The sequence below is a fragment of the Sphingomonas sp. Leaf20 genome (assembly GCF_001421535.1).
Classification (GTDB): Bacteria; Pseudomonadota; Alphaproteobacteria; order Sphingomonadales; family Sphingomonadaceae; genus Sphingomonas.
This window is the reverse complement of the sequence record NZ_LMKN01000001.1, coordinates 678981-909666: the sequence shown is the minus strand read 5'-3', so window position 1 is coordinate 909666 and position 230686 is coordinate 678981. Positions and strand designations below refer to the sequence as shown.

The 230686-nt window shown below is 67.2% G+C and carries 177 protein-coding genes, 2 tRNA genes and 2 pseudogenes (1 of these 181 running past the window's edge); 95 read left to right on the top strand and 86 right to left on the bottom strand.

Features of this window, described 5'->3' with window-relative positions; all coding sequences use genetic code 11:
• Positions 1 to 1331: the 3' portion of a CoA-acylating methylmalonate-semialdehyde dehydrogenase gene (locus ASE72_RS04160; RefSeq protein WP_056016989.1), read on the top strand. The gene continues 217 nt to the left of window position 1, outside the view; 1331 of the gene's 1548 nt are visible here — the last part of the coding sequence; its start codon lies off the left edge, out of view; its stop codon occupies positions 1329 to 1331.
• Between the two features lie 369 nt (positions 1332 to 1700).
• On the opposite strand, the gene ASE72_RS04155 is transcribed toward ASE72_RS04160, so the two are convergent.
• The gene (locus tag ASE72_RS04155; RefSeq protein ID WP_056016986.1) at positions 1701 to 2018 is read right to left on the bottom strand and encodes a GIY-YIG nuclease family protein; all 318 of its coding nucleotides are present in this window, start codon (positions 2016 to 2018) and stop codon (positions 1701 to 1703) included.
• Positions 2019 to 2131: 113 nt separating this feature from the next.
• On the opposite strand from ASE72_RS04155, the gene ASE72_RS04150 reads away from it, so the two are divergent.
• The 4 genes from ASE72_RS04150 to mmsB all read left to right on the top strand — a co-directional run bounded on the left by ASE72_RS04150 (position 2132) and on the right by mmsB (position 6421).
• The gene (locus ASE72_RS04150; protein WP_056018927.1) at positions 2132 to 3292 is read left to right on the top strand and encodes an acyl-CoA dehydrogenase family protein; all 1161 of its coding nucleotides are present in this window, start codon (positions 2132 to 2134) and stop codon (positions 3290 to 3292) included.
• Positions 3293 to 3407: 115 nt separating this feature from the next.
• On the top strand, positions 3408 to 4451 hold the full coding sequence (locus ASE72_RS04145) for an enoyl-CoA hydratase/isomerase family protein (RefSeq protein ID WP_056016983.1): 1044 nt from the start codon (positions 3408 to 3410) through the stop codon (positions 4449 to 4451).
• Positions 4452 to 4555: 104 nt separating this feature from the next.
• Positions 4556 to 5332, top strand: coding sequence for an enoyl-CoA hydratase (locus ASE72_RS04140; protein ID WP_056016979.1), 777 nt, complete (start codon positions 4556 to 4558; stop codon positions 5330 to 5332).
• Between the two features lie 207 nt (positions 5333 to 5539).
• A complete protein-coding gene (gene mmsB / locus ASE72_RS04135; RefSeq protein ID WP_056016975.1) occupies positions 5540 to 6421 on the top strand; it encodes a 3-hydroxyisobutyrate dehydrogenase in 882 nt (293 codons plus the stop codon).
• Here mmsB and ASE72_RS04130 read toward each other — a convergent pair.
• Positions 6418 to 7299, bottom strand: coding sequence for a peptidylprolyl isomerase (locus ASE72_RS04130; protein WP_056016972.1), 882 nt, complete (start codon positions 7297 to 7299; stop codon positions 6418 to 6420). The two genes, mmsB and ASE72_RS04130, sit on opposite strands and share 4 nt — an antisense overlap.
• A gap of 88 nt (positions 7300 to 7387) precedes the next feature.
• Between ASE72_RS04130 and ASE72_RS04125 the strand changes: the two genes are divergently transcribed.
• A tRNA-Ser gene (locus ASE72_RS04125) sits at positions 7388 to 7478 on the top strand.
• A 155-nt stretch (positions 7479 to 7633) separates the two neighbouring features.
• On the opposite strand, the gene ASE72_RS04120 is transcribed toward ASE72_RS04125, so the two are convergent.
• The gene (locus tag ASE72_RS04120) at positions 7634 to 8650 is read right to left on the bottom strand and encodes a LacI family DNA-binding transcriptional regulator (RefSeq protein ID WP_056018923.1); all 1017 of its coding nucleotides are present in this window, start codon (positions 8648 to 8650) and stop codon (positions 7634 to 7636) included.
• A 7-nt stretch (positions 8651 to 8657) separates the two neighbouring features.
• Positions 8658 to 9899, bottom strand: a complete 1242-nt coding sequence (locus ASE72_RS04115; RefSeq protein WP_235532223.1) for an MFS transporter — start codon at positions 9897 to 9899, stop codon at positions 8658 to 8660.
• Positions 9900 to 10033: 134 nt separating this feature from the next.
• Between ASE72_RS04115 and ASE72_RS04110 the strand changes: the two genes are divergently transcribed.
• The 5 genes from ASE72_RS04110 (at position 10034) to ASE72_RS04090 (ending at position 19061) form a co-directional block, all read left to right on the top strand.
• On the top strand, positions 10034 to 12367 hold the full coding sequence (locus ASE72_RS04110; RefSeq protein ID WP_056016966.1) for a beta-glucosidase family protein: 2334 nt from the start codon (positions 10034 to 10036) through the stop codon (positions 12365 to 12367).
• A gap of 138 nt (positions 12368 to 12505) precedes the next feature.
• The gene (locus tag ASE72_RS04105; protein ID WP_056016963.1) at positions 12506 to 15778 is read left to right on the top strand and encodes a TonB-dependent receptor; all 3273 of its coding nucleotides are present in this window, start codon (positions 12506 to 12508) and stop codon (positions 15776 to 15778) included.
• Positions 15779 to 15833: 55 nt separating this feature from the next.
• Positions 15834 to 16538 (top strand): SapC family protein, encoded by a 705-nt coding sequence (locus ASE72_RS04100; protein WP_056016960.1) that lies wholly within the window; start codon positions 15834 to 15836, stop codon positions 16536 to 16538.
• Positions 16539 to 16542: 4 nt separating this feature from the next.
• Entirely contained in the window at positions 16543 to 17565 is a 1023-nt protein-coding gene (locus ASE72_RS04095) for a cupin-like domain-containing protein (protein WP_443024734.1), read from the top strand.
• Positions 17562 to 19061: a tryptophan halogenase family protein gene (locus ASE72_RS04090; RefSeq protein WP_056016954.1), complete on the top strand. Its 1500-nt coding sequence runs from the start codon at positions 17562 to 17564 to the stop codon at positions 19059 to 19061. The genes ASE72_RS04095 and ASE72_RS04090 overlap by 4 nt, the downstream gene beginning before the upstream one ends.
• Before the next feature lie 420 nt (positions 19062 to 19481).
• Here ASE72_RS04090 and ASE72_RS04085 read toward each other — a convergent pair whose 3' ends face one another.
• Together ASE72_RS04085 and ASE72_RS04080 are read right to left on the bottom strand one after the other, a co-directional pair.
• Complete coding sequence (locus tag ASE72_RS04085) at positions 19482 to 19751, bottom strand: hypothetical protein (protein ID WP_056016951.1); 270 nt, start codon at positions 19749 to 19751, stop codon at positions 19482 to 19484.
• Between the two features lie 88 nt (positions 19752 to 19839).
• The gene (locus ASE72_RS04080; RefSeq protein ID WP_056016948.1) at positions 19840 to 21687 is read right to left on the bottom strand and encodes a M61 family metallopeptidase; all 1848 of its coding nucleotides are present in this window, start codon (positions 21685 to 21687) and stop codon (positions 19840 to 19842) included.
• A 319-nt stretch (positions 21688 to 22006) separates the two neighbouring features.
• Between ASE72_RS04080 and ASE72_RS19545 the strand changes: the two genes are divergently transcribed.
• The 8 genes from ASE72_RS19545 (at position 22007) to ASE72_RS04035 (ending at position 30210) form a co-directional block, all read left to right on the top strand.
• Positions 22007 to 23134: a serine hydrolase domain-containing protein gene (locus ASE72_RS19545; protein WP_235532222.1), complete on the top strand. Its 1128-nt coding sequence runs from the start codon at positions 22007 to 22009 to the stop codon at positions 23132 to 23134.
• A 245-nt stretch (positions 23135 to 23379) separates the two neighbouring features.
• Positions 23380 to 23541 (top strand): hypothetical protein, encoded by a 162-nt coding sequence (locus ASE72_RS20115; RefSeq protein WP_156350101.1) that lies wholly within the window; start codon positions 23380 to 23382, stop codon positions 23539 to 23541.
• Positions 23538 to 24101: an alpha-ketoglutarate-dependent dioxygenase AlkB gene (locus tag ASE72_RS04065; protein ID WP_056016945.1), complete on the top strand. Its 564-nt coding sequence runs from the start codon at positions 23538 to 23540 to the stop codon at positions 24099 to 24101. Before ASE72_RS20115 ends, ASE72_RS04065 begins: the two co-directional genes overlap by 4 nt.
• Positions 24098 to 24982, top strand: a complete 885-nt coding sequence (locus ASE72_RS04060; RefSeq protein WP_056016942.1) for an exonuclease domain-containing protein — start codon at positions 24098 to 24100, stop codon at positions 24980 to 24982. Before ASE72_RS04065 ends, ASE72_RS04060 begins: the two co-directional genes overlap by 4 nt.
• Positions 24983 to 25105: 123 nt before the next feature.
• Positions 25106 to 26392: a cation:proton antiporter gene (locus ASE72_RS04055; RefSeq protein ID WP_056016939.1), complete on the top strand. Its 1287-nt coding sequence runs from the start codon at positions 25106 to 25108 to the stop codon at positions 26390 to 26392.
• Positions 26393 to 26455: 63 nt separating this feature from the next.
• The gene (locus ASE72_RS04050) at positions 26456 to 27601 is read left to right on the top strand and encodes a hypothetical protein (RefSeq protein WP_156350099.1); all 1146 of its coding nucleotides are present in this window, start codon (positions 26456 to 26458) and stop codon (positions 27599 to 27601) included.
• A 318-nt stretch (positions 27602 to 27919) separates the two neighbouring features.
• Positions 27920 to 29674, top strand: coding sequence for a sensor domain-containing diguanylate cyclase (locus ASE72_RS04040; protein WP_056016930.1), 1755 nt, complete (start codon positions 27920 to 27922; stop codon positions 29672 to 29674).
• A 92-nt stretch (positions 29675 to 29766) separates the two neighbouring features.
• Positions 29767 to 30210 carry a globin domain-containing protein gene (locus ASE72_RS04035; RefSeq protein ID WP_162235456.1) on the top strand — a complete coding sequence of 148 codons (444 nt, stop codon included), beginning with the start codon at positions 29767 to 29769 and terminating at the stop codon, positions 30208 to 30210.
• Here ASE72_RS04035 and ASE72_RS04030 read toward each other — a convergent pair.
• Positions 30171 to 32579: a glycoside hydrolase family 95 protein gene (locus ASE72_RS04030; protein WP_056016924.1), complete on the bottom strand. Its 2409-nt coding sequence runs from the start codon at positions 32577 to 32579 to the stop codon at positions 30171 to 30173. The two genes, ASE72_RS04035 and ASE72_RS04030, sit on opposite strands and share 40 nt — an antisense overlap.
• Before the next feature lie 330 nt (positions 32580 to 32909).
• The gene (locus ASE72_RS04025) at positions 32910 to 33410 is read right to left on the bottom strand and encodes a MucR family transcriptional regulator (RefSeq protein ID WP_056018917.1); all 501 of its coding nucleotides are present in this window, start codon (positions 33408 to 33410) and stop codon (positions 32910 to 32912) included.
• Between the two features lie 856 nt (positions 33411 to 34266).
• Here ASE72_RS04025 and ASE72_RS04020 point away from each other — a divergent pair.
• Together ASE72_RS04020 and ASE72_RS04015 are read left to right on the top strand one after the other, a co-directional pair.
• The gene (locus tag ASE72_RS04020) at positions 34267 to 34515 is read left to right on the top strand and encodes a hypothetical protein (RefSeq protein WP_056016922.1); all 249 of its coding nucleotides are present in this window, start codon (positions 34267 to 34269) and stop codon (positions 34513 to 34515) included.
• Positions 34516 to 34885: 370 nt separating this feature from the next.
• A complete protein-coding gene (locus tag ASE72_RS04015) occupies positions 34886 to 35185 on the top strand; it encodes a helix-turn-helix domain-containing protein (RefSeq protein ID WP_056016919.1) in 300 nt (99 codons plus the stop codon).
• 25 nt (positions 35186 to 35210) lie between these two features.
• On the opposite strand, the gene ASE72_RS04010 is transcribed toward ASE72_RS04015, so the two are convergent.
• The gene (locus ASE72_RS04010; protein ID WP_235532221.1) at positions 35211 to 35669 is read right to left on the bottom strand and encodes an NIPSNAP family protein; all 459 of its coding nucleotides are present in this window, start codon (positions 35667 to 35669) and stop codon (positions 35211 to 35213) included.
• A 413-nt stretch (positions 35670 to 36082) separates the two neighbouring features.
• Here ASE72_RS04010 and ASE72_RS04005 point away from each other — a divergent pair, with 413 nt between their 5' ends.
• From ASE72_RS04005 to ASE72_RS03985, 5 genes are all read left to right on the top strand, one after another.
• Complete coding sequence (locus tag ASE72_RS04005) at positions 36083 to 38950, top strand: TonB-dependent receptor (RefSeq protein WP_082445773.1); 2868 nt, start codon at positions 36083 to 36085, stop codon at positions 38948 to 38950.
• Between the two features lie 233 nt (positions 38951 to 39183).
• Entirely contained in the window at positions 39184 to 39870 is a 687-nt protein-coding gene (locus ASE72_RS04000) for an NAD(P)H-dependent oxidoreductase (RefSeq protein WP_082445866.1), read from the top strand.
• A 23-nt stretch (positions 39871 to 39893) separates the two neighbouring features.
• Positions 39894 to 40931, top strand: coding sequence for a zinc-dependent alcohol dehydrogenase (locus ASE72_RS03995; protein WP_200916190.1), 1038 nt, complete (start codon positions 39894 to 39896; stop codon positions 40929 to 40931).
• 135 nt (positions 40932 to 41066) lie between these two features.
• Complete coding sequence (locus ASE72_RS03990; protein ID WP_235532220.1) at positions 41067 to 42419, top strand: sugar porter family MFS transporter; 1353 nt, start codon at positions 41067 to 41069, stop codon at positions 42417 to 42419.
• A 159-nt stretch (positions 42420 to 42578) separates the two neighbouring features.
• Positions 42579 to 44978, top strand: a complete 2400-nt coding sequence (locus tag ASE72_RS03985) for a GH92 family glycosyl hydrolase (protein WP_082445772.1) — start codon at positions 42579 to 42581, stop codon at positions 44976 to 44978.
• Here the strand turns inward: ASE72_RS03985 and ASE72_RS03980 are convergent.
• Positions 44954 to 45232, bottom strand: a complete 279-nt coding sequence (locus tag ASE72_RS03980; protein ID WP_056016913.1) for a hypothetical protein — start codon at positions 45230 to 45232, stop codon at positions 44954 to 44956. The two genes, ASE72_RS03985 and ASE72_RS03980, sit on opposite strands and share 25 nt — an antisense overlap.
• 38 nt (positions 45233 to 45270) lie before the next feature.
• Positions 45271 to 46050, bottom strand: a complete 780-nt coding sequence (locus ASE72_RS03975) for an SDR family NAD(P)-dependent oxidoreductase (protein ID WP_056016910.1) — start codon at positions 46048 to 46050, stop codon at positions 45271 to 45273.
• A gap of 159 nt (positions 46051 to 46209) precedes the next feature.
• Here ASE72_RS03975 and ASE72_RS03970 point away from each other — a divergent pair, with 159 nt between their 5' ends.
• On the top strand, positions 46210 to 47238 hold the full coding sequence (locus ASE72_RS03970; protein ID WP_056018906.1) for a YncE family protein: 1029 nt from the start codon (positions 46210 to 46212) through the stop codon (positions 47236 to 47238).
• Positions 47239 to 47282: 44 nt separating this feature from the next.
• Here the strand turns inward: ASE72_RS03970 and ASE72_RS03965 are convergent, their stop codons facing one another.
• Positions 47283 to 47801 carry a metallophosphoesterase gene (locus ASE72_RS03965; protein ID WP_235532219.1) on the bottom strand — a complete coding sequence of 173 codons (519 nt, stop codon included), beginning with the start codon at positions 47799 to 47801 and terminating at the stop codon, positions 47283 to 47285.
• 441 nt (positions 47802 to 48242) lie between these two features.
• Here ASE72_RS03965 and ASE72_RS03960 point away from each other — a divergent pair, with 441 nt between their 5' ends.
• The 3 genes from ASE72_RS03960 to ASE72_RS03950 all read left to right on the top strand — a co-directional run bounded on the left by ASE72_RS03960 (position 48243) and on the right by ASE72_RS03950 (position 50945).
• Positions 48243 to 48866, top strand: coding sequence for a LuxR C-terminal-related transcriptional regulator (locus ASE72_RS03960; protein ID WP_082445865.1), 624 nt, complete (start codon positions 48243 to 48245; stop codon positions 48864 to 48866).
• Positions 48867 to 49117: 251 nt separating this feature from the next.
• Positions 49118 to 49885, top strand: a complete 768-nt coding sequence (locus tag ASE72_RS03955) for a bacteriorhodopsin-like (RefSeq protein WP_056016907.1) — start codon at positions 49118 to 49120, stop codon at positions 49883 to 49885.
• A gap of 145 nt (positions 49886 to 50030) precedes the next feature.
• The gene (locus ASE72_RS03950; RefSeq protein WP_235532218.1) at positions 50031 to 50945 is read left to right on the top strand and encodes a Brp/Blh family beta-carotene 15,15'-dioxygenase; all 915 of its coding nucleotides are present in this window, start codon (positions 50031 to 50033) and stop codon (positions 50943 to 50945) included.
• A 39-nt stretch (positions 50946 to 50984) separates the two neighbouring features.
• Here the strand turns inward: ASE72_RS03950 and ASE72_RS03945 are convergent, their stop codons facing one another.
• The gene (locus tag ASE72_RS03945) at positions 50985 to 52181 is read right to left on the bottom strand and encodes a sensor histidine kinase (protein WP_056016905.1); all 1197 of its coding nucleotides are present in this window, start codon (positions 52179 to 52181) and stop codon (positions 50985 to 50987) included.
• Positions 52171 to 53403 (bottom strand): sigma-54-dependent transcriptional regulator, encoded by a 1233-nt coding sequence (locus tag ASE72_RS03940; RefSeq protein WP_056018894.1) that lies wholly within the window; start codon positions 53401 to 53403, stop codon positions 52171 to 52173. The genes ASE72_RS03945 and ASE72_RS03940 overlap by 11 nt, the downstream gene beginning before the upstream one ends.
• A gap of 126 nt (positions 53404 to 53529) precedes the next feature.
• On the opposite strand from ASE72_RS03940, the gene ASE72_RS03935 reads away from it, so the two are divergent.
• The 4 genes from ASE72_RS03935 to ASE72_RS03920 all read left to right on the top strand — a co-directional run bounded on the left by ASE72_RS03935 (position 53530) and on the right by ASE72_RS03920 (position 60436).
• Positions 53530 to 54813 (top strand): efflux RND transporter periplasmic adaptor subunit, encoded by a 1284-nt coding sequence (locus ASE72_RS03935; protein ID WP_235532217.1) that lies wholly within the window; start codon positions 53530 to 53532, stop codon positions 54811 to 54813.
• A 9-nt stretch (positions 54814 to 54822) separates the two neighbouring features.
• Positions 54823 to 55503, top strand: a complete 681-nt coding sequence (locus ASE72_RS03930) for an ABC transporter ATP-binding protein (protein WP_056016902.1) — start codon at positions 54823 to 54825, stop codon at positions 55501 to 55503.
• A gap of 114 nt (positions 55504 to 55617) precedes the next feature.
• Entirely contained in the window at positions 55618 to 58029 is a 2412-nt protein-coding gene (locus tag ASE72_RS03925; protein WP_056016899.1) for an ABC transporter permease, read from the top strand.
• A gap of 10 nt (positions 58030 to 58039) precedes the next feature.
• Positions 58040 to 60436, top strand: a complete 2397-nt coding sequence (locus ASE72_RS03920; protein WP_056018888.1) for an FtsX-like permease family protein — start codon at positions 58040 to 58042, stop codon at positions 60434 to 60436.
• A gap of 8 nt (positions 60437 to 60444) precedes the next feature.
• On the opposite strand, the gene ASE72_RS03915 is transcribed toward ASE72_RS03920, so the two are convergent.
• Positions 60445 to 61143, bottom strand: a complete 699-nt coding sequence (locus ASE72_RS03915) for a TetR/AcrR family transcriptional regulator (protein WP_056016896.1) — start codon at positions 61141 to 61143, stop codon at positions 60445 to 60447.
• A gap of 148 nt (positions 61144 to 61291) precedes the next feature.
• Between ASE72_RS03915 and ASE72_RS03910 the strand changes: the two genes are divergently transcribed.
• Together ASE72_RS03910 and ASE72_RS03905 are read left to right on the top strand one after the other, a co-directional pair.
• Entirely contained in the window at positions 61292 to 63661 is a 2370-nt protein-coding gene (locus tag ASE72_RS03910; RefSeq protein WP_056018884.1) for a TonB-dependent receptor, read from the top strand.
• Between the two features lie 50 nt (positions 63662 to 63711).
• Entirely contained in the window at positions 63712 to 64989 is a 1278-nt protein-coding gene (locus ASE72_RS03905) for a spinster family MFS transporter (protein ID WP_056016893.1), read from the top strand.
• A 32-nt stretch (positions 64990 to 65021) separates the two neighbouring features.
• On the opposite strand, the gene ASE72_RS03900 is transcribed toward ASE72_RS03905, so the two are convergent.
• The 4 genes from ASE72_RS03900 to ASE72_RS03885 form a co-directional block, all read right to left on the bottom strand.
• Entirely contained in the window at positions 65022 to 65264 is a 243-nt protein-coding gene (locus ASE72_RS03900) for a hypothetical protein (protein ID WP_056016890.1), read from the bottom strand.
• Entirely contained in the window at positions 65261 to 65734 is a 474-nt protein-coding gene (locus ASE72_RS03895; RefSeq protein ID WP_056016887.1) for a hypothetical protein, read from the bottom strand. The genes ASE72_RS03900 and ASE72_RS03895 overlap by 4 nt, the downstream gene beginning before the upstream one ends.
• Before the next feature lie 69 nt (positions 65735 to 65803).
• Positions 65804 to 66379, bottom strand: a complete 576-nt coding sequence (locus tag ASE72_RS03890; protein WP_056016884.1) for a hypothetical protein — start codon at positions 66377 to 66379, stop codon at positions 65804 to 65806.
• Positions 66380 to 66608: 229 nt separating this feature from the next.
• Positions 66609 to 68759, bottom strand: coding sequence for a FecR family protein (locus tag ASE72_RS03885; RefSeq protein WP_056016881.1), 2151 nt, complete (start codon positions 68757 to 68759; stop codon positions 66609 to 66611).
• A gap of 158 nt (positions 68760 to 68917) precedes the next feature.
• Between ASE72_RS03885 and ASE72_RS03880 the strand changes: the two genes are divergently transcribed.
• From ASE72_RS03880 to ASE72_RS03870, 3 genes are all read left to right on the top strand, one after another.
• Complete coding sequence (locus tag ASE72_RS03880) at positions 68918 to 70573, top strand: ShlB/FhaC/HecB family hemolysin secretion/activation protein (protein WP_235532215.1); 1656 nt, start codon at positions 68918 to 68920, stop codon at positions 70571 to 70573.
• A gap of 48 nt (positions 70574 to 70621) precedes the next feature.
• Positions 70622 to 72886: a putative bifunctional diguanylate cyclase/phosphodiesterase gene (locus ASE72_RS03875; RefSeq protein WP_056016879.1), complete on the top strand. Its 2265-nt coding sequence runs from the start codon at positions 70622 to 70624 to the stop codon at positions 72884 to 72886.
• 105 nt (positions 72887 to 72991) lie between these two features.
• A complete protein-coding gene (locus tag ASE72_RS03870; RefSeq protein ID WP_056016876.1) occupies positions 72992 to 73861 on the top strand; it encodes an endonuclease/exonuclease/phosphatase family protein in 870 nt (289 codons plus the stop codon).
• A 33-nt stretch (positions 73862 to 73894) separates the two neighbouring features.
• Here the strand turns inward: ASE72_RS03870 and ASE72_RS03865 are convergent, their stop codons facing one another.
• Positions 73895 to 75022 carry a serine hydrolase domain-containing protein gene (locus ASE72_RS03865; protein ID WP_056018879.1) on the bottom strand — a complete coding sequence of 376 codons (1128 nt, stop codon included), beginning with the start codon at positions 75020 to 75022 and terminating at the stop codon, positions 73895 to 73897.
• A gap of 482 nt (positions 75023 to 75504) precedes the next feature.
• Between ASE72_RS03865 and ASE72_RS03860 the strand changes: the two genes are divergently transcribed.
• Positions 75505 to 78396 (top strand): TonB-dependent receptor, encoded by a 2892-nt coding sequence (locus ASE72_RS03860; protein WP_056016875.1) that lies wholly within the window; start codon positions 75505 to 75507, stop codon positions 78394 to 78396.
• 66 nt (positions 78397 to 78462) lie between these two features.
• Here ASE72_RS03860 and ASE72_RS03855 read toward each other — a convergent pair whose 3' ends face one another.
• The 5 genes from ASE72_RS03855 to uxuA form a co-directional block, all read right to left on the bottom strand.
• Positions 78463 to 79560 carry an alkaline phosphatase gene (locus ASE72_RS03855; RefSeq protein WP_082445769.1) on the bottom strand — a complete coding sequence of 366 codons (1098 nt, stop codon included), beginning with the start codon at positions 79558 to 79560 and terminating at the stop codon, positions 78463 to 78465.
• 303 nt (positions 79561 to 79863) lie between these two features.
• A complete protein-coding gene (locus tag ASE72_RS03850) occupies positions 79864 to 81165 on the bottom strand; it encodes an MFS transporter (protein WP_056016870.1) in 1302 nt (433 codons plus the stop codon).
• A gap of 46 nt (positions 81166 to 81211) precedes the next feature.
• The gene (locus ASE72_RS03845) at positions 81212 to 82603 is read right to left on the bottom strand and encodes a mannitol dehydrogenase family protein (protein WP_056016867.1); all 1392 of its coding nucleotides are present in this window, start codon (positions 82601 to 82603) and stop codon (positions 81212 to 81214) included.
• A complete protein-coding gene (uxaC, locus tag ASE72_RS03840; RefSeq protein WP_056016864.1) occupies positions 82600 to 84012 on the bottom strand; it encodes a glucuronate isomerase in 1413 nt (470 codons plus the stop codon). Before uxaC ends, ASE72_RS03845 begins: the two co-directional genes overlap by 4 nt.
• Positions 84009 to 85178, bottom strand: coding sequence for a mannonate dehydratase (gene uxuA / locus ASE72_RS03835; RefSeq protein WP_056016861.1), 1170 nt, complete (start codon positions 85176 to 85178; stop codon positions 84009 to 84011). The genes uxaC and uxuA overlap by 4 nt, the downstream gene beginning before the upstream one ends.
• A gap of 141 nt (positions 85179 to 85319) precedes the next feature.
• On the opposite strand from uxuA, the gene ASE72_RS03830 reads away from it, so the two are divergent.
• The gene (locus ASE72_RS03830; protein WP_056016858.1) at positions 85320 to 86234 is read left to right on the top strand and encodes a sugar kinase; all 915 of its coding nucleotides are present in this window, start codon (positions 85320 to 85322) and stop codon (positions 86232 to 86234) included.
• A 95-nt stretch (positions 86235 to 86329) separates the two neighbouring features.
• On the opposite strand, the gene ASE72_RS03825 is transcribed toward ASE72_RS03830, so the two are convergent.
• Both ASE72_RS03825 and ASE72_RS03820 read right to left on the bottom strand, forming a co-directional pair.
• Positions 86330 to 89365 (bottom strand): TonB-dependent receptor, encoded by a 3036-nt coding sequence (locus tag ASE72_RS03825; RefSeq protein ID WP_235532214.1) that lies wholly within the window; start codon positions 89363 to 89365, stop codon positions 86330 to 86332.
• 315 nt (positions 89366 to 89680) lie between these two features.
• The gene (locus ASE72_RS03820; protein ID WP_056016852.1) at positions 89681 to 90427 is read right to left on the bottom strand and encodes a FadR/GntR family transcriptional regulator; all 747 of its coding nucleotides are present in this window, start codon (positions 90425 to 90427) and stop codon (positions 89681 to 89683) included.
• A 270-nt stretch (positions 90428 to 90697) separates the two neighbouring features.
• Here ASE72_RS03820 and ASE72_RS03815 point away from each other — a divergent pair, with 270 nt between their 5' ends.
• Genes ASE72_RS03815 through ASE72_RS03790 form a run of 6 tightly spaced genes read left to right on the top strand, consistent with a single transcriptional unit; the run spans position 90698 to position 98982 of the window.
• Positions 90698 to 92095: a 3-keto-disaccharide hydrolase gene (locus ASE72_RS03815; RefSeq protein ID WP_235532213.1), complete on the top strand. Its 1398-nt coding sequence runs from the start codon at positions 90698 to 90700 to the stop codon at positions 92093 to 92095.
• Positions 92096 to 92108: 13 nt separating this feature from the next.
• On the top strand, positions 92109 to 93419 hold the full coding sequence (locus ASE72_RS03810) for a Gfo/Idh/MocA family protein (protein WP_056016849.1): 1311 nt from the start codon (positions 92109 to 92111) through the stop codon (positions 93417 to 93419).
• 1 nt (position 93420) lies between these two features.
• Positions 93421 to 94275 carry an FAD:protein FMN transferase gene (locus tag ASE72_RS03805; protein WP_235532212.1) on the top strand — a complete coding sequence of 285 codons (855 nt, stop codon included), beginning with the start codon at positions 93421 to 93423 and terminating at the stop codon, positions 94273 to 94275.
• On the top strand, positions 94272 to 95543 hold the full coding sequence (locus ASE72_RS03800) for a Gfo/Idh/MocA family protein (RefSeq protein WP_056016846.1): 1272 nt from the start codon (positions 94272 to 94274) through the stop codon (positions 95541 to 95543). Before ASE72_RS03805 ends, ASE72_RS03800 begins: the two co-directional genes overlap by 4 nt.
• A gap of 14 nt (positions 95544 to 95557) precedes the next feature.
• Complete coding sequence (locus ASE72_RS03795) at positions 95558 to 96715, top strand: Gfo/Idh/MocA family protein (protein WP_056016843.1); 1158 nt, start codon at positions 95558 to 95560, stop codon at positions 96713 to 96715.
• Positions 96712 to 98982: a GH92 family glycosyl hydrolase gene (locus ASE72_RS03790; RefSeq protein ID WP_235532211.1), complete on the top strand. Its 2271-nt coding sequence runs from the start codon at positions 96712 to 96714 to the stop codon at positions 98980 to 98982. Before ASE72_RS03795 ends, ASE72_RS03790 begins: the two co-directional genes overlap by 4 nt.
• A 46-nt stretch (positions 98983 to 99028) precedes the next feature.
• Here ASE72_RS03790 and ASE72_RS03785 read toward each other — a convergent pair whose 3' ends face one another.
• Entirely contained in the window at positions 99029 to 100201 is a 1173-nt protein-coding gene (locus ASE72_RS03785) for a cellulase family glycosylhydrolase (protein ID WP_056016839.1), read from the bottom strand.
• Between the two features lie 14 nt (positions 100202 to 100215).
• On the bottom strand, positions 100216 to 101343 hold the full coding sequence (locus tag ASE72_RS03780; RefSeq protein WP_056016836.1) for an aldose epimerase family protein: 1128 nt from the start codon (positions 101341 to 101343) through the stop codon (positions 100216 to 100218).
• Between the two features lie 237 nt (positions 101344 to 101580).
• On the opposite strand from ASE72_RS03780, the gene ASE72_RS03775 reads away from it, so the two are divergent.
• The 4 genes from ASE72_RS03775 (at position 101581) to ASE72_RS03760 (ending at position 107630) form a co-directional block, all read left to right on the top strand.
• Complete coding sequence (locus tag ASE72_RS03775) at positions 101581 to 104424, top strand: TonB-dependent receptor (RefSeq protein WP_082445861.1); 2844 nt, start codon at positions 101581 to 101583, stop codon at positions 104422 to 104424.
• Complete coding sequence (locus ASE72_RS03770) at positions 104424 to 105410, top strand: family 43 glycosylhydrolase (protein ID WP_056016833.1); 987 nt, start codon at positions 104424 to 104426, stop codon at positions 105408 to 105410. The genes ASE72_RS03775 and ASE72_RS03770 overlap by 1 nt, the downstream gene beginning before the upstream one ends.
• A 70-nt stretch (positions 105411 to 105480) precedes the next feature.
• Positions 105481 to 106629 (top strand): galactonate dehydratase, encoded by a 1149-nt coding sequence (gene dgoD, locus ASE72_RS03765; protein WP_056016830.1) that lies wholly within the window; start codon positions 105481 to 105483, stop codon positions 106627 to 106629.
• Positions 106626 to 107630 carry a Gfo/Idh/MocA family protein gene (locus ASE72_RS03760; RefSeq protein ID WP_235532210.1) on the top strand — a complete coding sequence of 335 codons (1005 nt, stop codon included), beginning with the start codon at positions 106626 to 106628 and terminating at the stop codon, positions 107628 to 107630. The genes dgoD and ASE72_RS03760 overlap by 4 nt, the downstream gene beginning before the upstream one ends.
• Here the strand turns inward: ASE72_RS03760 and ASE72_RS03755 are convergent.
• A complete protein-coding gene (locus ASE72_RS03755; RefSeq protein ID WP_443024733.1) occupies positions 107569 to 109164 on the bottom strand; it encodes a sodium/sugar symporter in 1596 nt (531 codons plus the stop codon). The genes ASE72_RS03760 and ASE72_RS03755 overlap by 62 nt on opposite strands.
• Positions 109165 to 109465: 301 nt before the next feature.
• Between ASE72_RS03755 and ASE72_RS03750 the strand changes: the two genes are divergently transcribed.
• The 3 genes from ASE72_RS03750 to ASE72_RS03740 are packed head-to-tail and all read left to right on the top strand — an operon-like array spanning position 109466 to position 111805.
• Entirely contained in the window at positions 109466 to 110365 is a 900-nt protein-coding gene (locus ASE72_RS03750) for a 2-dehydro-3-deoxygalactonokinase (RefSeq protein WP_056016824.1), read from the top strand.
• A complete protein-coding gene (locus ASE72_RS03745; protein ID WP_056016821.1) occupies positions 110362 to 110997 on the top strand; it encodes a 2-dehydro-3-deoxy-6-phosphogalactonate aldolase in 636 nt (211 codons plus the stop codon). The genes ASE72_RS03750 and ASE72_RS03745 overlap by 4 nt, the downstream gene beginning before the upstream one ends.
• Before the next feature lie 49 nt (positions 110998 to 111046).
• The gene (locus tag ASE72_RS03740) at positions 111047 to 111805 is read left to right on the top strand and encodes a FadR/GntR family transcriptional regulator (RefSeq protein ID WP_056016818.1); all 759 of its coding nucleotides are present in this window, start codon (positions 111047 to 111049) and stop codon (positions 111803 to 111805) included.
• Between the two features lie 21 nt (positions 111806 to 111826).
• On the opposite strand, the gene ASE72_RS03735 is transcribed toward ASE72_RS03740, so the two are convergent.
• Both ASE72_RS03735 and ASE72_RS03730 read right to left on the bottom strand, forming a co-directional pair.
• Positions 111827 to 112864: a glycoside hydrolase family 43 protein gene (locus ASE72_RS03735; RefSeq protein ID WP_056016815.1), complete on the bottom strand. Its 1038-nt coding sequence runs from the start codon at positions 112862 to 112864 to the stop codon at positions 111827 to 111829.
• Positions 112861 to 113901 (bottom strand): hypothetical protein, encoded by a 1041-nt coding sequence (locus tag ASE72_RS03730; RefSeq protein ID WP_056016812.1) that lies wholly within the window; start codon positions 113899 to 113901, stop codon positions 112861 to 112863. Before ASE72_RS03730 ends, ASE72_RS03735 begins: the two co-directional genes overlap by 4 nt.
• A gap of 209 nt (positions 113902 to 114110) precedes the next feature.
• On the opposite strand from ASE72_RS03730, the gene ASE72_RS03725 reads away from it, so the two are divergent.
• Positions 114111 to 115322, top strand: coding sequence for a multidrug effflux MFS transporter (locus ASE72_RS03725; protein WP_056016809.1), 1212 nt, complete (start codon positions 114111 to 114113; stop codon positions 115320 to 115322).
• A 66-nt stretch (positions 115323 to 115388) separates the two neighbouring features.
• On the opposite strand, the gene ASE72_RS03720 is transcribed toward ASE72_RS03725, so the two are convergent.
• The 5 genes from ASE72_RS03720 to ASE72_RS03700 all read right to left on the bottom strand — a co-directional run bounded on the left by ASE72_RS03720 (position 115389) and on the right by ASE72_RS03700 (position 133325).
• Positions 115389 to 118001, bottom strand: coding sequence for a glycoside hydrolase family 3 protein (locus ASE72_RS03720; RefSeq protein ID WP_056016806.1), 2613 nt, complete (start codon positions 117999 to 118001; stop codon positions 115389 to 115391).
• 300 nt (positions 118002 to 118301) lie between these two features.
• On the bottom strand, positions 118302 to 118544 hold the full coding sequence (locus tag ASE72_RS03715) for a hypothetical protein (RefSeq protein WP_056018863.1): 243 nt from the start codon (positions 118542 to 118544) through the stop codon (positions 118302 to 118304).
• 298 nt (positions 118545 to 118842) lie between these two features.
• A complete protein-coding gene (locus tag ASE72_RS03710) occupies positions 118843 to 129123 on the bottom strand; it encodes a LysM peptidoglycan-binding domain-containing protein (RefSeq protein ID WP_056016803.1) in 10281 nt (3426 codons plus the stop codon).
• A gap of 42 nt (positions 129124 to 129165) precedes the next feature.
• Positions 129166 to 132909 carry a hypothetical protein gene (locus tag ASE72_RS03705; protein ID WP_156350097.1) on the bottom strand — a complete coding sequence of 1248 codons (3744 nt, stop codon included), beginning with the start codon at positions 132907 to 132909 and terminating at the stop codon, positions 129166 to 129168.
• A complete protein-coding gene (locus ASE72_RS03700) occupies positions 132906 to 133325 on the bottom strand; it encodes a hypothetical protein (RefSeq protein WP_156350095.1) in 420 nt (139 codons plus the stop codon). The genes ASE72_RS03705 and ASE72_RS03700 overlap by 4 nt, the downstream gene beginning before the upstream one ends.
• Positions 133326 to 134940: 1615 nt before the next feature.
• On the opposite strand from ASE72_RS03700, the gene ASE72_RS03690 reads away from it, so the two are divergent.
• From ASE72_RS03690 to ASE72_RS21090, 4 genes and pseudogenes are all read left to right on the top strand, one after another.
• Positions 134941 to 138615, top strand: a complete 3675-nt coding sequence (locus ASE72_RS03690; RefSeq protein ID WP_235532209.1) for a class I SAM-dependent DNA methyltransferase — start codon at positions 134941 to 134943, stop codon at positions 138613 to 138615.
• A gap of 60 nt (positions 138616 to 138675) precedes the next feature.
• Entirely contained in the window at positions 138676 to 139632 is a 957-nt protein-coding gene (locus tag ASE72_RS03685) for a COG2958 family protein (RefSeq protein ID WP_056016791.1), read from the top strand.
• A gap of 125 nt (positions 139633 to 139757) precedes the next feature.
• Positions 139758 to 140153: pseudogene (locus tag ASE72_RS21010) on the top strand (Y-family DNA polymerase); the annotation flags it as partial.
• A gap of 39 nt (positions 140154 to 140192) precedes the next feature.
• Entirely contained in the window at positions 140193 to 140921 is a 729-nt protein-coding gene (locus ASE72_RS21090; protein WP_327196462.1) for a DinB/UmuC family translesion DNA polymerase, read from the top strand.
• 370 nt (positions 140922 to 141291) lie between these two features.
• On the opposite strand, the gene ASE72_RS20110 is transcribed toward ASE72_RS21090, so the two are convergent.
• From ASE72_RS20110 to ASE72_RS03660, 4 genes are all read right to left on the bottom strand, one after another.
• On the bottom strand, positions 141292 to 141972 hold the full coding sequence (locus ASE72_RS20110) for a hypothetical protein (RefSeq protein WP_156350093.1): 681 nt from the start codon (positions 141970 to 141972) through the stop codon (positions 141292 to 141294).
• Positions 141973 to 142208: 236 nt separating this feature from the next.
• A complete protein-coding gene (locus tag ASE72_RS03670) occupies positions 142209 to 143015 on the bottom strand; it encodes a DNA adenine methylase (RefSeq protein WP_056016786.1) in 807 nt (268 codons plus the stop codon).
• A gap of 149 nt (positions 143016 to 143164) precedes the next feature.
• A complete protein-coding gene (locus tag ASE72_RS03665; protein WP_156350091.1) occupies positions 143165 to 144214 on the bottom strand; it encodes a phage portal protein in 1050 nt (349 codons plus the stop codon).
• Positions 144214 to 146016, bottom strand: coding sequence for a terminase large subunit domain-containing protein (locus ASE72_RS03660; RefSeq protein ID WP_056016783.1), 1803 nt, complete (start codon positions 146014 to 146016; stop codon positions 144214 to 144216). The genes ASE72_RS03665 and ASE72_RS03660 overlap by 1 nt, the downstream gene beginning before the upstream one ends.
• Positions 146017 to 146304: 288 nt before the next feature.
• Between ASE72_RS03660 and ASE72_RS03655 the strand changes: the two genes are divergently transcribed.
• The 4 genes and pseudogenes from ASE72_RS03655 to ASE72_RS21155 all read left to right on the top strand — a co-directional run bounded on the left by ASE72_RS03655 (position 146305) and on the right by ASE72_RS21155 (position 149688).
• On the top strand, positions 146305 to 147591 hold the full coding sequence (locus ASE72_RS03655) for a hypothetical protein (protein WP_056016781.1): 1287 nt from the start codon (positions 146305 to 146307) through the stop codon (positions 147589 to 147591).
• Between the two features lie 191 nt (positions 147592 to 147782).
• On the top strand, positions 147783 to 148175 hold the full coding sequence (locus tag ASE72_RS21000) for a GPO family capsid scaffolding protein (RefSeq protein WP_268795875.1): 393 nt from the start codon (positions 147783 to 147785) through the stop codon (positions 148173 to 148175).
• Positions 148069 to 148593: a GPO family capsid scaffolding protein gene (locus ASE72_RS20995; RefSeq protein WP_268795885.1), complete on the top strand. Its 525-nt coding sequence runs from the start codon at positions 148069 to 148071 to the stop codon at positions 148591 to 148593. Before ASE72_RS21000 ends, ASE72_RS20995 begins: the two co-directional genes overlap by 107 nt.
• A 56-nt stretch (positions 148594 to 148649) precedes the next feature.
• Positions 148650 to 149688 (top strand): annotated as a pseudogene (locus ASE72_RS21155) (phage major capsid protein, P2 family).
• Between the two features lie 8 nt (positions 149689 to 149696).
• Here ASE72_RS21155 and ASE72_RS03635 read toward each other — a convergent pair.
• The 14 genes from ASE72_RS03635 to ASE72_RS03570 all read right to left on the bottom strand — a co-directional run bounded on the left by ASE72_RS03635 (position 149697) and on the right by ASE72_RS03570 (position 163860).
• Positions 149697 to 149773, bottom strand: a tRNA-Arg gene (locus ASE72_RS03635).
• Between the two features lie 69 nt (positions 149774 to 149842).
• A complete protein-coding gene (gene nth / locus ASE72_RS03630) occupies positions 149843 to 150508 on the bottom strand; it encodes an endonuclease III (protein ID WP_056016774.1) in 666 nt (221 codons plus the stop codon).
• A 2-nt stretch (positions 150509 to 150510) separates the two neighbouring features.
• Positions 150511 to 151239 (bottom strand): 4-hydroxy-tetrahydrodipicolinate reductase, encoded by a 729-nt coding sequence (dapB, locus tag ASE72_RS03625; protein ID WP_056016771.1) that lies wholly within the window; start codon positions 151237 to 151239, stop codon positions 150511 to 150513.
• Between the two features lie 74 nt (positions 151240 to 151313).
• The gene (locus ASE72_RS03620; RefSeq protein WP_056018859.1) at positions 151314 to 152111 is read right to left on the bottom strand and encodes an NTP transferase domain-containing protein; all 798 of its coding nucleotides are present in this window, start codon (positions 152109 to 152111) and stop codon (positions 151314 to 151316) included.
• A complete protein-coding gene (locus ASE72_RS03615; RefSeq protein ID WP_056016768.1) occupies positions 152108 to 153010 on the bottom strand; it encodes a hypothetical protein in 903 nt (300 codons plus the stop codon). The genes ASE72_RS03620 and ASE72_RS03615 overlap by 4 nt, the downstream gene beginning before the upstream one ends.
• Entirely contained in the window at positions 153007 to 154044 is a 1038-nt protein-coding gene (locus tag ASE72_RS03610; RefSeq protein ID WP_162235455.1) for a diacylglycerol/lipid kinase family protein, read from the bottom strand. The genes ASE72_RS03615 and ASE72_RS03610 overlap by 4 nt, the downstream gene beginning before the upstream one ends.
• Positions 154045 to 154133: 89 nt before the next feature.
• Positions 154134 to 154598 (bottom strand): DUF2141 domain-containing protein, encoded by a 465-nt coding sequence (locus ASE72_RS03605; protein ID WP_082445763.1) that lies wholly within the window; start codon positions 154596 to 154598, stop codon positions 154134 to 154136.
• A gap of 116 nt (positions 154599 to 154714) precedes the next feature.
• Positions 154715 to 156001, bottom strand: coding sequence for a lipopolysaccharide biosynthesis protein (locus ASE72_RS03600; protein ID WP_056016759.1), 1287 nt, complete (start codon positions 155999 to 156001; stop codon positions 154715 to 154717).
• A 130-nt stretch (positions 156002 to 156131) separates the two neighbouring features.
• A complete protein-coding gene (locus tag ASE72_RS03595; RefSeq protein ID WP_056016756.1) occupies positions 156132 to 157253 on the bottom strand; it encodes a CDP-alcohol phosphatidyltransferase family protein in 1122 nt (373 codons plus the stop codon).
• Positions 157254 to 157338: 85 nt separating this feature from the next.
• On the bottom strand, positions 157339 to 158448 hold the full coding sequence (locus ASE72_RS03590) for a hypothetical protein (RefSeq protein WP_056016753.1): 1110 nt from the start codon (positions 158446 to 158448) through the stop codon (positions 157339 to 157341).
• A complete protein-coding gene (locus ASE72_RS03585; RefSeq protein WP_082445762.1) occupies positions 158445 to 159242 on the bottom strand; it encodes a phosphocholine cytidylyltransferase family protein in 798 nt (265 codons plus the stop codon). Before ASE72_RS03585 ends, ASE72_RS03590 begins: the two co-directional genes overlap by 4 nt.
• Before the next feature lie 90 nt (positions 159243 to 159332).
• Positions 159333 to 160757 (bottom strand): efflux transporter outer membrane subunit, encoded by a 1425-nt coding sequence (locus ASE72_RS03580; protein ID WP_235532208.1) that lies wholly within the window; start codon positions 160755 to 160757, stop codon positions 159333 to 159335.
• A gap of 239 nt (positions 160758 to 160996) precedes the next feature.
• Positions 160997 to 162205, bottom strand: coding sequence for an HlyD family secretion protein (locus tag ASE72_RS03575; protein WP_056016747.1), 1209 nt, complete (start codon positions 162203 to 162205; stop codon positions 160997 to 160999).
• On the bottom strand, positions 162202 to 163860 hold the full coding sequence (locus tag ASE72_RS03570; RefSeq protein ID WP_056016744.1) for an MFS transporter: 1659 nt from the start codon (positions 163858 to 163860) through the stop codon (positions 162202 to 162204). The genes ASE72_RS03575 and ASE72_RS03570 overlap by 4 nt, the downstream gene beginning before the upstream one ends.
• 263 nt (positions 163861 to 164123) lie before the next feature.
• Here ASE72_RS03570 and ASE72_RS03565 point away from each other — a divergent pair, with 263 nt between their 5' ends.
• On the top strand, positions 164124 to 165209 hold the full coding sequence (locus ASE72_RS03565) for a mechanosensitive ion channel family protein (RefSeq protein WP_056016741.1): 1086 nt from the start codon (positions 164124 to 164126) through the stop codon (positions 165207 to 165209).
• A gap of 111 nt (positions 165210 to 165320) precedes the next feature.
• On the opposite strand, the gene ASE72_RS03560 is transcribed toward ASE72_RS03565, so the two are convergent.
• From ASE72_RS03560 to otsB, 3 genes are read right to left on the bottom strand one after another with little or no spacing between them, the layout of a single operon-like run.
• Entirely contained in the window at positions 165321 to 166709 is a 1389-nt protein-coding gene (locus ASE72_RS03560; protein WP_056016738.1) for an alpha,alpha-trehalose-phosphate synthase (UDP-forming), read from the bottom strand.
• On the bottom strand, positions 166706 to 168532 hold the full coding sequence (locus ASE72_RS03555; protein ID WP_056018855.1) for a glycoside hydrolase family 15 protein: 1827 nt from the start codon (positions 168530 to 168532) through the stop codon (positions 166706 to 166708). Before ASE72_RS03555 ends, ASE72_RS03560 begins: the two co-directional genes overlap by 4 nt.
• Complete coding sequence (gene otsB, locus ASE72_RS03550; RefSeq protein WP_056016734.1) at positions 168532 to 169290, bottom strand: trehalose-phosphatase; 759 nt, start codon at positions 169288 to 169290, stop codon at positions 168532 to 168534. The genes ASE72_RS03555 and otsB overlap by 1 nt, the downstream gene beginning before the upstream one ends.
• 445 nt (positions 169291 to 169735) lie before the next feature.
• On the opposite strand from otsB, the gene ASE72_RS03545 reads away from it, so the two are divergent.
• From ASE72_RS03545 to ASE72_RS03525, 5 genes are all read left to right on the top strand, one after another.
• Positions 169736 to 171205, top strand: coding sequence for an efflux transporter outer membrane subunit (locus ASE72_RS03545; RefSeq protein WP_056016731.1), 1470 nt, complete (start codon positions 169736 to 169738; stop codon positions 171203 to 171205).
• Entirely contained in the window at positions 171205 to 172602 is a 1398-nt protein-coding gene (locus ASE72_RS03540) for an efflux RND transporter periplasmic adaptor subunit (RefSeq protein ID WP_056016728.1), read from the top strand. Before ASE72_RS03545 ends, ASE72_RS03540 begins: the two co-directional genes overlap by 1 nt.
• A gap of 88 nt (positions 172603 to 172690) precedes the next feature.
• The gene (locus ASE72_RS03535; RefSeq protein WP_156350207.1) at positions 172691 to 173347 is read left to right on the top strand and encodes an ABC transporter ATP-binding protein; all 657 of its coding nucleotides are present in this window, start codon (positions 172691 to 172693) and stop codon (positions 173345 to 173347) included.
• Positions 173344 to 173790: an endonuclease domain-containing protein gene (locus ASE72_RS03530; protein ID WP_235532207.1), complete on the top strand. Its 447-nt coding sequence runs from the start codon at positions 173344 to 173346 to the stop codon at positions 173788 to 173790. The genes ASE72_RS03535 and ASE72_RS03530 overlap by 4 nt, the downstream gene beginning before the upstream one ends.
• A 3-nt stretch (positions 173791 to 173793) precedes the next feature.
• On the top strand, positions 173794 to 175002 hold the full coding sequence (locus tag ASE72_RS03525) for an ABC transporter permease (protein WP_056016722.1): 1209 nt from the start codon (positions 173794 to 173796) through the stop codon (positions 175000 to 175002).
• Here the strand turns inward: ASE72_RS03525 and ASE72_RS03520 are convergent.
• The 6 genes from ASE72_RS03520 to ASE72_RS03495 all read right to left on the bottom strand — a co-directional run bounded on the left by ASE72_RS03520 (position 174977) and on the right by ASE72_RS03495 (position 182754).
• A complete protein-coding gene (locus ASE72_RS03520; protein WP_056016720.1) occupies positions 174977 to 175594 on the bottom strand; it encodes a nucleotidyltransferase family protein in 618 nt (205 codons plus the stop codon). The two genes, ASE72_RS03525 and ASE72_RS03520, sit on opposite strands and share 26 nt — an antisense overlap.
• Positions 175581 to 176504, bottom strand: coding sequence for an XdhC family protein (locus ASE72_RS03515; protein WP_056016717.1), 924 nt, complete (start codon positions 176502 to 176504; stop codon positions 175581 to 175583). Before ASE72_RS03515 ends, ASE72_RS03520 begins: the two co-directional genes overlap by 14 nt.
• Before the next feature lie 46 nt (positions 176505 to 176550).
• Positions 176551 to 178755 (bottom strand): xanthine dehydrogenase family protein molybdopterin-binding subunit, encoded by a 2205-nt coding sequence (locus ASE72_RS03510; protein WP_056016714.1) that lies wholly within the window; start codon positions 178753 to 178755, stop codon positions 176551 to 176553.
• A 224-nt stretch (positions 178756 to 178979) separates the two neighbouring features.
• Positions 178980 to 181211 (bottom strand): xanthine dehydrogenase family protein molybdopterin-binding subunit, encoded by a 2232-nt coding sequence (locus ASE72_RS03505; RefSeq protein ID WP_056016711.1) that lies wholly within the window; start codon positions 181209 to 181211, stop codon positions 178980 to 178982.
• Positions 181212 to 181213: 2 nt separating this feature from the next.
• Positions 181214 to 182194, bottom strand: coding sequence for an FAD binding domain-containing protein (locus ASE72_RS03500; protein ID WP_056016708.1), 981 nt, complete (start codon positions 182192 to 182194; stop codon positions 181214 to 181216).
• Positions 182191 to 182754, bottom strand: a complete 564-nt coding sequence (locus ASE72_RS03495; protein WP_081877755.1) for a 2Fe-2S iron-sulfur cluster-binding protein — start codon at positions 182752 to 182754, stop codon at positions 182191 to 182193. The genes ASE72_RS03500 and ASE72_RS03495 overlap by 4 nt, the downstream gene beginning before the upstream one ends.
• 129 nt (positions 182755 to 182883) lie before the next feature.
• On the opposite strand from ASE72_RS03495, the gene ASE72_RS03490 reads away from it, so the two are divergent.
• Positions 182884 to 183885 carry a glycerophosphodiester phosphodiesterase gene (locus ASE72_RS03490; protein ID WP_056018847.1) on the top strand — a complete coding sequence of 334 codons (1002 nt, stop codon included), beginning with the start codon at positions 182884 to 182886 and terminating at the stop codon, positions 183883 to 183885.
• Positions 183886 to 184164 carry a hypothetical protein gene (locus tag ASE72_RS03485; protein ID WP_056016705.1) on the top strand — a complete coding sequence of 93 codons (279 nt, stop codon included), beginning with the start codon at positions 183886 to 183888 and terminating at the stop codon, positions 184162 to 184164.
• Between the two features lie 273 nt (positions 184165 to 184437).
• Here ASE72_RS03485 and ASE72_RS03480 read toward each other — a convergent pair whose 3' ends face one another.
• The gene (locus ASE72_RS03480; protein WP_056016702.1) at positions 184438 to 185103 is read right to left on the bottom strand and encodes a TIGR02117 family protein; all 666 of its coding nucleotides are present in this window, start codon (positions 185101 to 185103) and stop codon (positions 184438 to 184440) included.
• A gap of 22 nt (positions 185104 to 185125) precedes the next feature.
• On the opposite strand from ASE72_RS03480, the gene phhA reads away from it, so the two are divergent.
• Entirely contained in the window at positions 185126 to 185998 is an 873-nt protein-coding gene (gene phhA, locus ASE72_RS03475; protein WP_056018844.1) for a phenylalanine 4-monooxygenase, read from the top strand.
• Positions 185999 to 186135: 137 nt separating this feature from the next.
• Here phhA and ASE72_RS03470 read toward each other — a convergent pair whose 3' ends face one another.
• The 4 genes from ASE72_RS03470 to ASE72_RS03455 all read right to left on the bottom strand — a co-directional run bounded on the left by ASE72_RS03470 (position 186136) and on the right by ASE72_RS03455 (position 190675).
• Positions 186136 to 187086, bottom strand: a complete 951-nt coding sequence (locus tag ASE72_RS03470; protein WP_056016698.1) for a 50S ribosomal protein L11 methyltransferase — start codon at positions 187084 to 187086, stop codon at positions 186136 to 186138.
• Positions 187076 to 187780: an SDR family NAD(P)-dependent oxidoreductase gene (locus ASE72_RS03465; protein WP_056016695.1), complete on the bottom strand. Its 705-nt coding sequence runs from the start codon at positions 187778 to 187780 to the stop codon at positions 187076 to 187078. The genes ASE72_RS03470 and ASE72_RS03465 overlap by 11 nt, the downstream gene beginning before the upstream one ends.
• A gap of 57 nt (positions 187781 to 187837) precedes the next feature.
• Positions 187838 to 189118 carry a methyl-accepting chemotaxis protein gene (locus ASE72_RS03460; RefSeq protein WP_200916188.1) on the bottom strand — a complete coding sequence of 427 codons (1281 nt, stop codon included), beginning with the start codon at positions 189116 to 189118 and terminating at the stop codon, positions 187838 to 187840.
• Positions 189119 to 189316: 198 nt separating this feature from the next.
• On the bottom strand, positions 189317 to 190675 hold the full coding sequence (locus ASE72_RS03455) for a methyl-accepting chemotaxis protein (protein ID WP_056016689.1): 1359 nt from the start codon (positions 190673 to 190675) through the stop codon (positions 189317 to 189319).
• A gap of 288 nt (positions 190676 to 190963) precedes the next feature.
• On the opposite strand from ASE72_RS03455, the gene sdhC reads away from it, so the two are divergent.
• From sdhC to ASE72_RS03380, 15 genes are all read left to right on the top strand, one after another.
• Positions 190964 to 191374: a succinate dehydrogenase, cytochrome b556 subunit gene (gene sdhC, locus ASE72_RS03450; RefSeq protein WP_056016686.1), complete on the top strand. Its 411-nt coding sequence runs from the start codon at positions 190964 to 190966 to the stop codon at positions 191372 to 191374.
• Positions 191374 to 191760: a succinate dehydrogenase, hydrophobic membrane anchor protein gene (gene sdhD, locus ASE72_RS03445; RefSeq protein ID WP_056016683.1), complete on the top strand. Its 387-nt coding sequence runs from the start codon at positions 191374 to 191376 to the stop codon at positions 191758 to 191760. Before sdhC ends, sdhD begins: the two co-directional genes overlap by 1 nt.
• Positions 191760 to 193562, top strand: coding sequence for a succinate dehydrogenase flavoprotein subunit (gene sdhA, locus ASE72_RS03440; RefSeq protein ID WP_056016680.1), 1803 nt, complete (start codon positions 191760 to 191762; stop codon positions 193560 to 193562). The genes sdhD and sdhA overlap by 1 nt, the downstream gene beginning before the upstream one ends.
• Positions 193562 to 193837: a hypothetical protein gene (locus tag ASE72_RS03435; protein ID WP_056016678.1), complete on the top strand. Its 276-nt coding sequence runs from the start codon at positions 193562 to 193564 to the stop codon at positions 193835 to 193837. The genes sdhA and ASE72_RS03435 overlap by 1 nt, the downstream gene beginning before the upstream one ends.
• Positions 193838 to 193886: 49 nt before the next feature.
• Positions 193887 to 194468 carry a ClpP family protease gene (locus ASE72_RS03430; RefSeq protein WP_056016675.1) on the top strand — a complete coding sequence of 194 codons (582 nt, stop codon included), beginning with the start codon at positions 193887 to 193889 and terminating at the stop codon, positions 194466 to 194468.
• Between the two features lie 130 nt (positions 194469 to 194598).
• Positions 194599 to 195381, top strand: coding sequence for a succinate dehydrogenase iron-sulfur subunit (locus ASE72_RS03425; RefSeq protein WP_056016671.1), 783 nt, complete (start codon positions 194599 to 194601; stop codon positions 195379 to 195381).
• A gap of 141 nt (positions 195382 to 195522) precedes the next feature.
• Entirely contained in the window at positions 195523 to 195978 is a 456-nt protein-coding gene (locus tag ASE72_RS03420; RefSeq protein WP_056016668.1) for a PaaI family thioesterase, read from the top strand.
• A 135-nt stretch (positions 195979 to 196113) separates the two neighbouring features.
• Positions 196114 to 197208, top strand: a complete 1095-nt coding sequence (zapE, locus tag ASE72_RS03415) for a cell division protein ZapE (protein WP_056016665.1) — start codon at positions 196114 to 196116, stop codon at positions 197206 to 197208.
• A gap of 239 nt (positions 197209 to 197447) precedes the next feature.
• The gene (mdh, locus tag ASE72_RS03410; RefSeq protein ID WP_056016662.1) at positions 197448 to 198410 is read left to right on the top strand and encodes a malate dehydrogenase; all 963 of its coding nucleotides are present in this window, start codon (positions 197448 to 197450) and stop codon (positions 198408 to 198410) included.
• An 87-nt stretch (positions 198411 to 198497) separates the two neighbouring features.
• The gene (locus ASE72_RS03405) at positions 198498 to 198788 is read left to right on the top strand and encodes a GIY-YIG nuclease family protein (RefSeq protein WP_056016659.1); all 291 of its coding nucleotides are present in this window, start codon (positions 198498 to 198500) and stop codon (positions 198786 to 198788) included.
• Positions 198789 to 198822: 34 nt separating this feature from the next.
• Complete coding sequence (gene sucD / locus ASE72_RS03400) at positions 198823 to 199707, top strand: succinate--CoA ligase subunit alpha (protein ID WP_056016656.1); 885 nt, start codon at positions 198823 to 198825, stop codon at positions 199705 to 199707.
• Positions 199708 to 199865: 158 nt separating this feature from the next.
• Entirely contained in the window at positions 199866 to 202805 is a 2940-nt protein-coding gene (locus ASE72_RS03395) for a 2-oxoglutarate dehydrogenase E1 component (protein WP_056016653.1), read from the top strand.
• 80 nt (positions 202806 to 202885) lie between these two features.
• The gene (gene odhB, locus ASE72_RS03390) at positions 202886 to 204130 is read left to right on the top strand and encodes a 2-oxoglutarate dehydrogenase complex dihydrolipoyllysine-residue succinyltransferase (RefSeq protein WP_056016651.1); all 1245 of its coding nucleotides are present in this window, start codon (positions 202886 to 202888) and stop codon (positions 204128 to 204130) included.
• 127 nt (positions 204131 to 204257) lie between these two features.
• Complete coding sequence (gene lpdA / locus ASE72_RS03385; RefSeq protein ID WP_056016647.1) at positions 204258 to 205652, top strand: dihydrolipoyl dehydrogenase; 1395 nt, start codon at positions 204258 to 204260, stop codon at positions 205650 to 205652.
• Between the two features lie 1118 nt (positions 205653 to 206770).
• Positions 206771 to 207424: a DUF4893 domain-containing protein gene (locus ASE72_RS03380; protein ID WP_235532205.1), complete on the top strand. Its 654-nt coding sequence runs from the start codon at positions 206771 to 206773 to the stop codon at positions 207422 to 207424.
• A gap of 39 nt (positions 207425 to 207463) precedes the next feature.
• On the opposite strand, the gene ASE72_RS03375 is transcribed toward ASE72_RS03380, so the two are convergent.
• Positions 207464 to 207940, bottom strand: a complete 477-nt coding sequence (locus tag ASE72_RS03375; RefSeq protein ID WP_156350089.1) for a hypothetical protein — start codon at positions 207938 to 207940, stop codon at positions 207464 to 207466.
• Between the two features lie 152 nt (positions 207941 to 208092).
• On the opposite strand from ASE72_RS03375, the gene uvrA reads away from it, so the two are divergent.
• On the top strand, positions 208093 to 210987 hold the full coding sequence (gene uvrA / locus ASE72_RS03370; RefSeq protein ID WP_056016641.1) for an excinuclease ABC subunit UvrA: 2895 nt from the start codon (positions 208093 to 208095) through the stop codon (positions 210985 to 210987).
• Between the two features lie 216 nt (positions 210988 to 211203).
• Here uvrA and ASE72_RS20105 read toward each other — a convergent pair whose 3' ends face one another.
• Together ASE72_RS20105 and ASE72_RS19540 are read right to left on the bottom strand one after the other, a co-directional pair.
• A complete protein-coding gene (locus ASE72_RS20105) occupies positions 211204 to 211923 on the bottom strand; it encodes a hypothetical protein (protein WP_156350087.1) in 720 nt (239 codons plus the stop codon).
• Positions 211910 to 212452: a Panacea domain-containing protein gene (locus tag ASE72_RS19540; RefSeq protein WP_082445759.1), complete on the bottom strand. Its 543-nt coding sequence runs from the start codon at positions 212450 to 212452 to the stop codon at positions 211910 to 211912. Before ASE72_RS19540 ends, ASE72_RS20105 begins: the two co-directional genes overlap by 14 nt.
• Before the next feature lie 165 nt (positions 212453 to 212617).
• Here ASE72_RS19540 and relB point away from each other — a divergent pair, with 165 nt between their 5' ends.
• The 6 genes from relB to ASE72_RS03340 all read left to right on the top strand — a co-directional run bounded on the left by relB (position 212618) and on the right by ASE72_RS03340 (position 215291).
• Positions 212618 to 212770: a type II toxin-antitoxin system RelB family antitoxin gene (gene relB, locus ASE72_RS20755; protein WP_056018838.1), complete on the top strand. Its 153-nt coding sequence runs from the start codon at positions 212618 to 212620 to the stop codon at positions 212768 to 212770.
• Positions 212771 to 213121: 351 nt separating this feature from the next.
• Positions 213122 to 213439, top strand: coding sequence for a hypothetical protein (locus ASE72_RS20605; RefSeq protein WP_056016637.1), 318 nt, complete (start codon positions 213122 to 213124; stop codon positions 213437 to 213439).
• Positions 213440 to 213526: 87 nt separating this feature from the next.
• Positions 213527 to 213997: a DUF3597 domain-containing protein gene (locus ASE72_RS03355; RefSeq protein WP_056016634.1), complete on the top strand. Its 471-nt coding sequence runs from the start codon at positions 213527 to 213529 to the stop codon at positions 213995 to 213997.
• Between the two features lie 99 nt (positions 213998 to 214096).
• The gene (locus ASE72_RS03350) at positions 214097 to 214510 is read left to right on the top strand and encodes a glycine zipper 2TM domain-containing protein (RefSeq protein WP_156350085.1); all 414 of its coding nucleotides are present in this window, start codon (positions 214097 to 214099) and stop codon (positions 214508 to 214510) included.
• A 243-nt stretch (positions 214511 to 214753) separates the two neighbouring features.
• Positions 214754 to 214966 carry a cold-shock protein gene (locus ASE72_RS03345; RefSeq protein WP_031394996.1) on the top strand — a complete coding sequence of 71 codons (213 nt, stop codon included), beginning with the start codon at positions 214754 to 214756 and terminating at the stop codon, positions 214964 to 214966.
• Between the two features lie 100 nt (positions 214967 to 215066).
• Positions 215067 to 215291, top strand: a complete 225-nt coding sequence (locus ASE72_RS03340; protein ID WP_056016632.1) for a hypothetical protein — start codon at positions 215067 to 215069, stop codon at positions 215289 to 215291.
• A 22-nt stretch (positions 215292 to 215313) separates the two neighbouring features.
• Here the strand turns inward: ASE72_RS03340 and ASE72_RS03335 are convergent, their stop codons facing one another.
• The 14 genes from ASE72_RS03335 to ASE72_RS03270 form a co-directional block, all read right to left on the bottom strand.
• Entirely contained in the window at positions 215314 to 216327 is a 1014-nt protein-coding gene (locus ASE72_RS03335) for a cell wall hydrolase (protein ID WP_056016629.1), read from the bottom strand.
• A gap of 143 nt (positions 216328 to 216470) precedes the next feature.
• Positions 216471 to 219299, bottom strand: coding sequence for a M16 family metallopeptidase (locus ASE72_RS03330; protein ID WP_056016626.1), 2829 nt, complete (start codon positions 219297 to 219299; stop codon positions 216471 to 216473).
• Between the two features lie 8 nt (positions 219300 to 219307).
• Positions 219308 to 219523: a hypothetical protein gene (locus ASE72_RS03325; protein WP_235532204.1), complete on the bottom strand. Its 216-nt coding sequence runs from the start codon at positions 219521 to 219523 to the stop codon at positions 219308 to 219310.
• A 9-nt stretch (positions 219524 to 219532) separates the two neighbouring features.
• Positions 219533 to 220678: a tRNA guanosine(34) transglycosylase Tgt gene (tgt, locus tag ASE72_RS03320; RefSeq protein ID WP_056016622.1), complete on the bottom strand. Its 1146-nt coding sequence runs from the start codon at positions 220676 to 220678 to the stop codon at positions 219533 to 219535.
• Positions 220678 to 221130 (bottom strand): EF-hand domain-containing protein, encoded by a 453-nt coding sequence (locus ASE72_RS03315; RefSeq protein ID WP_156350083.1) that lies wholly within the window; start codon positions 221128 to 221130, stop codon positions 220678 to 220680. The genes tgt and ASE72_RS03315 overlap by 1 nt, the downstream gene beginning before the upstream one ends.
• Before the next feature lie 7 nt (positions 221131 to 221137).
• Positions 221138 to 222163 (bottom strand): tRNA preQ1(34) S-adenosylmethionine ribosyltransferase-isomerase QueA, encoded by a 1026-nt coding sequence (gene queA, locus ASE72_RS03310; protein WP_056016616.1) that lies wholly within the window; start codon positions 222161 to 222163, stop codon positions 221138 to 221140.
• Positions 222164 to 222170: 7 nt separating this feature from the next.
• The gene (locus ASE72_RS03305; RefSeq protein WP_056016613.1) at positions 222171 to 222899 is read right to left on the bottom strand and encodes a peptidylprolyl isomerase; all 729 of its coding nucleotides are present in this window, start codon (positions 222897 to 222899) and stop codon (positions 222171 to 222173) included.
• A gap of 123 nt (positions 222900 to 223022) precedes the next feature.
• A complete protein-coding gene (gene coaD / locus ASE72_RS03300; protein ID WP_056016610.1) occupies positions 223023 to 223559 on the bottom strand; it encodes a pantetheine-phosphate adenylyltransferase in 537 nt (178 codons plus the stop codon).
• A 20-nt stretch (positions 223560 to 223579) separates the two neighbouring features.
• Complete coding sequence (locus ASE72_RS03295; RefSeq protein ID WP_056016606.1) at positions 223580 to 224479, bottom strand: polyprenyl synthetase family protein; 900 nt, start codon at positions 224477 to 224479, stop codon at positions 223580 to 223582.
• Positions 224480 to 224486: 7 nt separating this feature from the next.
• On the bottom strand, positions 224487 to 224726 hold the full coding sequence (locus ASE72_RS03290; RefSeq protein ID WP_056016604.1) for an exodeoxyribonuclease VII small subunit: 240 nt from the start codon (positions 224724 to 224726) through the stop codon (positions 224487 to 224489).
• A gap of 99 nt (positions 224727 to 224825) precedes the next feature.
• Entirely contained in the window at positions 224826 to 225023 is a 198-nt protein-coding gene (locus tag ASE72_RS03285) for a hypothetical protein (protein ID WP_056016601.1), read from the bottom strand.
• Between the two features lie 25 nt (positions 225024 to 225048).
• Positions 225049 to 226770 (bottom strand): sensor domain-containing diguanylate cyclase, encoded by a 1722-nt coding sequence (locus tag ASE72_RS03280; protein ID WP_056016598.1) that lies wholly within the window; start codon positions 226768 to 226770, stop codon positions 225049 to 225051.
• Positions 226771 to 226870: 100 nt separating this feature from the next.
• A complete protein-coding gene (gene clpA / locus ASE72_RS03275; protein ID WP_056016596.1) occupies positions 226871 to 229195 on the bottom strand; it encodes an ATP-dependent Clp protease ATP-binding subunit ClpA in 2325 nt (774 codons plus the stop codon).
• Positions 229196 to 229338: 143 nt separating this feature from the next.
• On the bottom strand, positions 229339 to 229533 hold the full coding sequence (locus ASE72_RS03270; RefSeq protein ID WP_031394982.1) for a DUF1192 domain-containing protein: 195 nt from the start codon (positions 229531 to 229533) through the stop codon (positions 229339 to 229341).
• A gap of 73 nt (positions 229534 to 229606) precedes the next feature.
• Here ASE72_RS03270 and ASE72_RS03265 point away from each other — a divergent pair, with 73 nt between their 5' ends.
• Positions 229607 to 230620: an NAD(P)H-quinone oxidoreductase gene (locus tag ASE72_RS03265; RefSeq protein ID WP_235532203.1), complete on the top strand. Its 1014-nt coding sequence runs from the start codon at positions 229607 to 229609 to the stop codon at positions 230618 to 230620.
• The last annotated feature ends 66 nt before the right edge of the window (positions 230621 to 230686 follow it).

Sequence of the window (230686 nt, the reverse complement as noted above, 5' to 3'; positions counted from 1 at the left end):
TGATGTTCGAGTTCAAGCGGCTCGTCGAGGCGAACATGGACGAGCTCGCACGGTTGCTCTCGTCCGAGCACGGCAAGGTGATCGCGGATTCGAAGGGCGACATCCAGCGCGGGCTCGAGGTGATCGAGTTCTGCTGCGGGATCCCGCACATCCTGAAGGGCGAGTATACGCAAGGGGCGGGGCCGGGGATCGACGTCTATTCGATGCGCCAGCCGCTCGGCATCGGCGCAGGGATCACGCCGTTCAACTTCCCGGCGATGATCCCGCTGTGGATGAGCGGCGTCGCGATCGCGACGGGCAACGCGTTCATCCTGAAGCCGAGCGAGCGCGATCCGTCGGTGCCGGTGCGGCTCGGCGAGCTGTTCCTCGAGGCGGGGCTGCCCGAGGGGATCTTCCAGGTCGTCCACGGCGACAAGGAGATGGTCGACGCGATCCTCGATCATCCGGCGATCAGCGCGGTCAGCTTCGTCGGGTCGTCCGACATCGCGCATTACGTCTACCGCCGCGGCGTCGAGGCGGGCAAGCGCGTCCAGGCGATGGGCGGCGCGAAGAACCACGGGATCGTCATGCCCGACGCGGACCTCGACCAGGTCGTCGCCGATCTGTCGGGCGCGGCGTTCGGCTCGGCGGGCGAGCGGTGCATGGCGCTGCCGGTGGTGGTGCCGGTCGGCGAGAAGACCGCGATTGCGCTGCGCGAGAAGCTGATCCCGGCGATTGCCGCGCTGCGCGTGGGCGTCTCGACCGACAATGACGCGCATTACGGGCCGGTGGTGAATGCGGCGCATCGCAGCCGGATCGAGACCTGGATCCAGACGGGTGTCGACGAGGGCGCGGAACTGGTCGTCGACGGGCGCGGGTTCGAACTGCAGGGGCATGAGAAGGGGTTCTTCATCGGGCCGTCGCTGTTCGATCACGTGACGACGGACATGTCGGCGTACAAGGAGGAGATCTTCGGGCCGGTGTTGCAGATCGTCCGCGCGAAGGATTTCGAGGAGGCGGTGCGGTTGCCGAGCGAGCATCAGTACGGCAACGGCGTCGCGATCTTCACGCGCAACGGCCATGCCGCGCGCGAGTTCGCGGCGCGGGTGAACGTGGGGATGGTCGGGATCAACGTGCCGATCCCGGTGCCGGTCGCGTATCACAGCTTCGGCGGGTGGAAGCGCAGCGCGTTCGGCGACACCAACCAGCACGGGATGGAAGGCGTGAAGTTCTGGACCAAGGTCAAGACGATCACGCAACGCTGGCCTGACGGGTCCGCGCTGCCGGCGATGGCGGAAGATGGCGGTCCGGCGCGGAACAACGACGCGTTCGTCATTCCGACGATGGGGTGATCGGGTGACGCCGCTCCCCCCCGTCATCCTGGACTCGATCCAGGATCCAGCGTTGCGGAGCGCGGCGTTCGTGACTCTGGATCCTGACTTTCGTCAGGATGACGGTGGGATAAGCGATTGCGACGTGTTGGTGCGGGGTGGGGTCGCGTTACCCTCTTCCGTCATCCTGGACTCGATCCAGGATCCAGCGTTGCGGAGCGCGGCGTTCGTGGCTCTGGATCCTGACTTTCGTCAGGATGACGGTGGGGTGGGCGATTGCGACGTGTTGATGCGGGGTGGGATCGCGTCACACCCTCCCGTCATTCTGGACTCGATCCGGGATCCAGCGTTGCGGAGTGCGGCGTTCGTGCCTCTGGATCCGGACTTTCGTCAGGATGACGGGGGCGGGAGGGGGGCGAAGCCCCAGTCTTCGGCCAGATCGCGCCAGGTCGGGTTGTCCGTCTCGATCAGCGTGATCTTCCAGGACCGTTTCCAGACCTTGAGCTGCTTCTCACGCGTGATCGCCGCGTCCATCGTGTCTGCCATCGCAAACCAGACCAGCCGGTTCACGCCGTATCGCTTTGAGAACCCGTCGAACATGCCGTCGCGATGCTGAACGATCCGCGCCATCAGGTCGGACGTCACGCCGATGTAGAGCGTTCCGTTGCGCCAGCTCGCCATGATATAGACCGCGGGTTGCCTAGCCATATCATTCCCCCACTCCGTCATCCTGACGAAGGTCAGGATCCAGAGCCACAGGCGTCAGCATTCGCCGCTCTGGATACTGGGTCAAGCCCAGTATGACGACACAGGAAAGCCCGATGACCAACCAGTTCGACCTCACCCAATTTGATCTAACGGGCGACCAGCGCGAGATCCAGGAGCTTGCGCGCCGCTTCACCGCCGACCGGATCACGCCGCACGCGGCCGAGTGGGACGAGAAGCACATCTTCCCGCGCGACACGATCAAGGCGGCGGCCGAGCTCGGCTTCGCGTCGATCTATGTCAGCGAGGAGAGCGGCGGGATCGCGCTCGGGCGGCTCGAAGCCGCGCTGATCATGGAGGCGATGTCGTATGGCTGCCCGTCGACGTCGGCGTTCATCAGCATCCACAACATGGCGGCGTGGATGATCGACCGGTTCGGGTCGGCCGCGGTGAAGGACAAGTATCTCCCCGATCTGGTGACGATGGACCGGCTGGCGAGCTATTGCCTGACCGAGCCGGGTTCGGGGTCGGACGCGGCCGCGCTCAAGACGCGCGCGGTGCGGGACGGCGACGACTGGATCGTGACGGGCTCGAAGCAGTTCATCTCGGGCGCGGGCGAGAACGAGGTGTACGTCACCATGGTCCGCACGGGTGAGGAGGGGCCGAAGGGCATCTCGTGCCTCGTGATCGAGAAGGACATGCCGGGCGTGTCGTTCGGCGCGAACGAGAAGAAGCTCGGCTGGCATTCGCAGCCGACGCGGCAGGTGATCTTCGACGGCGTCCGCGTGCCGGGCGCGAACATGGTCGGCGGCGAGGGCGAGGGCTTTCGGATCGCGATGATGGGGCTCGACGGCGGGCGGCTCAACATCGGCGCGTGCTCGCTCGGCGGCGCGCAGCGGTGTCTCGACGAGGCGATCGCCTATACGCGCGACCGCAAGCAGTTCGGCAAGCCCATCGCGGACTTCCAGAACACGCAGTTCATGCTGGCCGACATGGCGACCGAGCTGGAGGCCGCGCGCGCGCTGCTCTACATCGCGGCGGCCAAGGTGACCGCGAACGCGCCCGACAAGACCAAGTTCGCGGCGATGGCGAAGCGGCTGGCGACCGACACGGGCTCTTCGGTGGTCGACCGCGCGTTGCAGCTGCATGGCGGGTACGGATATCTGCAGGATTACCCGATCGAACGCTTCTGGCGCGACCTGCGCGTGCATTCGATCCTCGAGGGCACCAACCAGGTCATGCGGATGATCGTCGGCCGCGAACTGACCCGACAGTGAGCCCGCGCAGCGTTGCTCCCTCCTTCTCCTCCGCGGCTCCGCGCCTCCGCGTGAACAAAGAATTTTCTCACGCGGAGACGCGGAGCCGCGGAGATTTTGCCCGGGAGGTGATCGCGTGACCGATGATCTGATTGTTGCGAATGAAGGGCCTGTCGGCCGGATTCGGTTGAACCGGCCCAAGGCGCTGCACGCGCTCAATCTGGCGATGTGCGAAGGCGTGCTGGAGGCGCTTGAGGCGTGGCGCGGGGATGCGTCGGTCGAGGCGATCGTCGTGGACCATGCCGAGGGTCGTGGGTTTTGCGCGGGCGGGGATATCCGGATGCTCGCCGCGTCGGGAGCCGGCGACGGCGTCGAGGCACGCGCGTTCTTTCATGCCGAGTACCGGATGAACCACCGGCTGTTCGTCTATGCCAAGCCGATCGTCGCGTTCATGGACGGGATCACGATGGGCGGCGGCGTCGGGCTCGCCTTGCCGTGCACGTACCGGGTTGCGACCGAGAACACCAAGTTCGCGATGCCCGAGACGGGGATCGGGTTGTTTCCCGACGTCGGCGGGGGCTGGTATCTGTCGCGACTGCCGGGGCGGATCGGGCAGTATCTCGCGCTGACCGGACACCGGATTAACGGCGCCGATTGCCTGGCGCTGGGGCTGGCGACGCATTATCTGACAAGCGCCAAGCTCGAGAGCGTGAAGGACTGGATCGTCGAGCGTCCGCGCGAGATCGACGTCATCCTCAAGGGTTCGTCCGACGTACCCGACGATGCCGAGATCATGACGCATCGTGACGAGATCGACCGGCTGTTCGCGTCCGACGTGCTCGAGGAGATCTATGCCGCGCTCGACGCCGATGGTGGGGAGTGGGCGGCAAAGACGCTCGCGACGCTCAGGACCAAGTCGCCGCAGACGATGAAGGTGTCACTGCGGCTGCTCCACGAGGGCGCGGCGATGGCGAGTTTCGCGGACGAGATGAAACAGGAATATGCGGTCGGCGCGCATGTCGTGCAGCGGCATGACTTCATCGAGGGCGTGCGCGCGGTGATCGTCGACAAGGACAATGCGCCGCGCTGGGATCCCGCGACGCCCGAGGGTGTGAGCGATCACGTGATCGACCAGATCTTCGCGCCGTTGCCCGAGGCCGAGGCGTGGACGCCGGGTTAATCCGTCATCCTGACGAACGTCAGGGTCCAGAGCCACTTGCGACGTCGTTCGCGGCTCTGGATCCTGGATCGAGTCCAGGATGACGATGCTTATTGGAGACTGAGATGGCCGAATACGAAACGATCCTCGTCGAGCAGCGTGGGGGCGTGACGCTCGTCACGCTCAACCGGCCGCAGGCGCTCAACGCGCTCAATTCGCAGGTGCTCGCCGACCTGATCGCCGCGTTTGCCGCGTTCGATGCGGATCCGTCGCAGGGGTGTGCGGTGCTGACCGGCTCGGCCAAGGCGTTCGCGGCGGGCGCGGACATCAAGGAGATGCAGAGCCAGGGCTTTGCCGACATGTATGCGAGCAACTTCTTCGCGGGCTGGGAGCAGGTGACGCGGACTCGCAAGCCGATCATCGCCGCGGTCGCGGGCTATGCGCTGGGCGGCGGCTGCGAGGTCGCGATGATGTGCGACTTCATCCTCGCCGCGGACACCGCCAAGTTCGGCCAGCCCGAGATCAAGCTCGCGGTCTCCCCCGGCATGGGCGGATCGCAGCGCCTCACGCACGCGGTCGGCAAGGCCAAGGCGATGGAGATGGTGCTGACCGGGCGTATGATGGATGCGGTCGAGGCCGAGCGCGCAGGGCTGGTCTCGCGGATCGTGCCCGCCGACGACCTGGTCGAGGAAGCGGTGAAGACCGCCGCGACGATCGCCGCGATGGCGCCGCTCGCGGTGCTGGCGAACAAGGAGATGGTCAACGCGGCGTTCGAGACGGGGCTCGCGATGGGCGTGCAGTTCGAGCGGCGGCTGTTCCACGGGCTGTTCGGCACCGCGGACCAGAGCGAAGGCATGGCCGCATTCGTCGAGAAGCGCGCGGGGGCCTGGACGGGGAAGTAGCGGGGGCGTCGCTGCCCGCCCGCCCGTAATCGTCGCTGCCCGTCATCCTGACGAAAGTCAGGATCCAGGGTTACGGGCGGTGTCGGTCCTGGCTCTGGATCCTGACTTTCGTCAGGATGACGGAGTTTGGGGGGCAGGACGTAGCCGCAGATGGCGGGGTTGGATCGCGAGCGACACAGCCGCCGCGGCAGATTTAGGAGAGAGAACATGGCACGCATCGGATTCATCGGGCTCGGCAACATGGGCGGCGGGATGGCCGCCAACCTCGCGAAGAACGGCCATGACGTCCGCGCGTTCGACCTGAGCGCCGACGCGCTGGCCAAGGCGAAGGCGGCGGGCTGCCTGCCGGTCGACTCCGCCGCCGAGGCCGCGGACGGCGCCGAGGCGATCGTGACGATGCTCCCCGCGGGCAAGCACGTCGCCGAGGTGTATGACGCGCTGTTCGGTGTCGCCGCGCCGACCGCGATCCTGATCGACTGTTCGACGATCGACGTCGCGACCGCGAAACAGGTCGCCGACGCCGCGCAGGCCAAGGGGCTCGCGGCGGTCGACGCGCCCGTCTCGGGCGGGATCGGCGCGGCGAATGCGGGCACGCTCACCTTCATGGTCGGCGGCTCGGCGGCGGCGTTCGAGCGCGCGCAGCCGATCCTCGCGGCGATGGGCAAGGCGGTGATCCATGCCGGCGTCAACGGCGCGGGACAGGCGGCGAAGATCTGCAACAACATGATCCTCGGCGCGACGATGATCGCGACGTGCGAGGCGTTCGTGCTCGCGGACAAGCTCGGGCTCGACGCACAGGCCTTTTACGACATTGCGAGCGTCTCGTCGGGGCAGAGCTGGTCGATGACGAGCTATGCCCCGCTGCCGGGGATCGGCCCCGACACCCCCGCCGACCATGACTATCAGGGCGGGTTCGCCGCCGCCTTGATGCTCAAGGACCTGCGGCTCGCGATGGCGGCGGCGCAGGACGTCGGCGCCGACACGCCGATGGGCGCGAAGGCCGCCGAGCGCTACGAGGCGTTCGCCGCGGCCGGGCAGGGCGGGCTCGACTTCTCCGCGATCATCCGCACGTTGCAGGGTAACGCCTAGCCCGGCGTGCGACGGACCGGCGGGAGCGCGTTGCAGATGTCCGCACCGCCCGCCGGCACCGTGAAGAAGGGCGGCGTCCGGTTCTCGCGCCCCGCGATCCACGCGGTGAAGCGCGGGTTGCGCGTCGCGCGGTACTGGAAATGCGGGCGGGTGGCGGCGGGAAGGTCGCTCGCGAGCCGCGCCGAGACGATCGGGCTGCGCTCGGCGGGGGTGGCGTAGAAGCCGAGCTCGCCCGTCCCGCGCGGCAGCGACGACAGCCACTCGATCCCGTCGACGACGCGTCCGACGACCGCGATGTTGCGGTCGAGCGCGCGCGGCGCATGGCCGATGACGGTGTAGAGCTCGGCGCCGCTGCCGACGCTCGGCGCCAGATCGCGCGCGACGCCGACCATCCCGTAGCAATGCGGCAGCCATTGCCGCGCGCCCGACCCGGCGAGCGGCCAGCCATCCGCGCTGTACCCCGCCCATTGCGCATAGGGATCGCGCTTCGAGAGCCGTGCGACCGCGGTCGGCCCGGCCATGTCATATTCGGCGGCGATCCCGTCCGCGACGCCGGGGACGAGCGGCTTCTTCTCGGTCGCGTCGCCCCATTGCGCGACGTAATTGTCCTGCACGCGGTAGACGCTGGTCGCGGTGTCCCACCAGCGCGCGCGGGCGAGCGCGCGGATGTTGGCGACATGCGCGGGCGCATAGGCGGGGGCGAGCCGGAGCGTGAAGCCGTGCCCGTTCGCCAGCGTGAAGACGAGGATCTCGTCATCAGGCACCGCGACCCAGTCCGCCGCGACCGGATCGGACGGCAGCGGCGGGGCAGGCGGCGGCGTTGGGGCGGCCTGGGCTAGGGCGGCGGCGAGAAGGGCGGCGGGGAGGGCGGTGATCATCGCTGTGAGACTGCCCGAGTGCGCCGCATCACGCAATCGCTTGCACCGCGGCCAAACCCGCTCTAGCAGGCGCGTTCCAGAGCAATGCGGAGCGGTGGCCGAGTGGTCGAAGGCGCTCGCCTGGAAAGTGAGTATACGTCAAAAGCGTATCGAGGGTTCGAATCCCTCCCGCTCCGCCACCACCCGCTGCTGACCTGTGTTGCCGGACTCCGCTTCAGGGTGCCCACGCGCAGGCGAGGCATCGCGTGCGTGAATTACCGCTGATGATCGGCACGTTCAGTTGCAGGCTGAGGCCATCGCAATACTGGGTGCGCTGGCCAAAGGTCTCCGCGCGTCAGGCCGGTCCCGAGCTTGAACGGGCGATAAAGGTATAGGGCACCTGAACCGATCGCGCGGCGCGGTCGTCGGCCTGTCGGTACGAGGGGTCGGTCAGGATATCGATCGCCGCGCTTGCGAGAACCGCATTGGGCTGGTGGATGGTCGTCAGCTGAGGCCATGCCATCCGCGAAATCGGTGCATCGTCGAAGCCGACGACGGACAGCGCCCCGGGGACTGCAATATTCCTCCGCGCGGCGCTGACCAGAACACCCAGCGCCATCTCGTCATTGGCGGCAAACACGGCGCTGGGACGGTCGTCGGTCGACAGGATCGCGTCGCCGGCCGCCATGCCCGACCGGAAGCTGAAGTCACCGCTCTGAACCCAGCCATCCCTGACGCGGATCCCCGCGCAATGCATCGCGTCGCTGAAGCCCGCGAGCCTTTTGCCGGCCGCATCGTGTGACGCTATGCCCTGAACAAACGCAATGTCGCGGTGCCCGAGCGCGATGAGATGATCGGTCATGTCGCGCGCGGCCTGATAATCGTCGATGTGGATTACCGCAGCAGACGTGTCGGTTCGTGATGCATTCAGCTTCACCACCGGGATCCCGCGCTGATCGAGCAGATCGGTGAGCTCCGCCCAGTCGCAGATTGGCGGGGTGAGAATGACCCCGGCGAGTTGCAGGGCCTGCACCATGCGCGATACCTCGTCGAGCGCGCCCGAGCCGCCGCGGTCGATCCGTTCGACGATGAGATGATAGCCATGATGGCGACAGCGGGCCATCGCGCCGATCTGGACGTCGGCGGCGTATCCCGATGCCGGATCGTCGAAGAACAATCCGATGAGGTAGGATCGCGAGCTCGACAGGCTGCGCGCGTAGGCGTTCGGGCGATAGTCGAGTTCCGCGACGACGCGCAGGACATGATCGCGTACCGCCGGGCGGACATGCGCCTCCGCGTTCATCACGCGCGAAACGGTCTTGGGCGACACGCCTGCAGCGCGCGCGACATCCTTGATGGTGACCGGCGGCATCATCCTATCACAAAGCCCATGTTCGCTGCCGCCACCACGCGAACGCCGCGATGACGATGTAGCATGCGCCCGGGAGCAGGAAGGACAGCGTCAGGCCGACCGCGTCCGCGACAACGCCGGTCAGCAACGGGATGATCGCGCCACCGACGACCACCATGCACAACAGCATCGACGCATAGGTCGCGGTGGAATGATCATCGGGCAGCGAGAGCGCGAAGATCGTCGGATACATGATCGCGTTGCACAGCCCGACTGCGAGCAGCGCCGCGGCGGCCACCGGCCCGTGCAGGCCGATCGCGATCGCCACGAGCGCGACGGCGGCGACCGCGCAGCCGAGCAGCATCGTCGGCGCGCCGTAGCGGGTGAGATAACGGGCGCCCACCAATCGGCCGACGAGCGCCCCTGTCCAGTACAGACCGACGAGTTGCCCCGCCGCTACCGGCGACACGTTCAGGATGCCGGGCATCGCCAGATATTCGACGAGCAGCGTGCCGATCGTGACCTCGGCACCGACATAGGCGAACATCGCACCGCCACCCGCCAGCAATCGCCGGTTCGACAGCACGCCGACGATCCCCGAGAGCGGCACGCGACGCGGGCTCGAGGATGCGCGCAGCAGATCGCGTCGGCCGATAAAGGCGGCGGCCAACGCCAGCGCGACCAGCGCGACCGCAAGGAACGGCAGAACGACGCGTATGTGCTCGGCCAGCGCGCCGGGCCGCTGCCGACCCGTCCCGAGCAGCAGCGTCGATCCCGCCAGCGACGCAAGCACGGTACCAAGCGAGTTGAAGCCTTGCAGCAACGTCAGTCGCGAGACCGCGCGGCGTACCGGTTCGACCACGGGCACGACGATGTTGGCGGCGATCTGCAGAAAGGTAACGCCGCCCGCGAGCGCGAGGAGCGCGAGCAGAACCATCGTGTAGCCGAGCGACCCGAGCGATACGGCCAGCAGGCCGCACCCGAGCGCAATGACGACCAGTCCCGCTGCGATGCTGCGCATGTAGCCGAACTTCACGACCAGCGCGGTGATCGGTACGGCGAAGAGGAGATAGCTCGAATGGAACGCCGACTGCACCAGCAGCGAGCGCGTGTGGTTCAGCCCTTCGATCATCCGCAACCGGGGGACGAGCAGCCCGACGAGCGAGTTGAGAAAGCCGCCGAGGAAATAGACGCCGATACAGAGCCGGAACAGCAGCGTCGCGCGCTGTTCGCTGGTCGTGGGCGCAAGGGGCATGCTGATGGTGGTCACGCCTCATCCTAGCAAGGCGGCGCTGCTGCGCAACGTGCGACCATGGCCGCGCGCTTCGCATTGACATCGATGTCGGACTTGGCGATCACGCCGCCAAGCCGCTCGGGAAGACGCGGCATGGGAGGATATTTAAGATGAGCACCCGATTTCCGCGGATCGCCTGCGCGCTGATGAGCGTCGCGCCGATCGCGCTTTCGGCACAGACGCTGCCGGTGCCGCTGCCGGTGGCGGGGTCCGCACAGGCGTCGGCGTCAAGGACCGCCGGCGTACCGGCTGCCCGCACGGCCGAGATCTGGCGCGACACCACCAGGACCGCTGCGGACCGCGCGGACGCTCTGGTGAAGGCGATGACCAGCGCCGAAAAGCTGCGTTATGTTCACGGCATATTCCCGCCGATGGCGAAGCTGGCAACCGCCGACATGATCCCGTCCGCGGGTTACGTACCCGGTGTCCCACGTCTGGGCGTACCGACGTTGCGCGAGAGCGATGCGTCGCTGGGCGTCGCCAACCAGGTCGAGCAGCGCAAGGGCGACGTGGCCACCGCGCTGCCCGCGAGCCTTGCCACCGCCGCCAGTTTCGATCCCGCCATCGCCTATGCCGGGGGCGCGATGATCGGCAGCGAAGCGCGCGCGAAGACCTTCAACGTGTTGCTGGCCGGCGGCGTGAACCTGACGCGCGATGCCTGGAACGGGCGGAACTTCGAATATCTCGGCGAAGATCCGCTGCTGACGGGCGTGATGGGCGCGGCGTCGATCCGGGGCGTCCAGTCGAACCATATCGTCTCGACGATCAAGCATTTCGTCCTGAACAGCCAGGAGACCGGGCGCGCCGTGCTCGACGCGCGGATCGATCCGACCGCGCTGCGGGAAAGCGACCTGCTGGCGTTCGAGATCGCGATCGCGGACGGGAAGCCGGCTTCGGTCATGTGCGCATACAATCGCATCGACGGTGACTATGCGTGCGAGAACAAGCGTCTGCTGACCGACGTCCTGCGCGGCGACTGGAAATATCCGGGGTTCGTCATGTCCGACTGGGGTGCCGTCCATTCCACCGAGAAGGCCGCCAACGCAGGGCTCGATCAGGAATCGGGTCAGGAACTCGATGCCAAGGTCTATTTCGGCACGCCGCTTGCCGACGCCGTCGCTGCCGGGCGGGTCTCGACGGCACGGCTCGACGACATGGTCCGCCGCATCCTGACCGGCGTCATCGCGAGCGGGCTTTACGACCATCCCACGCCCCTGTCCGCCCAGCCGATCGACTATGCCACGAACGCCGAGGTCGCACAGCGTGCCGCCGAGGCCGGGATCGTCCTGCTGAGGAATGAGAACGGCCTGTTGCCGCTCGCCAGGACGGCGCGATCGATCGTGGTCATTGGCGGGCATGCCGATGTCGGCGTGCTGTCGGGGGGCGGCTCGTCGCAGGTCCGCTCGGTCGGCGGCGTGCCGATCGAGATCCCGCTCAAGAGCGGCGCGGCCGCGTCGTTCGCGCGAATTACCTATCATTCGTCATCGCCGCTTCGGGCCATCAGGGCGCTGGCCCCCAACGCGACGGTGACGTTCGTCGACGGCACCGACCCCGCCGCCGCCGCCAAGGCGGCGCGCGCCGCCGACCTCGCAATCGTCTTTGCAACGCACTGGCAGACCGAGGCGCAGGATGCGCCATCGCTTTCGCTTCCCGATAACCAGGATGCGGTGATCGACGCGGTCGCCGCCGCCAACCGACGCACCATCGTCGTGCTGGAGACCGGTGGACCGGTCCTGATGCCGTGGGCGACGCGCGTGCCGGCGATCGTCGAAGCCTGGTATCCGGGCCAGCGTGGCGGCGAGGCGATCGCGCGCGTCCTGTTCGGCGAGGTCGATGCATCGGGTCGTCTGCCGATCAGCTTCCCGCGGACCATCGAGCAGCTTCCTCGCCCCCGGCCGGTCACATCGCCGACCGGCGCGACGAGCAACGATGCCTCGGCCAATGCCGGTGCCGGCGACGCCGGCCTGCTGCCGGCCTATCCGGTCACCTATCAGGAGGGGGCGAACGTCGGGTATCGATGGTACGCCACGCGCAAGGACTCGCCGCTGTTCCCGTTCGGCTTCGGGCTGAGCTATGCCAGCACCCGGATCGGCAACCCACGGTTCTCGGGCGGGGCCAATGCCAGCGTGACGTTCGTCGTTACCAATCGGACCGCGCGGACGGGCGTCGCGGTACCGCAGCTCTACGCAACGCTGCCGGACGGCGGCGCGCCGCGGCTGGTCGGCTGGTCCCGCCAGACGCTGGCAGCCGGCGAGACCAGAAGCGTGACGATCACCGCCGATCCACGCGCGCTGGCGCGGTGGGACGCCGCCGGCTGGCGCCTGAGGGGCGGCGCCTATGCGCTGACGCTCGCAACCGACGCAGAGACGACGGTCGCTGCGGGCAGGGTCAACCTGACGGACCGTCGGCTTGCATCGGCGCGTGCTGCATTTGACACACCTTGAGGCAAATCCGCGCGCGAAAGGCCTTGATGTCACGCATTGATTGACATCGATGTCGGGCGAAAGCACGGTCGAGGAACGCGGGATTACACCGCCAAAAGTCACACGCCGGCAGGGACTTGCCGGTCAGGGAGGATGAGTATGAGGGGTTCTATTCCGACGGCGTTTGCACGCTCGACGTCGGTGTTGGCGTTGGTGGCGGGGCTGACGATGCCCACTCTGGCACAGGCGCAGACGGCGCCGGTGCCGGCACCGTCGGCACAGGCCCAGCAGGGTACGCCGCAAGCCGATACGTCGCCCGGTGCTACGCAGCCCGAGACGGGCGCGACCGCGACCAATGCGCAGCCCGACCAGGCCCCCGGCGACGATATCGTCGTGACCGGCGTCCGCGCCTCGCTCGAGCGGTCGATCGCGATCAAGCGCGACTCCTTCGGTGTCGTCGACGCGATCAGCGCGGAGGACATCGGCAAGTTCGCCAATACCAATCTCGCCGAATCGCTGCAGCGCATCACCGGCGTGTCGATCGATCGCCGCAACGGCGAAGGCTCCACCGTCACGGTGCGCGGCTTCGGTGCGCAGTATAATCTCGTCACGCTCAACGGGCGTCAGCTCGCGACGTCGAACATCGTCGCCGTGGGCGGTGACCAGGGCGGCGACGGGGCCGGCGGCTTTGGCCGGTCGTTCGACTTTTCCAACCTCGCGTCCGAAGGCGTCAAGACGCTCGAGGTCTACAAGACCGGACGCGCGGCGATCCCGTCGGGTGGCATCGGCGCGGCGGTGAACGTCGTCAGCCGTCGTCCGCTCGATTCGAAGGACACGGGTCTGCTCGGCTCGCTCGGCGTCAAGGGCAGCTACGACAACAGCTCGTCGGACTGTTTCGACTGCGGTGCGCGGGTCACGCCCGAGGTGTCGGGTACCGCCAGCTGGAGCGATCCCAACCAGCGGTTCGGCGTTTCGCTCTTCGGCAGCTATCAGAAGCGCAACTTCAGCTTCTCCAGCGTCGCGCCCGACAACTGGAACATCCGGTCGCTGACCGACTTCCTCAATCCCGGGAACGGCTTCGTCAACGGCCAGACGGTGATCAACAACCGTCCGACGAACGGCAATGTCCTGGTGTCCGTGCCGAACGACTCGCGCTATCACTTCTCCGAGGCGAGCCGCGAGCGCATCAACGGGTCGGGCGTCCTGCAATTCCGCCCGACCGATACGCTGACCTTCACCGCAGACGGCCTCTATGCGCAGCTGCGCCAGTCCGAACGTCGCTCGACGCAGTCCAACTGGTTCAATCGCCCGTTCGGCGTGGTCACGTTCGACGACGCCAGCAACGGCATCGCGACGACGAGCTTCCTGTCCGAAACGATCAACGGCGTGAAGGACGAGGCGTTCGAGCAGGCGTATCGTGCGCAGAAGAACAAGCTGTACGATTTCGGCGGCAACATCGAATGGAAGCCGACCGACCGCTTCTCGATCGCGATCGACGGTCATATCGGTCGGGCGGACAGCGCGCCTGACAATCCCAATGGCCAGACGTCGACGACGGTCGCCTTCAACGCGCCGGTCGTCGCCGCACATTCGCTGACGCTGGGCAAGAATGGCTTCCCCCAGCAGACGCTCAGCATCAACGACGGTTCGGTCAGCACGACGCCGACCGGCCAGTCCTTCATCAAGGGCAATGGCAACGGCGTGATCGATCTCGGCGATCTGTCGAGCGCGGTGCAGCGTCAGTTCGCGTCCAACCAGACGCAGCGGGTCAAGGAACTGCGCGCCGACGCCGGATGGGCACTGAACGACCAGCTCCGCGTCGATGCGGGTGCGGACTATCGCACCACGAATACGCGGCAGACGCAGTACAACACGCGCCAGGTCCTGGGTGACTGGGGCAACTCGCTGCCGCCCGACGTCGCGCGTCTCGCGCCCGGTCAGGTGTTCCAGTTCTGCAACGTGTGCAAGTTCGAGCACAACGACGGGAATCCGGATGCCAACACGCTGGTGGCGTTCCGTACGCAGGATGCGACGAAGCTCTACAACACGCTCCACGACTATTATCTCGGCGTGACGAACGACGGCGTGAACCATGCCGACAATATCGACGCGAACGACGACAACCGTGTCCGTGAGAATATCTGGTCGGGCTATGTCCAGGGATCGTGGAACGGCAAGCTGTTCGACCACAACGCGCAGCTGGTTGCCGGCGTCCGCTACGAAAACACCAAGGTGCGCGCGGTGTCGCTTCAGCCCGTGCCGACCGCGGTCGTATGGACGGCCGACAACGACTTCTTCGTGGCGAACACCGCCGATCGGCAGACTTTGTCGTCGCGTGGCGGGTACAGCAACTGGCTGCCCTCGGTGGATGCCAAGTTCGAGGTCGTCGACAACCTCTTTGCCCGCGGGTCGTACAGCAAGACGATCTCACGCGCCGGCTACGGCGACCTGTTCGCATCGACCAACGTCGGCGGTCCGGGGCGCCCGACGGCGATCGGCGGCATCGCCACCGGCACCGCGCACAATACCGATCTCGATCCGTTGTCGTCGGACAATATCGACGTCTCGCTCGAATGGTATCCGCGCAAGGACGTCTTCCTGTCGGCGGGCTTCTTCAACAAGAAGGTCCATAACTTCATCGGTCAGACGGTGGTCAACCGCAACCTGTTCGGTCTGCGCGATCCCACTTCGGGCACCGCGGGGACGCGCTCGGGCACCGCGCGCGACCAGCTCGCGAGCACGTTCAACGCGGACATCACCGACGTGAACCTGTTCACCTACACGGCGCTGCTGCAGCAGAATGCGGGCAACGTCGCGACGACGAACGCCCAGTTCGCGGCCAACTACAACACGCAGAGCCGCGCGTTGAACCAGGGGTTCGTCGATCAGATCCTCGGCCAGTACGACATCACCGCCAATGCGCAGGATCCGCTGTTCAACTTCGCGGTGAATACGCCGATCAACAACCAGGACGCGCACATCTATGGCGTGGAACTGGCGGGGCAGTATTTCCTCGGAGATACGGGCTTCGGCGTGGCGGCCAGCTACACGCTGGTCCGCGGCAATATCGGCATCGACATCGCCGCCGATCCGAGCGTCAACACGTTCGCACTGGTCGGTCTGTCGGATACGGCCAACGCCACGCTGATCTACGACAAGAACGGCATTTCGGCGCGCATGTCCTACAACTGGCGCGACAAGTTCCTCAGCGGCATCAACCGCGGCGGCGATCGCAATCCGGTGTTCACGGCCCCCTATGGTCAGCTCGACCTTTCGGTGAACTTCGACCTGACGCCCCGGTTCGCGCTCGGGTTCGAAGCGATCAACCTCACCGAGGAGGGCGTGCGCTCCTACGGCCGCGACAAGAGCAACCTCTGGTACCTTTCGGAAGGATCCGCACGGTATCTGGTCGGAGCGCGATACCGCTTCTGACCGAATGGCGAGAAGGCCGCTGACGAAAGCGGCCTTCCTCGTCTAGGATCAACGCATGGCCTCTCCGGTACTTCTCAACAATATCGACCACCGCGACCTGCGTGTCGCGGTCGGTCACCACGCGCGCTATGGCGATGCGATCAACCAGACGCGCGTCTTCCCGGGCGAGTTCGAGGAACTCCAGCGCGACTATGCGATCCTGCTGCGTCGCGACGAGCAAGGCGTCCTCTTCGCGACCGTCCTGCTGGGGCTCGATCCCGACGAAAACCTGTTCCTCGACGGCGAGAACTGGGACGCGCGGTACGTGCCGGCGGCGCGGGCGCGTGGCCCGTTCTCGATCGGCGTCGATGCCCATGGCGAACCGATGATCCACGTCGACCCGGACCATCCGCGGATCGTCGACGATGGCGAGCCGGTGTTCCGCGAGCTTGGCGGCAACGCGCCGCTGCTCGATCACGTCTCGACGATGCTGCAACGAATCTATGTCGGTCTGGAGACCGAAAAGGCGATGTTCGACGCGTTCGCCGACGCGGGCCTGCTCGAACCCGCCACACTGCAACTCGATCTCGCCGACGGGCGTCGTTATGACATTCCCGATCGCTTCACCGTCGATGCGGGACGGCTGGCTGCGCTCGACGGCAACGCTCTGGCAGCACTCCACCGGGATGATTTCCTGCGTCCGGCGTTCTGGATCGCCTCGTCGCTCGGCAACCTTCGCCACCTGATCGATCGCAAGCTGCGGAAGGAGTTCCGTGGCTGAGCGCGTGCGCGTGTCGCGCGAGGTGCGCGAGATCGATCACACCGGGGTCCTCGATCTGGAAGCGTTGATCGCGACCGAGGAGCCGGTGATCCTCCGCGGGCTCGCCGCCGACTGGCCGCTGGTCCAGGCCGGACGGAGGTCGCCGCACGAGGCTGCCGCCTATCTGCGTGGGTTCGATGCCGGCCGTCCCGTCACCGGCTATGTCGGCGATCCCGCGATCAGGGGGCGCTTCCATTATGACGATACCGCCACCGCGATGAACTTCGTGGCCGAGCGGATCGCGCTGGGGGCTTTCCTCGATCGCGTGCTCGGGCATCTCGGCGACGCCGAGGCGCCCGCTTATTATCTCGGCTCGACCGACGTCGAGACCTATCTTCCCGGCTTCCGACGCGAGAACGATCTGGCGCCCCACGGCGACGTCTTCGATCGTCACGCGCCGCTAGCCAGCATCTGGATCGGCAACCGCACGATCGCGTCCGCGCACCATGACATGTCGAACAACGCGGCGGTCTGCGCCGTCGGGCGGCGACGCTTCACGCTGTTTCCACCCGACCAGGTCGGCAACCTCTATCCCGGCCCGCTCGCGCCGACCCCGGGCGGGCAGGTGGTGAGCATGGTCGATTTCGCTGCGCCCGATCTCGATGCCTATCCCCGTTTCGCTGCCGCGCTTGCCGCCGGATCGGTGGCCGAACTCGAAGCCGGCGACGTGCTCGTCTACCCGGCCCTGTGGTGGCACCATGTCGAGGCGCTCGACGACTTCAACGTGCTCGTGAACTATTGGTGGAACGCGGCGCCGGCCTTCATGGACACGCCGATGGATACGCTGCTGCACGCGCTGCTCAGCCTGCGCGACCGGCCCGCCCAGGAAAAGCGTGCGTGGCGCGCGATGTTCGACCATTATGTGTTCGGCGATGCGGAGGCGGTCGCGGCGCATCTGCCGCCCCCCGCACGCGGACCGCTCGCACCGCTGGACGAGCCCGGCGCCCGTCAGTTGCGCGCCTATCTGCTGCACAGGCTGAACCGATGACCGAGACGTCTGAACGCCCGCGGACCCGCGTCGTGGTCGCGGGCGGTGGCACCGCCGGATGGATCGCGGCCGCGGCGATCGTGCGCCAGCTCGGATCGCTCGTCGATGTGACGCTCGTCGAATCGGACGAGATCGGCACCGTCGGCGTCGGCGAATCGACCATTCCAACCGCGCGCAGTTTCCATGCGTTTCTCGGCATCGACGAAGCCGCCTTCATGCGGGCCACGCAGGCGACCTTCAAGCTGGGCATCGCGTTCGAGAACTGGCGTCGGCTCGGCGACCGCTATTTCCATCCGTTCGGCAGCGTCGGCAGGTCGGTGGCGATCGCCGACTTTCAGCATTTCTGGCTCGAGGCGCGTGCCCGCGGGTTCGGTGGCGCCTACGGGGATTATTCGCTCGAACAGCAGGCCGCGGGCGCGGGGCTATTCGGTCACGACGAGCAGCATTCGCTGGCATACGCCTACCACCTCGACGCGACCGCGTATGCGCGGTTCCTCCGGACATTGGCGGAGCCCTGGGGCGTGCGGCGCGTCGAGGGACGCATCGACCGGGTCGAACGTGACGGCGAGGGGGGCGATATTGCAGCGCTCGTCCTGGCATCGGGCGAGCAGATCGCGGGCGACCTGTTCATCGACTGCACCGGCTTTCGCGCGCTTCTGACCGAGGGCACGCTCGGGACCGGCTATGAGGATTGGTCGGAATGGTTAGCCACCGACCGGGCGCTTGCGGTGCAGACGGAGACGGTCGCGTCGCCCGTGCCGTACACGCGCGCGATCGCGCACACTGCGGGCTGGCGCTGGCAGATCCCGCTCCAGACGCGGACGGGCAACGGTCTCGTCTATTCCAGCCGGCACATGAGCGATGACGAGGCCCACGCGACGCTGATCGGCGCGCTCGATGGCCGGCCGCTGTTCGAGCCGCGCCCGCTGCGTTTCCGCTCGGGGATGCGCCGACAGGCCTGGAACCGGAACTGTATCGCACTGGGTCTCGCGGCGGGATTCATCGAGCCGCTCGAGTCGACCAGCATCCACCTGATCATGAATGCGGTGATCCGTCTGATCCAGCTGTTCCCGTTTCGGGGTGATGATCACGCTGCGCTCGCCGCGCGGTTCAACGCGCAGTCGCGACACGAGTGGGAGCATGTCCGCGACTTCATCATCCTGCATTACCACGTTACCGAACGTCGCGATTCGCCGTTCTGGCGCGACTGCGCGCGGATGACCGTTCCCGACAGCCTCGCCGAGCGGATCTCGCTCTTCACCACGACCGCGGGTGCCTGGCAGGGACAGGACGACCTGTTCAGGATCGATTCCTGGGTTTCCGTCATGCTCGGGCAAGGCGTCGTGCCACGCGCGCATCACCGCATCGCAAGCATCATCAAGGGACAGGAGCTGCAAAACTCCTTCGCGGATCTGTCCAGGGGGATAGCGCGCACGGTGCGGACGCTGCCGCGCCACGGCGAATTCCTCGCGCGATATTGCCCTGCTCACGGCTGATGCCTTGCGCCGCCGTTCCTGCATGCGGGCCTAACCGCTTTCTTGCGACGAACGCGTGTCCAGAGCAGGAAGGCGAAAATGGGCGCACGCGTGTCTGGAGGCGGGTCTTTGGAGACCCGGGCTGCCGGGCAGTATCGGCCAACGTCTGACATTGCGCGGGCCTCGCAGTTCGCCTCGCGCGTCTCTTTCAGTACGCAGCGTGTCCGCGTTCCTTCCCGAGCACGACGGTCATGACGGCGGGTCGGTCGCCGAGCGCGGTCGTCGCAACGATGAATGACCGGATGACGGTGCCGAATCCCTCCACCAGCGGCCCTGGCGCTTACGCCTAAGACGCAAAAAGGGCATCCGGGTCGCCCCGGATGCCCTGTTCTTACAAGCTGCTTGGGAGCAACCTAGCTGCGGTTTTACGCGGTCAGTCTTTTAGATGCCATTCGAAAGATTGGTGTCCGGGTCGTTGGTGCGCATGTCGTCTGCCTGATTCTGGCCGGTTGCGCGCACGGCGTCGGCCTTGTTCTCAAGTGTGGCTTCCGCTGCGGCGTTGCTCGTATCGTCGGCCGCGTCTTCGAGGTTGTCGGCGACGGCTTCGGTGTTCGACTCGATCTGATCAGCCGCCTGCTCGCGCGGGCTGGAGTTGCAGGCTGCGAGCGAGAGCAGGCCGGTAGCGACGGCGACAGCGAAAACTTTCTTCATGATCAACCCTTTTTGTGGTGGCACAGGGATACACGACGGCCGCCGGATTTCAACGCCTATCCGCTCGGTCGGGTATCGCTGTTCCCGGCTAGTCGGCCGCGATATCCTGCCCGAGCCACGCGGTGCGAAACGCGATCTGTCGGGCGGTCGGCGTGATGCCCGCGGTTTCGTAGCGGACGACCTCGACGGTGGGGTCGGCGACGAAGGTCAGCGTGGCGCGGCGTTCGACGCCGCGCTGGCGGTAGACGATGTCGGCGGTCTGGCCGGGTTTGTAGCGCGACAGCGCCGCGGCCGTCTCCGCATCGCTGGTGATCGACGTCCCGCCCAGGCTGACGATCTGGTCGCCATTGTCGAGGCCGGCGCGATAGAGTGGCGTACCGGGTGCAGGCGCGCCATCGATGCGGACCTCGCTGCCGGTCGCCTTGAGGCGGACGTTGCCGAACCACGCGGCGGCCGGGCTGGCGGGACGCAGCTTCAGACCCGCCTGGTCGAGCAAAGGGGCATAGTCGGGGAGCGCGCTGGCATCGATCGAGGTCCTGAAAAAGGCGTCGGCGAAGGCGGGGTCCTTCGTCACCGCGCCCAGCGCGCGCGACAGGTCGGCACGCGTATAGGGGCGCTCGGGCTTGCCGAAGGTCTGCCACAAATGCCGCATGAAGGTGTCGAGCGTGATGTCGGGGTAACGCTGGCGCAACGTCAGGTCGAGCGCGAGCGCGAGGCCGGCGCCATAGGTGTAATAGGACACGAAGATGTTGGGGTTGGTCGCGTCGATCGCCTTTGCCGCGTCGACGAACGGCGCGCGCAGGCTCATCTCCTGCGGGCCGCCATAGCTGCGGGCGGTGCCGGTGGTGAGCGCGTTGACGGTCGAGCCGACCCCGCGGAGATACGCGTCGATCGCGGATTCGCCCGCGCGGCGGATCATCAGCGGCCCGTAATATTGCGTGAACCCTTCGGCGAGCCACAGCGACGGGGTCGGGTTGGCGCGGGTGAAGTCGAACGGCTCGAGCTCGGCGGGGCGGATCCGCTCGACATTCCAGCTGTGGAAGAATTCGTGGCTGAGCGTGTCGATCTGCGAAAACTTTGCCGCCTTGAACGAGCGCGGCTGCGAGATGATCGTCGAGTTGCGATGTTCCATCCCGTCGCCGCTGATCTGCGGCATGTAATCGGCGATGAAGGTGTAGGTGCCGAAGTCGTAGGCGGGGTGTTCGCCCCACAGCGCGATCTGCTGCGCGACGACCTTCCTAGCGCTGGCGGCGAAGCGATCGAGATCGGCGGGCGTCCCGTCGTGATGGACCGCGAGGCGGATCGTGGCGCGTGTCGCCCCTTCGCCGACCTGCCATTCGCGCAGGTCGAAATCGGAGAGCTCGGTCGGGCTGTCCATGAAATACTGGAAGTCGGGCGCGGCGAAGGTGTAGCGGTCGCCGGTCGGCTGGAGCTGCGTCGCGACCTTCCACTTGGTGTCGAAGGGCACGAACCGCACGCGGATCGGGCGCTTTTCCTGTCCGGCCGCCCACAGGAAGGTCGCCGGCATGTTGAGATGCGCGTGCGTTGCATCGATCTGCGCATAGGTCCCGTCGCCGTGATCGCCGAACAGCGTGTAGGTGACCGTCACCGTGCCGTCGTGCCCGGCGACCGTCCAGCCATAAGGGTCGGTCCGCGTCACCGCGAGCGCGCGACCGCGGCCATCCCTGGCGGAGAGCGCATAGACGTTCTTGGCGAATTCGTGAATCGCGTAGCGGCCGGGCGACGACCGCGACATCTGGACGCGCAACGGGGCAGGGCCGAGATCGCGCCAGGTCGCGGTGACCTGCGCCTCGTGATGGACCGCATTGGGGAAGCTGATCTCATACTGCGTCGCCGCTGGGGCATTGGTCTGTGCGATCGCGGGGGGCGCGAACGGCATCAGCATGGCGGTAAACGTCGCGAAAACGGTCTTCATGGCTGGTCCCCCGGATAATCTCCCGGGTAGCTAGGATCGGACGGCATTCATCTTGTCAACTTGCCCGCAGGGGGCGACGCCGGAGGAAGACTAATCTTCTCAAACATTACGTCGGCATGAGACGGGAATAAGAGCGTCCTGCCGGGACACGGGGAGAGACCCAAGGAGGCGCGACGCTGGTCTGCGCTACCGTCCGTGCAGGAATGCATGACCGTCGGGAGCCGCGCAGGTCGGCAAGCCATTCAAATAACCAGATTTGGGCCAGTGACGCCGCGGCGTGACGCTGTATGGTCCGGCTTCGTTTGCGGGGGGGATGCGCATGGTTTCGGTGTCGAGGCGTACCGTGCTGGCGGTTCCATGCTTCGGAGCGGTCGCGGTGACCGCGACGCGCGCACGGTCGGCGCAGTTGCCGGCAACGCTCGACGCGATGCCGGCGTGGCTGGAGCTGGCGTCGGTGCCCGGTGCAAGCTGGGCGGTTCTGCAGGCGTCGGGCACCATCGCGAGCGGCGCGGTCGGCTATGCCAGGGCGAATGACGTGCTGGCGACGCCCGACACGCTGTTCGAAGCGGCGTCGCTCTCCAAGGTCGTCCTGGCGGTCGCCGTTCATGACATGGTGCGCGGTGGTCTGATCGATCTCGACAGGCCGGTGGCCGACCATGTCGCGTTCACCGACGATCCCCGAACGCGCACCATCACGCCGCGGCACCTGCTCTCGCATTCCAGCGGCCTGCCCAACTGGCGGGACGCGGCGGGCGAAGCGCTGACGAGCGCGTTCACCCCCGGCACGAAATTCCGTTACTCGGGCGAAGGCTTCGTGCTGCTCGGTCGACTGATCGAAGCGGTGACCGGGGAAACTGCCGCGCGGGTTGTCGCGGCGCGCGTCCTGCGGCCGGCGGGGATGCGCCGGAGCAGCTATGGCTGGGCGCACGGCAGCGAGCCGCTGGTCGCGTGGGCGCATGATGGCGCCGGTGCGCTGCTCGCGGACAAGGGGCCTGCAGAATTCGCAGCGCGTCGCGACGCCGGGCCATCGACACCCGTCGACCGCTGGACGCAGGCCGAGCGGGAGAGCGCGGCCGTGTCGCGCGGGACGCCGGCGATGCCGATGTTCACGATCCCCAACATGGCGGCCGGGCTGTGGACGACGGCGGCCGATTTTGCCCGGTGTCTCGCGTATGCGCAGCGCTACACGATGCTTTCGACACCGACGACACGCGTCAAGGGGACGCTCGACTGGGGTCTCGGGTGGGGGCTGGAGCGCGGTACGGACCGACGTTTCGCCTGGCACTGGGGCGCGAACGACGGCGTCGCCAATTTGTTTGTCGTCGATCTGGCATCGAACATGGCGGTCGTGGTTCTCACGAACGGCGATTCCGGGCGCAGGGTCTATGAGCGTGTCGCCCGTGCGATCTTCGCCCGGGAGTTCGATGCGTTCGCGTGGCTGAAGTGATGGATAGTCGCGGTGGTGGTTCGGCCTACGCTCGTTCCTCGGTTAACGGACCGAGCCGGGTAGCCAGGCGCGGCTGATGAGTCGGATGTGCGATCGGCGAAAGTCGGCAAGGCGGTCCGAACGTCTGCAACCGGCGCTCGCCAGCGGCGGGACTGCGGCAGCCGTGCTCGGCTCGAACGCAGCGGGCGCGGCGATCGTACACCAGACCCGTTCCCACTTCGTTCCGTGTTTGCTATCGGCGGAGGATGACCGCCGTCGCCCGCACGATCGTCCCCGTCGCCATGGACGCCTGTTTCGCCTTCCTGGAAGCGGGCATCCGGCTGGTCGGCGCTGCCGTTTCAAGCCGCACCGCGGCGCCGTCAGCCATGCCGGGCCGGCGCCCGATCGTCGCGGCGATAAGGGCGTGACCCTGGACCTGTTCGACGCGCCGGTGCTGCCCGGGCTCAGTACGCGCGTCGACCTGATCGATGCGGGCGAGGAGCACGCGTTGATCGAGCGCATCGATGCGACCGATCTCACGCCCTTCCGCTTCCAGGGCTGGACCGGCAAGCGGCTCACGACCTCGTTCGGGTGGAGCTATGACTTCGAGGTCGGCCGGCCGGCAGAGGCACCACCCATCCCCGGGTGGCTGCTGCCGTTCCGCGACCGGGCGGCCGGTTTTGCAGATCTCGATCCGGCGGAGCTGATCCAGGCGCTGCTCATCCGGTACGATCCGGGCGCGGGCATCGGATGGCATCGCGACCGGCCGATCTATGGTCACGTCCTCGGCATATCGCTCGGCGCGCCCGCCGAGATGCGGTTCCGGCGCAGACGCAGCGATGGGTTCGACAGGGTGTCGGTCCCGCTCGATCCGCGCGCCGCCTACCAGCTGAGCGGACCCGCCCGTCACGACTGGGAGCACAGCATCGTCGCGATGGAGCGGCCGCGCTGGTCGATCACGTTCCGCAGCCTTGCGGGTCGCGCATGATGGCCTCCGACCCCGTTCACCAGCCTCCATCGCCCGCACCGGATGCCGCCGTACCCGACTTCGTCGTCGTCGACGTGGAGACGGCGTGCTCGCGTGTCAGCAGTATCTGCCAGATCGGTATCGTCGGCTTCAGGGACGGCGTCGAGCTGTTCGCGTACGAGACGCTGGTCGACCCGCTCGACCATTTTTCGTCGTTCAACACGCGCATCCATGGGATCACCGGCGATCATGTCGTTGGCGCGCCGAATTTCGGCGACGTCCATGCCGTCATCGACGGCCATCTCGCGGGCCGGATCACCGTCGCGCACTCCTTCTTCGACAAGGGAGCGCTTGGCGCGGCGTGTGCGATCCATGGGCAGGCTGCCATCGAGACGACGTGGCTCGACAGCGTGCGCGTCGCGAAACGCGCATGGCCCGAGCTGCCCAGTCACAGGCTCAACGTGCTGACACAATTCCTTGGCGTTCGGCACAAGCACCATGATGCGCTGAGCGACGCGCGTGCCGCCGGCATGGTGATCGTGCGTGCCATCGAGCACACCGGCATCGGGCTCGCCGGCTGGCTGTCGTCGACGAGCGGGCGCCGCGGTGTCGTGTTGAAGGCCGCCGCGACGGGGCCAATGAAGGGTGAGCGCGTGGCCATCCTCGGCGGCGCGCGCGATGGCACGCTCGCGCGGCATCTGGCGGCCGCCGGTGCGCGCGTCATGGCCTCGGTCGGTTCCACGACGACGATGCTCGTCATCAGTGATGACCAGCCCTTCGGCCGCTTCGTCACCGTGCATGCGGACTACCGCCGGGCGGAGGAGCTTCGGCGGGGCAAGGCGACGATCGAGATCGTCACCGAAGCGGAACTTCGTCATCGCCTCGCGCTGCCGCTGACGTGACGGAATTTCGGGCTTCCCTTCGCCTCTTCCGGAACGTTGGCATCGGCGATGCGCTCGGACGCCGGAGCCCATGACCGTGCCGAGCCTGCGGCACGGTCCCATTCCCGACCCGAAAGACCCGTCATGATCGCCGCTTTCGGGTTGCCCGACCCGTACATCCTCATTCTGACCGGGTTTGGCCTGCTCACCGCGCTGGTCGTCTGGCTGCCGCTGGCGCTCCGCAAGCTGCCCTTGTCGTTGCCCATCGTGTGCATCGGGCTTGGCGCTGCGCTGTTCTCGCTGCCGCAGGTGACGCTCAGGCCGCTACCGCTTCTGTACCCCGAGATCACCGAGCGCTTTACCGAGTTCGTCGTCATCATCGCGTTGATGGGCGCCGGCCTGAAGATCGACCGGGTGTTTCACTGGCGCGAGTGGGTGGTCACGTGGCGTCTCCTTGCGATCACGATGCCGCTCGGCATTCTCGCCATCGCCGCGGTGACGGCGTGGGGGATGGGATTGCCATGGGCGATTGCGCTGCTGCTTGCGGCGAGCCTGGCACCGACGGATCCCGTTCTCGCCTCCGATATCCAGGTCGGGCCACCCAAGAGCGACGACGAAGACGAGGTGCGCTTCGGACTGACGTCGGAAGCAGGGCTCAACGACGGCTTCGCGTTTCCGTTCGTCCATCTCGCGATCATGGCGGCGGCCGCTGCCGGCACGCAGGAGCCATGGCTGGGTGAGTGGCTGAGCTACCGCGTGCTGTGGGAAATCGGCGCGGGCGTCGGCGCCGGCTGGCTGATCGGTCGCGCCTTTGGCTGGCTGACCTTCCATGTTCCGGCGCAGACCAAACTGGCGCAGACCGGCGACGGGCTGATTGCGCTGGCCGCGACGTGCATCTCCTATGGCGTGACCGAGATCATCCATTGCTACGGGTTTCTTGCGGTGTTCGTCACGGCGCTGACGTTTCGCGGGACGCACCGAACGCACGATTTCCATCACGACATGCACGATGTCACCGAGCAGATCGAACGACTGGCGATGATGGTGTTGCTTCTGCTGTTTGGCGGTGCGCTGGTCAGCGGCCTGCTGGCATCGGTCTCGCTGACGGACGTGCTGGTCGCGCTGGTCATTCTGCTGGTGATCCGCCCGGTCACCGGGCTGATCGGGCTGTGGGGGCACCGCGCGGACCGGTCGGAGAAGCTGACGCTGGCGTTTTTCGGCATACGCGGCGTCGGGTCGATCTATTACCTCGCCTATGGCCTCAACCATATCCACGTGACGGGCGCCGAACGGCTCTGGGGACTGGTCGGGCTGGTCGTGTTGTTCTCGATCGTGCTGCACGGGCTCACCGTGACGCCGATCATGCGTCTGCTCGACCGCACCCATGGGCGAGACCCGGACAAGGATGAGCGGCCTGCCGAGGGCGGCTGACGTCTTCGCGTCCCGACACGTGTGACGCTTGACAGCGGGAGCCGGGTCAAGGACGATGATACAATGCTGGCCCTGCTGCTTCTCGCCGTACAAGTTACCGCCGCGCCGCCATCGCCGGATATTGTCGTGGTTGGCAAACGAGCAGAGCGAGAGCTGACCGCTTGCATTGCCCGCAACTGTTCGCCTGACGAAGAGATCGAACTTACGCTCCAAACCTCTGTCGAGCAATTTACCGGTGGCCGGTATGACGATGCCCAACGGTCTCTCCAGAAGGCGATCAAGCGCAACGTGGCGTATGCAGAGCGGTTGCCGGGCCCCGTCTCAAGTCTTTACGCCACGCTCGCTACCGTTGCCGAGCATCAAGGCAATGACGAGCTGTGGCTGAGGTCGGCCCGCAACAATGTACTGACGCTGCGCCGCTATCTGGGGGAGGCCAATAGCGCGACGTTGGGGCAGGAGATCGACTTTGCCGATACTCTGATCAAGCTGGGCCGGCTTCAACTTGCCGAGGGCATTTATAAAAAGGTCGAGCGCCTGGCCATTGCGCAGGGACAAGGCGAAATCGCCGCGGGGAGCGCCTTTCGGCGGGCGTGGCTGCTCATGGGCTCGGGTCGCTACAAGGACGCCGAGCGCGTCGCGGACGAAGCCGTCGGCCTGGCCGCCAAGAACAAAACGACGATGACCGACCTGCGCGACATATTGCGCGCCCGGATCGCGTTCCAGCAAGGCAAGCGTGACGGAATCGAGGCGCTTGCCGCGCGACTTCGTCAGAACCCCGAGGGGCCGCCGAAGCTGCTCTATGCGCCACCGATCAATGACATCAACGCGATCCGGACGTTGGTCGAGAAGGATCCCTGGCATGATTCGAAGATCAGATTTGCCGATGTGGGGTATTGGGTTCGGCCTGACGGGAAAACCGCCGGCGTCGAGGTGCTGCGCAATGCCGGACTCGGACAATGGGCGCCCGGGATCCTGAAGCAGATCGGTTCACGCCGCTATATTCCCCTTAGCGGCAGCGAGAATGATGCGGGCATGTACCGGATCGACCGGTTCACCGTGCGGGCAACGTTCGAGATACCAACGGGCAGCCGCATACCGCAGCGGATCGGTCCGCTCTCCGTCCATGTCGTCGATCTCACCGAAACGGATGCCATGAAAGAGGTGAGCCGCAGACACGCGCGACAGGCACGTCTGAACGCCGGCAGCTAGCGGTCCAAGGCGCCGACGTTTCGGCAGCGGCGCGCTTTGCCGCGATTACACGCACCTCGTGGAGGCGTAGCGTCCGCTGATGTCGCGCCCGGTGACGCGCTCCGTCAGACGCAATGCGGGGGCTGGTGCGGAATATTCGCCTCGGGCGGACCGTATCCTCCGCCGGTCCGTCGGCCGCGCGGCGGGCGACACGCGATGGCGCTGGTCGATACGACAGCGTGATGATGCGCGACGGTAATCTCGTCGTTAAGGATTTCCCGATAACCGATTGCAATGCGACGAATGATTATACGATTGGGTGATTCACCGCTCGGTCCGATGGCTCTCGGCATTGCCTATTTCACCTTTGCAGTGGTGTCGCTGCTGGCGACACGCGGGGCGCATGGCATCGCCGCGATCTGGCCGCCGAGCGGGATCCTGCTGGCGACGCTGCTCATCGTCCGCCGGCGATCGGTCTGGCGGTTCGCGATCGCGGCGCTCGTCGCGAGTTTCGCCGCCAATTTTCTCACCGGCGCCGATCTCTACGTCTCCGTGGGATTTACCGCCGCCAATGGTCTCGAGGCGGTCGTCGCCGCGCTGCTGCTGCGGCGGCGGTCGGGACGCCGCGTATCGTTCGTCGATCCGGCGGGGCTGGCCGCGTTCTTTCTGGCTTCGCTGGTCGCGGCGCTGGTGAGCGCGGGCGTCGCGGCGTGCATCGCGCCGCAGGCCGGCCGCGCGTTCATCCTGTCCTGGTTCAGTACCGTGTGGCTCGGCATGCTCCTCGTCACGCCGCTGTTGCTCGCGCTGTTCGAGCTGCTCGTGTCGGCACGGCAGGCGGTCGCGCGGCGCGATGTCCTCAACCTCATCGCTATCATCATCTGCACCGCGGTCGCGGCGGGCGCGACCTTCTCGCAAACCCGGTTTCCCATGCTGTTCGTGCCGATGATGGTGATCGTCGTCGCGGTCCTGCGTGGCGGCATGCTCGGCGGGATCATCAGCATGATCGTCGTCGCGGCGATCGGGTCGCTCGCGCTCGGGTGGGATTCCGGCCCGATCTTTCTGATCCGGGGATCGCATGATTCGCGGCTGCTGTTCTTCCAGTTCTATCTCCTGTCGCTGTTCGTCTCGGCATTGCCGATGGCGACGCTGCTCGCGGCGCGCGATCGCCTGAGGGTCAATCTGTCCGAGCGTATCCGCCTGCTCGATCAGGCGGAGGCCGCCGCGCATATCGGCCACTGGCGGGTGAATTCGGTCAACCAGACCATTTTCTGGTCGCCGCAGGTCTTCCGCATGCACGGGCTTCCCGAAGATCGGCCACCGTCGCTCGAACAGGCGATCGGCCTGTATCATCCGGATGACCGGGCGGTCGTGTCGCAGGTTGTCGCGGAAGCGCTCTCCAGCGGGCAGCCCTTTGCCTTCGAGGCCCGGATCGTCCGGCCCGATGGCGCGATCCGTCATGTCGCGACACAGGGCGAGCGCGATTATTCCTCGACCGACGATGCGATCGGGCTGTTCGGCCTGATCCGTGACGTGACCGAGCAGATCGAGGCGCGAAAGGTGCTGCAGGATGCGCGCGACGCCGCCAACCGGAGCGCGGAGAGGGCGATGGCGCTGGCCTCTACCGATGCGCTGACCGGGCTGGCGAACCGCCGGCGGATCGTCGAATATCTCGATGCGACGCTGTCGGACGTCGCTGACGGCGATGCCGCGCTGTCGGTCGTGCTGTTTGACATCGACCATTTCAAGGCCGTCAACGACCGGTACGGGCATGATGTCGGCGACGAGGTGCTGAAGCGTGTCGCGGCGTCGGCGATCGAGGGATTGCGGAGCACCGACCTGATCGGCCGTTATGGCGGGGAGGAATTCGTCATCATTTTGCCGCGGACCGATGCGGACACCGCGTTGCAGATCGCCGAACGCGTGCGGTCCCGGATCGAGGCATCGCGGGGTGGCGCGCAGCCGAGGGTCACCGTCAGCCTGGGCGTTGCGACGACGCAGGGCGACGACACGGGGCATGTCATCCTCAAGCGTGCCGATGTCGCGCTGTATGCAGCGAAAGATGCCGGGCGGAACCGATTGCGCTTGGCGTCATGATGCTGCGGCGTCAGGATAAACTGCGATCAGCCGCGACAGGCGGCGATGCGGCAAAGTCGACTCGACGGGGGGAGCCGACGGGGGAGGGCGATGTGTCTCTGACGGCAGATCAGATCAGGCTCGTGCGCGAAAGCTATGCGCTGATCAGCCGTTCACCGACGCGCTATTCGGACGCGTTTTATTATCGCCTGCTGCTGGATCACCCGTTCGCGCGCGCGCTTTTCCCCGACGACATGGCGCATCAGATCGCCGTCTTCTCGAAGTCGATCGACGCCCTGGTCGAGAATGTCGTCGATCTCGGGCGGCTGCATCCCGAGCTGTCGGCGCTGGCGCTAAGACATGTCCAGTACGGCGTGAAGCCCTATCATTATGCAGTGATCGGCGCCGTCCTGATCGATACGTTCGCAGACATTCTCGCGGACTGCTTCACGCCGGCAACGCGTGAGGCCTGGGAGGCGGTGTACGCCGAGACGGCGGGGGTGATGATCGCCGACGCCTATCCCGCAGCGGCAGGCCTGTTCGACCCCGGATCCTGACGTCTGAAATCCGCCGGGTTCAGCGTCAGCGTCTGCCCGGGGGACAATGTCACGCGGTGCTGACGATCGCCGTACTTCAGTGTCCATGTTTCCGAGATCGCCGACTGCATCCGGACGTGCTGCAGGACGCCCGCATTCCAGGCGAGATCGAGTTCGGCGGCGCCCCGGACGCGAACGCCCTGGATGCTCCCGTCGGGCCAGGCGTTCGGCAATGCGGGGAGCAGATCGATCGTCTGGCCCCGGCTGCGTACCAGCATCTCGGTGATGCCCGCGGTGCCGCCGAAATTGCCGTCGATCTGGAACGGCGGGTGCGAATCGAACATGTTGGGATAGGTGCGCCCCGGGCCGAGCAGATGGCCGAGGATCGCGTGCGCGTGCTCGCCGTCGTCGAGTCTCGCCCACAGGTTCAGGCGCCACGCCAGCCCCCAGCCGGTGGCGTTGTCGCTGCGGATGCGGAGCGATCGGCGTGCCGCATTGGCGAGGGCGGGCGTTTCCTCAAGGCTGATCTGGGCGCTGGGATAGAGCCCGTAGAGGTGGCTGACATGGCGATGCTGGAGGTCGGGCGCGTCGAGGTCCCAGTCCTCGATCCATTCCATCAGCTGCCCCTGTGCGCCGATCCGGTTGGGGACCAGTCGCGCGCGGGCGGCCGCGACCTCCTTGGCGAGCGAAGCGTCCGTGCCGAGGATCGCGGCGGCGGCGACGACATGGTCGAACAGGTCGCGCAGGATCTGCATGTCCATCGTCGGGCCAGCGCAGATCGAACTGCCATGCGGGTGCTGGTTCTCGGGCGACAGCGACGGATTGGTGACGAGCCAGTCGGTCCCTGGATAGCGCACCAGCGTGTCGAGGAAGAACAGCGCGGCGTCGCGCAGCAGCGGATAGATGCGGCGCAGAAACGCGGGGTCCCGACCATAGTCCCAGCGGTCCCACAGATGCAGACACAGCCATGCGCCTCCGGTCGGCCACATGCCCCATTGCGCGCCGTCGATCGGTGCGGTCGCCCGCCACAGATCGCTATTGTGATGCGCCACCCATCCGCGCGCGCCGTACATGACGCGCGCCGTCTCCGCACCGGTGACCGCCAGATCCTCGACCATCCGGACGAGTGGCTCGACGCACTCGGCAAGACCGGTGGGCTCAGCAGGCCAGTAGTTCATCTCGGTGTTGATGTTGATCGTGTACTTGCTGTCCCACGGCGGACGATTGCTGTCGTTCCAGATGCCTTGCAGGTTCGCCGGCTGGCTGCCCGCGTGCGACGACGCGATCAGCAGATAGCGGCCGAACTGGTGATACAGCGCCACCAGCGCCGGGTCGGCGGCGAGCGACGGCGCCGACAGCGAGTCGGGCGAGGTGAGTGCGGCGATCCGCACGTCCGTCGGCCGGTCGGCGGCGGCGGTCCGGCCGAGGTCGATCGTCATGCGGCGGAAGAGCCGGCGATGCTCGGTGACGTGCGCCTCGCGCAGCGCGTTCCAGCCTTTGCGCGCCGCACGGTCGATCGCCGCCGCGGTCATGTCCGCCGGCTTGCCCGACACGTCGTCATAGCGGCGATGGCTCGTGTCGAGCGCGACGATGGCGACCATTTCGGTGGCGCCGCGCACGACAAGCGTGTCGCCCTCGACGGCCATCCGCGCGCCCGGTGCGATGATACGCGCGCGGATCGCCAGCGACAGCTTCGCGTCGATCCCCGACGAGGGCTGGTTGTGGCCGAGGAAGACGAGGTCGGGCCCGCGCGCCTCGGTCTTGCCGATCTGCCCCGGCTGCAGTGCCACCGCAACATCGAGCGCACCCGGCCGGTCGACGGTCAGCCGCACGGCGATCACCCCGTCGATCGCGCTGGCGAACACCTCGCGGACATGATGCACGCCCGCGCTCGTGAACGACACGCGCGCGATCGCCGTATCGAGGTCGAGCGCGCGTTCGTAGCGATCGGTCGTCGCGAGCGCGGGCAGCGTGAATGTCAGGTCGCCCGCGGTCTGGTAGGGCATCTGCTTGAGCGGGCGCGCCATCGCGCGTGCGTTGATCAGCGCCTCCGCGTCGGCATAGCGGCCTTCGAACACCATCCGGCGAATGTCGGCGAGCGCGCCGCGTGCCTCCGGGCTGTTGGGGCGATAGGGGCCGCCGGCGTACAGCGTATCGCAATTGAGCTGGAGCCGTTCGCTGCCCGCGCCGCCGAACACCATGGCGCCGACGCGGCCGTTGCCGATCGGCAGCGCCTCCGTCCAGGCGGCGGCCGGCTGGCGATACCAGAGTCGCCACGGGTGGTCGGCACCCTCGCGCGGCTGTCCGATCGCCGCCGCGGGTCCGCTCAACAGGGCTGCCGCGCTCGCGGTGCCGGCCTTCATCGCTTGGCGACGCGACAGGGTATCCATGGACGCACTTCCTTTGGCCGCTGCGGATCCGTCGGGGGAAATTGACCGGATCGCGCTTGGGGGGAGGATGGTTGTCCGCTTTTCACTGTCGGTGCGCAATGTCGGGGATTTGCCGGCCGGTCGCGGGATCGCCATCCGGTGCGTGCATGTGCGGGCTTCGTCGCTCGAACCGGTGACCAGGGAGCGGTATGCGGCACCATGGTCCGTGCAGCGATGGCGCTGCCTTGCGGACCCGGTCGCCGCGGCGGCTTCGAAGACGGCGGCTCAAGGCTGCCGTCTTCGAAGCCGAAGTGTATCAGATATGAAGCAGGTCGATAGTAACGTCGTGCCTCATTCGCCGGGGGCGTCGCCCTTGCGCTTGCGCACGACCGACTTGGCGGCATCCGTCTTGCTTCCGACAGTTTCGCCGGACTTGCGACCAAGACCGATCTTCATCGCCATGGCCCGGCGGCTCTCGGAATAATTGGCCGAGACCATCGGATAGTCGGCCTTGAGGCCATAGCGAACCCGATATTCTTCGGGTGTCATGCCATGCGTCGACAGATGGCGGCGCAAAGTCTTGTACTTCTTTCCATCGATCATGCTGACGATGTAGTCGGGATCGGCAAGCGACTTTCTTGCAGTCACGGCGGGAGAATAGTCGGTCGGCACGTCGGTGGTCGTGCCCGATGCCTGCGCATTGCCAGCAAGCGCTGCGATGGAATTATGCATCTTGCCGAGAAAAGCGGGCACCTCATCGGCGGACGTACGCGTGTTAGGATTGCTTAACCATGCGATCGTCAACTCGGTCGCGAGTTCTATAGGGTTCAGTTCGATGGTATCTGCAGACATATTGTGCTCCATTCTATTCATGCGGCTTAGGCTTGAATTCCAGTAGCTACAACCCCGCCTGCAATCGATTGTTGCATCAGGTAGAAAATTATAGGTTAAGTTCTTGTCCAAACGCGTTGATGGCAAATTGTAACGATATGCTGTCGAGCAATGGCGTTCATTCATCGCGTAAATGTCCCGGCATGCCTCATCATGATGAGGCGGCCTGCCGGCATTGTGCGGATTGTCCCGGGCGTCATCGCCACCTGCCGCCACTGGCGTCGTGCGAGCGGCTTTCATCGTTGCCGCGTCGAAATTTGGGGGAAGCAACGCGCGCGTCGGCACCTGATCTTTGCGTCTTCTCAACCCATCGCATGTATTGGGACGACCGCGAGGCGAAGATCTCGGCGTTCCATGGGGGAGCATGTCACACCCCGCCTGGTGCAGACGCATCACGCGGGGTGCAAGGCATCCTTGCTGGTCAGAGCTTTTGTGGGGCGGGCGTCGGGGCGTCCGGGGCGGGGCAGGGCGCGCTGCTCGCCGTCAAACCCGATCGGGCGATAGGCCCCGATCCGCAGGGCTGGTGCGGTTTACGCCTGTTTGAGTTTGTGCGCGGCGTGCCCGAGCGCGAGAAACGTTGCCAGGGAAGAGCCAGCCCACCCGACCAGGATCATTGCCATCGATACACCCTCTCATCCGCGGTGCGATCTGCACCGTCGATGGCGTACCGTAAGCCCCAAACTCTTATGGTTAACAAGGCACCGAGACTGACCCAATGCTCAATTAACCGGGGTATCGGGCGAGATCGCGTAGTGCCGCGCCGCACTGGGCCAGCCCGCGGCTTTGCAGGGCCAACCGGAAGGGCTATTTTACCGCGATGGCTGACTTTGACGATTCCGCGGATCCCGAACTCGGTGCAGCGTGCAACCGGCTTGCGGCGTGGGTCGAGCCCTTGCCCGTCGCGGCCGTGATCGACCGCGACACCGGGCTGACTGAGCGCGACCTCGCGCTGATCCTGCGCCACCTGCACGCGACCCGGCGCCAGCGGCCGGCGGCAGGCGGCGACGTGGAGGCGGCGGTCGACCGTCCGCAACGCGCGTCGGTGCCGATCACCGCGAAGCACTGACCCCGCTGATCGACCGCGCTGGCTCCCGAACCCGTGGCGGGTGGGGAGCTCCGGTCGCGGCATCATCGTCCGGGTCAAGACAGCCATAGTTGTTTGGCCGTAGAACCAGCAGTCTTGTTCATGGGAGGTCAATACTGCGGAGTAGTGTTCAAGTATTTACGAGCATCTGCGTGACCAATGCGGATACGACGCGCTGTCCTGAACAAGTAAAAAGCTGCGCAGGATTAGTGTCGAAGTTAAGCCAGTGTTCAGTAACGCGATCAGCCTTGACCGATGAACGTTTCGCGCAATTGCGTGCCAAACCGAGACACACGGCAAATTGTATGCTTCAGTCATATTCTGTTTATGTTGGATCGTTCAGTCCTTGCGAATGGACAAGGAAGCAGACCCATCGATTCCGGACTGGAAGATTGAAGGAACGCTCGCTGCGGCCGAGCGCGCCGCGATTGTTGCCGCTCTGTCATATTGCGGGAACTCGCGAACGCTGACGGCAAAGCGGCTCCGGTGCGGGCGCGCCACGCTGTACCGAATGGTGGCGGAGTTCGAGATCGAGATGCCGCCGCCGGCAAGCACACAGTCGGCCCCTCAGCCCGACCAGCACGACCTGTCCCGGATCATCGTCCTCAACGATGGACAATATGTGCTGATCAAGAAACGCGAGCCGGCCTGAGCGGTCTCATGCCCATGGCTGAGGGTTAGCGGGGCGCAGCGTGCCCGCGGCGCTTGCCAGTGAGCAGTGCCGGCGAATAGTCGGTCGCGGTCATGAATATGCTTTCGACCTTCGCGACGATCTTGCCGTCCGCCTCGGAGCTGGCGACGACGGCGCGCCATGCGGGATCGGCGCCGAACGCCTTCCAGCTCGCGTCGCGCGACGTGCGATCGGCATAGCTCAGGATGTAGACGAGCCGGCCTTCCGGTGCGGCTTCGGTAGGTTCTTCGTTCCAATAGGCGACGTTGCGCATGCCGTGTTTAGCAAAGAGCGTCATCGTGTGGTCCCTGAAGCGCGCGTTCAGTGCCGCGAGCTTGCCTTTCTCCGGATAATAGATCCGGAGTTCGAACAGCGGATCCTGACGAGCGCGGTGCGCCTGTTGCGCGGGGGCCGCGGTGGTCGCCGGGACGAGCGCGAGACCGGCAAGCAGATAAAGTCGCAGCATCGAGCGCTCCTGTTCGGGACCAGGGTGCCGGCCAAGCTACGGGAATCCTGTCATCGCGCAACCGGCCGATCATCCGTCCCGTGCGCTGCCGTATCGGACGTACGGCACCGGCTGGGCGGCGAAGATGCGGGAATGTCCGCAGCCTGAGGTCGCGTCAGCGGCGCCCATGACGCCGATATGAGGCGGGGGTCGCCGGGCACGGGAAACGCGCGCCTCTAGGTGGTGCAGCAATGGTCAGCGGTCACCGATCAGTAAGGTCATCATCACCTATAGTCGTGAGCACAGCATATATAAGATTATTCCGAATGATTGCTGGACAAAGGCAAATTTCCTTTTCATTGTTTCCGTGCAGACACATTGACGTAAGATAATTACGCAGGTGGTTGACGTCGATCGTAACAGGAGGGGATTGCATGGCGCTACCATTCAAAGCAGGATTGCTCGTGACGGCGCTTGCCGTGGCCGTGCCGGCGTTCGCGCAACAGGTCACCGACCCGACGCCGGGGTCGGTCCAGCAGGACCCTTCGGTTGCCGGGCAGGATCCGACCCCGCCCTCGGCCGAGGTCGGTCAGAACGACGTGACGACGACCAGCAACGACGACATCGTCGTCACCGGTATCCGCGGCAGCCTGACCTCGTCGGCACGGACGAAGCGCGAAGCCAATCTGATCGTCGACAGCATCTCGGCCGAGGACGTCGGCAAATTCCCCGATGCGAACATCGCGGAATCACTCCAGCGCATCACCGGCGTGGCGATCGACCGTTCGGGCGGCGAGGGGCAGTTCATCACGGTCCGCGGCCTTGGCCCGGAGTTCAACACGGTGCTCGTCAACGGTCGCGTGATGGCGACGGACAATCCGGGCCGCGAATTCTCGTTCGACGTGCTGTCGTCCAACATGATCCAGCGGACCGACGTCTATAAGTCGAGCGTGCCCGAACTGCAGGAAGGCGGGATCGGCGCGACGGTCAATATCGTCACGGCAAGGCCGCTGGACGGGCGGAGCGGCTTCCATGTCGCGGCGTCGGCCGGCGCGATCTACGACAAGCTGCGCGACAAGTTCAGCCCGGACCTGTCGGCGGTGACCTCGCTGACCAACGACGCGAAGACGCTCGGCATCGTGCTGTCGGGATCCTATACCAACCGCAAGAGCCAGCTCGACTATACGCAGACCGACGGATGGCTGTTCGGCCCGCAGTCGGTGATCAACGGCAACGCGGACTCGGTCGGGCTGACGCCCGCGGCGATCGTGACGACGCCGGGTTCGGTCAACGTGCCGCAGAACCTGGCGTTCGTGCGCCAGAAGGACCGGCGTGAACGCATCAACGTCGCGGGCGCGTTTCAGGCGAAGCTGACCGACACGCTGTTGCTGACCGTCGACGGCATCTATTCGAAGTTCAACGTCTATACGAACCGCAACATCTTCGCGAATTTCTACTCCGCGCCGTATATCGGGCTGACCGTCGACGACACGAATAGCGCGACCGGCTTCAACCGTCCGGGCACGCAGTTCATCGCCAACAATCCACTGCTCGCGTCGCGTGTCTCTCTGTCGCAGAACGACAATATCGTGAATCTCAACGATCGCCTGACGCAGACCTATCAGATCGGCGGGAACCTCAAATGGAACCCGACCGAAGATGCCGAGATCCGGTTCGACGCATCGACGACGCGCGCGAAACAGCGCAACCCGACCAATTTCGTCGTCGTCGGCTCGCTCGCGCAATCCGCACCGCGGTTCGATCTCAATCCCGGCGACGACGTGCCGAGCGCGTCGAACTTCGGCAACATCACCGATCCGTCGCTGATGCGCGCGCATTATACGGGCGCCGAGATGAACACCGTCCGCGACAAGGGGTCGGAATACCATATCGACAGCGACTTCAAGGTGCGGGACAGCGTCCTGCAGGCGGTGAAGATCGGCTTCTCCTATTCGGAGCGCAACAAGCTGCGCCGGTTCCGGAACAATACGGACGGCGGCTGCGCCTATTGCGGCTACGACATTCCGATCGACCCGTCGTTGCTGAGCCCGTTCCAGCTCGACGATTTCCTGTCGGGCGTCTCGGGCAGCCAGAATGCGCCCGCGGGGTTCATCACCTACGACCCCAAGGCGATCATCGCGTTCCTGTCGGACCCGACGAACCTGGCCAGGCCACGTCAGGGCCGCACCGCCGCCGAGCAGGCCGCCGAGGCGGCGCGTCTGCTGGCACTGCCAGGCGGGCCCTACGGCGTACGCGAGAATCTGGGGTCCCTGTCGAATGTCGATGAAAAGCTTCTCGCCGGCTATATCTCGATGCAGTTCGGCGGCGAGAACTGGAGCGGCAATGCCGGCGTCCGCGTGATCCGCACGCAGACGATGTCGCGCGGGTTCGACCTTCCCGTCATCGGCATCGCGACGACGCCCGGCGACGACACGCTGCAATATACCTTTGGTCCCTCGACGCCGGTGACGGTGCGCAACAGTTACGTCAACGCGTTGCCATCGGCCAACATCCGGTACAATCTGACCGAAAAGCTGCTGGCGCGTGCCGCGTTCTCGCAGATGATCACCCGGCCGACGCTGACCGACCTTGGCGTCGACAACAGCTTTGGCGGTCGCGTCTCCGTCCCGCTCTCCTCGGGCGGCAACCCGTCGCTCGCGCCGTTCAAGTCGAACAATTACGATCTGTCGCTCGAATGGTATCTGTCCGCGGTCAGCTACATCAGCGTGGGCGGGTTCTACAAGGACCTGAGCGACTTCCTCGAGCTGCAGACGCTGCCGGTGCAGCGCTTCGGGCGGACGTTCCAGGATACGCGCACGCGCAACGGCCAGTCGGGCTATATCCGCGGTGTCGAGATCGGCGCGCAATATGCGCTCGACTGGCTTCCGGGCTTCGCATCGGGTTTCGGCGTCGCCGGCAACTACACCTATGTCGAGAGCAAGGCCAATCGCGACATCTCGCTCAGCGATTACGACTGCGGCTATAACGGGCTTTCTCCGCATTCGGCGAACGGCAGCGTGTTCTACGAGAAATACGGCGTCTCGGCGCGGACCTCGTACAATTGGCGCTCCGATTATCTGCGCGCCTGCCGGTCCGATCAGTCGCGGCCGCGGAACCGGTCGGCCTATGGCCAGCTCGATTTCAACGTGGGCTATGATGTCACGCCCAATTTCCAGGTCTATGTTCAGGGCGTGAACGTCCTCAACCGTCGCATCCACGAATGGTCGGCGATCGAGGAGCGCTTCCTGCTGCTGCAGGAAACAGGAAGCCGCTACAATTTCGGCATCCGCGCGAAGTTCTGATGGTCTGACGAGGGGTGGCGTCGCGGCGGTCATGCCGACCGTGACGCCCGACCGCTGGCTTGCCGGGGTCGCGCGATGATCGCCACATTCGTCGTCGATCCCGGACGAACTGGTCCCCCGCCGGCGGCCTGACTGCGGCGCAACCGCATTGCGTAGTTTCCGAGGGTCTTCGCGCATCCGCTGCGCGCGTATTCCGGTATTTCCTTGCACCGCACGGATGATCGGACAGCATGATGAGCGTAGACGAGCAGGCCCCGGGCAGGGGCGGGCGACACGCCGTCATCCTGTGTCATCCCGATCCGCACAGCTTCAACCATGCCATCGCCGCGCGCTATTGCGAGGCGGTGCGCGCCGCCGGGCAGGACGTCGTGCTGCGCGATCTCTATGCGATGCGGTTCGATCCGGTCCTCAAGGCGGACGAGCGGCCGACGCTTGCCGACCCGCGGCGCGCGCCCGACGTGACCGCCGAGCGCGAGCTGCTGGCCGTGTGCGACCTGTTCGTGCTGATCTATCCGATCTGGTTCGGGTCGCCGCCGGCGATGATGAAGGGCTATATCGAACGCGTCTTCGGCGCCGGCGTGACACCCGAAGCCGTGCGGCGGCAGGTGCGCGACCCGCTGCTCGGTCGCAAACGCCTGCTGAGTTTCACGACGGCCGCCTCGTCGAACGTCTGGCTCGAGGAGGAAGGGCAGGAGCAGGGGCTGCGAAGCGTGCTCGACGCGTATCTGGTCCATGCGTTCGGCATGCAGTCGCACGAGCACCGACGCTTCGATCACATCACCCCGGATCTAAGCCGCCACGCCGCCGACGTCTGTCTGCGCAACGTGCAGACGCAGGCGCGGCGCAGCTGCGCGCAGGTCGCGTTCGGCGACGAGGCGCTGATGCACGATCCCGACCTCCTGCGGCAGGTGGCGCAGTGACGCTGCCCCGGACCGCCCCCGCGGTGCCGCGCAGGATGATGGCTGCCGTCGTCGAGGCCTTTGGCCAGCCGCTCGTCCTTCGCGAATGCGAGACGCCGTCGGCCGGCCCCGGCCAGATCCTCGTCAAGACCGAGGCGTGCGGGGTGTGTCATACCGATCTGCACGCCGCCCGCGGCGACTGGCCGGTCAAGCCGGTCCCGCCGTTCATCCCGGGGCATGAAGGGATCGGCATCGTCGTCGCGGTCGGTGCGGGCGTCAGCATCGTGGCGCTGGGCGACCGGGTCGGCGTGCCGTGGATGTATTCCGCGTGCGGGCACTGCGAATATTGCCTGTCGGCGTGGGAGACCGTCTGCCCCGACATCGCGTTCACCGGCTACACGCGCAATGGTGGCTTTGCCGAGTATATCCTGGCAGACCCGAACTATATCGCGCGCATCCCCGACGGGCTGTCGGCGATCGACGCCGCGCCGATCATCTGTGCGGGGGTCACGACCTACAAGGGGCTCAAGGAAACCGGCGCGAGGCCCGGCGAATGGGTCGCGATCTCGGGGATTGGCGGGCTCGGGCATCTTGCGGTCCAATATGCCCGCGCGATGGGGCTGCGCGTCTGTGCGGTCGACGTCGATGACGGCAAGCTGGCGCATGCGAGGGCGCTTGGTGCCGAAGCGCTGGTCGATGCGCGGGGGGATGATCCGGTCGGCGCGCTGAAGGCCGTCACCGGCGGGGGCGCGCACGGCGTGCTCATCACCGCGCCGTCGCTCGCGGCGTTCGATCAGGGTGTCGCGATGACGCGGCGGCATGGCATCTGCGTGCTCGTCGGGCTGCCGCCGGGCGACTTTCCGCTGCCGCTGTTCGACGTCGTGGCGGCCTGCATCACGGTCCGCGGGTCGTTCGTCGGCACGCGGAAGGACATGGCCGAAGCGCTCGCCTTTGCCGCCGACGGCAAGGTCAGGGCCGAGATCGAACCCCAGCCGCTGTCGGCGATCAACGCCGTGTTCGACCGGCTCGACCACGGCAACGTGGCCGCGCGCGTCGTCCTCGATTTCGGAAGCCCGAGCTGACGCCGATCATCGTCGTGCCAGGGGACCATCGATGCGTGCGGCCGGGCGGGCGGGCGGGGTCGTTCGCCATGCGACAACGGAGAATCAACCGGCTAGCATGGCGGCAAGCCTCCCATCCGAACGAAAGCTCGATGCATGCATGACTATCCGGCGGCCGAAAGCCGTGTGACGCTGGCGATGATCCTGAGCGCGGCCGGCGCGGCGCTTGGTGGTCTGTTGTTCGGGTTCGACACGGCGGTCATTTCCGGAACGACGGCCGCGTTGCAGAGCCAGTTCGTGCTGAGCGACGGCGCGCTCGGCTTCACGGTCGCATCGGCGCTGATCGGTACGGTGATCGGGTCGCTGTGTGCAGGCGCGCCCGCCGACCGGTTCGGGCGCAAGCCGATGCTGCTGGCGGTGGCGATCGCCTATGTCGTCTCGTCGCTGGGAACCGGGCTGGCGCCAGGCTGGGGCGTGCTGCTGGCGTTCCGCTTTCTTGGCGGTCTGGCGATCGGCGCGGCGTCGGTGGTCACGCCGGTCTATATCGCCGAGGTGTCGCCAGCGCGGTTCCGGGGCCGGCTGGTGGCGCTCAACCAGCTCAACATCGTGCTGGGGATCGTGCTGGCCTTCCTGTCCAACTACATCATCGCCGGGCTGATCCCCGCCGATACCGCGTGGCGGTGGATGTTCGGGATCGTCGCGGTGCCGTCGGTGCTGTTCCTCGCGGTGACGTTCCTGCTGCCCGACAGTCCGCGCTGGCTGGTCGGGAAGCGGCGTGACGAGGAGGCGCGCGCGGTGATGACGCGGCTCGGCTTTGCCAATCCCGCCGGCGAGGTCGCGAAGATGCACGCGGCGGCGAGCCGGACCGCCGCAGCGTCGGCGCCACGGCTGTTCCATCGCGCCTATTCGGTACCCGTGACGTGCGCGATCGCGATCGCGATGTTCAACCAGCTCTCGGGGATCAACGCGCTGCTCTATTATGCGCCGCGGATCTTCGAGCTGGCGGGTGCGGGCGCCGATTCCGCGTTGCTGCAGTCGATCGCGGTGGGCGGGACGAACCTCGTCTTCACGATCCTCGCGCTGTTCCTGATCGACCGGTTCGGCCGCAAGCCGTTGTTGTACATGGGGTCGGTCCTGACCGCCGCGGCGCTGTTCCTCGTCGGCGTGCAGCTCGCCGGCGACCGTCCCGACGGGACGCTGGTACTGATCGGGCTGCTCGGCTTCATCGCCGCCTTCGCGGTGTCGCAGGGCGCGGTGATCTGGGTGTTCATCTCCGAGGTGTTCCCGAGCGCGGTTCGCGGCAAGGGCCAGGCGCTCGGCAGCACGACGCACTGGGTGATGGCGGCGGCGATCACCTGGGCATTCCCCGTCTTTGCCGCGCGTCTTGGCGGCTGGGTGTTCGCATTTTTCGGCGCGATGATGCTGCTCCAGTTCCTGTGGGTCTGGAAAGTCATGCCCGAAACGAACGGGATCGCGCTCGAGGACATGGATCTGGCGCGGGGACACTGAGACGGCGGCAGGAGCCGGGGGCGGCGCGGCGTGAAGGTTCATATTTGACAAATTGCTTTTCTTATTTGATCCTCGTGTCGCTGCGATGCTCCGCGATCGAGACGGGGCACGCCGCGACGGGAGAGGGGCATCGCCCTCGAAACACGAGAGGCGCGCGCCATGATCCGTTCCGGTCCCTGCCGAGTTCTCCTCCTGGTCGGCGGCGCGCTGATCGCGGTGGCCGCGGGCGCGCAGTCCGGCCGGGGCATCCGCGAACCCGTCGATGAAGCCAGCCCGCTGGTCGGAACCGCGCCGCTCGACCGCGCCGATCTGCTCGGCAATGCGCCGCCGCCGGGCGAGCCCGCCTATTCGGGGCAGACGTCGCCCGGTGCGCGCGTACCGCACAGCGGCGTCGAAGTCGCGCCGGTCAACGTCAACATCGAGCTGAACTATCCCTTCGGCGTCCCGACGCCCTATCATTATCCGAACGCGACGATGATCGGCTTCACCGCGGGCGGCGGGCCGACCTATGGCGGGCGTGCCAAGCCCCTCTTCATGCCCGTGGTCGGCGACTGGACGGTCCCGCCGGCCTATACGCAGGTCCATTACGACAAGACGCGCGAGACGGCGGCGCCCGGTTATTATTCGGTCGCGCTGGACGGCGGGACCGTGGTGGAGCTGACCGCGACGCGCCTGAGCGGGCTCATGAAGTTCGCCTTTCCCAAGACCGATCGTGCCGCGGTGCTGGTCAACCTGCCGCGTGCGGGCGGTACGATCGAGGTGGTCGGCGACCGCGTGATCCGCGGTCTGTCGGCACCGCAGGCCGATCGGGAGACCGCCGACGGCCCCTATTTCGTTGCCGAATTCTCGACGCCGTTCAGCGGTTTCGGTACCTTCCGCAAGGCGCCCGGCGACGGCGCGGCGTGGGGGATCGGCGACAAGGACGTCGAGGCGAAACGCCGCAGCGTCGCGGGCAGCTATGCCGGCGGCTATCTCGATTTCGCGGCGCAGCGCGGCGAGACGGTGCTCGTCAAGGTGGCGCACGGCCACAGCTATGCCGAGGCGGAGGCCCGGCTGCGGTCCGAACAGCCGGGCTGGGATTTCGCCGGCGTCCGCGGGGCCGCGCGCGCCGCCTGGGCGCAGCTGCTCGACACGGTAAAGGTGACCGGCGGCACGCCGCGCCAGCGCCAGCTCTTCTATTCGACGCTGTTCCAGTCCTTCGCCAGCCCGCGGCTGATCGCGCGCAAGGGGGAACGGCTGATGCGGCAAGACGGGGGGTCGTCGGTGATGGCGTATGACCGCTACAGCCCGGTGCCGTACTGGGATACCGCGCGCAACCAGCTGACGCTGCTGGAACTCGTCGCGCCCGACCTGGTCGCGGCGACGATGCGCTCCGAGCTTGAGACCGCGCGCGAGCGGGGGTATATGAACACCTCGTTCCACGGCGATCATGCGGTGCTGATGTATCTGGGCGCGATGGAGCGCGGCATCCGCTTCGATTATGCCGACGCCTACGCCTATCTGCGCAAGAACGCGACGGACGTGAAGGGCCCGCGCGGCTATCTCGCGGAATATGCAAGCAAGGGCTGGATCTCCGACATCGTGCCCGCGGGCAATCCCAGCCCGCCTTATGCGGGTGGCAAGGCGGGGATGGACAAGACGCTCGAATATGCCTGGGACGACCACGCACTCGCGCAACTGGCGCGCCGGCTCGGCAAGACCGACGATGCGGCGTTCTTTGCAAAGCGGGGGGCGAACTGGCGCAACGTGTTCGACCCGTCGATCGGGTTCATGCGCGGGCGCACCGCGGATGGAAACTGGATCGCGCCGTTCGACCCGGGCGAGCCCTATTATAATTTCGCGAGCAAGGAGGCGTCGGGCTGGTCGAACCTGTGGCTGGTGCCGCACGACGTGAACGGACTCATCGGCGCGCTTGGCGGACGCGCGGCGTTCAACGCGAAGCTCGATGCGTTCTTCACCACGCCCTATGCGCCAAAGGGCATCTGCCGCGACTGTACCGGGCTGATCGGCCAATATGTCCAGGGCAACCAGCCCGACCAGCATGCGCCGTATCTCTATGCCTGGAGCGGGCAGCCGTGGAAGACGCAGGCGCTCGTCCGTCGCGTGCTCGCGGACCTCTATGGCAGCGATGCCGCGGGCTATGGCTATCCCGGCATGGACGACCAGGGATCGACCTCGTCCTGGTACGCGCTGAGCGCGATGGGATTCTATCCGGTCGATCCCTCGACGCCGGCGTACATCATCGGCAGCCCGATCTTCGACCGGGTGCGGCTGACGATGGGGAACGGGAGAATCCTCGAGATCGTCGCGCGCGACACTTCGGCGGCCAACATGTATATCCAGTCCGCGACGCTCAACGGCCGGCCGTGGACGAAGCCGTGGTTCAGCCACGCGGACATCCGCGACGGGGCGACGCTGGCGCTGGTGATGGGACCGAAGCCCAACACCGCGTGGGGGAGTGCTGCCGCCGACGCGCCGCCATCGGCGACGCGTGCGACCGTCTCGGCCGCCGCTATGGACAGCACGGTGAAGGGTCAGGCGGCGGCGTCGGGGACGTAGCCGAGGACGAACGCGATCACGTCCGCGGCGGGCATCTCGCACGGTCGCAGCGCGGGACCGGCGGCGAGCATGTAGAGGTTGAAACTGACCGTGAAGCTGCCGTCCAACGCCTCGCCCCAGAGCCAGCGGCGTTTGGCATCGGCCGAGACCGACAGCGTCGCGCCCCAGCGGACGCCGCGATACGATCCCTCGCCATATCCGGTCGGGAGCCGGTCCAGCGCGGCGATGAAGGCTTTCATGTCGTCCGCGCTCATGGTCCTGTCCCTACATCCCGCGCTTACATCCCAGTGCCTTACATCAGCGTGTCGATGATGCCGCCATCGACGCGCAGCGCCGCGCCGGTGGTCGCCGACGCAAGCGGCGAGGCGAGATAGACGACCATGTTGGCCACTTCCTCGACGGTCGCGGCGCGGCGGATGAGCGAGCCCGAGCGATGCGCCGTGACGAAGTCGGCGGCGACGTCCTCGATCGCGCGATCGCCCTTCGCGCGCTCGTCCTCGAGCATCGCCGCGACGCCTTCGGACAGCGTCGGACCGGGCAGCACCGAGTTCACGGTCACCCCGGTGCCCGCCATCCGCTTGGCGAGGCCGCGCGCGAGCGCGACGTCGGCGGTCTTGCTGACGCCGTAATGGATCATCTCGACCGGGATGTTGAACCCAGACTCGGACGCGAGCAGCACGAACCGGCCCCAGCCTGCCTTTTCCATGCCGGGCAGATAGCTGCGCGCGAGGCGGACGCCCGCCATGACGTTGATCTGCCAGTGGCGGTCCCACGTCGCGTCGTCGGTTTCGAAGAAGTCCGCGGGCTCGAAGATGCCAAGATTGCTGACGACGATGTCGGCCCTGGGTTCGGCCGCAAGCAACGCATCGTGACCCGCCGCATCGCCGAGATCGGCGACGACGCCACGCGAGGTGCCGCCGATCCGCGCGACCGCGGCATCGACCTTCGCCTGCGTGCGGCCGTTGACGACCACGGTCGCGCCCGCGGCGGCGAGCCCCTGGGCGATCGCGAACCCGATGCCTTCGGTGGAGCCGGTGACGATGGCGCGTTTGCCGGTGAGATCGATCTGCATGGGGCGTGGTCCTGTTGCTGTGCGCGGGCGCGGTGTCGTGCGAACGAACGGGGAGGCGGAAAGCCGCGCGGCGCGCTTGCCATCGACCGCTGGCTGCACGCGCGGTCGTTTCCGGAACCGCCCCGGCGTTCATCGCTTGAGATGGTGAAGGAAGACATCATGTCCAGTATCGATCGACGGCAGGGACTGTGGCTGCTCGCCGGGAGTGCGGTCGCGACGCTTGCACTCGGCGCGCGCGCGGTGGGGCAGGCGGCGGCGCAACCGAGCGGACCGCGCGGAGACGTGCTGGCGCTGATCGAGAAGACCGCGGGGCGTATCGCCTTTTACGCGCTGCCCGACGGCCGGCGGGTCGGCGCGCTGTCGCTGGGCACGCAGCCGCACGAGATCGCGGCGGACGCGGCACGGCGCTTTGCCTATGTCGGCCATTACGGGGTCGAGAGCTGGAAGGCGCCCGGCGCGGGCGGGAGCAAGGTCTGGGTCATCGACCTACACCGGCGTGCGCTCGTGCGGACGATCGACCTGTCGCCCTTCGGTCGCCTGCACGCGGTCCGGATCGACGCGCGGGGGCGGCTCTACGTCCTGTCGGAGACCGACAGCATGCTCGCGCGCTTCGACGATCCCGTGCGGGACGATGCGCCGTCGCGGCTGATCCCGGTGGGCGGCGCGCGCAGCCATTACCTCGTCATCCGGCGCGACGGCACGCGCTGCTATGTCGCCGACACGCTGAGCGGCGCGGTCATCATGGTCGATCCCGAGGACATGGGCGTCGCGCCGGTGCGCAAACGGATCGGCACCGCGCCCGAGGCGATGACGCTGAGCGCGGACGAGCGGACGCTCTACGTCATCGATCGCCCCGGCGGGATCATCCACGCGCTCGATGCCGACACGCTCCAGACGCGCGCGCGGCGGCCGATGCGCGGCGAGGCGGTCCGTATCGTGACGCAGGCGGATGGCCGGCTGATCGTGTCGAACGTGGCGGACAAGAGCCTGTCGCGGCTCGATCCGGTCACGCTCGCCGAGACGGACCGGCTTGCCCTCGAGGCGGGGGCGCCAGGGCTGAACCTTGCGGGCGACATGCTCTACGCCTCGCTGGAAAACGACAGGGTCGTGCGCGTCGATCTGCGCACATGGGCGATCGCAGGGGCGTTCGCCACGGGACCGGCGCCCGACGCCGCGATCGTCGTCTAGCCGGCGCGGTCTGCGCGGGACGCCGGCATCGTGACGGCGCGCGATCAGCGGGGGGCGAGCAGCTGGTCGAGCAGGATCGGCGCATAGCCGTTCGCATCGACGCCGACGTCGAACTGCCGCGTCATCGGTTTCAGCCGCCCATGGCTGTGGCCGTGCAGGTTGATCGCGCCGCGGTGCTGCCCGTTCCAGCTTCGGAACGGGTAATGGCACAGGATGAGCCGCCGGCCGTCCAGCTCGATCTCGGCATAATCGGCGACGCTCGCCCATCCGGGTGCCGCGAGCGTCGCGTCGGGATCGTTGTTGCCGCGGAGCAGGTGCTTGGTGCCGTTGAGCCGTGCGAGCAGCCCGGCGACGTCCGCCGGTCGGCGCGCAACGTCGCCCAGATGCCAGACCACGTCATCCGGGCCGATCGCGGCGTTCCAGCGTGCGACGAGCGCCTCGTCCATCTCGGCCACGGTCGCGAACGGCCGGCGCGAAATGTTGATCGTGCGGTGGTCGCCGAAATGCGTGTCGGCGGTGAAGAATACGTGCACCTGCGCCTGCTGCTCCGACGGTTCTGCCATCGTCCGTCAACGGCCGCTGGCGACAAAGGTTCGGAACGACCGGGTGTTTCGGCGTGCGCGCCGGCAGCGGACGGCGCGTCGGATGGCAGTGCGCGGCGCGTGTCGTGGACTGCATCCCGGCGCCTGTATTGGATCGCGATGATGGCCCGGGCATCGTCGTCGCGTCCGTCGGGCACAAGGTCGGCGGGAAGGGCTGCAGCAGATTTGACCTGATTTATATCAATTCACATCCTACAACCTGTGTTGCGGCAGTCTATCTGGCTGCCGGTCATCGGGGAATGCCGACTACACCCGGGCATGGAGCATTCTCGCCGCTGCACGAATGTAAAGATGGTAATATTCATGGTGGTCCGAAAACTGTCCTTGGCGCCGCAATAATTCGAGTGCCACGATCTTCCAACGCCGGTATGCATGGCGACGGGAATCGGGGAGGCGGGTGATATGGCAGAACAGGCCGAAGTCTTTCCCGAACAGGATCGTCATTTCCGTCTGGTCGCCGATAGTCCGATTTCCTGTGTCATCAGCGATCCGCGGTTGCCGGACAACCCGATCATCGCCTGCAATACCGCCTTCTGCGACCTGACCGGCTATCCGGCGGAGCATGTGGTCGGGCGCAACTGCCGGTTCCTCTCGGGTCCGGCGACCGAGCCGTGGCTGACCGAAGAAATCCGGCGCGGCGTGCGCGAGCATCGTCCGGTCCTCGTCGAGATCCTGAACTACAAGCGCAGTGGCGAGCCGTTCCGCAACGCCGTCATGGTCGCACCGATCTATGACACGCATGACGCGCTGCTGTATTTCCTCGGCGTGCAACTCGAGATTGCGCCCGAAGCGGCGACGTCGTCGAGCATGCGGCGCATCCGAGCGGCGGAAATGGTCAAGGCGCTGTCGCCGCGACAGGGCCAGGTGCTCCAGCTCGTCGCGAACGGCCTGCTCAACAAGCAGATCGCGGCGGAGCTCGATCTGGCGGAAAAGACCGTCAAGATGCACCGCGCGATCCTGATGAACCGGCTCGGATTGCACACGACGGCGGACCTCATCCGGCTCGCGGTCGAGGCGGGGCTTTAGGCGCGCGCGCGGGGATACGGCACAAAGTCCGTATCGCCCGCGATCCCGGTGCCTTCTACGCAAGGCTGGTCGTCACAACGGCGGTGTCGTGGCCCCTGGGCCATGCGATCTGCGGCTGGGAGAACCCGCTCCCATCCAGCGCGGTGTGACGCTGTACCGGGGGATGGAGGGCGCCTCATGATCGTTGGGCGACATCCCGCGTCAGGCTGCCCGGCGCACTCGTGCCGCGGATCAATGCGACGGAGGCTCCAATGGATATCGTGACACCCTTTCAATATTCGCTGATCTACAACGCGTTTTCCTTCACCTTCGCGACGATGGCGGCGGCAACGGCGTTTCTGTGGCTGAGCCGGTCGCAGGTCGCGCCGGCGTATCGGACCGCGCTGACCATCTCGGGCCTCGTCACCGGAATCGCCGCCTATCATTATTATCGCATCTTCGAGAGCTGGATCGCCGCGTACAGTTTCGGCAACGGCGTCGTCACCGCGACGCCGTTCGCGTTCAACGATGCGTATCGCTATGTCGACTGGCTGCTGACCGTGCCGCTGCTGCTGATCGAACTGGTGCTGGTGATGCGGCTGTCGCGCGAGGAGACCAGCTCGAAGGCGGTGCGGCTGGGGTCGGCCGCCGCGCTGATGATCGTGCTGGGCTATCCGGGCGAGATCTCGGCGGATATCCCGACGCGCGTCCTGTGGGGCACGCTGTCGTCGATCCCGTTCGTGTATATCGTGTGGGAGCTGTTCAGCGGGCTGGGCAAGTCGATCGCCGACCAGCCCGTCGCCGCGCAAGGGCTCGTGCGCAAGGCCCGGCTGCTGACCTTCGCGTCATGGGGGTTCTACCCGATCGTGTACATGGCGCCCTATGCCGGGCTGACCGGCGGCACCGTCACCACGACGATCCAGATCGGCTACACGATCGCGGATATCGTCGCCAAGGCGGGTCTGGGTATCCTGATCTTCCTGATCGCGGTCCGCAAGTCGGAGGCGGAGGCCGATGCGCACAAGGGCTATGCCGTGTGATGCCGTGACGATCGTTGCGCATCCCCGCCCGTTATCCGAACGACGCGCATCAACGGACCGACGCGCGTCATCCCGTCACCGTGCCCCATTCGGGCGCGGTGATGTCGTCTATCCGGCCTATTGGTTTGCAGCGGCGGCGCTGATCGTGGCGACGCTGGTCGGGCTGCCGCTCGGACAGCCGGCGGCGGTGGTGGCGGCGACGATCGTGTTCATTGGAGGCGGGCTGCCGCACGGCGCCTATGATATCGCGCTGTTGCGGCGCGCGGTCGCGCTGGACCGGTCGGGAGGCGGACTCGCGGGCGGCGGGTTGGCGGGCGACGGATTGGCGCGCGTCGGATTGACGGGCGACGGATTGGTGCGCGTCGGACTGGTGGTCGGGGGCTATGTCGCGACCGCGCTGCTGATGGTGGCGTTGTGGTTGACCATGCCCTTGGTGGCGCTGGTCCTGTTCCTCGCGGTTGCCGCGGTGCATTTCGGCGAGGACTGGGCGATGCTCGAGGAGCCGTTGTTGCGCGTGGCCGCGGGTGCGGCGGTGATCGGTGCGGCAACGATCGGGCATCCGTCCGCGGTTTCCGCCGTGTTCGTGGCGATGAGCGATCCACGCGCGGCGGTGGTGGCCCGGATCGTCACCGCAATCGCGCCGGTCGCGCTGCTGGTGACGCTGGTCGGGATCGCGCTGGCATGGCGGCAGGGGAGCCGGCACTGGGCCGCCGCGATGGCGGTGTGTCTGGGTCTGCTGATCGTGTTGCCGCCGGTCGCGGGGTTCGCGCTGTTCTTCGTCTTCCTCCATTCGCCGCGGCACCTCGCGCAGACCCGCGTGCTGCTGCGCGACATGACGCGCGCGCGGTGGATCGGGACGGGGGCGCTGCTGTCCGGCGTCGCGATCCTCGGCTGGTGGGGCGTGCGCGTCATCGCACCCTCGCGGTTCGACCCGAGCGTCGGGGCGCAGGCGTTTCAGTTGCTGGCGTCGGTGGCGGTCCCGCATCTGCTGCTGTCGCGCTGGCTCGAACGGCGGCTGGCCGTCGCGTGCTGTGCTGAGGACCAGACCGCGGCGCCGTGAACGTCCGGACGCCGCCGTCGCCACGGCGGTGCCGGCGCGTCAGCCGGTCGTACCCGCAGGGACCGACGCCTCGAACCGCGTTGCCCCGGGGCGCGAGGCGGCGAGCATGAGGTCGCCGTCATGGCCGCGGAGAATCTGCCGGGCGAGCGCGAGGCCCACGCCGGTGCCTTTCGCCTTGGTGGTGAAGAAGGGGCGGAAGATGTCGGGCTGGTCGCCGGCGGGGATCCCCGGACCGGTGTCCGTCACCGCGAACCGCGTCTGGCCGACCAGTGCGAAGACGGCGAAGGTGACGCGCGGATCGGGCGTGTCGTGGAGCGCCTCGGCTGCGTTCTGCAACACCGCCCAGAGTGCTGCGGTCAACTGGTCCGGGTCGGCGAGCAGATGCGCCGGCGCGTCCGCGCGGTCGGTCGTGAACGCGATACCCGGCCACCGCGTCGTGAAGAGCGCCGCCAGATCGTCGGTGAACGCGGTCAGCGCGATCCGCTCGGGGACGGGCGCGGGCAGCCGCGCCAGCGCACGATAGCTCTCGCCGAACCGGTGCAGGCTGGCGGCGCGGCGCGCGACCGTCTCGATCGCCTCGCGGACCTTGGGCAGCGCCGGGTCGGGATCGTCGAGCATCGCCACGGCGGTCTCGGCGAGCGAGGCGATCGGGGTGAGCGCGTTGACGATCTCGTGGCTGAGCACCTGGACGAGTTCGCGAAGCGCGGTCGCCTCGGCGGCTTTCAGTTCGGCATCGATGTCGATCAGCGCGCCGATCCGCGTCATCCGACCCGACAGCGCGAGATCGCCGGTGGCGAGCGCGAAGCTGCGGACGACCGCGTCGTGGCTGATGTCGATCGTGGCGGTGCGACCGGGGCGGGTATCGGACAGCGCGGTCACGAGTCCCGCGGGCGGATCCGCGACGAGGTCGCTCGCGCCGAACAGACGCCGTGCCGCGCGATTGACGACGCGCAGGCGGCCGTCGTCGAGCGCGACGAGCGGGGCGGGCGACAGGTCGAGATAGGCGGTGAGCCGCCTGCGATCCTCCTCGTCGGCGAGGAGGGGCGCCGGGGGAGACGGCCGCGGCGGCGGCTGCCGGCCGGTATCGACGAGGTTCAGTGCGGCGGTCCAGACCGCGATCAGCGCGGCGAGCAGCGCGGTGGCATAGAGCCCGCGCGTCGCGGCAAACGCCCCGCCGGCCCCCGCCGCGGCGATCACCAGTGCGCGCACCGCGGCGCGGACGCGGTCAGAGGCCATGGCGCGCCATCCGTCGATACAGCGCGGCGCGCGTCAGTCCGAGCTGCGCGGCGGCGCGGCTGACGTTGAACGCGTGACGCTCGAGCGCGGCGGTGATCAGCGCCGCCTCGTTGCGCGCCAGCGACAGATCGGGGGCGAGCGCGTGCGGCACGGCGATGTCGGGCGACAGCATGAGGTCGCCGATCGCGTGCGCGTCACCGGTGCCGAGCAATACCGCGCGCTCGATCGTCTGGCGCAGGCCGCGGATGTTGCCCGGCCAGCGATCCGCCGCGATCGCCTGCGCCGCGTCCGCGTCGAGCGGTCTGTTCGGCTTGCCATGGCGATGCGCGAACAGCGCGAGGAAATGCCGCGCGAGCAGCACCGCATCGCCACCGCGGTCGGCGAGCGGCGGGAGCGCGATCTCGATCGTGCCGACGCGGTCGAGCAGGTCCTCGCCGATCGCGCCCCGCACGCCCGCGCGATCGAGCCGCGTCGTCGCGACCACGCGGATCCCGTCGAGCGCGGGCAGCAGCACGTCGTGGAGCGCGCGGGGCAGCCGGTCGATATGGTCGATCACCAGCATCCCGCCCGCCGCGGCGGTCGTCCGCGCCGCGATGGCGGCTGCATCCGCGGCCTCCGCGTCGAGCGTCACGAGCGGCCGGTGCGCCAAGGGTGAGGCCTGATGGATCAGCCGCGCGATCAGCGTCTTGCCGGTGCCCGTCGCACCCAGGAGCAGGATCGGCGCCGCGGTCGGTGCGACGCGCGCGATCAATGCTCGCGCGCGCACGATCCCGTCGCTTTCGCCGAGCAGGATGCCGTCGGTGACCGGTGGCGTCGCCGCGGTCTCGAGCTTCGCACGGCGCAGCGCAAGGCCGCGTTCGACCGTGGTCAGCAGGCGTTCGTTGTTCCACGGCTTGATCACGAAATCGGCGGCGCCGCTGCGCATCGCGCGGACCGCGACCGCGATCCCGCTATGCCCGGTGACGACGATGACGACCGCGCGCGCATCCGCCGCGATCAGCCGGTCGAGCATCGCGAACCCCTCCTCGCCGGTGGTGCGCCCGCGGGCGAAGTTGAGATCGAGCAGGATCACGTCGATCGATTCCCCCGCCAGCACCACCCATGCCGCCTCCGGATTCGCCGCGGTCGACACGCGCATCGCGTGCCGTTCGAGCAACAGCCGGGCGGCCCTGGCGATGTCGGGATCGTCGTCGATGACGAGGATATGCGATTCGGTTGACATGGCGAACATAGTGTCCGGAAACGGACAGTCGGTACAGTCCGGCTGCCCGCCGATGCCGGCGGCGTTCGATTATCACCATAACTCAGTTACTTAGGATGTAGCCGCGTGGTCCGGTACAGTGTCCGCATGACGGAGACGACCCTGCCCAATGCCGGCGCCGCGATGGATCGGCGGATCGAGCGCCCGCATGCCGCGCGGCGCAGGCAGATCGTGCGCGGTGCGATCGCGCTGGCGGTGCTCGCGGCCGCGGCGCTGCTGTGGCTGCTGATGCCGGGGGCGAACGCGCTGGCGGTCGACGCGGCGGCGATCCGGGCGGGCGACGTGACGCGCGCGCCGTTCCGCGATTTCGTGCCGCTGCGCGCGGAGGTCGCGCCACTGCGCACGGTGTTCGTGACCGCGATCTCGGGCGGGCAGGTCGCCGCACTGGCCGCGAGCGACGGCGCGCGCGTTGCCGCGGGTACGCCGCTCGCGCAGCTGTCCAACCCGTCGCTCGAACTCGACGTCGCCAGCCGGTCGGCCGACATCGTCGGGCAGCTGAGCGCGATCAGCGGCCAGCGCCTGTCGGTGCAGACCACGCGGCAGGACGGCGCGCGCGATCTCGCCGAGGCACGCAACGCGCTGTCCAAGGCGCGGACCTTGCTCGCGCAGAAGCAGGTGCTGTTCGACCGCGGGATCATCACGCGCGCCGCGATCGATCCGGTGCGCGAGGACGTCGGCTATCAGCAGGCGCGCGTGGCGGCGCTCGATCGCGGGACGGCGGAGGCGGGGGCGACGCTGGCGGACCAGGCGTCGGGGATCGCCGCAACCGCGCGCCAGTTGCGCGAAAGCCTCGCGATGGTCCGCGCGAGCCTGTCCGCGCTGGTGCTGCGCGCGCCGGTCGCGGGGCGGCTCACCGCGTTCACGCTCCAGCCCGGGCAGACGCTGAAAAGTGGCGACCCGGTCGGGCAGATCGATTCGGAGGGGCAGTGGAAGCTGACCGCCGATGTCGACCAATTCTATCTCGGGCGCGTGCGCGCGGGGCTCGGCGCCGCGGCGGATATCGACGGGCGCAGCTATCCGATGACCGTCATCAAGATCCTGCCGCAGGTGACCGAGGGGCGGTTCCGCGTCGAACTGGGGTTTCGGGCTGCCGCGCCGGGCGGACTGAACCGCGGGCAGACGCTCGACGTGCGGCTGGTGCTCGGTGCGGACCGGCCCGCGGTGGTCGCGCCCGCGGGCGGCTGGCTCGATGCGGGCGGCACGACGGCGTTCGTGCTGGACGGCGACCAGAAGGCCGTCAGGCGCGCGATCGTCACCGGCCGGCGCAATCCCGATCAGGTCGAGATCGTCTCCGGCCTCGCGCCCGGCGAGCGGATCGTGACGACCGCGCTCGGCACCTACACCCCCTTCCAGACCCTTCTCATCCGATAGGATTCGATCATGATCCAGTTACAGGCCCTCAGCCGCACCTATGCCTCGGACGAGATCGAGACGACCGCGCTCGGCGGCATCGACCTCGCGGTCGAGGCGGGCGAGTTCGTCGCGATCATGGGGCCGTCGGGGTGCGGCAAGTCGACGCTGCTCAACATCATCGGCACGATCGACCGGCCGACCGACGGGCGGTATCTGTTCGAGGGCGCCGACATCGCACGCGCGCCCGAGGCCGCGTTGGCCAGGCTGCGCCGCGACCGGCTGGGCTTCGTGTTCCAGAGCTTCAACCTGATCGATGAGCTGACGATCGCCGAGAATGTCGCGCTGGGGCTCGCCTATCGCACCATGCCCGCGCGCGAGAAGAAGGACCGCGTCGCGGCGGCGATGGACCGCGTCGGCATCGCGCATCGCCAGCGTCATCACCCGCATCAGCTGTCGGGCGGGCAGCAACAGCGCGCGGCGATCGCGCGCGCGATCGTCGGCGAGCCGCGCCTCATCCTCGCGGACGAGCCGACCGGCAATCTGGATACGGAGAATGGCGCGCAGGTGATGGACATCCTCGGCCAGCTGAACGCGGACGGCGCGACGATCGTGATGGTCACGCACAGCCCGTCGCACGCCGACATCGCCAAGCGGACGGTGCACATGCTCGACGGCCGCATCCTGTCGTCGGCGCGCCGGGCGGCATGATGCGCCGGTTGCTCCACACGCTGGTGCTGCTGCTGCTCGTGGTGGTGCTCGTCCGCCATCTCGCCGCGACCAAGCCGTCCCCCAAGCCCTCCGGCGACGCCTGAAGGACCCGCCATGTCCGCTCTCACCAGCCTCTATCGCTCGGCGACGCGCCATCGCCTGTTCGCGCTGCTCAACATCGGCGGGCTCGCGCTCGGCATCGCGGTGTTCCTCGTGCTGGCGACGTTTGTGCGCAACGAATGGAGCTTCGATCGCAGCCTGCCGGGCTGGGACAAGGTCTGGATCATGCAGGAGCAGTATTTCCGCCCGGGGGATCCGCCCTATGCGATGCCCTATACGAGCGGTGGCGAGCTCGACCTGTTGCGAAGCGACTTTCCCGGGCTGAAGGGCGCCCGCTACAACGGCATCACCGGGATCGTCCTCAGGGGCGACGCCGCAACCAAAGAGCGGCTGGCCACCGTCGATCCTGAGTTCTTCGATCTGTTTCCGTTTCCCGTGCTGGCCGGAAACATCGGCACGACGCTCGCCGACCCGAACGGGATCGTGATCACGCGCGACGTATCGGCGCGGTATTTCGGCACCGGGTCGGCGATCGGCCAGACGCTGCCGCTCATGCTCAACGGCGTTCGCTACCGCTACCGCGTCGGCGCGGTGCTGAAGGATCTGCCGGAGAATACGAGCATCGCCAGCCAGATGTTCGTGCCGCTCGTCCGATCGCGGTTCGCCGATGCGAATTTCGACCATTGGGGCAGCACGTCGTTGATGACCTATCTGCAATTCCCCGACGCCGGTGCGGCCAGGGTGTTCGAACGGCAGCTTCCCGCTTTCCTGAAACGCCGCGTGACGGGCGAGAACCGCGAGACGATGATCGGGGGGCAATATCGCCAGACGCTGCTGGCCCGGTCAGAGATGCGGTTGAGCTACGATTATTACCGCGCGTTCGTCACGACGCTGGGGCTGATCGGCGTCCTGACGCTGCTGATCGCGATCGTGAACTATGTGAACCTCGCGACGGCGCGCGCCGGGTTGCGCGCGCGCGAGGTCGCCGTGCGAAAAGTGCTGGGCGGCACGCGGCGTATGCTGGTGCGGCAGTTTCTGGTGGAATCGATCGCGACCGTTGCGCTGGCCGCGCTGATCGGACTGGCGCTCGCCGAGATCGCGCTGCCGTTCTTTTCGTTCGGCGGTGGGCTGAAGGCGACGATGCACTATTGGGGCGCGGACGGCGTGCTGATCCTGCTCGTCCCGCTGACGATCGCCGTCGGCATCGTTGCCGGACTTTACCCTGCCGTCGTCCTCGCCACGTTCCAGCCGGCCGCGGTGCTCGCCTCGGCCCGCGCCCCGGGCGGCGGGCGGACCGGCGCGCGCGTGCGCTCCGCGCTGGTCGTCGTGCAGTTCGCGATCGCGATCGCCTTTGCGATCGGAACGAGCGTGATGATCGGCCAGATCGCGCATGTCCGCGATGCGGCGGTCGGCTTCCAGCGCGACGGACTGGTCCTCGTCCGATCGTTCGCGGATCGTTCGCTGGCGCCCGCGCAGAAGGCGGAACTGCTTGATGCTTTCGCCAAGCTACCGGGCATTTCGGGCGTCGCGGTGGCGGACGATGCACCCGGCGACCAGAATTCGACGAACAGTTCGACGCTGTACCGGCCGAAAATGCCCGACCGGCGCCCGCCCGTGACAACGATCACCGTCGGGCCAGGCTATTTCACCACCTATGGTGCGCGATTGCTGGCGGGCCGGTGGCTCGATCCCGCGCGCGGTGGCGACGAAGCCGGCGCAGATCCGGACACGTGCCGAACGAACGTCATCCTCAATGCGGCAGCGGTGCACGAACTTGGCTTTGCCAACCCGCAGGACGCAATCGGCCAGCGGGTCGAGGGCAAGGGATCGCTGATGGTCGTCGGCGTGGTCGGCGATATCCGGTTCCAGTCGCCGCGCGTCCCCGTGCCGCCAAGCGCGTATTTTCTGTCGCGCCGCGACATCTCCGACGCGTTCGCCAGTCTGCGCTATACGGGCAGCGATCCCCGCATCGTGGTCGACCGGATCGAGCGCGTCTGGAAACGGATCGCGCCGGCGGTTCCGTACGACGCGCGCACGGTCGAGCAGAACATGTATGATCAACTCTACAAGTTCGACGACCAGAATGCGCGGCTGTTCACGATCGGGGCTGCGCTGGCGATCCTGATCGGGTGCGTCGGGCTGTACGGGCTGGCGGCGTTCGACACCGCGCGGCGCGTCAAGGAAATCGGCATTCGCAAGACGCTGGGCGCATCGACGGCGGACGTGCTGACGCTGCTGATCGGGCAGTTCCTGCGGCCGGTGCTGCTCGCCAATCTGATCGCCTGGCCGATCGCGTTCGTCGTGATGCGCCGGTGGCTCGCCTTCTTCGACGACCGGATCGCGCTGTCGCCGGCGTTCTTCGTCGGTGCGTCGCTGGCCGCGGTGCTGATCGCGAGCGCCACCGTCTTTGGCCAGGCGTGGCGCGTCGCGCGTGCCGAACCCGCGCGCGCGCTGCGCCACGAATAGGATCATCGCCATGCATTCCGCACTGCTGACGCTGTACCGATCGCTGACGCGGCATCGGCTGTATGCTATCCTGAACATCGGCGGGCTCGCGCTGGGCATCGCGGTGTTCCTGGTGCTGTTCCTCTTCGTGCGGTTCGAGACGGGCTATGACCGCGTGCTGCCGGGATGGGAGCGGGTGTGGAAGGTGGAGCGCAGCATCCAGTTTCCGGGCAATCCGCGGATCCAGATCCCCTCGTCGCCCGAGCTGCTCCCGCAGCTCAGGGCCGCGTTTCCCGGGCTCGTCGGCGTGCGGATGACACCGTACGACACCGCCACGGTGGTGACGGGGCAGAGCAGCGCCACCGCCAGGCTGGCGCTGGTCGATCCAGGCTATTTCCGGATCTTTCCGTCGCCGGTCCTGGAGGGCGATGTCACGGGCACGCTCGCACGCCCCGACGGCATCGTCGTCACGCGCATGGTCGCCGAGACCTATTTCGGCAGGGCCAGCGCGCTGGGTCGTACGTTGACGGTCGCGCGCGACGGCAAGCCCGCTGTCTACCGGATCGGTGCGGTGATCGCGAACCTGCCCGCGAACACGACCTATGTCAGCGATATGTTCGCGGCGATGCCCGCGCGGCCCGCCGTCGACGAACAATCCGCCGGCTACGGCGTGACGACCTTCCTCGCGTTGCCCGATGCCGCGAGCGCGCAGCGGATCGCCAGCTTCATCCGTCGCCACCCCGATCCGCGCTTCAACGCGGACAGCATCGAGTTCCTGACCGAGGACATCACGCCGCTCGCCGACGTGCATCTCGCGGACGGGCGCAGCCGGACGGTCGTGACCGTCCTCGGCACCGTGGGCGCGGTCGCGTTGCTGCTGGCGATGCTCAACTATGTGAACCTGGCGACTGCGCGGGCAGGGATGCGCGCGCGCGAGATCGCGATGCGCAAGGTGCTGGGGGCGACGCGCGGCATGCTGGTCGTCCAGTTGCTTGGCGAAGCGCTGGTCGCCGTGACGCTGTCGGCGCTGGTCGGCCTGACGCTGGCGGAGATCGCGCTCCCCTTCGTCAACGCGACCGGCGGGACGGGTCTCACGCTCGTCTATTGGGGCGCGCGATCGATCCTGCCCCCGCTTGCCGCGCTGGTCGTGCTCGTGACGCTGCTCGCAGGCTTCTACCCCGCCTTCGTGATTTCGCGGTTCCAGCCAGCCGGGGTGCTCGCCGCGGCGCAGACTCCGGGGGGTGACCGCGCCGGGGCCCGCGTCCGCAAGGCGTTGGTCGTGCTGCAGTTCGCGATCGCGACGAGTTTGATGATCGGCACGGCGGTGCTCGTCGCGCAGGCCCGCCACGTCCAGAATGCCGATATCGGCTTCGGTCGCGATGGCCTCATCATCGTCAACGGGTTTGGCGACCGCGCGCTCGATCCGGCGCAGAGGGCCGAACTCGCGACCGCGATCCGCGCCATTCCAGGCGTGGCGGCCGTGACGACGAGCGGCATCGTGCCCGGCGGCGGGAGCTTCGCGATCGGCAAGATGCACCGCGCGGGGGCGACCGGCGAACCGCCGATGATCGTCCAGGGCACGGTCGGAGACGCCTTTTTCGAGACCTATCGCGCGAGACTGCACGCGGGGCGGCTGTTCGATCCCGCGCGCTTCGCGCTCGATATCGGCAATGGCGAGAAGGATCCGGCCGATCGAGTGCCAAATGTGATCCTCAACCGCACCGCGGTCCGCAGGCTGGGGTTTGCACGCCCCGCGGATGCGATCGATCAGGTGGTGGCGCGCGATACCGGCGCGGTTCGGATCGTCGGTGTCGTCGACGACATGCGGTTCGGCACGCCGCGCGATCCGGTCGATGCGCTGGCCTATAGCTACCGGCCCGATGGCGGCTATCGCGCGGTTCAGGTCGTCCGGACTGCGGGCGATCCGGCGCCGGTGCTCGCGCGCATCGAGACGCTGTGGCACCGGATCGCGCCGGCGGTGCCCCCGGCCGCGGTGACGGTCGATCAGAAACTCTACGAATCCTTCTATCGCCAGGACGTCCAGCGATCGCGGCTGTTCATGATCGGCGCGGTGCTCGCGGTCGCGATCGGGTGTATCGGCCTCTACGGCCTCGCCGCGTTCGACACCGCGCGCCGGATCCGGGAGATCGGGATCCGCAAGGCGCTGGGCGCGTCGACGACGGACGTGCTGATGCTGCTGATCGGCCAGTTCCTGACGCCCGTCCTGATCGCCGGGGTCATCGCGGTCCCCGTCGCCTATATCGCGATGCAGCGCTGGCTGGCGGGGTTCGACGACCGCGTCGCGCTGTCGCCGTGGCTGTTCGTCGCGGCGATCCTGGTTGCAGGTTGCATCGCGGTGGCGACGATCTTCAGCCAGACATGGCGCGTCGCACGCAGCGAGCCCGCGCGTGCGCTGCGCCACGAATGAGACCGGCGCTACGGAACGTCGCGGGCCTGCGGCTCGTAGGCGCGGTCGGCATCCGGCGGCGAGCGATCCGCGGGGCTGCGCAGGATGCCGTCGCGCAGCATCCGCGCGACGACGCCGGCGATGTCGTCGGGCGTCCCGTCCTCGCTCCACACGCCGTAGCGGAGTCCGAGGAAGACGTTCATCCCCATGATCGCCCAGCCGTGGATCTCGCCGACGTCGCCCGTGACCTCGCCGCGCTCCGCTGCGTTTCGCAGGCGGCGCGTGATGCGGTCGGCGGTGGTCGCGTAGTGGAGGCGGAAGCTGGCGGGATCGACGAATTCGGATTCGTCGATGATCCGGTAGATCTCCTTGTGCTGGCGGACGAAGGTGATGAACTCGCGCAGCCCCGCCTGCTCGGCGGCAACCTGGTCGGGCGCGGACAGGATCGCCGGGGCGACCTGATCGCGTACCTGGTCCGACATGTCGCGGACGAGCGCGCGGAACACCGCGTCCTTCGACTCGAAATAGGTGTAGAAGCTGCCGAGCGCGACGCCGGCGCGGCGCGTGATGTCGCTGATCGATGCCTGGTGAAACCCGTTGTCGCCGAATTCGATCGCGGCGGCGTCGAGGATCGCGCGCATCGTCCGGCGGCCACGCTCTGTCCGCGGGGCCTTGCTGTCGCCGGTGGCCGCCGGGTCTGACGGCGTCGTCTCCTGCGCCTTCGCCATTCTGTCTGCCTCGATACACAAGTTGAATACTGGTTCAGGTTTCAGTATAGACTCGAACCAAGGCGCACAACCCGGATCATACCGGGCGCATCAAGCGGGCGCCGCAGGAGGGGATGACACCGTGGCACAGCCGAAATCCGTGATGATCATGTTGAACGCCGGGGTCGCACTCGCCGCTTTGCTGGGCGGATCCGCGTCCGCGCAGACGCAACCCGCCGCCGGCGCCGCAGACGCCGCGCAGGCCACGCAGACCACGCAGGCCACGCAGGCGGGGCCCGCCGCCGACGAGGCCGGGATCGATGGCGATATCGTCGTCACCGCGCGCCGCCGCGAGGAACGGCTGCTCGACGTGCCGATCGCGATCACCGCGTTCACGGGCGCGCAGCTCGAGGCGTCGGGCGCGCTCGACGTCACCGACCTTGCCGCCGTCACGCCCAACGTCACGCTCGAGACCTCGCGCGGCACCAATTCGACGCTCACCGCCTTCATCCGCGGCGTCGGCCAGCAGGATCCCGTCGCGGGGTTCGAGGCGGGCGTCGGCATCTATCTCGACGACGTCTATCTCAACCGCCCGCAGGCCGCGGTGCTCGATATCTACGACGTCGAGCGGATCGAGGTGCTGCGCGGGCCGCAGGGGACGCTTTATGGTCGCAACACGATCGGCGGCGCGGTGAAATACGTGACCCGCCGGATCGGCTCGGACCCGACGCTGAGCATCCGGGGCACCTATGGCAGCTATGACCAGGCGGACGGCGTCATCAGCGCGAGCACGCCGATCGGCGACACGGGATTCCGGATCGGCGGCGCAGTCGCACGGCTGAGCCGCGGCGGGTTCGGCACCAACCTCACCACGGGACAGGACAATTACAACAAGGACTTCTGGGGCGCGCGCGGCACGCTGCAATATGAGGCGGGCGACAGCGCGTTCTTCCGCCTGTCGGGGGATTATACCAAGGACGACAGCAACCCGCGCGGCGGGCACCGGCTGATCCCGGGGCTGGTTTCAAGGACGCCGGTGCTGTCCGACGTGTTCGACAGCCGCGGGGGACTGGTCGCACCGAAGCAGTCGGTCGAGGCCTATGGCGGTTCGCTCTTCGCCGAACTCAAGCCCGCCGCGTATCTGACGCTGCGCAGCATCACCGGCTATCGCAAGGACGACAGCGCGACGCCGATCGATTTCGACGCGCTGCCCGCGGTCGATGTCGACGTCCCCGCCTTTTACAATAACGAGCAGTTCAGCCAGGAGGTGCAGCTGCTGGTCGATGCCGGGCCGTTCAACATGCTGGCGGGGCTCTATTATCTCGATGCCAAGGCACGCACCGTGTTCGACGTGCGGTTGCCGGGGACGGTGACCGCGCTGACCTTCGGCGATGTCCGGACCAATACGGTGGCGGTCTTCGGCGATGCCACGCTCGACGTGACGCCGATGCTCAGCGTATCGGTCGGCGGCCGCTATACCTGGGACGATCGCATGTCGCAGGTGCAGCGCAACGTGTATCTCGGCGCGTCGCCCTTCTTCGGCGGCACGACCGCGCCGATCGCACGGCAAACCGACTTCCGCGGGACCGCGAGCTTTGCCAAGTTCACGCCGCGCGCGTCCGTCAGCTTCAAGCCCGATGCGAACAACACGCTGTATGCGAGCTGGTCGAAGGGGTTCAAGGGCGGCGGGTTCGATCCGCGCGGCGTCGGCACCGCGGCACCCGATTTGAACGGCAACGGCATCACCGGTGCCGGCGGCGACCGGCAGGATATTTACAACTTCCTGTCGTTCGGGCCCGAGAGCGTCGAGAGCTATGAGGCGGGATACAAGGCGTCGCTGTTCGACCGCCGGCTGACGCTCGCGGTGGCGGGGTTCCATTCGAAATATACCGATGTGCAGGTGCCCGGATCGGTCGGGGCCACCGTCGGCGGAATCCAGACCTTCATCGGCATCACGACCAATGCGGGTCGCGCGCGGATCAACGGTGTCGAAGGCGAGGCCAATCTGACGGTCGCCGAAGGGATCGCGGGGACCGGCGACCGGGTCAATCTGTCGGGCACGATCGGCTATCTCGATGCCAAATACACGCGCTTCATCGATTCACGCGGGATCAATGTCGCCGCCAATCGCAGGTTCCAGAACACACCCGACCTGACCGCAAGCGGGACGCTCGCCTATCATGTCCCGGTCGGCGCCGCGGGTGCGATCGATGCGAGCACGACCTTGTCCTATCGCAGCGATTCGCAGCAGTTCGAGCTCCGCACGCCGCTGCTCGACCAGCCGGCCTATGCGCTGCTCGACGCGAACCTTGTCTATACGATCGACGCGCGCTTCTCGATCGGGGTGCACGGCAAGAACCTGACCAACAAGCGCTATGTCGTGTCGGGCTATAATTTCCTGCTGCAGAACCCCGATACCGGCGACTATCTGCGCACGGCGGCGGGCGCGTTGCGGCCATCGCTCGGCAGCGACGGCGTGCTGACCGCCTATTACGGCAACCCGCGTCAGGTCTTTGCGACCCTCACCGCGAAATTCTGATGGAGCGCAAACGGGGGCGGGTGATCGCCCTGCGTTTGCTGGAGTAGAATATGGCGAGTCCTATCCCGGCGGCCCCGCGCGAGGGCCGCCGCTATCGCGTGACGGCGCTCGTCATGCTGTTGCTGGTCTACACGTTCAACTTCGTCGACCGGCAGATCCTCGGCATCCTCGCGCCGACGATCAAGACCGACCTGGCACTGACCGATACGCAGCTGGGCCTGCTGGGCGGGCTGGCGTTCGCGTTGCTGTATTCGACGCTGGCGATCCCGCTCGCGTGGCTCGCGGACCGGACGAGCCGGACCTGGGTGATCACGCTGTCGCTCGCGGTGTGGAGCGCGTTCACCGCGTTGTGCGGCGTGGCGGGCAGTTTCGCGCAGCTGTTCGCGTTCCGCGTTGGCGTGGGGGTAGGCGAGGCGGGGGGCGTCGCGCCCTCCTATGCGGTGATCGCGGACACGTTCGCGCCCGACCGCCGTGCGCGCGCGCTGGCGGTCTATTCGCTCGGCATCCCGCTCGGGTCGGCGGCCGGCGTGATGCTCGGCGGCTATATCGCGACGTCGATCGACTGGCGGACCGCGTTCGTCGCGGTCGGTGTCGCGGGGCTGGTGCTAGCGCCGGTGTTTCGGCTGTGCGTGCGCGAGCCGGTCCGCGGGTCCGATTCCCGCGACCGCGAACCTGTCCGCCGCGTGTTCGGGATCCTCGCGCGCAAGCCGAGCTTCTGGCTGCTCGCGTTCGGCGCCTCGGCGAGTTCGATGCTGGGTTATGGCCTGGCCTTCTGGCTGCCGTCGCTGATGCAGCGGAGCTTCGGGCTCGACCTGATCGAGACCGCGCAATTCTATGGCGGCGTGTTGTTGCTGGGGGGTGTTGCGGGCGTCCTGCTCGGCGGCGTGCTCGGCGACCGGCTGGGCGCGCGCGATCGGCGGATGTACGCGCGCGTCCCCGCGATCGCGTTCGTCATCGCGGTGCCGCTGTTCGCCGCGGGGATCCTGTCGTCCTCGGTGACGGCGGCGTTCGTCTTCTTCCTCGTGCCCCAGGCGCTCGCCTATGTCTGGCTCGCGCCCGTCATCACGGCGATCCAGCATCTGGTCCCCGGGCATATGCGTGCCACCGCATCGGCGACGTTCCTGCTGATCAACAACCTGATCGGTCTTGGCGGCGGCAGTTTCGCGCTCGGCGCACTCTCGGACACGCTTGCCGCGCGCTATGGCGACGAAGCGCTGCGCTATGCGATGCTCGCGGGGCTCGTGCTGTACCTGGTCGCGGCGTTGCTGATGTGGCTGGCATCGACGCCGCTCCGCCGCGACTGGGTCGATCCCGAACGCCTGCGCTGACGGCAGCGCGGGGACGGGCGTGCTATCGCGCGTCAGTGACTGCGCCGGCGCATGCGCGCGGCGTGGACGACGTCGATGGTGTGGCCGTGGCCGCGACGTTCCGCGCGGACGATCTGCCCGACGCGTTTGCCGTGGATCATCAGCGGCAGGCCGAGCAATGCGAGCGGGAAGACGACGATCATCAACGGCGACCCGTCGACTGCCCCGCACAGCGCGCAGGCGGTAGCGGTCAGCGCAAGGCCGCCGGCTTTCCATCGCAGGTCGCGCCGCGTCATGCCGCGCACCTCCAGGCGGCACCGGATACGCGATCGTCGATCACGAGATGACCCGCAGCCGCCAGCAGCCGCGCGGTGCTGCCGTCGTTGTCGTCGGCGGCGTGACGGTCGTGGCAGAGCAGGATGTCCGCCGGGACATCGGCTTCGCGGGCCAGCGCCTGCGTGATGTCGGCGCGTTCGAAGCTGAGCCCGATCGCAGGGTCGTCCAGCCGGGCCGCGGCAGCGCGCGCGCGACCGATCAGCGGGGCGGCGTCGTCGATGCCGTGTCCCTCGATCGCGGTGAACCCGAGCGCACGCGCGTGGCGCACGGCCGCGATCAGCAGCGTCCCGCACGCGCAGTCGGCATCGACGATCCGGACGGCGTGACGGTGCCGCTCGCGCATCGCCGCCAGCGCCGCCGCGATCCGCGGCCAGCGCGGGTCGCATCGTGCCGTGCGGCATAGGCCAGGTCTTGTGATGATGACTGTCATGTCCGTGTCCCGCTCAGGCCGCGCGCCGCGGCCCGTGTGATCGGGCGTCCAGCCGCCCGCGGACCCGAGTTACGAACCGCGGCATAGCGATTCGAGAGCGATTTCGGGAAACCCCATAGTGCCGGCATAGTGGCCGCAACGGCTCGTCGCATTTCGCCGTGTCGTCGCTACAGCCAGCGCGTCCGGCGGACCGAACGCGGCGCGATCGGATCGGCCGTCGACACGTTCGGCGATCGATGCGCAGAAACCGCGCGGTGGGCGAGCGTCGGTGCGTTCGGTGCCAGCCAGCCGAGACGCAGGCACACGCTCGGCACCCGCGGTTTGCGACGCGAGCCGTGCGGGGTCTGTCATATCGATGGCTTTCGCGGTCTCGATCGGCAGGATGACGTCATGGGTCCGGGGCTGCCACCGTTCGCTGACCTTGATCTGGTCGAACAGATGGTGGCCGAGCGCCGCCATCGCGCTGCCCGCGCTCGCTGCGAGAAGACCAAACGCGGCGAGCGCAAAGGCAAGCGCGTCGACGGTGTCCGGGGAGAGCGGCATCGCGCACAGCCGCGACAGCGCGGTGTACGCTATCCCGCAGAGAAGAAGTCCCGATGCGCGCAAGCCGAGATCCGCTCGCCGCGACCGATGCCACGCCGCCATGCCGCACTCCTTGTCGTGGCACCCCAGCTATCGGGCGCGGCATAGCAATTCGAGATCGATTCCGATGTTCCGCGTAGCGCCTGCATAGTGTGGCGCGCTTTCCTGCCGATGCTGCGGAGGATCGGCGCGGGCGTGGCGCCGCGGTCCGCCGGCCGGGTCCGATCGGCAAAAGTCACCGCGTTTCGTGCCGCGGGCTGCCCTCAGGCAACCCGCGGTGATCAAGCGCGCGTTACAGCTTGAACTTCTTGAGCGCCTCGAGCGCGGCCTTCGCGGCGGCATCGGCTCGCTTGAGCAGGTCCCTGGCGGCGTCGTCGGCGCCCTTGGCGGCGTCGTCGGCCGCCTTCTTCGCGCCCTTTGCGGCATCGTCCTGCTGCTTGGCGAGGTCCGCCGCGGCCTTGGCGGCGTCCTGGGCGGCTTCACGGGCCGCCTTCTCCGCATCCTTCGCCGCCTGGTCGCGTCCGTTCTTCGCCGCCTCCTCGGCGGCCTTGGCGGCATCCTTCCCGGCCTCTTCCGCGTCCTTGTCGGATGCGGCCTTCGCAGCATCCCGCGCCGCCTTTTCGGCATCCGCGCGCGCGGCATCGGCCGCTGCCTTCGCAGCCTTTTCGGCGGCCTGGGCTGCGTCCTTCGCGGCCTTCTCGGCATCCCTGGCGGCGTCGCGCGCGATCTTGTCGGCGCTGTCCTTGGCGGCCTTTTCCGCGGTTCTCGATGCTTCCGCGGCCTGGTCGGCGGCCGCCTTGGCCGCGTCCCTTGCCGTTTTGTCGATTTCCGCCTGCCGCGATGCGGTCGCGGCCGCCGCGGCGTCGCTCGCCGCCTTCGCAGCGTCTGCCGCCGCCTTCTGTGCTGCCGCCTGCGTCGCGGCGTCGTCGGAGTCGCGCGCGGCCGCCGCAGCGGCGTCCGCAGCCCTGGCGGCAGCGGCGGCTGCGCTCGCGGCGACGGCATCGGCGGCCGACTTCGCCGCATGATCCGCATCCGCGGCGGCGGCCAGTTCGCTTGCCCGGCGCGCATCCTCCGCCGCCTTGGCCGCGGTGGCCGTCGCCACGCGCGCGGCCTGTTCGGCGGACGAATCGGCGGCGGCCCTGGCGGCGTCCTCCGCCGCGCGTGCCGCCATCGCCGCATCGGCGTCGGCTGCAGCCTTGGCTGCCGCCTTTGCCGCGGCATCGGCCTGCGCCGCGGCAGCCTGCTGCGATGCATCGGCCGCGGCCTTGACCGCGGCGTCGGCCTGCGCCTGCGCCGCCATCTTGGCGGCTTCGCTCGCATCCTGCGCGGCCTTGGCCTTCGCCGCGGCGTCGTTCGCGCGCAGGGCTGCGCTGGCGGCTTCCTCGCTCGCGCGGTCGGCGGAGGCCTTCGACTCCGCGGCGGCGGTTGCCGCCTCGTTTTGGCGCGTCGCCGCCGACGCGGCGACCGTCTGCGCATCGGTCACCGCGGTCGTCTCGACGGCGACCTGCACCGCCTTGACGGCGGACGTCGACGCTTCGGTCACGGTCCTGCTGATGCTCGCGACGTCCGCGAGGTCGGCAAGCGCGTTGCCGCCAAGCGTGCCGGTGACGAGGCCCGCGGTCGTCGATGCCAGCGAGACGGGTGTCTCGTACACCGCGGCCATGACACCGGGGGTGGCGATCGCCGATCCGGGCGCGTCTGCGGCGATCGCGATCTGATCGGCGGGTGGGGCCGCAAGCGTGGTGGTGGGGGTGGGGGTGGCGAGCGCCGGGGTGGCGAGCGCCGGCGTCGTCGTGCTGTCGTCCGGGGCAGTGGTGCCGCTAGGCGCGGTGACGATCGGACCGGCCGTGTCTCCCGATGCGGGCATCGCCGGCGACACGAGCGTCCGCATGATGCCGTTCGTCTGAACCTGCATGCGATACATGTTGTCCGCGCCGACGCGCGCGATCGAGCCGGGGCGCAGCATGTCATGCGCGCCGCCATCGCCCGTCGCCACGTCGACCGCGCCTTCGAGCACCTGGACGGCGGCACCCTGCGGGCTCACCCCGATGCTGAAGGTCGTGCCCTTCACGACGGCGGCGAGATAGGGCGTCTTGACCTCGAAATGCGGCGTCATCTGCTTCTTGATCATGAAGACGACATGGCCGAAATCCTCGAACACGCGCGTGAATCCCGTCGCCTGCTCCTCGACCGGGAGACGAAGCTGCGACGCCGAGGCGACCATCATGAACTCGGTGCCGCGGACGAGGACCGCGCGGCCGCCGGGGCCCGTCGTGACGACGTCGCCCGGTGCGATCGCATTCCCCCGCGTCGCGACACGCGTGATGCCGGCATGCGACACGCGCACCGCGCCACTCGTTTCGCTGATCGTCCAGCTCGGCTGCTTGCCGATCGCGGCCGTTGAACAGCCGGCAACCAACAACGCCAGTATCCGCTTACGCATTACATCCCCCGCGGGCGCGCTCCGCCCATTCCGGGTCTATCGTCGGATCATCATTACCGGTGCGTTCAGCGGGAAGGTAAATCGCGCGTTAGGGTCAAGAAAAGCAACCATTTGCAAACGCTTGCTCACTAGTCAGCGGTCGAATGACACGAGAGAACATGATGCGCCGCACGCTGGTCGCCGCAACGCTGACCGCAGCAGGCGCGTGCGCCGCGACGCCGGCAATCGCCCAGGTCCGGCTGGATCGGGCGGACCCGACAATCACCGAACAGGCACTGCCCAAGCCGGCGCCCGTACCCGCCGCGGGACCACCCGGCGTGGCCCAGGAAACGACAGCGCCGGTCAGCACGATTGCCGCGCCGTCGCAGGTCGCGACCGCCATCGTCGTCGACGGAAACGAGCGCGTGGCGACCAGCGCCTTCGCGCCCGCGTTGGTCCCCTATATCGGCCGGCAGCTGACCGCGGCCGATCTCTCGACGCTGGCCGGCGCGGTTGCGGGGATCGCGCGCGGTGCGGGCTATCCGTTCGCCAGCGCGTCGATCCCCGTCCAGTCGATGCGCGACGGCGTGCTGCACATCACGCTTGACGAGGGGGCGATCGCCGCGGTGCGCGTGATCGGTGCGACCAGCCCGCTGGCCGACCGGATCCTGACCGATGCGCTGGTCGCCGGTGGGCCGGCCCGTCGCGAGACGCTGGAACGCGCGATCCTTCTGGTGGGCGATATTCCCGGGATCACCGTCACCAGCAGCAAATATATCCGCCAGAACGGTTTTGGCATTCTTCTCGTCACGATCGCGCAGGACAGCGCGTTTGCCTATCTGCAGGTCGACAATCGCGGCAGCGCCGAGGTTGGGCCGATCCGTGCGACGATGCTGGCCAATCTGCGCAGCATCGCGCAGTCGGGCGACGAACTCCGCTTCATCGCTGCCGCGACGCCCGTCGAGCCGAGCGAGTTCGCGTTCTTCCGCGCGCTGTACGCGGCACCCGTCGATTCGCATGGCAGCGTGGTCACGGTGTCAGGCTCCTATGGTCGCGCCAACCCGGGAGCCTCGCTCAAGCCGCTCGACGTCGTCGGGAACAGCGTCGATGCGGCGATCGGCTATGCCACGCCGCTGATGCGAAGCCGCGCGCGGAGCGTCTGGGCGACGGTCGAGCTGCGCGCGCTGAAAAGCGACCAGACGCTGCTGGGGACGATGCTCCGCAACGATCGACTGGCGACGATCACCGGCGCGATCAACGGGACGGGCAAGCTCGGACCGGGCATCCTGCGCGGTGAGGTCGCGATGGTCGGCGGGCTGCCGCTCGACGGGGTCAGCCACGAAGGCGACCTGCGGACGTCGCGCGCGGACGGCGACGCGCGGTTCGTCACCTGGGGCTACACGATGGACTGGTCCGCGGATATCACCGGGCCGTTCGCGATCGCGCTCGCCTCGTCGGGCCAGCTTGCCTCGCGCCCGCTGCTCGCCACGGCCGAGATCGGCGCGGGCGGGCCGGGGTTCGGACGCGCCTATGATTATGCCGAGCGGACGGGCGACCAGGGCATGCTCGGCTCGGCCGAACTGCGCGCCAATTTCGGGCGCGTGAAGGGCGGGCTCGACCGGATGCAGCTCTATGGCTTTGTCGACGGGGGCTATGTCGACAATCTCCGGAACGGCATCGGCGGCGGTTCGCTGCTGTCGACGGGGACGGGGGCCCGGCTCGGCTACGGGACGCTCGACGGGATGATCGAGGTCGCGTTTCCGCTCAACGAGGACCGGTTCGATACCGAGACGAAGCGCCCGCGCGTGTCGTTCCGGCTTTCGCGGAGTTTCTGATCGGTGGGCACCAGCGTCTTGCGGACCGGATGGCGGCCGTCTTCGTGGGTGATATGCCTCCTCGTCCTCGCCGCGGGCTATCTGACGATGGTGACCGCGACCGGCGCGGCGATCGACCGCGTGCTGATGCCGATGCGCTTCGGCGTGGTCGATCGCCAGGCGAGCGGCAAGGTCGCGATCGTCGAGATGGACGCCGACAGCGCGGCGGCGATCGCGCGCTGGCCCTGGTCGCGGTCGCATTATGCCGCGGTGGTGGATCGTCTGCGCAAGGCGGGGGCCGCGTCGATCGTGTTCGACGTCGATTTCTCGTCGCCCTCCGATGCGGCGGGGGATCGTGCGCTCGCCGCGTCGCTTTCGCGTGCGGACGGGCGCGTCGCGCTGCCGACGTTCGGCCAGGTCGCGGGGAGCGACGACCAGCGCACGATCGACGCGCTGCCGATCCCGATGCTGCGCGATCATGCGATTCTGGCATCGGTAAGCATCCGTCCGGATCCCGATGGCCAGGTCCGCAACATGACGATGGCGACCGTGACCGCAGGCCAGCCGCGACCGTCGCTGTCAGCGTTCATCGCGGCACGATCGGGCGCGGTGGACCAGGAATTCCCGATCGACATGTCGATCGATCCGAGCACGATCCCGCGCCTCAGCTTCGTCGCCGTCCGCGATGGCCGCTTCGACGCGTCGCGCGTCCGGGGGCGCAACGTCCTGGTCGGCGCGACCGCGATCGAGATGGGCGACCGGTACGGGACGCCGCAATGGGGCGTCATACCGGGCGTCGTCGTCCAGGCGCTCGCCGCCGAGACGCTGATCCGCGGCGTGCCGTCCTATGGCTCGCCGCTGCTCGTCTTCCTGCTCGCCGCGATCGTCGTCTGCGTGATGCTGCGGTTCCGGACCACGATCGGGAGCACGGTCGTGATGGGCGTGAGCCTGTGCGTCCTGATCCTCGGCGTGCTGCTGGCACAGCAGTATCTTCTCATAACCTATCCGATCGCCACCGCGGCGTTGATGATGGTGTTGACGGGCATGGCCTGTCTCGTCCGCGACGTGATCGGTCGGTTCAAGCGACAGCGTTCGGTCGACGAGGCGACGGGTCTTCCCAACAGCCGCCAGCTGCTCGACTTGTCGAATCGCGGCGAGACGATCGTCCTCGCGGTGGCGCAGATCGGCAATTACGATCCGCTGCGCGCGGTTCTGGGCGAGCGCGGAACCGCCGATGTCGTCCTTCGCGTGAGCGAGCGGCTCGCGCTCGTCGGGGAACGCGGCCAGGTCTACCGCATGTCGGATCCGCAGCTCGCCTTCTGCCTGCCGCTCGACCAGTCGATCGACGACGCGCTCCACGGGCTGCGCACGATCATGCTGCAGCAGGTCGAGGTCGGCGGGCGGCGGGTCGATGTCGCGATGACGATCGGGATCGCGACGGGGCCCTGCGCGGAGATGGAACGGGTGATCGCCGACGCGTCGCTCGCAGCCGAGGATGCGCGCGCGTCCGACCTGTTCTGGAAACGCGCGCAGACCGACATCGTCGGCCTCGAACGGTCGATCTCGCTCATGGGCGAACTCGACGATGCGATTGCCAGCGGTCAGGTCGAGGTGTTCTACCAGCCCAAATACGACCTTCGCGAGACGTGCATCACGAGCGTCGAGGCGCTGGTCCGGTGGCGTCATCCGTCGCGCGGGTTCGTCGGCCCCGACCTGTTCATTCCGGTCGCGGAAAAGACCAACCGGATCGCGCCGCTCACGCTTCACGTCCTGTCGCACGTGATCCGGGACCTCGCCGTCCTGCGCGCGCAGCACCCGCAGCTGACCGCCGCCATCAACATCTCGGCCAAGCTGCTGTCCTCGTCGTCGTTCAACACTGAGGTCGAGCGGCTGATCGCGGCCGCCGGGACGCCGGCATCCGCGCTGGTGTTCGAGGTGACCGAATCCGCGGCGATGGCCGATACCAACAAGGCGGTCGCCGCGTTGCACCGTTATCGCGCGCTCGGCATCGCGGTGTCGATGGACGATTACGGGACCGGTCAATCGACGCTCAGCTATCTGCGCCAGCTGCCGCTCAACGAGCTGAAGATCGACCGGAGCTTCGTCCAGCATGCGCACCAGAATCCGGATGACGCGATCCTTGTCCGATCGACGATCGAACTCGCGCACAGGCTGGGCCTGAAAGTCGTCGCGGAGGGCGTCGAGGATGACGCCTGCTTCGAATTCCTCCGCACGTCGGGCTGCGACATGATCCAGGGCTATCTCATCAGCAAGCCGGTGCCGTTGCAAAGCCTGGCGACGATATTGGGGAGTCATTACCGGTACGCCGCCTGATCGACACAGCCGCCGAATGTGTCATCGCCGCGCCATCATCGGGTGTATAGGACAGGATGCGGCTCCGTCGCGTTTGTGCATCGCTGTCCTGCCGGGAGTTGCTTCATGCCGTTCAAGATCCTGCGCGTCGCCGCGCTGCTGACGTTCACGCTTGCCAGCGCGGTTGCGGCGCATGCGCCCGACGCTGCGAAGGCGCGACCGCATGTCCGGCTGCCCATCCGCGTCATGACGTTCAACGTCCGCTATCCGAGCAAGGACGATGGTCCCAATGTCTGGGCCAAGCGTCGCGCGGTCTTCGTGCAGACGATCGCCGCGGCACGGCCCGACGTGATCGGCACGCAGGAGCTGTTCGCCTCGCAGGGGGCCGATATCGTCCGCGCGCTGCCCGGCTATGCGTGGTTCGGGCGCGACCGCCGGGGTGGCCATGCCGACGAGCATATGGGGATATTCTATCGCCGCGACCGGCTGACGCTCATCCGGCACGGCGATTACTGGCTGTCGGACACGCCGTCGGTGGTCGGCAGCATGGCGTGGGATGCCAATTTGCCGCGAACGGTCAACTGGGGCGTCTTCGAGACCCGCGATCCGGCGCGGCGGCAGTTCGTCGTGTTCGACACGCATTTCGCGCATCGCGACGAGGATGATGGCGCGCGCGAACGCTCCGCACGCCTGGTCCTTGAGCAGCTTGCGCCGATCGCCGGCACGCTGCCGGTGGTGCTGACGGGTGACATGAACGCGACGCCCGACAGCAAGGCCTATCATATCCTCGCGGACCGCCTGACCGACGCCTGGGTGGCAGCGCCGACCCGCCGCGGCCCGGCGATGACCTTCCACAATTTCACCGGGGTCGCGGATCGCCGGATCGACTATATCTTCACGCGCGGGTTCACGCCGGTTCGCGCGACGGTGCGGACCGACCATGTCGGGCCACGCTACGCATCCGATCACTTCCCCGTGGTCGCCGACCTCGAATAGTTCCCGGGCTGCGTCGCGGCCGGTGGCGCGATCCTACCGCGGTGCCGCGCGAAGATACTGGTCGGCGATCGTGTCGATCAGGTCCTGCGGATTGGCGCCGACGAGGTTGGTCATCACGATCACCGCGAGATCGTCGTCGGGATAGACGAAGAACGCCGCCCGGCCGCCGCCGATACCGCCGACCGCGCGACGCTTCGTCCCGGCGAGGATCGGCCAGCCCATCGCCCAGATGTTCGCCGTGCCGTCGTTGAGCCTGTCGGGTTGCCACAGGCGGTCGATGCTGGCCCGCATGGCGAGAAGTCGCCCGTCCTGCAGCGCGATGATCCAGCGCGCGAGATCGTCGGCGGTGGTGTAAAGCCCGGCCCCCGCGCGCGTCGACACGGGGATGTCGTCGATCCAGTGGTACAGCGCGCGCGGATCCGGCGCGGCGTCGCTGCGTCCCGCATGATCGCGGATATACGCATCCGCGCGGCCGGGGACGATGTCGTACCCGTCGCCGAACCGCGCATGCGCCATGTTGGCAGGCGTGAACTGATGCTCGGTCAGGAAGTGCACGAACGAAACCCCACTCACGGTCTCGATGACGCGGCCGAGCAGCAGATAGTTGGTCTGGTTATAGGCGAATGCCGCGCCGGTTTTGCCGTCCATCGGAAGCGTCTGCACCTTGGCCCAGGCATCCGCATCGCTGCCGCCCCCGACCAGCCCCTTCTCGTCGACGATGTTCGGCAGACCCGATGCGTGCGCCAGCAGGTGACGGATCCGCACGCCGCGCCATGCCGCGGGCAGGCCGTCGAGGTAGCGTGATACCGGACTTTCGAGATCGACCTTGCCCGCCTCGACGAGCTGCATGATCGCGAGGCCGGTAAACGACTTGGTCGCCGAATTGATCGGGAACAGTGTCTGGCGAGTCGCCGCGACGTGCTGCTCGACATCGGCAACGCCGTACGCCTCGGACATCACGATACGGCCATGGACGATGACGGCGACCTGAAGCGCGGGGATGTGCCGTTCCGCCATGCTCGCCTTCAGCAGCGTGCGGGTCCGGTCGTTCGCCCGCGCGATCGTCGCCGATGTCTGCACCGTCGCCGCGGGGGCAGCGCTAGGCGCGTTTCCAGCGAGAGCCAGCCCCAGCAGCAGCACCAGACGCGCGCGCGACGACATGATTTCGTTCCTCATCCGGAATGACCATGGCCGAGGTATGTGGCGCCGCGTCGGTCGTCAACGATCGCGGCGTGTCGAACGCGGGGTTTGTACCGGTCCGACGGATCGTGTCGCCGCAGCTGCCGCTCGTGTCGGAATGTAATCCTTTACATGATGCGTTTCTCACAATAACCAATGGACAAAGGTGACGCCAAGACGTCGCGAAAGGAGAGGTGAGCATGATCGCAGCACATGCGGGGATCAGCGTAGCACGCATGGCGATTCGATGGGATCGGCCAAGGCCAGTTCCTTAATAGCTCGCGGCTTGCGCGTGATTCGCGCGATCTCATCGCTATCATGAATTGCGACATCGCTTGGCCGAAGCCACGCATGCGCGCTGCATAACTGCACGTTTCTTTGAATGATCAACAATCGGGCGATCAAGAAACCGAAACAACCATAAATCAATGGACTCAACGGGGTCCGATACTGGGAGAAGAACCATGAGGCTGTATTCCGCACGCGTCTGTCTGCTGCTCGGCAGCATCATCGCGACGACCCCCGCGCTGGCGCAGGACGTAACCGCGCCCACCGCAGGCGCGGTGCAGGACAGCGCCGCCGCGACCCCGCAGGACCCGACTTCGACCGCCGCCGAACCCGGCCAGGACAATCCCGCCGCCGCCGGCGAGGAGATCGTCGTCACGGGCATCCGCAGCAGCCTTGCCAATTCGGCGCGCGTCAAGCGCGACGCGCAGCAGATCGTCGACAGCATCAGCGCGGAGGACGTCGGCAAATTCCCCGATTCCAACATCGCCGAATCGCTCCAGCGCATCACCGGCGTCGCGATCGACCGGTCGGGCGGCGAGGGCCAGTTCATCACCGTTCGTGGCCTGGGGCCCGAATTCAACACCGTGCTGGTCAACGGCCGCGTCATGGCGACCGACAATGCGGGGCGCGAATTCTCGTTCGACGTGCTGTCGTCGAACATGATCCAGCGTACCGACGTGTTCAAGTCGAACGTGCCCGAGCTTCAGGAAGGCGGCATCGGGGCCACGGTCAACATCATCACCGCGCGCCCGCTGGCCGGACGCGACGGCTTCCATTTCGCGGGGTCGGCGGGTGCGATCTACGACACGCTGCGGGAAAAGGCGGGGCCGGACGCATCGGCCACCGCATCGTGGACCAACACCGACAAGACCTTCGGCGTCGTGTTGTCGGGATCCTATACCAAGCGCAAGAACCAGGATGATTCGATCGGGATCGACGGCTGGATCAACGGACGTCCCGACGTCATCTCGGTGATCGGCGGCGCGCCGACGCTGATCACGGGCGCTGACTCGCGGTACCCGGTGGCGGGCAACGTCAACGTTCCCCAGAGCCTCTATTACCAGCGCACGCAGGAATCGCGCGAGCGGATCAACCTTGCCGGCGCGGTGCAGTTCAAGCCGCGCGACAATCTCGAGATCACGATCGACGGCGTCTATTCGAAGTTCAACGTGTCGGGCGTGGTCCGCAAGATGGATAACTTCCTCGCCGCGCCCTATTACCAGCCGACGTTCGACGCCAACAACACCGCGACCGGGCTGGGCATGATCGGCGGCGACTTCATCGCGCAGAACCCGCAGTTCCTCGCGGACAATCGCGACCGGCTGACCAACAACGGCCTCAACGCCAAGATCGACCATGTCTACAACCTGACCAACCGCAAGTCGGAAAGCTATCAGTTCGGCGGCAACATCAAGTGGAACCCTGCCGAGGACGTCGAGGTGCGCGTCGACGCGTCGGTCACGGGCGCGAAACGCGTTTCGCCGAACCAGTATCTCGTCATCGGCGCGCTGCTGCCATACAGCTATCAGTTCGATCTGAACGCGGGGCAGGGGCTGCCGACCGCGTCGTTCAACAACGCGATCATCAATGATCCCGACCAGATGCGGCTGCATTACATGGGGATCGACAGCAACCGCTCGCGCGATCGCGGTTCCGAGTTCCATCTCGACACCAAGTACGACGTGCAGGACTCGGTGCTGAAGAACGTGCTGATCGGCGGGTCGTACACGCAGCGGCGCAAGATCAACCGGTCGTTCAACAACAGCGATTCGAACTGCACCTATTGCGGGTACCAGGTGCCGATCGCCTCGGGCATTCTCGAATCGTACGACTGGCGCGATCTGCTTGGCGGGGGGCGCAATATCCCGCCATCGGTCTTCCAGTTCGATCCGTCGGCGTTCCTTGCCTATCTGAACGACCCCGCCACGCTGTCGATCCCCACCAACGGCCGCACCCCCGAGCAGCAGGCCGCGTACGCGCAACAGGTGCTCGCGCTGCCGGGCGGGCCGTTCGGCGTGCGCGAACAGCTTCGCGGCACGGTCAACGTGCAGGAGAAGCTGGCTGCGGGTTATATCAGCATGCAGTTCGGCGGCGAGCGCTGGGCAGGCAATGTCGGCGTGCGCGTCGTCAAGACCGACGTCGTGTCGTCGGGCTTCGATACGCCCGTCACGAATATCGCCAACACGCCGGGCGACGATACGCTGCAATATACCTATGGCCCCGCGACGCCGGTGACGGTGCGCAACAGCTATGTCAACGCGCTGCCCTCGGCGAACATCCGGTTCAACCTCACCGAGAAATTGCTCGCCCGTGCCGCATTCTCGCAGACCGTCACGCGTCCGACGCTGACCGATCTTGGCGTCAACAACGACTTCGGCGGGCGCATCTCGGTGCCGCAGTCGAGCGGCGGCAACCCGAACCTGCTGCCGTTCCGGTCGACCAACTACGACGCCTCGGTCGAATGGTACGTGACCCCGGTCAGCTATTTCAGCGTCGGCGGGTTCTACAAGGACCTCAGCGACTTCCTCGAACTGCAGACGCTGCCGGTGAACCGGTTCGGCCGCGTGTTCCAGGACACGCGCACGCGCAACGGGCAGAGCGGCTATATCCGCGGCGTCGAGGTGGGCGCGCAATATGCGTTCGACTGGCTTCCGGGCTTCGCCTCGGGCTTCGGCGTGACCGGCAACTACACCTATGTCGACAGCAAGGTGGAACGCGACCAGACGCTGGCCGACTATGATTGCGGGTATAACGGCTTGTCGCCGCATTCGGCCAACGGCAGCATCTTCTACGAGAAATACGGCATCTCGGCGCGCACGTCGTATAATTGGCGGTCGGATTACCTGCGCCAATGCCGGTCGAGCCAGGGTCGCCCGCGCAACCGTTCCTCGTACGGCCAGCTCGACTTCAACGTCGCCTATGACCTGACCGCGAACTTCCAGGTCTATGTCCAGGGCGTCAACGTCCTCAACGAGCGCGTCGACGAATGGTCGGCGGTCGAGGACCGGTTCCTGCTGCTTCAGGAAACGGGCCCGCGCTACAATTTCGGCGTACGCGTGAAGTTCTGATCGTCACGACCACGGCCGGGCGAGGCGCGCCCGGTCGTGGAACGGCGCGCCAGCGTGGCGCGCGAATTACTTGTCCTTCTTCCAGCCGAATGCCGACAGCATGATGTCGAAGAGACGCGTGTTGGGCATGAAGCCCCGGACCTTGTCCGCGCCGGGGCCGCTCGCCGCGACGACGACTTCCTCGCCGGTATGGCCGGGTTCGACGCTGATCACCGACTTCGCAGCAGGATCATATTGCGTCGCAAGCGGCGTCGCGCGCGCGCCGCCGGTCATCCGCAGACCGAAGCTGTGGTCCGCGGTGAACAGGATCAGCGTGTCCTTGCCGGCAACCGCGCTGATCCGGCGGATCATGTCGTCCATCTCGACGACATGCCGCAGCCCTGCCTTGGGGTCGTCGGTATGCATGTCCCATTCGACCATCAGGAAATAGCCCTTCGGGTTGCGCGAAAGCTGCGCGACGGTCGCCTCCACCGCGGGAAGCGGCGCGAAGTCGGCGTCGCGCAGCACGGCAGTCCGCGGTGCCTGGCCGACCAGCGCGGGATCCTCGCCGAACCGGTAGCCGGCGGTCCTGAACGCCTGTTCCGCGCTCGTCCCCGGGCCGGCGAAGGCGGCGACGGCGTCGGCGTGGCCCTTGCCGATCAGGATGTCGACGCCATCGCCGAAGCGGGGCTTGAGCATCTGGTGGAATATCTCGCGCTTGTCCGCGCGCGCGGCGACATGCGCAAAGGTCGCGGCGGGGGTCGCGTCCCAGATGTTCATGTTGGTGACGACGCCCGTCGACAGCCCGCGCTGCTCGGCATATTCGAGCAGCGTCTTGACCGGCATCGCGCGGCCGCCCGGTCCGGACGGCGTGCTCGACACCATCGCGTTGTTCGTCTTGTGCCCCGTCATGATCGCGGTCATCCCGGCGGCGGAATCGGTCACCCATTTATCGAGCGCGGAGGTATCCGACAGCGCGACGTTGGGCATCGACTGGATGAACAGCGATTGCGGCCGATCGTGCGCGAGGATCCCCGCGGCGCCAAGCGTGGACAGCCCGCCCGCGTCGCCGAGGAACAGGATGACGTTGCGCGCCTCCTGCGCCGCGGCGGGCGTGCTGCAGACCGCGAGCATCGCACCCGCCAGCGCCGTACCGCTTAAGGCTTTGTAAAACAGCTGTATCATAGCAGAGGTCCTTGCAGGGGGGCCGGTTGCCCAGCCCGTCGCCGGGTCGTTTGGCGGATGTGTCGGGTCGCGCGGACACGCCGCGGTTTCGGGCGCGCGATGGGGGAGCGGTCGCAGGCGTCGTCGACGATCTCGGCGAATAGGAACTGGGGCGCGATCACGGCGACAAACTCTGAACTGAACTGGCGACGCCCGGCGTGTAGGCGTGAAAAAAGTAACCTTCGCGACAGCGCGACGATCGCGCTGTCGTATCTCCCCTGCGTCCGGTCGCTGAGACGACCGGACCGACGCGCGAGCCGCTTGTCAGGTCGTCGGCGATACCGTCGCGACGTCGAGCTTTGGCAGCAGGAGATGGACGATGGCGAGCGCGACGAGATAGGCGCTGCCCGCCCAGATGAAGACCGGCGCGTAGCTGCCGACCGTCTCGAGCACATGGCCGACATAGCGCGCCATGATCATGCCGCCGACCGCGCCCGCAGCGCCGCCGATGCCCATGACGGAGGCGACCGAGCTCTTGGGGAAGGTGTCGGAGACCATCGTGTACAGGTTCGACGACCAGCCCTGATGCGCCGCTGCGGCGACACCGATGATCGCGACCGCGGCGAACAGGCTCGACACGGTGCTCGCCAGCATGATCGGGAGCACGAGCACCGCGGACGCGAGCAGCGCGAGCTTGCGTCCGGCATTGACGCTGTACCCGCGCTTGATCAGCGCCGACGACAGCCAGCCGCCGCCGATGCTGCCGACGTCCGCGAGCAGGTACACCGCGATCAGCGGCGGGCCGAAGGTCTTGAGATCGAGACCGTGGCGCTTGGCGAAGAAGTCGGGCAGCCAGAACAGGAACAGGTACCAGACGGGGTCGGTCAGGAACTTCGCGGTGACGAACGCCCAGGTGCCGCGATAGCGGAACAGGCGACGCCACGGGATCGGCGCGGTGCCCGCGTCATTGTCCTGATCGGCGCGGATATAGGCGAGCTCCTGCGCCGAGACGCGCGGGTGGTGTTCGGGCGCGCGGTAGAAGAGAAGCCACGCCGCCAGCCAGACGAACCCGAGCATCCCCGTCACGATGAAGGCGACCCGCCAGCCATAGGCGAGCGTGATGATCGGCACGACGATCGGCGTCGCGATCGCGCCGACATTGGCACCCGCGTTCAGGATCCCGGCGGCAAGCGCGCGTTCCTTCTTGGGAAACCATTCGGCGACCGACTTGATCGCGGCGGGAAAGTTCGCGGCCTCGCCGAGGCCGAGCGCGAACCGCGCGATCGAGAAGCCGCCGGGGGTGCGCACCAGCGCATGGAACAGCGCCGCGAGGCTCCACAGCGTGATCGCCGCGGCATAGCCCATCTTCGACCCGACCTTGTCGATGATCGGTCCGCAGGCGAGCAGCCCGATCGCATAGGCCGCCTGGAACCAGAAGACGATCATGCCGTAATCGACCTCGGACCAGCCGAGTTCACCCTGCAGCGTGGGCTTGAGGATGCCGATGACCTGCCGGTCGATATAATTGATCGTCGTCGCGAAGAACAGCAGCGCGCAGATGACCCAGCGGACGTTGCCGCCGGCCTTTTGCGGGCCCGCATCCGTCGCCTGTGTTGAACCGTTCACGCTTGCTCTCCCTCGCGGTTCTTCCGCCTGTTATCGTTTGTCGCGGTTATCTTGTGTCGAATGCCGTCAGCGTTTCGGCCAGGGCTGCTCTGTCGGCAGGGTCCGGACACCAGGTACCGGCGAGCAGACCGCGTTCGCCGAGCACCGCATCGACGATGCCGTCGCGACCCGCCGAAGCCCATGCGGCCGCGAGGTCGGCAGCGCGCGGGTCGTCGACGTGGCCGTCATCGCCGCGGACGTACAGCAGCCACGCGGCGAGCGCTTTCAGCGTTTCCGGGCACGACCGTCCGCGCGCGCGATTGGCGTCGAGCGAGGCGAGCCAGCGCTGCGGGATCTTCTGCGACCCGTCGCCCGCGATCTGGCGCAGCGCGTGACGCAGCGCCGGATTGGCGAAGCGGGCGAGCAACGCGTCGGCATAGGCCGTCAGATCCTGTTCGGGCGCAGGATCGATGCTCGCCGCGGCTTCGTCGCGCATCAGCCGTTCGACGCTCGCGCCGATCACGCGGTCGCCGATCGCTTCGTGGACATAGGTCAGGCCGGCGCGCAGCCCCAGATAGGCGAGCGCGGAATGCGCGCCGTTGAGCATGCGAAGCTTGGCGGTCTCGTACGGCGCGACGTCCGCGACGATCTGTGCGCCGACCGCATCCCAGCGCGGCCGGCGGCCGGCGAACCGATCCTCGATGACCCATTGCGCGAAGGGCTCGGTCAGGATCGCGGCCTCGTCGCGGACGCCGAGCATCGCCTCGACCGTATCCAGATCGGCGGGGGTGACGGCGGGGACGATGCGATCGACCATCGTCGACGGGCACGCGCATTCGCGGGCGAACCAGCTGCCAAGCGCCGGATCGACATGGTCGAGCCACGCGCCGAGCGACGCCGACAGCGCCCCGCCATTGTCGGCGAGGTTGTCGCAGCACAGCAGCGTCAGCCCGCCGATCCCGGCATCGCGTCGCGCCGCGAACGCGCGCGCGAGGTGATGGTAGAGCGTGCCGCCCGACCGCTCGACCGCGGCGAGGTCGAGCGATCCGTCGGCGCGACGATGATAGCCCTTTTCGGTCACCGTCAGCGTTACGATCGCCACGTCGGGCGACACGAGCGCGCGGTGGAGATCGTCGGTCGCCGCCGATGCGACGATCACGTCGCGGACCGACCCGATCAGGCGCGACGCCGCGCCGGCCGCGCCCTTTTCGGTGACCGTGTACAGCCCGTCCTGCGGGGCGAGCGCGTCGCGGACCGCGGGGGAGCGCAGCGACGCGCCGATAATTCCCCAGTCCCGGTCGCCTGCCGACATCGCGGCGTCGGTGAACACCGCCTGGTGCGCGCGAGCGAAGGCGCCGATACCGAGATGGACGATGCCGATACGCTGGCGCCGGCGATCATAGTCGAACCGCGCGACGCTCGCCGGCAGACGGTCGATCGTGGCGGCGGACAGCCTCACAGGCGATACGCCCTGCGCGCGAGCCCGACGGTGAGCTCCTGCGCGAGCTCGGCCGCCTCCCAGTCCGCGAGCCGGTGTTCGGCGACGAGCCGTGCCAGGAACGCGCAGTCGACGCGGCGCGCGACGTCGTGGCGCGCGGGGATCGAGAGGAACGCGCGCGTGTCGTCGTTGAACCCGACGGTGTTGTAGAAGCCCGCGGTCTCGGTCGTCATCTCGCGGAACCGGCGCATGCCCTCGGGCGAATCGTGGAACCACCAGGCGGGACCCAGGCGCAGGCACGGATAATGCCCCGCGAGCGGCGCGAGTTCGCGCGCATAGGTGGATTCGTCGAGCGTGAAGAGGATGATCGTCAGCCCCGGATCATTGCCGACCTCGTCGAGCATCGGGCGCAGGCCGTTGACGAAATCGGCGCGGCCGGGGATGTCGGCGCCGCGGTCGCGGCCGTGCGTCGCGAACAGCCGGGCATTGTGATTGCGCACGCTGCCGGGATGGATCTGCATGACCATCCCGTCTTCGATCGACATGCGCGCCATTTCGGTGAGCATCTGCGCACGGAACAGCTCGGCATCGGCGGGTGTCGGATCGGCGCCGGTGACGCGCGCAAACAGCGCCGCCGCCTCGCTTGCGGCGAGATTGGCGGTCCGCGCGGTCGGGTGGCCGTGATCGGTCGCGGTTGCACCGGCCGCGCGAAAATCCGCGCGGCGCTTGCGATGCGCGGCGAGATAGCCGCGCCACGTCCAGACATCCTCGCCGGTCAGCGCGGCGAACCGCTCCATCGTCGGGCGGAACGCCTCGTGCTCGACGTCGATGACGCCGTCGGGACGGTAGGTCGTCACGACGCGGCCCGCCCAGCCCGAGCTGCGGATCGCGCGATGCGCCTCGAGCGGATCGTCCGCACCCTCGGTGGTGGCGAGGAATTCGATTCCGAACCGGTCGAACAGCGCACGCGGGCGGAACGCGTCGGTCGCGAGCCGTTCGGCGATGCCGTCGAAATACAGGTCGCTCGTCGACGCGTCGAGCGCGACGTCGAACCCGAGCACCTCGGCGAAGACGTGGTCGAGCCACGCCTGCGACGGCGTGCCGCGGAAAAGGTGGTAATGGCTTGCGAGCGTGCGCCAGGCTTCGCGCGGGTCGGTATCGGGTGCGCCGTCCCGCGACGGCACGCCGAGGCGATCGAGCGCGATGCCCTGGCTGTAGAGCATGCGGAACAGATAATGGTCGGGCGACAGCAACAGGCTGGTCGCGTCGCTCCAGCGCGCGTCGGTCGCGAACCAGCGCGGATCGGTATGGCCGTGCGGCGAAACGATCGGCAGCGTCGCGATCTCCGCATAGAGCGCGCGCGCGATCGCGCGCTGGTCGGGATCGCTCGAGAACAGCCGGTCGGGCGAGAGACGAAGCGGGCGGGTCATCGCGACGTCGCCATATGCGCGATCCCGCGCTCGAGCCCGCGCAGTTCGGCGAGCCCGCGCATCCGTCCGAGCAGCGAATAGCCGGGCAGCGTGTGCTTCGACAGGTCGTCCAGCATCTGGTGGCCGTGATCGGGGCGCATCGGGATCGATCGCCCCTCGCGCGTCTGCACCGCGTGGATCGCGGCGACGAGCGCGACCATGTTGGCGTCGCCCGCGAGATGCGCGGCTTCGTGGAAGCCGCCGTCGGGCTCGCGCTGGACCGAGCGCAGGTGCAGGAAGCCGATCCGGTCGCCAAGCCGCTCGATCATGCCGGGAAGGTCGTTGTCCGCGCGCGCACCGAACGACCCGGCGCAGAAGCACAGGCCGTTGGAGGGGTTGGGTACGCGCGCGAACAGGCTTGCGACATCCGCCTCGGTGCTGACCACGCGGGGCAGGCCGAACAGCGCGAAGGGCGGGTCGTCGGGATGCACCACCAGCCGGATACCAAGCGTGTCGGCGAGGGGGCAGACCGCCTCGAGGAACGCGACATGGTTGGCGCGCAGCGTCTCGGCGTTGATCGCGTCATACTGCGCGAGCGCCTCGCGGAACCGGTCGGCGGTAAACGTTTCCTCGCTGCCCGGAAGCCCCGCGATGATCGTCTTCTCGAGCAGCCGGCGCGCGTCCGCATCCATGCCCGCGAACCGGCGTTCGGCGGCGTCGACCAGCGCGGGGGAATAGTCGCGCTCCGCTCCTGCGCGGCGCAGGATGTGGAGGTCGAAGACTGCGGCGGCCTCCGGCTCGAACCGCAGCGCGCGCGCGCCGTCGGGCATGACCCAGGCGAGATCGGTCCGCGTCCAGTCGATGACCGGCATGAAATTATAGGTCACCGTGCAGATCCCGCACGCCGCCAGGTTCGACAGGCTCTGCCGGTAATTGTCGATCAGCGCGTCCCAGTCCGCGCCGCGCGTCTTGATCGCCTCGTGCACCGGAAGGCTCTCGACCACCGACCAGACGAGCCCGGCCGCCGCGATCTCCGCCTGCCGTGCCGCGATCGCCGCCTGTGGCCAGACATCGCCGTTGGCGATCTCGTGCAGCGCGGTTACGATGCCGGTTGCGCCCGCCTGGCGGATGTCGCGCAGTCGTACGGGATCGGAGGGGCCGAACCAGCGCATCGTCTCGGTCATCATCACCGTCAGCCACCCCTCTCGATACCGCGCGGGCCTTATGGCTCTTCCACTGCGGGTCATGTCTGTTTAGCACCGGATAATCTGATAGGCCATAACCAAAGAAGTGGTAAGGCCATTTTGTCTGTCAAAAAGAGGGATCGCATGATCATCGTCGTCGGAGAAGGCATGCTGGAATTGTCGGGCGGGGCGGACGCGCGCGTGCCGGGCTGGGCGCTGGGCTATGGTGGCGACACGCTGAATAGCGCGGTGCATCTGGCGCGACTGGGGCAGCGCGTCGCGTTCGTCACCGCGCTGGGCACGGATCCGTTCAGCGAGTCGCTGCGCCGCGACTGGGCGGACGAGGGGCTGGACCTCACGCTGGCGCGCCGCGATCCCGACCGGCGGCCCGCCTTGTACGCGATCACCACCGACGCGCAGGGCGAGCGCAGCTTCACCTATTGGCGCAGCGACAGCGCCGCGCGGCGGATGTTCGCGCTGCGCGACAATGACGACGTGCTGGCCGCCGCCGGGGAGGCCGATCTCCTCTATTTCTCGATGATCAGCCTTGCGATCCTGCCGCGCGAAGGCCGTGACGCGGTGTTCGCGCTGTGCGCGCGCATCCGCGAGCGCGGCGGACGCGTCGCGTTCGACAGCAATTACCGCGCCGCCCTGTGGGAAAGCGATGCCGTGGCGCGCGCGGTCCATGCGCGCGCGGTCGCGGTCGCCGACATCGGCCTGCCGACGCGCGAGGACGAGCAGGCGCTGACGGGGCTCGACGATGCCGTGGCGATCGACGCGTGGTGGCGCGAACGCGGCGTCGGCGAGGTCGTTGTGAAGCTGGGCGGCGAGGGGTGTTTTGCAGACGGCGCGGTCCGCCCGGTGCCGGCGAAGATCGTGCCGGTCGACACGACGGGGGCAGGCGATGCGTTCAACGCGGGCTATCTGCATGCGCGCCTGAACGGGGGCAGCATCGCGGACAGCGTGACCGCCGGCCATGTCCTTGCCGGCTATGTCATCGGGCGGCGCGGGGGCATTCCCGCCGCATCGCACGATGCACCCTATGCGACGCTCGCATAAGAAAAGGGTGCGCCGCGCATGACGTGCGGCGCACCCTGAGGTTGGGTCGACATCGGCTATGGGAACGACCGATGTCGACGGGGGAAAGCGGGTGATCAGAACTGGAAATTGACCGCCAGCGCATAGGTGCGGCCGAAATAGGCGGTGTAGAGCGGGTCGTTGCGCGTCGTGTCGACGGTCAGCCGGTTGGTCTCGTTGGTGATGTTCGAGACTTCGGCAATCAGCTTGATATGCTCGTTGAGGTTGTACGAGGCGGAGGCGTCGACGAAGATCGAGCTGGCGTTCGACGTCGAGTCCGCGTCGACCGAGCCGCTGGGTACCGCGGTCAGGAACGCGGCGCGGTAGTTCACCGTCGACCGGATGCTGAACTTGTCGTCCTCGTAATAAAGCGTCCCGCTCGCGGTTTCGGGCGACAGCCCGACCAGCGGTGCGGTGCGCGAGAGCGTCGGCGAGATGACGTAGTTGATGTTCGACCGGACGCGCGTGAAGTTGGCGAGCGCGCCGAAGTTGCGCAGCGCCCCCGGCAGGAAGGTGAAGGGCAGCTGCACGTTCACCTCGAACCCGCGCAACGGGCCCCCTTGCGTGTTGTTGCTGCGCTGGACGGTGAACAGGTCGGTCGGGCGCAGCTGCGTGCCGTTGAGCAATGTGAGCGGCAGCCCGATGTCCTGGAACGCGACCGACTGGCTCGTCGTCTGGATATAGCTTTCGATATTCTTGTAGAAATACGCGAGCGAAATCAGCGAGCCCTTGGCGAAATACCATTCGAGCGCCGCGTCGAACGTATTGGCACGGATCGGCTCGAGGAAGGGATTGCTGAACGAGGCGGTCTGGATGACCAGGTTCGCCGAGCCCGCGGGGATCAGCTGCCCGTAGGAGGGGCGCGACATGACGCGTGCCACCGACGCGCGCGCGATCAGCTCAGGCGTGACGTCGAGTGCGAGGTTCGCCGATGGCAGCCAGTCCTCATAGCTGCGGCTGACCTCCGAAATCACGAAGCGTGACGGATAGAGCGAGCCGGCAGGCGCGGCCGAGGTGATCGGGCCATAGGTGTCGAGGCTGGTATGGACGTAGCGGACGCCGGCATCGCCGCGCAGCGCGAAGGGCAGCGAGTTCGCGGTGTTGAACTTCACCATCGCGTAGCCCGAGCCGTATTTCTCGTACACGCCGCCATAGGTGCCCTTGGCGCACTCGATGCTGCAATAGACGTAATTGTCGAGCCCGACCGCGTCGCGGAACTTGTCCGGATCGATCGTCACGAAATCCTGCAACAGGCCGTCCAGATTGCCGCCAACGCCGCTCGTCACGGTGGTGAAGCTTGAAACGGTGACGCCCGCGGGCAGCGCGAGCGGCGTGTTGGTCGCGAGCTGCCGTTCACGCGCGGTGTATTTGTTGGTGCGGTACTGGCCGCCAACCTGCAGCGTGAAGTCGGGGGCTGCTTCCCATTCGCCGTTCAGCTCGAACGTCTTGCTGGTGATCGTGTTGCGACGGATCAGGTTCGACAACTGGCCGCGCTGGTCGCCGTTCGCGAGCGGCGGGCCGAACTGGAACAGCGCCGCGTTCGTCGTGTCGATGCCGTAGCCGATCTTGGGAATGTCGGGATTGTCGCGGAAATCGATCGAGAAATTGCGCGTGTCGTTCGAATCGATCGCGACCTGCAGGCGATCGACGTCGAGCCGCGACTGGTTGATGCCCGCCAGGCCAGAGATCCGGACGGTGTCGGAGAAGCGGTGATCGAGGTTCAGGTTGACCTGGCGATAGGTCGAGGTGAACTTCTCCTTCTGCATTTCCGATCGCAGGTCGACGCCGTCGAAGAGCCCGTGGATCAGCGATCCGTTGTCGTCGACCTCGATCTCGCGCACCGACGTCAGCGGCTGCCCGTTGTTCGAGATCGCGCGACCGAACGAGCGCGCATCGAAATAATTGTCGAGCCGGTCGACCTTGAACCGCGAATACAGGCCGTCGAGCGAGATGTCGGTGTCGTCGCTCGGCTTCCACTGCAGCGTCAGCGTGCCTGCGAGACGTTGCTGCTCCTGGCTGCTCTTCACCGGGCGCGGCAGGCGCGGCAGGAATACGCCGCCGCCGGGGCGACCGTTCACCCCGGTACGGCTCATGATATAGTCATAGGCCGCCGCGGTGCTGGTCCGCGGATTGCCCGTGCTGCAATTGTTCGCGTCCGCGCCGATCGGCGTGCCGTTCGGCTGCGTATAGCCGGACACCGGGTTGGTCGCCGCGCCGCCACGGAAGGAATAGCCGACCGGGGTGCAGAACGGGAAGATGACGCCGGCATTCGCGGTGCCCGCGGGCTGCGCCTGGCCATAGACCGTGGTCGGGACGACATCGACCGCCGAATAGGCATATTCGTCGATATGCCGCTTCGAATAGGCGATGCTGCCGAGGATGCCGAACGTGTCGCCGAACTTCTTCGAGACGAGCGCGGAGAGGCGCGGATCGGCTTCCTTGCTGATGTCGTTGTAGATCCCGCGCGCGGTGCCGGTGAGGACGAAGTCCTTGCGCTGGTCGAACGGCTTGGGCGCGCGCAGGTCGACGGTCGCGCCGAGCGAGCCCTCCTCGACATCGGCCGACAGCGTCTTGCGGACCGAGAGCGCCGAGAAGATCTCGGTCGGGAAGGTCACGAAGTCGAACGAGCGCCCCGTCGCGACGCCGCCGCGAATGTCGCTGCCGCTGACCTGCGACACGCCCTCCATGCCGTTGATGCGGACGCGCGTGAACTGCGAGCCGAGCCCGCGCACGGAGATGTTGCGCCCTTCGCCGCCGTCGCCGCGCGACAGCGCGACACCGGGGATGCGCTGCATCGATTCGGCGAGGTTGGAGTCGGGAAACTTGCCGATATCCTCCGCGACGATGCTGTCGATCGCGGCGGTCTCGTTGCGCTTCTGGTTGAGCGCGTTGTTCAGCGCCGCGCGAAAGCCGGTGACGACGATGTCGGCACTCTGCGATTCGGGCGCGGCCTGGGATGGATCAACGGGGTCGGGTGCGCTGGTCTGGCTGTCCGCCGGCGGCGGTACCTGGCTGCCCGCGGTCTGCTGGGCGATCGCCGGTGCGGCCACTAACAGGCTGACAAGGCTCGTCGAGACGAGCAGCCCGCGCATATTGATGCCTCTGCAGATCACATTCCCTCTCCCCGTAAATCCCCGCGTACAGAAGGCCTGTCGACAAGGATGTTCATGCGTCGGCGTGGTTTTTTCTGTCCGACCAGAGATGCGTAACACTGCAATTTCTATATTACAATATGGAATCATGTGGTCAGGCAATACTGGGTATGGGCATGACCTGGGTTCGCGCGGATCGTCGTTGCCTCGGTGCAGTGCAGCACTATCGACGGTCTAGCCGCGTCGATGCAGTGCGATACGCCGTGCTGCGTGCGGCGTTGTCGGGGGCGTGCCGGGTTGTCCGACGTCAGATCGGGCGCGTGCCCGCTGGCAGTGTCAGACCGAGCGGCGCGCGAGTGCGCGGCGGCGCTCGTTCGTGGCGGCGCGTGCGCGTTCGACCGCTTCGGTCTCGGTGACGTGGAGCAGATGGTCGATCACGCGCGCGAGATGGTCGCGCATCGCGAGGCGTGCATCGATCGGCGACCGCGCTTCGAGCGCGCTGAGGATGCGGCCATGTTCGGCCATGCGGCTCTCGGTGCCGAGGCTGCCCGCCTTTGCCAGCACCTCGCGCGCGAGCGGGGAGCGGAACCGCATGTCCCAGAAATCGGTCACCGCCGAGATGATGACCGCGTTGCCCGTCGCCTCGGCGATCGCGATGTGGAACCGGCGATCGGCGTCCTCCGCCGCAGCGGTGTCGTCCTGCTCCATCAACGCGAGCAAACCGCGCAATTCGGCGAGTTGTGCCTCGTTGATCTCGGTCGCGGCGACCGCGGCGACCTCGCCTTCGAGCAGCCGCCGCGCCTCGGTGATTTCGAATGCGCCGATATCGAGCTCGCGGTCGGTATCGGCGGTCGCGGCGGCGAGCACGAACACGCCCGAGCCCTTGCGCGCTTCGACGAGCCCCTTCATCTCGAGCGCGATCATCGCCTCGCGGATGGTCGGCCGGCTGACCTGGAACCGCTCGGTCAGGTCGCGTTCGGCGGGCAGCCGCGAGCCGACGGGAAATATGCCGTCGGCGATGTCCGCGATGATCGCCTGGACGATCTTGCCGTAGAGTTTGCCGCCGCCGTCGGTCACGTGCATCCTTTGTCCTCGTCGCCGGCGCACCCGCGCGGTGGCCAGCATCGCCACCTAGTTCGCGTTGTATCGGCGCGCGTCAAGCCTCTGACGCGGCTATCGCTGATAAAATGTCTTACAATCCTATTGCATGTGGCCCGACCACAATTTAAGACCAGATACAGGAGAGGCCGTACGACAGCGACATGTCGGCGGTACATGATGCGAGACGTCCGGAAACCGTCCGGCCGAGGGTTGCCCGATCCATGCTCGCAGAAAAGAGAAAAGGGGAGGCGAATGGCTCGAGCGCTCGCAATTCTGACCCTGGCGGTCGCGCCGTTGATGGCGCAGGCGTCGGTCCGCGCGGCACCGGCACAGGAGTCCTCCGGCACGCAGGCCAAGGCGCCGTGGCGCGACGTGACTCCGCGCGAAGGGCTGGCCGGCTGGCGTGCGACGGGCGGCAATGCGACCTACGCGTTCGAGAATGGCGAGCTGATCGGCCGCGCCGAGCCGGGCAAGACCAATAGCTGGCTCGTGTCCGAGGCCCAATATGGCGACTTCATCGTCGAGTTCGACGCGAAGACCGATCCTGCGCTCAATTCAGGCATGATGATCCGCGGGCAGAGCCGCCCCGATTACCGCAATGGCGTCGTGCACGGCTATCAGGTCGAGATCGATCCGTCGGCGCGCGCGTGGAGCGCGGGGATGTATGACGAACAGCGCCGGCAATGGCTGTACACGCTTGGCCGCAACGCGCCCGCGCGGCAGACCTTCCGCTCGGGCGACTGGAACCACTACCGCGTCGAGGCGATCGGCACGCGGCTGCGCAGCTGGATCAACGGCGTCCCCGCGACCGATACCGTCGACGATGTCGATGCGCGCGGCTTCATCGCGTTCCAGGTGCACGCGATCCCCGATGCGGACGCGGCGCGGCATCCCGAGGTGCGGTTCCGCAACGTCCGCGTGATCACCGATGCGCCGGCGCGCTATGCGATGCCCGCGACCGCGCTGCCGCAACAGGGCTGGCTGAGCAACCGGCTATCCGCGGAGGAGCAGCGTGCGGGCTGGAAATTGTTGTGGGACGGCAAGACTGGCGCCGGGTGGCGCAGCGCGAAAGGCACGGGGTTCCCGGCGAAGGGCTGGACGATGGCCGGCGGCGTGCTGCGCGTCGATGGCGGCGGCGGCGACATCGTCACGACGCGCGAGTATCGCGATTTCGAGCTGTCGGTCGATTTCAAGCTGACCCCCGGCGCGAACAGCGGGATCAAGTATTTCGTCGATGCGGGGCTGCTCAAGCGCAAGGGCGACGCGCTCGGTCTCGAATATCAGCTGCTCGACGATGCGCGGCATCCCGATGCGAAGATGGGCCGCGACGGCAACCGGACGCTCGGCTCGCTCTACGACCTGATCGCGGCGAAGAACCTGTCCGACCCGGCGAGCCCGGGCAAGCGGATCAACCCGCCGGGCGAATGGAACCGGGCGGTGATCGTGGTACGCGGCGCGCGCGTCGAGCACTGGCTGAACGGCTTCAAGATGGTCGAATATGACCGCGGGTCGCCGGCGTTCCGCGCGCTGGTCGCGCAGAGCAAATATGCCGCGATCCCCGGGTTCGGCGACGCCGTGCAGGGGCCGATCCTGCTGCAGGATCACGGCGACCGGGTCGAATTCCGGTCGATCAAGCTGCGTGTACTCTAAGGGGGATCAAGCGATGGACCGTCGGACGATGATTAAGGGCGCGGGCGCGACGCTCGGCGTGGCGATGAGCGCGCGCAGCTATGCACGGATCAAGGGTGCGAACGACCGGCTGAGCGTCGCGATCGTCGGGGTGAATGGCCGCGGCCAGGCGCATATGAGCGCGTTCACCAAGGTGCCGAACATCGACATCACGCATTTCTGCGACGTCGATTCGGCGGTGCTGGCCAAGCGCGCGGCGGCGTTCGCGGCGAAGGGCCATGCCGCGCCGCGGACCGAGGGCGATTACCGCAAGCTGCTCGACAACAAGGCGATCGACATCATCACCGTCGCGACGCCCGATCACTGGCACGCCAAGCTGGCGGTCGACGGGATGAAGTCGGGGCATCACGTCTATTGCGAAAAGCCGATCGGGATCGCGCCCGCCGAGGGCGAGGCGATGATCGCCGCGCAGAAGAGCACCGGGCGCCAGCTCCAGGTCGGCAACCAGCAGCGGTCGAGCCCCGAGACGCGGCAGCTGCTCGCGCTGGTCCAGGCGGGCGAACTGGGCGACGTGTACGAGGCGCAGACCTGGTACGCCAATAATCGCGGATCGATCGGCAAGGGACAGCAGGTCGCGCCGCCCGCGACGCTCGACTGGAACATGTGGCAGGGGCCGCGCCCGCGCGCGGCGTACCGGTCGAACCTGGTGCCGTATAACTGGCACTGGTTCTGGCAATACGGGACGGGCGAGCTGTGCAACAACGCGATGCACGAACTCGACGTCGCGCGCTGGCTGATGGGGCTGGCCTATCCGAAGCAGGTCGAGGCGAAGGGGGCCAAGCGCTTCCATGCGGGCGACGACTGGGAGATGTACGACTCGCTGTCGCTCGATTTGAACTACGATAACGACCGCGTGATCCGCTGGAACGGGCAGAGCTGCAACGCGATGCTCACCTATGGCCGCGGGCGCGGCGTGCTGCTGCTCGGCACCAAGGGTTCGGCGGTGGTCGATCGCAACGGGTTCGAACTCTATGATCTGGCGGGCAAGTCGGTCCGGCAGGTGATGGCCAAGGCGACGTCGGAAACGACCGGCACGGTCGGCGAGGGGGTGCTCGACGTCTATCACGCGGGTAATTTCGTCGACGTGATCCGCGGCAAGGCCACCACGCTCAACTCGCCGATCACCGAGGGGCATATCAGCACGACGCTCTGCCATCTCGGCAACATGGCGTATCGCACCAACAGCGTGCTGACCGTCGATCCGACGACGGGCAAGCCGAGCAGTGCCGAGGCGATGAAGCTGTGGTCGGTCGCGTACGAACCCGGCTGGGAGGTCAAGGCCTGACGTGGGCAGCGTCGCGCGGGTCGAGCGCTTCGTCGCGATGGGGACGCGGATCGAGCTTCACGTCTTTGGTGCAGGATCTGCGGATGCGCTCCACGCCGCGCGGCGGGCGATCGAGGGCGTCGACGACGCGCTGACGATCCACCGGCCGTCGCCGACGACCGTGCTCAACGACGAACTGCTCGCCGGGCGCGGCGTCGCGATCGACGATCCGGTGCTGATCGAGGCGCTGATCGCGATCGACGCGGCGCATGCGCTCACCGAGGGGTTGTTCGATCCGGCGGCCGATCGCCGGTTTGCCGGCGCGGGCTGGGGCGATCTCGTGTTCGACCGCAGCACCGCGCGGATCGCCGCGACGCGGCCGCTCGCGCTCGATTTCGGCGGGTTCGGCAAGGGTTTCGCGCTCGACCGGGCGTGCGCCGCACTGCGCGATGCGGGCGTCGTCTGCGCGTGCCTGTCGGCGGGTGAAAGCTCGATCGCGGTGATCGGGGAGCATCCGCTGGGTGGCGGGTGGCCGTTCGCGATCCCCGATCCGTCGCGCACCGACACGGTGCTGGTCGAGGTCGAGCTGGTCGACGAGGCGCTGTCGATCTCGACGACGGTCGGCGCGGGCACGCAGGCGCCCGAGCGCGCGGCGATGATCCGCCCCACCGATGGCGGGATCGTGACCGCGGCGCGCTGTACCGTGGCGATCGACCGCAGCGGCGGGGTTGCCGAGGCGATGAGTACCGCGTTGCTCGTCGCCGATGCGCCGCGCGCGCGACGCCTGCTCGACGCGGCGCCGGCGCGGCGGTTCCTGTACGATCTTTCCAAGGCTGCGGCGCGGACCGAAGACACAGCAAGGATGCAAGCGGCATGACCGACAAGGATTTCGACCTCTCACGACGATCGTTCATCGATCGCGTGCTGACGGCGACGGCGGGCGCGGGGATGGCGGCCGCCGCACCCTGGGCGGTATCCGCAGCCTCCGCCGCCGCGGGCGCCGAGCCGGTCAAGTCGAACCCGGTGCGGCTGGGCGTGATCGGCACGGGCGACCGCGGTCGTGCGCTGATCCAGAACATCGCCAAGTCGCGCAACTGCACGGTCGTCGCGATCTGCGACAGCTATGCACCGAACCTCGTCAAGGCGCAGCAATGGGCACCGACCGCGCGGCGCTTTGCCGATCACCGCGCGATGCTCGATGCGCGCGGGATCGACGCGGTGGTGATCGCGACGCCGCTCGACACGCATGCGAAGCTCTGTTTCGACGCGTTCGACGCCGGGCTGCACGTGTGGTGCGAAAAGGCGATGGCGCGGACGATCGCGGATTGCGGCGCGATGATCACGCGTGCCAAGGCGGCGGGCAAGGTACTGCAGATCGGGCATCAGCGGATGTTCCACCCGACCTATCTCAACGCACTGAAGCGCGCGCGCGCGGGCGAGATCGGCACGCTGACGCAGATCCGCGCGAGCTGGCACCGCAACAATGCCTGGCGCCGCGTGGTGCCCGCCGATGCGAACGACCGGCAGATCAACTGGCGACTGTACCGCGACCGGTCGGCAGGGCTGATGACCGAGCTGGCGACGCACCAGCTTCAGGTCGGCAACTGGTTCCTCGACGCGGTGCCGACGCGGGTGATCGGGTCGGGCAGCATCTGTTTCTGGAAGGATGGCCGCGAGGTCTATGACCATGTCGCGCTGATCTACGAATATAGCGGCGGGCGGAAACTGATCTACACCTCGCTGCTCAACAATGCGCGCTATGGCTGCGAGGAGCAGATCCAGGGCAGCAAGGGGACGATCGAGCCCGAGCTGGGGCGGATCTATCAGGAGGTGCCCGCCAAGGTGCTGGCGTTGCAGCGGATGCACAAGGACGTCGCGCGCGGACACAAGCGCACCGTGCCGATCGGCGGCGCGACCTGGTTCCCCGAGCTGCCCGTGACGACGCCCGGCGAGTCGCTCGGCTGGGGCGAATATGACGAGACGATGCTCCAGTTCGAGGGCTTTGGCGAGGCGGTACGCGCGGGCAAGCCGCTGCCCGGGCTGTTGCGCCAGGCCTATCAGGCGAGCGTCGCGTCGCTGCTCGGCGAGCAGGCGATGGACCGCAACCAAGCAATGACCTGGCCGACGAACCTGGTCGCGATCTGAAAGGGGATAGAGCTGTGACCGACACCAACCGCCGGGGACTTCTCGGGCTCGGACTGACCGCCGGACTGGCGGCCGGGTTCGCCGCCGACGCGTTCGCGCAATCCGTCACGCGCGGCGATGCGCCGACCGAGGGGGCGGTCGCCAAGCCCGCGCCCGAGGCCAAATACCGCGTGCCGTTCGCGGTGATCGGGATGGACCATAACCATATCTATGGCATCACCGACGCGGTGATCCGCGGCGGCGGCGTGCTGACCGCCTTCTATGCGACCGATCCCAAGCAGATCGCGAGTTTCCGCAAGCGCTATGGCGACATCAAGCTGGCGCGGTCCGAGCAGGAGATCCTCGACGACCGCGCGATCAAGCTGGTGTGCAGCGCGGCGATCCCCGTGCTGCGCGCGCCGCTGGGCATCCGCGTGATGCGCGCGGGCAAGGACTATCTGAGCGACAAGGCCGCGGTCGTGACGCTGAAGCAGCTCGCCGATGTCCGCCGCGCGATCCGCGAGACGGGGCGCAAGTTCGCGATCATGTATTCCGAACGGCTCGAGGTGCCCGCCGCGGTGATGGCGGGGCAGCTCGTCCATGACGGCGCGATCGGGCGCGTGATCCAGACGATCAACCTCGCGCCGCACCGGCTGTCCGCGCCGAGCCGCCCCGACTGGTTCTGGGATCCGGCGCGCAACGGCGGCATCCTGACCGATGTCGGCAGCCACCAGGCGGACCAGTTCGTCTATCTGACGGGCAGCAAGCGCGCGCAGGTGCTCGCGTCGCAGACGGGCAATTTCGGCAATCCCGCGCATCCCAAGTTCGAGGATTTCGGCGACATGATGCTGAGCGGTGATGGCGGCGCGGGCTATGTCCGCGTCGACTGGTTCACGCCCGACGGCCTGTCGACCTGGGGCGACGGCCGCCTCTTCATCCTCGGCACCGAGGGCTATATCGAGCTGCGCAAATATGTGGATATCACGGGGCGCCCGGGCGGCAACCACCTGCTGATCGCGGACAAGAAGGGGACGCGCTATCTCGATTGCTCGAAGGTGCCGCTGCCGTTCGGACCGCAGTTCGTGACCGACCTGGTCGAACGCACGTCGGTCGCGCAGGATCAGGAGGGCGCGCTGCTCGCGGCCGAACTGGTGCTGACCGCGGAAGCGCGCGCCACTCCGGCGAAGCGATGACCGCGCGCCGCGGCGTGGCGGCGTGCACGATGCTGCGCGTCATCGGGGTCGGCGTGGCGCTGGCCGCGGCTGCACCGGCCGCACCGGCCGCACCGGCCGCACCGGCCGAAAAGCGGGCGGGGGCGGGGCGCGATCCGCTGCCGCTCAGCCAGTATGTCGATCCGCTGATCGGTACGGGGGACGACGACGAGGGCGACACGATCCCGGGGCCGACGCTGCCCGCGGGATCGATCCATCCGAGCCCGAACACGATCACTCCGGCGACCAGCAATGCGGGCTATGACCGCGCTGCGCCGCTGAGCGGGTTCGCGCAGCTGCATACGCAGGGCTCGGGTGGGGTGCCGAGCTATGGCACGTTCCTCGTCTCACCGCAGACGGGGCCGCTCGCGACGACCGAGGCGGAGCATCTCTCGCCCAAGCGCGACGAGCACGCACGGGCGGACGGCTACCGCGTGACGCTCGCGCGCTATGGCACCGACGTCGAGATCGCGCCCGCGCATCACGCCGCGCTGTACCGCTTCACCTTTCCCAGCAGCGGCGACGCGCATCTGCTGTTCGACGTGACGCGCAAGATCATGGGCGAGCTCGGTACTGCGGGATCCGAGGTCACGCTGTTTCCCGAGCAGGGCAAGATCGTCGGCCGCGTCCGCACGCGGCATTACTGGTCGCCCGCGGAGGTCGATATCTGGTTCGTCGCCAGGGTCGACGCGAAGCCGACCGCCTGGGGAATCGAACGCGCCAATGTCCGCACCCCCGGCGCGACACGGGCAACCGCGCCCGCGGACCAGCCGCTGCGCGCGTGGTGGACGTTCGGCAGCGCGGGTCGCAGGCCTGTCACGATGAAGATCGCGGCCTCCTTCGCCAGTGCGGCACGCGCCGAAGAGCTGCTCGCACAGGACCTGCCCGGCTGGGACATGGCCGCGGTCCGCAGCGCGGCGGGCAAGGCGTGGAACGACGCGCTCGGGCGGATCACGATCGACGGGGTCGGCGCGGCGGACCGGCGGCGCTTCTATACCGCGCTCTACCATGGCATCGTCCAGCCGCGCGACCGCACGCAGGACCAGGCGGACACCGAGCGCGCGTCGCCGCTGTACGACGATCACTATACGCTGTGGGACACGTACCACACGGTCTATCCGTTGATGTCGCTGATCCGGCCCAGCGCCTATGCGGGCGTGATCGGATCGTTCGTGCGGACGTGGGAACGCTATGGCGCGGCGGATACCGCGTTCATCGCCGGGCGGAATTTCCATGTCGGCCAGGCGGGCGACGAGGTCGACAACGTGATCGGCGAGGGGTTCCTGCGCGGCGTTCCCGGCGTCGACTGGCAGAAGGCGGCGAACGTCGTCCTGTTCAACGCGTTCGAGCGGCGCCGGCCGCGCTATCTGGTCGACGGCTATTTCGCGGTCGACGATCGCAGCCCCGAGGGGACGCCGCAGCGGTCACGCTCGGGGTCGGCGACGATGGGCATGGCGCTGAACGATTATTACGCGGCGAAGGTCGCGGCAGGCACGGGGCATGTAGCCGAAGCAGCGCTGCTCGAGACGCGCGCGGGGAACTGGCGCAACGTCTGGGATCCGCGCGCGACAAGCGACGGCTATACCGGGTTCGTGGGGCCGCGCTTTGCCGACGGGCGGTTCCAGCCGAACGACCCCAAGCGCGGCTGGGACGGCAAGGTTCACGACAATTTCGGCTTCTACGAGGGGACGGGCTGGATCTACTCCTACGGCGCGGTCCACGACGTTCCGGGCATGGTCGCGATCATGGGCGGGCGCGCAGCGTTCACGCGGCGGTTGCAGCATGCGTTCGATGCGGGGCTGATCGACTTCACCAACGAGCCGTCCTTCTCGACGCCCTGGCTGTTCAGCGAGGTCGGGCGCCCCGATCTGGCGAGCAAATATGCCGATATCGTCTTCAGGCGGTTTACCGCGGACGCCTATCCCGGCGACGAGGACAATGGCGCGATGAGCTCGCATTATGTGTTCAACCGCCTCGGTCTGTTCCCCAAGCTCGGCAGCGACCTCTATTATCTGCACGCGCCGCACCAGCCGCGGAGCCGGATCACGCTCGAGTCCGGGCGGACGTTCACCATAGTCGCTCGCGGACAGGGGGCGGGGACGCGCTATATCCGCGCGGCGCGGCTCAACGGGCGACCGCTCGACACGCCGTTCGTGTCGCAGGCCGCGATCCTGCAGGGCGGGACGCTCGAGCTCGATCTGGGTCGCACGCCGAACGGCTGGGGGCGCGCGGCTTCGGTCCTGCCGTGAGACGCAGCGGTGGAGGCCGGGATCAGGCTCCCGGCCTCTTCCCTCGTCAGCGGCGGCGACGTGTGCCGGGCTGCGGTGCGGCAGCCGGTTCGCCGGGAACGACGGTCTTGGGGGCAGCGCTCAGCCGGCGGATCAGGTCGGTCTCGGCCTTGCGATACGGCGTGCCGTCGGTGCGGAAGACCTCATGGAACCAGATCGTCGGCTCCTCCATCACATAGGGCTTTTTCCAGCTGTCCCAGGGCAGCCGCGTCTGCGTCTTTCCGTCGACGAACCCCCAGTTCATCATCGCGACATTGTAGCGTTTGGCGATCGGCAGCGAGCCGTCGAACGTCGAGCCGTTCCCGCGCGCCATATATTCGGTGCACAGGATCGGCCGGTTGTACGGCAGCAGCTGGCGCACGCGCGCCTCGAACGTCTCTGGCCAGCTGTAATCGTGGAAGCTGATGACGTCGGACTGGCCCAGCTGGAGCTTTTCCATCGGCGTCAGCTTGCCACCGGTCGGGGTCCAGTCGTCATGCTGCCACACGCCCGACGTCAGCGGCTGCGACGGGTCGGCATCGCGTGCCCAGTCGAACGCCTGCGCCAGAAGCGCGCGGACGAGCGGTTCCTTGCCCTCCTGGCCCTTATACTGGTCCGCGCCGTTGTCGGGTTCGTTCCAGACGTCCCAGCCGAGGATCCGGTCGTCCTTGGCGAACGCGCCGACGATCCCCTGCACATAGGCCTTGTACGCGGGATAGCGGCTGCGGTCGCGGAGCCCCGGCAGGCCCGGACCCTGCACCCAGCCCGAATTATGCACGCCGGGGATCGGCGGATGCTGTGGCCCGAGCTTCGGATCGGGATCCCAGCAGCTGTCGAACAGCACGAACAGCGGGCGGATGCCGTGCGCGCGCGCGATCGTCAGGAATTCGTCGACGCGGCGCTTGAAGCCTTCGGGGTCCTGAACCCAGAGCTGGTCGTGGAGGAACACGCGCATCGTGTTCATCCCGATGCCCTGCGCGAGCCCGAGCTCGTAATCGATCCGCTTGGGATCCCACGTCGTCGCCTGCCACATCTCGAGCTGGTTGATCGCGGAGGCGGGGGTGTAGTTCGCGCCCACCAGCCAGGGTTGCTTGGCGTACCAGGCGGAGGCCTGTGCCTCGGTCCAGCGCGGGCGGGCGTCGGCGGTGCCCGCGGTCAGCGCGCTCGTCGCCGCGAGTGCGGCCAGCAGTAACTTGTTCATGTCTTCCTCCCCTGTCAGTTTTTCTCGGTGAAGAGCCGGTACGTCATGACGTTGCGATAGGTCTGGCCGGGGTTCAACCGGATCGAGGGAAAACCGGGCTGGTTCATCGCGTCGGGAAAGACCTGCGGCTCCATGACGATGGCGTCGCCCATCCGATAGGCCTGCCCGCGCTTGCCCTTCACCGTGCCGTCGAAGAAATTGCCCGAATAGAATTGCAGCCCCGGCTGGTTCGACCAGAGTTCGAACCCGCGCCCCGAGACCGGGTCGACGACGCGCGCCATGCGGTGCTGGTCGGGCGTCACCGCGTCGCCGACGACCCAGTTGTGGTCATAGCCGCGCGCGAAGACGATCTGTTCGTCGCGCGCATCGCGGACGCGGTCGCCGACCGCGGTGGGCTTGCGGAAATCGAAGACCGTGCCCGCGACGCCGGCATGGCGACCGAGCGGGATCGAGGAGGCGTCGGTCGGCGTGTAGCGGTCCGCGGGGATCGTCACGACATGCCCCATCGCGCTCATGCCCGGCCCCGCGAGGTTCCAATAGGCATGGTTCGACAGATTGACATAGGTCGGCCGGTCGGTGGTCGCGCGGTAATCGATCGTCAGCGCGCCGCGCTCGTCGAGCGAATAGGTCGCCAGCGTCGTCACCGTGCCCGGATAGCCCATGTCGCCATCGGGGCTGACATAGCGCAGCGTCACCGAGGCGGTCGGACCGTCCTTTACCGCGACGACCTGCCACAGCACCTTGTCGAACCCCTTGGTGCCGCCGTGGAGCGAGTTGGGGCCGTTGTTGACCGGGGTCGCATAGGCCTTGCCGTCGAGCGTGAAGCGACCCCTGGCAACGCGGTTGGCGACGCGACCGACGGTGGCGCCGAAGAATTCGGGCTTGGTCGCATAGCCCTCGAGCGTGTCGTAGCCGAGTTGCACGTCGGCGACCTTGCCCGCGCGATCGGGCATCGTCACCGATTGCAGCGCGGCGCCGAGCGCGATCACGCTGGCGGAGACGCCGTGCGCGTTGGTCAGCGTCACCCGCTCGACCGCGCGCCCGTCGGGCAGGGTGCCGAACGTCGCGCGGGTCGTCCGCGCCGCGACCACAGGCGTGGCACAGGTCGCCGCGAGCAGCGTGGCGATGATGACGTGGCGCATCGGGTATCTCCCTCCATCGATTTCCGGCCCGTCATGCAGGCCTGTCTTTATGCAGCACATCGGCGCCCTGTGACGCCCGCATGCTGCTCGGGAACGGGGTAGGAGATCGGATTTCCGCAGGCAAGTGATTAATAAGATAAATCCCTTGATACGCCGGATACGAGCGGATACCACGCCGCCACGTAACCGGCACCGAACGCTTCGTATCGCGCGCCGGAACATCAGGGAGAGGTTATGATGCGCAGGTCCTTCGCGCTTTCGGTGTCCGTCGTCGCGCTCGTCGTCGCGGCACAGGCGCATGCCCAGACACAGGCTGAGACCGCGGGTCAGACCCCAGCCCAGACCGCGCCCGACGGCACGACCGCGGCGAACGGGCAGGCCGCACCGCCGGCCAACGACGCCACCGCGCCCGCGGGCAGCGACACGAGCCCGCTGCCCAACACCGCCGCTGCCGCGCCGCAGGCCGCAGCACCAGGTGCGGACGGCGAGGGTGCCGAGATCGTAGTGACCGGCATCCGCGCGAGCCTGGCAAAGGCCGCCGAGATCAAGCGCAATGCGCCGCAGATCGTCGATTCGATCATTGCGCAGGATATCGGCAAGTTCCCCGATCCGACGACCGCCGCCGCGCTGCAGCGCGTTCCCGGCGTGCAGGTGACGGTCGGCGGCAACAACGAGATCGTGAGCCCGCTGGTGCGCGGCCTGTCGGACATCCTGACGACGCTCGACGGGCGCGAGATCTTCACCGCAGAGGGCCGCGGCTTCGCGTTTCAGGACCTGCCCGCCGAGGCAATCGCGCGCGTCGACGTGTTCAAGTCGAACACCGCGAACCTGATCGAGGGCGGCGTCGCCGGGTCGATCGACCTGCGGCTGAACAAGGCGTTCAACTATACCAAGCCGACCATCGCGCTGAGCGGCAAGCTGAACTATCCGTCGAACGCGGAAAAGGTCGGGCCGCAGGTGAGCTTCCTCGCGACCGATCGCTGGGACACCGGCATCGGCGAGATTGGCGCGCTGATCAACGTGTCATGGTACGACATCCCCTATAACCGCCCGACCAATTACGTCGCGGATCGCCGCTCGGGCAATGCGGGGCCGGCCGGCGCGAACGGGCTGTTGCTGCCGATCTCCGCGGGCGGGCTCAACGAGTTCGGGCGGTACCAGCGGCCGCAGGCGAACGGGTCGCTGCAGTGGCAGGCGACGCCCAATCTCGAACTCTATGTCGACGGGCTCTATTCGGCGTATCGCAGCAAATATTCGACCGGCTTCTACGAATACCGGCTTGGCACCGCGTCGAGCGTGACGGGTGTCACGCCGACCGACGACTGCTTCACCGCGAATGTCGGCCCCGACGGGTTCAACCCCAACGCGACGACCAACCCGGCAAGCGTGACGCAACAGCAATTGTGCAATTTCAGCAGCGCGACGTTCAACAATCCCGAGGCCTTCACCTCGACGCAGGCGCACAACAACCGCACCGATACCTGGCTGGCCGCGACCGGGATGAAGTTCGACCGGGACCAGCTGAAGGCCAATCTCGACGTCAGCTACGAACGCTCGATCGCGAACAACGAGAATTTCATCGTCGATATCGGCAAGCGCATCCCGTCGGTGACGATCGGGCTCGACGACAACAAGACGCCGAGCGTGACCGCGCCGGGCAACCCGATGATCGACGCGACCGGGTTCACGTACATCAACGCGCTGTTCCAGGACTATGTCCGCTCGAGCGGTGGGCTGCTCGCGATCAAGGGCGATGTCAGCTATGATTTCGACACGGTCCTGAAGACGATCGAGCTCGGCGGGCGCTATGCCGACCGCACCGCGCTGTTCGAGCAGGTCCAGCTGGGCGTCGCGCCGCCGGGCGGGTCGTTCGCAACGCCGATCACCGCGGCGAACCTGCCGCTCGAGCGCGGCCCCGGCATCCCGCAGATCAACAATGGCGCGCCGTACCTGCTGCCGTCGCGCGACTATCTGCTGTCGAACGCGGGGCAGGAGGCGCTGCGGGGCTTCTTCGGCGCACCCGCGGGACAGCCGGCGTTCGACCCGACGCGGCGCTTCGACGTCGCCGAGAAAAGCTATGCGGGCTATGCGCAGGCCGGATACGAGATCCCGTTCGGCAGCGGCCCCGTGAAGCTCGATGGCAAGCTGGGGGTGCGCTATTCGCGGACCGAGCGCGACATCACGGGCACGGGCGTCGTCAGCGGCGCGCCCGTCACGACGACGGTCGGCAAGACCGATGCCGACTGGCTGCCCAACGCCAGCGCGCGGCTGCAACTCGGCGGCGGGCTGCAGTTCCGCGCGACCTATGCCAAGACGCTCGCGCGGCCGTCGTTCGGGTCGCTCAATCCCGGGCTCAACTATATCGTCTCGACCAACCCCAACATCCGCAACGGCGGGTCGGGCGGCAATCCGGACCTCAAGCCGCAAAAGTCGGACAGCTTCGACGCGACGGCCGAATATTACTGGCAGGACGGCTATTTCGCGATCGCGGGCTATTATCGCGACATATCCAACCGCGTGATCAACGGCGTCACCGCGGAGACGATCGACGGTATCGTCTACAACATCTCGCGCCCGCGCAACGTCGGCAGCGCCAAGCTGAAGGGGATCGAGGTCAGCGGCCAGACCTTCTTCTCGTTCCTGCCGGGCGATCTCGCGGGGCTCGGCGCGTTCGGCAACTTCACGCTTGCGGATTCAGAGGTCGGCGGCGGCGATCCGCTCGCGGGCTATTCGCTGCAGGGCGTGTCAAAGTACAATTACAATGTCGGGCTGTTGTATGACCGCAGCGGGATCTCGGCGCGGCTGGTCTACACCTATCGCTCGAAATATTTCGACGAGGATCGCTCGGGAACCGGCGACGTGCGGCCGGTCGACAGCCCCGCCTGGCTCAATTACGTCCGGCCCAACGGCCGGCTCGACTTCAGCGTCGGCTATGACGTGAACAAGAACGTGACGTTGACGGTCGAGGGCAGCAATATCCTGCGCTCACGCTACCAGAGCTATATCGGACAGGACTTCATATGGCGCGACACACGGACCGACGACAGCCTCTACGCCGTCAGCATCCGGACGCGCTTCTGATGCGCCGGATCGTCACCACGGCCGCGCTCGCGGCCTCCATGCTCGTGCTCACCGCGGCGGATGCACCCGCGGGGCGGGGCAACCCGCAGTTCGAGGGTGCGGACCCGCACGCGATCGTCATCGGCCGCGAGCTGTGGGTGTTCCCGACGGGTGGGCCCGGCGGCAGCTGGCAGGCGGATCGCTTCGGCGCGTTCTCGTCGGGCGATCTGCGCCAGTGGCGCCCGCGCGGCGTGCTGATCCGGCGCGACCAGATCGGCTGGATCGGCGACGATGGCGCCAAGGAGCATTTCCTCTGGGCACCCGCGGTCGCGACGCGGGGCGGCAAATGGTATCTCTATTATTCGGTGGGGCCGCAGAACCCGACGCCCAGCCGCATCGGCGTCGCGGTCGCCGACCGGCCGGAAGGGCCGTACCGCGACAGTGGGCGACCCTTGGTCACCGGCGGCAACGGGTTCGAGGCGATCGACCCGATGGTCTTCGTCGATTCCAGGTCGCAGCGGACCTATCTCTATGCGGGCGGCAGTGCGGGCGCGCGGCTGCGCGTGTGGGAACTGACACCCGACATGACGCGGACCGCGCGCGAGGTTCCCGTCGCGCAGCCGCCGCAGTTTACCGAAGGCGCGTTCATGCACGAACGCGGCGGGGTCTATTACCTGTCGTACAGCCATGGACGGTGGAACGGACCGGATTATTCGGTGCATTATGCGACCGCATCGTCGCCGGTCGGGCCGTGGCGCTATCGCGGCGGGATCCTCGCCAGCGACGCGGGGCATCAGGGGCCGGGGCATCACAGCTTCGTCCGTGGGCCCGATGGCGGCTGGCTGATCGTCTATCACCGCTGGGAGCGCAAGGCAGGCCCTGCGCCGTTCAAGGGCGAGCGGGTGATCGCGATCGACCGCGTCCGCTACGCGCGCGACGGGGCGATCGCGCCCGTGCGCATGACCGACGGCGCCGCCGCACCCGTCTGGCCGACCCGCGGCCGCTGACCTGATCCCGGGCGGCACGCGGACCCGACGCGTGCCGCCGCTTCCCTTATCCTGTGCAGGACCGTCTACCATGAGCAGCATCGCCCGGATCGAGACCTTCATCGTGCCGCCGCGCTGGCTGTTCGTCCGCGTCGAGACCGACGATGGCGCGGTCGGATGGGGCGAGGCGAGCCTCGAGGGGCATGCCGAGGCGGTCGACGGCGCGTTTGCGTCGCTGCGCGACCGGTTCATCGGGCACGACGCCGCGCGGATCGAGGATATCTGGCAGATCGCCTATCGGCTGGGCTTCTACCGCGGCGGGCCGGTGCTGATGTCCGCGCTGTCGGGGCTCGACCAGGCGCTGTGGGATCTGAAGGGCCGGCTGCTCGGCGTGCCCGTGTGGCAGCTGCTCGGCGGCAAGGTCCGCGACCGCGTGCCGGTCTATGCCTGGATCGGCGGCGATCGCCCCGCCGAGGTGGCCGAGGCCGCGGCGGCGCGGCTGCAGCAGGGGTTCAAGGCGGTCAAGATGAACGCGACCGCCGACCTTGGCTGGCTCGACAGCCCCAGCGCGCTCGACGAGACGGTCGAACGCGTCGCCGCGGTCCAGGCGCAGGGACTCGATGTCGGGCTCGATTTCCACGGGCGCGTGCACCGGCCGATGGCCAAGCAGCTCGCCGCCGCGGTCACGCCGCTGCGCCCGCTGTTCATCGAGGAGCCGCTGCTGTCCGAAAACCTCGAGGGCATCGTCGACTTCGCGCGGCATACGACCGCCCCGATCGCGCTGGGCGAGCGGCTCTACAGCCGATGGGATTTCAAGCGCGTGTTCGAGGCGAACTGCGTCGACGTGATCCAGCCCGATCTCAGCCATGCCGGCGGCATCTCCGAATGTCGGCGGATCGCGGCGATGGCGGAGGCGTATGACGTCGCGGTCGCGCCGCATTGCCCGCTCGGCCCGCTCGCGCTCGCCGCGTGCATGCAGATCGCCGCAACGACGCCCAATTTCGTGATCCAGGAGATGTCGCTCGGCATCCATTACAATGTCGGCGGGCACGACCTGCTGACCTATATGCGCGACCCCGCGGTGTTCGACGTCGCCGACGGGATGGTCGACGTGCTGACCGGCGCGGGTCTCGGGATCGAGATCGACGAGGCGAAGGTCCGCGAGGCGGCACGCGGCCCGGTCGAGGGCTGGCGCAACCCGGTCTGGCGCGGTCCCGACGGGCTGGCGCGCGAATGGTGAGCCGTCCGCTCGCGATCATCGGCGCGGGCAAGATCGCGCGCGACCAGCACATACCCGCAATTGCGGCGGGGGACGGCTTCGCGCTCGTCGCGACGGTCGATCCCGGCGCGGGGATCGACGGCGTGCCGAACTTTGCCGATCTCGCCGCGCTGCTGGCACGTGGCCCCCGCGTCGAGGCGGTCGCGATCTGCACCCCGCCGCAGATGCGCGGCGCGATCGCGCGCGAGGCGATCGCCGCGGGGCTGCACGTGCTGCTCGAAAAGCCGCCGGCGGCGACGCTGGCCGCGCTGGCGGCGCTGACCGATCAGGCGCGCGCGGCGGGCGTCACGCTGTTCGCGGCATGGCATCTGCGCTTCGCCGCGATGGTCGAAGAGGCGCGTGTCTGGCTCGCGGGCAGGACCGTCGTCGGCGGCAGCGTCACGTGGCGCGAGAGCGTGCGCCGCTGGCATCCGGGACAGGCCTGGCTATGGGCGCCGGGCGGGCTCGGCGTGTTCGATCCGGGGATCAACGCGCTGTCGATCCTGACCGAGATATGCCCGGCGTCGCTCGAAATCGTCTCGGCGCGGCTTGCGGTGCCCGCGAACGCGCATACCCCGGTCGCCGCACGGCTGACGCTGGCGAGCGGCACCGCGATGATCCCGGTCGACTTCGACTTCCGCGAGGACGGCGACCAGGTCTGGCGGATCGTCATCGAGACCGCGTGCGGTCACAGCCTGTGCCTGTCGGACGGCGCGGCGGTGCTGACGATCGATGCAGACCCGCCGCGCTCGCGGCAGGCCTCGGAATATGCCGGGGTCTATGCGCGGTTTGCGGCGCTGGTCGAGGCGTGCCGGATAGATGCCGATCCGGCGCCGCTGCGGCTCGTGGCGGATGCGCTGCTGGTCGCGGAGACCGAACGGGTCGCGGCGTTCGTCGAATATTCCCGCCGCCTACCCCCGCTCACCACCAGGTCGCGTAGAGCGCGATCAGGATCAGGATCACCGCGCCGGCGCCGATATTGAAGCTCGCGCGCGTGCTATAGTCGACATCCGCGGTGGTGATCGTGTCGGCGCCCGCGCGCTGTGGCGTGACGAGCGAGACGATGACCGCGAGCGCCAGCGACGCGAGGAACACCACGCCCATCCGGTCCATGAACGGCAGCGTGCCCCAGACTTCCTTCAGCACCCAGGACAGCACGACCGACGCGACCGCGGCGCTGATCGCGCCCGCCTCGTTCGCGCGCTTCCAGAACAGCCCGAGCAGGAAGATGACGGTGATCCCCGGCGTGAAGAAGCCGGTGAACTCCTGGATGAACTGGAACGCCTGTTCGGACGCGCCGACGAGCGGCCGCGCGGTCAGCACCGCGATGACGATCGCGACCGTCGCGGCGATCCGCCCGGCCTTCACCAGATGCTGTTCGTTGGCGGCATGCGCGCCCGCGCCGTTCTCCGCATCGGTGCGCACGCCGCGATATTTCGCATAGATGTCGAGCGTGAAGATCGTCGCGATCGAATTGATCTTCGATGCGGTCGACGCGATGATCGCCGCGATCAGCGCCGCGAAGACCAGCCCGAGCAGTCCGGTCGGCAACAGCCGCATCATCGTCGGATAGGCCTCGTCGGGTTTGGCGAGCCCCGGCGCGAGCAGCACCGCCGCGATCCCCGGCAGCACGATGATGAGCGGCATCAGCAGCTTGAGGAAGGCGGCGAAGATGATCCCCTTCTGCGCCTCGCCGAGATCCTTGGCGGCGAGCGCGCGCTGGATGATATACTGGTTGAACCCCCAATAGCTGAGGTTCGCGATCCACATCCCGCCGATCAGCACCGACAGGCCGGGCAGGTCGGCATAATGCGGATCGCCCTTTTCCAGGATCATGTGGAAATGGTCGGGGATGCTCGCGGCAAGGCGGCTCCAGCCCGCCATCACGCCCGCGCCCTCGCCGAGCTTGCCGAGCGTCAGCCACGCGATGATGAGCCCGCCGAGCACGAGCAGCGTCACCTGGACGATGTCGGTCAGCGCCACCGCCTTCAGCCCGCCGCGGATCTGGTAGAGGAGCGCGAACGCGCCGAGCCCGACGAGCGCGATGTTCTGGTCGACGCCCGCGACCTTGGTCACCGCGATCGAGCCCAGCCAGATGATCGAGGTGAGGTTCACGAAGACGTAGAGCGCGAGCCAGAATACCGCCATGAGCGTGCGGATGCGCGTGCCGTAGCGCCGCTCGAGGAACTGCGGCATCGTGTAGATCTCGTTGCGCAGGAAGATCGGCAGGAAGAACTTGCCGACGATCAGCAGCGTCAGCGCCGCCATCCATTCATACGACGCGATCGCGAGGCCGATCGCATAGCCCGAGCCCGACATCCCGACGATCTGTTCGGCCGAGATGTTCGCCGCGATCAGCGATGCGCCGATCGCCCACCAGGGCAGCGCCTTCGACGCGAGGAAATAATCGGTGGTGGTCTTCGGGCCGGCGCCCTTCTTGTCGCGGCTGACCCATTGGGCGAGGCCGAAGATGAAGATCGCGTAGACGATGATCACGCCGATATCGATGGGATTCATGGGCAACGGACAGGCTCCTCTCGGCGCCGCACCGTTCGGATGCCGCCGAAGGATCGGGGCTCGCGAATTCGCATCGGCAGCGCTTGGCATTGACGACGAGGCGATTGCCTCTTCTGTGCTTCTAATTATATGATTAGTGATACGTGTCGAGCAGGAAAGCATCGGCGATGAACGGGAGTCGTGTTCTGGAAGAGCGTTTGATCTGGTCCGACCGGACGATCCCCGACGACGCGCCCGCAGCCGTCCGTGCGGACGTGGCGGCCGGCTCGCCGTGCGTCGGCCTCACCACCGGGCGCTTGCGATGAGCTATAGCGTGGCAGGCGACTGGGGCACGAGCAATCTGCGGCTCTACAGAATCGAGAACGGCGCGGTCGTCGATCGCACAGGCGGTCCCGGCATCGGCGATCTGGGCGGCCGGACGCCCGAACAGGTGTTGCGCCACGCACTCGAAGGCTGGCGTGCGGAGGCGGACCCGCGCGCGATCCATCTGTGCGGCATGGTGGGATCACGCAACGGCTGGATCGAGATCCCCTATGTCGACTGCCCCGCCGATGCGGCGATCTGGGCGGCGGGGTCGGCGCACGCGCTGATCGACCGGATTCCCGTCACGATGGGCGCGGGTCTCGCCTGCACCCGCGCGTCGGGCGCGCCCGATGTGATGCGCGGCGAGGAGACGCAGATCTTCGGTGCAATGGCGCGCGTGCCCGGGCTTGCGGCCGGGCGTCACCTGATCGCGCTGCCCGGCACGCACAGCAAATGGGCGAGCGTCGACGACGGCCGGGTGACGGGGTTCCAGACGTTCCTCACGGGCGAACTGTTCGCACTCCTGCGGATGCATTCGACGCTGACGCGCGCGGCGTCCAATGATGGCGCCGCCGAAGATGAAGCGACCGGGTTCGATGCGGGGCTCGCGCGCATCGCCGATGGCGGGCACCTGCTCGGCGCGCTGTTCGAGGCGCGTGCGGCGCAATTGCGCACCGCGGCGAGCGGCCGCTGGGCGCGGGGGTTCCTGTCGGGGCTCGTGATCGGCGCAGAGATTGCGGAGATCTTGCCTGCCGCCACCGGCGACATCACCTTGATCGGTGATCCGGCGCTCGCCGATCGCTATGTCCGGGCGCTCGCGGCGCGCGGGCTGAGCGCCACCGTCCATACCGGCGAAGCCTGTTCGCTCGCCGGTCTTGCCTTGCTGGAGACCCCATGACCGTCGATGATCTGCTCGCATCGGGTACCGCACCCATCGTCGCCATCCTGCGCGGCGTAACCCCCGACGCGGTTGTCGCGATCGGCGACGCGCTGGTCGAGGCCGGAATCCGCCTGATCGAGGTGCCGTTCAACTCGCCCGACCCGACCACGAGCATCCGCATGCTGCAGGACAGGCTGGGCGACCGCGCCGCGATCGGTGGCGGGACGGTGCTCGACGTCGCGGCGGTCGAGGCGCTGGCAGCGACTGGCGGGACGATCATGGTCACGCCGAACACGAACCCCGCGGTCATCGCGCGCAGCGTCGAACTCGGGCTCGAGCCGATGCCCGGGTTCGTCACGCCGAGCGAGGCGTTCCAGGCGATCGCCGCGGGTGCGCGACGCCTGAAGCTGTTTCCCGCGGTCGCGCTCGGACCCGCCTATCTGAAGGCGGTGCGCGAGGTCCTGCCAAAGCACGTCCGCGTCTGGGCGGTCGGCGGCACGGGGGCGGACAATCTGGCCGAATGGCTCGCGGCGGGGGTCGAGGGGATCGGCGTCGGCGGCGCGCTCTACAAGCCCGGCGACGGTGCCGCGGTCGTTGGCGAGCGCGCGCGCGCGCTCGTCGCGGCGTGGCAGGCGGCACGGACCGCGTGATGCCGCGCAAAGCGCTTGTCGTCGCGGCGGAATTGGGCAACCAAACCGCATGAACGACCCCGCCCCCAACCAAGTCCGTCCGTCGCTCGGCCGCAACCTCACGCATGGCATGCTGGCGGTGGTCGGCCGCGCGATCGTCACCGGGCAATATGACGGCAAGCGGTTCCCGACCGAGGCCGAACTGACCATCGAGCACGGCGTCAGCCGGTCCGTCACGCGCGAGGCGGTCAAGATGCTGACCGCCAAGGGGCTACTGTCCGCGCGACCGCGGCAGGGAACGATCGTCCAGCCGACCTCGGCCTGGAACCTGTTCGATACCGACGTGCTGCACTGGTTGCTCGAACGCAAGTTCACGCTGCCGTTGCTGCGCAGCTTCAACGAGCTTCGCCTCGCGGTGGAGCCGATGGCGGCGCAGCTTGCCGCGCGCTATGCCACCCCGGCGGACAAGGCGATGATCGCGGCCGGGTTCGCACGGATGGAGGCGGCCGAGCGCGGCGACGACGACGCGCTGGATGCCGACATCGCATTTCACGTCGCGATCCTGCGTGCGTCGGGCAACCCGTTCTTCGCGCAGTTCGAGGAACTGGTCGGGACCGCGCTGCGGACCTCGATCCGGTTCACCAACCGGTTCAAGGGGCGGAGCGCCAGCCTGCCCGCGCACCGTGCGGTGCTCGAGGCGATCGAGGCGGGCGACGACATGCTCGCCGGCGCGACGATCCGGTCGATCATCGAGGACGTGATGGTCCTGATCCGCCAGGCCGAGAGCGAAGGCGCGGTGGCCGATCGCGACGGATCGCTGCGCGGCTGATCCGGGTCGGGGCGCGGGTAGTCAGGGTGCGGGCAGCCGCGTCCCCGACCCGACCGGCGCCGCGAAGACCGGGCGTCCGTCGGTGCTCCATGTCACGCGCTGAATACGCGGCGAACGCTTCGCGGTGCACTTCATGTCGGGGCCCGGATTGGCGTGATAGACAATCCAGGTTTCGCGACCGCCGGGCGACGTGAAGAATCCGTTATGCCCGGGGGCGTAGACATTCTGGTCGGGCGCCTTCGCGACGACGGGGCGTGGCGACTTGGTCCAGGCGGTCGCGTCGAGTGGATCGCTGCCCGCGCGCGCGCTGAGCAGGCCGATCGCATAGTCGTCCGACCAGCACGCGCTTGCGGAATAGGTCAGGAACAGGCCGCCCTGCGGACCGAGCAGGAATTCGGGGCCCTCGAGAATCTGTCGTCCGCCCTGGCGTTCCCAGGCGCGGTCGGGGCGGGCGATGATCGTCTCGCGGCCTGCCAGCGTCCAGGGGTTGGCCATTGCGACGATCGCGAGCACGCTGTCGGCGCCGACATAGGGCGAATAGACGAAATACCGCTTGCCCGCATGGGCAAAGGTCGTGCCGTCGATCCCGCTATGCTCGGTCTGCAACCGGCCGCGATCGGTCCAGCGTCCGTGGGTCGGATCGGCAGCGGCATTCTCGAGGACGAAGATCCCGCGATGCGCGTCGTCGTCATGCCCGTCCTCGGCGGCGGTATAATAGATGTACCAGCGACCATCGATACGGTGGAGTTCGGGCGCCCAGATCGATTGCGCGTTCGGACCGGTAGCCGGGGGCGTCCAGACCGTCACCTCGGGCGCGTCGGCGAGCCGCGCGAGATCGGTGGTCTTGCGGATCGCGAGCCGGTTGCCGAGCGTGTTCATGTAGTAATAGGTCGAACCCTCGCGGACGATCCACGGGTCCGCACCCGAGGCGAGCAGCGGATTGGCGAACGTACGCGCGGCCGGTGCCCGTACGCGCGCCGGGGTCGCGGGCAGGGCGCCCGCCGCGCCGGCGATCGCGGCGGCGGCCAGTGCCGCACGGGCAAGGCGTTGTGCGATCATTGGCTGTCTCCGGGAAAGGCGGCGAGGATCGCGTCATATTGCGCGCGCGAAATGCCGATCATCGAGCCGTGGCGCGTTCCCGCGGGCATTTCGTAGCGGTTCCATTCGGGTACGCCGCTGTTGCCCGAGACCTGATACCATGGCCCTTCGAGGCGCGGCGCGGTGGACAGCCCGTAGCTCGTGCCGGCATATTGCTCGTAATAGAGCAGCCAGTCGGTACCGTTCGGCGCGCGGACGATCGTCGGGGCCTCGCGGAAATTGGGACTGACCGGCGGAGCCGGCGCGGGATAGGGGCCGAGCAGCGCGGCGGCGCAGCTGATCCGCACGGTCTTGCCCGTCGTCCACGCGGTCGAGGGATAGCGCTCGTCCTTGACGATCGCGCAATAGCCGCCGGTGCCGTTGGGCTGAACGATCGTGTCGATCGTCGCCATGTCCCATGCGAACAGGCGACGCGGCGGCGCGGCGAAGGTCCGGAGGTCCTTCGACTGGACATACAGCGTGCGCTGGCTTCCCCAATAGCGTTCCGGATCCTGCGGCGAGCCGTCGAGGTTCGGCGTATGCCATGTCAGCAGGAACTGCCCCGATGGCGTATCGTAGAACAGCTTGGGCGCGCCGATGCGTTGCAGCGCGTGCGGGTGACCGGCAATCGTCTTCAGCGCAGGTCGATAGGTGCCGAAGGACGTCCAGCGGATCAGGTCGTCCGAGACCCAGAAGCGGATCAGCGGGTCGTCGTCGCCCGTGTTGCCGACCAGATAATAGCGGCCATCACCGCCGCGCGCGATCGAGGCATGGCCGTGATAGTCCGCCGATACCGGCCGCCCCGCATTGATGCGGCGCCAGTGCAGGCCATCGAGGCTGACCGAATAATACAGGACGCCGTACTGTTCCTTCGTCATGTGCGCGAACAGATAGGCCTTTGCGGGATCGACATAGGGGGTGACCGGCCCGCCCGGTGCGACCTGTGCGCTGCCCGTCCCGGCAAACACCCCGGCCGATGCCGCAAGCGCACCTATGACGATGGACGATATCCGCCTCATATCACTCTCCCTCCAGGCACGGATACTATAGATAAGACAAATTGTCGCTGTCCATCGCGAAGCGGGGCAGGGATGGGCGCGCGACGCGGGGCGCGCTGGCGTTGCGCGCGAAGGGACAAGACGGATCAGCGGTGGCGTTCGCGCGTCGGGCACCCTAGGTCGCGGCGATGACCGATACAGTTGCTGCCCGCTCGATTCCTGCCCCCGCGATGCCGCAGCGCGAATTCGTCGCGTTCGTGGCCGCGCTCATGGCGGTCAATGCGCTGGGCGTGGACCTGATGCTGCCCGCGCTCGCGGATATCGGGCACCAGCTCGGGATCGCCACCGCGAACCATCGGCAGTGGATCATCACCGCCTATATGCTCGGCTTCGGCGCCGGACAGCTCGTCTACGGGCCGCTTGCCGACCGGTTCGGGCGCAAGCCGATCCTGCTCGGCACGCTGGTCGGCTTCGTCGCCGCAAGCGCCTTTGCCGCAAGCTCGCAGACGTTCGGTGCGCTGATCGGTGCGCGCATCCTCCAGGGGCTGATGTCGGCCTCGACGCGCGTGCTCGCGGTGGCGATCGTCCGCGACCGCTTCTCGGGTCGCCAGATGGCGCGGACGCTGTCGGTGGCGCAGATGATCTTCTTCCTCGTGCCGATCATGGCACCAAGCCTCGGCCAGATCCTGCTCGCATTCGGGCCGTGGCGGTTCATCTTCTATGCGCTGGCGGCGTTCGCGGCGTTCGTGCTCGCCTGGTCGTTCGTACGGCTGCCCGAGACGCTGACGCTCGCACGGCGCACGCCGCTGTCGATCGCCTCACTCCGGCGCGGCTACACGCTGACGCTGACCAACCGCTATTCGGCGGGTTATGCGGTCGCCGCGTCGATGACGTTCGGCGGGATCATCGCGTTCGTGTCGTCGGCGCAGCAGATCTTCGTCGACGAATTTCATGCGGGCTCGCGGTTCACGATCCTGTTCGCGGTCTGCGCCTTCTCGATGGGCTGCGCGTCGTTCGCCAACAGCCGGCTGGTCGAGCGGCTCGGCACGCGGCTGATCTCGCAGACCGCGGTGCTCGCGCTGATCGCGTTGTCGCTGGCGCATATCGCGGTGATCGCGGGCGGGATCGAGACGCTGTGGACCTATATGGTATTCCAGGCGCTGAGCATGACGTGCATCGGCCTGTGCGGCTCGAACTTCGGTGCGATGGCGATGGAGCCCGTCGGGCATATCGCGGGCACCGCCTCGTCGATCCAGGGCTTCATCACCAGCGTCGGCGCGGTGATCGTCGGGTCGCTGATCGGGCAGTCGTACAACGGGACGACCTATCCGCTGGCAATCGGGTATCTGCTGATCGGGCTGGGCGTGCTCGCGGTCGTCTATGCGGTCGAGGGCGGCAAGCTGTTCCACGCGCACAACCGGGTGCCCGACGCGGGCGAATGATCGCCAGACCCTTGCGGCGGGCGGGGTAGCCAACCCCGCCCGCCGCCGCCTGTTAGTCGAAGCCCGTCAGTCGCCGCAGCGCGTCATCGGGACGGGGGCGGAGTCGATCTTCACGTCGGACACCGCGAGGTCGAGCGTCGCATCGGCTGCGATCACGAACGGTGCCGTGACGTGCGCCATGTCGACGCCGCGACCGGCGAAACATTGCAGCGGGACGATCACCTGCTGCCACGCGCCGGGCTTGGCACCCGCGAGCATCTTCGTGATCGGCACGGTGACGGGCGCGGCGTCGCCGCTCGCCATGCCCAGGCTGACGGCGCCGGTGGCGGGACGATCGACGCGGACGTCGACGACGAGGCTGAGCTCGCCATTGCTCTCGCGCGTCAGGTCGAGCGGACGGTCCGACTCGATCCGCGCATCGGTCCGCGTCGCCGCGGGGCCGCCGGTCCAGCTGAACCGGCGCGCATCCTCCTGCCGGCGGCGATCGACCGCGGTCACCGTCAGCCGCTTGGCCACCGTCGTCGCGGTCGCGCCCGACATCCGCACCTTCGCCTGGCCCGGCTCGACCAGCGTCAGCGACCACCCTTCGGGCACGCGCCCCTTGCCGAACACCGTGCCGTTGGCGGACGCCGCGAGTCCGGCCGGGCGCGTCTCGTCGAGTCTGGGGACCGACCCCGGCTTGGCGTAGCGCAGGCCATAGCCGAGCGCGAACAGCGGGTCGTACCCGGGATCGCTGCGGTTCAGCACATATTGGTCGGGGCGGCGCGGCCAGGAGAAGCTGAGCCTGCCGCGAAAGTCGTTCGCGACCGTGCCATCGCGCTTGCGTAGCACCAGGTCGGCGACCCCGCCGCCCTCGCTGCCCGGCAGGAACGCGGCGACGAACGCATCCGACGCGTTGAGTTCGGCATTCACCCACATCGGCCGCCCCGACAGGAAGACGGCGACGACGGGAACGCCCGCCGCCTTCAGCTTGCGCAGCAGCGCGAGGTCGGACTTGTCCTCGGGGCTGTATTCCAGCGTCGGGCGATCGCCCTTGAACTCGGCATAGGGCTCCTCGCCGAACACGACGATCGCCGCATCGGGCTTCTTGGTAAAGCTGCCGTCCGCCGACAGCGTCGCAGTACCGCCTGCCGCCCTGACCGCGGTGTCGATCCCCGACCAGATCGACTCCGCATTGGGGAAATTGGCCTTGGTCGTGCCCGTACCCTGCCAGGTCAGCGACCAGCCGCCCGCCTGTTGTGGGATATTGTCCGCCCCGCCACCCGCGACGAGGATCGTGGCGGAGGGTTTCAGCGGCAGTAGCCCGCCCTCGTTCTTGAGCAATACCAGCGATTCCCGCACCGCGCGGCGTGCGATCGCGCGGTGGTCGGCGGCACCGATCAGGGTCATCTTGCCCGCCAGCGCGCGCGACGACGGGCGGCCGCGATCGAACGTGCCCGCCCGGAATTTCACGCGCAGGATGCGGCGCACCGCATCGTCGAGCCGTGCCGCGGGGATCTCGCCCGACTGCGCCTGCTTCAGCGTGTTCGCGTACAGCGTCTTCCACGCGTCGCCCGAATACATGAACATGTCGAGCCCGGCGTTGATCGCCGCGGCGCAGCTTTCGTTGGTGCAGCCGTCGACCTGGCCGTGTCCGTTCCAGTCGCCGACGACGAAGCCGTCAAACCGCATCCGGTCCTTCAGCACGCTCGTCAACAAGCTCTGGTTGCCGTGCATCTTGGCGCCGTTCCAGCTCGAGAAGCTCGCCATCACCGACTGAGTCCCCGCCTCGATCGCGGCGGGATAGCCGCCGAGATGGACGTCGCGCAGCACCGTCTCGGGCACGCGCGTGTCGCCCTGGTCGCGACCACCGGTGCCGCCGTCGCCGAGGAAATGCTTCGTCGTCGCGATCACATGGTCGGGCGCGAGAAAGCTCTTCGTCCCGACGATGCCCTGTACGCCCTCGATCACCGCGCCCGCATAGTCGGCGGGGATCGCGGGCTCCTCGGAATAGCTCTCGTAGGTCCGGCCCCAGCGGTCGTCGCGGACCACCGCGAGCGTCGGGGCGAAGGTCCAGTCGATCCCGGCCGCCGCGGTCTCGATCGCGGTGACATGACCGATCTCGCGCATCAGGTCGCGATCATGCGCCGCGCCGAGCCCGATATTGTGCGGAAACAGCGTCGCACCGGGGATGTTGTTGTTGCCGTGGACCGCATCGGTCCCCCAGATCACCGGGATGCTGGGCCCCGCGTCGCTGCGCGCCATCGACGCGTCGTAGAACGCGTCGGCGAGCTTCAGCCATGCTGCCGGGGGCGCCAGATCGTCCCCGCCGGGCCCCGAATTGCCGCCGTTCAGGATCGAGCCGAGCTTGTACGTGCGCAGGTCGTCGGGGGTGATGCTGGCGATGTCGACCTGGATCAGCTGCCCGACCTTGTCGGCGACGCTCATCCGCTTGATCACCGCATCGATCCGCGCCTCGACAGCGGGGTCGCGCGACGGGCGTGCGGCGACCGCGGGCCACAGGTCCGGATGCGCGACCGCCGAGAGCGGGCCGGGCTGTGCGGGTGTCCGGACGCCGGGTGCGGACGGGGTGGCGCGCACCGGGGCTGCGGTCGGCGCCGTCGCTGTCGGGGGAGGGGGCACCGTGGCCGCGGATTGCAGCAGCAGCGCAAGCGTGAGCGTTGAAAACCCCGTCGACATCCCATTCTCCCCGATCGGCACGCCATCGCGAGCGGTACCGTTACCACCCTGTTACTGCGCGTATCGCGGCGCGGACAAGGATTTTGCTCGATTGTACGAAAGCGCGCTGAGCGGGGTCGCTGGCGGCGTGGGGATGGACCGTATCGGTCGGCCGGACAGAATGCGAGGAGTCGTGCTGTTCGTCATCCGACGTAATTCGGCCGTGTCTGCGGCCGTGTCGGCAGATCTGCGAAATCTATCGGCGGGGCACCGTCCCGCGCATAGAGAAAAATGGGCCGGGGTTGCCCCGGCCCACCAGTCTTAGTTGCTGTCGGAGTCGTTGCCGCCGTCGATCGCCATGTACAAACCGCCTGCAACCGCGACTGCGGCAACCGCGACGATCGCGAGGCCGGCACCGGCAACCTTGCTCTTCTTCGCGGTCGGCGTTGCAGCGCGCGTCGACTTTGCGACCGACAGGCTTGCCGCGGCGTTCGGCGCAGCATTTGCAGCGACCGGCAGTGCGAGGAAAGCAAGGGCCGATGCGGCCGTAATGAACTTACGCATAATGAAGAACTCCGTCTCGTTGATATCTGGCGAGCGGCAGTCATTCGGCAAAAGACTTAATTTAGCAATAATTTTCGGTCTCTGTCATGGCGGCAAATGCTGGCGAAAGGGTTCGAAACGTTCGCGATCAGCTTTAGGCAGGCACCATAAAGTACAGATTTACAGTGATATTGCTGATGCGGGCGACCGCATGACGGTCCGCGAACGCAGCGTATCTGTCGAAGCCGGTCGCGTGCACGTGACGAGGGCGCATCGAATCGTAAGTCCTTCCACGGTCTCGCGAGGATCGCGCGCGTGCTCAGCGTTCGGCGGGCGGCGTATCGGCCGCGGTGACGTGGATCCGCTCGACGCGCAGGATCGGCTGTCGGTCGCCGTCGCCGGCGGGATAGATCGCGAGCGCCATGTCGATCGTGGCGCCGCCGTCGGTGGTTGGCTGATGATTCGTCCGCCAGCCGTCGACCGCGGCCGCGACCTGGCCAACGAAATCGGGGGTGGCGCCCGACGCAATCACCGCGGACGTCACCGGCATCAGCAGGATGGGCACCACGGTTCGCGGCATCCCCGCGCCCGGGACGAGGCTGTATGCATAGGTCATCGTCGCGGCCGCCTCGACCGGCACCGTCCCGGTTAGGCCGGTCGCGAGCCCGGCGGACACCGCTTCGAGATTGGCCTGGTAGCTCGATCCCATTGGCAGGAGCCCGTCCATGTCGAGGCTGGCAAAGCTGAGATCGGGCGCGAGCGGGCTTGCAAACCGCACGACGGGGGTCCGGAAGACGAAGGCATCGCTGGTCGTGGCGGATGGCGCGCTGTCGGGCAGGAGATGCGCGTTGCGCAGGATCTGCAGGCTGGTCTGTCCGTTTCGATACCCGAAGATGCTGAGCCCGCGCATGACGATCGACCGCGTGCCGGCCGCGACGACCTGCTGGTACGTGACGGGGGTTGTCCCGGCCGTGTAGCCGAACCGGATGCTGTCCTGCCCCGCGACCGACGTGATCGTCGCGGTCCACGGATCGGGCCCGGTCCCCGCGACGTTCGCGACATCGACGACGGGCTCGATCTCGATGACGGGCACGGGCAGCGTGAGTCCCGCGCCCGGTGCCGTGATCGTCGTGCGATTTGCGTCGAGCGTTGCCGGGTAGCCGTTGATCGTGAGCCCGTTTATCGCGACCGCCGCGGGATCGGTCGGGTTTGCCGGGACCAGTTCGATCTCGAATGCCAGTTTCGTTTCGGGCGGCAGCGATGGCGGCGCATCGAACGCGACGACCGACCTCGCCCAGGCATCATGCGCCTGCGACACCGCCGTCAGCAGCGCGATGAACCATTGCACCGGGGTCGCCGCCGCGGGCGCGGCGCCGTCGTCCGCGATCGCGTCGAGCGCGGTGGTCATCGCCTGCAGGACGGCCGGATAGACCTCGACGAACTGGGCAAGCGCCGCCTGGAGCGTGCTTGCCGGATCGGCGTCGTCGGCCTGCACGTCGTCGTCAGGCGGAATGTTGAAATCGATCTCGGTCGCGATCGAGTCCTGCGCTGCACGATCATAGGCGAAGTCGACGCGGTAATCCCATTGCGCCAGTTCGTCGGGCGTGGTCGCCGCTGGATAGGTGGCGTTGCCCGACTGGGCCTGCATCGTCGGCGGCTGCGGCAGCGCGCGCAGCACGACGGGCACGTCGATCGCCTGTGCGGTGCCGGTGCTGTCCGGATTGAAGGCGCGCGGGGCGAACGGCGTGACGAAGGCGATCCAGTCGCTGTCCGTATAGCCGGCAATGCCCGGGACGCTTCGGATCGCGTGCTCGACATGCGTGATGGCCCATTCGAATTCGAGCGACAAATAGGCGGCGCTGCTCGTCGCGACGTTGCGTGAATCCACCAGGAAGCCCAGCCGCGCCGGGCTTGTGGGGTCGAGCGGCAGCCGCGTCGTGGACAGCGCGAAGGTCGCATTGGCGCCCGCGACGGCGGTCTCCGCCAGTGTCGCGCGTGGCTTGCCGTACAGATTCACGGCTCCGCCGGACACGGCATCGGCTTGGAAGACGGTGATCGCGGTGGTCGAAAACGCCGGCCCGAGACGGTCGAGCAACGCCTGGCGCAGCGTCTCGCATGCGGTTTGCCGGCTGGCGGGGTCGGGCGTCGGCCAGGGACTGTCGGCGCCGGGGGATGCGAAGATCGGCTGGACCGACGCGGCGATCGAGCCGGCCAGCGCGGCCTTGATCAGGAGCAGCTGCGCGAGCGCGCCATCGGTGAGCGGATCGGCGATCCCCCGGCTCCTGTCGAACAGATAGAGCGCGGCCGCGAGGTCGGGTGCGAGCGCGGCGTCGATGGCGTCGAGCACGAGCTGGAACCAGACGTTCGGATCGATCCCGGTAAAGCTCCGCGTCACCGGCGACTGGGCGGGCGGGAAATTCTGCGTGCCGTCATAGGCGGGGTAAAGCGCGAATTCGTCGCTGACCAGATGCGTCGCGAGCGGCAACGGCGCGTAATACAGCGGCAGATCGGCGAGCGTGAACCCCAGCCCGCTCGGCGTGGCGGAAAGCGGCGCATCGGCCATGCGAACCGCCCACAGGCTCTGCGTGCGCCGGTCGCCGACATCCGCCGCCGCACCGCTGGCGGGGGAGGTGCCGACCCTGAGCGACCAGCCGCCTGCGGCTGCGACGAACATCGCCTCGAACTGCGCGGCGAACTGCGAATAGCCGCTTCCGGCATCGGCATCGCCGTCGGGCATCGGCAGGATGTCGATCGACGCCCGCTCGCCGTCCGCGAGACCCGCCAGCGCGGAATCGACGAGCAGTCCCTGGCGGCAGAGCGTGAGTGACATCGTCAGCGGCAGGATATTGCCCGGCGCCACCGCATCGACGCTGACCGGGATCGACAGGCACGCAGCCAGGGGCGGGGTGCCGGCCTGGCCAGCCTGTACGGCTGCAAGATAGGCGAGCGTCTGGTCGACGAAATCGCGAAATATCTGCGCCTGTGCGTCGCTGAGCGCCAGATCGGGCACCGCCAGCAGATCCGTGTACAGCGCGAACCCGACCGCCTCGCCGCTCGCCCAGGGCGAGGTGTTCGTGCCGTAATCCTGGTTCAACTGATACCAGACTTTTGTGTAGCACAGGGTGTCGCGCACGGCCGCGGCCTGTCCGCTGTCGGGATCCAGATAGGCAGTGGTCGAGAACGACAGCGTGATCGCGAGTTCGCCGGCGGCATAGGCATAATGAAGCGCGAAATTGGGCCATGACGCGGGGCCGATCAGCGTGTCGCGGTAGAGCAGGGGTACGATCTGCCCGTTGACCGCACCGCTGTACTGGGGCGACGGTGCCGCGAACTGGTCGATCAGCCGGTTGCCGAACAGGTCGCGCCAGCCCAGCTCGAGCTGAGCGAGCGTGCCGACGCCGCGATAGGGGCTGTCCGCGCCGAGCGGCTGCCCCGCACCGCCGCCCGTCGGCGCGACATTGGTCTGCGCGCTGGAAAGCAGCCCGAATGTCTGGCGATAGCAGCGCGGCGCGGTATCGGCCGCGGCGACGAGCAGCGCACGCCGCAGGACAGGGTCGGCCATGGCGCGCCGCTGTTCCGCCGCCCGCCGCGTCGCTGTCGCATCCATAGGGTCGTTCAACGGCTGCGGACCGATTGGCGCGCCGCGACTGGCGGTAAAATAGCGATTCCCGACAAGCCCCGTCCCGAGCAATGTGAAAAGCTGCGCGAGCGTCGCTCCGGGTGAAATGTCGGTGGGATCGGGTGCCGGCCGGGTCAGTTCGAAGGTGACGTTGCCCGATGAATCGCCCGGGCGCACGTCGAGCGCCTGCGGATCGATCGTCAGCGTCGCGCCGCCCGTGCCCGGCGAGGTGAGCATCGCGGCGTCCGCCACCCCCGTCGCGAGGTCATCGACGCTGATGCCATAGCGCCCGGCGAGCGAGGCCAGCGTGTCGCCCGCCACGGTCCCATAGGGGATGGGCGGAAGGTACAGCGCGGTGCCCGCGGTGGCGCTAACGCCTGGATTGGCTGCGGATATCTGCGTGCCGGTGAGCGGGGGATAGGACGCCGCGATTGCATCCCACGCGTCCGCCGTGCCGGCGTCGGTGGGGGTCACGAGATGCGTGACGCCACCGAACTGCACCGCGACCCCGGGCAGAAGCGGGAACGTCGCGTTCAGCTCGGCGATCCGACCGACGCTGAGGCCATAAAGCGCCGCCATCTGCGCCAGCGAGGCGTCGGCGACAGGCTGTGCCGGGGTCGCCGCGCTGCGCGACTCGAGCGCGACCTGCACGCCCACCCCGGCTGCCGGATCGTTGGTCAGCACCGCGTTGACGAACGCGGTCAGCCGGTCCTGGATAAGCGCGCCGCCGCGAGGATAGCAGAACAGCAGCACGAGATCCGCCTTGCCCGTCGCGTCGAACGCCGAGGCCGGCAGCCGATCCCAAGTCAGGAAATACCCGCCCGACCGCACCGTCGAGAGTTCCCACAGCAATTGCGCGACCTGATCCGGGGGATTGGCGATGTTGCCGATTGGCGGGGCGGGGGCGGGCGGATCGGCGTCGCGCGCTGCTGTCGCCGGCGCCGGGTTCGCCTGCGTCGACAGCGTCGTGCGGCTAAAGAACGCCGGGGCGGCGGGATCTTCGGGTGCAAGCAGTTGCGCATCCTTGCCGCTGCCCTGCGCGTACGCCAGGTACAACCCCGATATCAGCGCATCGGTGCCGGCGTGGCTGTCGTTCAGCCCCAGTGCCGAGACGAGCTGTTCGAGCAGCGACGCCTGCGTCGCGTCCGGCGCCATGACCTCATAGGTGAAGCCGCGCGTCTTCGCGAACGCCGCGCCGGCGGTGGCCGGTGGCAATCGCCGAACGCTGAACCCGATCCGCGTCGCCCAGCAATATTGGCCGAGCGGGGTCTGGACCGGTGCCTTGCTGATCGGATCGACGGTCAGCGCCTCGGGGTCGAGCGCCTCGCAATAGGACAGCTGCGCCGCGTAGGGGACACCCGCGGCGTTCAGCCGCCGCGCGCGCGCCGCCGCGTCGGCCAGCAGCGTCTGCGGCACCCGCCACAGCATCGGCAACAGCGATCGTTCGGGCTGCAGGGGCTCGGTCGGAGGGATCGTGAGCAGGCCGATCGCCGTCGGATCGGCGGCGACGAAGCCGACGCCCGTGCTGAGCGGCCAGGTCCGCGGCGCCCGCGCGACCGCCGGCAGGATACGGAAATCGGTCGGCGGATCGAACGCCCCGGCCTGCGCACAGGCGAGCATCGGACCGAGCTGAGCCAGCGGATCGACGAGGTCGACGACGCTGCCCGCTGGCGTATCGAAGGAGACGAACGTCAGATGTCCGGGGAGGCTTGAGACGGTCAGGCTATACTCGCCCGCGGCGGGCACCAGGCCCGCCGCCGCCGGAAATTGCTGCCCGGTCAGCTGATAAAGGCCATATTCGCCTTGCGGGCTGGTGTTCGCGGTGAACGCCGCCGACAGCGATAGCGCGCCCTGCGCGGTCGTGACGGGCAAGCGCACGCCCGCGGTCATGAAACGCGTGACGATTCCGGCAATCGTGGCAAGCTGGTCGTCGTCGCAGATGGCTGTCCACAGCGCATCGCTGCTCGCCTGCGTGACGTTGTCGAGCGGGATGCTGGGCGTCGTCGCGGCATCGAACAGCGGGATGCTCTGGTTGGCCGGCACCGCGCCGATCGCCGAAACGGTCGTGCCATAGCGCGCCGCGATCGCCGCGAGCGTATCGCCGGCCGCCACCGCAAGGCTCAGTCCGGCATCGAGCGGATCGCGCCGCACGTGCAGCTGCTGCCCCGCGATCAGCGCGTGCATCGTGCCGATCGCGGTGGCGAGTTGCGCGGGCGTCCAGGCGGTGGCGGGCTCGATCCGACCCAGCGCGTTCAGCAATTCGGCAAAGCTGATCGCGGGCGGCGTGAGAAAGGACCCGCCGTTCACCGGGATGGCGATCCCGGTCGACAGCACGCGGGCGTCGGGATTGCCGGCGATCAGGTCGGCGGCCTCGATCGCGAAACGCTGTGCGATCGTCGCGAGGCTGTCGCCGTTGCGGATCGTGTACGCCGCCGCCGGAACGAGGAGGACGCCGGCGGCGAGCGGTGTCGCCGCATTCGGCAGGACGATATCGTCGACCGTGATGCCGAGCCCGTCGGCGGTACCGCTCGTCCTGCTCCAGTCGAGGATGGCCTCAAGCGTGTCGGCCGTCGCGAGCGCGAAGTCGAACCTGCGGAACGCGTTGCACGCCGCCTGCAACAGCTGCCGCCCCGTCAGCATCATCATGTCGACGAACAGCATCGCCGCCATCGATCTGGGTATCTCTGCCGCCGCCCGCGACGGCCGCGGCAGGATGACGCGTGACGGCGCCTGCGCGCCCGCGGTTTCGAGCTCGGCGGCAAGGCTTGCGAACAGCGCCGCGACGCCATCGCGGTAGCCCGGTGGAACGATGACGTAGCGGGAGAAATCGACGCTCTGCCCGGTCGTGCCGTTGAGGCTCGGCGTCGCGATCAATCCGTCGATCGGCGGCACCGGCACCGATCCGGGATCGAGCGCACGCTGGTTCACCGCGGTCAGCGCGTGCAGAGTGATCGTGAACCCCGACAGGAAGCTCAGATAGTCGTCGAAATCGAGCGGTGGATCGGCAAGGTCGGCGAGCCTGTCCATATAGGCCTGGAGGATGGCGGGTGTCAGGCGCGCCGCGTCGCCGCCGAGATGACCGACCAGCCAGGGCAGCAGGTTCTCGCACAGCGTCTCGAACGATGTCGCGCTGGTCGCCGGCACGCCCGACTGCGATGGCGCATCCATCATCAATACGGCGACGAACGCGCCCGTCTGCGCGGCCGGGTCGGTGTCCCCCTCGGCCGCCACGACCGTGTAGGCGACGGTCGCATACAGATCGAGCACCGGCCCGACGTCGCCCGCGCTACGCAGGCGGGGCCGTGCCTCGCCGCGCGGCGTCGGCGTCGGCAGCATGATCAGCGTGCGATCGGTCGGTCCGGCGACCCCCGCGCCAGGCGGCGGCAGCCAGGGCGCGGTGCCGTCGTCGACCTGGATCATGAAGTTGCAATGGACGTCGGTGTGAAACGACAGATCGAAGCTGATCGTGAACAGGCCGAGATCGATCCGCACCGTGAGCGCCACGGATACCGATACGCCTGCCGAAATCGTGATCGGCTGGAAGGACTCATACGCGATGGTCAGCGTAAGCGTGATGTTGATGCTGAGCGATGCCCGGACGATCGCAAAATCGACCGATCCATATAGCAGTCCGATCAGGCCGACGGTGCCGATCAGTTTGAAATAATAGTCGTGCTGGACGCTGTTTCCGAGCTGCGCGGGCGGCAGATAGGGGTGCCAGGACGCGATCACGCCCTCGATCATGGCGACGGCGGTGAGCGAGAAGCCCGCGCTGAGCGGTCCGGCGGTAAAGCTGTAGCCCAGCCCGAGCTGGAAACCGATCCCGAAGGCGATGACCGGGTCGAACGTACCGAGCGTGGTCGCCGGCGTGACGGTCGACGTGGCGCCGCTCAGCTTGCCGAAATATACCCCGCCGCCACCCGTCACGGGGAGCCCCGCGATGATCGCGGAGAACGCAAAGGACCGGCTGAAATCCATGTTCCGCGGAAAGCCGATGTCGATCATGAAATCGCCATTGGTGTAGATCTGCACGCCGATGTCCGGGAGCACCACCGAGACCGCACCAAAATCAAGCGTGCGGACAGAATCGGGGAAGCGCCAGTCGATCTGGTACAGCCCGACCCGGTCGGTCACTTTCTTGTAGAGTATGTCGACTGCGAGCCCGGCGAGCGCCTTCGCCTTGCCACCCGCCATCTCCAGATGCAGCCCGTAGAAATCGGAATCGTGAAAGACGAACCCCAGGTCGACCGTCCAGCCGATATCTGTCTTGAGCATCTGCATGTGCGACGCGATCAGCCAGTCGCTCGACCGGGCGTATTGGACCGCGGACGGGGTCGCGCCGGCCGGCACGACCGGGTTGGAATCGCCATCGCTGCTCGGAATGGCGGTGAGCGCTCCGATCACCTGCGTGACGCTGGTGGCGTCGGTCATTCCGGTGACGCCGACGCGCTGTCCCATGATCAACAGGTCGATCGAGAGCAGATCGTTCCCGCGGCCGGCTATGCCGGGTAGATCCTGCACGTCCTGCCCCGCGGGGGCGGCGTCCGCGAGACCCGGGCCGCTCGCTTGCCGGCCGAAGAGTTTCAGCAGACGCGGATCCACACCCGGCAGATACAGCAACGGCGAGTCGCCCGCGAGCGACAGCGTTATCAGGGGTTCGCCGACCGCTTGGGGAACCCTTGCGACGGTGAGGCCGCTGATCGTGGCGAACCCCAGATCGATCGCGCTCGGCAGCGTGTAGGTCGCGGAAATCGCTGTCGGCGCGTCTTTGGCGAGCGCGAAGCCGATCTCGAGCCCGTCGAGCGCGACCTGATCGAGCAGGTCCCATGGCGACGAGAGCGTGACATAGGGTTCGTGGATCGTTCGCATCAGCGCGGTGATCGCCCCGCCGATGCTGATGCTCGGGAAGGCGAATATGAGCGTGTCGTCCCCCGCGGTGTACGTCGCGGTGGCGCCTTCCCAGCTGAGCCGCAGCATCGAGTTGGCATCGGCGAAGCTGTACGCGATGACGACACTCGCGCCGAGCACGACGACCGTCGTGGTTGCCGTGCTCGTATAGCGTTCGCCCTCATCCCGACCCGCGTCGTAGAGCAGACTGACCTGCGCCTGGGCAGGCTTGGCGACGATACTGCCGAGCGTGAGCGTCCAGCTGAACGTGCCGGCAACGGTATAGGTCGTGGCGACGTTCGCGCCCTCGGGCGCGATCTGCGCGTCGATGGTCAGCGCGGAGACGAGGATATCACCCGGCAGAAACGGCGAAGGGCTGAGCGGTCCGAGAAACTGGTCGACCAGATCCGATAGCGCGACCGGTTCGACCAAGGTCGCCGACAGGGCCCAGACGCCGCCGCTTCGATGCTGCACCGTCACCGCCGCATCGACGGTTCCGATCGCGATACTGCCCGTGAACGATCCGTCGTAGATCGTCAGCGCGGGGCCGGCATTTCCCGCTCCCGATTGCGCGGGGGGACTCGCCGCGAGGACGAAGGAGGCGTTTTCGACGGCGAGCAGCGGCGTGCCTGCGATCGTGAGGAGATTAAGGTCCGCATGCAACTGGGCGGTCAGCGCATAGGTGCCTGCGCTTCGGCTATAGTCGAACACGACATCGGACAGCGCGATGTCGGTCCCCGATGGCAGGCTGATCTGGCCGGCGGAAAGGCCGTCGACCAATCCGCCGAGCGTGACGCTTCCCTGATACGTCGCGTGAAACGTCAGATCGGTGCTGATCGTGAAGCCGAAAACGCCGGGGAAGATCGCGGGGAGCAGCGCGGCGGTGGCGGTGAAGACCGCCGAGGAGGTCGGCGTCGTGCCCGAATCGTCGATCGTCCAGACGAGCGATACCGCGTCGAATGTCAGCGACAGCGCGTTGGTGCTGTCGTTCAGCGGGTTCCAGCCTATCGGCTGCGGCGTGCCGAGCGTCGCCACGATCGATATGAGCGTCGCCGGATCGAGATGGGCCGTGAACACAAGGTCGATCAGATCGACGCTGGTCAGATAGGCCTGGAGCTCGGCCGGTACGTCCTGGAAATAATATCGGCCACCGACCAGCCCCGCGATCGCGCCCGGACTGAGCGGGGCCGCGCCCGCCGTCGCTTCGAGCACGAAGTCGACGCTCGTGGCGGTCGCCGGGGGATCGGGGGGGACGGTGGCGCTGAGCACGCAGGTGACCGGGGTCTCGCCCGTCGCCCCGACCATGGTGTCGATGGCCAGGTCGAGCGACGGCGCTGCTGCCGTGCCGGGATCGTCGGCTGCCGCCGATCCTCGCGGGTCTTGTGCGACAGCGCCCGCTGCCGGCAGGATGAGACGGATCCTCGGCGTGTCGACGGTCAGGAATCCAAAGAGTGTCAGCGGCGCGCTCGTGATGAGTGGCGCGGTCAATCGTCCCGCTGGAAGACAGACGGACGCGCCGTCGACCGCGGCGAAATCGAGCGCGCCGGCGAGTGGCAGGACGCCGCCGGGCAAGACCAGTCCCGCGATCAGCGCCGCGACCGGCCCCAGCGGTACCGGCGGGACCAGCTTGGCCGCCATGGTCTGGATCGCGCCCGCGTCGATCGTATCGAACGTGAACGACACGTCGGAGACCTGCGCGCAGTCGAACGGCCAGCCGGCCGCGGCCGGCGTGAGGTCGGTCCAGGTCCAGCCGTCCGGGCTGATCTCGACCGTGATGCGCAAGATCGCCGCATGGTCGGGATCGAGCCCGAAAATGATCGTCGCATCGGGGACCGCGACGCCGATGAAGTCGAGCTGGACGCCCGTCACGCTGAAGCCGTCCGCGGTGACGGACGAGATCGCGTCGGCCGCGTAGCCAAGAACGAGCGGGCCGCCGCCGGCGGTCTGGAATGCCTTGGCGAGATCCGTGTCGATCCCCTCGGGGACGGTCGCGCCACCGGCAAGCGCCGTCGTGAGGGTCGCGCTGTCGAGCGTGAACTCGGGCGCGGCGGCGGCGAGCGACAGCGCCAGCGCGCCAAGCGGAAACTCAGACATCGGCGGTCACCCCAAACGCGCCGCACAGGGCGTCGACCCGGCTCATCGCACCACCTCGGACCGCGCCGCGATCGCCGCGACATCGCCGGCTGCCGCAATCGCCCCCGAGGCCGAATTGTAGGCGGCGTACCAGCCCAGGCTGCCGCCGCCGGGGTCGCCGAACAGGAAGAAGTGGATGGTGCCGTCGGGAATCTTCTTCACCCCGAGGAAGGTCACGCCGATATCGGCAAGCTTGATCGAGAACTGTCCCGCGACCGGTTGCAGCAGCGTGATCGGGCCGGTGGTGACGTCGATCACGCCCTGCAGGCTGAACATGCTTGCGCCCGGTGCCGCGCCGGGGAGGCTGATGCCGACGAACAGGGCGGGCGGGGTGCCCGCGATCGGCGACCATGCCACCAGCAGCTGCGAACTGAAGCCGGCGTCGGCAACCAGCGTACCCGGGCCGCCCATATTGACCTTGTAGACGATGCCGTACCAACCGCCGCTCAGCGCCGCCAGCGTCGGTCCCTCGGGGGCAACCGTCAGGAAGCCGTGGTCGAGCGGCGTCGCGCCGTCGGGCGCGGCAATGAAGCTCTGCAGCTGCAGCGCCATGCTCGAAAACAGGCTCGACGCGCGCGGCGTGCTCGCGCCGAGATCGAAGGCGATATTGGAGGGATCGAACGCGAACGCGCTCTGCGTCGGCGTTGCCAGCGGGCTGCTCATGGTGAGCTGAAGGTTGGAATAGGCCAGACCGGGACCCGGCGGCGCCCCGGCCTGCGAGCCGAACGACAGGATGTCGTAGCCGATGCTGCGATCGCCCGTCGGCGTGCTGACCTGGGCGTCGAGCAGCGGAAAATCGAACGTACCCCACAGCAGGAAGCGGCTGGTGATCGTCGGCACCGTGCCCGACGGCCAGATGTCGTCGGACACGCCGAGCGTGTCGAACTGCACGCGTGACAGCGTGATCGCGTTCAACGCGGGCGTGTCGATGGCGAACAGGACGGGCCGCGTCTGCCGGAAGACATAGGCGGTCTTGCCGTTCTGACTGACCGCGCTGCCGGCCAGCACAACGCCGTTCCCCTCGGACGCCTGCCACGCGTCGGGGAAGGTGGGATCGACCGGATTATACCCGGCATCCGGCGCCGCGCGGCGCGTCGCGGTCACCGGGGCACCGAACAGTTCGTTGATCGAGAGCTGGATCCGGCTCTCGAAACTGGTCATCCGCGCATTGACGAACAGCGCCTGCAGATTGAGGACGCGGAACCCGAACGCGTCGTCGGTATCGATCGCGAGCGGCGTGTCGGGATCGCTCCCCGCCGCGATCGACGCGAGATAGAGCGGGTCCTGATAGTCGATCAGACCGAACAGGCTGGAGACGCCGTCGATCGTCAGCGCTGCGGTCGGCGGCGCGCCGGTGCCCGGATCGGGGGCAAGCGTCACACGGCTGAGCGTCGCGCCGAAATGATGCGCATAAAGCCGACTCGGATCGATCCCCGCGGCCAGCCCGGCGATCTGCGGGGGCAGCGCCGACGCTGGCGGGAGCGAGGCGCGCAGGGCGAGGAACCCCCGCCAATCCGCCTGCGTCGCGATCGCTGCGATATTGGCGTAAAGCGGGCAGGTCTTGCTCGAGGCGATGGCAGCCTCGAGATAGGCCACGAGCCAGGTCGACACGCTGGTATAGCCGAACGCGGGATCCATCCCTGACAGCAACGAGAACTCGAGCGGGTCGACCCAGGTGTTGGGGTTCCGCGCCCAGTCGATCAGCGGGCCATCGCAATATTTCAGCAGCAGGATATTGCTGTAGTCGATCGGCCGCACGCCCTCGCCGACCGCGACGTCGAATTGCCAGTCGGCGATGTCGAGCGTCTGCGAGAAGCTGGCGAGCGGCTCCGCGTTGACCGCGACCGCGAACAACTGGCTCGTCTGGAGCGCGTCCTGAAGCGTCGCGGTCGGGGCGGTAAAGCCCAGGGTGGTCAGCGAACCGCCGTCACGCGGCTGATATTGCGCCAGCGCCACCGCGAGCAGATCGGTGGCGCCTTCGGTCGCGGCAACCTGCGCGAGCAGTCCCTGGCGAGTGGTGGTCCAGCTGCCGGCGGGGGCGTCGCCAACGCCATCCGCGGCGAGCCGCCTTTCGCGCCGGAGCGCACGCGCGGCGCGCGCCGCCGAGCGCGCGCCGCCGAGGATCGTCTTGCGCGTGGCCGACAGAATCTGGCTTTCAAAGGCCCCGACCGCGCTCGCGGTGCCGCCCGCAGCGTTCCATCCGGTCGGATCGGGGACATAGGCGGCATAGGGCGCGATCGGCACGGAAAAGCCCGGCTGCTGCGGCACCGATGTCGCGGGCGGCGCCGATCCAAGCAAGGGCGTGCCGCGCGACGCCGTACCATCCGACCCCGCGGCACCCAACGGCGCGCCGCCATAATAGGCGCCGCCATCCGGCTCGGCCTGATAGAGCGGGGAGGGGCCGATGAGACTCGCCCAGGCGGTACGATAGGTGCCCGTCAACCGCTGTGCCGCGACCATGCCGTGCTCCAGATTAGTCATCGTCGCCGCTGGAAACGGGAAGACCGGCGCATAGGCCGGTTGCGCCGTAAGGAAGCGGAGCCGCGATCCGGCGTCGGGCTGGTCCGGATCCCAGCCGGTGAAGCTGAACCGCTCCGATCCGAACAGCCCCGGCAGCAGCGTCTGTCCCGCACAGCCCGGCGCCATGCCTTCCGTCGCGAGCCCGTAATCGCCCGCCAGCGTCAGCGCGAACGCCCCCGCGTTCGGCGCGGGGATGCCGGTCCCGGCATGTTGCGCCATGAACGCGAACCCGCCGCCGTGATCGGGCGGGCCATCAAAGGCGCCGACGCTTTCGCCCTCAAGCGGGGTGAGCGCGATGGCGCGTCCGTCGAGGGTGCGAAACCAGCTGGTCCACGCAGGCGCGACGCCGGTTACCGCGAAACCGGTGCGCAGCTGCCCCCCGTCGAGCGTGACCGGGCCTGTCGTCGGCAGCGCGAGGTTGAGCGGATCGAGCGGATCGAGCACGGTCGCGAGCAAGACCGACGCGGCTGGATCGACGGTTGCGGCATCGAGGACGGGAAAGCACGCCGCGATATCGGTGCCCGCAGCATTGGCCCAGAACCCCACGCCCGGCTGCAGCGTGGGAAAGGTGGTCGAGGGCGTCATCCGCGTCGTCAGCACGAACGCGCCGGCACGCGGGCCGGTCAGCGGCAGGATCATGTCGACATCGTCGCCGGTGGGATTGGACTGCACGAGCAGCCCCGCATCGCCGGGAATGCCGCTCGGCGGATCGATGTAGGAATAGCCCGTCTTTCCCGAGAACGTGACCGCCTGGTTCGCGTCGCTCCAGCCGATCTGGCTGTTCTGCCCGACGGAAAAGGTGAAGCCATTGTTCGGGCCGAGCCACAGGCTGAAATTCTCGACCGCCTGGATGCCCGACAAGCTCCGGAGAAAGGTGATGGCGAAGCGGCCCGGTGCGTTCCCCGGCAGCGGGTTTGCCAGCGTCGGATCGGGCAGCCAGATCAGGCCGCGGGCCGCCGACTGGTCGATCTGCCGCAGAAATGCCCGGATGTTGGCCTGGAGCCCGTTCATGCCCGCGGTGCTGGGCATCGCAGATGCAAAGATGTAGCTGCCCTGATAGCGGTTGAAGGCGTCCGAAAGCGTGATCGGCTGGTTGGCAGGGGGCTGGTCCTGAGCGCCAAGCGCATAGCCGACCCAGCCATAGGCGGCGTCGGCCCCCTCTGCCTGGAGGGCATAGACGCCCGGTCCACAGGGGATGAAGACGGCCTGCGCCGGAACCATCGTCACTGCACGCCGCTTGGTGCCGTCGCCGGCGGGACGCTGCGGTTGCCGGGTGGCGCGGGGGCGGGCGCGACGGGCCAGCTCGACAGGACGCCGCTCGCGTCGACGATCGTCGTGCCCGTTACGATCGTCAGATCCTGCGCGATGAGTTGCCCCTGGCTGAGCGCAGAGGGCAGGGTGATCGTGAAGCGTGCGCCCTTGCGGACGACGATCTCGCCCATCGCGACATCCTGCGTGAGCGTTACCGCACCCGCGCTCGTCACCGGCGTGCTCCAGATCCGCTGTGCGCCGTTGAACAGCGACAGCAGTATCGCCTGGTCACCGCCGGTCTGCTGGACGACGTCGACCTCGATCGCAACGCTGGCGGTGAGGAGATGCCGGTCGCGCAGCACCGTGATCGCGACCGGCGTGCGCCATTGCACAAGGTCGCCGCGAAACGCGCGCGTCGGGCCCCACGCCGCGCGCCGCGCGCCGCGCGGTCGCCGTGCATTTCGCGGGATCGGGGGATCCCGAAACCACGCCGTCGATATAGAGTGCGGAGACGTTCGGCGTGTCGTTGAGCCGCAACATCACCGTCCCGGTCATGCTGCAACCGCCGGCACCCACGCTGAACGGTGCGACCGGGTTGCGATAGTCGATCATGATCCCGTTCATCGTCGCCTCCCCCAAGAACACGGTTACCGTGGCCCGCGCGACCGCCGGATCGAGGACGATCTCGAAAACGGCCGGCAGGATGTCGCGCCGGACGCGAGATCCCGCATCGACCGGCGGCCCGGGGGGCACGCAGGTCGCGCAGCGCGTGATCGCGATATCCGCCGCTGCCCCCGCTGCCCCCGCCGCTCCCACCGCTGCCGTCGCCGACAGCATGACGCCAAGGACGAGACGGGACACGATCCCGCCATGGCCTGGGCCGGACACGGTAACGTCGCATCGGGGGCGCTTCAGGCCCACGCCGGTCTTATGCGTCGGTTGCTTGCGTACTGGTCTGGAACGTCGCGATCTGCTGGCCCGTGCAGGTCGATTCGCTCGCGCCATCGATAAGCGTGCCCGAGAAGCTGACGATGATGGCCGGCCCGACCAGTTGCAGCGAGACGGACGAGCCTGCCGTGAGTGTCGCCGAACCAAGTTTCTGATCGCTCGCACAGGCGACGCTCGGCTATTCTGGCTGACCTGAACAGTCCACATGGGCTCGGCTCCGAGGAGGATCTGCACCTGCACCGTCGGGTTGGTGCCGGCTATGAAGAGTGCCGCAGAGGTGATGTTAAACGACAGATTGGCGAACTGCGGATTGGAAGATGGAAGGTTGGCGCCAGTTGCCAAGCTCACGAACTGCGTATCGGTGTCAGACGTCTTCATGCTGCCCTCCCAAATGACCGCGTGCGACGCACTGTCACGCGCAGACCCGTCAGATCCGACGACATGGTGGAGTTCGTCGAATGAGCGGCAAGGATAGCGCGTCGTGAAATCCGGAAAATCGGAGTTGGCGCCATAACGGCGGTAAACCCCAAGACTTTCTGGAAGGCATCGGGGTCAATTGCCGAGCGGGCATTCGATGGCGATGATAAGGGAGATATAATTCCCCGTCGACCTGGTCGGTGACGACTGAATTAGTTTCAAAACGGAGTATTCGACCGCCGCGCCGCTCGCGCGCTGTCGCAGGCCCCGGAAACCCGCAGACGCAACTATGCGCCTGCACCTATGCAAGGATGCGGGACTGCGACGGGGCGAATGAAAGCGGAAAGCTGGCGCACCCGACTGGTCTCCGTTCGGACGGCGGCGATGCTGGCGACCGTCTCCGCCGAGGACCCGGCCGCTTTCCGGACCGGTAACGAGTCGCCTCTTGCCAAGGCCCTTGCTTCGCTGGGGCGGCGCGTTGACCTTAGTAACGCGAATTCACCGGGTGGTCAGAACCTATCCCTGCAAGGTTAAATATAAGAGGAACGCCGTTGGCGTGCGCAGGTTTGCGGCTCCACTCAGCCCCCGAGGCCCCGAACCCAACGGGTTCAGCATCCAGCGACCGCGGGCGAGCGTGCCGGCTTGCGCCGTCCCGTGCATCCTGGGGAGGATGCGTGGTTTCGGGCAGCGTCCGATGATAACGCGATTCGCGTGCAGCGAGGTCGGCTGGCAAATGCCGGCTATGCGAGCCCAATTAATTGCGGGATTGCGTCGCGAATAACAAAAACTAGAAATTGCCCAAATAGAGATCGCAAGTTTTATACTGCCAAAACAGCGTTCTTTTCTCGTCGCAGCCAAATACTAGCTCAATCTCTACGAGTATTCGTTTGCCGCCCGCGAACCGCTGACCCTAGACCAAGTGTCATGGGGGAAAACGAAACACTTGAACGGTTCGTCGCGCGTTGGGTGTCAAACGAGGGCGGCGCCGAGCGGGCGAACTTTCCCCTCTTCCTGACCGAGCTGTGCAGCCTGCTCGACCTGCCCCAGCCGGAACCCGCCGCGGCAACACGACACCGGAATGATTACGTCTTCGAGCGTGCCGTGACGTTCCACGACGAGGCCGGGAAATCCGGCCATGGCCGGATCGATCTCTACAAGCGCGGCAGCTTCGTGCTCGAAGCAAAGCAGAGCCGCGAACTCGGCGGCGCGAAGGAGGTCGCACTCCCCGAGCAGACCGTCCTGCCGGGCTTCGCCGCGCCACAGGCGCGCGGCCGCCGCAGCGCGCAGCGGGGCTGGGACGTACTGATGCGCAACGCCCGCGAGCAGGCCGAACAATATGCGCGCGCGCTTCCCCCCGACCATGGCTGGCCGCCCTTCATTCTGGTCGTCGATGTCGGCCATGCGATCGAGGTTTTCGCCGACTTTTCCGGCCAGGGAAAAAATTACCGCCAGTTTCCCGATCGCGCCGGGTTCCGTATCTATCTGAGCGATCTGCGCGACCCCAAGATCCGCGACCGCCTCCGCGCGATCTGGCTCGATCCGCACAGTCTCGATCCCGCCAGACACGCCGCCGTCGTCACCCGCGACATCGCGAAGCGGCTCGCGCATGTCAGCAAGATGCTCGAGGAACGCGGCTATCAGCCCGAACCCGTCGCGCATTTTCTGATGCGTTGCCTGTTCACGATGTTCGCCGAGGATACCAAGCTGCTGCCAGAAGGGAGCTTCACCGTGATGTTGGGCGAGGCTCGAGACAATCCGGCAAGCTTCGCGCCGATGCTCGAAGGCTTGTGGCGTGACATGGACAAAGGCGCTCGGTTCTCGGAGCTGCTCCGCAAGGAAATCCGGAAATTTAACGGCGGCCTGTTCGCCGATCGCACCGCCATCCCGCTCCACAAGGAGGAGATCGGCGAGCTGTACGAAGCGGCCAGGCACGTCTGGACCGAGGTCGAGCCCGCGATCTTCGGCACCCTGCTCGAACAGGCGCTCGATCCGGTCGAGCGCAAGCGTCTGGGCGCGCATTACACGCCGCGCGCCTATGTCGAGCGGCTCGTTATCGCAACGATCATCGAGCCGCTCCAGCGCGAATGGGAGACCGAAGTGCTCGGCACCGTCGAGCGCGAGCGCGGCGCCGATCCGCGCGGCGCGATCCGCGCGGTGCATGACTTCCACGAAAAGCTGGCGGGCACGAAGATCCTCGATCCGGCGTGCGGCACCGGCAATTTTCTCTATGTCGCGCTCGAACTGATGAAGCGGCTCGAAGGCGATGTGCTCGAAGTGCTCGCCGATCTCGGCGGGCAGGAGGCGCTCGCGCTCGAGACCGCGACCGTCCACCCGCGTAACTTCCTCGGGCTCGAGCTCAACCCGCGCGCCGCCGCGATCGCCGAGCTCGTGCTGTGGCTCGGCTATCTGCAATGGCAGATGCGCAACGGCGGGCAGATCGCCGACCCGGTGCTCGAACGCCTCACCAACATCACCCCGATGGACGCGGTGCTGAAGCATGACGATGGGCGGCTGCGCGACGACGGGACGTTCGACGAATATCCCAACCCGCGCCGGCCCGACTGGCCGGAGGCGGATTACATCGTCGGCAACCCGCCCTTCATCGGCGGCAAGGACGTCCGCGCCCGGCTCGGACACGGCTATGCGACCGCGTTGTGGAAGGCGCACCCGAAGATCAACAAGTCCGCCGATTTCGTGATGTACTGGTGGGACCGCGCCGCCGAGCGGCTGACCGAGAAGGGCACGCGGCTCAAGCGCTTCGGCTTCGTCACCACCAATTCGATCACGATGGAATTCAGTCGCCGCGTGATGGCGGCGCGGATGGACGCGCGCCAGCCGATCAGTCTGGCAATGGCAGTCCCCGATCATCCCTGGACCAAAGCGACACGCGACGCGGCAGCCGTACGGATCGCGATGACAGTCGCCGAGGCCGGCTCACGTGAGGGCATCCTATATCACGTGACGCAGGAAAGCGGACTCGACACCGACGCTCCAAAAATTGAGATGTCCGCAACAGAGGGAGAGATACACTCTGATCTCAGTGTCGGCCCGGATGTGACACGCGCGACGTCGCTGCTGGCTAACAATTGGATTTGCTCGCCAGGCGTTAAGCTCCACGGTGCTGGTTTCATCGTCTCACGCGTCGAGGCGGAGCACTTTGGGCTTAATCAGCGAGAGGGCTTGGAACGACATATCCGCCCTTATCGTAACAGGCGCGATCTGATGGCCCGCTCGCGCGCACAGTTGGTTATCGACCTGTTCGGTTTAACCGAGATTGATGTACGTCGTCGCTATCCGGAAGTGTATCAGCATCTGCTAACGACGGTAAAACCAGAACGAGGTCTCAACAATAGAGCAAGCTACCGTGATAACTGGTGGATCTTTGGCGAACCTCGTGGCGAACTGAGACCTGCGCTCGAAGGAATACCACGATACGTGGTAACCGTTGAAACGGCGAAACACCGCGTCTTCCAGTTCCTGGACGCCAGCGTGTTGCCTGACAATAAATTGATTTGTCTGGCGTTAGGCGATCCGACTTCGCTTGGAGTCGTTCACTCGCAAATTCATGCCAGTTGGTACTTAGCAAACGCAGGAATGATCGGCGTTTTCGATCGACCCGCCGTCTATGTGAAAACGTCCAGCTTCGACCCGTTCCCCTTCCCCGACGCCACCCCCGGGCAGCGCACGATCATCGGCGATCTCGCCGAGGAACTCGACGCGACGCGCAAAGAGGTGCTCGCCGAACATACCGACCTGACGCTCACCGGCCTCTACAATCTGCGCGAGAAGCTGCGCCAGCACGGGCCGTTCACCGCGGTCGAGCAGGACCAGCGCCGCCGCGGCCGCGTCGACATCATTGCCGAGCTGCACGACCGGATCGATGCCGCAGTCGCCGACGCCTATGGCTGGCCGCGCGACCTTGGCGACGAGGCGATCGTCACCCGCCTCGTCGCGCTCAATGCGGAACGTCATGCCGAGGAAAAGGCCGGCAAGGTCCGCTGGCTGCGCCCCGACTATCAGCTGCGCCGTGCCGGCGTCACCCTGCTCGCGCCAAAGGTGCAGGACCAGCAGATCGAGGCGCTGCTGCCCGTCGCCGCGACCAGGAAGCCCGCCTTCCCGCGCGACGCGATCGGCCAGACCGCGGCCGTCCTCGCCGATCTGCGCGGCGCGTCCGGCTTCACCAGCGCGGACATTGCGCGCCGGTACGCGCAAGGGATGAAAACCGAACCGCGCATCGCCGCAACGCTCGCCGCGCTGGTCAGGCTCGGCCATGTCGCGGTCGACGATGGTCGCTACACGCTGAGGCGCGCCGCGTGATTCCTCTGGTTGCGCCGATAATCGGGTCATAGGGACGCGCAGCGTGACGGAGGAAGCATTATGGCGTTGAAACTCGCCCGAGCCGTGGCTGAATGCCTTCGACGCAGCCCAGGCCAGCGATTCAAGGCGCGCGAGATCGCCGAATGGATCTTCGCGACATACCCCGAAGAGTGCCAGGCGAAACTGGAGCGCAGCGCGGCGCTCCACAATGAAGCGGATCTCCTGCAACAATTGGTTGCCGAGATTGGCAGCAACCGCCCTCAGATCACGAAATCAAATCCGCAGATCAGGACCGTCGAAGTTCGGCCCAGGCTGTTTTACTGGACCGAAAGCACCGAGGACGAGGAAGCCACTACCGTCGAGGAACGTGGCGTCCATGTTGCGCCAGCAGCACCGGGCATCGCCGCAGAAACCACGAGCGAACCTACGTCCGTCATCTACGAAGCGGATCTGTACGCAAAACTTGGAGATTTTCTCCAGACCGAGTCCAGGCTGTACGTCCAGAGGATCGACGAGAAGAGATCGTCCAATAAGCGGGGACCGCAGGGCAACAGATGGCTTTATCCCGACATCGTCGCGATGGAGGACCTGTCCCAAGGCTGGACCAAGGAAATTCGCGATTGCGTTTCCGAGGTGGGCGCGCGCAAATTTCGGCTCTGGTCGCTCGAGGTGAAGCTCCTTCTGAATCGCTCGAACGTCAGAGAGGCATATTTTCAGGCGGTGTCGAACTCATCCTGGGCAAATTTCGCCTATCTTGCCGCGATGGAGATCGAAGGCTCCGATACCATCAAGGAGCTGCGAATTCTCAGCTCGCTTCATGGTGTCGGCTTGATCCGGATCGACCCGGACAACCCGTCCGAAAGCGAAGTGCTCATCCCTGCTCGAGAGAGGGCTGAGGTGGATTGGGCGAATTGCGACCGCTTGGCATCCGAGAATGCAGACTTTCAAGCCGTAATACGGCGCCTGTGGGAGTTTCACCGCACCGGTACTGCCAAACCCGGGGAATGGCAGGTCTGACTGGCTGTAAGTTGGTTGACGTCGTTATCCCGTTTCGATGCTCAAGGTGCACCGAACTGCACCGTGAGAAAGCCGGCTCAAAAAGCACCACGCCTTAGGCTCGTGAGCGGGCCGATCACTACTATGTCTCGTGCGAGCGCGCGTTCGACAGCAGCTTGATCGGGGTGCCGGTGATCGTGCTGTCGAACAATGACGGGTGCGCAGTCGCCCGTTCGGCAGAGGCCAAGGCGCTGGGCATCAAGATGGGCGAGCCCGTCCACCTGCTGCGCGACAAGATCCGCGCGCACGGGATCCGCGTGTTGTCGACGAACTATACCTTGTACGGCGACATGCAGCGGCGGGTCGTCGCGGCGTGCGATGCCTTCGCGCGGGACTTCGAGATCTACTCGATCGACGAGCCGTTCCTCGACCTGACCGGCTTCGAGAACCGCGACCTGGTCGCGCACGTCAACGCGATGCGCGCCCAGGTGCGCCAGTGGACGACGATCCCCACCTGCGTCGGCATCGGCGACACCAAGACGCTGGCGGAGCTCGGCAACGCCGCAGCCAAGAAGAACCCGATGTTCGACGGCGTGGCCGATCTGCGCGACGATGCGGTTCGCAGATGGGTCATGTACCGGTTTCCGGTCGAGGACGTCGGGGGCGTTGGCGGCGCGACGGCACGAAAGCTGCTGGCGCTCGGCATCGGCAATGCCGGCGCGCTGCGCGACATGCCAATGAAGCAGGCGCGCGCGGTCGGCACTGTTGTGCTCGAGCGTCTGGTCGGTGAGCTGCGGGGCGTCCCGTCGGATGCGGTTGAGACCATCGCTCCGAAACGCAAGGGCATGGCGGTCACGCGCTCGTTCGGCACGCCAGTGCACGACTTCCACACCCTGTTCGGCGCGCTTACGCAATATGCGATGCGGGCGGGCGAGAAGCTTCGGTCGCATGGGCTCGTCGCGGGCCGGCTGACCGCGTTCTTCCACACCAACAGACACAAACCCGACCGGCCGCAATATGCCGGCTCGCGCACCGTCGCGCTGCACCCGATGACCAGCGACAGCCTCGAGCTCATCGCCGCGGCGAAGCGCGGCGCGTCGGCCGCCTGGCGCGATGGCTATGCGTACACCAAGGCCGGCATCCTGCTCGACGATCTGATCGCGGCAGATATGCGCCCCCGGACATTGTTCGAGGGCGACACGGACAAGCGCGACCGGCTGATGGGCGCGCTGGACGAGATCAACACCCGCTTTGGAAAGTTCGCCGCCACGACGGCGTCGCGGGGGTTTAAGCGGCAGTGGAAGATGTGATCCGAAATGAAATCGCCTGCCTGGACAACCGACATCCGTGACGTGCCGAAAGTACGTGCGTGATTGCGTGGGCGCGCGCGGATGGCCGAGATCAGAGCAGCATGCGGCTTGGCGGGTTTCAGACGGCAATCGAAATAACTGGACGTTTACTCGGTCGGAGGGCCGCACTCTATACAGCCCGTTTGGAACGGAGGCGGACCTTCTGCTTCAGGGTCGGCGTCTCAGCAAAACCGCAGCCGAAAGGGGGCTTTAGACACAGCGCCATTTCGCATCGGTAGATCCCAACGTTTCCGGCCAACGTGGATTAAGCGAGTGCAGGTAGCAGCGTCAGTCGCCCCTTATATAGGCTGGCCATGGGTCTGACCTAAAGTTAACGCTCTTCGAGCGTATAGCCGACCGATGACTTGCTGTACTTAAACCGGTAGCCTGCCTTTTCGAGTTCTTGGTTTACAAATTCGTCTGAAGGCATGGCGCCGTGACTGACTTTAAACCGGTCTGTGGGCTGCGAGATGAACCAGCCTGCCTGCCAATAAGGCTGATTGGCGATGTGCGCCGGAATGCCTGACGCTCCTCCACCACCACCACCAAGGTCACCACCACCAGCACCTCCGGGGGTCACGCCACCACCACCGCCGCCACCGCCAGCCCGCACCGATCCATCAGCGCCGATCTCCAACCCGCCGCCGCCGCCGCCCCCGCCGCCAAAGAACTGCCCAGAGCCACCGCTGCCAGCATAAACTGATCCGTCTGTGTGGAAACGCGCCCCTTCGGCTGCCTGGGGGGGCACTGTAGGTCTGTGATTGCTAGCATCTTCCGGTGCAACGGCGCTGACGGGCCACCAAATGGCCCAAACAAGCGTTACGACGCACAACGCTGCAAGCCCAGCTGGCAAGAAGGGGGAGGTGCTTACAATCGCCTTCCACGCATCATTCGCGTCCGAGGGAAGGTTTGCAGCAGAAATAGCCGTTGTGAGGATTAACCAGGCCGTGGAAACGATCGTTCCAATTGACCCAGCGAAGCTGGCTCGTTTTCGATTCTTCATGCCGGACATTGGCGGAAATTCCCGCTCATGGCAAAGCCGCTAAATCCAAGCATCGGAATCTCGAAACCTCAACTTTTTGGTACCACCTCGACGCATTGCCGACTTTTGTGAACGCAGCTCGTTCAAATCTGGGCAGCGGCTACGCCAGCCGAATGAGCGGCGGTACTTGGGAATGCGAGAAGGCTCCACGGATGCCGAAGATTAGGCGCCGTCGGCGAGACGGCGTAAGCACCGCCCCGCAGCGTTCACTCGAAGATGACGTTCGACACGATCAGCTCGCCCGCGCGCTGCGCGGCGCCGGCCCCGACCGTGTACGTCGTCTCGGCCGTCGCGACATGAAACCGCGCGAACGTCGCCCGCGCCCCGGGCGTGTCGTTGATCGACAGGATGAAGTGGCCCTTGATGCCAGCGAGCTGGTCGGCGAGCTGGTCGAAGTCGGCGCGGCCGAACACGTCCTGCCCGTAATCGGTCTCGCAGCCCCAATAGGGCGGATCGAGGTAGAACAGCATGCCGGCACGATCATAGCGCCGGATGAAGTCGGCATAGCCGAGCTGCTCGATCACGACGCCGGCCAGGCGCTCGTGAATGTCCGCCAGCAGCGGCTCCAGCTTGGTGACGTTGAACCGCGCGCCCTGCGTCTTGTCGACGCCGAAGTGCCGGCCGTTGACCTTGCCGCCGAACGCCAGACGCTGGAGGTAGAGAAAGCGGCAGGCGCGCTCGAGGTCGGTCAGCGTCTCGGGCGGCGTCGCCTTCAACCGTTCGAACTCGGCACGCGACGCGACGCGGAAGCGCAGCATGTCGATCATGTAGGGGTAGTGGCGCTGCAGCACGCGGAAGAAGGTCACGACGTCGCCCGACACGTCATTGATGACCTCGACCTTCGGCCGCGATCGGCGCCGCAGGAAGATGCCGCCCATGCCGACGAACGGCTCGGCATAACCGTCGTGCTCGACGCGCTCGATCATCGCGACGAGGCGCGAGGCCAGATTGCGCTTGCCGCCGATATAGCCCGCGGCGGGTGCGACGGGCCGAACAAGATTCAGGGTGTTCACTTTTCGTTCTTGCTTCCATAAGGCCCGCACCCCCCGAATCGGGCGGGTGCGGGACGGCCGATGGCCGTTGGTCGTGGCGAGAAGCTCCTCGTCGGTGTGCCGGGCTCCACCCCGGCATCCCCCGCCCGGCTATGCCGGACGTCGAACTCTTATGCGGGCGCGTGCGCCTGGCGCGGCGCGAAGGCGACCGCCTCGACGCCAATCTGCGCGTTCATGTCGAGCAGCCGCGCCTGGATCGGCTCGATTTCCAGCTCGAAGAACATGTCGACCGCCTCGCTCGGCTTGCCGAGGCTGGAGCCCTGCGCCGGCACGATCCCGAGCAGCGCAGGCGGCACGCGGTGCGCGGCGAGCACGTCGTCGCGCGTCGCGTTCTTGATCCCGGTGAACTCGTCATTGGCGCCGACCTGCGCGATCGGCAGGATCTTGATCCCGCCATCCTTGCCGCCCGGCTGGTGGACGAACAGGTTCTTGAAATTGCCCGGCCCCTTCGACTGTTTCAGCGCGGTGCGGATCGCCTGCACGTCGCCGTCGGAGAATTCGCCGGTCGCGTGCAGGATGAAGCCCGCATGGCTGCCGTTGAGGTAGTATTTGCGGCGGAACAGCGTCGCCGCCTCGTTCAACAGCGCGGACTGCAGCGCCGAGAGATATTCCGGCACGCCGTACAGCTCCTGGTTGATATCGGGCTGCATGATCTGGATGACGCTGTTCGGCCGGAACTCGGTCTCAATCGCGCCGCCTGGCGCAAAGAAATAGTGGCCTTCCTCGACGCCGCGGCGCGTGAACTTGGCGAGCGCATGGTCGAGGCGGAGCAAATCGCCCAGCACGCTGCGGCGTTGCTCGACAAAGCCGAAGCCGAAGATCAGATAATCCTGCACCAGTTTCTCGAACGTCGCGCGCGACAGCCAGGCGGTCGGCATGAACGACCGCACCAGCAGGTTGCGTTTGAGCAGGATCGCCGAGCTGTGATGCGGGCTCGCGCGGAACGATCGCGCCAGCCCCTCGACGCTGATCGGCGGTTCGTACCAGCGCCCGTTATGCCAGCACTGGAGCAGATCGAGCACCTCGCGTCGGCTGTTGACCGGTTCGGGATCGCCAAAGGTAAACGCTTCGACCGCGGTCGACGGCGCCCCCGCCATGCCGATCGCACCGGCCCGGCCAATGTCGTGGCGACCCATGCGGCGCGCGCGTCCCTTGCCCATTACAGGATCTCCATGGTGGCCTTCGGCTTTTCCTTGCCGTCGAGCGGTTCGTTGTTGAGCAGCTGCATTGTCGCCCAGGCGAGATCGGCGTGACCCTCGTCACCGCCACGCCCTGCCTCGAAGGTGACGTTGCGCCCCGAGGTGGTCAGCGTCTTCTTGATCGAGACGAAGGACGACACGACGTCGAGCCAGCCGGCATCGAACAGCATCCGGCCGCGTGCGATGACGTGCTGCGCCTTCATGATCATCTGTGCCTTCACCTCGAGCGAATATTCGACCTTGGTGACGCCGCGCAGCCCGGCCTCGGGTTTGGCGAGCAGCTGGTAGACGCCGGCGCCGACGCCGGTCGCGTCGATCGCGAGGAAGGTGCAGGTGTAGCGCGACGGCACCCCCTTGATGAAGGTCGCCTGTTCCTCGAAATCGAGCCCGCGGAGCTGGTGCTTTTCCAGCAGCCGGAACGGCGCGCCCTGTTCGGCGGGCGGCGCGGCGATCACCAGCGCTGCATTGTCGCCGTCGACACTGTTCTGCGGATCATAGCTGGCCCAGACGATGCCGTTGCCGAACGGGCGCTCGGCGTCCGGATTATAGTCGGTCCATTCCTCGACGGTATCGACGCCGCATTTGACTAGGTCGTTGAAGCGGAACGCCGACAGGCTGTCGTCGACGAAATCGCACAGGAACAAATTGGCGAACTCGTCGGGCGCATATTCGTCCTCCAGTTCCTCGATATCGAACAGGTCGCAGCCGGCCTCCTCGGCGTCGCGGATGTTGACGATATGCCGCCACACCCGGTCGGGCCCCTGCGCGCCGTCCTTTAGCGCGGCGTGGCTTACGTCGATCTCGACGCGGTTTTCCTTCCGGCGCCGCTTGTTGCGGCGCTCGCCGGTCCAGTACGGATAGGCAGGATGCGCGATCGTCGACGGCGTCGAGAAATAGGTTTTCCGCCATTTCCTGTGCGTCGCCATGCCCGAGGCGACCTTGTTCAGCTCCTCGAAGCTGTGGACCCAGAAGAACTCGTCGAAATAGAAATTGCCGTGGCGCCCCTGCGCGGTGCGGAAGTTGGTCCCGAGAAAATGCAGCTCGGCGGCGGCCTCTTCGGCCGGGCGCAGTTCGCTGGTGATCAGCATCGGGTCGCCGGCCAGGCTGACGCCGACCAGCTTGGCGAAGCTGACGATGTAGCTGCGGAACTGGTGCGCCTGCGCTTTTGACGCCGACAGGAAGATCTGGTTGCGGCCGGTCTCGATCGCGTCAATCAGCGCCTCGAACGCGAAATAATAGGTCGCGCCGATCTGCCGCGATTTGAGGATCATCCGCGTGCGGAACGTCAGCGCCGCGAACCATGCCTCCTGATAGCCATAGAGCTGGTCGAGGAAGATCGCCTTCAGCTCGGCCGCTTGGTCGGCGGTGAAGTGGTTCTTCTTCGCCTTCTTCTTCTCGCCCGCGTTGCGATTGACGACCTTGTCGTTCAGATCGCCCGAATCCCCGCCGGGTACCTCGTAGCGGCGCACCTTGGCCAGACTCTCGACTTGGCGGCGCAGCGCATCCAGCTCGGTAAAATCGGCGCCGGTCTTCTTATCCTTGCAGATCAGCACCATCAGCCGCGTCTCGAGACAGTCCTCCAGCTTGCGGATCGACGGCGCGTCATCCCAGCCGTGGCGCCGCGCCCAGCTTTTCACCGTGTCGTATTTGACCGCCAGCTCTTCGGCGATCTGCGCGAGGCTCCAGCCACGCCAGTACAGGCTGCGCGCCGGGCGCACCCGTTCTTCGACGGGGAGGGTGAGAGGGTTGGCAAGGATCGACATCGTCGGCGAGCCTAGCCACGGCCAAATGCTTGCCGCCTCCCAGGGCTCTTGTAGAATATGTTTCTACAAGAGCCCTGGGAGGGCGCCGTTCATAAAAGCAGTTTTGGAATCGCCGCTTCCTGATGCAGCAATGCGTGGATTTCACAGATCGCCTCAGCACCAGCTATCTAAGATGTCGTCCAATTCCGATTTTTTTGTTCGCCGATGTAATTCTTCGCCGGCTGTGCTGTTGCCATTCCCATTATGAGCGCTATCGCGGTTCAAATCACATGTGGAGCAAGGCGCGAAATGACGGGGTTCTCGATAGACCTAGCGGCCGACCGGATCGTCGATCACCGTTCACGCGCCTATTTCGTCGAAGTGTCCCGATCCTTTTCAAACGATTGTTATCGCAGCGCGATTGTGATGCTCTGGACCGTCGTTGTATGTGATATGGTCTACAAGTTGCAATCGCTTCGCGACCTGTACGCGGACGCCGGGGCTGGGAAACTTCTGCAAGATGTAGAAGCAAAGAGAACAGTTAACCCTAATAGTCCTGACTGGGAAATTTATCTCCTCGATCAAGTGTTTGCGAGAACAAAGATCCTTGAGGCTTCCGAGCACGTGCAGCTGCAGCATCTTCAAAAGCTCCGACACCTCTCTGCTCATCCAGTGTTATCGGGTGCAGATCTCCTGTTCCTGCCCACCAAGGAGGACACTCGTGCGCAAATCCGCGTAGCGCTCGGCGCCCTGCTTCTGAAGCCGCCAATGTTTTCGAAGCGGATTGTAGAAGCTCTTGTTGAAGATATTGCTGCAAACAAAGCGCTTCTCATCTCGCGTGAGAAGCTAAAGGCTTATATTGAGGCACGCTACCTTCCCAATATCCCCCCCGCTATCGAACTCGAAATTATCCGCGCACTGTGGAAATTCTGCTTCAAACTTGATAAACCTGAGACCCAAGCCAATCGGCAGATTAATCTCGACACACTGGCCATTCTCTGCGCCCGCAATCCCGTCCCAGTCCGCTTGATGATAGACAGCGAACGTGCCGTTTTCAGCAATGTGGGCCCGGAAGTAGAGGCGCTCGATGCGTTGGTTCAATTCCTCGGCGAGCATCCAGAACTCTACGCATCGCTCGATTCAGCTGCGCACATCCTTATTGATGGCCGTATAGACGCAGACATTAACAACCTAGTCAGGGCGCGGTTTAAGTCAGTGGACATGGCAGATCACTTGGCGAACCTTGCGACAAAAACATCTGTGATGCTTGCTAAGATCGACGACGATGTGTGGATTGACTTGCTAGATGCTGCTGTAAACGAAGGGCATGGTGATGAAGCGGTGCGGATCGCAGTAAAGATATACGCCGGGAGCGGGAGCTACGATGCCGCCGACCGTCGCTTCCGTGCTTATATAGAGCCTGCGCTGCCCCGGTTCAATTTGGCGACAATGAGAGAGCTTCTTGAGGAGATCGACGTCAAACCTCAGACTTATGGTCGCGGGCGTGCTTCGTTCGACCATTCCCAGATTAGGGATGCCGCCACAGCGCTTGGGCTCGATACAACCACTTTTAAAAACTTCACCACGTATATTTGAGATGGAGTCCCCAGTCTGGGCTGGAAAGAGGCTGTTCGACGCCCACGACAAAATTATACGGCTATAGGCTGCGGTCTCTTGTAGAAAGTTATTCTACAAGACCGGCCGCTTGAGACTGCGGCTGTCTTCGTCCCTGTTCGATCCAACAAACGGCGCCCGGCGCGCCGCAATCGAACCGAGGATCAGCCGCCATGCGCACCAAGAGCAAGCCGTTCCGCGCCTTCGTCGAAGGCGCGACCATCAGCGATGGCCGGAAGGTCACGCCGGAGATGATCGACGAATGCGTCGCGACCTTCGCGCCGGCGACCTATTCCCCGCGGATCAACCTCGAGCACGTATCCGGCTACAGCCACGAGCCGCCGTTTAACGGCTATGGCGACGTCGTCTCGCTCGAAGCCAAGACCGACGACATCGTCATCGCCGGCAAGAGCGAGAAGCGCCACGCGCTGTACGCGATCGTCGAGGGCCAACGACCAGCTGGTCGCGCTGGCCCGGGCCGACCAGAAGCCATTCCCGTCGGTCGAATTCACCCCCAATTATGCCGTCAGCGGCAAGTTCGGCATTATCGGCCTGGCCTTCACTGATACGCCCGCGTCGATCGGCACCGAGCGCCTGCAATTCTCGCACCGCGCGCCCGGCACGGTGTTCGCCTCGGGATCCGATGCCGTCGCGATCGAATTCGAGGCGAAGCAGGCCGAACAGGAGAAGGTCGACAGCATCGTCGATCGCCTGTTCTCGGCCGTCGCCGCCAAATTCAAACCCGCCGAACCCGTCACGCCGACGCCCGCCAACGACAATTTCGATCCGGCGAACTTCGCCACCGACATGCGGCCCGCATTCAGTGGCTCGCTGACCGCGGCGCTGAAGCCGGTCACGGATGCGCATGCCGCGCTGCAACGCGAGCTGGCGACGCTGAAGACGCAGCTGGCCGCCACGGAACAGCCTGGCTTCTCGCGCGCACCGGCATCGGGGGCGGGGGACGACGCCGTCACCGACTGCTGATCCGTCGCCCCGGACACCGACCGCCCCGTCAGACCGCCTTCACAGGAACCGCCCCGATGCTCAACGCCACCCGCACCAAGTACGACACCTATACCCAGCAGATCGGCAAGCTGAACAACGTCGCCGACCCCAGCCGCGCCTTCGAAGTGCTGCCCGCCATTGCGCAGACGCTGCGCGCCAAGCTGAAGGTATCGAGCGACTTCCTGTCGAAGATCAACATCATCCCGGTCGTGGCGCAGGAGGCCGACAAAGTCGGCGTCGGCGTGAAGGGCACGATCGCCAGCCGCACTGACACGCGCACCTAGGACCGCAGCCCGCGTTATCCCGGCGACCTCGACGAGACGCGCTATCGCTGCGAGAAGACCGACTTCGACACGCTCATCTGGTACGAGACGCTCGACGCCTGGGCGCATCAGCCCAATTTCCAGACGCTGCTGCGCGACGCGATCGTCAGCGAAGGCGGTTGACATCATCACCATCGGCTTCAACGGCCTGTTCGTGGCGAAGGACACCGATCCGGTCGCCTATCCGCTGCTTCAGGACGTCAACAAGGGCTGGCTCCAGCACATCCGCGAGGATGTGCCCGAGCGCCACGCCGCGGGCGGCGAGCTGAAGGCGGAAACCCGTGACGCGGACGGTGTCGTGACCGCGGCCGGCGCGATCTATGTGGGCGCCGGCGAGGTCGGCACCGAGGTCGACTACGTCAACATCGATGCGCTGGTGTTCGCCGGCATCGAGCTGCTGCACGAGAATTACCGCGAGGATACCGACCTTGTCGCGATCGTCGGCCGCGAGCTGGTCAACGACAAGTATTTCTCGATCGTCAACGCATCGGGCGACCGCGCGACCGAACAGCTCGCGCGTGACGTGCTGCTCTCCAACAAGAAGATCGGTGGCCTCAGCGCGGTGCGCGTCCCGAAATTCCCGAAGAACGCCATCCGCATCACCACGCTCGCCAACCTATCGGTCTACGAACAGATCGGCACCGAGCGGCGCAAGATCGAGGACAACGCCAAGCGCGACCAGATCGAGAACTGCGCAAGCCCGCCGCGCGGCGCTGCGTCGAGGCCGGCTGCTGAAATCAGGGGAAAATAGTTGAAGTTTGGTGCACCCGACTGGATTCGAACCAGTGGCCTCTGCCTTCGGAGGGCAGCGCTCTATCCAGCTGAGCTACGGGTGCCTGAAGCGCTCGCCTAGCAAAGCGGATCGGGGTGCGCCAGACCTTTTCGGTGGGCGACGCGTGTTGGCGTCAGCGAGCCGGTGCGGCGGGCTTGCGTGCGGGCTCGGGGGTCTTGGGTTTGTACGCGCACAGGTCCGCGACGATGCAGCGCCAGCATTCGGGGGTGCGCGCCTTGCAGACATAGCGGCCGTGGAGGATCAGCCAGTGATGCGCGTGCAGGCGGAACGGCTGCGGCGTCGCCTTGTCGAGCGTGAGCTCGACCGCCAGCGGGGTCTTGCCGCGCGCGAGGCCGGTGCGGTTGCCGACGCGGAAGATATGCGTGTCGACCGCGAACGTCTCCGCGCCGAACGCGACGTTGAGCACGACGTTGGCGGTCTTGCGACCGACGCCCGGCAGGCGCTCGAGCGCGGCGCGGTCGTCGGGAACCACGCCGTCATACTCGTCGACGAGCATCTGCGACAGCGCGATGACGTTCTTGGCCTTGGTGTTGTACAGTCCGATCGTCCGGATGAACGGCTTGAGCCCGTCGAGCCCGAGCGCGATCATCTTCTCGGGCGTGTCGACCTCGCGGAACAGCGCGCGGGTCGCCTTGTTCACGCCGATATCGGTCGATTGCGCCGACAGCGCGACCGCGACGACCAGCGTGAACGGATTGACGAATTCGAGCTCGGTCTCGGGATGCGGATCGGCCTCCGCGAGCCGCGCATAGAAGTCGACGACATCGGCCTTCTTCATCGTCAGAGACCCAGCACGTCGCCCATCCGATAGCGCCCGGCGGGCTGGTCGGCGAGCCACAGCGCGGCGCGGACCGCGCCGCGTGCGAAGATGCTGCGGTCGTCGCCGCGGTGATTGAGCTCGATCCGCTCGCCCTCGCCGGCGAAGACGACGCTATGGTCGCCGATCACCGATCCGCCACGCAGCGAGGCAAAGCCGATCGTGCCCTCGGTCCGCGCGCCGACGAGGCCCGCACGGCTGTCGACGCGCAGTTCCGCGAGCGACGAGCCGCGTCCCTTTGCCGCGGCATCGCCGAGCAGCAGCGCGGTGCCCGACGGCGCATCGACCTTGTGGCGGTGATGCATCTCGACGATCTCGACGTCCCAGTCCGCACCCAGCCGCGCCGCGGCCTCGCGTACCAATATGCCGAGCAGCGTGACGCCGAGCGAGGTGTTGCCGGTCTGCAGGACCGCGATGTCCGCGGCGGCCGCGTCGATCATCGACTGGTGCTGCGGCGACAGGCCGGTCGTGCCGATGACGATACCCGTGCCGGCCGCGCGCGCGGCGGCAAGGTGCGCCTCGACCGCCGAGGGGGTGGAGAAGTCGACGAGGACGTCGGCGGAGGCGGCGAGCGGCGCGGGATCGTCGCCTGCATCGACGCCGCCGGCGAGCGTCGCGCCCGCCGCCTCGATCGCGTCGGTGATCGCACGGCCCATCCGGCCGGCGCTGCCATAGATGCCGATCGCGGTCATGCGGGGGTGCGGAGTGTAGGATTATGCATCCGCGCGCTTTGGCACGAAGCGGGGGGCCGCGAATAGGCCGGATTTCAATTCCGGGAGCGGTAACGTGTATCCGCGACGATCGCACGGACCAGATCGAGGTCGGCGGGCTTGTCGACATCGACCGCGGCCAATCCGTAGGGGCAGGGGATCGCGGCGGCATCGAGCCCGGCCTTGCGCCCGAGATGCGCGATCGCCTCGCCGAGCGTCAGCCTGCCCAAAGCATAGCGGATCAGCAGCCCGATCCCGAGCCGCCGGACGATCCGCCAGGGACGCTTGCGATCGGCCTCGACCCGCCGCCACAGCTCGACCGCGGCGATCGCGCGCGGCGTGGCGAACTGGAACAGGTTGCACCCCGACCAGCCGCCATCGGCAAAGGTCAGATAGGTGCGACGCGTACCCGGTGCCGCGGCCTCGACCACGTCACGGCGGGCGAGCAGCACCGCGACGTCGGCACCCGGTGGCACGTCGGCGCGGAACCGCGCGACCCATTCGGCGCGCAGCAGCGCATGATCGGCGGTCGTGACGAGCAGCGGCGTACCCAACGCCTCGATCCCGCGCGCGACGCTGAGACTGGGACCCGCTGCGGCATCGAGCACGAGGAGGCCGAGCGCGCGTGCGTGATCGCGCACCGTGTCGTCGGAGGCGGAGACCGCGATCTGCGTCGCACCCGCCGCGCGCACCGCCTCGGCGACGCGCGCGAGCAGCGTCCGGCCGTCGAGCTCGATCAGCACCTTGTGCGCGACCCCGGCATAGTCCGCGACCGGATCGGCGCCGCCGCGCGATCCGGCGAGGATCAGCGCGCTGAACGCGGTCGCGGGCGGGGTGGCAGGCGGGGTGCTCATCGCGCGGGCCGTGCTCGCCACACGCGCCAGAGTACGCCCGGCGCGGCGAGGATCGGATGACGTTCGGCCCAGGGCGACAGCGTCACGGGGACGTTCGTGTGCCGCTCGATCTTCCATGCGCCATAGCGTGCGGCGCCCTCGAAGGTGAACGCCGCACGGATCAGCCGGGCGATGTTGATCGGCTTGCCCGCGCGGCGCCGCACGCCCCACGCCCGCAGCAGCGCACGTCGCTGCGCAGGGGGCAGCGCGGGGCGCAGGCGTTCGCCGTCCTGCGCGAACGCGATCCCGTCCGCCTGCCAGGCGAGCGGCAGCAGCTGGTCATAGCGATCGGGATCATGCGCGAGGATCTGATCCTCGCGTCCGCGCGCCTCGACGCGGAATTCGGCGGCATAGGTCTGGCGGAACAGCGCACGCCAATAGTCGCGTGCGGGCGCCGCCTCCGGCCCCAGCGCGGCGGCGAAGCGCGCGGCGGACCGCGCCGCGGCGGCGATCGCGTCAGCGACCTTGTCCTGCGCGACCGCATCGCGCGACCAGACCAGCGCGGATGGCTGGACGAACCGGGTCCAGATCGTCGTGTCCAGCGTCGCCGCGGCCGCCGCGTCGGCGAAGGTCGAAAGCCGCATCGTCGCAATCTTCGCGCGCAGTCGCTCGCCGTTCGGCGCGTCGTCCGGGTCGAACTCGCGGTAGCTGACGGTCGGCCAGATCCCGCGCTCGCGCGGTCCTGCGGTCAGGACGTAGAAGTCGAGCACGCCCTCGGTCGATCCGGTCCGCAGGTTCGAGCCGTAGAACAGGATCGCGAGGGTGTCGGGCGTCTGTGCCAGCTGCGTGGCAATCGTGCGGACGGCATCGATCGTCGGCGCCGCGAGCTGGCGCCGGACGACGTCGGCGAGATCGGTCACGGCACGACGAAGCTGATCGGCGCCGCCTGGCGGATCGTCAGCGCGCCACCGGGATACACCTCGCCGTCGAGGATGAAGCCCGCGTCCATCGTCACGTCGAGCGAATCCGGGTCGATCCGGTGATAGCCCGCGCGATCGAGCCATTTGGCGGGCGACCCGGCCACGATCAGCGGCGCGGCGGCGGCGAGCCAGCGTGGCGGTGCGTCGACCAGCAACGTCTTCAGCCCGTCACGGGCCGGCCCGAACGGCTGCACGCCCAGCGGCATCCGCGTCAGCGTCGACGCGAGCAGGATATAGCGGTTGGTGTCGGTATCGGTCAGGTCGCCCGCGCGCGCGCTCGCGTCGTAGCGGACGTGCATCCGGTTGCCGACGCGCCACGTCCCCGAGGATCGCCCGAACAGCGTCTGGACGATCGCCCAGCTGAGCGCGACGCCGACCGCAAATCCCTTGAAGGCGCCGGCACGGTGCGCGCGCTGGGCAAGCCCGGTCGCCTCGACGAACGCGCCCGCGCCGAACAGGAACCCGCGCCGCGTGCTGCCGCTGTCGCGGTGCTCGACCTCGACCGGACGGCGGACCACGACATGGCCGACGCGCGCTGCCGCGAGCGCCTTGTCGAGCGTCCAGTCGTCGGGGATGCCGAGGTCGAGCGCGAGCGCATTGGTCTTGCCCGAGGGGACGATCGCGACGCGTGGCTGGGTTCCCGTCCAGACGGTGGCCGCGGCGGTGAGGACGTCGCGGATCGTCCCGTCGCCGCCATCGATCACGAGCAGTTCGATGCCGTGGCGCGCAAAGTCGCTCAGCACCTCGGCGAGTTCGGCCTGCGTGCGCGGCGTGACCGCCAGCACCGTGCCCGACACGAACGGCCGCGTCGCCTCGACGCTGCTGCGGTTGCGATGGCTCTTGGGATTGCAGATGATCCCCGTGCGGATTTCCGACGCCGCGGTGCGCGCGGCCAGATCGGACGTCGCGTCGCGACGTACCGGGGTGAACGGCACGCCATCAAAGGCTTGAAAACTGGAAACGGCGTCGTTCACACTGTTGGCTACCTGTCGCAGCGGATAATCGCTACACTTTTATGTCGGGGCGGACCAGTCCCGGGTGGCGCCGGTGCCGCACTACCCGTTCAGCGGCGATACCGCATCGTCATGCGCAGCGTCGTCCCCGCCGCGGGGAGCTGGACGCGCGCCGAGGCGAAGGATGGCAGCCCGACCGAGGTCGGCGCATCGTTCGAAAAACCGAAGCCTTCCTTGGGCAGGAACAGCGTGCGGTTGAAATTATGGTCGGCATTCTCGTCGTGATATTGCGCGATCGCGTAATAGCCGGGCTTGAGCCAGAAACAGGCGCGCGGCTGGTTGGCGGGAACGCGCGCGCGCACCAGCTTGCCGCCCTTGGCGAGGAATCGCGACTTCTCGTCCGGATAGACCGTGAACGCGACCTCGCCCGCGGCATTGTGCAGCGTCGTCGCCTCGAGCGTCATCTTCGCAAGACCGGGACCGGGTTTGCCGACGCAGGTCTCGGCGGCGGCAACGGGGGCCGACGCCGCCAGCGCAGCCGCGGTCAGACCGACCATGAGGGGCAGTTTCGTCATCGTTCGACCCTGGAAGTGTATAAAGGCAATTTGGTGGCCAATGCCGGGCAGTGTGTGAACACGGGCTTTATCGACCCGCCGATCCGCCGTCCGTCGCCCGTCGTAGGCGGCAGGATTCAGTCGGGCGCGCGCGGCCGCGTGAAGCGGGCGGCGGCGATGCCGAGCAGGATGGCGACCGCGATCGATCCGATCATCACCCCCATCGCGACCCCGGTCGATCCATAGACCGGCATCAGCACGAATGCCGCGATGAACAGCAGGACGACCGCGACGACACGGATCGCGAACACCGTCCCCGCACGGTTGACCGCGGTCATCACCGTGTCGAGGCTGACCGTCGCGAGATCGAAGCATCCCGCCGCGGCGAGCCACAGCAGCACCGGATAGGCGGTACCGAACGACTTGCCGCCCACCAGCTTGAGCATCGGTTCGCCGATCAGCGCGACCACCGCGAGGATCGCCAGCGCCGCCGCGCTGCTGGCGAGCATGGTCTTGACGAGGATGCGCCGGAGCCGTTCGGGCGCGGCGGTGCGCACCGCGCGGACGATCTCGGGAAACGCCGCGCGCGACAGCAGCTGCGACAGTTTCGCGAGCGCCTGCGCGACCTGGGCGGCAAGCCGGAATGCGCCCGCGGCGGCGGGGCCGATCGATGCGCCGACGAGCAGCAGCGGGATCTGCTTGCTCGACAGCCCGAGCGTCGCGCTGGCGTTGGTGCTCAGCGCGAACCGGACGACGCCGGGATTCTCGGCGATCAGCGTCTTCCACCGGCTTCGCCCCTGCATCAGCAGCGCGAAATCGCCGCTGCGCCAGACCATGATCCAGTAGGTCGCGGCGGTGACGATCTCCGCCACCGCCCAGGCGGTCATGAAGCCGCGAATCGTCGGGTCGAACAGCATCGCCGCACCCGCGCCGACGAATCGCATCACCGGCGTCATGCTGTCGGCGAGCGCGGACAGCGAGAATTTGTCCCGCAACCGGAGGATGCCGAGCGGCGTCGAGCGGATCGTCACCAGCTGGATCACCGCGAACACCAGCGTGTAGTGCATCAGGTCGCGCGGGATGCTGAACGCGTCGGCCCAGATCTGGAGGATGCCGATCGTCAGCAGCGCCCCGACGATCGCGCTCGACAGGTCGAGCCGTGCCGCCAGCCGGAATAGCCGGGCGAGCCGCGGCGTGTCGCCTTCATGCGCGGCGTGGACGCCGTACTGGACGATGATCTGCCATGTCTGGAACCCGACAAAGGTCGTCAGCGCCTGCACCGCGCCGGTGATCAGCGCGAACCGGCCGAAATCGACGACGCCGAGCGTGCGCGTCGCAAAGCCGAGATAGAAGAGCGACAGGATCGCCAGCACGCTGCGGCTGGCCAGCAACCAGCCCAGGTTGCGCGCCGCGGAACGGAGCATCCCGCGGATGTCCGTGGGCGCCGGGGAGGGTGCGGTGTCCTGTGTCATGCGCGTTCCGGCCCCTAAAGCGCGCGGCGCGGGGCGGCAAGCCGGTGTTGCGGGACAGGCGGCAACCCGGCCGCCTGCCGCGTCAGGCGAGCCAGCTCGTGATCGTCGCGCCGCCGGCGCGCCGCGCCATCGCCTGGAACAGCCGGACGAGATGGACGACCAGCGAGATCGCGGTCCAGCCAGCGACGCCGATGATCCCCCAATCGGGACGCGTGACGACGAGCCCGGCGAACAGGATGACCATGTTGGGGTTGCGCCGCGCGGTGATCAGCCGGAACCAGCTGTCGAACCGCTCCCAGACATGGATGTGCATCCCGAAGCGGACGATGAACGCGCCTTCGATCAGCCGCTGCGCGACATAGCCGAACAGCATCGTGCCGATCACGATCCAGAAGGTCCGGTCGTCGAGCGCGCGGCCATACGGCGCGCAGCCCGCCGCCCAGGCCCACCACCAGAAGGGCGGATGGACGAGGTCGACGCCGTGGTCCCACGCATTGCCGAGCTTCGACGCGGTGATCGTGCACCGCGCGAGCTTCCCGTCGACGGTGTCGAGCACCATGAAGACGAGGCCCGTGGCGAGCCCCGTCCAGAACCACCCGTACCAGAACGCGACCGTCGCGACGATGCACAGCACCGATCCCATCGCGGTGACCTGGTTCGGCGTGATCCCCGCGCGCGCGCAGACCCGCGTGATCGCCAGCGCCCATTCGGGCCACAGATATTTGGTCAGCAGGTCGGTGACGCCCTTGTACGCGCCGACATAGCTCGCACGCTCGATCGCGGGCACCGCTTCGGGGGTCAGCCGTTCGGCGAACGGCTTCTCGCGCTTGCGTAGCGCCTCGTTGAGGATCCCCTCGTCCGCTTCGGCGGCGATCACGCTCAGCATCCCCGTGCGCTGCAACGGCACCGCGTCGCGCATCGCCGCCTCGACATCCGCACGCTCGGCGCGGTCGCGGACATAAGCGAGCACGGGAACGCCCGCGCGGGTGACGACCGTCCCCGGCCGTGTCTTGAGGTGCGCGGTCCAGACCGGATCGAACGCGAACGCCATGTTGGCGAGGATCGCGGGGCTGTCCTGATCCGCGGCGGCGTGATCGGCAAACCCCTGCGCGCGCGCGATCCGGCGCAGCCGCTCGACATTGGTCATCCCCCATAACAGGGTCGGGTTGCTGCCGACGGGCGTCAGTGCTGGCGTGTCTTGCATGCGCTGCCGATAGCCGATTGTGCGCGGATTGCGAGACCCCCGGCGCGCGCGGCGCCGCCGGTCGCGTCCGGCCCCCGCACCGCGGTCAGCGGCGAAGCGCCTCGAGGACAATGGCCGCCGCGCGCGCCGGCGCCAGACCCGACACGTCGCCAAGCGCGGTCTGCACGAACGCGCGCTGGAACGCCTCATAGTCGTCGTGGCGTATCGGCGCGCGGTCGATCGCGGGGATCAGTGCGTCGAGCGACTCGACCACGTCGCCCGCCTCCCACATCGCGTAGGACGCGTCCGACCGCCACGCCGCGCGCAGCGCGTTGAGGAACACGCAGGGGCGCGGCCGCATCATATATTCGACCACCTGGCTCGACGTGTCGCCGAGATACAGGTCGGCGGCGGCGGTATAGCTGCCATCGACCATCGCGAAGCTGTCGAGGTCCGCGTGGACACCCGCCGCGCCGGCGAGCCCCGCCACGAACGCGCGCAGCTCGGGTGCGCGCTCGACGAGGCGCTGGTGCGGCGCGAAGATCAAATTGTAGCGGCCATCGGCACGGATCCGCTCGACCACCGCGGGGCCCCAGGTCCACCAGGACGAGCGATGCGCCTGCCAGTGCGGGGTGTAGAGGATCACGGGCTTCGTATCCGCGAACAGCCGCGTCGCGGGGGTGCGCTGGCGGAAGGCGGCCTTGACATAGCCCGTCGTGCAGACGCGCTCGGGCGCATCGCCGCCCGCGATCAGCGCCTGACGATCGCGCTCGGCTGCGACCAGCGTGCGCCAGCCGGCACGCCGTCGCCAGTGCCCGCGCGCCATCATCGACCCCGCGCCGTGGAACGTGTCGATGAACCGCGTCCGCAGCGGGACCATCGCGGGCAGCCACAGGCTCGTCTGTTCGGCGCAAACGACCACCGGCGTCCGCAGCAGATTGGGGAGCAGCCGCAGCAGCGTCGGGAGCTTGGCCGGGACCGGCGGGTTGCGCCCGTCGTCATAGCCCGTGAGCGTCCGGAACCCCGGTGCGCGGCGGATGCGGACACTTGGCAGCATTTCGCTCCACCCCCCGAGCAACGCCTCGTGCATCGACGTGCTGACCCAAAGCTCGATCGGCAGCTCGGGCTCGGCCGCGGCGAGCGCCTCGACGATCGGATAGAGATGCGGGATCAGCAGCGTCTCGCCGAGGAACAGGAACGCGACCTTGCGGTTCATGCGGACGCGTCGATCGCCGCGGACCCGTCGCGCGGCGTGGTTGCAGCTTGATTTGGGTCCAGGGGCGGGGCCGCATGCTCGCGCTGCCACTGCGCGATGTCCTCGGGGCGGTCGATCTCCTGCCAGCGCAGGTCGGGCGCGATGCGCAGCGCGCGGACGCCGCTGCGTTCGGCGACGCGGCGGACGACTGCGTGGTGATAGGCGTGCAGCCCGTCGGGCTCGCCGATCACCGCGCGCAGCGCCTCGGCATAGGCGGTGCCGCCCGCCGACAGGATCAACCCGAGCGACCGGTCGGTCGCCTGGTGCCCGACCAGATGCTTGCCGACCGCGATCACGCGCTCGCCATCCGCCTCGACGAGCATGTCGTCGAGCCCGGGCTGCTCGAGCGGTTCGACCACCAGCGTCACGCCGGCGGCGGACCGCGCCCGTGCGCCGCGCAGGATCGCCGCGTCGAACAGCGTGTCGCCGTTCATCAGCGCGAACGGCGTATTGAGGTACGCAGACGCCGCCCACACGCTGCCGATCGAGTTCGCGACCGACCAGAACGGGTTGAAGACGAGCGTGGTCGGCAGCCCGCCGTCACGCCCGCCGTCACGCGCGGCGAGATGCGCGTCGATCTGGTCGATCCGGTAGCCGCCGACGATCACCGCGCCATCGAACCCCGCCGCCGAGACCGCGTCGAGCTGATGATCGAGGATCGCGCGCCCCCCGACCTCGACGAGGCATTTGGGCGTCGTGAGCGTCAGCGGCAGGAGCCGTGATCCGTGACCGGCAGCAAGGATGATCGCCTTCATGGGGCATGGCTCTACGCACGAAGTGTGGCAGGAAAATGCATGCGCCGTGCCACGCGGCGCGAGTTTCTTACCCGCGCGCGCGGGGCGGGTTCAGCGTCGAACGCGGTCGGCCTCCGCGCGCGACCAGCCGCCGCCCATCGCCTGGTACAGCGTCACATACGCCGTCAGCCGGTCGGCGCGCGCCTGCACCAGCGACAATTCGGCGGTCAGCAACCCGCGCTGCGCGTCGAGCTGATCGATATAGGCGGAATAGCCCGCACGATAGCGGTTCGACGCGTTGCGCAGCGCGCCTGCGAGCGCGTCGCGCTGCCCCGCAAAGGCTGTGGCCTGCTCGCCCGAACGGCGGACACCCGCGAGGCTGTCGTCGACCTCGCGGAATGCCTGCAGCGCGGTGCGGCGATAGGCGAACGCGGCCTGGTCACGCCGCGCGGTCGCGGCATCCGCCTGCGCCCCCAGCCGCCCGCCGTCGAGGATCGGGCTGAGCACGCTCGCACCGATCGAGAAGACCGCGATCGGATTGGCCAGCGCGCTCGACAGGACGACGCCCGCCGAGCCGGTCAGCGCGAGATTGGGCAACATCGCCGCGCGCGCGCTGTCGAGCGAGCGATCGGTCGCCACCAAGGTCTGCTCGGCCTGGTAGAGATCGGGGCGGCGGCGGAGCAGGTCGGCGGGCAGGCCGTCGGGGATCGCCGGGGCGGCAAGCTGGTCGAGCGTGACGCCGCGCGGGATCGCGCCGGGGACGTCGCCGACCAGCAGGCTGAGCACGTTTTCCTGCCGGCTGATCGCGAGCTCCGCGGCGGGGACCAGCTGTTCGGTGGCGTGATATTCTGCCTCCGCCTGTCGCAGCTCGAGATTGGACGTATAGCCCGACTCGGCGCGACGGCGCGCGATCCGCAGCCCCTCGGCGCGCGCGGCGAGCGTCTGGCGCGCGACCGCGAGTCGCTGATCGAGCGCGCGCAGCGTGATGTAGCCGCTCGCCACGCTGCTCGCGAGACCGAGCCTGACCGTGTCACGCGCCGCCTCGGTCGCGAGCAGCTGCGCCTGCGCGGCGCGGGTTGCCTGGCGAAGGCGGCCGAACAGGTCGAGATCATAGCTGATGCTGACCGACGGCTGCGCGCCGATCGCGTCGGACGGCAACCCGAACGGGCTGACCGTCTGGCCGGTGGTGCTGGGGGCCGATCCGCTGACCAGCGGCGTCTGCTGCGCGCGCGCGAGCCGTGCGGCGGCGCGCCCCTCGTCGATCCGCGCCGCGGCGGCGCCGAGATCGGGGCTGTTGGCGAGCGCGCGCGCGACCAGGCTCGACAGCGCCGGATCGCCGAACGCGCTCCACCAGTCCGCGCGGATCGGTTCGCCCGCGCCGAGCGCGGTCCGCCACGCGGGGGGCGGGACGACCGCGGTCGTCGCAGGCGCCTCGGGGCGGGGGCCGATGCACGCGGTGGCGAGCAGCGCGAGGGGGAGGGTGGTGGCGGCCCGCCACACGTGCACTGTTCGCCACGCACCCATGCCGCGCGCCATCCGCATCCCCTGGGACCACCCCGGCGAAGGCCGGGGCCCAAGTGGGAAGGCCGCGGTAAGGACGGACCGCGCGTCGTCACGATCGTCTCCCGGTTGGGCCCCGGCCTGCGCCGGGGGGGAGGTTCTCGCCGGGGTACTATCCTCCCCCAAAATGTTTCCCCGCGAAGGCGGGGACCCAGTCTGGGCTCCCGCCTTCGCGGGAGAACAGGGGGCGGGGGGGGCACTGGGTCTGCACCGCATCACCGCGGCCCCGGTCCGCCTGCGGTGTCGACGCGCGCCTGCACCGACATCCCCGGCCGCAACCGCGCGCTCAGCGGCTGGCCCGGATCGACGCGGATGCGCACCGCGATCCGCTGCGGGACCTTGGTGAAGTTGCCCGTCGCATTGTCCGCCTTGAGCACCGCGAATTCGGAGCCCGCGGCGGGCGAGATCTGCTCGACATGCCCGGTCAGCCGTTCGTTCGCGAGCCCGTCGACGGTGAACGACGCGGGCTGGCCGACCGCCATCCGCGCGGTCTGCGCCTCCTTGAAATTGGCGATCACCCAGGTTTCCGGCGGCACGAGGAACATCAGCTGCGACCCCGCGGTCACATATTGGCCGAGCCGCACGCCGACTTCGCTCAACCGCCCCGTCTCGGGCGCGCGGATGACCGTGTTGGCAAGGTCGATCCGCGCAAGCTGCCGCGCCGCTTCCGCGCCCGACACGCCCGCCTGCTGGCCGCCGCGTCCGACCTGGACGGTACGGATGTCCTGCCGGGCGATCTCGCGCGCGGCCTTGGCCTGCTGGACCTGCGCCTGCGCCTGGCGCAGCGCCGCCAGCGTCTGGTCGCGCTCGCGCAACGAGACCGATCCGTCGACCACGAGGTCGTTGACGCGCGCCATGTCCGCCTCGGCGCGCATCAGCTGCGCGGCGGCGTTGGCGACCGCGGCGTCCTGCGCGGCGAGGCTCGCCTGCCGGCTGCGCGCGGTCTGGAGGCTGTTCGACAGCGTCGCCGCCTGCGCATCGACCTGCGCCTGCGCCTGGTCGATCCGCTGGCGATAGATGCGGTCGTCGATCTTCACCAGCGGATCGCCCTGCTTCACGTCGGCGAAATCGCGCACGAGCACCTGCGTCACATAGCCGCTGACCTGCGGACTGATCACCGTCGTCCGTCCGCGGACATAGGCGTTGTCGGTCGATTGATAGCTCGTCGCGAACGGCGGCAGCCGCCACGCCGCGAGGACCGCGCAGATCCCCGCGATCGCCAGCACGACGATCACGACGATCACCTTCGCGCTGGGGCGCTGCGGACGCCAGCCCGATCCCACCGGCACCGCGGGGCTTGCCGCCGCGGGGGTGGGGGCCGGGGAGGGCGCTGGCGCCGCCGGTTGGGCCGCCGCGGCGTCCATCTCCGCCTGTTTCTCTTCGGTTGCCGGTCCTTCCGCGACCGGGCTGCGCGCATCGCTCATGTCGTTCCCTCACGCCGCGCCCGTCGTTCGCGTCGTCCACGCCGCACGAGCAGGAACAGGAGGTACCCGAATGTCCCGGCGGCAAGCACCGCGATCAACCGGAAGACGTCGTCATACGCAAGTACGTTTGCTTCGCGCGTCGTGGTTTGGGACAGAATTGCAGTACCTTCCGCGGTGCGCAGCGTCGGATCGACGATCACGCGGCTGACCGCGGCGCCGCCCGCGGCGATCCGCTGCGCGACGATCGGGTCGGTCGGCGAGATCTGCTGGACGAGCGCGGCGCTGTTCGCCTTTTCGCGAATCACCTGATAGCTGCCGAGCAGCGCGGTGCCGCCGAGCCCGCCGAGCGAATTGATGATCCCGAACAGCGCGATGAAGCTGATGATGTGGCCCGCGCCCTGTTTGAGCGCACGCGTCATCCCGAACAGCAGCGCGGGGCCGAGGAAATAGGTCGCGCTGAACCCGATGATCGCCTGCGTCACGTACATCTGCGGCGCGCGCGTCAGGCTGGTCGCGTAGGAATCGAACCACGCGGCGACCGCGACCAGCCCGATCGCGAGCATGATCGGATGGCCGAGCCGGTCGACGTCGAGCGTCACCGCGCTGGCGATCACCCCCGCCACGGAGGCGATGAAGATGATCAGGAAGAACGGCACCAGCTGGTCGTTGTTCTGGCCGAGCAGTGTCAGCAGCCCGACCGAGGCATAGGTCTGTTCGGACAGCACGATGCGCGCCATCACGATCACGACGGTGAACCGGACGATGTCCGCGCTGCCCAGCCAGCGCGTGTTGAGCAGCGGGTTGACGCGGTGGTGCTCGATCGCGATCGCCGCGAGGAACAGCGGGATCGCGGCGATCAGCGCCCAGCCGATCCACGGCGCGTTGGTCCACCACACGATCCGCCCGAGCCCGAGCACCGCGGCGAACAGCGCGGTCGAGCTGGCGAACAGCACGAAGGTGAGAAAGTCGAGCGGCTCGAACGCCTTGCTCCGCGTCGTCGGCGGCAGGCGGAGCGCGGCGACCGCGGCGAGCGAGAGCAGCGCCAGCCCGAGCTCGAACAAATACAGCGTCCGCCACTGCGACATCGCCAGCAGGTCGGGCGAGAACAGCCGCGCGAGCGGCGTCGCGCATTGCGGGATGCCGATCCCCAGCACCACCGCCTTCAGCCGCCATTTCGCCGGCAGCGCCTGCATCACGTAATAGAGGCACAGGCTGCTCAGCGCCGCGCCCGCCATCCCGCTGATCGCGCGCACCGCGATCGCGGTGGCAAAGCCGTGGACGAACAGATGCGCCAGCGTCACGAGCACGTAGAGCGTGAGGAATATCAGCGCGAACGGCCTCAGCCCGAACTGCGCGCGGAACTTGATCATCAGCAGGTTGATGCTGACGTTCGTCATCACATAGACCGTCGGCAGCCATGCGATCTCGGCGGGATCGAGCCCGAGCGCGCCCTGCAGCGTATAGGTGTTGGCGCTGATCAGCGCGTTGCCGAACCCCACCGTCAGCCCGAGCAAAATGCCGATCAGCGCATAGGCGATCTGGCGGTGCCGCGGATGCGCGGGCGACCCCGGCGACCCGGGCAGCACCGGCAGCTCGTGCGGCGCGAACGTCCAGTCTTCCTCGCTCAGGAAGCGTCTGATTCTGCGGGCTATCATGGTGGCCGTCTTCTGACATGATCGGGGCAGGACGTCATCCGGGAACGCGGGTGACGAGCGAGCGATTTCCAAGCAAACAGCACCACCCCGGCGAAGGCCGGGGCCCAATTGGGAAACGGCGATAACGGCGGGCTGCGCGTCGCCACATTTGTCTCCCAATTGGGCCCCGACCCTCGCCGGGGTGGGGGCCATGGCGGTAGCGCGCTCGTCGCCCCATGCTGCACCGCAGCGGAACATCCCCGCAGCCGCACCGTTGCGCCTTGATGCGCATATTCAGATCGCTCCACATACCACCCGAATGGGTCTGGCTGGAAAGCGTCGCCGTCGTGTCGGCGGCGGTCGTGTTCGCGCTGGTCGCGCACTGGCTGACGATGCGGATCGCGGGCCATGCGCAGCGGCGGTCGACCGCCAAGACCGACGGGCTCGTCCTCGCGCGCGTTCGCCGGCCGCTGCGCGCGGTGTTCGTCGCGGTCAGCGTCGCGTTCGTCGCGCGGATCCTGCCGATGGACGACGATATCGAGGAGTTGTGGAAGCAGATCCTCGGCTTCCTCGTCCCCGCTTTGCTCGGCTGGCTCGCGGTCGCGGCGCTTCGTGCGTTCCAGGACGTGATCGAGATCCGCTCGGACATCACCGTCGAGGACAATCTCCGCGCCAGGCGCAAGCGGACGCGCGCGGCGATCCTCGGGCGGATCGGGACGTTCTTCATCATCTTCATCAGCGTCTGCCTGATGCTGCTGAGCGTGCCGGGCATCCGCTCGATCGGCGTGACGCTGATGGCATCCGCGGGTATCGCCGGCCTCGTCGTCGGTGCTGCCGCGCAGCCTGCGCTGAAGAATCTCATCGCGGGCGTGCAGATGGCGTTCACCGAGCCGATCCGGCTCGACGACGTGCTGATCGTCGACGGCGAATGGGGGCGGGTCGAGCAGATCAACCTGACGTTCGTCGTGATCAAGATCTGGGACGAGCGCCGCCTCGTCGTCCCCGTCTCGAAGTTCCTCGAACAGAGCTTCCAGAACTGGACGCGCGAGACCAGCCAGCTGATGGGGTCGGTGTTCTGGTATGTCGATCCGTCGACCGACGTGCCCCGGCTGCGCGAGAAGCTCGCCGAGGTGGTCAAGGCCAATCCACGCTGGGATGGTCGCTTCTTCAACCTGCAGGTGACCGACGTGAAGACCGACGCGGTCGAGCTCCGCGCGCTGATGACCGCCAAGAACGCGTCGGTCGCGTTCGACCTGCGCTGCGACGTGCGCGAGGCAATGCTGGCGTTTATCGCGCAGGAAATGCCCGAGGCGATGCCGCGCGGCCGCCTGCTGATGGCGCCGGACCCCGTGCGCGGCGTCGCGTCGTGACGCTGGGGCGGCGCGGGCACCCGTCACCCTGACGAAAGTCAGGGTCCAGGGTCACGGGTGCTGCACTGTGTGGCCCTTGGTCCTGACGTTCGTCAGGATGACGAGGACCGTTTACGCCTCGGCGTGCTCCGGCGCATCCTCGAGTGCGGTGATGAACAGTTCGCACCACCACATCACGTCCTCGCGGCGGACATTGTCGATCAGCTTTTCCCACCGCGCCTTGCGTTCCGCGAGCGGCATCTTGAGCGCGCGCGCGATCGCGTCGGCCATCTCCTCGGGGCTGTACGGATTGACCAGCACCGCGTCGGTCAGCTGCGCCGCGGCCCCCGCGAACTGCGACAGGATCAGAACGCCGGGATCCTCGGGATCCTGCGCCGCGACATATTCCTTCGCGACGAGGTTCATCCCGTCCCTGAGCGGCGTCACCAGCCCGACGCGCGCCGCACGGTAGATCCCCGCGAGCACGTCGCGCGGGAAGCCCTGGTTGACGTAGCGGATCGGCGTCCAGTCGATGTCCGAGAACTCGCCGTTGATCCGTCCCGACATCGAATCGAGGTTCGCGCGGATCTCCTGATAGGTGTCGACCTTCTCGCGCGAGGGCGGCGCGATCTGGAGCATGTAGACCAGCCCGCGGTGATCGGGGTGCGACGCGAGGAAGCGTTCATAGCCCGAGAACCGCTCGGCGAGACCCTTCGAGTAATCGAGCCGGTCGACGCCGACGATCAGGCTGCGCCCGGTTGCGGACATGTACATCCGCTCCTTGGCGTGCCGCGCGGCGTTGCTGCTCGCGGACTTCTCGAAATCCGCGGTCTCGATCCCGATCGGCGTGGTGATCGCCTTGATCGTCCGATCGCCGACCGTCACCCAGCCATCCTCGCCGACCACGCCGTCGAGCTGGCTGGTGACGTAATGCAGGAAGCTGTCGAGCCAGTCCTGAGTCTGGAACCCGACCACGTCGTACGCGAACATCGATTCGACGAGCGCGCGGTGGCTCGGCAGCGACAGCAGCATCGCCATCGGCGGCCATGGGATGTGGAGGAAGAAGCCGATCTTGTTCTCGACCCCCAGCTTGCGAAGCTCGCGCCCCAGCGGCACGTGATGATAATCATGCACCCAGACGAGATCGTCGGGTTCGATCAGCGGCAGCACCGTCTCCGCGAACCGCGTGTTGACGCGCGCATAGCCGCTCGAGAAATCACGTTCGAACTCGGTCAGGTCGATCCGGTAATGGAACAGCGGCCACAGCGTCCGGTTCGCATAGCCGTTATAATATTCGTCGAAATCCTGTTCCTCGAGGTCGATCGTCGCGGTGGTGACGCCCTTGCCCTGCTGGAAATTGATATGCCCCGTGAAGGTCTCGGTGGTCTCGCCCGACCAGCCGAACCACACGCCGCCCTTTTCACGGAGCGCCGCGAGCAGCGCGACCGCGAGCCCGCCCTGGTTGCCCGAGGGGGCGTCGACCGATTGGACACGATTGGAAATGACGACCAGGCGGCTCATCGTACGGCGCTCCAGGGCTTGCTGAGCAGGACCGCGCAGTTGATCAATCCCACCAGCGAATAGGTTTGCGGATAATTCCCCCACAGCTCGCCCGTGTTGGGATCGATATCCTCGGACAACAGCCCCGCGGGGGTACGGCGTGCGACCATCTCGGCGAACAGCGCGCACGCGTCCGCCGTGCGACCGGTCGCGTGCAGCGCCTCGATCAGCCAGAAGGTGCAGACGTTGAATGCGGTATGCGGAAGGCCGAAATCATCCTCGGTCGCATAGCGCAGCATGTGGCTGCCGCGGCGCAGGCCCTCCTCGACCGCCTTGAGCGTCGACTGGAAACGCGGATCGTCGGGCGCAAAGAAGCGCAGGTCGAGCAGCTGGATCAGGCTCGCGTCGAGATCGTCGCCGCCGAACGTTGCGGAGATACGCTGCGTATCCTCGCGCCACGCGGCCTTCTCGATCGTCGCGCGGATCGTGTCCGCGCGCGCGTTCCAGAATGCCCGGCGATCCTCGAGCCCGAGCACGCCTGCCGCATTGGCGAGCCGGTCGCACGCCGCCCAGCACATCGCCGCGGAATAGGTGTGGACATGCGCCTTCGTCCGCAGCTCCCACAGCCCCGCATCGGGCTTGTCATAGGTTTCCCACGCGCGGTCGCCGACCAGCTCGAGGCTCTTGAAGTCCTCCGCGCTCGACATGCGGAACAGCCGCTGGTCGAAGAACGCCTGGACGTCGGACAGGATGATCTGGCCGTACGCGTCGTGCTGGATCTGCTCATAGGCCTGGTTGCCGACGCGCACCGGGCCCATGCCGCGGTAACCGGGCAGCGCGGGCGCGACGCGTTCGACCAAAATTGCCTCGCCGCCGACGCCGTAGAGCGGCTGGACATGCCCGCCCTTCGACGCATCGACGATGTTGCGCAGATATTCGAGATACCCCTCGAGCACGTCGAGCGCGCCGAGGCGGTTGAGCGCCTGCACCGTGTAATAGGCGTCGCGGATCCAGCAGTAGCGATAGTCCCAGTTGCGCTCCGACCCCTCATGCTCGGGGATCGAGGTGGTGAGCGCGGCGACGATCGCGCCGGTCTCCTCGTGCTGGCACAGTTTCAGCGTGATCGCGGCGCGGATGACGACGTCCTGCCATTCGACCGGGGTCGCGAGCCCGCGCACCCAGTGGCGCCACTCGTCTCGCGTACGCGCGAGCATCGCCTCGGCCGCCTCGTGCAGCACGCCGGCAAAGCTCTCGTCGGGCCCGAGGAACATGTACATCGGGCGTTCGAGCCGGAACCACCGCTCGTCGACGATATGCCCGACCGGCGCGTCGGTCGTCAGCCGCAGCGTCTGGTCGTCCATCAGGAAGCGGATATGGTTCGACCCCTGCGTATGGTCGGTGGCGTGCCCCCAGTTGGTCGCGACGCGCAGGCGGATGCGGATCCGCGGCGATCCGGCGACCGGCCGGACGATCCGGACGAAGCTCGTCGGCCGATAGGTTCGCTCGTCGCGCACGAACCGCGGACAGAAGTCGGTGACCTCGACCGCGTTCCCCGCGGCATCCTCGTGCCGCGTGACGAGGATCGGCGTGTTGCGGATATAGGCCTGGGTCGTCCTGGTGACGCCCTCGAGCTCAATCGCCCAGAACCCCGTCTCGGGCGCATCGCCGCCGAGCAGCGCGCAGAACGCCGGGTCGCCGTCGACACGCGGGACGCAGCCCCAGACAAACCGGCCCGTCCTGTCGATCAGCGCCGAGACCTGGCAATTGCCGATCGGCCAGAGGTTCATGTCCGCGGTGCTCGCGCGGAGATCGACGGGTGTGGCGGGGTCGGGAGAGACGGTCATCATGATTCCAATATGGCGGCGATCCAGCCGCGAAGCGCGGCGACGTCGTCGAGACGATAGGTGGCAGCGGTAGGGCGGGGCTCGCCGATCAGGATTCCGGCACCGCCGAGATCGCGTGCCGCCTCGAACCCGTCCTCGTCGGTGACGTCGTCGCCGAAGAAGAACGGCGTGGTGCCTGCCATTCCCGGTGCCGCGATCAGCGTGCGCAGCGCGGCGCCCTTGTTCCCGGCGGTGCGTAGCTCGACCATCATCTTGCCGCGCTGGAGCGTCAGGCCGTGCGTCTGCGCGAGCATCTCGGCCAGCGCGACGGCCTCGGCCTCGAACGCGGGGTCCTGCCGATAGTGCAGCCCCGCACCCAGCGTCTTGGCCTCATAGACGAGTCCGTTGCGATCCGCGAAGTCGCGCAGCAGCACGGCGGCACGCTCGAGCGCAGGCGGGCGCGCCGCGGCGACATGACCGTCCTCGGGCGTTCGCCGCTCGGCGCCGTGGCTCCCGGCCACCGCGAAGCGGGCCGCATGATCACCGAGCATCGCGTCGAGCTGCGCGATCGAGCGCCCGCTGATAATCGACACGCGCCCCGGAAACCGCGCGGCGAGCCGGTCGAGCTGGTCGAGCAGCATCCGCTCGACCACCACCGCATCGGGCGTCGCCGCCAGATCGACGAGCGTCCCGTCGAAATCGAAGAAGAGGCTGGCTGCGTCGAGCACGAGCGGCGGGGCTGCGAGGATATCAGTCGCGGGCTGGCGTTCGGCAAGCATAGTCGTCTAACCCCTGGCAGTCACGCTCCGTTCCGCTGCAACGCAAAATTGGAACGGGAGCGGTTCGATTGGCGCTCTCCGTAGCGGCATTCGCCGCCGCCGTCGCTGCCATGGATTGCTGTCCTCGTCCGCCACCGTCCGGAATTCCGGCGGGCAGCGCTTCCGGCGCTGGGTCCTGACTTTCGTCAGGATGACGGGAGGCGGCTGTCATGGCCAATAACCGACGATTCCGATGCAGCCCGCTACCTCCCTTCTCCCGTCATCCTGACGAAAGTCAGGACCCAGGGTCCTACGCGCAACGCCTGCGGCCTGTAATCCGGATCTACCTCACACGATGCTAATCCGCGAATGACGGCGAGGGGCCAACGCACCCGATCCCGCCTGCGACACTTCGCGACACAAAAGCGCTGGACTACCCCTCGACCGCCCGCCATTCCTGCCGACCATGTTACGCGTCCGTTCCTTTCTTGTTGCGCCCGTCTTGCTCGCCGGCTGCTCGGTAGGGCCGGACTATCACCCCCAGGCCGCAGCCGAACTGGGTGTTCCCGACGCCTATTCGGTGACCCCGGTCACCACCCCGGAAGACCTGACGCGCTGGTGGCAGCGGTTCGACGACCCCGTGCTCGGCCAGCTCGTCGAGCAGGCGGCGGCGACCAATCTCGACATCGCGCAGAGCGTCGCGCGGTTGCGGCAGGCGCGCGAAAGCCTGATCCAGAACCGCGCGTCGCTGCTGCCGACGCTCAGCGGGTCGGGCGGGTATCAGCGCAACGAGAATCTGCGCGGCGGCGGGCGGTCGTTCACGCTGCCCGACGGGACCGTCGTCGACACCGGCGGCGGCGGGACGAACAGCTTCACGCTGGGCGGAAGCGCGAGCTACCAGGTCGGGGTGTTCGGCGAGATCCGCCGGACGATCGAGGCGAGCCGCGCGGACTATGCCGCGTCGGGGTTCGAATATGCCACCGTGCTGATCTCGGTCGAGAGCGAGGTCGCGCGCAACTATGTGCTCGCGCGGCTGTACCAGGGGCAGCTCGCCAACGCGCGCGCGTCGCTGACCATCCAGGACGACAATCTCGAGATCGCCGGTTTCCGCGTCCAGGCGGGGCTGGTCTCCAGCCTCGACAGCGAACAGGCGCGGTCGCAGCGCGCGCAGACCGCCGCGACGATCCCCAATCTCGACCAGCAATATGCCGCCGCCGTCGCGCGGATCGGCGTGCTGACGGGGCAGGCGCCGGGCGCGCTGCGGACGCTGATGGCACCCGCAAAGGCTATCCCCGTCGGTCCCGCGGCGGTCGGCGTGGGGATCCCCGGCGACACGCTGCGTCAGCGTCCCGACGTGCGGTCTGCCGAACGCGCGCTCGCCGCGGCGACCGCGCGGATCGGCGTCGCCAAGGCGCAGCTCTATCCCGCGCTCGCGATCACCGGCAACATCAACACCAACGCGACCTCGATCGGCAATATCGGCGATGCGATCACCGGCGGGCTGTTCGCCGGGCTGACGCAGGCGATCTTCAACGGCGGGCGGTTGCGCAGCCAGGTGCGCACGAGCGAGGCAGCGACCGATGGCGCGTTCGCCTTTTACCGCGCGACGATCCTCACCGCGCTCGAGGATGTCGAGAACGCCGTCGTCGCGCTGCAATCGGCACAGGAACGCGAGCGGCAATTTGTGATCGCGCTCGATGCCGCGAACAATTCCGCGATCCTCAGCCGCAGCCAGTACCGCACCGGGCTGACCGATTTCACCACGCTCAACCAGCAGGAAATCGCGCTGCTGTCGGCGCGGAACGGCGCTACCCAGGCGCGGGCCGACGCCGCGACCGCGCTGATCGCGCTGTATGCGGCGCTTGGCGGCGGCTGGGATTCCACGACCATTCCGGAAGCGCCGGTTCGCGCCCCGGCATCTTCAGAGGCACGCTGATGGCCGACGCAACGATCGACGATTTTCTCGGCGTGAAGCCGCAGGCCCCCTGGAAACGCTATATAAAATGGGTCGCGATCGCGATCGGCGTGGTGCTGCTGTGCCTGCTGCTCGCGCGCTGTTTCGGCGCCAAGGAGCAGACGCAATATTCGACCGCGCCCGCGCGTCGCGGCAATCTGACCGTCACCGTCTCGGCGACGGGCAAGCTCGCACCGACCACGCAGGTCACCGTCGGGTCGCAGCTCTCGGGGCTCGTCACGAAGGTCGTGGTCGACGTCAACGACCGCGTCGTCGCGGGCCAGCCGCTCGCGCTGATCGACCCCGAACAGCTCGACGACCAGATCCGCCAGACCAGCGCCCAGCTCGCGGCGAACCAGGCGCAGGTCAATCAGGCGCAGGCGACCGTCGCCGAGTCGCGCGCGCAGCTCAACCGTCTCGAGGAGGTCGCACGGCTGTCGGGCGGTCGCGTCCCGTCGAAGACCGAACTGCAGGCAGGACGCGCCGACTTCCAGCGTGCGCTCGCCGCGCAGAAGGTCGCCGAGGCCAATGTCGTCGCAAGCCGCGCCGCGCTGGCGCAGAACCAGACGCAGCGGGCGCGGGCGATCATCCGCTCGCCGGTGACGGGCGTCGTGCTCGCGCGGCAGATTGATCCGGGCCAGACCGTCGCGTCGTCGTTCAACACGCCGACGCTGTTCGTGATCGCCGAGGACCTGACCAAGATGAAGCTCGAGGTCGCGATCGACGAGGCGGACGTCGGCGAGGTCAAGATCGGCCAGCGCGCGAACTTCACCGTCGATGCGTTCCCCGGCCAGACCTTCCCCGCGACGATCACGCGCGTCGATCTCGGCTCGAACCTGACCGTCAGCGCGGCGACCGCGTCGTCCTCGACGACCGGCACGACCGCGACGACCGGGCAGGTAGTGTCCTATGCCGCCGACCTCACCGTCGCCAACCCGACGCTGACGCTGCGCCCCGGGATGACCGCGACCGCGGACATCGTGACGTCGGACAAGCAGCGCGTGCTGCTCGTCCCGAACGCGGCGCTTCGCTTCAAGCCGACGACGACGACGGGGGATTCGGGCGGCGGGATCGCCGGGTCGCTGACCTTCCGCCCGCGTCGCGGCGGTGGCGCCGAACGGACCGCGACGCTCGGCCGCGGTGCGCAGCAGACGATCTACATCAAGGGTGCGGACGGTACGCCGCAGCCCGTCCAGATCACCACCGGTGACACCAACGGCACGATGACCGAGGTCCTGTCGGGCAATCTCCAGCCCGGCGCGCAGGTCATCACCGGCCAGCTCGCGAGCGGCGACGACGCGACCAAGCGCGGCGGTAGCGGTGGCGGCGGCGGCCGTCGCTCGGGCGGCGCAAGCAAGGGTGGGGGCGGTGGCCAGTAACGCCCCCATCATCGCCGCGGGCCCGGACGGCCCGCCGGCGCTTATCTCGCTGCGCGGAGTCACCAAGACGTACGGGCAGGGCGCGACGATGTTCCAGGCGCTGAAGGGTGTCGACCTCGACATCGCGGCGGGCGATTTCGTCGCGGTGATGGGGCCGTCGGGGTCGGGCAAGTCGACGACGATGAACATCCTCGGCTGCCTCGACGTGCCGAGCGACGGGACCTTCCTGTTCCGCGGGCACCATGTCGAAACGCTCGACCGCGATCAGCGCGCGCTGCTCCGGCGGAAATATCTCGGGTTCGTCTTCCAGGGTTTCAACCTGCTGAGCCGGACGTCGGCGCTCGAGAATGTCGAGCTCCCGCTCCTCTATCGCGGCGACGAGAAGCGCGCCCGGCGTGCGGCGGCGATGGCGAGCCTCGACACGGTCGGTCTCGCCGACTGGTGGGACCACACGCCCGCCGAGCTGTCGGGCGGCCAGCAGCAGCGCGTGGCGATCGCGCGCGCGCTGGTGACCAGCCCCGACGTGCTGCTCGCGGACGAGCCGACCGGCAACCTCGACAGCGAACGCTCGGTCGAGATCATGCAGCTGCTGACGCGGCTCAACGCGGAGCAGGGGATCACCGTGCTGATGGTCACGCACGAACCCGACATGGCCGCGTTCGCGCGCACCGTCGTGCATTTCAGGGACGGCCTAGTGGAACGCATCGAAAGCCAGCACCGCCAGGGCGAGAGGGTGGAATCGTGAGCGTCGAGATCCTTCAAAGCCCCTCCCCTTCAGGGGAGGGGTTGGGGTGGGGAACACCGCTTGCCACCCGCGCAACGCACATGCGTCGAGAACCGACAGAGCCCGAGAAGCGCCTATGGCGCGGTCTGTCCAACAGTCGGCTCGGCGGCTTCAAATTCCGTAGACAAGCCGTGCTCGGCAGCCGGATCGTCGACTTCTTCTGCCCGGCCATCGGGTTGGTCGTCGAAGTCGATGGGCACACCCACGACCCCGAAATCGATCGAAACAGGGACGCCCTGATGCAGGATGCGGGCTTCACGACCATACGGGTCGACAACACGGACGTGATGGAGAATGCCGAGGGCGTTCTGCTCCACGTCCTTGCGGTCGCGCAGTCGTTGCCGGCGCGTGCGCAGTGGCGGCTGCCCCACCCCAACCCCTCCCCTGAAGGGGAGGGGCTTTAAGTCATGTTCGGCACCACGCTCTCGCTCGCGCTGCGGTCGATCCGGCGGCATCTGCTGCGGTCGTTCCTGACCATCCTCGGCATCGTCATCGGCGTCGGCGCGGTCGTCACGATGGTCACGCTCGGCAAGGCGACCACCGCGGCGGTGCAGCAGTCGATCTCCGCGCTCGGCACCAACATCCTCCAGATCCGTCCGGGCCAGGGCTTCGGCCGCGGTGGCGGCGGGCCGCGCCCGCCCGACTTCAAACCCGAGGATGTCGAGGCGATCGCCAACCAGGTCACCGGCGTCACCGCGGTCGCGCCGCAGGCACAGGCGACCGCGACCGCCATCTACGAGGGCGCGAACTGGTCGACGACGATCAACGGCACCACCAGCGCCTATTTCCAGGTCCAGCCCTGGCCGCTCGCGACCGGGCGGATCTTCACCCCGCTCGAGGAGGCATCGGGCAAGGCGGTGTGCATCATCGGCAATACGGTGCGCACCAACCTGTTCCGCGGCGGCGACGCGGTGGGCCTCCGCATGCGGATCGGCGCGATCAGCTGCGACGTGATCGGCGTGCTGTCGACGCGCGGGCAGGCGGGCTTTGGCGGCGATCAGGACGACGTCGTCATCATGCCGCTCAAGGCGGTCCAGCGGCGTTTCACCGGCAACCGCGACATCCGCCTGATGCTGGTGGGCGTCGACCAGAAATTCTCGACCGCGACGGTTCAGGCGTCGATCACCGACCTGCTGCGCGAGCGCCGGACAATCACCGGCGGCAAGGAAGATGATTTCAACATCTTCGACACCAAGCAGATCTCGGACACGCTGACGGGCACGACGACGCTGCTGACCGGGATCGTCGCCGCGGTCGCGGGGATCAGCCTGGTCGTCGGCGGGATCGGGATCATGAACATCATGCTGGTGTCGGTGACCGAGCGGACGCGTGAGATCGGCATCCGCCTCGCGATCGGCGCGGTCGCGCGCGAGGTGCTGTTGCAGTTCCTCGTCGAGGCGATCGTGCTGTCGTGTCTCGGCGGCCTTGTCGGGCTCGTCATCGCGCAGCTCGCGATCGCGGTCATCGCGCCGCTCATCAAGGTGCAGTGGATCTTCGTGCCCGAGATCAACATCTTCGCGTTCGCGATCTCCGCGGTGATCGGCGTCGTGTTCGGCTATTTCCCCGCGCGCCGCGCCGCGGCGATGAACCCTATCGACGCGTTAAGGCACGAGTGATCGCCGCGCGGGGATCGTGGACGAGCGCCTGCAGCCTCTCCAGATCCTCGGGCGTGTCGATGTCGATCAGCTCGGCGGGCGCGGTGACGACGTGGCGCCCCGCCTTGACCAGATCGCGCGCGCCCGCATCGCCGTCGAGAGTCAGCAGGAAATCGTACCGCCCGCGCCCGAACAGCGCAGGCGGGCTCGGCTTCTCGCCATCGCTCGACGCGACCACCGCGTCCGCGCTGTCGGCGGCATCGAGCATGCGGTAGACATGCGCCGCGGTGACGCGCGGCATGTCGGCGAGCGCGATCAGCACCGCCGCGGCGCCGTCGTCCTTCGCACGCTGCACGCCGAGCTTCACCGACTGCGACATGCCCGAGGCCGCGTCGTCATTGTGGACGACCTCGAACCGCTCGCTGATGAAGTCGAGCTTGCACCCGTCGGTGACCGCCAGCCGCCGCTTGAACGGGATATTCTCGAACGCGGTGACGACGTGCAGCCCGAGCGGCTTGTTGAGGAACGGCACTTCGAGCTTGTTCGGAATGCCGAACCGCTCGGACCGCCCGGCGGCGAGCAGGATGAGGACGACGTCTTCAGCCGCGATCATGGAATGCTCCGATCATCGCCGCCGCGATCGACAGCGCGATTTCCGATGGCCCGATCGCGCCGATATCGACTCCGACCGGCGCATCGATCCGGTCGATAGCCTCGGCCGTAACGCCCTCGGATGCAAGCCGCTCGCGCCGCGCCGCATGGCTCTTGCGGCTGCCGAGCGCGCCGACATAGGCGGCGTCGCTGGCAAGCGCGGCGATCAGCGCGGGGTCGTCGATCTTGATGTCGTGGCTCAGCGTGACGACCGCGGTCGACGGACCCGGTCGATACGCCGCGATCGCCTCGTCGGGCCAGCGATCGTCAAGCGTGACGCCCGGAAACCGTTCGTCGGTCAGGAACCGCGCGCGCGGATCGATCACGACGGTGGCGATCCCGAGCTCGCGCGCGAGCCCGACCAGTGCCTGCGCGATCTGCACCGCGCCAACGATCAGCAGGCGGCGCGGCGGATCGTAGCGATTGAGGAAGACCTCGCCCGTCTCGAGCGGGCGCGCGTCGCTGTGCCCGGTCTTGAGGTCGGTGGAGACGGTCAGCGCATCGCCCTGGTCGCGCGCATCGGCGATCCGGTCGAACAGTTCGGGATCGAACCCCTCGGCCGAGACGGGCTGCACCATCACCGCGATCTCGCCGCCGCACGGCAGCCCGACTTCCCAGGCTGCTGCATCCGCGACGCCATAGTTGCGGACCTGGAACGGCGCACCCGCGATCACCTCGGCGGCGGTCGCGAGGATATCGCTCTCGACGCAGCCGCCCGACACCGATCCCTCGAACCGGCCATCGGCGTGGACGAGCATGTGGCTCCCCTTGGGTCGCGGCGCGGATCCCCAAGTCGAGACGACCGTGGCGATCGCCATCTTCTCGCCCTTCCATGCCTTGGCGGCGGCAATCACGCTATCGTTCTCGGCCATGTCTTCTCTCTCTTCTCGTTCCTCCGCATCGGCGTGGGAACAGACCTTATATCGCGGGCAAGCCCTCGAGCAGCTTGTCGAGCGTCACCGGGAAATCGCGCACCCGCACGCCGGTCGCGTTGTAGATCGCGTTCGCCACCGCCGCGCCTGCGCCCGAGATGCCGAGCTCGCCGACCCCCTTGGCGCCGGCCGGATTGGCGGAGTCGTCGATCTCCTCGATGAAATGCACCTCGAGCTGCGGAATGTCGGCGTTCACCGCGACGTGATATTCGCCGAAATCGGGGTTCACGAACGCGCCCGTCCGCGTGTCGACGATCCCCTCTTCGCTGAGCGCATAGGCGATTCCCCACGCCATCCCGCCGGTGATCTGGCTCGTGGCGGTCTTGCGGTTGAGCACGCGCCCGACATCGAACACGCCGAGCATCCGCCGCACGCGCGTCTCGCCCGTCACCGCGTTGACCGCGACCTCGACGAAGTGCGCGCCGTGGCTCGCCTGGCTGGTGCGCTTGCTCTCTTTGCCCGGCCCGGTCTTGCCCATCGCGACGATCGGCTCGCCGCGGACGAGGTCGGCCAGCGCCACCTGCCGCCCGCCCGCGCTCACGCAGCCATCGTGCAGGCTCAGCTCTTCGGGTGCCGCATTCATCCGCAGCGCGAGTTCGCCGAGGATATCCTCGCAGGCGAGCATCACCGCCGACGCAGCACTCCCCGCGCCGAACGACCCGCCGGACCCCGCGCTCGGCGGGAAATCGGTGTCGCCCAGCCGCACAGTCACGTCGGCGACCGGCAGGCCGAGCATCTCGCCCGCGGTCTGCGCGAGGATCGTGTACGTCCCCGTGCCGATATCGGTCATGTCGCATTCGACCGTCGCGCGGCCATCCGCCTCCAGCCGCACCCGCGCCTGCGCCTCGACGGTGAAGTTGCCGCGCAGGCTCGCCGCCATGCCGATTCCGATCAGCCATTCGCCCTCGCGCACCGATCCCGGCGCGGGCAAAGTGGCGGGCCAGCCGAACCGCTTGGCGCCCTGGTCGTAGCAATCGAGCATCCGCCGCGTGGAGAAGGGCTTGCCGCTGACCGGATCGGTCTCAGGCTCGTTGCGGCGGCGCAACTCGATCGGATCGATCCCGAGCTGCTCGGCGAGCTCGTCCATCGCGCATTCGACGCCGAACGTGCCGACCGCCTCGCCCGGCGCACGCACCGCGCCACTCGCGGGCAGGTCGACGCGAACGAGGTCGGTCTTGAACCGCCGCGCTTCGCCCCGGTACAACGGCAGCGTTCCGAACGGCACCGGCTCGAGAAACTCGCCATCGTCGTTCTGCGCGACGACGCTCTCATGCCCCATGCCGAGGATGACGCCGTCCTTGGCCGCGGCGATCCGGATCCGCTGCGTCGTGTGCGAGCGGTGGTGGACCATGTACGCGGTCTGGCGGCGCGGCAGCGCGATCTTGACCGGCCGCCCGACGACCTCCGCCGCGATCGCCGCGAGGATCGCCTCCGCGCCGACGCCCGTCTTCCCGCCGAACCCGCCGCCGACATAGGGCGCGAGCACGCGCACCGAGTCCGCGTCGATCTTGAGCGCCTTGGCGATGGTCTTGCGTGCGCCGCCGATAACCTGGTTGCTCGAGCGCACGGTCAACTTTCCGCTCTCCCACGAGGCGGTCGTCGCATGCGGTTCGAGCGCGGCGGGAAAGTGTACGGGGGTCGTGTAGGTCTGGTCGAACGTCACCGCCGCACCGGCCATCACCGCGTCGAGATCGCCCTTGTCGATCGGTGGAAGGAAGCCGATCTCGGGCTCGGTATCGACCGGCTGTGCCTCGACGTCGAACCGGTCCTCGCCCGCTTCGGTGCGGACCACCACCAGCGCGGCGGCGTCGCGCGCGATCGCCTGGTCCTCCGCGACGACGATCGCGACGGGCTGGCCGAGGTGGAGGATGACGTCGGTATCGCACAGCGGCATCGCGCGCGAGTTGGACTCGCCCGCGGGCATGCGCGGGTCATCGTGAATGACCGCAATCACGCCGGGTAGCGCCTCGGCGGCGCTGACATCGATCCCGAGGATCCGTCCGCTGCCGACGGGCGTACCGACGATCGCGGCATAGGCGATGCCGTCGGGCGTGCCTTCATACGCGTAATCCGCAACGCCGGTGACCTTTGCGGGGCCTTCGATCCGGTCCAGCCCAAGCCCGAGAACGCCCTGTTTCGCACGGCCAAGCCCCGCCGGCCGAAACGCCGCATCCATCACGTGTTCGTTCATTCTGGCATCCTCGGGTGAAGTGCGGAAGATAGGGGCGGGCGGTACGTTTGACGAGGGGCGTTGCCGATCTCCCAGTACCACCCCGGCGAAGGCCGGGGCCCAATTGGAGGACGGCAATAACGACGCTCGTCACGTCGTTATCGAGGCCTTTCCAATTGGGCCCCGGCCTCCGCCGGGGAAGTATTTTCTGATCGGGGTAGCCGCTACCTGAAGACAGCCGATCCTCAGACCGCCGGCAACTGATCCAGCAGCTTGTCGAGCGTGATCGGGAACTCGCGCACCCGGATCCCCGTCGCATTATACACCGCGTTCGCCACCGCGGCGCCCGCGCCCGAGATCCCCAGCTCGCCGATACCCTTCGCGTGGATGGGGTTCGCATGGATGTCGCGCTCGTCGACGAAGTGGACGTCCATCTGCGGCACGTCCGCATTGGCCGGCACGTGATATTCGCCGAGATCGTGGTTCACCAGCTTGCCAGTGCGCGTGTCGTGGATCAGATCCTCGGTCAGCGCGGTGCCGATGCCGAAGGTCATCCCGCCGAGGCACTGCGACCGCGCGGTCTTCGCGTTGAGCACACGCCCCGCCGCGAACGACCCGAGCATCCGCCGCACGCGTGTCTCACCGGTGATGACGTTGACCGCGACCTCGGCGAAATGCGCACCGAAGCCTGCCTGCGAAGTTTCCTTCTCCTGCTTGCCCGGCTTGATATGCCCGGTCGCCTCGAGACCCTTGCCGACCAGCTCGCCGATCGGGGTCGAGCGGTTGTCGCCGATCGCGTTCCCGTCCTTCAGCGTCAGGCCGTCCTCGTCGACGCCCATCGCCTTGGCGATCTTGCCGCGCAGCATCTCGCAGGCGAGATACACCGCGGTCCCCGACGAGGCCGCACCCCAGGATCCGCCCGAACCCGCCGCGGGGGGATCGTTGGTATCGCCGAGCGACATGGTGATATTGGCGACCGGGATGCCGAGGATCTCAGATGCGATCTGCGCGAGGATCGTGTAGCTGCCCGTGCCGATATCGGTCATCGCTGAGGACACGGTCGCGGTGCCGTCGGGATGGATCTCGACCTTGGCGGACGATTCCATCATCATGTTGCCGCGCACTGCCGAGGCAACGCCCATGCCGATCAGCCACTCGCCCTCGCGGCGCGTGCCGGCCTTCTGCCGCTTGTCCCAGCCGAACCGGGCTGCACCCTCGTCGAGCGCGCGCGTCAGGTTGCGCGACGAATAAGGGACGTCCTTCTCCGGATCGATCCGCGGATCGTTGCGCTTGCGCAGCTCGATCGGATCCATGTCGAGCTTTTCGGCCAACTCGTCCATCGCACCCTCGAGCGCGAGCATCCCGACCGCTTCGCCCGGCGCGCGCATCGAGCCCGACAGGACGAGGTTCACGTCGACCAGCTCATGCGTGATCAGCCGGTTCTCGCCGCCATAGAGCAGGTGCGTGCCGATGCCCGCGGGCTCGAAATAATCCTCGGTCGACTGGTTCGACGCGAGCGTCTCGTGCCCGATCGCGGTCAGCTTGCCCGCGGCGTTCGCCGCGAGCCGGACGCGCTGCTCGGTGTTCGAGCGACGTACGGTCGCCTCGAAGACCTGCGGGCGCGACATCACCGCCTTGACCGGACGGCCGAGCTGCTTGGCGGCGATCGCCGCGGCGACGCTCTCGGGCGCGATGCCGAGCTTCGATCCGAACCCGCCGCCGATATAGCGCGCGACGATCCGGACCTTCTTCGCCGACAGGCCGAGCGACTTGGCCAGCTGCTGCGCGTCCGAGGTCGGCATCTGGTACGCGCCGTACAGCGTCAGCGAGCCGTCCTCTTCCCACACCGCGGTCGAGGCATGCGGCTCCATCGCCGCCGAATTCTGGCTTGGCGTGACATAGGTCGAATCGACCGTCACCGCCGCATCGGCCATCGCCGTGTCGACATCGCCCTGCTTGAAATGCGCCGGCGCGGCATCGTCGGGGGGCGTGCGCGTCTCGTCGCGGTGCGCGGCGAAGTCATACTGGCCTTCCGCCTCGTCATAGACGATCGGCAGGCGGGCCGCCGCATCGCGCGCGACCTCGAAGCTCTCGGCGAGCACGATCGCCACGATCTGGCCGAAGAACGCGATGTCCTTGACGCCCTGCGTCGGTGCGTCGGTCGCGCCGCCCTGTGCGGACACGCGGATGAACTGGTCGAAGTCGGTGACGACGTCGAGCACGCCGGGGATGCTCTTCACGGCATCGACGTCGATCGACACGACCTTGCCCGCGGAGATCTTCGTGCCGACGAGCACGCCGTACGCCATGTCGTCGAACTGATATTCCGCCGCATAGGTCGCGGTGCCGCTGACCTTCAGCGGACCGTCGATCCGGTCGAGCGGCTTGCCGATGACGCCCTGCACGCCGCTGTCCAGAAGACTGTCCGGATGCGGCTTGTCCATCGTCAGGCTGTTGGTGGTTCCAAATCCGAACATGTTTATGCTCCCGTTACGGTGCGCAGCGTCGCGATAAGCGTGCGACGCGCGAGGGGGATCTTGAAGTCGTTCGAGCCATAGCCCTTGGCATCGGCGAGCAATGCGGTCGCCGCGGCCTCGAAGGCCTCGTCCGACGGCGCCTTGCCGACCAGCGCGGCCTCGACCGCCGGATTGCGCCACGGCATGGGCCCGAGCCCGCCGAACGCGAGCGAAGCCGACGCGATCACGCCGTCCTGCACGTCGACCACGGCCGCGACCGAGACGAGGGCAAAGGCGTAGGACGCACGGTCGCGCACTTTGCGATAGGCCTGCTTGCCCTTGGGCGGCGCGGGCAGCTCGATATGCGTGATCAGCTCACCCGTCTCGAGCACGGTCTCGATCTCGGGCGTCGACCCCGGCAGGCGGTAGAACTCGTGGACCGAGATGCGCCGGCGATCGCCGTCCGCCTTCAAGGTCACGATCGTCGCGTCGAGCGCGCGCATCGCGACCGCCATGTCGCTCGGATGCGTCGCGATGCACTGCTCGCTGGTGCCGAGCACCGCGAGGATGCGGTTGAAGCCGCCGATCGCCGAACAGCCGCTGCCGGGCTCGCGCTTGTTGCACGCCGCCGCGGTGTCGTAGAAATAATAGCAGCGCGTCCGCTGGAGCATGTTGCCCCCGGTCGACGCCTTGTTGCGCAGCTGGCCCGATGCGCCGGCGAGCAGGGCGCGGCTCAGCACCTCGTACTTCGCGACGACGCGGCGGTCGGCGGCGAGGTCGCTGTTCGGCACCAGCGCACCGATCGTCAGCCCGCCATCCTCGCGCTCCTCGATCTTCGCCAGATCGAGGCGGCTGATGTCGACGAGCGTATCGGGCGTCTCGACCTGCAGCTTCATCAGGTCGAGCAGGTTGGTCCCGCCTGCAATGAACCGCGCGCCGGTCGTACCAGCATTGTTGACCGCGGCCTCGGGGGTCGCGGGTTTTTCGTAAGCGAAGGTCTTCATGCCACTAGCTCCCCACGCGCGTCGGCGTCCATCGCGGCGTCCTTCTCGTCCGCGGACCGGCCCTTGGGCGCGGTGTCGCCGACTTCGCGGATCGCATCGACGATGTTCGGATAGGCGGCGCAACGGCACAGATTGCCGCTCATCCGCTCCGAAATCTCGGCATCATCGAACTTCGGATCGGTCAGGTCGCCCGACGCATGGCTGGCCCAGCCCTTCTTGACCTCGTCGAGCATGCCGACCGCCGAGCAGATCTGGCCCGGCGTGCAATAGCCGCACTGATAGCCGTCATGCCGGACGAACGCGTCCTGCAGCGCATGGAGGTTGCCCGGCTGGCCGAGCCCCTCGATCGTCGTGATCTCGTCATCCTGGTGCATGACCGCGAGCGTCAGGCAGGAATTGACCCGGCGGCCGTTGATCAGGACGGTGCATGCGCCGCACTGGCCGTGGTCGCAGCCCTTTTTCGAGCCGGTGAGGCCGAGATGCTCGCGGCACAGGTCGAGCACCGAGGTACGAATATCGGGCTCGGCGTCATATGATTGACCATTGATCGTGAAATGCATGGGGTCGCCCCTTCTGGATCCGGGAAATATGAGGACTGAACGCCGATGCGCCGAATGGTTTCCTATTGCGATTGGCTCTCACGGATCGCGGCGCTGGTGCTTGGCATCGCGGGCGGGCAATCTGTTGCGATGACACCGAAAAACCCAGATCCTGCGCCCATCGTGATCGCCCATCGCGGCGCGAGCGGGCTGCGTCCCGAACATACGCTCGCCGCCTACGACCTCGCGATCGCGCAGGGCGCCGATTTCATCGAGCCCGACCTCGTCCCGACGAAGGACGACGTGCTCGTCGCGCGGCACGAGAACGCGATCGCCGACACGACCAACGTCGCCGACCATCCCGAATTCGCCGCGCGCAAGACCAGCAAGACGATCGACGGACAGACGATGACCGGCTGGTTCGTCGAGGACTTCACGCTTGCCGAGCTGAAGACGCTGCGCGCGAAGGAACGGCTGCCAAAGCTGCGCCCGGCGAACACCGCCTTTGACGGCCGGTTCGAGATCCCGACGCTCGCCGAGATCATCGCGCTCGCCAAGCGGCGCTCGGCCGAGACGGGGCGGACGATCGGCATCTATCCCGAGACCAAGCACCCGACCTATTTCGCGCGCATCGGCCATCCGACCGACGTCAAGCTGGTCGCCGAACTGCGCGAGGCGGGGTGGGATTCGGCGACCGCGCCGGTCTTCATCCAGTCGTTCGAGGTGAAGAACCTCCAGCGGCTCCACACGATCACGCGGATCCGGCTGATCCAGCTGATCGACGGCGAGGGCGGCCCCGCCGATGGCGCGCAGCCGAGCTATGCGGCGATGATCACGCCCGCGGGGCTGAAGGCGGTCGCGGCCTATGCGTACGGCATCGGCCCGAACAAGGCGATGTTGTGGGCGGGCACGACGCCGTCGCCGCTCGTCGCGAACGCGCATGCGGCGGGGCTGCGCGTCCACCCCTGGACCTATCGTGCGGAGAACATGTTCGAACCCGACCGCTTTCGCCGCGGTGCCGATCCCGCCGCGCATGGCGACATCGCCGCGGAGATCGACGCCGGGCTGGCACAAGGTATCGACGGATTCTTCACCGATTTTCCGCTATACGGTGCGCAGGCGCGCGACCGGCTGCGCGCAGGAGTGAAGTAGATGCGTAAGGTTCTTCCCGTTCTGGCGATCCTGCCCCTGATGACGGGGGGCTGCATCAGCACCGCGACGTCGATCGTGAAGGCGCCGTTCCAAGTCGCGGGCAAGGCGGTCGACTGGACGACGACCAGCCAGGAGGAATCGGACCGCAACTATGGCCGCAAGATGCGCAAGCAGGAGGCCGAGGAAGGCAAGCAGCGCAAGGAACTCGCCAAACGCTGCAAGAAGGACCCGCGGCGCGGCGAATGCGGCCAGTACCAAGGCTACCGCGCAGGTTATTGAGGCGACCGCACGCCGGTCCGTCTTTCCCCCCCTCTCGTCATCCTGACGAAAGTCAGGACCCAGAGCCCCGCGCCTGCGGCCCTGGATCCTGGGTCAAGCCCAGGATGACGGGGGAGGGGCCGGCGGTCCGCCCACCCGCGCAGTTTCGATGTCCCGGTCCCCGGCGAGGGCCAAGGGGCTAAAAGCAGTCTGCGCCGAAGACCCTGTTCTCCCGCGAAGGCGGGAGCCCAGTCTGGGTCCCCGCCTTCGCGGGGACACAAGGGGGGCAGCGATTCAAAACCACCACATCACCGTCGCCGGAAACGGCGTCCACCACCCGACCCGCACCCCCGCGAACCGCAGCGCGTCCCCCGTCCATGCGTTGCACGTCGCCACCGCGCTGTAATGCCCCCGCGCGTCGTAGAACGCGTCATAGGCGTCATACCCCGGATAGGACCGCCCCCCCGGCCGGATCGTCGCCGCGATGAACCCCGCAAGCCGCCGATACTCGACTTCGCTCAGCATCACCGCGCGCACATCGCCACCGGGCGTCGGCGCGGCGAGATGCTCGACGTGGAGCAGGACGTCGTCGCTGCCGACCGCCGAGCCGACGATCGTCCGCAGCTTCACGTCCGCCCAGGTCGGTGTCTCGAGAAAGAATGCTTTCTCCCCCCAGCCGATCGCGAGATGGTCCTGCGCGGCATAACGCGGGTCGCGCAGGTCACCGGGGCGGGCGAAGGCGCGCCAGTCGATCCCGGCCGCGACCTTCGGCACGATGATCCCGGTGTGCACGCCGTTGCTCTCGACGAAGATCCGCACGCCGCGCGGGGGCGCGAGCCAGCCGCGATTGGCCGGGATCATCCCGCCGGCCAGCCCTGTCCCGATATAGATCATCACCAGTGCCAGCAGCACCGCACCGACGCGGACACTCCAGCGCGCGGCCCGCGTTTCCGTCTTCATTCCATCATGCTAGACGATGCGCATGCTAGAAGAAACGCACGTGCTGAGCACGCCGCCGGAAGGCGCTCCCGACTGGACCATCCCGCAGAACTGGGATGCCTATACGGCCGAGGACCATGCGACGTGGGACACGCTGTTCGCGCGCCAGTCGAAACTGCTCCCCGGCCGCGCGTCGAACGCGTGGCTGCGCGGGCTCGACGTGCTCAAACTCTCGAAGCCCGGCATCCCTGATTTCGAGGAGCTGTCCGAACGGCTGATGAAGCTTACGGGCTGGTCGGTCGTCGCGGTGCCCGGGCTCGTCCCCGACGACGTGTTCTTCGATCACATGGCGAATCGCCGCTTCGTCGCGGGCAATTTCATCCGCCGTCCCGACCAGCTCGACTATCTTCAGGAGCCCGACGTCTTCCACGACGTGTTCGGGCATGTGCCGATGCTCGCCGACCCGGTCTTCGCGGACTATCTCGCGGCCTATGGTCGCGGCGGACAGCGCGCGTTGGGGCTCGACGCGCTTAAATATCTCGGCCGGCTCTACTGGTACACGGTCGAATTCGGGCTGATCGCCGAGCCCGAGGGGCTCAGGATCTACGGATCGGGGATCGTCTCGAGTTTCGCCGAGACGCGGTTCGCGCTCGACGATCCCAGCCCCAACCGCATCGCGCTCGACCTCGCGCGCGTCATGCGCACCGAATACCGGATCGACGATTTCCAGCAGAACTATTTCGTCATCCCGAGCTTCGACGAACTGCTCCGGCTGACCGTCGAGACCGATTTCGCGCCGCTGTACGAGGAACTGAAGGCGCTGCCCGACATCCCCGTCGCGCAGATCGAACCCGATGACGTCGTGCTGACGAAGGGCACGCAGGATTATGCAAAGGCCAAGCTCATGAACCAGTAGCGCCTCCACCCCGGCGAAAACCGGGGTGGCGTTGGGTACGAGGTGAGGGCAGCCCCCTCTTGTTCCCCCGCGAAGGCGGGGGCCCAGACTGGACCCCCGCCTCCGCGGGGGAGCACTCTTCTGCCGGGCGTGCTAGATCAGATATCGAGCGCCCAGCCGTCGCGCCCCTTGGGGTCGAACGGCCCGTCCGCCACGAACCGCACCGCACCGGCCTGCAACCGGAGCACGCTCCAGTCGCCGCGCCGGTCGACCGCCGCCAGCGAACATCCGCACGCTTCATACGCCGCGACCACACCCGCGCGCTGAGTCTCGAGCAGGCCCGCGAGCACGATCGTCGCCCCCGTATCCGCGATCGACGCGATCTCGGGCGCCATCGACACCAACGGCCCCGCCAGAATGTTCGCGATCACCAGGTCATAGGGCGCGCGCGCGACGATCGCGTCGTCGAGCGTCCCGTCGGCCACCACGAGATCGATCCCCGCCACGCCGTTCCGCGCGGCATTCTCGCGCGTCACCTCGATCGAGACCGGATCGATGTCCGTCCCCATCACTGCGGCGTGGGGCCACAGATGCGCGGCGGCGAACGCGAGCAGGCCCGTGCCCGTGCCGATATCGATGACATTGGCAAACGTTTCGCCGTCCAGCCCGTCGAGCATCGCGAGGCATCCGCTGGTCGTCTCGTGATGCCCCGTCCCGAACGCGCGGCTCGCCTCGATCAGGAACGCGCGCTTGTCCGCGGACACCGCGTCGGCATGCGCGCCCGTGTGGACGAAGAACCGCCCGACCGAGAGCGGCTCGAGCCCCGCCTGGCTCATCGTCACCCAGTCCGCATCGCCGAGCCGCTCGACCGCGATTCTGGCCCCCGCCGCGCTCGGCACCAGCGCGCGCACCGCGGCGACCGTGTCGGCATCCGGCTCGACCTCAAAATACGCATCGAGCCGCCACGATTCGACGTCGTCCTCAATCTCCTCGGTGGTCATCAGCACAGCATCGCCCGGGATCGCGTCCCCCAGGTCGTCGCTCGCGTCGATCGCCTCGGCCTCCGCGCGCGTGCAGGGGAGGGTAAGCTTCCAGCTGTCAGCGGACATGGCTCGCTCCGTTCACGTCGATCACCGCGCCCGTCATCGATGCGGGCGCCTCGAGTGCGCAATAGCGCGCGACCGAGGCGACTTCCGCCGGGTCCGCGACCTTGCCGAGCGGAATGTCGGCGAGCAGCGCGTCGCCGCCGCGGCTCGACAGATAGTCCTCCGCCATCCCGGTCATCGTGAACCCGGGGCAGATCGCAAAGGCGAGGATCCCCTCGTGGGCGTAACCGCGTGCGATCGTCTTGGTCATCGCGACCATCCCCGCCTTCGACGCGGCATAATGCCAGTGCGCGGGCGAATCGCCGCGATAGGCGGCGCGGCTGGCGATGTTGACGATCCGGCCCGCAAACCCGCGCGCCTGCCAGTGCAGCACCGCGAGCCGGCACAGCTCGGCCGACGCGGTCAGGTTGATCCGCATCGTCCGCTCCCACTGAGCGGTCCAGTCCGCGTCCTCGAGCGGGTTCGCCTCGAACACGCCCGCATTGTTGATCAGCACGTCGATCGCGCCACCCGCCTGTTCGAGCGCGGCGTTCCACAGCGCGGTCGGCCCCGCGGGGTCGGCGAAGTCGGCAGGAAGCCCGTGCGCGCTGCCCCCGTTGGTGCTCTTGTGGCCGATGACAGTGGCGCCCGCGTCGGTCAGCGCCTGGTGGATGGCCGCGCCGATGCCCCGGCTCGACCCTGTGAGTAAGATGGTCATGCGCGCGGCCTTAGCGCGGGCGGTGGCGTCGCGTCACCTCCCTGCGGTGGCCGCGGATCAGGCGACGCTCGTCGAAAATCCGTCCGCGGCGGCGCGCAGGACGCTCAGCTTGTCGTCGACCTCGCCGAATTCCTGCCCGAGCAGCGTGATCTCGGCGGCGACCGCCTGCGTGTCGCGGCGGATCGAATCGATCGTCGCCGACATCGAATCCGCGGCGAGCGCGGTCTCGTCGACCGCCGCGGTGATCGCCGAGACGATTCCCGCCTGGGTCTGCATCGCGCTGCGGATGCGGTAAGCGCTGTCCTGGACCTCGCCGACGGTCAGCTTGATCCCCGCGGTGGTCGCGACCGTGCCGCGCGTCGCCGACTGGATCGCGGCGATCTTTGTGGCGATGTCGTCGGTCGCGCGCGCGGTCTGGTTGGCGAGGCTCTTGACCTCCTGCGCGACGACCGCGAACCCGCGCCCGGCATCGCCGGCGCGCGCCGCCTCGATCGTCGCGTTGAGCGCGAGCAGGTTGGTCTGGCCCGCGATCGACCGGATCAACCCCAGGATCGACTCGATCGCCTCGGCATGGTCGCTAAGCGCCTCGGACATGCCGACCGCGTCGCTCGCCTGCGCGGAGGCGCGGCTCGCGATGTCCGCGGCACCCTCGACTTCGGTGCGCGCATCCTCGATCGCGCGGATCAGCCCGGCGGCGGTCTGCGCGGCCTGCCGCATCGCCACCGCCGACTGCTCCGCCGCGGCGGCGACCTCGTTCGCCTTGTGCAGCACGCCGTGGGTTGAGGCGGAGGCGTCGGTCGCCTGCACGCGGATCCGCGCGCCCAGCAGCGCGGTGTCCTCGATCGACGCCGCGATCCGCTCGCGGAACGCCGCCGCGTGCAACCGGCGTTCGGCGCGCGCCGCCGCCGCGTCGCTGGTGCCCAGATACGACGCCATGATGTCCGCCTCGATCAGCGCGAGCCGCTGCACGACGTCGCCGAGCGACCGCATCGACGCGAGATCGCCATCGACGCGTTCGGCGATCAGCCCGAGCGTCACGCTGTGCGCGAACGCCAGCGACGACAGCAGCGCGGGCAGGGGGATGCCTGACTTGCGCGATCCCACCGCGTGGTCGATCGCCATCGTCTTCCACGCCTCGTCATAGGGCGAGAGGTATTTCAGCCGGACATATTCCGCGCTCGAGACGATGCTGCGCTCGAGCCGTGCCGGGGTGAACCGCGCCACGACGTGACGCGCGGCGTCGAGCGACAGATAATGCCGCCAGAACGTCTCCGCGATCCGGCGCCGGTCGTCGGCATCGAGCAGCGCGGTCAGCACCGCGCAGCCCGGCTCGACCATGCCGTCCCAGTCATAATCGCGCACGCGTTCGCGCAGCGGACGATGATCGCCGCTCCAGTCGCGCACGCCCTGTGCGTCCTCGGCTCCGGTCCCGGCTTCAACCCCTGTCCCGGCTTCAACCCCTGTCCCGGCTCCAACTCCTGTCGGGGCCGGCGGCACGCGCTCTGTGTCGGCGATCATGCTCTCTCCTGCGGTCGGTTATGCGGCGACCTTGGTCACGAAGACGCCGGCGCTCGTCTTCAGATTGCTCAGCCGGGTGTCGAGTACGTCGAAGCCGCGACCGACGCTGTCGATCTCGCTCGCGACCGTTTCGGTATCCTCGCGGATCGCGGCGATCGTCGTCGACATCGAATCGGCCGCCAGCGCGGTCTCGTCGACCGCGGCGGTAATCGCGGTCACCGTCTGCGCCTGTGCCTCCATCGCATAGCGGATGCGGTCGGCGCTTTCCTGGACCTCGGTGACGGTCGCCTTGATGCTCGCATTGGTCTCGACCGTGCCGCGCGTCGCGGACTGGATCGCGGCGATCTTCGCGGCGATGTCGTCGGTCGCGCGCGCGGTCTGGTTGGCGAGGCTCTTGACCTCCTGCGCGACGACCGCGAACCCGCGCCCGGCATCGCCCGCCCGCGCCGCCTCGATCGTCGCGTTGAGTGCAAGCAGGTTGGTCTGCCCGGCAATGTCGCGGATCAGCCCGAGGATCGACTCGATCGACTTGGCATGCTCGCTCAGCGCCTCGGACATGCCGACCGCCTGGCCGGCCTGGTGCGACGCGCGGTTCGCGATCTCGGCGGCCGCCTCGACCTCGGTACGTGCATCCTCGATCGCGCGGATCAGCCCGGCAGCGGTCTGCGCGGCCTCGCGCATCGCGACCGCGGATTGTTCGGCGGCGGCGGCGACCTCGCTTGCCTTGCCCAGAACCGCGCGCGTCGACGCCGAACTGCGCACCGCCTGCTCGCGCAGCAGGTGTCCCTCGTCGGTCGCGGTCTCGACCATCGAGGCGATTCCGTCGCGGAATTCGACCGCGAGCGTGTCACGCGCGCCCTGCGCCGAATGCGCGCGGTACTTGGTATAGATCGCGACCGTGATTTCGCCCTCCAGCGCCGACAACCGCATCAGCGTATCGATATACACTGGCAATCGCGTGTCGTCTCGCGCCACGCTGCGCATCAGCACGTCGAGCGCGGCGCGGTCGCTCGCGCTGATCATCGACAACAGCGCCATCGGCGAGACGTTGGCGGTATAGGCGGCAGCGACCGAGCGCTCGACCGACTCGACCCATGTCCGGCCGCTCGTGTCGAGGAAGCGGTTGCGCAGGAAGGTGCAGCCGACCGCGATCATCGCCTCGGCCTTGTCCGGCGCCCAGATCCGCTCGTTGCTGAAACAGCGCTGCCACTGCTCCCAGTATGCGCGTGAGATCGCGACGGAATCGGGCTCGAGCACGGCCCAGAGCTCGCGGCTCGCGCTGGTCAGCGCACCGTCGAAATCGAACACCCGCAGCCGGGCCGAGAGATCGACGTTGGCCGCGATCGTGCCGATGCTCGGTAGGTCGGTGGTATTCAAGGCGGGATCTCCGGATCGCGAATTCCTGACCAGCGCTAGTGCCGATTCCTTAAGGGCAGGTTAGGGATGGACCGTTGCGAGACTGCGACAGGCCGATGACAAGCGCGCATCAGTGTTGCGCAGGACAGCGAGGGTCCCGGAACGCCCCGAACCGCCGCGAATCGGGTGTCATGGGTTATCAACCGCGGCGGCGGTGGGTTGCATCGCAGCACACGGCGTCTAATAGACCGGCAAACCGTTTGTTTATCGCCCTTCGTGTCTCGCCCTTCGCTATCGAGGACCTTGCCCTTGGCATCGCGCAATCCAGCCCGCCCGCTCTCTCCCCATCTGCAGGTCTATAAATGGGGCCCGCATATGCTGGTCTCGATCCTGCACCGCGCGACCGGCAGCGGGATGGCTACCGTGGGCAGCCTGCTGCTCGTCTGGTGGCTGATCGCGATCGCCACGGGCGAGCAGGCCTATGCGACCTTCGTCGACGTGTTCACCACCGATGCGGGCCGGCTGAACATCCTCGGCTATGTGATCGGCATCGGGCTGACCTGGTCGCTGTTCCAGCACATGGCGACGGGCATCCGCCACCTCGTGATGGACACCGGCGCAGGGTTCGAGCTGCGCCGCAACCGGCTTGGCGCGCGCGCGACGATCGTCGTCAGCACGCTGCTCACGGTCGCGTTCTGGCTCTATATGGGGATCAAGTAATGGGTTCGGGTACGCCAGTCGGCCGCGTCCGCGGTCTGGGCAGCGCCAAGCACGGCACGCAGCATTGGTGGCAGCAGCGGCTGACCGCCGGCGCCAACATCTTCCTGATGGCGTGGCTGATGGTCGCGGTCGCGCGGATGCCGAGCTATGATTACGCCTCGGTGCATCTGTGGCTGCAATCGGGCTGGGCGGCGATCCCGATGGCGCTGCTGATCCTGTCGGTCTTCTATCATTTCCGTCTCGGTCTGCAGGTCGTGATCGAGGATTACATGCACGGCGAAAGCCGCGTCGTCGCGATGATCCTGCTCAACCTGTTCACCTTCACGCTGGGCGGCGTCGCCCTGTTCGCGATCCTGAAGGTCGCCTTCTCCGGAGCTCCTGCGTAATGTCAGCTGCCTACAAGATCATCGATCATACCTATGATGCGGTCGTCGTCGGGGCCGGCGGCTCGGGCCTGCGCGCCACGATGGGCATCGCCGAGAGCGGGCTGAAGACCGCGTGCATCACCAAGGTCTTCCCGACCCGGTCGCACACCGTCGCCGCCCAGGGCGGCATCGCCGCGTCGCTCGGCAACAACTCGCCGGATCACTGGACCTGGCACATGTTCGACACCGTCAAGGGCTCCGACTGGCTCGGCGACCAGGACGCGATCGAGTATCTGTGCCGCGAGGCCCCGCAGGCGGTGTACGAGCTGGAACATGCCGGCATGCCGTTCAGCCGTAATGAAAACGGCACGATCTATCAGCGCCCGTTCGGCGGTCACATGCAGAACATGGGCGAGGGGCCCCCGGTCCAGCGCACCGCTGCCGCCGCCGATCGCACCGGCCACGCGATGCTTCACGCGCTCTACCAGCAGAGCCTGAAGTACAACACGGACTTCTTCGTCGAGTATTTCGCGCTCGACCTGATCATGGAAAACGGCGTCTGCCGCGGCGTGATCGCGCTGTGCATGGAAGACGGCTCGATCCACCGCTTCCGCAGCCACCAAACCGTGCTCGCCACCGGTGGTTACGGCCGTGTCTATTTCTCGGCGACGTCGGCGCATACCTGCACCGGCGACGGCAACGCCATGGTGCTCCGCGCCGGCCTGCCGCTCCAGGACATGGAGTTCGTCCAGTTCCACCCGACCGGCATCTACGGCGCGGGCGTGCTCATCACCGAGGGCGCACGCGGTGAGGGCGGCTACCTGACCAACTCCGAGGGTGAGCGCTTCATGGAGCGCTATGCCCCGTCGGCGAAGGACCTCGCCTCGCGCGACGTCGTCAGCCGCTCGATGGCGCTCGAAATGCGCGAAGGCCGCGGCGTCGGCAAGAACGGCGACCACATCTTCCTGCACCTCGATCACATCGATCCCAAGGTGCTCGCCGAGCGCCTGCCGGGCATCACCGAGACCGGCAAGGTCTTTGCGGGCGTCGATCTCACGCGCCAGCCGCTGCCCGTCACGCCGACCGTGCACTACAACATGGGCGGCATCCCGACGAACTTCCACGGCGAGGTCGTCAACCTCGTCGACGGCAACCCCGACGCGGTCGTCCCCGGCCTGTTCGCGGTCGGCGAAGCCGCCTGCGTCTCGGTTCACGGCGCCAACCGCTTGGGCTCGAACAGCCTGATCGATCTCGTGGTGTTCGGCCGCGCGACCGGCCTGCGCATCAAGGACACGCTCAAGCCCGGCACCGCGCACGCGCCGCTGCCCAAGGGTTCGGAAGATCTGGCGCTCACGCGTCTCGATCATTTCCGCAACGCGAGCGGCGGGTCGCCGACCGCGCAGATCCGTCTCGACATGCAGCAGACCATGCAGAAGCATTGCGCCGTGTTCCGCGACACCGAGCTGCTCAACCAGGGCGTCGAGAAGATGGCCGGGATCTACAACCGGATGACCGACGTCGCCGTGAAGGATCGCAGCATGATCTGGAACACCGATCTGGTCGAGACGATGGAGCTCGACAATCTGATCGGCCAGGCGGTCGTGACGATGAACTCGGCCGCCAACCGCACCGAATCGCGCGGCGCGCACATGCACGAGGATTTCCCCGAGCGTGACGATGCCAACTGGATGAAGCACACCATCACCACCTTCAACGGCTGGGGCGGCAAGGGCGGCGAGACCAAGATCGATTTCCGCCCGGTGCACGACTACACGCTCACCGACGACGTGGATTACATCAAGCCGAAGAAGCGGGTGTACTGATGATCTGGGCCATCATCGCGATCGGGTTCCTCGTCCCCGTCGCGGTGGGGCTCCTGACTCGCTTCCCACCGATGATCGCCGGCTTTCTCTGGCCGGCGCTCGTCGCGATCCTGACCGCGGTCTATATCTACGGCATCGAAACGCGCGCGCCCGGCGAAGACCCGCAGAAGATCGCGATCACTTTCTTCGCGCTCTTCTCGCTCGCCGGCGGCGTCCCCGGCGGTCTCGTCGGCTGGATCCTCCAGCACAAGCGCACGCACCGGCACCCGGGCTAAACCAGGACTTCGCGCGGAACCGCCGCGTTCCCGGTCGGTTACGCCGCGCATGACCGACACGTCCCCCGCATCGAACGCGCGCAACTATCCGTTGCTCGCCATCCCCCATATCCAGCTGCATGGCCCCGTTGACGGCGACATGTACACGAGCTTCAAGTCGCAGCTCGTCGCCGCGCCGACCGAAGGGCCGCTCGTCGTCTCGATCACGACGCTTGGCGGCGACCCCGAAATGGCACGCGCGATGGGCGACACGATCCGCCTGCTCCGCGACTATACCGGCCGCGAGACGCTGTTCCTCGGCAAGGTCGCGGTCTATTCCGCGGGCGCGACGTTCATGTCGGCGTTTCCCGTCGACAGCCGCTTCCTGACGCGCGGCAGCCGCATCATGATCCATGAGCGGCAAATGACGAGCACGATCCAGCTCAACGGACCGCTCAACACGCTGCGCTACACGCTCGAGGCCAAGCTCCACGAGATCGAGGATTCGATCAACATCCAGGAGGAGGGCTTCCGCGATCTCGTCAAGGGATCGAAGGTCGCGCTCGACGATCTGAAGGCCAAGGCGCCGTCCAACTGGTATATCGAGGCGGAGGAAGCGCGCGACCTCGGTCTGGTGCTCGACATCATCTGAGATCGGCCGGCGGGCGGTCTGCGCGGGGGTAACGGATGTTGCACCCGCGAAGCTAAGCGTTTGCGAGCCGGGCCGCGGTCATGTATCGGCTCTGCAAACCTCTCTTATTTCCTGGAACGGACCGCTCGCAATGGCCGAATTCGCCCTCCCGAAGAACAGTGTCGTCAAGAAGGGCGTCGCACACGCCGCGACCAGCCAGGGGAAGCGGCTGAAGTCGTTCAAAGTGTATCGCTACGACCCCGACAGCGGCGAGAACCCGCGCTATGACACGTTCGCGCTCGATCTCGACGAGACCGGCCCGATGGTGCTCGACGCGCTGATCAAGATGAAGAGCGAGCAGGACAGTTCGCTCACCTTCCGTCGTTCGTGCCGCGAGGGCATTTGCGGCTCGTGCTCGATGAATATCAACGGCAAGAACGGCCTGGCCTGCACGACCGCGATCGAGGATTGCAAGGGCGAGGTCCAGATCACCCCACTGCCGCACATGGACGTGATCAAGGACCTCGTCCCCGATTTCACGCATTTCTACGCGCAATATTCGTCGATCAAGCCGTGGCTGCAGACCGTCACGCCGCCGCCCTCGGGCAAGGAGCGGCTTCAGTCGCCCGCGGACCGCACGAAGCTCGACGGCCTGTACGAGTGCATCCTGTGCGCGTGCTGCTCGACCTCGTGCCCGAGCTACTGGTGGAACAGCGACAAGTTCCTGGGGCCGGCGATCCTGTTGCAGGCCTATCGCTGGCTCGCCGACAGCCGCGACGAGATGACCGGCGAGCGTCTCGACGAGCTTGAGGATCCGTTCCGCCTGTATCGCTGCCACACGATCATGAACTGCGCGAATGCGTGCCCGAAGGGTCTGAACCCCGCCAAGGCGATCGCCGAGATCAAGAAGATGGAAGCCGAACGGATCGTCTGATCCGGGAGGGGGGGGGCGGAACTCCCCCACTCCGTTCGTCCCGAGTAGCCATCGAGCGTGTCGAGATGGCGTATCGAAGGACATGTACCTCGATACGAGCCCTCGACTTCGCTCGGTCTCTACTCGGCACGAACGGAAATCATGACTGAAGAACCCCATTTCGTCGAAGCCGAAGATCCCGCCAACCCCGGCTGGCGCAGCTGGTCGCTCTCCGACCCGACGCGTTTCAACACATTGCTCGGCCCCATGCTCTACCGCGTCGACGGCCCTATCGTCCGCGTCCGCATTACCCCCGAGCATCGCCACTCGAACCTCCAGAACAACGTCCATGGCGGCGCACTGCTCGGCTTTATCGACGTCGCGCTGTTCGCGGCCGCACGGGGCTTCGGCCTGATCACCGCCGGCACTGCGGTGACGCTCGATCTCAACACACAGTTCATCGGCGGCGGCCGCATCGGCGAACCCATCGAGGCGCAGGTCGAAGTGCTGAAGGAAACCGGCCGCCTCTTGTTCCTGCGGGGCCTCGTGGTGCAAGGCGACGACGACGCGAAGATCGCGGCCTTCTCGGCCACGATCCGCAAGCCGACCAGGGGCTGATACCGCCCGCACCCACCACCCCGGCGAAGGCCGGGGCCCAATTGGGACACGATCATTGTTCAAGCGTAGCGTTCCGTCATCGAAGCCTCTCCACCTGGGCGCCGGCTTCCGCCGGGGTGGTAAAGGGGTGGCGGCATGACCGTTCTCGCCGCCTATGACGCCCTCGTCGCCTCGGGCGAACTCCGCCCCGACCCCGAACAGGCCGCCGCCGCCGCGCGCCTGAACACGCTGGCCACCGAGCTCGCCACCCCCAAGTCCACCGGCTTCTTCGCGCGCCTCGCCGGCAAGAAGGCCGACCCGCGCGGCGTCTACCTCTGGGGCGGCGTCGGCCGCGGCAAGTCGATGCTGATGGACCTGTTCTTCGCCGAGGTCGCAGTCGACCGGAAGCGCCGCGTCCATTTCGGCGAGTTCATGCTCGAGGTCCATGCGCGCATCGCCGGCGAGCGTCGCAAGGAGGTCGGCGACCCGATCGTCCCCGTCGCCACCGCGATCGCCGAGGAGACCCGGCTGCTCGCGTTCGACGAGATGATGGTCACCAACAGCCCCGACGCGATGATCCTGTCGCGGCTTGTCACCTCGCTGCTCGATTCCGGCGTGACGATCGTCACGACCTCGAACCGCCCGCCCGCCGATCTCTACAAGAACGGCCTCAACCGCGAGCATTTCCTCCCCTTCATCGCGACCATCGAGCAGCGGCTCGACGTCCTCCCGCTCAACGGCCCCGTCGATTACCGCCGCGACCGGCTCGGCAGCCAGGACACGTGGCTCGTCCCCAACGGCCCCGAGGCGACCGCGCAGCTCTCCGCCGCGTTCTTCCGCCTCACCGACTTCTCGCCCGACGACAGCGAGCACGTCCCGTCCGAGGAGCTGATCGTCCAGGGCCGCGCCCTGCGCGTGCCCAAGTCGCTGAAAGGCGTCGCGGTGTTCAGCTTCAGGAAGCTGTGCGGCGAGGCGAGGGGGGTGGCCGACTATCTCGCGATCGCGCGCAAATTCCACACGATCATCCTCGTCGGGATCCCCAAGCTCGGGCCTGAGAACCGCAACGAAGCCGCACGCTTCGTCGGACTGATCGACGCGCTCTACGAGCACAAGGTCAAACTGCTCGCCGCGGCCGACGCGCAGCCGGGCGACCTTTACGAGAGTGGTGATGGCCGGTTCGAATTCGACCGCACGATCAGCCGGTTGGAAGAGATGCGGTCCGAGGAGTATCTCGCCGAGGGGCATATTTAACCCCTTCGCTCGGTCGTCCTGATACCCTCCCGTCATCCTGACGAAAGTCAGGATCCAGAGCCGCGGCCGCGCCGATTGTTACTCTGGATCCTGACTTTCGTCAGGATGACGGGGTTATTGCTCTTGCGAACGATGTGCAATAACGCAAGCACTTTATCGCTTTAACGGTTGCCGCGCGGCCATAATGCGCGTAACCGGCGTCACCAATCACCCCGCACATCAGACGGAGACGGATTGGAATGGCTCGCAAGAAGATCGCGCTGATCGGCGCCGGTAACATCGGCGGCACGCTCGCGCACCTCGCAGCACTCAAGAATTTGGGCGATATCGTCCTCTTCGACGTCGCCGAGGGCATCCCCCAGGGCAAGGCTCTCGACCTGTCGCAGTGCGGTCCGGTCGAAGGCTTCGACTCGACGATCACCGGCTCGAACGACTATGCCGACATCGCCGGCGCAGACGTCATCATCGTGACGGCGGGCGTCGCGCGGAAACCCGGCATGAGCCGCGACGACCTGCTCGGCATCAACCTGAAGGTCATGAAGGCCGTCGGCGAGGGCATCAAGGCCAACGCACCGAACGCCTTCGTCATCTGCATCACCAACCCGCTCGACGCGATGGTGTGGGCGCTGCGCGAGTTCTCGGGTCTGCCGCACCACATGGTCGTCGGTATGGCCGGCGTGCTCGATTCGTCGCGCTTCAGCCATTTCCTCGCCGACGAATTCAAGGTCTCGGTCAAGGACGTCACCAGCTTCGTGCTCGGCGGTCATGGCGACACGATGGTCCCCGTGATCCAGTATTCGACCGTGTCGGGTATCCCGGTTCCCGATCTCATCGCGATGGGCATGTCCACGCAGGAGAAGATCGACGCGATCGTCAAGCGCACGCGCGGCGGCGGCGGCGAGATCGTCGCACTGCTCAAGACCGGCTCGGCCTATTACGCGCCCGCCACCAGCGGCATCGCGATGGCCGAAGCCTATCTCTACGACCAGAAGCGCGTCCTGCCGGCCGCTGCGTATGTCTCGGGAGAGTATGGCCTCGACGACCTGTATGTCGGCGTGCCGGTGATGATCGGTGCCGGCGGCGTCGAGAAGATCGTCGAGATCAAGCTCGACGACGAAGCCAAGGGCAACCTCCAGGTCTCGGTCGACGCGGTCAAGGAACTGATCGTCGCCTGCAAGGGTATCGACGGTAGCCTGAACTGATTTGAGCTACGCTGCCGCCTTGTGTCCCCGCGAAGGCGGGGACCCAGTCTGGGCCCCCGCCTTCGCGGGGGAACAAGGAGCAGTGCGGTGAACAAGCCGGGCTATGTCTACATCATGGCTAGCCGGCGTAACGGAACGATCTATCTCGGTGTCACCAGCGACCTCGCCGCACGAGCCTATCAACATCGTAACGGCGTGATCGAGGGCTTCACCAAAACCTACGGTTGCAAACTGCTGGTTTGGTATGAAGTGCACGACGATCTGGAAAATGCGCGGCTGCGCGAACTTCAGATGAAGAAGTGGGACCGGCAGTGGAAACTGTCCGAGATCGAGCGAATGAACCCCGACTGGAACGACCTGTTCGAGTCACTGTTTTAATCCTGTTCCCCAACGGGGACACAAGGAGCACTAGATGAGCATCCTCGTCGACAAGAACACCAAGGTCATCACGCAGGGCATGACCGGCGAAACCGGCAGCTTCCACACCAAGATGGCGCTGGAATACGGCACGCAGATGGTTGGCGGCGTCACCCCCGGCAAGGGCGGCACGACTCACCTCGACCTCCCCGTCTACAACACCGTCGCCGAAGCCAAGGCGATGACCGGCGCGACCGCGTCGGTGATCTACGTGCCGCCCCCCTTCGCCGCCGATTCGATCCTCGAGGCGATCGACGCACAGATCGAGCTGATCGTCGCGATCACCGAGGGCATTCCCGTGCTCGACATGGTCAAGGTCAAGCGCGCGCTGTCGGGCTCCAAGTCGCGCCTCATCGGCCCGAACTGCCCCGGCGTTCTGACTCCCGGCGAGTGCAAGATCGGCATCATGCCCGGTTCGATCTTCAAGAAGGGCTCGGTCGGCGTTGTCAGCCGTTCAGGCACGCTCACCTATGAGGCGGTCTTCCAGACGTCGAACGCAGGCCTTGGTCAGACGACCGCGGTCGGCATCGGTGGCGATCCGGTCAACGGCACGAACTTCATCGACGTGCTCGAGCTGTTCCTGGCGGACGACGAGACCAAGTCGATCATCATGATCGGCGAAATCGGCGGCGACGCCGAGGAGCAGGCCGCGCAGTTCCTGATCGACGAGGCCAAGCGTGGGCGCAAGAAGCCGATGGCCGGCTTCATCGCGGGCCGCACCGCACCTCCGGGTCGTCGCATGGGCCATGCCGGTGCGATCGTCTCGGGCGGCAAGGGCGATGCCGAGAGCAAGATCGCGGCGATGGAAGCTGCCGGGATCAAGGTCTCGGAAAGCCCCAGCCTGCTCGGCGAGACGCTGCTGAGCGTGTTGAAGGGTTGATCTTACTACCCCTCTCCCCCCGGGGAGAGGGAAGGAGCCGCCACTTGGCGGCGGAAGGGTGAGGGCACGTGACCGCCCGTGCCCTCACCCTCCCACCCGCAAGTGCGGGCGGGCCCCTCCCTCTCCCCCGCGGGGAGAGGGCACTGAGGACGAGAACGATGGGCTACGAAGGCCAGGATTTCAGCGATATCGCAGCCGGCGTCAGCCCGGCGTTCGTAGAGACGCTCTACGCCAAGTTCACCGCCGATCCGGCCTCGGTCGAATCCGGCTGGCGGACGTTCTTCGAGGGGCTTGAAGGCTCCGCGCAGGGTCCGAGCTGGGAAAGCGCGCGCTGGCCGCTGACCACCACGGACGATCTGACCGCGGCGCTCGACCCGACCCAGATGGAGCCCGCGCCCAAGCCCGCAAAGGGTGGCGGCAAGCCCGCGCCCGCAGCCGCCGCGCCCGCGCCCGTCTCGAAGGACGAGATCGCCAAGGCCGCGGCCGACGCGATCCGCGCGCAGCTGCTGATCCGCACCTACCGCGTCCGCGGCCATCTCGCCGCCAATCTCGATCCGCTCGGCCTGTCGAAGCGCGAGATGCCCGAGGATCTGAAGACCGAATATCACGGCTTCTCCGACGCCGACATCGACCGCAAGGTCTATCTCGGCGGCACGATGGGCTTCGAATGGGCGACCATCCGCGAGCTCGTCGACACGCTGCGCAAGAATTACTGCGGCAATGTCGGCCTTGAATACATGCACATCGCCGATGTCGAGGAGCGCCGCTTCCTCCAGGAGCGCATGGAGGGCCAGGACAAGGCGATCGAATTCTCCGTCGACGGCAAGAAGGCGATCCTCAACAAGGTCATCGAAGCCGAGCAGTGGGAGAAGTTCCTCGGTAAGAAGTATGTCGGCACGAAGCGCTTCGGGCTCGACGGCGGCGAATCGATGATCCCCGCGCTCGAATCGGTCATCAAGTACGGCGGCCAGATGGGCGTGCGCGAGATCGTCATCGGCATGGCGCATCGCGGTCGTCTGAACGTGCTTGCCAACGTGATGGCAAAGCCGCTCCGCGTCATCTTCCACGAATTCGCCGGCGGCTCGGCCAACCCCGATGACATCGGCGGGTCGGGCGACGTGAAGTACCACCTCGGCACCAGCACCGACCGCGAGTTCGACGGCCACAAGGTTCATATGAGCCTCGTCGCCAACCCGTCGCATCTCGAAGCCGCCGATCCGGTCGTGCTCGGCAAGACGCGCGCGATCCAGACGCTCAACAACGATCTGAAGGACCATGTCGCGTCGCTCCCCGTGCTGATCCACGGCGACGCGGCGTTCGCAGGGCAGGGGATCGTCTGGGAGTGCCTCGGCTTCTCGGGCATCCGCGGCTACAACACCGGCGGCTGCGTCCACTTCATCATCAACAACCAGGTCGGCTTCACAACCAGCCCACAGTTCGCGCGCTCGTCGCCTTACCCGTCGGACGTCGCCAAGGGCGTTCAGGCGCCGGTCTTCCACGTCAATGGCGACGATCCCGAGGCAGTGACCTTCGCCACCAAGATGGCGATGGAATTCCGCCAGAAGTTCCACCGCGACATCGTCATCGACATGTGGTGCTATCGCCGCTTCGGCCATAACGAGGGCGACGAGCCCTCCTTCACCCAGCCGCTGATGTACGACATCATCCGCAAGCACCCCGGCGTCAGCTCGGTCTATGGCAACCGCCTGATCAAGGAAGGCGTCATTGACCAGCCCTGGATCGACGAGAATGTGAAGCAGCTCACATTGCGGCTCGAGGGCGAGTTCGAAGCGGGTTCGTCGTACAAGCCGAACAAGGCCGACTGGTTCGGCGGTCGCTGGACCGGCCTCAGCGCGCCGACCGACGGTGCGTCCGCACGTCGCAACGTCGAGACCGGCCTCAGCCAGAAGCTGTTCGACTCGCTCGGCCGCACGCTGACGACCGTCCCCGACAGCGTGAAGATCCACAAGACGCTCGCGCGCGTGCTCGACGCCAAGCGCGAGATGTTCAAGTCGGGCAAGGGCTTCGACTGGGCGACCGGCGAGGCGCTCGCGTTCGGCGGGCTTCTGTCCGAAGGCTATGGCGTCCGTCTGTCCGGCCAGGATTCGGGCCGCGGCACCTTCTCGCAGCGTCACGCGGTGTGGGTCGACCAGACCGACGAGCACAAGTACGTGCCGCTGCAGGAAATCGAGCACGGCAATTTCGAGGTGCTCGACAGCCCCTTGAGCGAATATGGCGTGCTCGGTTTCGAGTACGGCTACGCGCTCGCCGACCCGAAGACCTTGGTCCTCTGGGAGGCGCAGTTCGGCGATTTCGTCAACGGCGCGCAGATCATGATCGATCAGTTCATCACCTCGGGCGAGTCGAAGTGGCTCCGCGCCAACGGCCTCGTGATGCTGCTCCCGCACGGCTATGAAGGGCAGGGGCCGGAGCATAGCTCGGCACGTCCCGAGCGCTTCCTCCAGTCGTGCGCGGACGACAATATCCAGGTCGCGAACTGCACCAGCCCGGCGAACTATTTCCACCTGCTCCGCCGGCAGATGCACCGCAATTTCCGCAAGCCGCTGATCGTGATGACCCCCAAGTCGTTGCTCCGTCACAAGCTCGCGGTGTCGAACGCCGAGGACTTCCAGGGCGACAGCCACTTCCGTCGTCTCCTGTCCGACACCAACGGTGCAGCCGATGTCGACACCAAGCGTCTCGTTCTGTGCACCGGCAAGGTCGCCTACGACCTGATCGAGGCACGCGATGCGGCGGGCGACACCGACACGCAGATCGTCCGCGTCGAGCAGCTCTATCCCTTCCCCGGCAACCCGATCGCCGAGCGCGTCGCACGGATGCCGAACCTCGAAGAGATCGTCTGGGCGCAGGAAGAGCCGAAGAACAACGGCTACTGGTTCTTCGTCGAGCCGCTGATCGAGGAGGCGCTGGCAACGGTGAACTCGCCGGTGAAGCGCGCGCGCTACGCCGGCCGCAACGCCTCGGCCTCGCCCGCGACCGGCCTGATGAAGCGTCACCAGGCCGAGCAGGGTGCGCTCGTCGCCGACGCGCTCGGCCACAGCGTCCGCGACGAAATCCGCCGCACCCGCGCATCATAATCAACGCTGTTCCCCCGCGAAGGCGGGGGCCCAGTCTGGGTCCCCGCCTTCGCGGGGATACAAGGAAGTAGGCAGAAACCATGGCAACCGAAGTCACCGTCCCCGTCCTGGGTGAATCGATCACCGAAGCCACCCTCGGCGAGTGGCTGAAGCAGCCCGGCGATCCCGTCACCGTCGACGAGCCCATCGCCAGCCTCGAGACCGACAAGGTCTCGGTCGAGGTGCCGTCGCCGGTCGCCGGCGTCATGGGCCAGCACGCCGTCGCAGTCGGCGACACCGTCCAGGTCGGCGCAATGCTCGCCACGATCGACGCCGGTGACGGCGCCGCGGCTCCCGCCAAGGCCCCTGAGCCCGCCGCGACCGCAACGCCCTCGGCGCCCGCGAAGGACGAGTCCGGCGCAGGTTACGGCGACCAGCCTGGTGCCGGCACGAGCGACTCGCCCGCCGCGCTCTCGCCGTCGGTCCGCCGCGCGGTGCTCGAGCACGGCGTCGACCCCGGCACCGTCAAGGGCACCGGCCGCGACGGCCGCATCACCAAGGAAGACGTGACCGCCGCCGCCTCGAGCAAGCCCGCGCCCGCTGCGGCACCCGCGCCGGCACCGGCCGCAGCACCCGCAGCCTCGGGCCGCGGCGAAGAGCGCGTCCGCATGACTCGCCTACGCCAGACGATCGCCAAGCGCCTCAAGGAAGCGCAGAACACCGCAGCGATGCTGACGACGTTCAACGACGTCGACATGACCGCGGTGATCGAGGCGCGCGCCAAGTACAAGGACCTGTTCGAGAAGAAGCACGGCGTGCGCTTGGGCTTCATGGGCTTCTTCGTGAAGGCCGCCACCATGGCGCTGCGCGACATCCCCAGCGTCAACGCGTCGATCGACGGCGACGACATCGTCTATCACGACTATGCCGACATCTCGGTCGCGGTCTCGTCGCCGGGCGGCCTCGTCGTCCCCGTGATCCGCGATGCCGACCAGATGTCGGTCGCGACGATCGAGAAGACGATCGGCGACTTCGGCAAGCGCGCCAAGGACGGCGCACTCAAGATGGACGAGATGAAGGGCGGCACCTTCACCATCTCGAACGGCGGCGTGTTCGGTTCGCTGATGTCGACCCCGATCATCAACCCGCCCCAGTCCGCGGTCCTCGGCCTCCACCGCATCGAGGAGCGCCCGGTCGTCGTCAACGGCCAGATCGTCATCCGCCCGATGATGTACCTGGCGCTCAGCTACGATCACCGCCTGATCGACGGCCGCGAAGCCGTGACGTTCCTCGTCGCGCTCAAGAACGCGATCGAGGACCCGACGCGCATCCTGATCGACTTGTAAGTATCCAAGCACCCCGGCGCAGGCCGGGGCCCAGTGGGGAAGGCCGCGGTGACGAAGCGCCTCGCCCTCCCCATATATCTCCCAACTGGGCCCCGGCCTGCGCCGGGGAAGTAAGAGAGAAGCGACAATGGCTGACTATGACTATGACGTCCTCGTAATCGGCGCAGGCCCCGGCGGTTACGTCGCGGCGATCCGCGCCGCGCAGCTCGGGCTGCGCACCGCCTGCGCCGAGAGCCGCGAGACGCTTGGCGGCACCTGCCTCAACGTCGGCTGCATCCCGTCCAAGGCGCTGCTCCATGCGTCCGAAATCTACGAGGAGGCCAAGGGCGGCCATCTCACCAAGTTCGGCATCGACTTCCAGGGCGTCTCGCTCAACCTCGACCAGATGCACGCCGAAAAGGCCAAGGCCGTCAAGGAACTGACCGGCGGCGTCGAATTCCTGTTCAAGAAGAACAAGGTGACCTGGCTCAAGGGCAAGGCTGCGTTCCAGGACGCGCACACGGTCGACGTCGCGGGCCAGAAGGTAACCGCGAAGAACATCGTCATCGCCACCGGCTCGAGCGTCATGCCGCTCCCCGGCGTCGAGGTCGACCAGACGACCGTCGTCGACTCGACCGGCGCGCTGGCGCTTCCCAAGGTGCCCGAGCACATGGTCGTCATCGGCGGCGGCGTGATCGGTCTCGAACTCGGCAGCGTGTGGCGTCGCCTCGGCGCGAAGGTCACCGTGGTCGAGTTCGTCGACCAGATCCTCCCCGGCTTTGACGGCGAAGTCCGCCGCGAGAGCGCCAAGCTGTTCAAGAAGCAGGGCATGGAGCTGAAGCTCTCGACCAAGGTCACCGGCGTGACCGTCGATAACGGCGTCGCGACCGTCACCGTCGAGCCGGCCGCTGGCGGCGCGTCCGAGACGATGACCGCCGACGCAGTGCTCGTCTCGATCGGCCGCAAGGCGAATGTCGACGGCCTCAACCTCGACGCGATCGGCCTCGAGCTCAACAAGCGCGGCCAGATCGAGACCGATCACAGCTTCAAGACCAAGGTCGACGGCGTGTGGGCGATCGGCGACTGCGTCCCCGGCCTGATGCTCGCGCACAAGGCGGAGGACGAGGGCGTCGCGGTGGCGGAGAACATCGCCGGCCAGACCGGCATCGTCAACGAGGACGTCATCCCGTCCGTCGTCTACACGATGCCCGAAATTGCCGGCGTCGGCCTCACCGAGGAAGCCGCGAAGGACAAGACCGAGATCAAGGTCGGCAAGTTCCCCTTCGCCGCGAACAGCCGCGCCAAGACCAACCGCGACACCGACGGCTTCGTCAAGGTCATCGCGGATGCCAAGACCGACCGCGTGCTGGGCGTCTGGATCGTGTCGAGCCTCGCCGGCACGCTGATCGCTGAAGCCGCCATCGCGATGGAATTCGGCGCGACCAGCGAAGACATCGCCTACACCTGCCACGCGCATCCGACGCATGCCGAGGCGCTCAAGGAAGCGGCGATGGCAGTACAGGGCAAGCCGATCCACATCTGACCGCGCAAGGCCGTAGCGAAGCTACGGCCGCGCAAGCGGCGGTCAGACCGGCCGGCGGCGCTCCAGCGCCGTCCGACGGCAGGGGCTTCGCCCCTGTCCGGCCAGGCCACATTTGAGCTGAGTTTCAAAGGCGTCGGTGATTAAAGTCACCGGCGCCCTTTCTGCGTCTGCGGGCGCGGGTACGCAGTCTTGAACGCGGAGCGCGTGAGAAACACACATCCCCTCCCGTCATCCTGGCGAAAGCCAGGATCCAGAGCCGCAAACGCAACCCCCTGCGGCTCTGGATCCTGGATCGAGCCCAGGATGACGGCAGGGGCGGGCGCAGTTTGCCTCCAGCAATCAATCGCCGGTCCGGATCGGCAAGCTCACACGCGACAACCCGCACCCGCAACTACGCTCAACCGCGGCGCGCCCCAACCCACGCCCCGTCATCTCGGCGAAAGCCAGGATCCAGAGCCGCAAACGCCACCCTCTGCGGCTCTGGATCCTGGGTCGAGCCCAGGATGACGGCAGGGGCGGGCGCAGTTTGCCTCCAGCAATCGATCGCCGTTCCGGATCGGCAAGCTCACACGCGACAATCCGCACCCGCAGCTACACTGAACCGCGGCGCGCCCCACCCCACGCCCCGTCATCCTGGCGAAAGCCAGGATCCAGAGCCACAAGCGCAACCCTCCGCGGCTCTGGATCCTGGGTCGAGCCCAGGATGACGGAAGAGGTGGGCGCAGTATGTCTCTCAAGCCGTCGATCGCCGGGCCGTAGCTGCAGGCTCACCCGCAACAACCCGCCCCCTCCCGTCATCCTGGCGAACGCTGGGACCCAGAGCCCCGAAGGCACCCGCCCGCGGCCATGAGTGCCGGGTCCAGCCCGGGATGACGGAAGGGGGGCTGATCTCGCACCGTCGCCCGCTCGACCACCGCAGCGGCCAGCAGCACCGGTGCCGCTCGTCCCGCCCGCTCAGCGCTCCCAGCCGACGTTTCACCGCATCGATCGCTCGCTCCGGTGCGCACTAAGCGAGATTAGTGTGTGCGTTTACAATCTGTTTACCACCGCAGCATAGCGACCCGTCTCCACGCCGGTTCGACATCTCCGTCGCAACCGGCCGTGCAAGGAGCCTGCCTGTGCGTGCGTTGATGATCTTGGCGATAGGAGCGGCCTGCGTCGCGGGATGTACGACGCATCCGCGCGGCGGCGGGCGTCCCGTGGTGACCGCCGAACGCGATCCGGCCGCGCCGCGCTGGACGACGATCGCCACGCCCGGCGATCGCGCGCGGCTGGAGACGTTGACCGACAGCTGGACACGCGCGCGGGCGGCCGTGCCCAAGCGGCTCGCACGTCGGATGAAGGAGGAAGGCGCGCTGCTTGATCCCGCTGGCGCGCTCGATCTGCCCGCATTGTCGCCGGGTTCCTATCGGTGCCGGCTGGTCCGGCTCGGCGGGCGTGCTGGCTATGCGAGCTTCGCCCCCGATTTCTGCTATGTCGATGGCGACGGCGCCGGGCTGTCCTTCACCAAGCAGACCGGAACGACGCTCCCCGGCGGCTGGCTGCACCCCGACACCGACCGGCGGCAGGTGTTTCTCGGGACCGTGCGGACCGCCGCCGCAGAGATCGCGCCGCCCTATGGCACGACCCCGGCGCGCGATATTGCGGGCGTCGTCGAACGCGTCGGGCCGCTGCGCTGGCGGCTCGTGATGACGCGCGCAGGGCAGGGCGCGATCCTCGATCTTTACGAGCTGGTGCCTGTGCCGCCCGCGCCTCCCGCGACGCCGCGCTGAACTTCCGATCCTCCCCCTGGCGGGGGAGGATCACCCAGGTCAGGCCTTGGGCGGCTTGGCGAAGTTCGCGGCGAAGCGCTCGAGCCCCGATGCGAAGGAGTCGATCACCTTGGCGAATTCGGGCGGCAGCGCAGCCGCGTCGCTCTTGGGCGGCTCGGGCGTTTCCCCTGCGAACGGCCCCGTGCCCGCCGCCGCATCGTCCGGGACGGGCGGAGTCGGCGGGGTGGGCGGCGTCGGCGGCTGAGGCGACTCTGGCGGCCGCGGTGCGGAGCCGCGCGCATCCTTGGCCGTGATCGCGGTCGCCGCCATCATCAGACCGGCGGCGATCACCTGGCGTCCCGCGGGCGTGCCCATCTGCCGCGTCAGCGCCGCGGCTATCCCGGCGAACGGCGCCGCGCCGCCATGCTTGCCAGCCTTGGCGGACCAGCGTGCCTCGAAACCCTCGCGTTTCGTCCCGCCCTGCATCGCCTCGCGCTCGCGCGCCTCGCGTTCGCGACGCTCCTTCTTCTTGCCCATCTCGGTCTCCAGCACTGTATTGTACTAACAATACACTATGTAACTATCGCCGGCACCTTGGACAATGGTTCGGCGTTACCCATCTTTGCGAGCACCCGCCCGGCGCCCTTCCGGGCTTGTCGCGTCCGAACAAATGTGGAACAGACTTCTTTATGCTGACCAAGATTTCCGTACGCGGCGCGCGTGAACACAATCTCAAGGACGTCGATATCGACATCCCCCGCGACACGCTGACGGTGATCACCGGGCTGTCCGGCTCGGGCAAGTCGAGCCTCGCGTTCGACACGATCTACGCCGAGGGCCAGCGCCGCTATGTGGAGAGCCTCAGCGCCTATGCGCGCCAGTTCCTCGAGCTGATGCAGAAGCCCGATGTCGACCATATCGAAGGCCTCAGCCCCGCCATCTCGATCGAGCAGAAGACGACGTCGCGCAACCCGCGCTCGACCGTCGCCACCGTCACCGAGATCTACGATTACATGCGCCTGCTCTGGGCGCGCGTCGGCATCCCGTACTCGCCCGCGACCGGCGAACCGATCGCCGCGCAGACCGTCAGCCAGATGGTCGACCGCGTCACGGCGCTTCCCGAGGGCACGCGGCTGTACCTGCTCGCCCCCGTCGTCCGCGGCCGCAAGGGCGAGTATCGCAAGGAACTCGCCGAGTGGCAGAAGGCGGGCTTCACACGCGTCCGCATCGACGGCACGATCCACGACATCGACGAGGCGCCCGCGCTCGACAAGAAGTACAAGCACGACATCGAGGTCGTCGTCGACCGCCTCGTCGTCGGCGGCGAGATCGCCACGCGTCTCGCGGAATCGTTCGAAACCGCGCTGAAGCTCGCCGAGGGCCTCGCCTATGTCGACCCCGCCGACCCGGTCGAGCCGCACACCCCAAAATCGGAAATCCTCGGCAGCAACGCGCCCGACGGCCGCATCGTGTTCAGCGAGAAGTTCGCCTGCCCGGTCAGCGGCTTCACCATCTCCGAGATCGAGCCCCGCCTGTTCTCGTTCAACGCGCCGCAAGGCGCGTGCCCGGCCTGCGACGGCCTCGGCGAGAAGCTGCTGTTCGACGAAGACCTCGTCGTCCCCAATCACATGCTCAGCATCAAGAAGGGCGCGGTCGTCCCCTGGGCGAAATCCAACCCGCCGTCGCCCTATTACATGCAGGTCCTCGGCAGCCTCGCGCGCGAATACAAGTTCGACATCGAGACCCCCTGGTCCGACCTCCCCGAGGAGGTCCAGCGCGTCATCCTGCACGGCTCGAAGGGCAAGCCCGTCACGCTCACCTTCATCGACGGCAAGAAGAAATACGACGTCTCCAAGCCGTTCGAGGGTGTCATCGGCAACCTCAACCGCCGCCTGCTCCAGACCGAGAGCGCGTGGATGCGCGAGGAGCTGAACAAATACCAGTCCGCCGCCCCGTGCGAGGTCTGCGCCGGCGCGCGCCTGAAACCCGAGGCGCTCGCGGTCAAGATCGCGATGAAGGACATCAGCTACGCCACGCACCTCTCGGTTGTCGACGCGCTCCAGTTCTTCACCGACATGCCGCAGCATCTCGGCGACCAGCAGAACGCGATCGCCGAGCGAATCCTGAAGGAAATCGTCGAACGCCTCGGCTTCCTCAACAATGTCGGGCTCGACTATCTCAACCTCGACCGTACGAGCGGGACGCTCAGCGGCGGCGAGAGCCAGCGCATCCGCCTCGCGTCGCAGATCGGCAGCGGCCTGTCGGGCGTGCTCTACGTCCTCGACGAGCCCAGCATCGGCCTGCACCAGCGCGACAACGACATGCTCCTGAAAACGCTGCGCCGCCTGCGCGATCTCGGCAACACCGTGCTCGTGGTCGAGCATGACGAGGACGCGATCCGCACCGCCGACTATATCATCGACATGGGCCCCGGCGCAGGCGTCCGCGGCGGCCAGGTCGTCGCGCAGGGCACACTCAAGCAGATCCTGAAGTCGAAGGGCAGCATCACCGCGGACTATCTCAACGGCACGCGCGAAGTGCCGGTCCCGGCCACGCGGCGCAAAGGCAACGGCAAGAAGCTCACCGTCCACAACGCCACCGCGAACAACCTGACGGGCGTCACCGCGAGCATCCCGCTCGGAACCTTCACCTGCGTCACCGGCGTCTCGGGGTCGGGCAAGTCGAGCTTCACGATCGACACGCTCTACGCCGCCGCCGCGCGCGAGCTGAACGGCGCGCGCATCGTGCAAGGGAAACACGACAAGATCACCGGCCTGCAATATCTCGACAAGGTCATCGACATCGACCAGTCGCCGATCGGCCGCACCCCGCGCAGCAACCCCGCCACCTATACCGGCAGCTTCACGCAGATCCGCGACTGGTTCGCGGGGCTCCCCGAGAGCCAGGCACGCGGCTACAAGCCCGGCCGGTTCAGCTTCAACGTCAAGGGCGGCCGCTGCGAGGCGTGCCAGGGCGACGGCGTGCTCAAGATCGAGATGCACTTCCTCCCCGACGTCTATGTGCAGTGCGACGTCTGCCACGGCGCGCGCTACAATCGCGAGACGCTCGAGGTAAAGTTCAAGGGCCACAGCATCGCCGACGTGCTCGACATGACCGTCGAGGACGCCGCCGAGTTCTTCAAGGCGGTCCCCCCGATCCGCGACAAGATGGCGATGCTGGTCGAGGTCGGCCTCGGCTACGTCAAGGTCGGCCAGCAGGCGACGACGCTCTCGGGCGGCGAGGCGCAGCGCGTCAAGCTCGCCAAGGAACTCTCGCGCCGCGCGACCGGCAACACGCTGTACATCCTCGACGAGCCCACGACGGGGCTGCATTTCGAGGACGTCCGCAAACTCCTCGAAGTCCTCCACGCGCTCGTCGAGCAGGGCAACACCGTCGTCGTGATCGAGCATAATCTCGACGTCATCAAGACCGCGGACTGGGTGCTCGACCTCGGCCCCGAAGGCGGCGTCAAGGGCGGCGAGATCGTCGCCGAGGGGACGCCGGAGAAGGTCGCGAAGGCCAAGGGCAGCTTCACGGGCAAGTATCTGGCGCCGTTGCTGGAAAAGCGGGTGGCGGCGGCCTAACCCGGACTCCCTCTCCCCTCCGGGGAGAGGGCTGGGGAGAGGGGGGCAAGGGAATGCATGCCACGGCTGCCAACCGACTGATCAGGATCGCGGAACGACAACCGCGCCAGGTTAGCGGCGTTGCAAGCCGGAGAAGGTGGCGAAGGCCAAGGGTAGCTTCACGGGGAAGTATCTGGCGCCGCTGCTGGAGAAGCGAGCGGTGGCGGGGTGATTAGGCTACGGCGTATCGCCTCTCGCAGCTAATTCTTTCAGTATGATCATTACGGCATCATCTAAGGCGTTGCCGTAACAATTAAACTGCGTGCGAAGTTCGTCGTCAGAAAGAGGCCATGTCTTACTTACCCACATTTCACGAACCTCGCGGGCGCTTTTGGAAAAGCTCAACCGAGGTGTGAAAAGAACAAGGGCGTCTGATCCTTCAAAATCTTCCTGCGTAAGAATTGCTTGCTGGATCATTGTCGCAAGAAGGCGTTTTTGAAAACCGTTCAACGCATTTGCTGACCAGCCGATGATAAAAACCGGCGTGAGTTTGCCACCTCGATTGTAAACGAAGGTCGGCCGTACCGGTATCATAATATTTCGGCCAATCGGGTACCGTTCGATCATTCCGTCGAACGCGCGAAGGCCTTTGATCTCGTTTTTATCCAGCCACGGTATGAGCGCTGTAGCAATCTCATGGCCCAACTTACGAACAAGTGGGTTAAGGATGAGGTCGATGCCCGACCGCGTAGTTGCCGCGGAAACTCCTAGAGTGACATAGTCAGCCAGCAAACGATAAACTTGCGCCAGCGCATGGCGTGGCTTTGCGAGGACGAACTTTGATATACGCAACGCGGTTTCGTCACGACGACGATCATTCAAACGAACCCAGTTTGCGAGCGACGGTGGTCGTCTCATTTCGTCCACGCGCTGCTCAGCAGTTTTAGGTATTTTCAAAGACACCTCCCGTTCCGATTTGAGTTATCCGAGTCGCGCTTATTTCCATTCCAGGATTCGTATGACCACTATACCACCAAACGCTATACCATGCACCACCTTCTCGATGAGATAGGGCTCTAAGTTCCGATGCGTTGCAGGATAGGAGGGGCTTAATAGCTGATTTTAGGAAGGCTTCTTCTTCGGGGGGTAGATGGATCTTAGCTTCCTCGAACTCCTCTGAAGCGGTAGAAAATGACTTAGCTCTCCCGCCAATGAATCCGTTACCATAGCTCTTAAAACTCTGATAAAGTTCGCGAAAAACAGGACCGTGCTCCCAAGCTTCCATTTTTGCATTTGTCAGAAGGGCGTTTCGTTCAACAAGAAACGCCTCAACTGCAAAGTACACAAGCTTGTTTATCCCCATGTTCGTATGTCGGTAACCAACTGTCTCGGCGTGGTCTAAAATCCAGTTTGCTAAGCCTCGCACGCTATAGCCCAGCCGCCGAGGCTCAGCCGTTCGCGCGTCGGTGTTTGCATGGTCTTTCATCGTCACTCCGCGAATGTGATCTGAGAACTAAACTAGGTCAAAGGCGAAGGCTTAATGGGCGAGTGATCGCGACGCTCGGTACCAATCGATGGGCACGTGTTGCCCTTCCAGCCTCATCCTCAACAAGCTATACTAACCCTTCTGGCGGACCTAATTCCAATCGAGATGCAGGACGCTACCCAAAAAAATGCCGCCACCTATGACGCATGGTTCCGCGCAAAGGTCGAGCGTGCGATGGCGTCCACAAAGCCCGGTATTCTGCATGAGGTAGTGATGGCAGAACTGCAGGCCATCATCGATAAGTATAGACCTCATTGATCCCGCGGGTTGTCTGAATAGGCGAAGCAACAAGCAACCTGCTGAACATCCTTAGCCACATCAGCGCGCGCGATTTGGCGGCCGCCTAACTGCTGAGCGCGGCGATCATGGACACCGCGAAAACTCTCAATGATCAGCGATATAGGCACCTAGCGGGGACGGGGCTGGAACCAGCGAGGCGGTGGTCCATCCCGACTGCTCAATCTACCGCGTCACCGAGACGGTCGAGATCCTCGCCGTCCTCCACGCCCGCCAGCGTTACGCCTGAAGCCCCGCCGCCGCGCGAACCTTCCGCGGCGGAACCGGGCCGCATGGCCGCCCGTTTCCCGGCCTCATCACAAGGACACGCGCATGACCAAGCCTCGCCATCCCCATACGCCGCCCAAGCCCAAGACGTTCGGTCGCAACGCGCTCGCGTTCGGGGCGGCGGCGATCGGGCTCGGCGGTGCGTTGCTTGCGGTGTTCCTGCGATCGAAGGGCAATCCGGCGGAGCATGCTGCGCCCGACCTCGCGCTCGACAAGCCACGCCCCGGCGCGGACGATCGTGCGCCCGAGGCGTTCCGGCCCGATCCGACCGCGGTGCCGACCAAGGCCGAGCGCGAGTCGCTGCGCCCGGCGACCGGGCCGGCGCCGTCGCTGGTCGCCGACCGGGGGACGCTCAACAGCTGAGCCGCACCTGGCCTGCGCGTCGGCGACGCACCCAAAGCCAGTTCCGAACGTTCGTGCTGTGCCATCCACGAGGAATCGGAATACCCCATGAGCATCTTCAGCAAGATCAAGTCGGCCATCTTCGGCGAAAAGGGCCCGCTCGGCAGCGGCCATTTCGGCACGCCCAAGCCTGCCGCGCCGACGTCCGCCGCACCCACGCCCGCCGCCCCGAAGCCCGCCGCACCGGCGGCACCCGCTGCGCCGCAGGGACAGGCCGCGCAGCCCCAGGCGATCCCGCAGTCCGCGCCCGCTGCGGCGCAGCCCGTCGATGTCGAGGCCGTCCTCTCGGGGATCGCGTCGCGCAAGGGGTCGGATCTCAACTGGCGCAGCTCGATCGTCGACCTGATGAAGCTGCTCGATCTCGATTCGAGCCTCGACAACCGCAAGGAGCTCGCGACCGAGCTCGGCTATTCGGGTGCCAAGGATGGCAGCGCGGAGATGAACATCTGGCTGCACAAGGCGGTGATGCGCGAGCTCGCCAAGAATGGCGGCACGGTGCCCGCGTCGCTCCAGGACTGAGCCATACCGGCGAAACGTACAAGCTGACGGCGCCGCGCAACAAAAACGCGGCGCCGATCATTAGGGTGATATCACCAACCCCCTGATAGGAAACGATAGATGCGTGCTATGACGCTTGGCCTCCTGGCCGCCTCCACCTTGGTTGCCGGCTGCGTCGGTGACGGGGGCAGCCGCTACGGCGTCGATCCGCGCTATCGCAGCTATGACTATAACGCGCCCGATCCCGCCTATGGCGGCTATGACGCCGGCCGCTACTACCGCGACGACCGTCGTTATCGTGAGCGCCGCCTGTCGAACAACGACCGTGTCTATCGCGGCAATGACGGCCGCTATTATTGCCGTCGCAACGACGGCACGACGGGGCTGATCGTCGGCGGCGTCGCGGGCGGCGTGCTCGGCAACGTCATCGCGCCGGGCGGCTCGGGGCTGCTCGGGACCGTGCTCGGTGCCGCTGGCGGTGCGCTCGCGGGGCGCGCGGTCGATCGCGGCAACAGCCCGGCGCGCTGCCGCTGACCGGGATCCGGCGGGCAGGGGCGGCGGACGGTGATCGCCGTCGCGCCTGCCCGACGGACAGGTTTTTGCGCCGATAAAATGGCCCGGCGATTTGCAATTCCGGGGCATGTGGACCATATTGCAGTTTGCTACAGTCGCATATCGACGGTTCTTGGCGCTTTGCGGCACCTTTCTCCTTCTTTCCCTGCTCCGCGGCATGGGTCGTCCGAACCTCGGATGCCCTTAATTAGAAGGAGCCAACGCATGGCTATCACCGGAACCGTCAAGTTTTTCAACGCCGACAAGGGCTATGGCTTTATCGCGCCGGATGGCGGCGGCAATGATGCCTTCGTGCACATCACCGCGGTCGAGCGCGCCGGCATGCCGACGCTGAACCAGAACCAGCGCGTTACCTACGAGCTCGAGCCCGACAAGCGTGGCAAGCAGTCGGCCGTGAACCTCCAGCCGGCCGATTGATTCGGCCACGGCGCGACGATCATACGGGTCGTCGCGCCACTCTATTGCGGATGCCGCCGTCACACGATGGTGCGCTCCGATCTCCTCAGGAGCACGCACGATGGCCGACAATCCCGAATTTTACCGTGCCCGTGCCGAAGAAGAGCGTCGCAACGGCGATGCCGCGCAGCTCGACAATGTCCGCGATCGCTGCCGCCGTGCCGAAAAGGCATGGGACGACATGGCCAACCGCGCCGAGCGTACGCAGATTCTGCGCGCCGCGCGTGAAGCCGCTCCCCCGGGCGGAGAGCGCATGTCGATGGTAACGATGGCGCCCGCCGAATAACTTGCTGCTCAGGACCGGGCGGTCACAACGGCTTGCCCGAATCCTTCCAGCGATCGAGTATCTCGGAACGCGGTGGCAGTCTGTCAGCAGTGTTCTTTTCTTCTCGCACTTCACCGCTCTTTTGATAGGCCGGCTGCGCATCGCTCAGGACCACTGGCGCGATCAACGACGGCGACGCGTCCGTCCGGGCGCTTTGGACCACCGACACCGGTAACACGGGCGGTGTCTCCAGAACCCCGCCGGACGTCCCGCCGGGCACGGGTTCTCCCCCATGATAACGCTGGCTGAATGCCGCCGCCGTTCCCCAATATCCCTTCCAGCGATGGAAGAAATGCGCGCCGACGACGTCCGTCATGACCAGCGTACGGTTCCAGGCGGGCGTGACCGCATAGGTGTGATAATGCGTCGCCAGTCCGACCGGGGCGTAGACATAGCCGGCAAGCGCCATCCCGGCGTTACGCGCCGCGCGTGCCCAGGCGGCCCGCGCCGGTATCCGCATCGTCGCCCCGTCGCATGCGAAACTGAACTGGCACCCTGCCGATGCGGTGTTCGTGTGGACGCCCTGATACACGACGCCGCACACCGTCGCCGGGAAAGCCGGATGGCGTGCGCGGTTGAGAATCACCTGTGCGACCGCACGTTGGCCCGCATCGGGTTCGGATGCCGCCTCGTAGTACAGCGCGGTCGTCAGACACAGCAGCGCGCGGTTGCGATCGGTCGTGCTCGTCCCCGCCATCGAAAAGGGACGCGCCGCGACGACGCCGTCATCGCCGCCAACTAGTGTTGCGCTGATGGGCAGCGCGGGCAGATCGGTCGTCCCCGTAGCTCCGGTCGCAGGCGCCGCGGCATCCTGTGCGGCATAGAATAGCGCGGCGCCGGGGAAATGATCCTGCCGTTCATATCCCGCCGCCGCGCTGCTGGTGACGGTCGAGTCGACCGGATGTTCGCTGATGGCACGATAGGCAGCGTGTGCCGACAGCCCGACACCGATCGTGCCGCCGGCTGCTACCGCAACCAGCCACGCACGGGCATGCATCGATCCTCTCCACGCCAAACCGCGCACCGCAGCGTCATCCTTCTTCCACGCACTCGAACCGCGGCTGCCATAGCAGATGATGTCCTACCGATCCGCTACCGATCGCCAGACGCGTCCCGATCGGAGACGCGTCTCGCCGCCGATCATTTCAACGCTGCGGTGTCGAGATTCAATGCGGTTTCGGGGATGACTTCGACCGTTGGATAGGCCTTCCGCAGCGGCTCGATGAACTGCTTCGCATCGCCGACGACGACGATGCTTGCAGCCTTTGGATCGAGCAACGCCGCCGCGGCCGCTTGTGCCGCTGCCGGATCGACGGACCCGACCGCACCGGTGAAACGCTGCAACTCGCCGAGCGGGACACCGTTCTGGACATAGGCGCCCAAGATGGCCGCGACGCCCGATGTCGTCTCGATCGTGCGACCGAAACCGCCGATCAGCACGGCCTTGCGCGTGTCGAGTTCGCCTGGCGGTACCGGGGCGGAACCCATCCGCGCCATTTCGGCCGAGATCAGCGTCACGACCTCCGCTGCGGTCGGGTTCTTGGTCTGCGTCCGCGCTGCTACGGTGCCCTGTGTCTTCCCCGCATCGAGCCCGCTGCTTGCGCCATAGGCGAGTCCCCGCTTGATGCGGATTTCCTGGTTGAGGCGGGACGAGAAGCCGCCGCCCAGCACCGTGTTGGCGACCGCGAGCGGGTAATAGCGGCTGTCCGACCGTGCGATGGTCGGGCGTGCCACAACCACGCCGGCCTGACCGGCCTCGGGCATGTCGACGACGATCACGCGCGGTGACGGATAGGCGATCGGCGGGATGGGCCGGGTTGCCGCAGCGGCGGCCTTCCAGCCGGCAAACTGCGCCTCTGCCAACGCCTTCGCGCGGGCTGTGGTGACATCACCGACCATGATCAGCGTCGCCTGGTCGGGCCGGAAGCTGGTTGCATAGGCCTTGGTGATGTCGGCGCGCGTCAGTGCCTTGAGCGAGGCCGGTGTACCATCGATCGGTGCGCCGTAGGGCGACGTGCCGAGGACTGCGCGATCGGCGACCAAAGCGGCGAGTTGTGCCGGGTTCTTCAGCGCGAGCGCGACGGCATCGATCTGCTGCGTCCGCGCGCGCTCGATCTCGGCCGGGTCAAAGGCCGGGTTGATCGCGACATCGGCGAGGATCGCGAGCGCCGGGGCCAGTTGGTCGGCCTTGACCGTCACGTCGACCGACGCGCCGTCACTCGCCGCATCGCTGCTGATCGCGCCGCCGAGGCCCTCGACCTGCCGGGCGATCTGCGTCGCCGACCGGGTCCTGGTCCCCTTGGTCAGCAGCCCGGCAGCCATCGCACTGGCACCCGCGCGGTTGGCCGGATCGGTTGCCGCTCCTCCCGACGTCACGAGATAGGCGGTGACGATCGGGAGGTCGTGGCGTTCGACCGTGATGAGCCGCATGCCGTTTGCCAGCCGCGTCTCGGTCGGTTGCGGGATCGTCGTTGCGACCTGTGTGCCGGGAGCCGGGGGCTGGATCCGCTCCGCCTCCGGCGCGGGCGTGACCACCGTGATGTTCGCCGGAGCCGTGAGGTCGGCAACGCGAACCGTCTGGGCGATTTCGATCGGCGTCGCGGCCGCATCATTCGGCTTCGATGCGAGCGGCAGGTAGCGGATCGTCGCGGACTGGGCGTCGGCCAGATATTTGCGTGCGACGCGCTGGACGTCTGCTGCGGTCACGCGCGCGATCTCGGCAAGTTGCCGGTCGGCGGCATGCGGGTCGCCGTCGATGATCACCGAGGCGGCCAGCGTGCTCGCCTTGCCCTCCGCGGTCTCGCGTGACTGGATCGACTGGGTCAGGATCTCGTTCTTCGCCTCCGCGAGTTCGGCAGCGGTGACGGGAGCATCCCGCAGTCGCCCGATTTCGGCCTTCAGCGCAGCCTCGCCGTCGGCCGCGGTCTTGCCGCCCGCCATGATGGCGTAGACCGCGAGATTGCCGGTCGACTGCTTGCTGTCGAGCATCGCGTCCGCGGACTGCGCCAGTTGCTGGCGATAGACGACGGATTCGTAGAGTCGCGAACTCTCCCCGGTCGCAAGTACCGCCTTCAGGACGCTGAGCGCGGGGATGTCCGCATCGCGGTCCGCAGGAATATGATAGCTGATCAGCACGGCGGGCAGCGGCGTGTTCGGCTCATAAACCGTCCGCGATATCGCCTTGGCCCGCGCTGGCTCGGCGACGGTCACGCGCGGGATAGCCCCGGCCGGCTTCTTGATCTTCGCGAAATAGCTGTCGATCCAGCCGTCCAGCTGTTGCTGATCGAAGTTGCCGGAGACGACGAGGACCGCGTTGTCCGGCCGATAATAGGTCGCGTGGAATGCGCGGACATCGTCGATCCCCGCCGCCTCGAGATTCTCGAGGCTGCCGATCGTACCGCGCGCATAGGGATGCGCCTGATAGGCAAGCGCCGGGTAATAGAGCGAGAACAGCTTCCCGTAAGGACGGGCGAGCGTGCTCTGACGCAATTCCTCCTTCACGACGTCGCGCTCGGACGCGAAGCTCGTGGGTTCGACGACCAGGCTCGCCATCCGGTCCGCTTCGGCAAAGAGCAGCCGTTGCAAATGGTTCGCTGGCACGACCTCGTAATAATTCGTGTAATCGTCGTTCGTCGACGCGTTGTTGTAGCCGCCGACGTCTTCGGTAAGCCGGTCCATCTGCTCGGAGACGAGGTTGCGCGTCGACTTGAACATCAGATGTTCGAACATGTGCGCAAAGCCGGACTTGCCCGTGGGGTCGTCCTTCGATCCGACATCGTACCACACCTGCACCGACACATTGGGCGTGCCGGTGTCGCGGATCGCATAGACACGCAGCCCGTTGGGCAGCACGCGCTCCTTGAAGGCAATCGGCTTGACCGCGACTTGCGCGGTCGGAGCGGTCTGCGCCACCGCCGCCAGGGGCCAGCAGGCTGCGGTGAGCAGCAGGGCGGAGCGGAGGAGGCGCATCGGTATCCTTACTTGGGGTTGCGCGAACGGTTGAACAGCACTGCACCGGCGATCGCGGCGGAGCCGATACCGACGCCGAGCCCGATCTTGCCGAGCGGCCAGGTCTTGGCCTTTTCCACGGTGGCCTTCGCGGCCGCTTCCGCATGGAGCTTGGCTTCCTTCGCGGCGGCCAGGATCTCGTTGGGGGTATCGTTGTCGGTATTCGTGGTGATGGGATCGGTCACGTCACTCTCCTAACTCGATTTGCGAGCATACTCCGCTCGAAAACCATTTGCGAACTGCGTCAGCGTGCCGGTTGCGATCGCTGCACGCAGGTCGGCCATCAATGTCTCGTAGAACCAGATGTTGTGCTCGGTCATCAACATAGCGCCAAGCATCTCGCCTGCGCGGACGAGATGATGAAGATAGGCACGACTCCAGGTCGCACACACCGGACAGGCGCAGCCCGCTTCAAGCGGAGTCTGGTCCTCCGCAAATTTGGCATTGCGGATGTTGATTGGCCCGGTGCGCGTGAATGCCTGTCCGGTGCGCCCCGAGCGCGTCGGCATGACGCAGTCGAACATGTCGATCCCGCGCTCGACCGCACCCACGATATCGTCGGGCTTGCCGACCCCCATCAGATAGCGCGGCTTGTCGACGGGCAATTGCCCCGGCGCAAAGTCGAGGCAACCGAACATCGCCTCCTGGCCTTCGCCGACCGCGAGACCGCCGACCGCGTAGCCGTCAAAGCCGATCTCGATCAGCGCATCGGCCGAAGACTTGCGGAAGGACTCGTTCAGCGCGCCTTGCTGGATTCCGAAGATCGCGTTGTTTTCGGCGTGTGCGCCGCCGGCGTCGAACGCATCGCGGGATCGTCTGGCCCAGCGCATCGAGCGCTCCATCGCCGCCGCCTGAACCTCGCGCGTCGAGGTCGTCGGAACGAGTTCGTCGAACGCCATGACGATGTTCGAACCGAGCAGCCGCTGGATCTCGATCGACCGTTCGGGGCTGAGCAGGTGGCGCGTACCGTCGAGGTGGGACTTGAACGACACGCCCTCCTCGGACCGCTTCGTCAGATCCGCCAGGCTCATCACCTGATAGCCACCCGAGTCGGTGAGGATCGGCTTCGACCAGCCCATGAAATCGTGCAGCCCGCCGAGGCGTGCAACGCGTTCCGCCCCGGGGCGCAGCATCAGGTGATAGGTGTTGCCGAGGATGATGTCGGCGCCCGCTGCTGCGACCTCGTCGGGCTTCATCGCCTTCACCGTCGCCGCGGTCCCGACCGGCATGAAGGCGGGTGTGCGGATGATACCGCGCTGCATCGCAATCTGGCCGGTCCGGGCGGCGCCGTCGGTCGCGGCAATGGTGAACGTGAAGCGGGGGGGCACGGGATTGTCCATCAGCGGCGCTTGCTGCGCGGGGGGGCGTTGGGCGCGAAACTGCGGATCGTCAGCAATTCCTCGCGGACGAGAACGCCGTCGCGATTTCGGTCGAACCGGCTGAAGAATTGCGCGAACCGCGCCTGCAGTTCGACGAGCGTGATCGCATTGTCGCCATCGCGGTCGACCTCGAACGGGCTGGGGAGCGCGTTGCGATCACCCAGCCATTTCAACGACCAGTCGGCATAGGAGATATACCCGATCTTGCCGGTGCTCGCGCCTTCGGCGGTGGCAAAGCTGCGGGCGAGGCAGGCGTTGAGCTCCGGTTGCGTTACCCGCGCGTCGTTTTCGCCATCGCATGCCGCGATGAACAGCGCGGCTGGTTCGGCGAAGATGGTCGATGGCGGCTGTGCGCCGCCGGCAGCCGGTGCCGCGGGCACCGCCTGCAGCGCCAGGATCAGGGGTATCAGCATGGGCATGTCATGGCAGCAGCAGGCTGGCGTCGCCATAGCTGTAGAACCGATAATGCGCGCTGATCGCATGCGCATACGCCGCCCGCATCCGCTCGCGACCCATCAGTGCCGAGACCAGCATGAACAAGGTCGAGCGGGGCAGATGAAAATTGGTCACCAGCCCGTCGATCCCGCGAAAGCGATAGCCCGGCGTGATGAAGATCGCGGTGTCGCCCTCGAACGGTCTGATCACGCCATCATCCCCCGTCGCGCTCTCGATCAGCCGCAACGAGGTCGTGCCGACCGCGATGACGCGCCCGCCAGAAGCGCGAACGGCGTTCAGTCGGTCCGCCGTCTGCGGATCGATCCGGCCCCATTCGGCGTGCATCCGATGATCGTCGGTATCGTTCGCCTTCATCGGCAGGAACGTGCCGGCACCGACGTGAAGCGTCAGCGTCGCATGCTCGACACCCGCATCGGCGAGTGCCTGAATCAGCGCGGGCGTGAAGTGGAGGGCGGCGGTGGGCGCTGCGACTGCGCCCGGCTCGGCGGCAAACATCGTCTGATAGTCGTCGGCATCGCGCGCGTCGGTCGCCCGCTTGCCGGCGATATACGGGGGCAGGGGCATGTGCCCGACGCGATCGAGCAGCAGTTCGAGCGGCTCGTCACCGGCGAATTCGAGCGCATAGCTGCCGTCGCTCTCGCGGTCGACGGCCGTGGCGCTGACGTCGGCACCGAAGTCGATCACGTCGCCATCGCGCAATCGCCGCGCATTGCGAATGAATGCGCGCCATCGCCGGGGTCCTTCGCGCTTGTGCAACGTCGCGCCGATCTTCGCGTCCCCCCGTCGACCGTCGAGCTGCGCGGGGATCACGCGGGTGTCGTTGAACACGAGCAGATCACCGCGCCGCAGCATTTGCGGGAGATCGGCGACGCCCGCGTCACGCGTCGTGGCGCCATCGAGAACCAGCATACGCGCCGCATCGCGCGGCGCCGCGGGGCGTAACGCGATGTTTTCGGGCGGCAGGTCGAAGTCGAAAAGGTCGACGTTCAACGCAATCTCACTTCTTTGGAGCCGCCTTCTTGGCGACGGGTGGCTTGCGCACCGGCGCGAGCTTCGGCTTGGCCACGCCAGGTCCGGTGGCGGTGCCCGGCAGCGTCACGGGGGCGCCCAGCGCCGGCGGCGCGACGACCGGCCCGGCGACATAGGCCGGCGGGTTGTCAGCGGCGATATAGGCATGCGTGATCCGCGACGGATTCGCCGGCGGCTCGCCGCGTTCGATCGCGTCGACATATTGCATGCCGTCAATCACGCGACCGAAGACGGTGTATTTCTTGTCGAGGCTCAGCCGCGGCTGGAAAACGATAAAGAACTGGCTGTTCGCACTGTCTTCCTTCTCCGAGCGGGCCGCGGACACGGCGCCGCGCACATGCGGGAGATAGTTGAATTCGGCCTTCACGTCGGGCAGCGGCGAGCCCCCGGTGCCGTCGCCCTTGGGATCGCCGCCCTGCGCCATGAACCCGTCGATCACGCGGTGAAACGGCAATCCGTCATAGAAATGCTGGCGCGTCAGCGTCTTGACCCGCTCGACCATCAGCGGCGCGACGTCGGGACGAAGCCAGATCGTGACGCGTCCGCCGGTCGACAGGTCGAGCAGCAACAGGTTCTGCGTGTCCGTCGTCAGCGGTGGCGTGGCGCGACCGGCAACATTGGGATCGATGATCTGGGCTGTCGCAGGAACCGTCAACAGGGACCCGAGAACCGCAAGCATACCGGCGAAAAAGCGCATCAAATCCCTACTCGCATTGGCCGGACGAACGACGTCGAAGCAGCCCCGAACTCTCAAGCGGCCGCTTAGAGCAAATCCTCGCTTGCGCCAAACTGAACATCACGCCGAACGCAGGCGATCGGTTCAACTTCCCTTGCGACCGATCAGCGTCACGCGGTCGACGACCTCGTGGCTGACCGTTGCGGGTACGAACTTGCCGATATCCCCGCCGAACAGCGCGATTTCCTTGACCAGCTTGCTCGCGATCGGCTGAAGCGCGACGTCGGCCATCAGGAACACCGTCTCGACGCGCGGATTGATCTGCTGGTTCATGCCCGCCATCTGATATTCATATTCGAAGTCCGCGACCGCGCGCAGCCCCCGCACGATCACGCGCGCGCCCTCACGCTCGGCAAAGTCCATCAGCAGCGAATCGAACGCGACCACCTCGACGTCGCCGTCCACGCCCGCGACCTCGCGGCGGACCATCGCCAGCCGCTCGTCGATCGTGAACATCGGCGATTTCGACGCGTTCGTGGTCACGCCCACGACCAGCCGGTCGACGAGCTTCGCGCCGCGCCGGATGATATCCATATGGCCGAGCGTGATCGGGTCGAACGTGCCCGGGTAGACACCAATCCGCGCGCCTTTGACCCGCTGCGGTTCTGGACTTGCGGTCATGATCGGATCCCCGGAAATGGTCAGCGGTCGCGTTCGAGGACGAAGCGCGCGATATCGCGCAACAGGTCGGCTTCCTGCCCATAGGCATGAAGATGCGCAATCGCCTGGTCGACGAGCATATGCGCCTGTTCGCGCGCACGGTCTGCGCCGAGCAGTGACAGGAACGTTTCCTTGCCCGCGCCTTCGTCCTTGCGGAGCTTCTTGCCCGCTACCGCCTCGTCACCCTCGGCGTCGAGCAGGTCGTCGGCAATCTGGAACGCAAGCCCCAGATCATGCGCATAGCCCCGCAGCCCGACACGCCCCTCGGGCGGGAGCTTGCCAAGGATCGCGCCCGCTTCGACGGATGCGGAAATCAGTGCGCCGGTCTTCATCTGCTGAAGCCTGGTGACCGTGTTCAGGTCGAACCGGTTGCTGTCCGCCTCGAGGTCCATCATCTGCCCGCCCGCCATTCCGGCGGGGCCCGCCGCCTTGGCGAGGTCGAGGACGAGATCGGCACGGACGAACGGATCGGGATGCGTCGCGGGGTCCGCGAGTATCTCGAATGCGAGCGCATGGAGGCAATCGCCGGCGAGGATCGCGCAGGCCTCGCTGAACGCCTTGTGCACCGTCGGCTTGCCGCGGCGCATGTCGTCATTGTCCATCGCCGGCAGGTCGTCGTGGATCAGCGAATAGACGTGAATCGCCTCGAGCGCGGTCGCGACGCGCGCGGCGCTATCCTTGTCGACGCCGAACAGGTTGGCGGTGGCAAAGACCAGCAATGGACGGAGGCGCTTTCCGCCACCGATCGCGGCATGACGCATCGCGCGGTACAGGTCGGCACGCGGATCGCCGGGCACCGCAAGCAGCGTATCGAATCGCGCGTCGATCTCTGCCGAAACGTCGGCGAGGGCATCGGCGAGCGACAATGGCATGGCGCTCATGGTCGCCTCAACCAGCGACAAAGGGGCGCACCCCTGCCGGATTGCCTTCGCCGTCGAGCCGGATGGCCTCGATCCGCGCCTGCGCTGCGTCGAGGCGATCCGCGCACCGCTGGCGCAGCTTGTTGCCACGCTCATAAAGCTCGATCGCATGCTGGAGCGGCGTGTCGCCGCTCTCGAGCTGCGCAACGATCTTCTCGAGCTCTTTCAGTGCCTCTTCGAACGAGAGGTCTTCGGTCGGCGTGTCCATGGCGTCGCTATGGGGCAGGGGCGCGACGGGGGTCAAGGATGCGTGATGCAAGAAGCTGCGCCCCGGCGAAACCACGGCGCCTGCCAATCCGCGCACCGCTCAATGCAGTCGGTCGACGGTCCAGGTGTAGAGTATCGAGACGCCGACCAGGCCAAGATCGACCGCGGCCTGCATGCGCCGTGGCGCAGGATCGGACCGATCATGCGTGATCAGCCGGAAGTCTGCGGTCGGATGGCGTAGTGCCACTACCGCGAGGCTTACTCCGATGACTGTAAGCGCGAGCTTTCGATTTCGCATGATCTTCCCCCGGCAGGACCGTGACCTATGGTGCCGATCTTGACAAGACTTCATTCCAGGATTGCCGGTCCGGCGAGGGGCCATGATCGATCGCGTGGCGCGCACGGTCGCGTCCTGCCGCCTTTGCGGCAAAAAGCGCGCGATCCGCCTCGCGGTACAGCAGTTTCCAGTCCGTCTCGCGCAGCAACGGGCCGGTACAGCAGCCTATGCTTGCGGTGACCTGCACGTCGTACGGCATCGGTTCGCGGCGAATCCGCTCGAGGATCGCGTTGGGCGGCACCGACGTCGCCGCGTCCCCCACGATGGCGAACTCCTCGCCGCCGACCCGCGCGACCAGCGTCTCCGGGGGAAGCGCGGACCGGAGCGCGCGGGCAAACACCCGAAGCACTTCGTCGCCGCCGTCATGGCCGATGGTTTCGTTGACACGCTTGAAATGGTCGATGTCCACGATGAGCAGGACCTGCTCCCCCGTCCGGCCGATCGCGCGTGACAGAAACGCACGCCGGTTGAGCAACCCCGTCAGCGGATCGGTGTCGGCGAGCAGCCGGGCCTCGATTTCCTTCTCTCGGGCGGCATCGCGTTCGCGGCTTAGCAGCAGGATACGGTAGGCGATTGCGATGCTCGAGAGCAGCGCTTCGATCGCCATCGCAAGGATCGTGGAATTGTCGAGCCACAGCCGCCAGCCGATCAGCCCGAAACTGTTCGCGACGCGCAGCCCCGCCATGACGATCGGCGCCCCCCACGCCAAGGCAAACAGCCACAGATAATTGCTGCGCACCCGCCATGCGCGCCACAGAATGACGGGGACGAGGAGCATCAATGTAAGGTAGCCAAGCGACATGGCCGTATCGGCAGTCCGCAAAGCAACCGGCGCAGCAAGCCCCCACACCACCGCCAGGCTCATCAGCGCGGCCATGACGGCATTGCTGACGGTCCGCAGCCAGCCGGCAAAGACCGCCCGTTCGAAGAACGTCCGCGCGAACATGAGCGCCGCGGTCGCCGAGGATGCGAGCAAGAGCACGCTCAATTTCTGACGATCGTTGTTGTCGAGGCCAGGCAAGACGTGCGCAATGGCGCCCGAGGAGGTGGCGGCATAGGCAAGGAGACAGAGCATGAGAAGACAATAGGCCGGCTGATACGCCTGACGTAACGCGCCCCAGAGCGCGAGATTGTAGACGATCAACGCGATCGCCATCCCGGCGAATGCCCCGTACAACGCGGCACGAAGGGTCTGCGTTCTCGCGCCTTCAGAATCGTCGACGATCGACGGGCCCAATATCACGCCACGGAAATTGGCCGAGCCTTCGACATGCCACAGAAGCTGGATCGGTGGCGATCGACGCGGCGGCAGGCGCTGGCTGAACACCGCACCGAGCTTGAGCACCTGCGAGGCCGTGCGAGAGGAGAAGCTGCTCTGCCGGACGACGCCATCGGCATAGCGAACGTACAGCGTGATGCGCGACATCCAGACGCTGCCGTAGCGTATGTTTGCCCCGCGCGAACCGAGGTCGGGGAGGCGTTGCGACAGAACCCAGAAATCACCCGAGCCAAACCGGGCTTGTGACGTCCGGCAATCGAATTGCCCGGTATTCTCAAAAAGCCTGGCCGCCGCCATGCCGGCTTTGGCAGGCACTATGCACGTTGCGAGTGGCGTCCCCGGCAGCGCCGCCGCGGGCCGCGACACGCACAGGCCGATCATCACGATCAGCGCGGCGATGACCGCTCGCAGGAAAGCCTGGGTTTGCATGCGGCGGCTATAGGCCGCGTTAGCCAATTAACCGTAAACGCCGGGGCATCGACACAGAAAAACCGGCGACGCCATTGCGCCGCCGGCTTCTGCACCTTCGTCAGTCTTCCTTGACCGCGACGGCCTCGGGCTTGCCCTTCTTCTTGGGCTTCTTGGGGGCCGCGCTCTCGATCGCGAACGACAATGCGCCGTCCTTCATCTTGACCGTGACCTCGCCGCCATGGACGAGCTTGCCGAACAGCAGCTCCTCGGCGAGCGGCTGCTTGATCTTCTCCTGGATGAGGCGGCCCATCGGACGCGCGCCATACAGCTTGTCATAGCCCTTCTCGGTCAGCCATGCCTTCGACTCGTCGTCCAGCTGGATATGGACGCCGCGGTCCGCCAGCTGCAGTTCGAGCTGCAGGATGAACTTGTCGACGACGCGCGCAACCACGGTCGTCGGCAGGTAACCGAACGGCACCACTGCATCGAGACGGTTGCGGAACTCAGGCGTGAACATCTTCTGCACTGCCTGCTCGTCCTCGCCCTCACGCGTCAGGTTGCCGAAGCCGACCGTCTCGCGCGCCATGTCGCTCGCGCCCGCATTGGTCGTCATGATCAGGATGACGTTGCGGAAATCGACCGACTTGCCGTGCTGGTCGGTCAGACGCCCGTTATCCATCACCTGCAACAGGATGTTGAACAGGTCGGGATGCGCCTTCTCGATCTCGTCGAGCAGCAGCACGCAATGCGGGTTCTGGTCGACCGCATCGGTCAGCAGACCGCCCTGGTCGAACCCGACATAGCCCGGGGGCGCACCGATCAGCCGGCTGACCGAATGCCGCTCCATATATTCGGACATGTCGAACCGCTGGAGCGGAATGCCGAGGATCGTCGAGAGCTGCTTGGCGACTTCGGTCTTGCCGACGCCGGTGGGGCCGGTGAACAGATAGTTGCCGATCGGCTTCTCCGGCTCGCGCAGGCCCGCCCGCGCCAGCTTGATCGCCGAGCTGAGCTTCTCGATCGCCGCGTTCTGCCCGAACACCACGCGCTTCAGATCCGTCTCGAGCGTGGCGAGCGCCAGCTTGTCGTCGGTCGACACCGACTTTGGCGGGATGCGCGCCATGGTCGCGATGACCATCTCGATCTCCTTGGGGGTGATCGTCTTCTTGCGCTTGTTCGGGGCCACCAGCATCTGCATCGCGCCGACCTCGTCGATCACGTCGATCGCCTTGTCGGGCAGCTTGCGATCGTTGATGTAGCGCGCGCTCAGCTCCACCGCCGACTTGATCGCGTCGGGGGTGTATTTGACGTTGTGGTGATCCTCGAACGCCGAGCGCAGACCCGCCAGGATCTTGATCGTGTCCTCGATCGTCGGCTCGTTCACGTCGATCTTCTGGAAGCGCCGCAGCAGCGCGCGGTCCTTCTCGAAGTGGTTGCGGAACTCCTTGTACGTGGTCGAGCCGATGCACCGGATCGTGCCGCCGCTGAGTGCGGGCTTGAGCAGGTTCGATGCATCCATCGCGCCGCCGCTGGTCGCGCCGGCACCGATCACCGTATGGATCTCGTCGATGAACAGCACCGCATCGGGCAGCTTCTCGAGTTCGTTGACGACCGCCTTCAGACGCTCCTCGAAGTCGCCGCGATACCGCGTCCCCGCCAGCAACGCGCCCATGTCGAGCGAGTAGATGATCGCGGGCAGCAGCACGTCGGGCACGTCGCCCTCGACGATCTTGCGCGCCAGGCCTTCCGCGATCGCGGTCTTGCCGACGCCGGGATCGCCGACATAGAGCGGGTTGTTCTTCGACCGGCGGCACAGGATCTGGATCGTGCGATCCACCTCCGGCCCGCGCCCGATCAGGGGATCGACCTTGCCCGCCTTGGCCTTCTCGTTGAGGTCGACCGTGAATTGCTTGAGCGCGCTTTCCGTCTTGCCCTTCTCCTGTCCCTTGGCCGGCTTCTCGTCGTCGGCACCCTTTGGCGTCGAGGCTTCGGTCGGCTGCTGGCCGCCCTTGCCGACGCCGTGGCTGATGAAGCTGACCGCATCGAGCCGGCTCATGTCCTGCTGCTGCAGGAAATAGACCGCATAGCTCTCGCGCTCGCTGAACAAGGCGACGAGCACGTTGGCGCCCGTCACTTCGTCGCGGCCCGAGGACTGGACATGGAGGATGGCGCGCTGGACGACGCGCTGGAACCCGCTCGTCGGCGAGGGATCGGTCGCGGCATCGACCTTCAGCGCATCGAGCTCGGTATCGAGATAATGCGCGACCGTGGTCCTCAGCTCGCCAAGGTCGACATTGCAGGCGCCCATGACCTTCGACGCATGCTCGTCGTCGATCAGCGCGAGCAGCAGATGCTCGAGCGTCGCATATTCGTGGCGCCGGGACGACGCGGCCTCGAGCGCCTTGTGCAGCGTGGTCTCGAGGGCGGGTGCAAATGATGGCATTTACATTACTCCTGTCGGGCCGCGAAACCGCACGCCCTTTGCCACTATGTCGGAACTGTAATCGATCGCATCAAGCACTTGACCCAGCCGCCCTGCGTTCCTTTGCCGCCCGAAAGCGGACCGCCGAGACGTGGCCGCGGGGTTCACCGTCTAAATAGGTCGTCGGCGCTGGCGCGATGGCTGATCGCCCGATCTTTTTTCAGCTGACAGCGCGCGATCTCGCCCTGCAGCACCGTGATACGGGCATCGAGTTCGGCGACCGACAGCGAATCGATATCCTGACGTACCAGAGCGTCGAGAAAGTCGTCGGGACGGGAAGGGGCGTCATCCGGATCCATCGTGCGTACAACGTTGACCCGCACCGGTGTGATGTCAATAAGGCACGGGAATCTAAAGGGGCGTGTCGATCTGATGCCATCACTAGCCAACACCGTGCCTGACGTCATGAAGGCGATCGACCCGAAGGAGCCCGGCGGCCCCGACGTGCTGATCCTGTGCGATCGTCCCGTCCCGCGTCCGGGCCGCGACGAGGTGCTGATCAAGGTGTCCGCTGCAGGCGTCAACCGCCCCGAGGTCATGCAGCGGCAGGGCAAGTATCCGCCGCCGCCCGGGGCCCCTTCGATCCTCGGCATGGAGATCGCAGGAACGATCATCGCGGTCGGCGAGGGCGTGGGGCAGGAGCAGATCGGCCAGCCCGTCTGCGCGCTGATCAGCGGCGGGGCCTATGCCGAATACGCCGTCGCGCCGTTCGGGCAGTGCCTCCCCGTTCCTGTCGCGCTGTCTATGGTCGAAGCGGCGGCGATCCCCGAGACGCTCTTCACGGTCTGGACCAACCTGTTCGAGCGCGGCTATGCAACCGAAGGCGACACCGTCCTCGTCCATGGCGGCACGAGCGGAATCGGCACGATGGCGATCGCGCTGTGCAACGTGTTCGGCATCGACATCATCGTGACCGCGGGATCCAAGGCAAAATGCGAAGCGGCGCTGAGCCTCGGCGCGACGCACGCGATCGACTACAAGTCTGAGGATTTCGTCGAGCGCGTCGCTGAGATCACGAACGGCAAAGGCGTCGCCGTCGTGCTCGACATGGTCGGCGGCGAGTATGTCCCGCGCAACCTCAAATGTCTGGCCGACGACGGCCGTCACGTGTCGATCGCGGTTCAGGCGGGGGCAACCGCGACGGTACCGCTGTTCGAGATCATGCGCCGCCGCCTGACGCTGACGGGATCGACGCTGCGCCCACGCGACACCGCCTTCAAATGCCTGGTCGCGGACGAGCTGGCGCGTACCGTTTGGCCCCATGTCGAGGCGGGTCAGGTAAAGCCGGTGATCGATCGTGTCTTTGCCTTTGCGGACGCGCCCTCCGCGCATGCCCGGATGGAAGCGGGCGACCATGTCGGCAAGATCGTGTTGACGATGGAATGATCGTGCCACGGCGGGGGCACAGCTCACCGTCGCCCTGACAAGGTCAGAGTGACGATGAGGCAAACC

Bases quoted from the DNA above. Each gene is read 5' to 3' on its own strand.
- ASE72_RS04155 (WP_056016986.1), bottom strand. From the start codon at position 2,018: ATGGCTAGGCAACCCGCGGTCTATATCATGGCGAGCTGGCGCAACGGA.
- ASE72_RS04150 (WP_056018927.1), top strand. From the start codon at position 2,132: ATGACCAACCAGTTCGACCTCACCCAATTTGATCTAACGGGCGACCAG.
- ASE72_RS04140 (WP_056016979.1), top strand. From the start codon at position 4,556: ATGGCCGAATACGAAACGATCCTCGTCGAGCAGCGTGGGGGCGTGACG.
- mmsB (WP_056016975.1), top strand. From the start codon at position 5,540: ATGGCACGCATCGGATTCATCGGGCTCGGCAACATGGGCGGCGGGATG.
- ASE72_RS04130 (WP_056016972.1), bottom strand. From the start codon at position 7,299: ATGATCACCGCCCTCCCCGCCGCCCTTCTCGCCGCCGCCCTAGCCCAG.
- ASE72_RS04120 (WP_056018923.1), bottom strand. From the start codon at position 8,650: ATGCCGCCGGTCACCATCAAGGATGTCGCGCGCGCTGCAGGCGTGTCG.
- ASE72_RS04110 (WP_056016966.1), top strand. From the start codon at position 10,034: ATGAGCACCCGATTTCCGCGGATCGCCTGCGCGCTGATGAGCGTCGCG.
- ASE72_RS04105 (WP_056016963.1), top strand. From the start codon at position 12,506: ATGAGGGGTTCTATTCCGACGGCGTTTGCACGCTCGACGTCGGTGTTG.
- ASE72_RS04100 (WP_056016960.1), top strand. From the start codon at position 15,834: ATGGCCTCTCCGGTACTTCTCAACAATATCGACCACCGCGACCTGCGT.
- ASE72_RS04090 (WP_056016954.1), top strand. From the start codon at position 17,562: ATGACCGAGACGTCTGAACGCCCGCGGACCCGCGTCGTGGTCGCGGGC.
- ASE72_RS04085 (WP_056016951.1), bottom strand. From the start codon at position 19,751: ATGAAGAAAGTTTTCGCTGTCGCCGTCGCTACCGGCCTGCTCTCGCTC.
- ASE72_RS04080 (WP_056016948.1), bottom strand. From the start codon at position 21,687: ATGAAGACCGTTTTCGCGACGTTTACCGCCATGCTGATGCCGTTCGCG.
- ASE72_RS19545 (WP_235532222.1), top strand. From the start codon at position 22,007: ATGGTTTCGGTGTCGAGGCGTACCGTGCTGGCGGTTCCATGCTTCGGA.
- ASE72_RS20115 (WP_156350101.1), top strand. From the start codon at position 23,380: ATGACCGCCGTCGCCCGCACGATCGTCCCCGTCGCCATGGACGCCTGT.
- ASE72_RS04060 (WP_056016942.1), top strand. From the start codon at position 24,098: ATGATGGCCTCCGACCCCGTTCACCAGCCTCCATCGCCCGCACCGGAT.
- ASE72_RS04055 (WP_056016939.1), top strand. From the start codon at position 25,106: ATGATCGCCGCTTTCGGGTTGCCCGACCCGTACATCCTCATTCTGACC.
- ASE72_RS04050 (WP_156350099.1), top strand. From the start codon at position 26,456: ATGCTGGCCCTGCTGCTTCTCGCCGTACAAGTTACCGCCGCGCCGCCA.
- ASE72_RS04040 (WP_056016930.1), top strand. From the start codon at position 27,920: ATGGCTCTCGGCATTGCCTATTTCACCTTTGCAGTGGTGTCGCTGCTG.
- ASE72_RS04030 (WP_056016924.1), bottom strand. From the start codon at position 32,579: ATGGATACCCTGTCGCGTCGCCAAGCGATGAAGGCCGGCACCGCGAGC.
- ASE72_RS04025 (WP_056018917.1), bottom strand. From the start codon at position 33,410: ATGTCTGCAGATACCATCGAACTGAACCCTATAGAACTCGCGACCGAG.
- ASE72_RS04020 (WP_056016922.1), top strand. From the start codon at position 34,267: ATGGCTGACTTTGACGATTCCGCGGATCCCGAACTCGGTGCAGCGTGC.
- ASE72_RS04015 (WP_056016919.1), top strand. From the start codon at position 34,886: ATGGACAAGGAAGCAGACCCATCGATTCCGGACTGGAAGATTGAAGGA.
- ASE72_RS04010 (WP_235532221.1), bottom strand. From the start codon at position 35,669: ATGCTGCGACTTTATCTGCTTGCCGGTCTCGCGCTCGTCCCGGCGACC.
- ASE72_RS04005 (WP_082445773.1), top strand. From the start codon at position 36,083: ATGGCGCTACCATTCAAAGCAGGATTGCTCGTGACGGCGCTTGCCGTG.
- ASE72_RS04000 (WP_082445866.1), top strand. From the start codon at position 39,184: ATGAGCGTAGACGAGCAGGCCCCGGGCAGGGGCGGGCGACACGCCGTC.
- ASE72_RS03990 (WP_235532220.1), top strand. From the start codon at position 41,067: ATGCATGACTATCCGGCGGCCGAAAGCCGTGTGACGCTGGCGATGATC.
- ASE72_RS03985 (WP_082445772.1), top strand. From the start codon at position 42,579: ATGATCCGTTCCGGTCCCTGCCGAGTTCTCCTCCTGGTCGGCGGCGCG.
- ASE72_RS03980 (WP_056016913.1), bottom strand. From the start codon at position 45,232: ATGAGCGCGGACGACATGAAAGCCTTCATCGCCGCGCTGGACCGGCTC.
- ASE72_RS03975 (WP_056016910.1), bottom strand. From the start codon at position 46,050: ATGCAGATCGATCTCACCGGCAAACGCGCCATCGTCACCGGCTCCACC.
- ASE72_RS03970 (WP_056018906.1), top strand. From the start codon at position 46,210: ATGTCCAGTATCGATCGACGGCAGGGACTGTGGCTGCTCGCCGGGAGT.
- ASE72_RS03965 (WP_235532219.1), bottom strand. From the start codon at position 47,801: ATGGCAGAACCGTCGGAGCAGCAGGCGCAGGTGCACGTATTCTTCACC.
- ASE72_RS03960 (WP_082445865.1), top strand. From the start codon at position 48,243: ATGGCAGAACAGGCCGAAGTCTTTCCCGAACAGGATCGTCATTTCCGT.
- ASE72_RS03955 (WP_056016907.1), top strand. From the start codon at position 49,118: ATGGATATCGTGACACCCTTTCAATATTCGCTGATCTACAACGCGTTT.
- ASE72_RS03945 (WP_056016905.1), bottom strand. From the start codon at position 52,181: ATGGCCTCTGACCGCGTCCGCGCCGCGGTGCGCGCACTGGTGATCGCC.
- ASE72_RS03940 (WP_056018894.1), bottom strand. From the start codon at position 53,403: ATGTCAACCGAATCGCATATCCTCGTCATCGACGACGATCCCGACATC.
- ASE72_RS03935 (WP_235532217.1), top strand. From the start codon at position 53,530: ATGACGGAGACGACCCTGCCCAATGCCGGCGCCGCGATGGATCGGCGG.
- ASE72_RS03930 (WP_056016902.1), top strand. From the start codon at position 54,823: ATGATCCAGTTACAGGCCCTCAGCCGCACCTATGCCTCGGACGAGATC.
- ASE72_RS03925 (WP_056016899.1), top strand. From the start codon at position 55,618: ATGTCCGCTCTCACCAGCCTCTATCGCTCGGCGACGCGCCATCGCCTG.
- ASE72_RS03920 (WP_056018888.1), top strand. From the start codon at position 58,040: ATGCATTCCGCACTGCTGACGCTGTACCGATCGCTGACGCGGCATCGG.
- ASE72_RS03915 (WP_056016896.1), bottom strand. From the start codon at position 61,143: ATGGCGAAGGCGCAGGAGACGACGCCGTCAGACCCGGCGGCCACCGGC.
- ASE72_RS03910 (WP_056018884.1), top strand. From the start codon at position 61,292: ATGTTGAACGCCGGGGTCGCACTCGCCGCTTTGCTGGGCGGATCCGCG.
- ASE72_RS03905 (WP_056016893.1), top strand. From the start codon at position 63,712: ATGGCGAGTCCTATCCCGGCGGCCCCGCGCGAGGGCCGCCGCTATCGC.
- ASE72_RS03900 (WP_056016890.1), bottom strand. From the start codon at position 65,264: ATGACGCGGCGCGACCTGCGATGGAAAGCCGGCGGCCTTGCGCTGACC.
- ASE72_RS03895 (WP_056016887.1), bottom strand. From the start codon at position 65,734: ATGACAGTCATCATCACAAGACCTGGCCTATGCCGCACGGCACGATGC.
- ASE72_RS03890 (WP_056016884.1), bottom strand. From the start codon at position 66,379: ATGGCGGCGTGGCATCGGTCGCGGCGAGCGGATCTCGGCTTGCGCGCA.
- ASE72_RS03885 (WP_056016881.1), bottom strand. From the start codon at position 68,759: ATGCGTAAGCGGATACTGGCGTTGTTGGTTGCCGGCTGTTCAACGGCC.
- ASE72_RS03880 (WP_235532215.1), top strand. From the start codon at position 68,918: ATGATGCGCCGCACGCTGGTCGCCGCAACGCTGACCGCAGCAGGCGCG.
- ASE72_RS03870 (WP_056016876.1), top strand. From the start codon at position 72,992: ATGCCGTTCAAGATCCTGCGCGTCGCCGCGCTGCTGACGTTCACGCTT.
- ASE72_RS03865 (WP_056018879.1), bottom strand. From the start codon at position 75,022: ATGTCGTCGCGCGCGCGTCTGGTGCTGCTGCTGGGGCTGGCTCTCGCT.
- ASE72_RS03860 (WP_056016875.1), top strand. From the start codon at position 75,505: ATGAGGCTGTATTCCGCACGCGTCTGTCTGCTGCTCGGCAGCATCATC.
- ASE72_RS03855 (WP_082445769.1), bottom strand. From the start codon at position 79,560: ATGATACAGCTGTTTTACAAAGCCTTAAGCGGTACGGCGCTGGCGGGT.
- uxaC (WP_056016864.1), bottom strand. From the start codon at position 84,012: ATGACCCGCCCGCTTCGTCTCTCGCCCGACCGGCTGTTCTCGAGCGAT.
- uxuA (WP_056016861.1), bottom strand. From the start codon at position 85,178: ATGATGACCGAGACGATGCGCTGGTTCGGCCCCTCCGATCCCGTACGA.
- ASE72_RS03830 (WP_056016858.1), top strand. From the start codon at position 85,320: ATGATCATCGTCGTCGGAGAAGGCATGCTGGAATTGTCGGGCGGGGCG.
- ASE72_RS03820 (WP_056016852.1), bottom strand. From the start codon at position 90,427: ATGCACGTGACCGACGGCGGCGGCAAACTCTACGGCAAGATCGTCCAG.
- ASE72_RS03815 (WP_235532213.1), top strand. From the start codon at position 90,698: ATGGCTCGAGCGCTCGCAATTCTGACCCTGGCGGTCGCGCCGTTGATG.
- ASE72_RS03810 (WP_056016849.1), top strand. From the start codon at position 92,109: ATGGACCGTCGGACGATGATTAAGGGCGCGGGCGCGACGCTCGGCGTG.
- ASE72_RS03800 (WP_056016846.1), top strand. From the start codon at position 94,272: ATGACCGACAAGGATTTCGACCTCTCACGACGATCGTTCATCGATCGC.
- ASE72_RS03790 (WP_235532211.1), top strand. From the start codon at position 96,712: ATGACCGCGCGCCGCGGCGTGGCGGCGTGCACGATGCTGCGCGTCATC.
- ASE72_RS03785 (WP_056016839.1), bottom strand. From the start codon at position 100,201: ATGAACAAGTTACTGCTGGCCGCACTCGCGGCGACGAGCGCGCTGACC.
- ASE72_RS03780 (WP_056016836.1), bottom strand. From the start codon at position 101,343: ATGCGCCACGTCATCATCGCCACGCTGCTCGCGGCGACCTGTGCCACG.
- ASE72_RS03775 (WP_082445861.1), top strand. From the start codon at position 101,581: ATGCGCAGGTCCTTCGCGCTTTCGGTGTCCGTCGTCGCGCTCGTCGTC.
- ASE72_RS03770 (WP_056016833.1), top strand. From the start codon at position 104,424: ATGCGCCGGATCGTCACCACGGCCGCGCTCGCGGCCTCCATGCTCGTG.
- dgoD (WP_056016830.1), top strand. From the start codon at position 105,481: ATGAGCAGCATCGCCCGGATCGAGACCTTCATCGTGCCGCCGCGCTGG.
- ASE72_RS03755 (WP_443024733.1), bottom strand. From the start codon at position 109,164: ATGAATCCCATCGATATCGGCGTGATCATCGTCTACGCGATCTTCATC.
- ASE72_RS03750 (WP_056016824.1), top strand. From the start codon at position 109,466: ATGAGCTATAGCGTGGCAGGCGACTGGGGCACGAGCAATCTGCGGCTC.
- ASE72_RS03745 (WP_056016821.1), top strand. From the start codon at position 110,362: ATGACCGTCGATGATCTGCTCGCATCGGGTACCGCACCCATCGTCGCC.
- ASE72_RS03740 (WP_056016818.1), top strand. From the start codon at position 111,047: ATGAACGACCCCGCCCCCAACCAAGTCCGTCCGTCGCTCGGCCGCAAC.
- ASE72_RS03735 (WP_056016815.1), bottom strand. From the start codon at position 112,864: ATGATCGCACAACGCCTTGCCCGTGCGGCACTGGCCGCCGCCGCGATC.
- ASE72_RS03730 (WP_056016812.1), bottom strand. From the start codon at position 113,901: ATGAGGCGGATATCGTCCATCGTCATAGGTGCGCTTGCGGCATCGGCC.
- ASE72_RS03725 (WP_056016809.1), top strand. From the start codon at position 114,111: ATGCCGCAGCGCGAATTCGTCGCGTTCGTGGCCGCGCTCATGGCGGTC.
- ASE72_RS03720 (WP_056016806.1), bottom strand. From the start codon at position 118,001: ATGTCGACGGGGTTTTCAACGCTCACGCTTGCGCTGCTGCTGCAATCC.
- ASE72_RS03715 (WP_056018863.1), bottom strand. From the start codon at position 118,544: ATGCGTAAGTTCATTACGGCCGCATCGGCCCTTGCTTTCCTCGCACTG.
- ASE72_RS03710 (WP_056016803.1), bottom strand. From the start codon at position 129,123: ATGTCTGAGTTTCCGCTTGGCGCGCTGGCGCTGTCGCTCGCCGCCGCC.
- ASE72_RS03685 (WP_056016791.1), top strand. From the start codon at position 138,676: ATGGCGTTGAAACTCGCCCGAGCCGTGGCTGAATGCCTTCGACGCAGC.
- ASE72_RS21090 (WP_327196462.1), top strand. From the start codon at position 140,193: ATGTTCGACGGCGTGGCCGATCTGCGCGACGATGCGGTTCGCAGATGG.
- ASE72_RS20110 (WP_156350093.1), bottom strand. From the start codon at position 141,972: ATGTCCGGCATGAAGAATCGAAAACGAGCCAGCTTCGCTGGGTCAATT.
- ASE72_RS03665 (WP_156350091.1), bottom strand. From the start codon at position 144,214: ATGGGCAAGGGACGCGCGCGCCGCATGGGTCGCCACGACATTGGCCGG.
- ASE72_RS03660 (WP_056016783.1), bottom strand. From the start codon at position 146,016: ATGTCGATCCTTGCCAACCCTCTCACCCTCCCCGTCGAAGAACGGGTG.
- ASE72_RS03655 (WP_056016781.1), top strand. From the start codon at position 146,305: ATGACGGGGTTCTCGATAGACCTAGCGGCCGACCGGATCGTCGATCAC.
- ASE72_RS21000 (WP_268795875.1), top strand. From the start codon at position 147,783: ATGCGCACCAAGAGCAAGCCGTTCCGCGCCTTCGTCGAAGGCGCGACC.
- nth (WP_056016774.1), bottom strand. From the start codon at position 150,508: ATGAAGAAGGCCGATGTCGTCGACTTCTATGCGCGGCTCGCGGAGGCC.
- dapB (WP_056016771.1), bottom strand. From the start codon at position 151,239: ATGACCGCGATCGGCATCTATGGCAGCGCCGGCCGGATGGGCCGTGCG.
- ASE72_RS03620 (WP_056018859.1), bottom strand. From the start codon at position 152,111: ATGAGCACCCCGCCTGCCACCCCGCCCGCGACCGCGTTCAGCGCGCTG.
- ASE72_RS03605 (WP_082445763.1), bottom strand. From the start codon at position 154,598: ATGACGAAACTGCCCCTCATGGTCGGTCTGACCGCGGCTGCGCTGGCG.
- ASE72_RS03600 (WP_056016759.1), bottom strand. From the start codon at position 156,001: ATGCTCCGTTCCGCGGCGCGCAACCTGGGCTGGTTGCTGGCCAGCCGC.
- ASE72_RS03595 (WP_056016756.1), bottom strand. From the start codon at position 157,253: ATGCAAGACACGCCAGCACTGACGCCCGTCGGCAGCAACCCGACCCTG.
- ASE72_RS03590 (WP_056016753.1), bottom strand. From the start codon at position 158,448: ATGAACCGCAAGGTCGCGTTCCTGTTCCTCGGCGAGACGCTGCTGATC.
- ASE72_RS03585 (WP_082445762.1), bottom strand. From the start codon at position 159,242: ATGAAGGCGATCATCCTTGCTGCCGGTCACGGATCACGGCTCCTGCCG.
- ASE72_RS03580 (WP_235532208.1), bottom strand. From the start codon at position 160,757: ATGGCGCGCGGCATGGGTGCGTGGCGAACAGTGCACGTGTGGCGGGCC.
- ASE72_RS03575 (WP_056016747.1), bottom strand. From the start codon at position 162,205: ATGAGCGATGCGCGCAGCCCGGTCGCGGAAGGACCGGCAACCGAAGAG.
- ASE72_RS03570 (WP_056016744.1), bottom strand. From the start codon at position 163,860: ATGATAGCCCGCAGAATCAGACGCTTCCTGAGCGAGGAAGACTGGACG.
- ASE72_RS03565 (WP_056016741.1), top strand. From the start codon at position 164,124: ATGCGCATATTCAGATCGCTCCACATACCACCCGAATGGGTCTGGCTG.
- ASE72_RS03560 (WP_056016738.1), bottom strand. From the start codon at position 166,709: ATGAGCCGCCTGGTCGTCATTTCCAATCGTGTCCAATCGGTCGACGCC.
- ASE72_RS03555 (WP_056018855.1), bottom strand. From the start codon at position 168,532: ATGACCGTCTCTCCCGACCCCGCCACACCCGTCGATCTCCGCGCGAGC.
- otsB (WP_056016734.1), bottom strand. From the start codon at position 169,290: ATGCTTGCCGAACGCCAGCCCGCGACTGATATCCTCGCAGCCCCGCCG.
- ASE72_RS03545 (WP_056016731.1), top strand. From the start codon at position 169,736: ATGTTACGCGTCCGTTCCTTTCTTGTTGCGCCCGTCTTGCTCGCCGGC.
- ASE72_RS03540 (WP_056016728.1), top strand. From the start codon at position 171,205: ATGGCCGACGCAACGATCGACGATTTTCTCGGCGTGAAGCCGCAGGCC.
- ASE72_RS03535 (WP_156350207.1), top strand. From the start codon at position 172,691: ATGTTCCAGGCGCTGAAGGGTGTCGACCTCGACATCGCGGCGGGCGAT.
- ASE72_RS03525 (WP_056016722.1), top strand. From the start codon at position 173,794: ATGTTCGGCACCACGCTCTCGCTCGCGCTGCGGTCGATCCGGCGGCAT.
- ASE72_RS03520 (WP_056016720.1), bottom strand. From the start codon at position 175,594: ATGATCGCGGCTGAAGACGTCGTCCTCATCCTGCTCGCCGCCGGGCGG.
- ASE72_RS03515 (WP_056016717.1), bottom strand. From the start codon at position 176,504: ATGGCCGAGAACGATAGCGTGATTGCCGCCGCCAAGGCATGGAAGGGC.
- ASE72_RS03510 (WP_056016714.1), bottom strand. From the start codon at position 178,755: ATGAACGAACACGTGATGGATGCGGCGTTTCGGCCGGCGGGGCTTGGC.
- ASE72_RS03505 (WP_056016711.1), bottom strand. From the start codon at position 181,211: ATGTTCGGATTTGGAACCACCAACAGCCTGACGATGGACAAGCCGCAT.
- ASE72_RS03500 (WP_056016708.1), bottom strand. From the start codon at position 182,194: ATGAAGACCTTCGCTTACGAAAAACCCGCGACCCCCGAGGCCGCGGTC.
- ASE72_RS03495 (WP_081877755.1), bottom strand. From the start codon at position 182,754: ATGCATTTCACGATCAATGGTCAATCATATGACGCCGAGCCCGATATT.
- ASE72_RS03490 (WP_056018847.1), top strand. From the start codon at position 182,884: ATGACACCGAAAAACCCAGATCCTGCGCCCATCGTGATCGCCCATCGC.
- ASE72_RS03485 (WP_056016705.1), top strand. From the start codon at position 183,886: ATGCGTAAGGTTCTTCCCGTTCTGGCGATCCTGCCCCTGATGACGGGG.
- ASE72_RS03480 (WP_056016702.1), bottom strand. From the start codon at position 185,103: ATGAAGACGGAAACGCGGGCCGCGCGCTGGAGTGTCCGCGTCGGTGCG.
- phhA (WP_056018844.1), top strand. From the start codon at position 185,126: ATGCTAGAAGAAACGCACGTGCTGAGCACGCCGCCGGAAGGCGCTCCC.
- ASE72_RS03470 (WP_056016698.1), bottom strand. From the start codon at position 187,086: ATGTCCGCTGACAGCTGGAAGCTTACCCTCCCCTGCACGCGCGCGGAG.
- ASE72_RS03465 (WP_056016695.1), bottom strand. From the start codon at position 187,780: ATGACCATCTTACTCACAGGGTCGAGCCGGGGCATCGGCGCGGCCATC.
- ASE72_RS03460 (WP_200916188.1), bottom strand. From the start codon at position 189,118: ATGGTCGAGCCGGGCTGCGCGGTGCTGACCGCGCTGCTCGATGCCGAC.
- sdhD (WP_056016683.1), top strand. From the start codon at position 191,374: ATGGGTTCGGGTACGCCAGTCGGCCGCGTCCGCGGTCTGGGCAGCGCC.
- sdhA (WP_056016680.1), top strand. From the start codon at position 191,760: ATGTCAGCTGCCTACAAGATCATCGATCATACCTATGATGCGGTCGTC.
- ASE72_RS03435 (WP_056016678.1), top strand. From the start codon at position 193,562: ATGATCTGGGCCATCATCGCGATCGGGTTCCTCGTCCCCGTCGCGGTG.
- ASE72_RS03430 (WP_056016675.1), top strand. From the start codon at position 193,887: ATGACCGACACGTCCCCCGCATCGAACGCGCGCAACTATCCGTTGCTC.
- ASE72_RS03425 (WP_056016671.1), top strand. From the start codon at position 194,599: ATGGCCGAATTCGCCCTCCCGAAGAACAGTGTCGTCAAGAAGGGCGTC.
- ASE72_RS03420 (WP_056016668.1), top strand. From the start codon at position 195,523: ATGACTGAAGAACCCCATTTCGTCGAAGCCGAAGATCCCGCCAACCCC.
- zapE (WP_056016665.1), top strand. From the start codon at position 196,114: ATGACCGTTCTCGCCGCCTATGACGCCCTCGTCGCCTCGGGCGAACTC.
- mdh (WP_056016662.1), top strand. From the start codon at position 197,448: ATGGCTCGCAAGAAGATCGCGCTGATCGGCGCCGGTAACATCGGCGGC.
- sucD (WP_056016656.1), top strand. From the start codon at position 198,823: ATGAGCATCCTCGTCGACAAGAACACCAAGGTCATCACGCAGGGCATG.
- ASE72_RS03395 (WP_056016653.1), top strand. From the start codon at position 199,866: ATGGGCTACGAAGGCCAGGATTTCAGCGATATCGCAGCCGGCGTCAGC.
- odhB (WP_056016651.1), top strand. From the start codon at position 202,886: ATGGCAACCGAAGTCACCGTCCCCGTCCTGGGTGAATCGATCACCGAA.
- lpdA (WP_056016647.1), top strand. From the start codon at position 204,258: ATGGCTGACTATGACTATGACGTCCTCGTAATCGGCGCAGGCCCCGGC.
- ASE72_RS03375 (WP_156350089.1), bottom strand. From the start codon at position 207,940: ATGGGCAAGAAGAAGGAGCGTCGCGAACGCGAGGCGCGCGAGCGCGAG.
- uvrA (WP_056016641.1), top strand. From the start codon at position 208,093: ATGCTGACCAAGATTTCCGTACGCGGCGCGCGTGAACACAATCTCAAG.
- ASE72_RS19540 (WP_082445759.1), bottom strand. From the start codon at position 212,452: ATGAAAGACCATGCAAACACCGACGCGCGAACGGCTGAGCCTCGGCGG.
- relB (WP_056018838.1), top strand. From the start codon at position 212,618: ATGCAGGACGCTACCCAAAAAAATGCCGCCACCTATGACGCATGGTTC.
- ASE72_RS20605 (WP_056016637.1), top strand. From the start codon at position 213,122: ATGACCAAGCCTCGCCATCCCCATACGCCGCCCAAGCCCAAGACGTTC.
- ASE72_RS03355 (WP_056016634.1), top strand. From the start codon at position 213,527: ATGAGCATCTTCAGCAAGATCAAGTCGGCCATCTTCGGCGAAAAGGGC.
- ASE72_RS03350 (WP_156350085.1), top strand. From the start codon at position 214,097: ATGCGTGCTATGACGCTTGGCCTCCTGGCCGCCTCCACCTTGGTTGCC.
- ASE72_RS03345 (WP_031394996.1), top strand. From the start codon at position 214,754: ATGGCTATCACCGGAACCGTCAAGTTTTTCAACGCCGACAAGGGCTAT.
- ASE72_RS03340 (WP_056016632.1), top strand. From the start codon at position 215,067: ATGGCCGACAATCCCGAATTTTACCGTGCCCGTGCCGAAGAAGAGCGT.
- ASE72_RS03335 (WP_056016629.1), bottom strand. From the start codon at position 216,327: ATGCATGCCCGTGCGTGGCTGGTTGCGGTAGCAGCCGGCGGCACGATC.
- ASE72_RS03330 (WP_056016626.1), bottom strand. From the start codon at position 219,299: ATGCGCCTCCTCCGCTCCGCCCTGCTGCTCACCGCAGCCTGCTGGCCC.
- tgt (WP_056016622.1), bottom strand. From the start codon at position 220,678: ATGGACAATCCCGTGCCCCCCCGCTTCACGTTCACCATTGCCGCGACC.
- ASE72_RS03315 (WP_156350083.1), bottom strand. From the start codon at position 221,130: ATGCTGATACCCCTGATCCTGGCGCTGCAGGCGGTGCCCGCGGCACCG.
- ASE72_RS03305 (WP_056016613.1), bottom strand. From the start codon at position 222,899: ATGCGCTTTTTCGCCGGTATGCTTGCGGTTCTCGGGTCCCTGTTGACG.
- coaD (WP_056016610.1), bottom strand. From the start codon at position 223,559: ATGACCGCAAGTCCAGAACCGCAGCGGGTCAAAGGCGCGCGGATTGGT.
- ASE72_RS03295 (WP_056016606.1), bottom strand. From the start codon at position 224,479: ATGAGCGCCATGCCATTGTCGCTCGCCGATGCCCTCGCCGACGTTTCG.
- ASE72_RS03290 (WP_056016604.1), bottom strand. From the start codon at position 224,726: ATGGACACGCCGACCGAAGACCTCTCGTTCGAAGAGGCACTGAAAGAG.
- ASE72_RS03285 (WP_056016601.1), bottom strand. From the start codon at position 225,023: ATGCGAAATCGAAAGCTCGCGCTTACAGTCATCGGAGTAAGCCTCGCG.
- ASE72_RS03280 (WP_056016598.1), bottom strand. From the start codon at position 226,770: ATGCAAACCCAGGCTTTCCTGCGAGCGGTCATCGCCGCGCTGATCGTG.
- clpA (WP_056016596.1), bottom strand. From the start codon at position 229,195: ATGCCATCATTTGCACCCGCCCTCGAGACCACGCTGCACAAGGCGCTC.
- ASE72_RS03270 (WP_031394982.1), bottom strand. From the start codon at position 229,533: ATGGATCCGGATGACGCCCCTTCCCGTCCCGACGACTTTCTCGACGCT.
- ASE72_RS03265 (WP_235532203.1), top strand. From the start codon at position 229,607: ATGCCATCACTAGCCAACACCGTGCCTGACGTCATGAAGGCGATCGAC.